General features: G+C 63.1%; 164 protein-coding genes, 3 tRNA genes and 3 pseudogenes (2 of these 170 running past the window's edge). 61 read left to right on the top strand and 109 right to left on the bottom strand.

Annotated features, from left to right (window positions below):
- The 6 genes in view from L21SP4_RS04960 to L21SP4_RS04935 are tightly spaced (at most 28 nt apart) and all read right to left on the bottom strand, a layout consistent with a single transcriptional unit that may run on beyond the window.
- A protein-coding gene (locus L21SP4_RS04960; RefSeq protein ID WP_052881624.1) for a BatD family protein crosses the window boundary here: on the bottom strand, positions 1–1,782 show its 5' portion. 483 nt of this gene lie to the left of the window's left edge; 1,782 of the gene's 2,265 nt are visible here — the first part of the coding sequence; its start codon is at positions 1,780–1,782; its stop codon lies beyond the left edge, outside the window.
- Between the two features lie 28 nt (positions 1,783–1,810).
- Positions 1,811–3,355: a vWA domain-containing protein gene (locus L21SP4_RS04955; protein ID WP_052881623.1), complete on the bottom strand. Its 1,545-nt coding sequence runs from the start codon at positions 3,353–3,355 to the stop codon at positions 1,811–1,813.
- A complete protein-coding gene (locus L21SP4_RS04950) occupies positions 3,352–4,377 on the bottom strand; it encodes a vWA domain-containing protein (RefSeq protein WP_052881622.1) in 1,026 nt (341 codons plus the stop codon). The genes L21SP4_RS04955 and L21SP4_RS04950 overlap by 4 nt, the downstream gene beginning before the upstream one ends.
- Positions 4,374–4,817, bottom strand: a complete 444-nt coding sequence (locus L21SP4_RS04945) for a hypothetical protein (RefSeq protein WP_052881621.1) — start codon at positions 4,815–4,817, stop codon at positions 4,374–4,376. Before L21SP4_RS04945 ends, L21SP4_RS04950 begins: the two co-directional genes overlap by 4 nt.
- Complete coding sequence (locus tag L21SP4_RS04940) at positions 4,801–5,688, bottom strand: DUF58 domain-containing protein (protein WP_052881620.1); 888 nt, start codon at positions 5,686–5,688, stop codon at positions 4,801–4,803. The genes L21SP4_RS04945 and L21SP4_RS04940 overlap by 17 nt, the downstream gene beginning before the upstream one ends.
- Before the next feature lie 4 nt (positions 5,689–5,692).
- Positions 5,693–6,670, bottom strand: coding sequence for an AAA family ATPase (locus tag L21SP4_RS04935; RefSeq protein ID WP_052881619.1), 978 nt, complete (start codon positions 6,668–6,670; stop codon positions 5,693–5,695).
- Positions 6,671–6,915: 245 nt separating this feature from the next.
- On the opposite strand from L21SP4_RS04935, the gene L21SP4_RS04930 reads away from it, so the two are divergent.
- The gene (locus L21SP4_RS04930) at positions 6,916–7,944 is read left to right on the top strand and encodes an IS110 family RNA-guided transposase (protein WP_052881618.1); all 1,029 of its coding nucleotides are present in this window, start codon (positions 6,916–6,918) and stop codon (positions 7,942–7,944) included.
- 802 nt (positions 7,945–8,746) lie between these two features.
- Here the strand turns inward: L21SP4_RS04930 and L21SP4_RS04925 are convergent.
- The 8 genes from L21SP4_RS04925 to L21SP4_RS04890 all read right to left on the bottom strand — a co-directional run bounded on the left by L21SP4_RS04925 (position 8,747) and on the right by L21SP4_RS04890 (position 18,280).
- Complete coding sequence (locus L21SP4_RS04925) at positions 8,747–10,291, bottom strand: Rne/Rng family ribonuclease (RefSeq protein ID WP_201774689.1); 1,545 nt, start codon at positions 10,289–10,291, stop codon at positions 8,747–8,749.
- 71 nt (positions 10,292–10,362) lie between these two features.
- Positions 10,363–11,499, bottom strand: a complete 1,137-nt coding sequence (gene rodA / locus L21SP4_RS04920) for a rod shape-determining protein RodA (RefSeq protein ID WP_052881616.1) — start codon at positions 11,497–11,499, stop codon at positions 10,363–10,365.
- A complete protein-coding gene (mrdA, locus tag L21SP4_RS04915; protein WP_052881615.1) occupies positions 11,492–13,327 on the bottom strand; it encodes a penicillin-binding protein 2 in 1,836 nt (611 codons plus the stop codon). Before mrdA ends, rodA begins: the two co-directional genes overlap by 8 nt.
- On the bottom strand, positions 13,324–13,815 hold the full coding sequence (locus L21SP4_RS04910) for a hypothetical protein (RefSeq protein WP_052881614.1): 492 nt from the start codon (positions 13,813–13,815) through the stop codon (positions 13,324–13,326). The genes mrdA and L21SP4_RS04910 overlap by 4 nt, the downstream gene beginning before the upstream one ends.
- Positions 13,812–14,663 carry a rod shape-determining protein MreC gene (mreC, locus tag L21SP4_RS04905; protein WP_082116541.1) on the bottom strand — a complete coding sequence of 284 codons (852 nt, stop codon included), beginning with the start codon at positions 14,661–14,663 and terminating at the stop codon, positions 13,812–13,814. Before mreC ends, L21SP4_RS04910 begins: the two co-directional genes overlap by 4 nt.
- Positions 14,664–14,724: 61 nt before the next feature.
- Positions 14,725–15,759 carry a rod shape-determining protein gene (locus L21SP4_RS04900; protein WP_052881612.1) on the bottom strand — a complete coding sequence of 345 codons (1,035 nt, stop codon included), beginning with the start codon at positions 15,757–15,759 and terminating at the stop codon, positions 14,725–14,727.
- A 236-nt stretch (positions 15,760–15,995) separates the two neighbouring features.
- Positions 15,996–17,042 (bottom strand): tRNA (adenosine(37)-N6)-threonylcarbamoyltransferase complex transferase subunit TsaD, encoded by a 1,047-nt coding sequence (gene tsaD, locus L21SP4_RS04895; RefSeq protein WP_417999894.1) that lies wholly within the window; start codon positions 17,040–17,042, stop codon positions 15,996–15,998.
- Positions 17,042–18,280: a S41 family peptidase gene (locus tag L21SP4_RS04890; RefSeq protein ID WP_052881610.1), complete on the bottom strand. Its 1,239-nt coding sequence runs from the start codon at positions 18,278–18,280 to the stop codon at positions 17,042–17,044. The genes tsaD and L21SP4_RS04890 overlap by 1 nt, the downstream gene beginning before the upstream one ends.
- Positions 18,281–18,408: 128 nt before the next feature.
- Between L21SP4_RS04890 and L21SP4_RS04885 the strand changes: the two genes are divergently transcribed.
- A complete protein-coding gene (locus L21SP4_RS04885; RefSeq protein WP_052881609.1) occupies positions 18,409–19,512 on the top strand; it encodes a tetratricopeptide repeat protein in 1,104 nt (367 codons plus the stop codon).
- A gap of 11 nt (positions 19,513–19,523) precedes the next feature.
- On the opposite strand, the gene L21SP4_RS04880 is transcribed toward L21SP4_RS04885, so the two are convergent.
- Together L21SP4_RS04880 and L21SP4_RS04875 are read right to left on the bottom strand one after the other, a co-directional pair.
- Positions 19,524–20,831 (bottom strand): ComEC/Rec2 family competence protein, encoded by a 1,308-nt coding sequence (locus tag L21SP4_RS04880; protein WP_052881608.1) that lies wholly within the window; start codon positions 20,829–20,831, stop codon positions 19,524–19,526.
- Positions 20,832–21,064: 233 nt separating this feature from the next.
- Entirely contained in the window at positions 21,065–22,360 is a 1,296-nt protein-coding gene (locus tag L21SP4_RS04875; protein WP_052881607.1) for a tetratricopeptide repeat protein, read from the bottom strand.
- 127 nt (positions 22,361–22,487) lie between these two features.
- On the opposite strand from L21SP4_RS04875, the gene L21SP4_RS04870 reads away from it, so the two are divergent.
- Positions 22,488–25,685 (top strand): DEAD/DEAH box helicase, encoded by a 3,198-nt coding sequence (locus L21SP4_RS04870; protein ID WP_052881606.1) that lies wholly within the window; start codon positions 22,488–22,490, stop codon positions 25,683–25,685.
- A 277-nt stretch (positions 25,686–25,962) separates the two neighbouring features.
- Here the strand turns inward: L21SP4_RS04870 and L21SP4_RS04865 are convergent, their stop codons facing one another.
- Together L21SP4_RS04865 and L21SP4_RS04860 are read right to left on the bottom strand one after the other, a co-directional pair.
- Positions 25,963–27,054, bottom strand: coding sequence for an aldo/keto reductase (locus L21SP4_RS04865; protein WP_052881605.1), 1,092 nt, complete (start codon positions 27,052–27,054; stop codon positions 25,963–25,965).
- Positions 27,044–28,012: a CPBP family intramembrane glutamic endopeptidase gene (locus L21SP4_RS04860; protein ID WP_160300683.1), complete on the bottom strand. Its 969-nt coding sequence runs from the start codon at positions 28,010–28,012 to the stop codon at positions 27,044–27,046. Before L21SP4_RS04860 ends, L21SP4_RS04865 begins: the two co-directional genes overlap by 11 nt.
- Before the next feature lie 341 nt (positions 28,013–28,353).
- Between L21SP4_RS04860 and icd the strand changes: the two genes are divergently transcribed.
- Together icd and L21SP4_RS04850 are read left to right on the top strand one after the other, a co-directional pair.
- Positions 28,354–29,622 (top strand): NADP-dependent isocitrate dehydrogenase, encoded by a 1,269-nt coding sequence (gene icd, locus L21SP4_RS04855; RefSeq protein ID WP_052881603.1) that lies wholly within the window; start codon positions 28,354–28,356, stop codon positions 29,620–29,622.
- Positions 29,619–30,464, top strand: a complete 846-nt coding sequence (locus tag L21SP4_RS04850; RefSeq protein ID WP_052881602.1) for an RluA family pseudouridine synthase — start codon at positions 29,619–29,621, stop codon at positions 30,462–30,464. Before icd ends, L21SP4_RS04850 begins: the two co-directional genes overlap by 4 nt.
- 5 nt (positions 30,465–30,469) lie before the next feature.
- Here the strand turns inward: L21SP4_RS04850 and zwf are convergent, their stop codons facing one another.
- Complete coding sequence (gene zwf, locus L21SP4_RS04845) at positions 30,470–32,098, bottom strand: glucose-6-phosphate dehydrogenase (RefSeq protein WP_052881601.1); 1,629 nt, start codon at positions 32,096–32,098, stop codon at positions 30,470–30,472.
- 30 nt (positions 32,099–32,128) lie between these two features.
- Between zwf and L21SP4_RS04840 the strand changes: the two genes are divergently transcribed.
- Positions 32,129–33,220: an LptF/LptG family permease gene (locus tag L21SP4_RS04840; RefSeq protein ID WP_052881600.1), complete on the top strand. Its 1,092-nt coding sequence runs from the start codon at positions 32,129–32,131 to the stop codon at positions 33,218–33,220.
- Positions 33,221–33,308: 88 nt separating this feature from the next.
- On the opposite strand, the gene amrS is transcribed toward L21SP4_RS04840, so the two are convergent.
- Together amrS and argS are read right to left on the bottom strand one after the other, a co-directional pair.
- On the bottom strand, positions 33,309–34,379 hold the full coding sequence (gene amrS, locus L21SP4_RS04835) for an AmmeMemoRadiSam system radical SAM enzyme (protein WP_052881599.1): 1,071 nt from the start codon (positions 34,377–34,379) through the stop codon (positions 33,309–33,311).
- A gap of 497 nt (positions 34,380–34,876) precedes the next feature.
- On the bottom strand, positions 34,877–36,592 hold the full coding sequence (argS, locus tag L21SP4_RS04830; RefSeq protein ID WP_052881598.1) for an arginine--tRNA ligase: 1,716 nt from the start codon (positions 36,590–36,592) through the stop codon (positions 34,877–34,879).
- Between the two features lie 215 nt (positions 36,593–36,807).
- Between argS and L21SP4_RS04825 the strand changes: the two genes are divergently transcribed.
- On the top strand, positions 36,808–39,390 hold the full coding sequence (locus L21SP4_RS04825; RefSeq protein ID WP_052881597.1) for a hybrid sensor histidine kinase/response regulator: 2,583 nt from the start codon (positions 36,808–36,810) through the stop codon (positions 39,388–39,390).
- Positions 39,391–39,428: 38 nt separating this feature from the next.
- Here L21SP4_RS04825 and L21SP4_RS04820 read toward each other — a convergent pair.
- Positions 39,429–39,502 (bottom strand) — tRNA-Gly (locus L21SP4_RS04820).
- A 236-nt stretch (positions 39,503–39,738) separates the two neighbouring features.
- On the opposite strand from L21SP4_RS04820, the gene L21SP4_RS04815 reads away from it, so the two are divergent.
- The 6 genes from L21SP4_RS04815 to metX all read left to right on the top strand — a co-directional run bounded on the left by L21SP4_RS04815 (position 39,739) and on the right by metX (position 44,179).
- Positions 39,739–40,164, top strand: a complete 426-nt coding sequence (locus L21SP4_RS04815; RefSeq protein ID WP_052881596.1) for a DUF4870 domain-containing protein — start codon at positions 39,739–39,741, stop codon at positions 40,162–40,164.
- Positions 40,161–40,544 carry a DUF2752 domain-containing protein gene (locus L21SP4_RS04810; RefSeq protein ID WP_144413759.1) on the top strand — a complete coding sequence of 128 codons (384 nt, stop codon included), beginning with the start codon at positions 40,161–40,163 and terminating at the stop codon, positions 40,542–40,544. The genes L21SP4_RS04815 and L21SP4_RS04810 overlap by 4 nt, the downstream gene beginning before the upstream one ends.
- Before the next feature lie 45 nt (positions 40,545–40,589).
- Entirely contained in the window at positions 40,590–41,012 is a 423-nt protein-coding gene (locus L21SP4_RS04805; RefSeq protein ID WP_052881594.1) for a nucleoside 2-deoxyribosyltransferase, read from the top strand.
- 3 nt (positions 41,013–41,015) lie between these two features.
- Entirely contained in the window at positions 41,016–41,660 is a 645-nt protein-coding gene (locus L21SP4_RS04800; RefSeq protein ID WP_052881593.1) for an SOS response-associated peptidase, read from the top strand.
- A gap of 81 nt (positions 41,661–41,741) precedes the next feature.
- A complete protein-coding gene (locus L21SP4_RS04795; RefSeq protein WP_052881592.1) occupies positions 41,742–43,034 on the top strand; it encodes an O-acetylhomoserine aminocarboxypropyltransferase/cysteine synthase family protein in 1,293 nt (430 codons plus the stop codon).
- Positions 43,031–44,179: a homoserine O-acetyltransferase MetX gene (gene metX / locus L21SP4_RS04790; protein WP_052881591.1), complete on the top strand. Its 1,149-nt coding sequence runs from the start codon at positions 43,031–43,033 to the stop codon at positions 44,177–44,179. The genes L21SP4_RS04795 and metX overlap by 4 nt, the downstream gene beginning before the upstream one ends.
- A gap of 26 nt (positions 44,180–44,205) precedes the next feature.
- On the opposite strand, the gene L21SP4_RS04785 is transcribed toward metX, so the two are convergent.
- Positions 44,206–45,942: a PAS domain-containing sensor histidine kinase gene (locus L21SP4_RS04785; protein ID WP_052881590.1), complete on the bottom strand. Its 1,737-nt coding sequence runs from the start codon at positions 45,940–45,942 to the stop codon at positions 44,206–44,208.
- A 320-nt stretch (positions 45,943–46,262) separates the two neighbouring features.
- On the opposite strand from L21SP4_RS04785, the gene L21SP4_RS04780 reads away from it, so the two are divergent.
- Both L21SP4_RS04780 and L21SP4_RS04775 read left to right on the top strand, forming a co-directional pair.
- Entirely contained in the window at positions 46,263–48,971 is a 2,709-nt protein-coding gene (locus tag L21SP4_RS04780) for a PAS domain S-box protein (RefSeq protein ID WP_144413758.1), read from the top strand.
- A gap of 11 nt (positions 48,972–48,982) precedes the next feature.
- Positions 48,983–49,798: an HAD-IIB family hydrolase gene (locus L21SP4_RS04775; RefSeq protein WP_052881588.1), complete on the top strand. Its 816-nt coding sequence runs from the start codon at positions 48,983–48,985 to the stop codon at positions 49,796–49,798.
- Between the two features lie 55 nt (positions 49,799–49,853).
- Here the strand turns inward: L21SP4_RS04775 and L21SP4_RS04770 are convergent, their stop codons facing one another.
- From L21SP4_RS04770 to L21SP4_RS04755, 4 genes are all read right to left on the bottom strand, one after another.
- Positions 49,854–50,876, bottom strand: a complete 1,023-nt coding sequence (locus L21SP4_RS04770; RefSeq protein WP_417999893.1) for a hydroxymethylglutaryl-CoA reductase — start codon at positions 50,874–50,876, stop codon at positions 49,854–49,856.
- 20 nt (positions 50,877–50,896) lie between these two features.
- Positions 50,897–51,841: a cysteine synthase A gene (gene cysK / locus L21SP4_RS04765; RefSeq protein WP_052881586.1), complete on the bottom strand. Its 945-nt coding sequence runs from the start codon at positions 51,839–51,841 to the stop codon at positions 50,897–50,899.
- 252 nt (positions 51,842–52,093) lie between these two features.
- Complete coding sequence (locus tag L21SP4_RS04760; RefSeq protein WP_052881585.1) at positions 52,094–52,486, bottom strand: RrF2 family transcriptional regulator; 393 nt, start codon at positions 52,484–52,486, stop codon at positions 52,094–52,096.
- Positions 52,487–52,647: 161 nt separating this feature from the next.
- Positions 52,648–53,706: an IS30 family transposase gene (locus L21SP4_RS04755; protein ID WP_052880849.1), complete on the bottom strand. Its 1,059-nt coding sequence runs from the start codon at positions 53,704–53,706 to the stop codon at positions 52,648–52,650.
- Between the two features lie 222 nt (positions 53,707–53,928).
- Between L21SP4_RS04755 and L21SP4_RS04750 the strand changes: the two genes are divergently transcribed.
- Entirely contained in the window at positions 53,929–55,611 is a 1,683-nt protein-coding gene (locus tag L21SP4_RS04750) for a glutamine--tRNA ligase/YqeY domain fusion protein (protein WP_052882965.1), read from the top strand.
- A 553-nt stretch (positions 55,612–56,164) separates the two neighbouring features.
- On the opposite strand, the gene L21SP4_RS04745 is transcribed toward L21SP4_RS04750, so the two are convergent.
- Positions 56,165–56,416: a hypothetical protein gene (locus L21SP4_RS04745; protein WP_052881584.1), complete on the bottom strand. Its 252-nt coding sequence runs from the start codon at positions 56,414–56,416 to the stop codon at positions 56,165–56,167.
- 304 nt (positions 56,417–56,720) lie between these two features.
- On the opposite strand from L21SP4_RS04745, the gene L21SP4_RS04740 reads away from it, so the two are divergent.
- Positions 56,721–57,257, top strand: coding sequence for a GGDEF domain-containing protein (locus L21SP4_RS04740; RefSeq protein WP_052881583.1), 537 nt, complete (start codon positions 56,721–56,723; stop codon positions 57,255–57,257).
- Positions 57,258–57,279: 22 nt separating this feature from the next.
- Here L21SP4_RS04740 and L21SP4_RS04735 read toward each other — a convergent pair whose 3' ends face one another.
- Positions 57,280–58,857 carry an NAD(P)-dependent oxidoreductase gene (locus tag L21SP4_RS04735; protein ID WP_052881582.1) on the bottom strand — a complete coding sequence of 526 codons (1,578 nt, stop codon included), beginning with the start codon at positions 58,855–58,857 and terminating at the stop codon, positions 57,280–57,282.
- 333 nt (positions 58,858–59,190) lie between these two features.
- Between L21SP4_RS04735 and L21SP4_RS04730 the strand changes: the two genes are divergently transcribed.
- The 4 genes from L21SP4_RS04730 (at position 59,191) to L21SP4_RS04715 (ending at position 64,585) form a co-directional block, all read left to right on the top strand.
- The gene (locus L21SP4_RS04730) at positions 59,191–60,423 is read left to right on the top strand and encodes a hypothetical protein (protein ID WP_144413757.1); all 1,233 of its coding nucleotides are present in this window, start codon (positions 59,191–59,193) and stop codon (positions 60,421–60,423) included.
- Positions 60,420–61,013: a condensin complex protein MksE gene (locus tag L21SP4_RS04725; protein WP_052881580.1), complete on the top strand. Its 594-nt coding sequence runs from the start codon at positions 60,420–60,422 to the stop codon at positions 61,011–61,013. The genes L21SP4_RS04730 and L21SP4_RS04725 overlap by 4 nt, the downstream gene beginning before the upstream one ends.
- A complete protein-coding gene (locus L21SP4_RS04720; RefSeq protein ID WP_052881579.1) occupies positions 61,006–63,732 on the top strand; it encodes a hypothetical protein in 2,727 nt (908 codons plus the stop codon). The genes L21SP4_RS04725 and L21SP4_RS04720 overlap by 8 nt, the downstream gene beginning before the upstream one ends.
- A gap of 136 nt (positions 63,733–63,868) precedes the next feature.
- Complete coding sequence (locus L21SP4_RS04715; RefSeq protein ID WP_052881578.1) at positions 63,869–64,585, top strand: Wadjet anti-phage system protein JetD domain-containing protein; 717 nt, start codon at positions 63,869–63,871, stop codon at positions 64,583–64,585.
- 24 nt (positions 64,586–64,609) lie between these two features.
- Here L21SP4_RS04715 and L21SP4_RS04710 read toward each other — a convergent pair whose 3' ends face one another.
- Both L21SP4_RS04710 and L21SP4_RS04705 read right to left on the bottom strand, forming a co-directional pair.
- Entirely contained in the window at positions 64,610–66,523 is a 1,914-nt protein-coding gene (locus L21SP4_RS04710) for a DUF2075 domain-containing protein (protein ID WP_201774688.1), read from the bottom strand.
- Positions 66,524–66,615: 92 nt separating this feature from the next.
- Positions 66,616–66,795 (bottom strand): NUDIX hydrolase, encoded by a 180-nt coding sequence (locus L21SP4_RS04705; protein ID WP_052881577.1) that lies wholly within the window; start codon positions 66,793–66,795, stop codon positions 66,616–66,618.
- Positions 66,796–67,196: 401 nt separating this feature from the next.
- Between L21SP4_RS04705 and L21SP4_RS04700 the strand changes: the two genes are divergently transcribed.
- From L21SP4_RS04700 to L21SP4_RS04640, 12 genes are all read left to right on the top strand, one after another.
- Positions 67,197–67,273 (top strand) — tRNA-Val (locus L21SP4_RS04700).
- Positions 67,274–67,965: 692 nt separating this feature from the next.
- The gene (locus tag L21SP4_RS13475; RefSeq protein ID WP_201774687.1) at positions 67,966–68,715 is read left to right on the top strand and encodes a DUF488 domain-containing protein; all 750 of its coding nucleotides are present in this window, start codon (positions 67,966–67,968) and stop codon (positions 68,713–68,715) included.
- The gene (locus L21SP4_RS13180; RefSeq protein WP_169747691.1) at positions 68,610–69,131 is read left to right on the top strand and encodes a dual OB domain-containing protein; all 522 of its coding nucleotides are present in this window, start codon (positions 68,610–68,612) and stop codon (positions 69,129–69,131) included. The genes L21SP4_RS13475 and L21SP4_RS13180 overlap by 106 nt, the downstream gene beginning before the upstream one ends.
- A 314-nt stretch (positions 69,132–69,445) precedes the next feature.
- Positions 69,446–70,621: a Fic family protein gene (locus L21SP4_RS04680; protein ID WP_052881573.1), complete on the top strand. Its 1,176-nt coding sequence runs from the start codon at positions 69,446–69,448 to the stop codon at positions 70,619–70,621.
- Between the two features lie 456 nt (positions 70,622–71,077).
- Positions 71,078–71,419 (top strand): heavy-metal-associated domain-containing protein, encoded by a 342-nt coding sequence (locus L21SP4_RS04675; protein WP_052881572.1) that lies wholly within the window; start codon positions 71,078–71,080, stop codon positions 71,417–71,419.
- A complete protein-coding gene (locus L21SP4_RS04670) occupies positions 71,416–72,189 on the top strand; it encodes a hypothetical protein (protein WP_052881571.1) in 774 nt (257 codons plus the stop codon). The genes L21SP4_RS04675 and L21SP4_RS04670 overlap by 4 nt, the downstream gene beginning before the upstream one ends.
- A 399-nt stretch (positions 72,190–72,588) precedes the next feature.
- Positions 72,589–73,557 carry a PhoH family protein gene (locus L21SP4_RS04665; RefSeq protein WP_052881570.1) on the top strand — a complete coding sequence of 323 codons (969 nt, stop codon included), beginning with the start codon at positions 72,589–72,591 and terminating at the stop codon, positions 73,555–73,557.
- The gene (locus tag L21SP4_RS04660) at positions 73,554–75,902 is read left to right on the top strand and encodes an HD family phosphohydrolase (protein ID WP_052881569.1); all 2,349 of its coding nucleotides are present in this window, start codon (positions 73,554–73,556) and stop codon (positions 75,900–75,902) included. The genes L21SP4_RS04665 and L21SP4_RS04660 overlap by 4 nt, the downstream gene beginning before the upstream one ends.
- Positions 75,903–75,906: 4 nt before the next feature.
- Positions 75,907–76,308 carry an rRNA maturation RNase YbeY gene (gene ybeY / locus L21SP4_RS04655; protein ID WP_052881568.1) on the top strand — a complete coding sequence of 134 codons (402 nt, stop codon included), beginning with the start codon at positions 75,907–75,909 and terminating at the stop codon, positions 76,306–76,308.
- Entirely contained in the window at positions 76,298–77,572 is a 1,275-nt protein-coding gene (locus L21SP4_RS04650; protein ID WP_052881567.1) for a hemolysin family protein, read from the top strand. The genes ybeY and L21SP4_RS04650 overlap by 11 nt, the downstream gene beginning before the upstream one ends.
- A gap of 371 nt (positions 77,573–77,943) precedes the next feature.
- Positions 77,944–78,029, top strand: a tRNA-Tyr gene (locus tag L21SP4_RS04645).
- Between the two features lie 79 nt (positions 78,030–78,108).
- The gene (locus L21SP4_RS04640) at positions 78,109–78,801 is read left to right on the top strand and encodes a hypothetical protein (protein ID WP_052881566.1); all 693 of its coding nucleotides are present in this window, start codon (positions 78,109–78,111) and stop codon (positions 78,799–78,801) included.
- Positions 78,802–78,813: 12 nt separating this feature from the next.
- Here L21SP4_RS04640 and L21SP4_RS04635 read toward each other — a convergent pair whose 3' ends face one another.
- The 22 genes from L21SP4_RS04635 to L21SP4_RS04525 all read right to left on the bottom strand — a co-directional run bounded on the left by L21SP4_RS04635 (position 78,814) and on the right by L21SP4_RS04525 (position 116,041).
- Entirely contained in the window at positions 78,814–80,868 is a 2,055-nt protein-coding gene (locus L21SP4_RS04635; RefSeq protein WP_082116533.1) for a beta-L-arabinofuranosidase domain-containing protein, read from the bottom strand.
- Positions 80,869–81,179: 311 nt separating this feature from the next.
- A complete protein-coding gene (locus L21SP4_RS04625; protein WP_052881563.1) occupies positions 81,180–82,913 on the bottom strand; it encodes a hypothetical protein in 1,734 nt (577 codons plus the stop codon).
- An 8-nt stretch (positions 82,914–82,921) separates the two neighbouring features.
- Positions 82,922–84,118, bottom strand: a complete 1,197-nt coding sequence (locus tag L21SP4_RS04620) for a glycosyl hydrolase family 28-related protein (protein ID WP_052881562.1) — start codon at positions 84,116–84,118, stop codon at positions 82,922–82,924.
- Between the two features lie 80 nt (positions 84,119–84,198).
- Positions 84,199–85,629 (bottom strand): MFS transporter, encoded by a 1,431-nt coding sequence (locus L21SP4_RS04615; protein WP_052881561.1) that lies wholly within the window; start codon positions 85,627–85,629, stop codon positions 84,199–84,201.
- 9 nt (positions 85,630–85,638) lie between these two features.
- Positions 85,639–87,171, bottom strand: coding sequence for a sulfatase family protein (locus tag L21SP4_RS04610; protein WP_082116532.1), 1,533 nt, complete (start codon positions 87,169–87,171; stop codon positions 85,639–85,641).
- Positions 87,172–87,546: 375 nt separating this feature from the next.
- Positions 87,547–89,847, bottom strand: coding sequence for a glycosyl hydrolase family 28-related protein (locus L21SP4_RS04605; RefSeq protein WP_160300680.1), 2,301 nt, complete (start codon positions 89,845–89,847; stop codon positions 87,547–87,549).
- Between the two features lie 915 nt (positions 89,848–90,762).
- Positions 90,763–91,740, bottom strand: a complete 978-nt coding sequence (locus L21SP4_RS04600) for a uroporphyrinogen decarboxylase family protein (protein WP_160300678.1) — start codon at positions 91,738–91,740, stop codon at positions 90,763–90,765.
- A 43-nt stretch (positions 91,741–91,783) separates the two neighbouring features.
- Positions 91,784–93,055 (bottom strand): hypothetical protein, encoded by a 1,272-nt coding sequence (locus L21SP4_RS04595; protein ID WP_052881557.1) that lies wholly within the window; start codon positions 93,053–93,055, stop codon positions 91,784–91,786.
- Positions 93,056–94,271: 1,216 nt separating this feature from the next.
- Positions 94,272–96,593: a beta strand repeat-containing protein gene (locus L21SP4_RS04590; RefSeq protein WP_082116529.1), complete on the bottom strand. Its 2,322-nt coding sequence runs from the start codon at positions 96,591–96,593 to the stop codon at positions 94,272–94,274.
- A 234-nt stretch (positions 96,594–96,827) separates the two neighbouring features.
- Positions 96,828–99,038 (bottom strand): glucosidase family protein, encoded by a 2,211-nt coding sequence (locus L21SP4_RS04585; protein ID WP_052881555.1) that lies wholly within the window; start codon positions 99,036–99,038, stop codon positions 96,828–96,830.
- On the bottom strand, positions 99,028–99,681 hold the full coding sequence (locus tag L21SP4_RS04580) for a hypothetical protein (protein WP_052881554.1): 654 nt from the start codon (positions 99,679–99,681) through the stop codon (positions 99,028–99,030). The genes L21SP4_RS04585 and L21SP4_RS04580 overlap by 11 nt, the downstream gene beginning before the upstream one ends.
- Positions 99,682–99,701: 20 nt before the next feature.
- Positions 99,702–100,739: an alcohol dehydrogenase catalytic domain-containing protein gene (locus tag L21SP4_RS04575; protein WP_052881553.1), complete on the bottom strand. Its 1,038-nt coding sequence runs from the start codon at positions 100,737–100,739 to the stop codon at positions 99,702–99,704.
- A 309-nt stretch (positions 100,740–101,048) separates the two neighbouring features.
- The gene (locus tag L21SP4_RS04570) at positions 101,049–102,512 is read right to left on the bottom strand and encodes an FAD-binding oxidoreductase (RefSeq protein WP_052881552.1); all 1,464 of its coding nucleotides are present in this window, start codon (positions 102,510–102,512) and stop codon (positions 101,049–101,051) included.
- Positions 102,509–104,494, bottom strand: coding sequence for a beta-L-arabinofuranosidase domain-containing protein (locus L21SP4_RS04565; RefSeq protein WP_160300676.1), 1,986 nt, complete (start codon positions 104,492–104,494; stop codon positions 102,509–102,511). The genes L21SP4_RS04570 and L21SP4_RS04565 overlap by 4 nt, the downstream gene beginning before the upstream one ends.
- 443 nt (positions 104,495–104,937) lie before the next feature.
- A complete protein-coding gene (locus L21SP4_RS04560) occupies positions 104,938–106,701 on the bottom strand; it encodes a sulfatase-like hydrolase/transferase (RefSeq protein ID WP_052881550.1) in 1,764 nt (587 codons plus the stop codon).
- Positions 106,698–106,886 (bottom strand): alpha-L-rhamnosidase C-terminal domain-containing protein, encoded by a 189-nt coding sequence (locus tag L21SP4_RS13285; RefSeq protein ID WP_052881549.1) that lies wholly within the window; start codon positions 106,884–106,886, stop codon positions 106,698–106,700. The genes L21SP4_RS04560 and L21SP4_RS13285 overlap by 4 nt, the downstream gene beginning before the upstream one ends.
- Before the next feature lie 11 nt (positions 106,887–106,897).
- Positions 106,898–108,598 (bottom strand): hypothetical protein, encoded by a 1,701-nt coding sequence (locus L21SP4_RS13280; protein ID WP_052881548.1) that lies wholly within the window; start codon positions 108,596–108,598, stop codon positions 106,898–106,900.
- The gene (locus L21SP4_RS04545) at positions 108,595–110,508 is read right to left on the bottom strand and encodes a pectate lyase family protein (RefSeq protein ID WP_144413755.1); all 1,914 of its coding nucleotides are present in this window, start codon (positions 110,506–110,508) and stop codon (positions 108,595–108,597) included. The genes L21SP4_RS13280 and L21SP4_RS04545 overlap by 4 nt, the downstream gene beginning before the upstream one ends.
- Positions 110,509–110,526: 18 nt before the next feature.
- Positions 110,527–111,564 carry an L-rhamnose/proton symporter RhaT gene (locus L21SP4_RS04540; protein ID WP_052881546.1) on the bottom strand — a complete coding sequence of 346 codons (1,038 nt, stop codon included), beginning with the start codon at positions 111,562–111,564 and terminating at the stop codon, positions 110,527–110,529.
- Between the two features lie 79 nt (positions 111,565–111,643).
- Positions 111,644–113,218, bottom strand: a complete 1,575-nt coding sequence (locus tag L21SP4_RS04535; RefSeq protein WP_074041388.1) for a sulfatase family protein — start codon at positions 113,216–113,218, stop codon at positions 111,644–111,646.
- 77 nt (positions 113,219–113,295) lie between these two features.
- A complete protein-coding gene (locus L21SP4_RS13340; RefSeq protein WP_052881544.1) occupies positions 113,296–114,501 on the bottom strand; it encodes an alpha-L-rhamnosidase-related protein in 1,206 nt (401 codons plus the stop codon).
- Positions 114,413–116,041 carry a family 78 glycoside hydrolase catalytic domain gene (locus L21SP4_RS04525; protein ID WP_052881543.1) on the bottom strand — a complete coding sequence of 543 codons (1,629 nt, stop codon included), beginning with the start codon at positions 116,039–116,041 and terminating at the stop codon, positions 114,413–114,415. Before L21SP4_RS04525 ends, L21SP4_RS13340 begins: the two co-directional genes overlap by 89 nt.
- Positions 116,042–116,615: 574 nt before the next feature.
- Between L21SP4_RS04525 and L21SP4_RS13470 the strand changes: the two are divergent.
- Positions 116,616–116,813, top strand: a pseudogene (locus L21SP4_RS13470) (DUF4372 domain-containing protein); the annotation flags it as partial.
- Here the strand turns inward: L21SP4_RS13470 and L21SP4_RS13465 are convergent.
- Positions 116,773–117,129: pseudogene (locus tag L21SP4_RS13465) on the bottom strand (hypothetical protein); the annotation flags it as partial. The pseudogenes L21SP4_RS13470 and L21SP4_RS13465 sit on opposite strands and share 41 nt — an antisense overlap.
- Before the next feature lie 772 nt (positions 117,130–117,901).
- Here L21SP4_RS13465 and L21SP4_RS12900 point away from each other — a divergent pair.
- From L21SP4_RS12900 to L21SP4_RS04505, 5 genes are all read left to right on the top strand, one after another.
- Positions 117,902–118,138 carry a hypothetical protein gene (locus L21SP4_RS12900; protein ID WP_144413754.1) on the top strand — a complete coding sequence of 79 codons (237 nt, stop codon included), beginning with the start codon at positions 117,902–117,904 and terminating at the stop codon, positions 118,136–118,138.
- Positions 118,139–118,141: 3 nt separating this feature from the next.
- A complete protein-coding gene (locus L21SP4_RS04520; RefSeq protein WP_052881542.1) occupies positions 118,142–118,576 on the top strand; it encodes a type II toxin-antitoxin system VapC family toxin in 435 nt (144 codons plus the stop codon).
- A complete protein-coding gene (locus L21SP4_RS04515; protein WP_052881541.1) occupies positions 118,573–118,752 on the top strand; it encodes a ribosome-binding factor A in 180 nt (59 codons plus the stop codon). Before L21SP4_RS04520 ends, L21SP4_RS04515 begins: the two co-directional genes overlap by 4 nt.
- Positions 118,753–118,797: 45 nt before the next feature.
- Positions 118,798–120,123 carry a group II intron reverse transcriptase/maturase gene (gene ltrA, locus L21SP4_RS04510; RefSeq protein WP_201774686.1) on the top strand — a complete coding sequence of 442 codons (1,326 nt, stop codon included), beginning with the start codon at positions 118,798–118,800 and terminating at the stop codon, positions 120,121–120,123.
- A 502-nt stretch (positions 120,124–120,625) separates the two neighbouring features.
- Positions 120,626–120,985: a hypothetical protein gene (locus L21SP4_RS04505; RefSeq protein WP_052881540.1), complete on the top strand. Its 360-nt coding sequence runs from the start codon at positions 120,626–120,628 to the stop codon at positions 120,983–120,985.
- A 201-nt stretch (positions 120,986–121,186) separates the two neighbouring features.
- On the opposite strand, the gene L21SP4_RS04500 is transcribed toward L21SP4_RS04505, so the two are convergent.
- Entirely contained in the window at positions 121,187–124,162 is a 2,976-nt protein-coding gene (locus L21SP4_RS04500; protein WP_052881539.1) for a LamG-like jellyroll fold domain-containing protein, read from the bottom strand.
- 296 nt (positions 124,163–124,458) lie between these two features.
- Positions 124,459–125,618, bottom strand: a protein-coding gene (locus tag L21SP4_RS04495; RefSeq protein ID WP_096335053.1) for an IS3 family transposase whose coding sequence is annotated in 2 segments (ribosomal slippage) — positions 124,459–125,334 and positions 125,337–125,618 — 1,158 coding nt in all. Because the reading frame shifts where the segments join, the coding sequence is not laid out codon by codon here.
- 140 nt (positions 125,619–125,758) lie between these two features.
- Between L21SP4_RS04495 and L21SP4_RS04485 the strand changes: the two genes are divergently transcribed.
- Entirely contained in the window at positions 125,759–127,084 is a 1,326-nt protein-coding gene (locus L21SP4_RS04485) for an IS1380 family transposase (protein WP_052881538.1), read from the top strand.
- A 259-nt stretch (positions 127,085–127,343) separates the two neighbouring features.
- Here L21SP4_RS04485 and L21SP4_RS04480 read toward each other — a convergent pair whose 3' ends face one another.
- On the bottom strand, positions 127,344–129,614 hold the full coding sequence (locus L21SP4_RS04480; RefSeq protein WP_160300670.1) for a LamG-like jellyroll fold domain-containing protein: 2,271 nt from the start codon (positions 129,612–129,614) through the stop codon (positions 127,344–127,346).
- A 245-nt stretch (positions 129,615–129,859) separates the two neighbouring features.
- Here L21SP4_RS04480 and L21SP4_RS04470 point away from each other — a divergent pair, with 245 nt between their 5' ends.
- On the top strand, positions 129,860–130,918 hold the full coding sequence (locus tag L21SP4_RS04470; protein ID WP_052880849.1) for an IS30 family transposase: 1,059 nt from the start codon (positions 129,860–129,862) through the stop codon (positions 130,916–130,918).
- Between the two features lie 151 nt (positions 130,919–131,069).
- Here L21SP4_RS04470 and L21SP4_RS04465 read toward each other — a convergent pair whose 3' ends face one another.
- Positions 131,070–131,273, bottom strand: coding sequence for a hypothetical protein (locus L21SP4_RS04465; protein WP_052881535.1), 204 nt, complete (start codon positions 131,271–131,273; stop codon positions 131,070–131,072).
- Positions 131,274–131,395: 122 nt separating this feature from the next.
- Positions 131,396–132,328, bottom strand: a pseudogene (locus tag L21SP4_RS04460) (IS1634 family transposase); the annotation flags it as partial.
- A 93-nt stretch (positions 132,329–132,421) separates the two neighbouring features.
- On the opposite strand from L21SP4_RS04460, the gene L21SP4_RS04455 reads away from it, so the two are divergent.
- On the top strand, positions 132,422–133,654 hold the full coding sequence (locus tag L21SP4_RS04455) for an IS4 family transposase (protein ID WP_052881533.1): 1,233 nt from the start codon (positions 132,422–132,424) through the stop codon (positions 133,652–133,654).
- A 639-nt stretch (positions 133,655–134,293) separates the two neighbouring features.
- On the opposite strand, the gene L21SP4_RS04450 is transcribed toward L21SP4_RS04455, so the two are convergent.
- The 14 genes from L21SP4_RS04450 to L21SP4_RS12895 all read right to left on the bottom strand — a co-directional run bounded on the left by L21SP4_RS04450 (position 134,294) and on the right by L21SP4_RS12895 (position 163,093).
- Positions 134,294–137,287: a glycosyl hydrolase gene (locus L21SP4_RS04450; RefSeq protein ID WP_052881532.1), complete on the bottom strand. Its 2,994-nt coding sequence runs from the start codon at positions 137,285–137,287 to the stop codon at positions 134,294–134,296.
- Positions 137,288–137,300: 13 nt separating this feature from the next.
- The gene (locus L21SP4_RS04445) at positions 137,301–138,446 is read right to left on the bottom strand and encodes a right-handed parallel beta-helix repeat-containing protein (protein WP_052881531.1); all 1,146 of its coding nucleotides are present in this window, start codon (positions 138,444–138,446) and stop codon (positions 137,301–137,303) included.
- A gap of 54 nt (positions 138,447–138,500) precedes the next feature.
- On the bottom strand, positions 138,501–141,824 hold the full coding sequence (locus tag L21SP4_RS04440; RefSeq protein ID WP_144413751.1) for an autotransporter-associated beta strand repeat-containing protein: 3,324 nt from the start codon (positions 141,822–141,824) through the stop codon (positions 138,501–138,503).
- 81 nt (positions 141,825–141,905) lie between these two features.
- Positions 141,906–143,972: an arylsulfatase gene (locus tag L21SP4_RS04435; RefSeq protein ID WP_052881529.1), complete on the bottom strand. Its 2,067-nt coding sequence runs from the start codon at positions 143,970–143,972 to the stop codon at positions 141,906–141,908.
- Between the two features lie 250 nt (positions 143,973–144,222).
- Positions 144,223–146,811, bottom strand: coding sequence for a family 78 glycoside hydrolase catalytic domain (locus tag L21SP4_RS04430; protein ID WP_160300668.1), 2,589 nt, complete (start codon positions 146,809–146,811; stop codon positions 144,223–144,225).
- 89 nt (positions 146,812–146,900) lie between these two features.
- Positions 146,901–150,407: an alpha-L-rhamnosidase gene (locus L21SP4_RS04425; RefSeq protein ID WP_160300666.1), complete on the bottom strand. Its 3,507-nt coding sequence runs from the start codon at positions 150,405–150,407 to the stop codon at positions 146,901–146,903.
- Positions 150,408–150,502: 95 nt separating this feature from the next.
- A complete protein-coding gene (locus tag L21SP4_RS04420; protein WP_082116524.1) occupies positions 150,503–154,024 on the bottom strand; it encodes an alpha-L-rhamnosidase in 3,522 nt (1,173 codons plus the stop codon).
- A 59-nt stretch (positions 154,025–154,083) separates the two neighbouring features.
- Positions 154,084–156,204: a sulfatase-like hydrolase/transferase gene (locus L21SP4_RS04415; protein ID WP_160300663.1), complete on the bottom strand. Its 2,121-nt coding sequence runs from the start codon at positions 156,202–156,204 to the stop codon at positions 154,084–154,086.
- Positions 156,205–156,214: 10 nt separating this feature from the next.
- Positions 156,215–156,466 carry a hypothetical protein gene (locus L21SP4_RS04410; RefSeq protein ID WP_052881524.1) on the bottom strand — a complete coding sequence of 84 codons (252 nt, stop codon included), beginning with the start codon at positions 156,464–156,466 and terminating at the stop codon, positions 156,215–156,217.
- 69 nt (positions 156,467–156,535) lie between these two features.
- The gene (locus L21SP4_RS04405; protein WP_052881523.1) at positions 156,536–157,750 is read right to left on the bottom strand and encodes a uroporphyrinogen decarboxylase/cobalamine-independent methonine synthase family protein; all 1,215 of its coding nucleotides are present in this window, start codon (positions 157,748–157,750) and stop codon (positions 156,536–156,538) included.
- A gap of 128 nt (positions 157,751–157,878) precedes the next feature.
- Positions 157,879–159,408, bottom strand: a complete 1,530-nt coding sequence (locus L21SP4_RS04400) for a cellulase family glycosylhydrolase (RefSeq protein WP_082116522.1) — start codon at positions 159,406–159,408, stop codon at positions 157,879–157,881.
- 14 nt (positions 159,409–159,422) lie between these two features.
- The gene (locus L21SP4_RS04395) at positions 159,423–160,511 is read right to left on the bottom strand and encodes a hypothetical protein (RefSeq protein ID WP_052881521.1); all 1,089 of its coding nucleotides are present in this window, start codon (positions 160,509–160,511) and stop codon (positions 159,423–159,425) included.
- A gap of 1 nt (position 160,512) precedes the next feature.
- Entirely contained in the window at positions 160,513–161,973 is a 1,461-nt protein-coding gene (locus L21SP4_RS04390) for a hypothetical protein (RefSeq protein WP_144413749.1), read from the bottom strand.
- A 13-nt stretch (positions 161,974–161,986) separates the two neighbouring features.
- The gene (locus L21SP4_RS12895; protein WP_052881519.1) at positions 161,987–163,093 is read right to left on the bottom strand and encodes a uroporphyrinogen decarboxylase family protein; all 1,107 of its coding nucleotides are present in this window, start codon (positions 163,091–163,093) and stop codon (positions 161,987–161,989) included.
- 150 nt (positions 163,094–163,243) lie between these two features.
- Here L21SP4_RS12895 and L21SP4_RS04380 point away from each other — a divergent pair, with 150 nt between their 5' ends.
- Positions 163,244–164,080 (top strand): helix-turn-helix domain-containing protein, encoded by an 837-nt coding sequence (locus L21SP4_RS04380; protein WP_052881518.1) that lies wholly within the window; start codon positions 163,244–163,246, stop codon positions 164,078–164,080.
- Here L21SP4_RS04380 and recD2 read toward each other — a convergent pair.
- The 8 genes from recD2 to L21SP4_RS04340 form a co-directional block, all read right to left on the bottom strand.
- On the bottom strand, positions 164,070–166,271 hold the full coding sequence (gene recD2, locus L21SP4_RS04375) for an SF1B family DNA helicase RecD2 (RefSeq protein WP_052881517.1): 2,202 nt from the start codon (positions 166,269–166,271) through the stop codon (positions 164,070–164,072). The two genes, L21SP4_RS04380 and recD2, sit on opposite strands and share 11 nt — an antisense overlap.
- Positions 166,255–166,506, bottom strand: coding sequence for an FmdB family zinc ribbon protein (locus tag L21SP4_RS04370; protein WP_052881516.1), 252 nt, complete (start codon positions 166,504–166,506; stop codon positions 166,255–166,257). The genes recD2 and L21SP4_RS04370 overlap by 17 nt, the downstream gene beginning before the upstream one ends.
- A gap of 215 nt (positions 166,507–166,721) precedes the next feature.
- On the bottom strand, positions 166,722–169,250 hold the full coding sequence (gene topA / locus L21SP4_RS04365) for a type I DNA topoisomerase (protein ID WP_052881515.1): 2,529 nt from the start codon (positions 169,248–169,250) through the stop codon (positions 166,722–166,724).
- Positions 169,247–170,380 carry a DNA-processing protein DprA gene (gene dprA, locus L21SP4_RS04360; protein ID WP_074041384.1) on the bottom strand — a complete coding sequence of 378 codons (1,134 nt, stop codon included), beginning with the start codon at positions 170,378–170,380 and terminating at the stop codon, positions 169,247–169,249. The genes topA and dprA overlap by 4 nt, the downstream gene beginning before the upstream one ends.
- Positions 170,381–170,450: 70 nt before the next feature.
- Complete coding sequence (gene aroB, locus L21SP4_RS04355; RefSeq protein WP_052881513.1) at positions 170,451–171,566, bottom strand: 3-dehydroquinate synthase; 1,116 nt, start codon at positions 171,564–171,566, stop codon at positions 170,451–170,453.
- A complete protein-coding gene (lpxA, locus tag L21SP4_RS04350; RefSeq protein ID WP_052881512.1) occupies positions 171,563–172,351 on the bottom strand; it encodes an acyl-ACP--UDP-N-acetylglucosamine O-acyltransferase in 789 nt (262 codons plus the stop codon). The genes aroB and lpxA (L21SP4_RS04350) overlap by 4 nt, the downstream gene beginning before the upstream one ends.
- 4 nt (positions 172,352–172,355) lie before the next feature.
- The gene (gene fabZ / locus L21SP4_RS04345; RefSeq protein ID WP_052882962.1) at positions 172,356–172,781 is read right to left on the bottom strand and encodes a 3-hydroxyacyl-ACP dehydratase FabZ; all 426 of its coding nucleotides are present in this window, start codon (positions 172,779–172,781) and stop codon (positions 172,356–172,358) included.
- Between the two features lie 1,071 nt (positions 172,782–173,852).
- Positions 173,853–174,182 (bottom strand): YkgJ family cysteine cluster protein, encoded by a 330-nt coding sequence (locus tag L21SP4_RS04340; RefSeq protein WP_052881511.1) that lies wholly within the window; start codon positions 174,180–174,182, stop codon positions 173,853–173,855.
- 153 nt (positions 174,183–174,335) lie between these two features.
- Between L21SP4_RS04340 and L21SP4_RS04335 the strand changes: the two genes are divergently transcribed.
- From L21SP4_RS04335 to carB, 5 genes are all read left to right on the top strand, one after another.
- On the top strand, positions 174,336–175,451 hold the full coding sequence (locus tag L21SP4_RS04335) for a peptidylprolyl isomerase (RefSeq protein ID WP_052881510.1): 1,116 nt from the start codon (positions 174,336–174,338) through the stop codon (positions 175,449–175,451).
- Positions 175,452–175,511: 60 nt separating this feature from the next.
- Positions 175,512–176,690, top strand: a complete 1,179-nt coding sequence (gene carA / locus L21SP4_RS04330) for a glutamine-hydrolyzing carbamoyl-phosphate synthase small subunit (RefSeq protein ID WP_201774685.1) — start codon at positions 175,512–175,514, stop codon at positions 176,688–176,690.
- Positions 176,691–176,717: 27 nt separating this feature from the next.
- Positions 176,718–178,289: a glutamine-hydrolyzing GMP synthase gene (gene guaA / locus L21SP4_RS04325; RefSeq protein ID WP_236682499.1), complete on the top strand. Its 1,572-nt coding sequence runs from the start codon at positions 176,718–176,720 to the stop codon at positions 178,287–178,289.
- A gap of 264 nt (positions 178,290–178,553) precedes the next feature.
- Positions 178,554–178,901, top strand: coding sequence for a four helix bundle protein (locus L21SP4_RS12320; RefSeq protein WP_074041383.1), 348 nt, complete (start codon positions 178,554–178,556; stop codon positions 178,899–178,901).
- Between the two features lie 274 nt (positions 178,902–179,175).
- On the top strand, positions 179,176–182,433 hold the full coding sequence (gene carB, locus L21SP4_RS04320; protein ID WP_052881509.1) for a carbamoyl-phosphate synthase large subunit: 3,258 nt from the start codon (positions 179,176–179,178) through the stop codon (positions 182,431–182,433).
- Here carB and L21SP4_RS04315 read toward each other — a convergent pair.
- On the bottom strand, positions 182,424–187,865 hold the full coding sequence (locus tag L21SP4_RS04315) for a non-ribosomal peptide synthetase (RefSeq protein ID WP_052881508.1): 5,442 nt from the start codon (positions 187,863–187,865) through the stop codon (positions 182,424–182,426). The two genes, carB and L21SP4_RS04315, sit on opposite strands and share 10 nt — an antisense overlap.
- Positions 187,866–188,043: 178 nt before the next feature.
- Between L21SP4_RS04315 and L21SP4_RS04310 the strand changes: the two genes are divergently transcribed.
- Positions 188,044–188,544 (top strand): rubrerythrin family protein, encoded by a 501-nt coding sequence (locus L21SP4_RS04310; RefSeq protein WP_052881507.1) that lies wholly within the window; start codon positions 188,044–188,046, stop codon positions 188,542–188,544.
- 75 nt (positions 188,545–188,619) lie between these two features.
- On the opposite strand, the gene L21SP4_RS04305 is transcribed toward L21SP4_RS04310, so the two are convergent.
- From L21SP4_RS04305 to L21SP4_RS04295, 3 genes are all read right to left on the bottom strand, one after another.
- A complete protein-coding gene (locus L21SP4_RS04305) occupies positions 188,620–188,844 on the bottom strand; it encodes a DUF433 domain-containing protein (protein WP_052881506.1) in 225 nt (74 codons plus the stop codon).
- Between the two features lie 374 nt (positions 188,845–189,218).
- Positions 189,219–189,551 (bottom strand): type II toxin-antitoxin system PemK/MazF family toxin, encoded by a 333-nt coding sequence (locus L21SP4_RS04300; RefSeq protein WP_052881505.1) that lies wholly within the window; start codon positions 189,549–189,551, stop codon positions 189,219–189,221.
- On the bottom strand, positions 189,548–189,733 hold the full coding sequence (locus tag L21SP4_RS04295) for a hypothetical protein (RefSeq protein ID WP_052881504.1): 186 nt from the start codon (positions 189,731–189,733) through the stop codon (positions 189,548–189,550). Before L21SP4_RS04295 ends, L21SP4_RS04300 begins: the two co-directional genes overlap by 4 nt.
- Positions 189,734–190,682: 949 nt before the next feature.
- Between L21SP4_RS04295 and L21SP4_RS04290 the strand changes: the two genes are divergently transcribed.
- Genes L21SP4_RS04290 through L21SP4_RS04280 form a run of 3 tightly spaced genes read left to right on the top strand, consistent with a single transcriptional unit; the run spans position 190,683 to position 193,496 of the window.
- Positions 190,683–191,666, top strand: coding sequence for a TRAP transporter substrate-binding protein (locus tag L21SP4_RS04290; protein ID WP_082116520.1), 984 nt, complete (start codon positions 190,683–190,685; stop codon positions 191,664–191,666).
- On the top strand, positions 191,647–192,189 hold the full coding sequence (locus tag L21SP4_RS04285; protein ID WP_052881503.1) for a TRAP transporter small permease: 543 nt from the start codon (positions 191,647–191,649) through the stop codon (positions 192,187–192,189). Before L21SP4_RS04290 ends, L21SP4_RS04285 begins: the two co-directional genes overlap by 20 nt.
- Entirely contained in the window at positions 192,186–193,496 is a 1,311-nt protein-coding gene (locus tag L21SP4_RS04280; RefSeq protein ID WP_052881502.1) for a TRAP transporter large permease, read from the top strand. Before L21SP4_RS04285 ends, L21SP4_RS04280 begins: the two co-directional genes overlap by 4 nt.
- Before the next feature lie 40 nt (positions 193,497–193,536).
- Here L21SP4_RS04280 and L21SP4_RS04275 read toward each other — a convergent pair whose 3' ends face one another.
- Positions 193,537–194,592 carry a class I fructose-bisphosphate aldolase gene (locus L21SP4_RS04275; RefSeq protein WP_052881501.1) on the bottom strand — a complete coding sequence of 352 codons (1,056 nt, stop codon included), beginning with the start codon at positions 194,590–194,592 and terminating at the stop codon, positions 193,537–193,539.
- A gap of 47 nt (positions 194,593–194,639) precedes the next feature.
- Positions 194,640–196,538: a class II glutamine amidotransferase gene (locus L21SP4_RS04270; RefSeq protein WP_052881500.1), complete on the bottom strand. Its 1,899-nt coding sequence runs from the start codon at positions 196,536–196,538 to the stop codon at positions 194,640–194,642.
- A 157-nt stretch (positions 196,539–196,695) separates the two neighbouring features.
- Between L21SP4_RS04270 and L21SP4_RS04265 the strand changes: the two genes are divergently transcribed.
- On the top strand, positions 196,696–197,580 hold the full coding sequence (locus L21SP4_RS04265) for a diacylglycerol/lipid kinase family protein (protein ID WP_052881499.1): 885 nt from the start codon (positions 196,696–196,698) through the stop codon (positions 197,578–197,580).
- Between the two features lie 31 nt (positions 197,581–197,611).
- Here L21SP4_RS04265 and L21SP4_RS04260 read toward each other — a convergent pair whose 3' ends face one another.
- From L21SP4_RS04260 to L21SP4_RS04200, 13 genes are all read right to left on the bottom strand, one after another.
- On the bottom strand, positions 197,612–198,508 hold the full coding sequence (locus tag L21SP4_RS04260) for a metallophosphoesterase family protein (protein ID WP_074041382.1): 897 nt from the start codon (positions 198,506–198,508) through the stop codon (positions 197,612–197,614).
- Positions 198,509–198,567: 59 nt separating this feature from the next.
- Positions 198,568–199,431, bottom strand: coding sequence for a PHP domain-containing protein (locus L21SP4_RS04255; protein ID WP_052881497.1), 864 nt, complete (start codon positions 199,429–199,431; stop codon positions 198,568–198,570).
- Positions 199,428–200,252, bottom strand: coding sequence for an acyl-ACP--UDP-N-acetylglucosamine O-acyltransferase (lpxA, locus tag L21SP4_RS04250; RefSeq protein ID WP_201774683.1), 825 nt, complete (start codon positions 200,250–200,252; stop codon positions 199,428–199,430). Before lpxA (L21SP4_RS04250) ends, L21SP4_RS04255 begins: the two co-directional genes overlap by 4 nt.
- Complete coding sequence (gene radC, locus L21SP4_RS04245) at positions 200,249–201,046, bottom strand: RadC family protein (protein ID WP_052881496.1); 798 nt, start codon at positions 201,044–201,046, stop codon at positions 200,249–200,251. Before radC ends, lpxA (L21SP4_RS04250) begins: the two co-directional genes overlap by 4 nt.
- Entirely contained in the window at positions 201,033–203,270 is a 2,238-nt protein-coding gene (locus L21SP4_RS04240; protein ID WP_082116517.1) for an ATP-binding protein, read from the bottom strand. Before L21SP4_RS04240 ends, radC begins: the two co-directional genes overlap by 14 nt.
- A 76-nt stretch (positions 203,271–203,346) precedes the next feature.
- Positions 203,347–204,627 (bottom strand): GTPase HflX, encoded by a 1,281-nt coding sequence (hflX, locus tag L21SP4_RS04235; RefSeq protein ID WP_052881494.1) that lies wholly within the window; start codon positions 204,625–204,627, stop codon positions 203,347–203,349.
- Complete coding sequence (miaA, locus tag L21SP4_RS04230; RefSeq protein WP_052881493.1) at positions 204,602–205,600, bottom strand: tRNA (adenosine(37)-N6)-dimethylallyltransferase MiaA; 999 nt, start codon at positions 205,598–205,600, stop codon at positions 204,602–204,604. Before miaA ends, hflX begins: the two co-directional genes overlap by 26 nt.
- Positions 205,569–206,081: a signal peptidase II gene (gene lspA, locus L21SP4_RS04225; protein WP_052881492.1), complete on the bottom strand. Its 513-nt coding sequence runs from the start codon at positions 206,079–206,081 to the stop codon at positions 205,569–205,571. The genes miaA and lspA overlap by 32 nt, the downstream gene beginning before the upstream one ends.
- Positions 206,082–206,099: 18 nt before the next feature.
- The gene (locus L21SP4_RS04220; protein WP_052881491.1) at positions 206,100–206,936 is read right to left on the bottom strand and encodes a TraR/DksA family transcriptional regulator; all 837 of its coding nucleotides are present in this window, start codon (positions 206,934–206,936) and stop codon (positions 206,100–206,102) included.
- Between the two features lie 64 nt (positions 206,937–207,000).
- Positions 207,001–210,153 (bottom strand): isoleucine--tRNA ligase, encoded by a 3,153-nt coding sequence (ileS, locus tag L21SP4_RS04215; protein ID WP_052881490.1) that lies wholly within the window; start codon positions 210,151–210,153, stop codon positions 207,001–207,003.
- Between the two features lie 588 nt (positions 210,154–210,741).
- Positions 210,742–211,269 (bottom strand): host attachment protein, encoded by a 528-nt coding sequence (locus L21SP4_RS04210; protein ID WP_052881489.1) that lies wholly within the window; start codon positions 211,267–211,269, stop codon positions 210,742–210,744.
- 157 nt (positions 211,270–211,426) lie between these two features.
- Positions 211,427–211,789 (bottom strand): dihydroneopterin aldolase, encoded by a 363-nt coding sequence (folB, locus tag L21SP4_RS04205; RefSeq protein WP_052881488.1) that lies wholly within the window; start codon positions 211,787–211,789, stop codon positions 211,427–211,429.
- Positions 211,790–211,791: 2 nt separating this feature from the next.
- Entirely contained in the window at positions 211,792–212,511 is a 720-nt protein-coding gene (locus L21SP4_RS04200) for an SDR family oxidoreductase (protein WP_052881487.1), read from the bottom strand.
- Positions 212,512–212,626: 115 nt separating this feature from the next.
- Here L21SP4_RS04200 and L21SP4_RS04195 point away from each other — a divergent pair, with 115 nt between their 5' ends.
- Genes L21SP4_RS04195 through L21SP4_RS04180 form a run of 4 tightly spaced genes read left to right on the top strand, consistent with a single transcriptional unit; the run spans position 212,627 to position 215,798 of the window.
- A complete protein-coding gene (locus L21SP4_RS04195; protein ID WP_052881486.1) occupies positions 212,627–213,829 on the top strand; it encodes a bactofilin family protein in 1,203 nt (400 codons plus the stop codon).
- 55 nt (positions 213,830–213,884) lie between these two features.
- Positions 213,885–214,304 carry a PIN domain-containing protein gene (locus L21SP4_RS12315; protein ID WP_074041381.1) on the top strand — a complete coding sequence of 140 codons (420 nt, stop codon included), beginning with the start codon at positions 213,885–213,887 and terminating at the stop codon, positions 214,302–214,304.
- 13 nt (positions 214,305–214,317) lie between these two features.
- Positions 214,318–215,145 carry a class I SAM-dependent methyltransferase gene (locus L21SP4_RS04185; protein WP_052881484.1) on the top strand — a complete coding sequence of 276 codons (828 nt, stop codon included), beginning with the start codon at positions 214,318–214,320 and terminating at the stop codon, positions 215,143–215,145.
- A 35-nt stretch (positions 215,146–215,180) separates the two neighbouring features.
- The gene (locus L21SP4_RS04180; RefSeq protein WP_052882957.1) at positions 215,181–215,798 is read left to right on the top strand and encodes an endonuclease III domain-containing protein; all 618 of its coding nucleotides are present in this window, start codon (positions 215,181–215,183) and stop codon (positions 215,796–215,798) included.
- A gap of 37 nt (positions 215,799–215,835) precedes the next feature.
- Here the strand turns inward: L21SP4_RS04180 and L21SP4_RS04175 are convergent, their stop codons facing one another.
- Both L21SP4_RS04175 and pgi read right to left on the bottom strand, forming a co-directional pair.
- Positions 215,836–217,296, bottom strand: a complete 1,461-nt coding sequence (locus tag L21SP4_RS04175) for a sulfatase family protein (protein WP_052882956.1) — start codon at positions 217,294–217,296, stop codon at positions 215,836–215,838.
- Between the two features lie 13 nt (positions 217,297–217,309).
- Complete coding sequence (gene pgi, locus L21SP4_RS04170; protein ID WP_052881483.1) at positions 217,310–218,929, bottom strand: glucose-6-phosphate isomerase; 1,620 nt, start codon at positions 218,927–218,929, stop codon at positions 217,310–217,312.
- A 165-nt stretch (positions 218,930–219,094) separates the two neighbouring features.
- Here pgi and L21SP4_RS04165 point away from each other — a divergent pair, with 165 nt between their 5' ends.
- Positions 219,095–221,224, top strand: coding sequence for a carboxy terminal-processing peptidase (locus L21SP4_RS04165; RefSeq protein ID WP_144413746.1), 2,130 nt, complete (start codon positions 219,095–219,097; stop codon positions 221,222–221,224).
- A 6-nt stretch (positions 221,225–221,230) separates the two neighbouring features.
- Here the strand turns inward: L21SP4_RS04165 and L21SP4_RS04160 are convergent, their stop codons facing one another.
- Positions 221,231–222,334 carry a mechanosensitive ion channel family protein gene (locus L21SP4_RS04160; RefSeq protein ID WP_052881481.1) on the bottom strand — a complete coding sequence of 368 codons (1,104 nt, stop codon included), beginning with the start codon at positions 222,332–222,334 and terminating at the stop codon, positions 221,231–221,233.
- A gap of 94 nt (positions 222,335–222,428) precedes the next feature.
- Here L21SP4_RS04160 and L21SP4_RS04155 point away from each other — a divergent pair, with 94 nt between their 5' ends.
- On the top strand, positions 222,429–223,394 hold the full coding sequence (locus tag L21SP4_RS04155) for an AEC family transporter (protein WP_052881480.1): 966 nt from the start codon (positions 222,429–222,431) through the stop codon (positions 223,392–223,394).
- Here the strand turns inward: L21SP4_RS04155 and L21SP4_RS04150 are convergent.
- Positions 223,391–224,518, bottom strand: coding sequence for a DegT/DnrJ/EryC1/StrS family aminotransferase (locus tag L21SP4_RS04150; protein WP_052881479.1), 1,128 nt, complete (start codon positions 224,516–224,518; stop codon positions 223,391–223,393). The two genes, L21SP4_RS04155 and L21SP4_RS04150, sit on opposite strands and share 4 nt — an antisense overlap.
- 153 nt (positions 224,519–224,671) lie before the next feature.
- Here L21SP4_RS04150 and murJ point away from each other — a divergent pair, with 153 nt between their 5' ends.
- A complete protein-coding gene (gene murJ, locus L21SP4_RS04145) occupies positions 224,672–226,255 on the top strand; it encodes a murein biosynthesis integral membrane protein MurJ (protein WP_160300662.1) in 1,584 nt (527 codons plus the stop codon).
- 3 nt (positions 226,256–226,258) lie between these two features.
- On the opposite strand, the gene serC is transcribed toward murJ, so the two are convergent.
- The gene (gene serC, locus L21SP4_RS04140; RefSeq protein WP_417999892.1) at positions 226,259–227,344 is read right to left on the bottom strand and encodes a 3-phosphoserine/phosphohydroxythreonine transaminase; all 1,086 of its coding nucleotides are present in this window, start codon (positions 227,342–227,344) and stop codon (positions 226,259–226,261) included.
- A gap of 210 nt (positions 227,345–227,554) precedes the next feature.
- On the opposite strand from serC, the gene L21SP4_RS04135 reads away from it, so the two are divergent.
- Entirely contained in the window at positions 227,555–228,433 is an 879-nt protein-coding gene (locus L21SP4_RS04135; protein WP_052881476.1) for a VIT1/CCC1 transporter family protein, read from the top strand.
- Here the strand turns inward: L21SP4_RS04135 and L21SP4_RS04130 are convergent.
- From L21SP4_RS04130 to hemW, 4 genes are all read right to left on the bottom strand, one after another.
- The gene (locus L21SP4_RS04130) at positions 228,430–228,840 is read right to left on the bottom strand and encodes a TPR end-of-group domain-containing protein (protein ID WP_052881475.1); all 411 of its coding nucleotides are present in this window, start codon (positions 228,838–228,840) and stop codon (positions 228,430–228,432) included. The genes L21SP4_RS04135 and L21SP4_RS04130 overlap by 4 nt on opposite strands.
- 87 nt (positions 228,841–228,927) lie before the next feature.
- Positions 228,928–230,226 carry a citrate synthase gene (locus L21SP4_RS04125; RefSeq protein ID WP_052881474.1) on the bottom strand — a complete coding sequence of 433 codons (1,299 nt, stop codon included), beginning with the start codon at positions 230,224–230,226 and terminating at the stop codon, positions 228,928–228,930.
- 42 nt (positions 230,227–230,268) lie between these two features.
- Complete coding sequence (rpmB, locus tag L21SP4_RS04120; protein WP_052881473.1) at positions 230,269–230,496, bottom strand: 50S ribosomal protein L28; 228 nt, start codon at positions 230,494–230,496, stop codon at positions 230,269–230,271.
- A gap of 84 nt (positions 230,497–230,580) precedes the next feature.
- Positions 230,581–230,686, bottom strand: the 3' portion of a protein-coding gene (gene hemW, locus L21SP4_RS04115; RefSeq protein WP_052881472.1) for a radical SAM family heme chaperone HemW. The gene runs 1,016 nt beyond the window's last position; only the last 106 of its 1,122 coding nucleotides appear in the window; the start codon falls outside the window, past its right edge; the stop codon is at positions 230,581–230,583.

Raw genomic sequence — 230,686 nt, 5'->3', positions numbered from 1 at the left:
ACGGGCATCAAAGGGACGCCTCCGTTCGGCGAGACGGTACGCCGCCAGCGCCCGGCCGTCGCGCCCCGCGAAAAACCAGCTGTTTCCCGCGTTCAGATAGTGTCCCCTCGCCTCGAAGACCAGCGCGGCGTGTTCGAAAAGGGGTCTCGCGCGGTCCGGCTCTTCCGTGCGCAGCTCCATCGCGCGGTCGAAGATAAGCTCCGGAGAGGGCGTTGCTCCGGGCGCGGCGCCGGCATGGCAGGCCAGCATAAGGATCAGCAGCAGCGCCGCCCGGGTGGCGCGCTCGATCCGGCCCACCAGTTCCCGGCGCGGCGGCGTCCTGCGAACGTCCATGCGCCGCGGCGCGTAACGCTCGGCGTCCTCCTGTTCGAACCGCGCGCCCACGGCTTCGATGAGGGTTGGATCCACCCCGCGGCGGCGCAGTTCGCGCGATACATTCCCGAACGTCACGGCTTCGGGGGCGAGATTGAGCCGTTCGCCCAGGTAGGTGCGCCAGGCCGCTTTTTCGTCTGACCGCGCCCGGCGGCGGAAACGTCGGGCGGCCCGCAGGGCGCGCGCGTAGGCGGGATCTCTCCTGCAGCGCTCGCGCCGACGGACGGCGGGTCGCAGCACGAGCCACAGGAGCGGAGGGAGGGGAATACACAACCAGCCGTACCGGGCCAGCGCGCCCAGAGCTTCATAGATATCCATGTGCCGTCCGCCTCCGTTCCTGTTTCCGCGTATGCCCTCCGCCGCCCGGACCGTGGCCGCCTCGCCCGAACGATCCGGCTGGTAGATCCGACGCTCGCCGTCCGCGCGCACCGTGACGGTGAGGGGCGCGGTACGCACCATCTTATACTCTTCCGCGACGGGATCGAAAAACTGGAGCGCGAGGGCGGGTACGGTTTCCAGCCCCGCGCGCACCGGACGCATCACGTAGGTGAACGACCTCCGCGATCCGTCGCTCTGTTCGCGTATGGGGCGGGGATTCACGCGGAACCCGGGACCGGTGTCGCCCAGCACGGGTTCCGGGATCCGCGCCAGATCCGGGCCGTAACCGGTCCCCGCGATTTCGACGGTCAGCAGCATCGGTTCACCGACCCTGACGTCCTCCGGATCGACCGTCGCACGCGCCGAGACCGTCTCCGCCACGCCGGTATAGCGCTCCGTTCTGCCGCGTGACGGGAGGGCGGCGACCCGCACCTCCGGCACCGGACTGCTCAGGTAGATGCGTTCGAAGGACTCATCGGATTCGGGACCATTAAAGAAATGGTTATCGAAATAACTCGGATAACGCCCCTCGTGCGCGGGCCCCTCGATCAGCGCACACCGCATCGCGACCGGCTCCGAAGGCAGTCCGCCCGGTTCCCGGGGTATGATGCGGAACGAAAACGCGATGCGCTCTCCCCGTCCCTCGATCGTCTCCCGCCGCGCAATCACGCGGCGTCCGTTCACGGGCAGACCGATGCGCCGGGCTTCGGGCACGCCGGGTTCCATCGCCCGGACCCCGAGCGAGGCTCCCCGCAGCAGCGGGAGGTCGAGCAACAGCCGGCGGCACCGCTTGAAGGGAACCCGGCTGGTCCAGGTCACCGTCACGATGATCGGCTGGTCGACGACCGCTTCCGTCTCGCTGACGTCGACCTGTAGGTCCATCTCCTTTGCCGGACGCGCGGCGGGGGCGGCCTGCGGCGAAGCGTCGCTCCCGTCCTCCGCCCCAACCGCGACGGCGCCTGCGAGCAGCGCGCCACACACCGCGCGAAGCAGGTCTCCGGCCACGGCCCCGTTTTTGTGTATCCCGCACATGATCACGTATCCGTCTCTGTTCCCGGTTCTACCAGTTCTTGTTCACGCCCGAGGCGCGGCGACCCCTTCGCTCTGCGCGTTCCTTCTGATTCTCGGCCTCCTCCGCGAGAATCTCGCTCGCGGAGTAATCCGGTTCGGGCAGCCGGCGGTTTTCGAGCGCCACGCGCAGGCTCTCCGCGCTCATGGGGATCGATCGCTGCGAGGGGGCGACATTCTCCGCGCCGGGGTCTCCTTCTCCGTACTCCTCTTCGAATTCCCCGGGGCCCGGCCGTTGCGCGGCGTCGCGGTCTGGATCTCTTGCGGTCGACTCAGGCTCCCCGGGGGGCAGCGCACGCTTCACCTCGCGTATCTGTGCGCTCACGCCGGCGATCCGCCGGGCGGCGGGCCGGTCTCCCGGGCGGAGCAGGGCCGCGCGCAGGAAGGCCTCGCGGCCGGCCTCCAGCGTCGCGAGCGCCACGGCGGGGTCCTCGCGGATTTCCCTTTGCGCCCGGCGCCACAGCGTATTTCCCCGTTCCATGCGTCGGGCGTACTCTCCCTCCGGCTCCCGGTTTTCCGGCGAGCATCCGGCGATACACAGGAGCAGGAGAAGGAGGCGGACCGTCCGGTACCGGAGCGGGGCTCCGGCCGCCAGCCACCAGCACAGCAGCGCCGCGGCGATCAGCCACGGACGCCCCTCGGTATAGACCACCGCGCCCTCCTCCGCCGCGGGTCCGGGCGGCGCCTCCGCCGTGAAGCGCGTATAGACCGACCGCAGGTCGAAGGGCGACGTCCGCGCGGGGAAATATTCCACGTGCGGGCTGATCCGTGCCAGCCTGTGGAGGGTCTCCTCCTCCAGCCGGGAAACCACGATACGCCCTTCATGGCGCATCCATTCATTCGTGGACGACGGATCCGGCACGCGTGCGCCCAGCTCCGGATCGCCGAGACCGATCATCAGCACGCGCGCTCCGCAGTCCGCGAGCTGCTTCGCGGTCGCATCCAGGTCGCTTCCGTGGTCCTCGCCGTCGGTAAAAAAGACCACATCCGTTCGGTTTTCCTCCCCTTCGGGAATCATCAGGTCGATGCTCTTCTCGATGGCCGCCTGGAGGGTCGTGCCGCCGATCTCCGCGTCCGAGGGCGCGGCGCGTTTAAGCATGTACTGCACGAAATGATGGTCGCGGGTCAGCGGCACCCGCACGGCCGCCGAACCCGCGAAGGTGATCAGGCCGACTCTCCTGCCCTGCAGCGACGGGAGGGCCTCATGAATCGCGATGCGCGCCGATTCGAGCCGTGAGGGAAAGAGATCTTCGGCGAGCATGCTCCGGGAGATATCCAGCGCGAGCACGAGGTGGCGTCCGGTTTCCGCGCCCGGTCCCGGCCTGGGATTCCAGGCCGGCGCGGCGAGCGCCGTGATCAGGGCGGCGAAGGACGCGAGCCGCCAGCGGCGTCGACGCGGGGCGGACGGGCGTTCGTCGTTCGCCCCCCGCAGCTGTTCCGCCGCGAGGCGGTTCCGGTGGGCGGCGCGGCGCATCAGCCACCCGAGAGGCGGCAGGAGGAGCAGAAGCAGCAGCATGCGGGGTTCATGAAAGATCATCCGCGCTCCTCCTCCGCCACGCGCAGCACCGTGGACCGCAGCACGGCCGCGGCCAGGAGGAGCACGAGGGCGGGCAGCAGGAACCGCGCTGAGATCGACGCGTAGTCGACGCGGCGTGGAATCGCCGTGCTTATCGCGCTGGTTTCGAGGCGGTCGATCGTCTCATACGCGCCGGTCAATCCCCCGGCATCGCGGATCTTCCAGAACGCGCCTCCCGATGCCGTGCAGACCGACTTCAGCAGCGCTTCCCCTTCGGTCAATTCCGGATCCCTGCGGCCGGTCTGCGTTTCCGGTTCGAAGGCGTCCCGGCCGAGACTGATGCCGTAGATGCGGATGTCCCACTGCGAAGCCATGCCCGCGGCCTGCCTGGGAAGATGGCGCCCGCAGTTGTTCTCCCCGTCTGTGAGCAGCACGATCACTTTATTCCGGACCTCTGCACCGCTTCCCTCGCCCTGTACGCCCCAGTTCTCCATGCGGTGGAGCTGGGCGGCCGCGAACGCCAGGGCGTCCCCGTACGCCGTACCGTCCTCATGCGGCCGGTCCTGGATCTCGACCCGCCGGACGATATCGATGAGTGCCTCGTGGCCGAAGGTCAGCGGGCTGAGGGTATCGGCGTAGCGCGCGAAGGTGATCAGGCCGATCAGATCGTCCGGCCGCCGGTCGATGAACGCCGCGACCGCCTCTTTGGCCGCCTCCATACGGGTGACGTTCCCGCCCTCCGGCCGGTCGATGCTCTGGTCCATGCTGCTGGAGATATCCAGCAGCATCTCGATGGCGATGCCCTCGCGCGTTTCGCGCCGGACCGGTTTTTCGACACGCGGTCCGGCCATGGCCGTGATGAGCAGCGCGGCGGCGAACGCCGCGAACATACGCGGCACCGCCAGCCATCGCACGCGTCCCGGGGGCGGCGCATCGCGCCAGTCCGCCAGGCTGGAGACCGGAATGCCGCCCCCGCGCCTCCGGCGCAGCAGCGTAAGGGCCGCGGGCAGCAGAAGCAGGATCCAGGGGTGCGCAAAGCTCATTCCTGCGTCTCCGGTTCGGGCGCCTCGGGCGGGTCGGCGGGGTCGACGTCTCCGACGACGATACGCAGCGGCGGAAAGTGCATCCGGCGACCGTCCGCGCGCACGACCAGGTTCGTCAGCACCCGCGTTCCGGGCTCCATGGCCTGCCAGACCAGCCGGCGGGCCCGGCGTATGCGGCCCTCGGGTGAACGGGTCAGCGGGAGGGCCTCATCGGCACGCAGGAGCAGATTCGACACCGCGGGGATCTCGAAGCGCAGCGACGTGTCCCCCTCTGTTTCCGCGCTCAGCACCGCCGTCAGGGGCTCGCCGGGCAGACCGCGCAATGTCGCCGGCTGCCGCCTCAGGTTCAGTTCCTGCGACGCCGCCGGCATCGTGGCGGCCAGCAGCAGGGCGGCGACGGCCGCCCGCAGGCCGGTGCGCCCGTTATCCGCCTGTTTCATTCGCCGCTCTCCTCATGCGCCGCCTGAAGAATCCCGCCAGTTCAGCGGCGCAGTTCGATTCCGTATCGCACTCAATTAGGTCCGCGCCGGCCGCCTCGAGTTCGCGTTTCAGCGCCGCGCGCCTCTGGTCGAACGCCCGTCCGTAAACCTCCCGGTTCGCGTGGTCCAGCACACAGATCATCGAATCGCCCGTCTCCGAATCCTCCACCGACACCAGACCGCAGGCGGGCGGGTTCTTCTCGCGGAGATCGTTCACGGCCACGGCGACGAGGTCCTGCCGGAAACTGACCGGTCCGAGCCGGTCGCGATCGGCGTCGAACAGAAAATCCGAGACCCAGAACACGAGCGAACGGCGCTGTGCGAGGTGGGCTACGGCCTCCAGGGCCGGCTGCGGGTCCGTGCGGCGGCCCCGCGGCTCGGCTCTGAGCAGATCGCTCAGCAGGCGCAGGGCGTGGGGGCGTCCTTTGCGGGGCGGGATGATCGCCTCCACCCGATCCGAAAACAGGATCAGGCCCACGCGGTCCTGGTTACGGGTCGCCGAGAGCGTGAGCAGGGCGACGATTTCATGCATGACCTCCCACTTGGTCCTTTCTCCGCGCTCGCAGCGGCACGAGGCGGAGGTGTCGACCACAAACCAGACCGCGAGTTCGCGTTCTTCGACGTAGCGTTTGAGATGCGGGTGGCCCATGCGCGCGGTCACATTCCAGTCGATCGCGCGCACGTCGTCTCCGGGTTCATACGGCCGGATCTCGTCGAAATCCATACCGCGGCCCTTGAACACGCTGCGGTATTCTCCGGCGAGCAGGTGTTCGACGGGGTAGCGGGTCCGCAGCCTGATCTGCCGCAGACGCTGTTCCATCTCCGCGGGCATGGTCCTAGGTCCCGTTGACGGGCACCTGCTCGACGATACGATCCAGCAGGCGCTCTGAGTTCAGTCCTTCCGCCTCGGCGCGGTAGCTGATGGCGACCCGGTGGCGGGTCACATCATGCAGCACCGCCTTGACGTCGTCCGGCACCACGTAATCCCTCTCGCGGACCAGGGCGTGCGCCCGGGCGAACAGGGCGAGATAGATGGTGGCGCGCGGCGACGCCCCGAACCGGATATAGGGTTGGAGTTCCTCGAGGCCGCAGGAGGCGGGCACGCGCGTGGCGGCGACCAGCCGGAGGATATACTGCTCGATTTCCGGGGCCATGAAGATCTGTTCGAGGGCTGCGCGCATCTGCCTGATCTCCTCCAGCGAGGCCACCGGCTCGACGTGCATGGACGGGGCGGGACGGGCCATGCGGCGCAGGATGGTCTGCTCTTCATCGGGCGCGGGGTAGTCCACCAGCAGCTTGGCCATAAAACGGTCCACCTGGGCCTCGGGCAGGCTGTAGGTGCCTTCCTGTTCGATGGGGTTCTGGGTGGCGAGCACCATGAAAGGATCGGGGAGCCGGTGCGTATCGTGTCCCAGCGTCACCTGTCGTTCCTGCATGGCCTCGAGCAGTGCGCTCTGGACCTTGGCCGGGGCGCGGTTGATCTCGTCCGCCAGCACGAGGTTGGCGAAGACCGGCCCCCGTTCCGTTTCGAACGATCCCGTGCGGTGATGATAGATCCGGGTGCCGATCACGTCGCCCGGCAGCAGGTCCGGTGTGAACTGGATGCGGCTGAAATCCGCACCGAGGGCGGAGGCGAGCGACTTGACGATCAGCGTTTTGGCCACGCCGGGCACGCCCTCGAGCAGGACGTGGCCGTTGCAGAGCAGGGCCATCAGCATCCGTTCGATCAGGGCCTGCTGACCGACCACCACGGACGCCATGGCCTCGCGCACCTCTTTGAGGCGGTTTCCTATTGCGGCGGTATCGCCCTCCATGCGCTCTTCCTTCCTTCGATGCAAAGATACGGATTATAGCTCGCCGGAATCCTTCGGGCCAGCCTATTCGCAGCGGCCGGCCGCCGGGGCACGGTCTTTTCATGTCATGGCGTTCGGGTCAATGTTTTCGGGCCGAACACAAAATGATTTAGGCGGACTGATAACCATATAGAGGTTCTTTGAAATAGACGCTGGTCGAATGCAACGTACTCTTTGTTTAAGCAAAAACGAAAGGAGTACCGGATATGCAAACGACCAGCGCAAAGGAATTGTACGCAGGAGCCGACCTGCATGGAAACAATGTTTTTCTCTCGATTTGCGACCGGGAAGGCACGGAAGTCTTCCGGCGGCGGGTACGAACCACGCTCGATGCAGTCAATGAGGCGATGGATCCCTACTGGCCGCAGGTTCAGGCGATGGGGATTGAGTCCACGTTCAACTGGTACTGGCTGGTGGACGGCTTGCGTGAGCAGAACCGGGACGTGCGATTGGGGAATCCGGCGAAGATGAAACAGTACAAGGGGTTGAAACATGCCGATGACGCATCGGATGCTCGTTGGCTGGCCGAACTGCTCCGATTGGATATTTTCCCGGAGAGCTACATTTATCCGAAGGAGGTTCGTTCGATTCGCGACGCGCTTCGACGCCGACAGCTGTTTGTCAGGCGGCGCACCCAGGTTATGCTCAGCCTGCAAAGCCTGCTGGAGCGTTACGGATTCAAGGCGCCGGGATCGCGTGCTCTTCAGCAGTGGACGCAGGCGGATGTCGAGGCGACGGGCCTTGATCCGTTCGTACAGCTTCAACTCCGCACGTTGCTTGAGGCGGTCCAGTGCAGTGAGCGGCTGGCCGGACAGATCGAATCAGCGGTGCTGGGGTTTATTGAGCCCAACCCATCGTTTGAACAGGTTCAGACCGTGCCGGGCATCGGGAAGGCGCTTGGGATGACCATCGTGCTTGAAAGCGGCAACTTCGCCCGCTTCCCGAACGCGGGATGCTACGCCTCCTACTGCCGCGCCGTCAAAAGTGAGCGAAGTTCCAACAGCAGGAAGAAAGGTGAGAACAATAAGCGCAACGGCAATCCGTTTCTCGCATGGGCTTTCGTTGAAGCCGCGAGCTTCGCTCCGCGCTTTTATCCGGAGATTCAATCCTGGTATGACCGGAAGAAGAAAAAGCGCAACGCGATTGTGGCGAAGAAGGCCTTGGCGGCAAAATTGTCCAAAGCCGTTTGGCATGTCATGAACGGGGAGGAATATGTAATGGGAATGTTGTTTTAAAACCCGATGCTGCCGGGAACCGGCTAGGGGTCTGCTTAAATCAGCGGACTGATTGGAACCGGCGGCATCGCTTCAGCTTTTGCGGTCTGTCCTGTCGTCAGCCTTCAAGGGTCTGGAAGTCTGCGTGCAGATGAACCACGGTGACTGAATAGGCAACGAGCGGGAACAAACGGTTTTCTGGCTCCAATACGAGAACGGGTGGCGGCCATGGATCTGGAAAAGATTCGCCCTCACCTAAAAACCAGATGGGTGACTGAAACAACCGCAAACGAAAACCACGGTACGGAACGCAACGGTTGAGGCGACGGTTGAATCCGATCAAAACAAGGCATGAAGGGAAGCCGCTTGATCAGCGGCACGAAGGGGACTTTTGTGTTTGACCGGAACCTCTAATGGGTGCCCCCAAATTTTGAAAAGACCGTGTCAGAAGTACGACGGATCGATTAAGCGTATCCGAGTAAAGGTGGCGGTTAAGGGGGCGACGAAGGGTCCGCTGAAGTGTGGACTGCGCCCTCCATACACTTCCACGAACCCTTAACCGCTTTCTTCACCGCAACACTTACTCGGATACACGTAATCGAACCGCTTCCTCGAGCCCTTTATCTTGTCAGTCATAGTAGTCCGGCACTCATTCCAGCGCCCCCCGAAGCTCGGAATCGCCGCCCATATGAAAAGACCGTGCCCGCCGGGCCGGCCCCGACACGCTAATTTTCGCGAGTAAGAGTACGAATTATGTTCACCCCCCTCAACCAGCCTTCATGCTCTTCATGGCCTTCATGGTGAATCCCGATATGGTGTTCCCCTACCCTTCGTGCGCCCGGAACAGCACTTCGCCGTCGTCTTCTCTGGTGATCATGAAGTCCTCCATGTGGAGGTGGGGGTCCGAAACGAAGGTCAGGTGTCCGTTAAACCGGTGCTCGAGATCGAGCAGGTCCTCTTCGTCCTCTTTCCGGAAACGGTCGAGGATACTCGGATTGACCTTCACCTTGAGGTTATGGGAGACGCGCTTGTCGCGCAGGATCGCGCTGATCCGGCGCTGGATCTCGACGCTCATGCTCAGCGGCGATTTGACCTTTCCGCGTCCTTCGCAGTAGGCGCAGTCCGTCCGCGTCGTGTCGCGCACGCTCTCCTCAACCCGCTGACGCGTCATCTCGAGCAGTCCGAGCTGTGAAATCGGCAGGACGTTGGTGCGGGCCTTATCCTTTTTCAGGCCCTCCTTCAGCATCCGGTAGACCGCCTGCTGGTCCTTTTTGCTCTTCATGTCGATGAAATCGACCACCAGCAGCCCCCCGATATTGCGCAGCCTCACCTGGCGGCTGACCTCCTGGGCCGCCTCCTTATTGACCTCGAGGATCGATTCGGCCTGTGTCTTTGAACCCTTGTGCCGGCCGGTATTCACATCAATCGCCACCAGCGCCTCGGTTTCGTCGAAGATGAGGTATCCCCCCGACTTCAGCCAGACCCGTTTTTTGAAGACGTTCTCGATCTGCTTTTCGACCTCGAAGTAGTCGAAGACCGGCGCCGATCCCTCGTAGAGTTGCACTTTGCCTTTGGCGCGGCGCGAAAAGCGCGCCACGAGCTGACGCAGCTGTTCGTATTCGTGCCGGTCATCGATATAGATGCGGTCGATGTCCTCCGTAAGCAGGTCGCGCACGGTACGCTCGGCGAGGTTGGGTTCCTGGTAGAGTCGGCAGGGGGCGGGATGCTCCCGGATTCCCTTCTCGATCTCCGTCCATATTTCCAGCAGCGTGCGCACATCGCGCACGAACGAGGTCTTGCGGGTGCCCAGCCCGGCCGTGCGTACGATCACGCCGACGTCCTCGGGGAGCGGCAGCCGGGCGAGGATCTTCTTCAGCCGGGCCCTTTCCTTCGAGTCGTCGATCTTGCGCGAGATGCCTTTCAGGCTGCTGCCGGGCATCATGACGAGGTAGCGGCCGGGGACACTGAGGTTGGCGGTGACGCGCGGCCCCTTGGTGCCGATGGCGTCCTTGGTGACCTGCACCACGATCTCGGACCCTACCGGATGGATTTTCTGCATCTCGCCGGGCTTGTACTTCTTCCGGCGTCCCCCGCCGCGTCCGCGCCCGCCCCCGTCGGCCCGTTCGAGGCGGGCCGCATCTTCGGGGATCATGTCCCAGTAATGGATGAAGGCGTTCTTTTTGAGACCGATATCGACAAACGCCGCCTGCAGCCCGTCCTCAAGGTTCTGGATTTTCCCCTTGAAGATGCTGCCGACCAGTCGCTCGGTCTCCGACCGCTCGATATGAAAATCCTCGAGCTGGCCTTCTTCGAGCACGGCGACGCGTGTCTCCAGTTTCTCCACATTGATGACAACTTCTCTCGGCATTCTACGATCCCCGGCTATTTTTTTGGATATCTTCTTCAGCATGACTCTTCCTTTCCTTGTATCGCTCACATTCACGCCCTGCGCCGGCGTCTCACGTAGACGCTCTGCACCAGCCCGAGGGCCATCATCGTACTCACCATAAAACTTCCTCCGTAACTCAGCAGCGGCAGCGGGAGACCCGTGATCGGCATCAGCCCCACGGTCATCCCGATATTGACGAACACATGGGTGAACAGCAGCACGGTCACCCCCGTCGCGAGATGGCGTCCGAACGCGTCGCGGGCGCGCAGCGCGGCGCGGCCGCAGCGCGCCAGCAGGACGCCGTACAGTCCGATCACGATCAGCGCCCCGGCAAACCCCGACTCCTCGGCCAGCACCGAAAAGATGAAGTCGGTGGGCGCGACGGTTTTCGGCAGAAACCCCAGCACGTTCTGGGTCCCCTGCATATAGCCTTTACCGAACCAGCCGCCGGAGCCGACGGCGATTTCCGACTGCAGCTTGTTCCAGCCCGCGCCCAGGGGGTCGCGGCCGGGGTCGACGAACACGAGAATACGGTTCGTCTGGTACTCCGTGAGAAAGGGGCACTGGTCCGGGAAAAATTTCAGCCAGAGGACCAGTCCCGCCACGGCGGCGAGGCCGAAGAGCACCAGTCCCGTCCAGTCGCGGAGCCGCGCGCCGCCGGCGAAGGCCATGGCCAGGCAGAGCGGGGCGAAGACCATCGCCGTCCCGAGATCGGGTTCCAGCGCGACGAGCAGAAACGGCGGCGCCGTGAGTGCGAGCGCGCCCCAGAGCGTCCACGGGGATTCGGGGTCGCGGCCGGGATCGCTGAGCCACGCGGCGAGGGTCAGCACGAGCGCGAGCTTGGCCGGTTCGGAGGGCTGGATCTGGACTCCGGCGATCGAGATCCAGCGGTTCGCGCCGTAGACGGACTTTCCGACGAAGAGCACCAGCACGAGCGCGGCCAGCGCCGCGAGGTAGACGGGGGCGGCGTACTTGCGCAGCATGCGGTAATCGATCAGGGCCACCCCCGCAAAGCAGACGAGACCGATCACGCACCACATCAGCTGGCGCCGGAACAGCGAAGCGCTGCCCAGCGCGTCGGACGCGCTGTAGATGAACAGGCATCCCGCCGCCATCAGCAGCAGGATCGCGCACGCGCCGATCCAGTCCAGCGCGGCGAGGCGGCCCGGGATGGAGGCTTTACGCATCGTGCGCCTCCCCGCCGGTCTCCGGTCCGTTGAAAAGGTGCTCCATCAGCATCCGCATCTTCGGCCCGACGGTCCGTCCGCCGGAGTCCGCATCGTCGACCACGAACGCGACGGCGTAGCGCGGCTGTTCGTAGGGGGCGAAGGCGATCATCCAGCCCCTCTTTTTTCCTTCCTCCTTACGACCGTATTCCGCCGTGCCCGTCTTGCCGGCATAGACGAGGCCGTCGACGCGCGCGCGCTTCCCGGTGCCGCGCGGCGACATGATGACATCGCGCATGCCCGCGCGTACCAGGTCGAGCGGCAGTTCGAGCCAGTTCATCGTGCCCACCCGGCGGACGGGCTCCGGGTCGAAGTCGCGGGCGTCGGCGGGACGGCGCCCCAGCACCAGGCGCGGCTCGTAGACCGTGCCTCCGTTGGCGAGGGCCGAGGCGACCATCGCCATCTGGAGCGGGGTCGTCAGCAGGAACCCCTGCCCGATGGCGTAGTTGCAGGTGTCGCCCTTCGTCCACGGCGCGCCGTACCGTTCGCGCTTCCATTCCGGATCGGGAACCAGTCCCGGGCTTTCGGCGCGCAGTTCGATCCCCGTTCGCTCGCCGAGTCCGAGGGCCCGTGCATTGGCGGCGATCACCTCCGGCCCGACCTCCATGCCGAGCCGGAAAAAATACACATTGCAGGAATGCTCGATCGCCTGCCGCAGGCTGAGGCGGCCGTGTCCCCCGCGCTTCCAGCAGTGGAACACGGCGCGCCCCAGCTTCAGGTAGCCCGGGCAGTCGTAGATCTCCCGCGCCAGCGACGGCCGGCGCTGCATGGCCGCGAGGGCGACGACGGGTTTGAAGGTGCTGCCGGGCGGATAGGCTCCGGCGACGGCCCGGTTCACCAGCGGCCGGTCGGGATTCTTGCGCAGCGACGCCCACAGGTCCGCGGGAATGGCGGGAATGAAGTCGTTCAGGTCGAATCCCGGCGCACTGGCCATCGCCAGGATGTCGCCGTTGCGCGGATCGGCCACCACGACCGCGCCGGGGATCGCACCGAGGGCCTCGTGCGCGGCCCGCTGAATGTCGATGTCGATCGCCAGGCGCACGTCCCCCCCCCGCAGCGGCGGTCGTTCGGCGACCACTTCGTGGCGGTATCCCGAGACTTCGATGCGCACCAGTTTCCCGCCGGCCGCGCCCTGCAGCAATTCGTCGCAGGTCGCCTCGATGCCCCGCCGCCCCTCCATCTCCGGGAGGTAGTAATCGTAGGGGTTCTCGCCGTCCGCGGGCGGATCGGCCCGTCCCACGTACCCGATCAGGTGCGCGGCCACGTCATGCGCGGGATAGCGGCGCCAGGCGACCGGGTAGAGTCCCATGCCGCGCTTATCGGCGACCTGTTCCGACCAGTGCGCCACGGCCGCCGCGTCGAGATCGCGCCAGACGATCAGCGGGAGCGGGCGGCGTTTGTAGAGGTGGGTGCGCAGATCCTCCTCGTCCACCTGCGCGGGCCGTCCGAGGATGGTTCCGATCCGTGCGATCCGCTCCATGGAGGCCTCGACCACGTCGCGCCGGCCGCTGATCTGGCGGATCTCCTCCGGGTAGAGCGCGAGGTGATAGACCGCGCGGTTGTCGGCCAGGGGTGCGCCGTGGCGGTCGCTGATCCTTCCGCGCAGGCCGGGCATGCGGATGCGCCGCAGGCTCTGACGCTCCATGCGGTCCCGGTAATGCCCGCTGCGGTGCACCTGCAGCCGGAAGAGCTGCACGGCCAGCACGAGCAGTCCGAGGCCCATCGCCGCGCCTACGAGGTATAACCGGAGCGGTCCGGCGGGACCGCCTGTCCGCAGGCGCATTTTCATGACCCCTCTCCCGGAAGTGCACCGCGCGCAGGGCGCATGATACGGAACAGGATGGGGACGACGAGGGCGCCCGCCAGCGCGGCACGGCCCAGCTGCAGCCAGGCGCGCCGCATGAGCACCATGTCGCCTGCGCCGGCCTGCCAGATCACGTAAACCATTCCGGCGAGCACGACCCCCAGGGCGCCGCACACCATCTGGGTGACGAACTGCTCGGTCAGCGTATGACGTCGGATACGCCAGATCAGCAGGGCGGCGATCACGAATCCCGCGACCGAACCTCCGGGCGGACCCAGATCAAGCGTATCGCGAAGCAGCCCCGTCACGGCCGCCAGGGCGAGCAGCGGCTTCAGCGGCCATGTCAGCGCGGCGGCCGCGGTCAACCCCCAGAGCAGCGGCACCCGCCATTCGGGGAACACGCCCATAACGGGAAGGCCGCTCTCCAGCACGGCGGCGAGCCATACGGCGGGGACGAGCCAGATACGTCTCACGGGGCACCTCCCTGCAGCGGTTCCGGAGACGGCGGTTTTTTCGCGCCGAGGACGAAGGCGAAGCGGAGTCTGCCCAGATCCGCTTTAGGTACGACGCCGGCCGACTGGTACAGGCCCGACCGATCGGTGCGGACCTCCTCCACGTAGCCGATCACGAGCCCTTCGGGGTAGATGCCCCCGAGCCCCGAGGTCACCACCGTGTCGCCGCGCCGCACCTCGACGTCCTTGTTGATGAATTCGATCCTGCAGGTGGGCCGCCCCCCTTCCGAGCCGCGTCCTTTCACGACCCCGTACGACCCCGCCCGAACCAGGCGCGCGGAGATCCAGGAGGAGGGATCCGAGAGCAGCCGCACTTCGCAGGACATGGCGTTCACCTCTGCGGTACTGCCCACCAGGCCGTCGGGGGAGACCACGGCGCGTCCCGGCCGGACGCCGTCGCGCGATCCGCGGTTGAGTCGCAGGGTGCGCCACCAGCCGCTGATTCCGCGGCCCACGACTTCGCAGGCGATCATCGGCCGCCCGGTACTCCGGAAGAAGGCGAGCTGTTCGCGAAGTTCCCGGTTCTCGCGCTCCAGGGTCTCCATGGCGCGCAGGTCGGTCTGCAGCTCCACGATCTCTTCCGAGAGCTGCTGATAGCGTTCGACCAGCCCCCCCATGCCGCGCACCGTCCGCCAGCCCTCACGGACCCGGGCGGCGCCGCGGATCAGGACGGACTGGACGGGCGTGACGAGACGGCGGGCGGCGCCCTTGAGCGGCCGTACGGCCGGGGCGGGCAGCAGCCAGAGCCCCGCCGCCAGCGCGGCCGCCAGCAGCGCGATTCCCATTGCTTTCGTTCGCCGTCGCCTCATCCAAACCTGTCCGTTCTGGAGACGGAGGGGCGGACGTACCGGCAGTTCCGAGTGGGCAGACTCAGCGGTGCTGATCCGAACCGGTCATCCTTCGCAGGAAATCCAGTTCGTGCAGCACCACTCCCGTGCCCTCGGCCACGGCGCTCAGGGGATCTTCGGCGATATGGACCGGCAGGCCGGTCTCTTCGGAAATCATCTTGTCCAGTCCGCGCAGCATGGAGCCGCCGCCGGCGAGCACCATCCCGCGGTCGACCAGGTCGGCCGACAGTTCGGGCAGACATCGTTCCAGGGCCACCCGGACCGTATCGACGATCGCCGATACCGGTTCCTGCAGGGCCTGGCGCACTTCTTCCGAATTCAGCGTCAGGGTCTTGGGAAGACCTGCCACCAGGTCGCGACCCTTGACTTCCATCGAACTCTCGTCGCCCGCCGGGATGGCCGAGCCCAGAGTTATTTTAATGTTTTCCGCCGTTCGATCTCCGATGAGCAGGTTATAAGTCCGCTTCAGATACTGCGTGATCGCCTCATCCATCTCATCTCCGCCGACGCGGACACTCCGGCTGAATACGATCCCGGCCAGGGAGATCATGGCCACCTCTGTGGTGCCTCCCCCGATATCCACGACCATATTCCCGGCCGGTTCCTGCACCGGCAGGCCCACGCCTATCGCAGCCGCCATCGTCTCTTCGATCAGGAACACATCGCGCGCTCCGGCGTGGAGCGCGGAGTCCTTGACGGCGCGTTTCTCAACCTCCGTAATACCGCTGGGAACGGCCACAATCACGCGGGGACGTATCCACCGCCTGCGATTGTGGACCTTGCGTATGAAGTACCTGAGCATGGCCTCGGTGATCTCGAAATCCGCGATCACCCCGGCCTTCAGCGGCCGTATCGCCACAATGCTCCCCGGTGTGCGCCCCAGCATGCGCTTGGCTTCGTCGCCGACCGCGAGGACCCTGCTCGTCCCCTCCTGCACGGCCACCACCGAGGGTTCCCGCAATACAATACCCCGGTCCCTTACATAGACCAGGGTGTTCGCGGTTCCCAGATCAATACCGATGTCACTGGAAAAAAGTCCGAATAGACGGCTCAGCATGTTCCATCCTCTTCCCTTGCCGACTGAAATCAATTCCTGACTTTCATCAAATCTTAACCCGCGGTCAAGTCGAAAGACCGCGCGGGGAATGAGCATTCATTCGGGGAGCACCTGAGTTCCACACGGGGACACCCGGAAAAAATCGTACTCGTACTCAGCGAAGCGGTACTCGTACTGAACCCATGCGTGAAGGCAGGAATTCTGTTTTACAGCCGAACTGAATCCCGGATGCGCAATCATTCCACGCCCAGAACGGGATCGATATCCTGCGGATCCCGCACGGCGGCGTCGCGTTCGATTCCGCTGAGCGCGGCGCCGGCGATCATGGCGGCGTTATCCGTGCAGTATTCCGGAGGGGCGTGACAGACGGGCCGTCCTGCTTCGGCGGCGATCTGTTCCAGGCGCGCCCGCAGGCGCCGGTTGCGCGCGACGCCGCCGGAGCAGGCGAGGCTCCGGATCGAGGGCTCGCGGCAGGCGCGCTCGACCCGGAGCGCCAGCGCCTCGCACACCGCATATTCGTAGCTGGCGGCGAGGTCTTTCAATGCGTCTCCGCGGGCCAGTCCGGGATCGTCCCGAAGCCGGTAGAGGAGCGAAGTCTTCAGTCCGCTGAAACTGAAACAGAGGCGCGGGTCCAGCGAACCGGAGGGCTGAGATCGCTCCCCGCCCCGCCCCAGGGGAAACGCCAGTGCGTGGGGGTCCCCGCCCCGGGCCGCCCGCTCGATGGCGGGCCCTCCGGGATACCCGAGCCCCATGAGCGTGGCGCCCTTGTCGAGCGCCTCGCCCGCCGCGTCATCCAGCGTCCGGCCCAGGACGCGATAGGCCCCCGGCCCGTCCACACGGACCAGCGCGGTGTGGCCTCCGGAGACCAGCAGGGTGAGCATCGGGCAGGCCTCTTCCGGATCGGGCGCGTTTTCAGGGAGGAACGTTGACAGCAGGTGGGCCTCGAGATGATTGACGCCGTAGAGCGGAACACCGAGCCGGAGCTTCAGTCCCCAGGCCGCGGACAGCCCCACGAGCAGTGAACTCGCCAGACCCGGCCCGCGCGTTACGGCCAGCGCATCGATATCCCCCCACCCGCAGTCCGCGTCCCGGAGCGCCTGTTCGAGGATCGAGGGCAGTTTCCGGAGATGATCGCGGGAGGCGATCTCGGGCACCACCCCCCCGTACGGGCGGTGGCGGTCGATCTGGGAGTACACGGCCGAGGACAGGATGCGCGGCCCGGTTGCGGCCACGGAGGCCGCGGTTTCGTCGCAGGAGGTCTCGATAGCCAGCATACGCATGATCAGTGCGCCCTCCCGCGGTCGATGAGGATGCCCTTCAGCACGCCCAGCGCGCGTTCCATCTGAAGGTCGGCGGGAGCGTCCGGTTCTCCTCCCTCCGCTTCCTGCAGGTGCGCCATTCTTATCCGCCGCCACGTCCCGGCCTCCATGGGCACCTCGATATCCGGCGTCAACCCGACTTCATGGATGCAGCGGTTGGAGGGCGTATAGTACAGGGCCGTGGTAAGCCGCAGGGCCGAACCGTCATCGAGCGGGAGCAGGGACTGCACGGAACCTTTCCCGAAGCTGGGAGCGCCGATGAGGACGGCGCGGTCGTGATCCTGCAGCGCGCCGGCGACGATTTCCGAAGCGCTCGCCGACCCGCCGTTGATCAATACCGCCATCGGCATGTCCGGATACTCCGGCCGCCGCGTGATCCGGTACGTTTCCTCCTCTTCCTCGCGGCGGCCGCGGACGCGCACCACGTCATCGCCCCGGTCCAGAAAAAGTTCGCTCACCGTGACCGCGGAGCGGAGCAATCCGCCGGGATTGCCGCGCAGATCGAGGACCAGGGCCTTCATGCCCTCGTCGCGAAGCGTACGCAGTTCTTCCCGCAGCCGCTCCGCCGCCGGTTCGTCAAACTGGGTCAGGCGGACGTAGGCGATCCCCTCCTCCGCCATCGCCGCGTCCTTGACGCTGCTCACTTCGATTTCGTCGCGGACGATCTCGATCGAGAGATGGCTTTCGTTCTCCGGACGATACACCTTGAGCTTCACGGGGGTTCCGGGCTCGCCCCGGAGCAGCGAGGACGCCTCATCGAGAGAGACCCCTTCAACCGGGTCCCCGTCGATGGCCACGATCCGGTCGCCGGGCAGAAGACCCGCCTCGAACGCGGGGGTATCCTCGATGGGGGCCACGATCGTCAGCATGCCCTCGCGCGAACTGATCACCACCCCCACCCCGCCGAAACGGCCCTCCATGTCGTCTTTCATGCGGGTGTATTCGTCGTCCTCCATGTAGCGGCTGTAGGGGTCCAGCGCCTGAAGCATCCCGTCCAGGGCGTGCGTCACCAGTTCCTCGTACCGCAATTCGTTGGTGGTTACGTAGTGATGTCTGACCTGCTCGAGCACCGCGGTGAACTTGGCCATGGGGCCGTACGGCCGATCGTCCCCGCTTCGGCCGGGGTCCTCCGCGGCACTCGTGCCCCCCCCGATCAGCAGCAGTCCCGAAAGAATGAATAGTTTACGTCTTTTCTTGTGCATACCCCCCCCTGCTGAGGCATAGTATTTCATCGTGAGTGTGACGCAATACCGATCGAGAACGAATTGAGGCCATGCCGCGCGACCGTTTGCGCGCATGTCCGCTTGTCCAACGGTTGATCTGATTCGATATGCAGAAAAAAGAAGGTGATATCTATTCGGGGGCCAGTTCGGGGCATGAGCCGGGTCCGCCGTCCGCGGGGCGCGACCGGGAACTTCCCCAGCAGTGGCGGAAGGATTACCTCAAGAGCCGGTTCTGGTCGTTCTTTCTCGGTCTGGTCGTCTTTGCGTTCATCGTTGCCGTCGTCTGGCTGCTGATCGACAACTACCTTCAGAACCGGATGCAGAGCGCGGATTACCGGGCCTCGCAGCTCCGCACGCCGCAGAACAAAGTCCCGCGCTACGGGCTGTCGCTGGGCACGGACTGGGTACTCGACTACGAGAGCGATCTCAATCTGTTCGAAGAGATCGGCACGAACTGCCCCTTCGACGTGCACTGGCTCAAGCGCGCCGCCTATCATGTCATCATGGGGGAACAGGCCTTTCAGATGCAGAAGACGGCGGCCGCCGAGGAGCACTTCAGCAAGGCGCAGAAGATCTTTCCCGAACTCCGGGGCCTCAACCAGCCGCTGGGGAACATCTACCTGCAGCAGCGGGATTACGACCGGGCGGTGACGGCCTTTGAGCGCGCGGCCGAATCCGGGCAGCTCACATACCGGCTCGCCAACAATATCGGGGCCGCCTGCATGGGGGCCGGCCAATATGAAAAGGCCGAGTTCTATCTCAAGAAGGCGCTCGATCTCCGCAAGGACTACGCCGAGTCCTATAAGAACCTGGCGCTGCTGTACCGCCGGATGAAGCAGCCGGAGGAGAGCATCACCTATTTTGAACGTTACCTTCAGTTGAATCCCGGCGATCTGGATACCACGCAGGTTTATGCCCTTTACCTGACCTCCGAAGGGCGCTGGAAGAAGGCGGCCGCCATTTTGCGAGGGTTGAACGAGAAGCTTCCCGAAGTGGCCCCTCTGTATTTTCTCCGCGCGCAGGTCGAGATCCAGCTTGGCAATCATAACGTGGCCGTGGACGCGCTCAAGCGCGGCATCCAGCTGGTCGATTCCAGTTACGCCCTCGGCTGGATGTCCAAGGACGACTTCGATGTGATCCGCGACAGTACGGAATTCCAGAAGCTCCTGTCGCAGATGGACATGAACGACCTCTCCATGCAGGAGGATTGAGGTCCGGCTCATCACGCAATCGCCATCCGACCCAGGAGGCCGCGTATCGCGGTTGCAACCACGGCCAGCATGACCAGACCGGCCCCCTGCCTGCGCACGGCGGGCCGGGATGCGAAAAGCGCCATCCCCCAGCCCGAATACCAGAGCAGCGCATCCGTCGCAGACGGCGGAGCCACCGCACAGCAGATCCCGGGCATTTCCGCCGCCCGGGCGAGCAGGTGGTCCACCGCGCCGATCAGCACCCCGGCCGCGTGATTGTACACCTCCGCCCACAGGGGCCAGAACCAGCCCAGCGTCAGCGATAACACCCCCGCGAGTACCACGAGCGTAATCACGGGCAGGATGCAGGTATTGATCAGCGGGGCCGCGGGACAGAGTCGACCGAAAAAGGCTGCGCAGAAGGGAGCCAGCGCGATCCAGGCTCCAAGCGACACGCTCAGGAGCGTGACCGCGCCCGGCACGTACCTGAATGAGTCAGCGATGCCGGATCGTCTGAACGCTTCGTTCAATCTTCCGGTGCACGCGAGTATTCCGGTCACCGCCACAAACGAGAGGATGAACCCCGGCGAACCGAGCTGTCCGGGATCGACCATGAGCACAATCATCGCCGCGAGGGCCACCGCGGACCACGGATCCGGTCTTCTCCGCAGGGCGGGTGCGCCCCAGTACAGAAGGGCCATCAGCGCGGCCCGGGAGGCGCTGGGCCTCACGCCCGTGACGGCGAGAAACCCGGCGAGCAGAGGCGCGAGCAGGAAGATCCAGTGCTTCCGCCCCACCCCCGCGCTGCGCAGCAGCGTGATGAACAGCAGGGAGAGAAGTCCCGTATGCAGCCCCGACAGGGCAAAGATATGCCTCGTGCCCGTCCTCTCATACACCCGCAGCCGATCGCGTCCCAGCCCGTCCCGTTTGCCGAGAAGCAGGGCCTGCAGCAGCACGTGTTCGTCATGATGCGGTTCCAGCCCGAGGCGGAGTATTTCCGCCGCCCCCTCCCGGATTCCGGCCGCAGGCGGACCGGGCTCTGCCCGGCGCCCCCTGCTCCAGTACGCACCGTGAAGCAACTCCGGCCGATTCTCGCGCTCCATTCCGCCTCGCGCCATAGCGACGCAGATCACGGCCAGCGCCAGCGCGGCGTTCGCCGCCGCGGCGGGCAGTCTGAGCGCAGCCAGCAGCAGAAGCGCCCCTGCGACGCAGCATACGCAGATCGGCACGGTCAGGACGGATGCCAGCCAGAGGCCGGAGATGAAACTGATCGTAAGACCCGCCAGCGGTCTTCGCGCGACAGCGTGATGGGTCGGGTTCGAAATCACAATCCTGCTCATAATCCTATCAGGAGTAGAAAAGGCGGGGACCGACTTCGATGAATTCAGGGTTTTGCGCACAGAACGGGTGAGACTTGTGAATAACCGAGAGGTCGGAGTTTCGGGTCTTCCGCGTTTAACTCGCTCGAGAGGAAGACTTTACGGTCTGGATTACAAGCCGTTTACAGGTTATTCACAGGAAGGGGAGAGGCTGATGATAACTTCGGATTACGATAAAAAGCCGTGAAGACTCATCATTCGGTCTCTTCGAACAGCTGATCCTCGAAGGCCTTCATGCCGAATTCCAGTTCTTTCATCGACTTGGGCGTCTCGATGACTTTCTTCTTTTTCTTCTGCGCCTCTTCGGCCGAAGCCATCTCGCCCGCCTTGGAGCCCTGGACCATACGCTGGGCGAAACCCTGGAACAGGTGGCTTTCGCGGATCGGGTTGAACTCGTCCACGCCGAGCCATGCGATGACCCGGGCATCGCCGAAGTTGGAGGAAGCGAGTTCGAGGGCGATGACCGACTGCACCGGTTTCTCCATCTGGGCATTACAGACGGCGGCGCGGTAGTAGTGGCGCCATTCATCCGGCTGCAGTTCCATCAGCCGCGTATAGCGAGGGATCGCCTTTTTGTACTCTTCCTTCTGGTAGTAGATATTGGCCATGCCGTTCAGGGCCTCGATATGGCCTGAATTGACCTTCAGGATGGTTTCGTAGTGCTCCAGCGCCTTGTCCAGGTCTCCGAGTTGAAAGCGGACGCGGGCCGCGATTTCCAGGGCCTCAATGTTGTGCGGTTCATCCGTGGTTATCCACTCGGCGACGTACCGGGCAGCCTCGAATTCATGCGCGTTCTCGAGCGCACTCGCGAGCATGAGCCGCAGTTCCCGCCGATCCGGATCGGTGTTCAGGGCCGGGACCAGCAGGTCCACGGCACGGAGGTGCTCCTCGTTCTGCATGGCCATCCGCGCCATCATGACCCGCGCCTCCTGGTGTCCGGGGTCCGCCTCCAGCGCGTCGCGCAGCCGCTGTTCCGCCTCCTTGCGACCTTCCCACCGGAGCAGGTTCACCGCGGATCGGGTGGCCGCGTCGGCATCCTTCCACTTCTTGATCATGAACGGCATCTGGTCCGTGCGCGAGATATCGAAGACCGGGGCCTCGCCCGCGCTGCGCTTCTTCAGCCGTTCGAGCTGAGCCTGCGTCTCCTGCAGCTCTTCGCTCAGGCGCATGTTCCCGGAGGCGAGGTAGGATTTGAGCGTCCACAGTCCCGCGATGACGATGGCGGCGAGACAGGCCCATTTAAACAGGAACAGCAGCGGGATCACGTTCCGCTCCTGTTCGTCGCGATCCACCTTTTCCTTACTGTGACGGGAATGGGCGCGACGCTCGTACGACGACCTGCGCTTGTGTCCGGTCATCTCCTCCTGAAGGGTGCGGTACTTGGGGCCGCCCCCGTAGAGCCCGTCTTGCGGGTTCTGACCGGCCTCATCCTTTGATCGGGAATCCGGGTCGTCCCCGTCATTCCCGCGCTTTTTGCGGAACCATTTCATAGCCGGCGATCATCGGTTTGAAGACTTGATTTGTCAAGCGCGAGGGGGGCGGGACGCCCCTATTTTAATGAATTAATTCTGGGAGGCCCTCCCGCGATTTCGTAACCTGCCCTGATTGTATAACGCCATGAATCTGCCTTTCACACAGAAAATGCTGCGCGAGTGGGCCGGTCCCCGGACGTTCAGGGACGCCTGGATGCTCTTCGACAACAACCGCGTCGAGCGGGTCCACTACGACCCGCCGTACGTTTACGGCGTGCTGGGCATCGGTTCGCGCGGACTTCGGTGCAAGTTCGAACTGCTGCCCGACGGGCTGATCGAGAATCACTGTCCCTGCCGGGCCAACCAGGAACAGGGGGTCATCTGCACCCATGTCATCGCACTGGGGCTGGCCCTGCTGAGGCGGAACTCGGATCCGGACCGCCGGCGGCGGGCCGAGGAGGAGCAGCGGCGGGCCGAGCGCATGGCGCGCTACAGTGAAGAGGATTACCTTCCCCGCGTCGACCCGGGCACGCCCGGTGCCCGCCGGGCCCGGCTGCACCTCACCCTGTTGCGGAACTGGACCGCACCGGACCGCAACGGCCCCATTCCCCTGCGCTGCGAGGTCTCGATCGAGGACGCCCCACCCCGCGCCCCGGAGGAGATACCCGCTTCCCCTCCCCTCGCCTTCAGCCGGGACGAACAGAACCTGCTCTACGTGATCGAGGACATCTGCGAAGGGCCGGCGCGGCGCGATATCGGGGTCAGCGCCGCGGACCTGATCAATCTGCTCGAACTCGATACCGATCCGCCGCTGAGGCTTGAGGGCGGCAACGGCAGGATCACCAGAGCCTGCGATCCCGTACCGTCTTCGCTCCGCATCGGACTCGATCCGCACAGCGGCGAGCTGGAGGTCTCGATCTACGCCGAACTGCCGGAGGGCGCGGAAAGCGAAATTCCGGTCTACATCATCTCGGGAACGCGCGGCTGGCTCTTTGCCCGCGGCTGTTTCCATCCGCTCTCCCACGTGCTCCCTCCACCGCTGCATTCCATCTATAAAGAACCGATCCGGATCCCGCGCGAGTCGGTGCCCGCCTTTTTCCGGCGTGAACTGCCGATGCTCAGAAACCACATTCCGGTGATCGAGGATATCTCGGAGGATCAGTTCACCTTCGATCCCGAGGCCGCCGCGTTCCATCTCGTGGTCAAAGGAAGCCCCGGAGCGGTCACCGCGAAGCTCTACGCGCTCTACGGCGACCTCCGCCTCGTGGCGGGCCGCGCCGCGCCGGAAGGTCACTTCGCGCATCCGGATCCCGAGGACATGCTTCGCTACACGGTGCGCAACGAACACGGCGAGAGCGATGCGCTCGACCTGCTCGCCGGCTTCGGTTTCGAAGGAGAAGCCGGCGACGGCCTGGGGTCGATCGAAGGGCGCCGGGAAGTGCTCAATTTCTTCGCGCGCGACCTTCCCCACATACGGCGCAAGGGCTGGAGCATCGAACTGGAGGGCCCGGTGTCCGAAACCATGAACACGACCGAACGGGTCACGCCCTCGATCGACATACGCGACGATTCCGGCGGCTGGTTTGAAATCGGGATCGAATTCGCCGGCGACCGCGGGGCGAGCATTTCCTCGTCGGAGGTCCAGGAGGCCCTGCGCAAGGGGGAGGCCTACGTCCAGCGCGGCGACCAGACCATTCTGCTCGACGCCGACGCGATCGAATCGATGTACGGCGTCTTTTCGGAGTGCCGCGCCCGCGACGGCAATCGGCCGGGCACGTTCCGTCTCGACGGGCTTTACACCGGCTATGTGCAGTCCTCGCTCGATTCTCTGGAGGGCGTCGGCGTGCAGTCGACGCCCGACTGGCTGGACCGCGCGCGCCGGCAGAACCGGGATGTGCGCATGGAGCCGGTCGAACTGCCCGGGGAACTCGAAGGGGTGCTGCGCGATTACCAGCGCACCGGAGTGTCGTGGCTGCGCTTCCTCGAACAGACCGGCTGCGCGGGCATCCTCGCCGACGAGATGGGCCTCGGAAAAACGGTCGAGGCCCTCGCCTGGATGCGGCTGGAACGGGACCGTGAGGAGGCCCGCGGCGGGCCGGCGCTGGTGGTCTGCCCTACGAGCCTGGTCGAGAACTGGGAAGAGGAGGCGCAACGGTTCACGCCGGACCTGAAACCGCTCAACCTGACCGGTCCGGAGCGCCACGATCGCTTTCCGTCGTTAACGGATCATGACCTCGTCATTACCTCCTACGCCCTGCTGCGGCGCGATATCGACCGCTATCTCGAGCACGACTTCTCGATTGCGATTCTCGACGAGGCCCAGCACATCAAGAACCGCAACACGCGCAACGCCATCGCCGCCAAAAAGATCCGCGCCCACCACCGCCTGGTGCTCACCGGCACGCCGCTCGAGAACAGCGTCTCCGACCTGTGGTCGATCATGGATTTCCTCATGCCCGGCTACCTCGGCCCGCATAAAATCTTCCGCGAGGACTTCGAAAAACCGATCGCCCGTGGCGGCGCCGAGGCGGACGAGGCGCAGATCAGGCTGCGGCGCAAGATCCACCCGTTCCTGCTGCGCCGGATGAAGCGTGACGTCGCCTCCGATCTGCCCCCCAAGATTCAGAAGGTGGCGCACTGCCACTTCACGCCGGACCAGCAGGTGGTGTACCGACAGCTCCTGGAGCAGTCCAAAAAACGGGCGGAAAAGCTCGTGGCCGACCAGGGGTTCCAGCGGTCCCGGATGCAGATCTTCCAGATGCTGCTGCGCCTCCGGCAGACCTGCTGCCATCTCGATCTGCTCAAGCTCAGCAATCTCGACGCGAAGGCACCCTCCGGGAAAATGGATCTCTTCTTCGAGATGCTCGACGAGGCGCTCGACGGAGAACACCGTGTCCTCGTCTTCAGCCAGTTCACCTCGATGCTCGCGATACTGCGCCGGGAACTGGAGGACCGGAAGCTCGAATACTGTTATCTCGACGGCTCCACGAAGGATCGGATGACGATCGTTCGCCGTTTCAATACCGACCGCTCGATCCCGGTCTTCCTGATCAGCCTCAAGGCCGGAGGGACGGGGCTCAATCTCACCGGAGCCGACACGGTCATTCACTTCGATCCCTGGTGGAACCCCGCCGTCGAAAACCAAGCCACCGATCGCGCCTACCGCATCGGCCAGACCCGCACGGTCTACGACGTCAAACTGATCACGAAAAACAGCGTCGAAGAGAAGGTCCTGGCCATGCAGGAGCGCAAGCAGAAGATTATCGACGCGACCCTCGAACAGCAGGAGGAAAGCGGGGAGACGCTGAACTGGGATGATGTGAAGGAACTGCTGGAAATGTGAGAATAAGGCTGAGCGAGAAACCTGATGCCTGAAACCTGAGCAAGAAATCAGGAACCACCGGGGCCCTGGCGGCTGGACCGGAAATCCGCTCGCGTCATAACGTACCCGTACCCGATTTCCTCGAATCGGGGGCTCGGGATCGCGCCTTCGGCGCTCCGAGTACGCGTACGAGTACGAAAACCAATTAGGTACACCCGCCTCAACCCACCTGCGTGCTCTTCATGTCCTTCATGGTAAATCCCATCCTCTCCCCACGATCGCGATTTTGACGCAAGACTCACTCAGTGCTCTCACTCAAATCCGCCACCTCGTTCAACCGTTCGATGATCGGCAGGTGCTGGGTACAGGCCTGCTCACACTGACCGCACTGTGTGCACTTCCCCGCCTCTTCCGGCGAGAGGCCCCAGTGCATCCTCAGGCGCTGAACCACCTTTCCCGGACGGTTCTCGAGCTGAAGGACGTTGGCGGCGTCCATCAGCTTGGGGATCGGCACCCCGGAGGGGCACGGAAGACAGTAGCCGCATCCCGTGCAGAACCCCTCGAAGCGATCGCGGATGCGCTCCTTCAGCCGGTCCATGTGCTCCTGTGAATATGGACGGAAATCCTCAAGCGCCGCCGCGGCGGTATCCACGTCGTCCGCCCCCCTGAAGCCGACGAGCGCCCCCGTGATCCCGGGCGCGGAACAGACGAACCTCAGCGCCGCTGTCACCACATCGGGGTCCGCTCCATCGCGCAGAAAATCGAACGATTCCGGATGCTCCGGAATCAGTCCGCCCGCCAGCGGATTCATCGCCATCACGCCCATACCGCGCTCCTGCGCTTTGCGGACCGTGGCTTCTCTCAGCGGAAAATTGAGCGCGTTGTAGCCCAGCAGGACCCCGTCGAAGATTCCCTCTTCGATGACCTCGTCCGCTTCGTGATGGCCCATGTGCGTGGAGAAGCACAGGTGCTCGATCAGTCCCTCTTCTCTGGCGCGCAGGGCCGCGTCCACGGCTCTGCCGCGCTTGCGCTCGATCCATTTTTCCCGGTCGAGCAGGCACCAGATATGAAAGAAGTCGATCCGGTCGACACCCAGTCGTTCGAGCGACCGTTCGAGCTGTTCGCGCAGTTCCGAACCGTCGCTTTTCATGCTCTTGGTGGCGACGTGATAAGTGCCGGGCTTCATTTGACGCAATGCGCGTCCGGTGATGGTTTCGCTGCGGTCTTCGCAGTAGCCCGGGGCCGTGTCGAAATAGTTCACGCCGGCTTGATAGGCGCGCAGCAGCGTTTCAGCCGAACGTTCGGTATCTTCCGGTACGGCATGACGCATCCCGCCCGCGGCGAGCACGGAGATCCGCTTCCCGGTGTTTCCATAGGTTTTATAGATCATTTTCGCCCTCCCCTGTTCCCGGATCGCTGAGGTCTTCACTGTAAATTCCGGCGGGCACTCGCGCGCGGACCCGCTGTCGCAGAGGCGCGGCGGCCCACAGGCGGAAGCCCAGCAGGGCGGCGAGAAACAGGGCGGCCGCCGCGACGCCCGCCGCGTCTTTCGACAGCCACTCGCTGGGCCCGAACCAGAATCCTCCGTCCCCGCTCCCGTGGTCGAGCAGGGTCTTTGAAACCCGCATCGCGCAGACCCATCCGGCATGAAGCCCGATACCCGCGTACAAGCTGCCGGTCAGCTCGTACAGGAGGCTCAGCAGGGCCCCCATCAGGAGGAGCGTGGTAAACTCCGCCGCGAACGTGTCTTCGACGCCTCCGAAAAGAGTGGACAGCACACCCCACCCGCCCGACGCATCCTCCCCGGGTCGGATGAAATGCACGGCGGCGAAGATCAGGGCCGCGGAGATGACCGCGGCCCTCATCCCGACCATCGACCGGAGGGCGCCGTACAGGTACCCCCGGAACAGAAACTCTTCCAGTATGCCGACCAGCATCGCCCCGGCCGCGATTTCAGCGGCATGCACGACCCACCCGGCCGGAGAAAGCGCCGACGATGCAATCACGAACGCCCCCGCCGCGAGGCCGAGCCCGTAAAGGGCCATCATGCTCACGGCGCCGGCCGCCGCCCCCGTCGCGACGTTCCTCCGCGCCCGCTCCCGGTTTGCGGCCAGCCCGAAATCCGCCGGTCGTCTGAAGCCGGCCATGCGCGTACAGGGCACCAGCAGCAGAAGGGCGAACCCCATGATGCAGCGGGAGACGACGCGGTCGAAATCCGCATCCCAGACCGTACCCTCCGGGGCCCAGCGCTGCAGAAACGCATAGACATGCGGCGCCGCCCACGCGCCGACCAGCGGCGCGCCGGCGAGCAGCAGTATCAGCGAACCGGCCAGGTTGGTCTTTCGCATTCCCATCACAACGTTGCGGCCAGTGTGTCAGATCATGCCGGCTGAGACAACGCGAAGGCTGCGGAACCCTGTCTGCGGAGGACTCGCGAACGACCAGCGATTCTCATTATGGCTTCACCCTTTTCGGTCGGGGTGGCACCCGACCCTCCCAATGCCCAAAAAGGCGTCGGATATCGAATCGGGAGGGACGGCTGCCACGCCGTCCGCGGTCGGAATGCGGCCATAATGAGAACTGCTGGCGAACGACGGGTCGCGGTTGACATTCCTCTTCCGGACGGAGAATATGATGGGCTTATCGATGACGAATAAAAGTGCCGAACCAAACGTGAGGAGACGTGTTCATGGCGTATCAGCATATCCGGGTTCCTGAGAAGGGCGAGCCCATCAAGGTCCGCGAGGACGGACATCTCGACGTACCGGACGTTCCGGTCATTCCCTTTATCGAGGGCGACGGCATCGGTCCGGACATCACCCGCGCGGCGATGATCATATGGAACGCCGCCGTGAAAGAGGCCTACGGTGAAGACCGCGCCGTGAGCTGGATGGAGATTTACGCCGGGGAAAAGGCCGTCGGGGTCTACGGCGACCAGACCTGGCTTCCGCAGGAGACGATCGAGGCCATCCGCGATTGGCACGTGGCCATCAAAGGGCCGCTCACCACACCGGTCGGCGGCGGCATCCGCAGCCTGAACGTGGCGCTGCGCCAGAAACTGGATCTCTACGTATGCCTGCGCCCGGTCCGCCACTTCCCCGGTGTCCCGAGTCCGGTCAAACGCCCTGAACTGACGGATATGGTCATTTTCCGTGAAAACGCCGAGGACATTTATGCCGGCGTCGAGTGGGAGGCGAAAACGCCGGAGGCGGAGAAGGTGATCCGCTTTCTGCAGGAGGAAATGGGCGTCACCCAGATCCGCTTCCCCGAAAGCTCGGGGATCGGGATCAAGCCCGTGTCTGAAGACGGCACCCGCCGGCTCGTGCGCGCGGCGATCGAGTATGCCATCGAGCGCCACCGCAGCTCCGTCACCCTCGTGCACAAGGGCAACATCATGAAGTTCACCGAAGGCGCCTTCCGCGACTGGGGCTACCGCACCGCCGCGGAGGAGTTCGGGGCGAAGCCGCTGGACGGCGGTCCCTGGCACGTGATGACGCATCCCGAGACGGGCGAAGAGATCGTGATCAAGGACGTCATCGCCGACGCCTTTCTGCAGCAGATCCTCACCCGGCCCGACGCCTACGAGGTCATCGCCACGATGAACCTCAACGGCGACTACATCTCCGACGCGCTGGCCGCCTGTGTCGGCGGCATCGGCATCGCCCCCGGCGCCAACATCAATTACGAGACGGGGCACGCGCTGTTCGAGGCCACGCACGGGACGGCCCCGAAGTACGCCGGCCAGGACAAAGTCAACCCGAGTTCCCTGGTCCTCTCCGGCGAAATGATGTTCCGCCATCTCGGATGGGAAGAGGCGGCCGACGCCATCTCGCGGGGCATGGAGCGGACCTTCGCCAACCGGACGGTCACCTACGATTTCGCCCGGGCGATGGAGGGAGCCACCAAGGTGAAATGCAGCCAGTTCGCTCAGGCCGTCGCGGACCACATGCGGGCTTGAAAACGCGCACCCTCCATGTGAAACCCGGCGAGCGGCGTCTTGCGCTCGTCGACTACCTCGCGCGCCAGCTCGGCCTCTCGAAAAAGAAGGCCAAGGCCCTGCTGGACCGCCGCAACGTGTTCGTGAACCGGCGTCGCACCTGGATGGCGAAACACGAACTCAATCCCGGGGACGTGGTCGACGTCTCGCTCGAAAAACCCGTACACGAACCCGCTCCTTCCGCGGGGGGCGTTCGCGTACTGTTCGAGGATGAGGATTATCTCGTCGCCGACAAATCCGCGGGTCTGTTGACCGAGAGCGATCCCTCATCGCTGGAGGCGCTCCTGCGTCGGCGGTCGGGCGCACAAAGCCTCCGTGCGGTGCACCGGCTCGACCGGGACACTACGGGGTGTGTGCTTTTCGCGAAACATCCGGAAGCGCGGCGCGCGGCGATCGATCTGTTTCGCGACCGGCGCGTGACCAAAATCTACCGGGCGATCGCCGCCGGGCGGTGGCCCCGGAAGGAGGACCGCATCCGGAGTACGGTCGACGGACAGGAGGCCCTGACGGATCTGCGCCGGCTGGACGCGAACCGCAGCGCGAGCTACCTTGAAATCCGGATTCTGACCGGACGCACCCACCAGATCCGGCGGCACCTGAGTCGTGAGGGACATCCCGTCGCCGGGGACAAATCCTGCCCGGCCCATGTGTTCCCGGACGACCGTCTGGCGCTGCTCCCGCGCCAGATGCTGCACGCCTACCGCCTGTCCTTCCCTCACCCCCGCCTCGGAAATGAGGTGCGCACCAGCGCCCCGATCCCGGAAGACTTCGAGGCCGCACTGCGTGAATTCGGCTTGAAGTAGGGGCGCTACTGCGGGTTATGCCATGCCCTCACGAGTCCCGTCTTGCGGCAGAGGCATTCGTCGGGGAGATCGGAACACTGGAAAAGGCGATCCGCTTCGGCCGGCCCCCAGGACCCGGCCGGATAGGAATAGAGCGGCGTCCGGTCCATGGCCTTGAGTACAGGTTCGACTACCGACCAGCCGGCCTCGACTTCATCCGACCGCGTGAAGAGCGTGGTGTCGCCCCGCAAGGCGTCCAGCAGCAGGCGCTCGTAGGCCTCCGGCAGTTCACGCCCCCACTTGCCGGCGTAGGAGAAATCCATATCCGCCTGCTCCACGACAAAGGGCAGCGTCGGGCGTTTGACGGCCATGTTCAGAAAGATGCCCTCCTGCGGCTGGATGCGGAAGATCAGTTTGTTCGGCTGCACCCCCCGCACGTCGCAATGCGCCCCTTCACACTCCACTCCGCGGAAAAGCTTTAAGGGCGGATGACGAAAATGCACCGCCACTTCGGTCAGTTTGCGTTTCATCCTCTTTCCGGTCCGGACGAACACGGGCACGCCGGACCAGCGCCAGTTGTCGATGGACAGCCGCACGGCGGCATACGACTCCGTTTCGGAATCGCGGTCGACCCGATCCTCGTCCCGATACCCGACCGCCCTGGTTCCGTCATCCATCACGCCGGCCGCGTACTGGGCGCGGCAGAAGGCCGGCGAGGCGTCGCCGCGCCAGTCCACGCGCAGGGCCTTCAGCACTTTCGTCTTCTCATTGTGAATGGCATCGGAGTCGAGCCCGGAGGGCGGCTCCATGGTCAGCAGGGCCAGCAGCTGGAGGAGGTGATTGGAGAGCATGTCGCGGATCGCGCCGTAGCGGTCATAATACCCCCCGCGTCCGCCGCCGACCCCGAGCGCCTCCGCCGCGGTGAGCTGAATGTGGTCGACGCACGTCCGGTTCAGCACCGGTTCAAAAAGCGTGTTGGCGAACCGGAAGGCCATGACGTTCTGTACCGCCTCTTTGCCGACATAATGATCGATCCGGAAGATCTGCTTCTCGTCCAGCCCTTCGAGCAGCGCCCGGTTCAGCGCGCGGGCGGATTCCAGGTCGTGTCCGAAAGGCTTTTCGATGACGGCCCTCCGCCAGGCGCCCTCCCCCGCCTGAGCCGCCGAATCGGAATCGATCAGACCGTGCTCCCGGAGGTGGTGCGCCGCTTCGATGAAGAGGTCGGGTTTGAGAGAAAAGTAGAACAGTCGGCCGGACGGATAGCGATCGCCGCCCCGGTCGAGATGATCGCGCAGCGACGCATACGTGTCGGGCGCCTCGAGATCGCCGCGGAAGTATTCCACGTGCTCGAGGAACTCCGAACACCGGTCCTCCTCGTCCTGCGGAGCGCACCGTTCCCTGATCCCCTCGCGCAGGCGTTCCCGGAAACTTGGATCGTCGTAAGGACGACGCGCCACGCCGATAATCGCAAACCGTCCGGGCATAAGGCCGGAGCGGTACAGTTGAAACAGCGCCGGCACCAGTTTTCGCCGGGTCAGGTCGCCGGAGGCGCCGAGGAGGATCATGACGGCATCGTCGGGAGGGGTGACCGAGGGGTCGGGGTGCAGTCCGGTCTCGTAGGTCCGATGCTCCCCGTCGGCTGTGCGCTTGCTCATGCATCCTCCTCCGTCTAAAGTAGAGCGGCCATGAAGCTGATCTATCGCTATCTCCTGGGAAAACTGCTGCTTCCGCTCGGGTGTATCCTTACGGGCTTCACGCTGCTCTATGTCATCTACGACATGGTGGACAAATCGTCGGATTTTATCGAGCACGATTTCCCCGCGGTCGCGGTGTTCCGGTACTACGCCCTGCAGCTTCCCTCGTTTCTCACGCTGATCATCCCCGCCGCCCTTTTGCTGGGGGTGCTCTACAGCCTGGCCCGCCTCAGCCGGCACCACGAGATCACGGCGATGCGGGCGACGGGCATCAGCATCTACCGGCTGGCGGGACCGTACCTGGTGGTGGGTCTGGTCGCCAGTGCCGCCACGTTTTTGATCAACGAGCGCTACGCGCCGGATGCAGCCTGGAGGGCGGAGCAGCTCATGGCCTATCACGAGTCCGATCCCGATGAGCGCAGCGAGGTCTACTTCGCCGCCGCCCTGCCCCTGAAGCTTCCCCGGCGCAACCGCGACTGGTTTGTCGAGCGGTTCGACACGCGCGACTATACGATGCACGGCGTCACCATGACGCAGCAGCATCCGGGGGGCTCCGCCACGGAATACGAGACGCAGCGCGCCCTGTGGATCGACGGCCGCTGGTGGTTCATGGATGTGACCGTGCGCGAGTTCGATGCCGACGGGAACCTGAAAGGCGCGCCGGAATTCGCGCTGCAGAAGGAGATGACCCGCCTCACCGAAAACCCCCGCGATTTTCTCAGCGTGATCAAACCCACCGAGTTCATGTCCGCCGCGGAATTGAGACACTACCTCCGGCGCAATCCTCAGCTCTCCGACGAAGTGCGCGCACGCAAACGGACGGACCTCATGCACCGGCTGGCGACGCCGTGGGTGTGTGTGATCGTCGTTCTGCTGGGCATCCCCGTAGGCGCTCACACCGGCCGCCAAGGGGTGTTCGCCGGCGTGGCGACCACGCTGCTGTTCTTCTTCGGCTACTACCTGTGCCAGCTCACCGGCGAAGCACTGGCTAAAAAGGAACTCCTGGATCCCGTCGCCGGCGCGGGCGCCCCGGTGCTGATCTTTCTCGTGATCGGGGCGGCGCTGGTCTACCGGATGAGATAGCCGCCGGCGTGCGCGGATACCGTCCGCGCTTTCAAAAAGATCCTGCCGTTCAGCAGGATCGCCGCACTTCAGAGGCTTCGCGCCATCCCTATCCCACCTCGACCGGCATGCAGCGGGGACCCCACATGCCGGGTCCGGATTCGAAGACCCCCGGGCAGACCACCCCGCAGGAGGCGCAGCGGCCCTGTTCGTCGAGCCCCCACCCCCGCAGCCGGTAGCCCTGGCGGTCGATGAGCCGCGCACCGCAGCCCGGACAGTAGGTGCGGCCCGCTTCGACCGTGCTGATATTTCCGAGGTAGACAAAGCGGAGGCCGTTGTCTCGAGCGATGCCGCGCGCGCGTTCCAGCGTTTCGAGCGAAGTCGGGGCGACATGATTCATCTCGCCGGCGGGATGAAAGGCCGAGAAGTGCAGCGGAACGTCGGGACCGAGTTCCGAGACCACCCAGCGGGTCATGGCGTCGAGTTCCTCGTCGCGGTCGTTTTCACCGGGAATGAGCAGTGTCGTCAGTTCCAGCCAGACGTCGGTCTCGTGTTTGAGATACACGAGCGTATCGAGCACCGGCTTGAGATGTACGCCGCACAGACGGCGGTAGAAATCCTCGGAAAACGCCTTGAGATCGACGTTCGCGGCGTCCATGTGCGCGAAGAAGGTTCTGCGTGCCCCGGGCGAGATATATCCCGCCGTGACCGCCACGGTACGGATGCCGCGCGCGCGGCAGGCCCGTGCCGCATCGACCGCGTACTCGAGATAGATGACCGGTTCATTGTAGGTGAACGCCACACTGCGGCAGCCGTGGCGCTCCGCCGTTCGCGCGATGGCTTCGGGCGCGGCCTCCTCCGCGGTCGTCGCCACCTGGCGCGAATGGCTCAGGTGCCAGTTCTGACAGAAGGAGCAGGAGAGATTACAGCCCGCCGTGCCCAGGGAGAGCACGGGCGTCCCGGGCAGGAAGTGATAGAGGGGTTTCTTCTCCACCGGATCAATACAGAAGCCGCTCGACTTCCCGTAGGTGGTGCAGACGACATGACCGTCCTCGCGTCGCCGGACGAAGCATTTTCCCCGCTCCCCCTCCCGGAGAGAACAGTGATGCGGGCATACCGTGCACTGGACCCGCCCGTCGCCGAGTTTCCGTTCAAAGGTTCCGGTCCCATCCGACATCATGCCGACACCCTATCAGGATGAGTGAGAAACCTGAAAGCTGAAACCTGAGTAAGACGGTTCATCGTAGATTTTTGGTTATTCGTGGATTTTTATGGTGAGCGGCGGCAAGTCCGCTCGCCACACAACGTACGCGTACTCGTACTCAGCGAAGCGGTACTCGTACTCGAATTCCTTGAATCGGGGGAGTGGGATCGCGCCTTCGGCGCTCCGAGTACGCGTACGAGTACGAATTATGTTCACCCCCCCTCAACCAACCTTCATGTCCTTCATGTGAAGGTAGGGACGGACCTCCGGGCCGTCCGCAAAAGAGCGGCGCGCTCGGAGATCGCGCCCTGCCCAGAAATCGCAAAGACGAATGAGAAGAGCACAGGCAAATAAATCGTGCGTTCTCTCTCACTTTCGTAGTAGGCCCGCAGGTCCGCGGAGCGGCTCCACCGCAAAAATCTGCGAAGAGCCAGATTTTCGCGGAACGGCTGGAATCGTGGCGGCGATCTTTTCTAAATCCGCTCCGGCGCTTCGATCCCCAGCAGATCCAGGCCGGTTTTGAGCACGCGGGCCACGAGGTCGCAGAGACGCACGCGGCTTTCGCGCACGCCCTCCTCCGCTTTGAGGAATGGAACGTTCTGGTAGAAGCTGCTGTAGACCTGTGAGAGGTTATAGAGATAGTCGGCCAGGATATTCGGCCGATACTGTTCCGCCGCGCCCAGGACCGCGGCCGGGAAGCGGGTGAGCAGACCGGCGAGGCGCCGCTCGACCGGCTCCTCAATCCGGATCGGCCAATCGTCGCAGCGACCCTCCGGGAAACGCTCCCGGTAGCGGTCGCGCACGCTGGCGATGCGGGCATGAGCGTACTGCAGGTACGGGGCGGAGTTGCCGTCCATCGCCAGCGCCTTGTCCCAGGTGAACGTGACCAGGCTCTGCGGGTTCTGGCTCAGATCGACGTACTTGACCGCGCCGATGCCCACGGCGCGCGCCACCTCGCGCTGCTGATCGGCCGGCATCTCCGGGCTGCTCGTCTTCACCACCTCCAGCGCGCGCCGCTCGGCCTCGTCGAGCAGGGCCTCCAGCTTAATGACGTTACCCTCGCGCGTGGAGAACGTGGCCTCCGGGAGCCGCATGAGTCCGAACCAGACGTGAACCAGGTCCGGTTTCACGCCCAGCGCGCGGCTCACGTGGAAGACCTGACGGAAGTGGAGCTGCTGACGCTCGTCGGTCACATAGATGATGCGTTCAGGGGCAAACTCCTCTTCCCGCGCGAGAAGGGTGGCGATATCGGTGGTCGCGTAATTGTACGCACCGTCTTTCTTGCGCACGATACAGACCTTGAGATCCTCGTCGCTCAGATCGCAGATGAGCGCGCCCTCACTCTCCTCCGCGAGTCCGGCCGATTCCAGTCTCCCGATCACATCCGGGAGGCGGTCGTGGTACCAGCTCTCGCCGCGGACCAGGTCGAAACGCACGCCGAGGCGGTCGTACACGGCGCCGAATTCCTTCAGGGAGAGTTCCACGAACGTGCGCCAGAGTTCCAGGTTCTCTTCGTCCCCCTGCTGCAGCTTGACCAGCTCTTGCCGCGCCTGATCGCGCCAGGTGTCGTCCTCCTTCGAGCGGTTGTAGCTTTCGACATAGATCCGTTCCAGCTCTTCTGCGGGGTGATCCTCAAGCGCCTGCCCATCGCGGAAATGACGATACCCGAGAATCAGCAGGCCGAACTGCGTACCCCAGTCGCCGAGGTGATTGTCCGAGATCACCTCGTACCCCGCAAACCGGTACAGCCGGTCGAGGGCGTTGCCGATGACCGTCGATCGAATGTGGCCGATATGCATGGGCTTGGCCACGTTCGGACTCGAGTAGTCCATGATCACCGTCCGCCCCTGCCCCGGATCCGGGACGCCGAGCCTCCGGTCGCCTCCCATCTCTTCGAGTGCGCCGGCCAGAGCGGAGTTCTTCAGAAAGAGATTGATGAAACCCGGGCCGGCGACCTCGACGCGGTCGACCTCTTCGGGCGGCGCCTGGGCGTCGACCGCCGCCCGGGCGATGTTGCGCGGGGCGGTCTTGAGGATCCCCGCCAGCTTCATCGCCGCATTGCACTGGTAATCGCCGAACGACTCGTCCTTCGTAGGGTAGACCGCGAACTCCGCACCGCCGAAATCCGTCTCCGGAAACGCCGCCCGGAACGCCTCGCCCACCCATTCGCTCAGTTGCCTCTCCAACATGATCCCCGCCTTGTTTCTGCCTGAAACCGTCGAGCGAGTGAACCTAACAGAGAACCCGGGATTTACCATGAAGAAAAGAAGGGCATAAGGCTCTATACACATAAAGAAGACGCGGGGGCATGGGATATCCCGGATTGCATTGGTCGCGGGGTTGGCCGTACAGTGCCGCCCAAACGGGCGGTGCATGCCGCCCGGAAGCAGAATCCGGAGCCGATATGCCCGTACGCCTCAGATGGTTATGCCTCGCCGTTCTTATGGCCTGCCCGGCCGTTCCCGCCGCGGACACGCCGGTCCGCATCGGCGTGCTCGCGAAGCGCGGACCCGATCGATGCCTGCAGCGATGGTCGCGGACGGCTGAATATCTCAGTGATACGCTCAGCGGCTACACCTTCACGATTGTGCCGCTCGGTTTCGAAGAGACCGCAGAGGTCGTGGCGAACAGGGGGGTCGAATTCATCCTCGCCAACTCCGCCGTGTACGTCGAACTCGCCGCGCGGCACGGCGCGGCACGAATTGCCACGCTGAACAACCTGGGGCCGAACCGCACGTCGCATTCGGTCTTCGGCAGCGCGGCGATTTTCCGGCTCGATCAGAACCGCTTTCCTTCGTGGGAGGATTTAAAGGGAGCCCGGGTAGCGGCCGTGAACGAGCGTTCGTTCGGGGGCTGGCTCGCCGCGCGGCGGGAGATCCGGAAGGCCGGCCTCCGTCCGGAGCGCGATTTCGCTTCGCTGTCTTTCAGGGGGACGCACGATGCGGTGGTCTGTGCCGTGCGCGACGGAGAGGCGGACGCCGGGATCGTGCGCACCGACACGCTGGAGCACATGGCCGCCGAGGGCAGCATCCGGCTGAGAGATTTCGCCGTCGTACCCCCGCCCCGGCCGGACGGCGATGACGAAGCGTTTCCCTTCCTGCACAGCACGCGTCTCTACCCTGAATGGGCCATGGCCAAGGCGGCGCATACCCCCAACGACCTGGGCCAGAAGGTCGCGGTCCGACTCATGGAACTGCACCGGCAGAGTGCGGCGGCGCGCGAGGCGGAGATCGCCGGCTGGCTGGTCCCGCTCGACTACCACCCGGTGGAGGGTTGCCTGCGGGAACTGCGTGTGCGCCCCTTCGAGAACTACGGCCGTGTGACTGTCGGCGAAGCGATCCGACAGCACTGGCCTTTTGTCACAGCCCTCGCCGCGCTGATCCTGGGGCTGATCGTCATCACCAGCCTCACCCTGCACCTCAACCGGCAACTGATCGAAGCCCGGCGCGAGGCGATTCGCGCCGCCGAGGCCAAGAGCCTCTTTCTCGCCAACATGAGTCACGAAATCCGCACGCCGATGAACGCCGTCATCGGCATGACCGACCTCCTGCTCGAATCCAGACTGAGCCCGGAACAGAACGAATTCGCCCACATCATCAAGGTCAGCGGCGAGACGCTGCTTGCCCTGATCAACGACATCCTCGACTTCTCGAAGATCGAGGCGGGCAAGATGGAGCTGGAGCGCAAGGACTTCGATCCCGCGAAGTGCGTGGGAGACACGCTGGATCTCATGGTCTCCAAAGCCGCGGAGAAGGACATCGAACTGGCCTACGAAATCGACAGCAACGTCCCTTCGGTCGTGCGCGGGGACCCCGGACGCGTGCGCCAGGTGCTGCTCAACCTGTTGAGCAATGCCGTCAAATTCACGCCGCAGGGCGAGGTCGTCATCCATGTGAGCGCGGAGACGCGCGGCGGCGCGCCGATGCTCCACTTCGCGGTGCGCGACACCGGCATCGGCATCGAGCACGACAAACTCGACCAGATCTTCCGCGCCTTCAGCCAGGCCGACGCCTCGACGACGCGCCGCTACGGGGGGACCGGCCTCGGCCTCTCGATCAGCCGTCGTCTCGCCGAACTGATGGGCGGCCGCATGTGGGCGGAGAGCCGGTCCGGCGAGGGATCGACTTTTCATTTTACCATCCGCGCCGGCAGCACGCAGGTAAAGCACCGGATCCAGAACGAACGGCACCCGTTCCGGCCCGAGAACTGCGATGTGCTGATCGTGGACGACAACGACACCAATCTGGACATCCTGTCCCGTCAGCTCACGCGCTGGGGTCTGAACCCCGTGGTCTATCCCCTGCCCTCGCAGGCGCTGCGGTCGATCGAATCCGGCCGCTCCTACGCCCTGATGATTTCGGATATGCAGATGCCGGAGATGGACGGCACCGAACTCGTCCGCGCCGTACGGCTGCATCGGAGCGGCGATGAACTGCCGATCATCCTGCTTTCCTCCATGGGACTCGACCGCATGGACGATTCGCTCGAAGTCGCCTGCCGGCTCAGCAAACCCGTCAAACCCGAGCGCCTGTACCGCGTGATCGACTCCATACTGCGCGGGAACGCCCCGCAACAGGGTGAAAAATCGGATCCCGCACCGGCCGCCAGCGGGTCGGGCCTGCGCATCCTCGTGGCCGAGGACAATCAGCTCAACCGCCTGGTCGCCCTGCGCACCCTGGAAAAGCTCGGCTGCCGCCCCGACTTCGCCCATAACGGAGTGGAGGCCCTGGAGCGTCTCGAGGAGAAGGAATACGACGTGGTGCTGATGGACATCCAGATGCCGCGCATGGACGGGCTCGAGGCGACCCGCGAGATCCATCGGCGCTTTTCCGAACGCCGTCCGGCGGTGATCGGCACCACCGCCCACGCCTCCAGCGAAGAGCGCGGGGAGGGCCTCGCCGCCGGCATGGACGAGTACCTCACCAAACCGGTTCAGCTCGCCCGCCTGCGCGAACTGCTGCAGGACCTGAACGAGGCGCGATCGTAATCCGGCCCGCCGGAGTCGCGGCCTGCGCGGAGAAGGACTGGAGCGGGTGACCGGAATCGAACCGGCACAACCAGCTTGGAAGGCTGGGGCTCTACCATTGAGCTACACCCGCTTGGGAAGAGAGGGGAGACGGTAGCTGAATACGGCGCGAAATCAAGTCTTATCCCTCCGATAACGAGCGTTCATACGCTCTCCCCTGATAAATCTTCATCCCCTTCAGGGGCTTCGTGGTCTATCCCCCTCCCGAAAGCGATCCATCGCGCTTCCGTCTATCCGTCGCCTCACGCTCTTTCTTGCCATGCCGCCGGATGAGACCTACAATCCCGTTTCAAAGAAAGGGGGCCGCATATGAATGAAGATCCGCAGGACACCTCCCGCCCTGAAGAGCAACCCGCAACCGAACCTCAGCCGGTGCCGGAGGTCCCGCCGCCGGATGTGAAGGAGGGACAGCCGCTGGCGATTCTGAGCTATGCGCTGAATTTCGTTTCGCTGCCCTTCTTCCTGATCCCGCTGCTGATGCGCAATAATTCCTTTGCGCTCTATCACGCGAAACAGAGCCTGCTGCTGTGGATCGCCGGCGTGGCGATCAGCGTGGCCGGAGTGGCGCTCAGCTTTATATGCGTCGGATTAGCCATCCTGGTGCTCGGCGCGATCTTTCTGCTGGTGGAGAATATCATCGGCCTCGTCTATGCCTGCCAGGGCGAGCGGCGGCCGCTGCCCTGGATCGGCGCCTGGGCTGAGCAGTGGTTCCGGAGCATCGAATTGAAGAAGTGAGTCCGGCCTCCTCCATGGCGGCCCGCGCCGCGGGTGTGATCCTCGGCCTGGCCGCGGCCGGACTCCCTCTCGCGGCCCGGGTATGGCCCGGCGCGCCTGCCTGTCGCTTTCACGCGGCTACGGGACTGCCCTGCCCCGCGTGCGGAACGTGGCGCGCGCTGGCTCATCTCGGGCGCGGACAGTGGGCCGCGGCCTTTGCGCTGCAGCCGCTGGCCTCCGGGTGCGTCCTCGCAGCGTTCGCGGCGGCGTGGGTGCTGCTCGCGAGACCCGCCCGGCCCATACCCGACGGCCTCCGCCGAACGCGCCCGGCCCGGCTGCTGATCCTGCTTTTACTGCTGTGGATCGCCAATTGGGTTTACTTGCTCGCGCACGGCGTTTAGCATGCAGGGTCCACTGACAGTCCGACTCAGACAAGGCGTCTATTCATGATGGAGAAGAAAAAAATTTATCTCTGCGGTCCGATCATGCACGAAGAAGACGGCGTGGCGCGGCGCTGGCGGAAGAAGGCGCACGAGGACCTGGGGCACAATTTCATCATACTGGATCCGATGCGGCGCAATTTTAAAGACCGCGAAGTGGACAGCAGCAACGAGATCGTCGAATTCGATCTGCAGGACGTGCGCGACGCCGACATCCTGCTGGTCAACTACTGTAAAAATTCCGTAGGTACCGCCATGGAGGTTTTCTACGCCTCCCACGACCTCGGGAAGTTCGTGGTGGCCTTTTCTCCCTTCGAGTACAGGGAGTGCAACCCGTGGATGATCCGCTTCTGCACCAAGATTCTTCCCTCGCTCGACGAAGCGACCCGCTACATCAGGGAACATTTCATCATCCAGCAGATCGTCTGACCCATGTGCGGAAGATTCACCAGGACCGCGAAAGCCTCCGCGGTGGAGGAGACCATCGCTCCCGCCGCGCCCGGGACCCCGCTCGAACCGCGCTACAATATCGCGCCGACCCAGTCCGTCGCCATCCTGCTCAACGACGATCCCGGTCAGCTGGTGCGGGCGCGATGGAGTCTGCTTTTCCCCTGGGACGAAACCGGTGACGGGCCGACACCGATCAACCTCCGGCTGGAGAGCGTCGAACAGAAAAAAGGCATCCGGCGTATGTTCCGGGAGCGGCGCTGCCTGGTGCCCGCCGACGGGTTCTACGAATGGCGCCGCGAGGGGGCGGGAGATAAGCAGCCGTTCTATTTTCATCTGCCCGGGCGGCCGCTCTTCTATTTCCCCGGCATCTGGTCGCAACGTCCGGAGAGCGGCCCGACCTTCGCGCTGCTCACCGCCCCGGCGTCCGAGACGGTTCGCCCCGTCCATCCCAGAATGCCGCTGATGCTCGCCCTCGATCACCGCGATCTCTGGCTCGGCTCCACCCTTCCCGACCCCGGAATCCTGAGAGACGTGGCGAACTCATTTGACCTGCACCGCTACCCCGTCTCCCCCGCCGTCAACCGGCCGGATCACGAGGGACCCGAACTGATCGGGCGCCGTCATTAGCCCCGGCCGGCCGTGCCTTCGACACCCGACCGCCATTTGCGCCTTTCATCCTGTGCACGGAATTCGTTACATTACGCGATTATGGACTTCACACACGCAAATCTTGAGACACGCTGCCTGCATGCCGGGTTCGAGGCCGACCCGGCCACGGGGTCGTGTGCCGTGCCCGTGTACCGGACCAGCGCCTATGTGTTCCGGGACACCCGCCACGCCGCCGATCTGTTCGCGCTCGAAGAGCTGGGCAACATCTATTCGCGCCTCACCAATCCCACCGTGGATGTTCTCGAGCGGCGCCTCGCCGCGCTTGAAGGCGGTTCCGCCGCCGTGGCTCTCTCGTCCGGCACGAGCGCGGTGTTCTACAGCATCATCAACCTCGCGCAGGAAGGGGATGAGATCGTCGCTTCGAACCGCCTCTACGGCGGCACGTACACCCAGTTCCACGACATCCTGCCCCGCTTCGGGATCAAGACCCGTTTCGTCGATCCGCGCGACCCCGCCGCATTCGCCGCGGCCGTCACGCCGAAGACCCGCGCGCTGTACACCGAGACCATCGGCAACCCCGGACTCGTAGCCTCGGATCTGCCCGCCCTCGCGGAGGTCGCGCACGAACACGGACTGCCGCTGATCGTCGACAGCACCTTCACCACGCCCTATCTGCTGCGGCCGCTCGAGCACGGCGCCGACATCGTCGTGCACTCCCTCACCAAGTGGCTCGGCGGACACGGCAACGGCATTGGCGGCGTCGTCGTCGATTCCGGCCGGTTCGACTGGACGACGGGCAGGCATCCGCTGCTCTCGGAACCGGATTCGAGCTACCATGACGTGCGTTACGCCACCGATCTCGGCGAGCTGAACCCGGTGGCCTACGCCATCCGGCTGCGGCTCGTCCCGCTTCGTAATCTCGGCTCCTGCCTCTCCCCCGACAACGCGTGGCAGTTTCTGCAGGGGATCGAGACCCTCCCGCTGCGCATGGAGCGTCATTGCGCCAACGCGGACGCGGTGGCCCGCCATCTCGAGACGCATCCGAAGGTGGAGTGGGTCCGTTACCCGGGGCTCGAAGGCGATCCGTCGCACGAAGTCGCGGCCCGTCTTCTGCCGCGCGGCTGCGGAGGGATGGTCGTCTGCGGTCTCCGCGGAGGCGCGGACGCGGGCCGGGCCTTCATCGAACGCCTCGAGCTGTTCAAGCACCTCGCCAACGTGGGCGATGCCCGTAGTCTCGCGATCCATCCGGCCAGCACCACGCACTCGCAGATGACCGCGGAGGAACAGGTCGAGGCGGGGATCGATCCGGGCATGGTCAGACTCTCCGTGGGACTGGAGCACATCGACGACATTCTGGCCGATCTGGATCGCGGACTGGAGGCGGTGGAATGAGTGAGGTGGAAACCCGTTTCTTCACATTCGGCGAAGAGGCCGGGGACCGGCTGGAGCTGCAGCCCGGCGGCCGCTTCGGTCCCGTTACCCTGGCGTACGAGACGTACGGCGAACTCAATGCCGACCGCTCGAACGCCGTGCTGCTCTTTCACGCCCTGACGGGGAGCCAGCATGCCGCCGGATTCAACCCCTCGGTGCCCGGGGTGGAATCGCTCTGGAACCACGAATGCCGACAGGGCTGGTGGGACGATTTCATCGGTCCGGGCAGGGCCCTGGATACGGACCGGTTCTTCGTGATCTGCGCCAATTACTTCGGCGGCTGCTACGGCTCGACCGGCCCCTCTTCGCTGAACCCGGAGACCGGAAAACCCTACGGGTCCGCCTTTCCGAAGTTCGGCGCCAACGACATCGTGAACACCCAGGTGCGGCTGCTGAACCACCTGGGCATCGAGCGTCTGTACGCGGCGGCCGGGGCTTCGCTCGGCGGACTGCTCACCCAGAATCTCGCGGTCCGCTTCCCCGAACTGTGCGAACGGTTCGTCCTGCTCGGGTGTGCCCTCGAGATCAGTACGCTGACGCGGGCGCATAATTTCGAGCAGATCCTGGCGATCGAAAACGACCCGAATTTCAACGAGGGGGATTATTACGGCGGCCCCTCGCCGGAACGCGGCCTCGCCCTTGCCCGGATCATCGGGCACAAGACCTACGTCTCGCTGAGCACGATCGAAGAGCGGGCACGCGACGAATGCATTCAGCGCGACGAGGAATTAAGCTGGTACCAGGTGCGCCGGCCGCTGGAATCCTATCTCCTCCACCAGGGCCGCAAGCTGCTCTCGCGCTTCGACGCCAACACCTACCTGCACCTCATGGCCGCGTGGTCCGACTACGATCTGCTGCGCGACGCGGAGCGGGAGTCCTACGGGGATCTTTTCGCGCCGTGCCGTCATCAGCGCTACATGATCTTCAGCATCGATTCGGACGTCTGCTTCTACCCGGAGGAACAGGAGAAGATGCACCACACGCTGGTGAAGCACCGCGTCGCCTCGGAACATCTCACCGTGCACTCCGACCGCGGCCATGATTCGTTCCTGCTCGAACCGGACCTCTACACGCATCACATCCGGCGGTTCCTGGAGAGCGGATAAACGACCTGAACGGCGCGGCGTCCCGCTCAGCGCGCCGACGCGCCGTTCAGGGGAAGGACGAGGCTGAATTTCGCGCCCCCGCGGTCCATTGCCGCCGCCTCCAGCATCCCGCCATGATCCGCGGCGATCCTGCGGCTGATCGCCAGCCCGAGGCCGGTGCCCTCCTCCGGACCCTTGGTACTGTAGAAGGGCTCGAAAATGCGATCCGCGTCCGCCTCGCTCAACCCCGGCCCGTTATCCTCCACCTCCATCCGCAGCCACCGGGCCGAGTCGTTCTCCGCCACCCCGGCGCGGATGACGATGCGCTTGGCCTTGCCTTCGGGCGGTGAGGAATTGAGGGCATCGCGCGCATTGATCACCAGGTTCATCAGAATCTGCTGCACCTGCTGGCTGTTGCAGATCACTTCGGGCAGATCGCCCGGTATATCGGTATCCAGTTCGATGCGGTCATGCCTGAGGGTGGTTTCAAGCAGGGAACGGGTCGCCTGCACGACGTCCGAGACGCGCACGGCCCCCCGGTCGGGGCGCGACTGGCGTGCGAAGACGAGCAGGTTCCGGACGATCCGCGACAGCCGCCGGGTCTCCCGTTCGATCTCGGCGGCGTACTGCAGGCGCTCCCCGCCGGGCTGGTGGCCCTCTTTCTCACGCAGCAGCGTCGCATAATTGATGATCGCGGTGAGCGGATTGTTGATCTCGTGCGCCACGCCGCTGGCCATGGTGCCGATCGTTTCGAGCTTCTGGGCCTGCACGAGCTGCGTCTCCAGCGTCTTTTCCTCCGTGATGTCGCGCTGAACCGCCACGAAGTTGGAAATGGTTCCGGTCTCGTCGCGCACCGGCGAGATCACGGCCTCCTCTTCGCAGAGCGAACCGTCCTGCCGCCGGTTGCTGAAGCGCCCGCGCCAGACCTCGCCCGCGCGCAGCGTGTCCCACAAGTGCTCGTAAAAAGCATCGTCCTGGCGGCCGCTCCTGAGCATGGCCGGCTTACCCCCAACCGCCTCATCGGGCTTGTACCCCGTGATGTCCTCAAAGGCGGGGTTCACGTACTCGATCACCCCGTCCGCATCCGTGATCATGACCGCCTCGGCCGCCTGTTCGATCGCCGCCTCCAGCAGCCGCCGCCCCGCCTCCGCGCGGCGGCGGGGTGTGATATCCATGTGCGTACCGGTCATCCGGAGGGCCGTGCCGTCCTGCGCTCGTTCGGTCACTCTGCCGCGGTCGAGAATCCAGATCCAGTCCCCGTCCCGCGTGCGCATCCGGTGCTCCGTCTCGTATTGAGCGGTCCGGTTTTCGATGTGGTCGTCGAGCGCCTTCTGCACCCGGCCCAGATCGTCCGGATGCACGCGCGCCCTCCAGGTCTCCACGTTCGGCGCCAGCGAACCCGGTTCGAAGCCGAGCATGCCCTGCCAGCGTTCATCGAAGTAGACCTCTCCGGTGCGCAGGTTCCAGTCCCAGAGTCCGAGATCGGCGCCGCGCAGGGCCAGTTCGAGCCGCTCGGCGCTCTCGCGCCGCAGTTCCTCCAGCCGCCACTGATGCTTCCATTCCCGTCGGGCGAAGCCGAACACGATGGCACCCGAGATCAGCACGAACAGGATGCCCTTGAACGTCTGCAGGGTCGTCAGGGCCTCCGGAGCCGGAAGCGCGAGGAGCGCGGCGCGATCGGAGAGCAGGATCCAGAGGGTGCCGAAGAGCACGTAGACCACGGCAATCCGCAAGCCGAAGCGAAGACCGCTTTTTCCGGAGGAGGTAGCGCGATCGATGGACATAGTTCCCTGCCCCTTTCCCGCCCGTCGGGCTGATTCCAGTCTAGCATGCTTCGAGCCTGCGTCAAGACAGGTGGGGCTGCGGCAGCAGTTCTCATTATGGCCGCATTCCGACCGCGGACGGCGTGGCAGCCGTCCCTCCCGAGTCGATATCCGACGCCTTTTCGGGCATTGGGAGGGTCGGGTGCCACCCCGACCGAAAAGGGTGATGCCATAATGAGAATCGCTGGGCTGCGGACCGATCCGGCCATACGCGCCGCTCCGCTGTCTTGCAATTCGGGCCGACCGCCCTGATAGTATCGGATTTTCTGAGAGGTTACACCGTGAGCTGTGTCCGCATTATATCGGCACCCGCCGCGCCGGGGTTCGAAGCAGTGTCCGGCGTCCTGTCCCGGTTTTTCAGCGGGACGGGATCCGTGGCCGCCATGCCGCAGACGACATCCTACATGGAACATACCTATTTCATTGTGCTGGCGACCCTCGTCCTGCTGTTTCTCGTGCTCTACACCTGGCGCGTCAATCACCGCCTGCGCACCTTTCTCAGGGACCGCGATCTCGAAGTGGAACGCCGCCGCGCCCAGGAGGCGGCGGCACAGGAATCGGAGCGGCGACTGGACACACTGCTCGGAAACCTTCCCGGCATGGCCTATCGCTGCCGCAACGACCGGCAGTGGACGATGGAATACCTGAGCCACGGCTGCCTGGAGTGCACCGGCTACCGTCCCGCGGACCTGATCGGCAACCGGCGCATGTCCTACGGCGACCTCATTCTTCGCGAAGACCGTCCCGCGGTCTGGGAGAGCGTACAGAGGGCGATCTCGAAGAATCTGCCGTTTGAAATGGAGTACCGCATTGTTACGGCCACCGGGCAGACCCGCCGGGTATGGGAGCGAGGACGGCTGGTGCGTGATGAGCACGGCGACCTCGTGGCGCTCGAGGGATTCATCATGGACCAGACGGCCAGAAAGGAAGCGGAAGACGAGCGCCGCCGCCTGCTCGAACTCGAGCGTATGCTCTCGCGCATCTCCTCGAGCTTCGTCTCGCGGGGCAATCTGGACGCCAAGATCCGTGACGCGCTGCGGCGGCTGGGCGAGACGTGCGGCGTCGACCGCACCTACCTGTTCACCATCCATGAGGGCGGCCGGCGTTTGAGCAATACGCACGAGTGGTGCGCCCACGGCATCGAACCTCAGCGGGACCGGCTCCAGAATATCGAGGCCTCCGCGCTGCCCTGGTGGATGTCCAAACTGCGCCGGCGCGAAAACATCTACCTCCCCCGCGTGAAGGATCTGCCCGAAGCCGCCCGGGCGGAGCGCGAACTTCTGGAGTCCCAGCATATCCGTTCGCTGCTGGTCGTACCCATGAGCGCCGAACACCGGCTCACCGGATTCGTGGGCTTTGACGCCGTGCAGCACGAGATCGACTGGTCGGGAGAAACCATCGACCTGCTGCGCATCGTGTCCAATACCTTCGCCCGCGCCCTGGAACGCGATCAAACCGACCTCGAACTGAGGCGTCTTTCGACGGCGATCGAACAGGCGGCCGAGGCGGTCATGATCACCGACCCGGAGGGCGTCATCGAATACGTCAACCCCGCCTTCGAGGCGATCAGCGGATACGCGCGCGAGGAGGCGCTGGGCCGTACACCCGATCTCCTGAAAAGCGGGCACCAGCCGGAATCGCTCTACCGCGATTTGTGGGAAACCATCCGCAGCGGGCGCGTCTGGAGCGGGCGCATCACCAATCGCCGTAAGGACGGAGATTTGTATCACGAGGAGAATACGATCTCTCCGGTACGCGACAGCCGCGGACGCGTGATCTATTACGTAGCGGTCAAGCGGGACATCACCCGCGAAATCGATCTGGAGCGCCAGCTGCAGCAGGCGGAGAAGATGGAGGCCGTCGGCACACTCGCGGCGGGCATCGCGCACGACTTCAACAATATCCTCTGCGCCATCCGGGGATACGCCGAATATGCGCTCGGTGACTCAGGGCTTCCGGAGCGGTTGAAAGAGACGATCCAGTCGCTGATCAAAAGCCAGGAGCGCGCAACCCATGTGGTCGGCGATCTGCTGGCCTTCAGCCGGCGCCAGGACGAGGCGCTTCACCCCCTGCGCCTGTCGCCTCTGATCTCGGAACACATCAAGCTGATGCGCCGGGCGGTACCCTCCACCATCGGGATTACCTGCGACCTGCCGCCCGATCCGGTATGGGTCCGTGCGAATGCCGTGCTGATTCAGCGCATCCTTACCAACCTGGTGACCAACGCCCAGCACGCCATCGAACCGCGCGCCGGATCGATCGCCCTGCGTGTCCGCCGCCTGGACTCCCGCGAAGAGGAATCATTCCTCCCGCCCGATCTGGCGGCCGGGGAGTACGCGGTGCTCACGGTGGAGGATGACGGGCAGGGTATGGATGCGGAGACCATCGAGCGCGTATTCGATCCGTATTTCACAACCAAACCGCCCGGTAAGGGAAACGGACTGGGGCTCTCCTCCGCCCACGGCATCATCCACCGTCTCGGAGGGGCCATCACGGCGGACAGCGAACCGGGCCGCGGCACGACATTTTCCGTCTATATCCCGTTGTGCGGGCCGCCGGAAAACGACGCTGTACAGAACCCCACAACCGATACGACGGCGGATGAAGCCCCGATGCCCGTCTGTCGGCTGCTGCTGGTCGACGACGAGGAGATCGTGCGCGATTCGCTCGGCCGTCTCCTGCAGAGCCGCGGATTCGATGTGGACCTCGCCGCCTCGGGCAGGGAGGCACTGGAGCTTTTTCAACAGGACGGAAACGGCTACCACCTGGTGATTCTGGATCACGCCATGCCGGAAATGACCGGGATCGACCTGGCCGGCCGGCTTCGGGCGCTCCATCCGGACCTGCCGGTTATCCTCTGTTCCGGTTATCTCCATATCGATGAGAAACAGCTGTACGAAGAGCACGGATTCAACCGCTGTCTGCGCAAACCCGTGTCCGTCAACGAGGTGGTCGCGGCGATCGTCGACAGCCTCCGTCCGCGCACTTGAAGGGGGGCCGCATGAGCACCACGCATCTGCTCGCGAGCGACATGGACGGTACCGCCCTTCCCTCCCGCGATGATGCCGCCGGGCACCGCGCCGCGAAAGCACTCGCCCGTGCGCTCCATGCTTCGCCCTCCACGACCTTCGCCTGCGTGACGGGCCGCAGCCTGGCCCTGGCACTCGAGGCCCTCAACCGGTACCCCCTGCCCCGTCCCCGTTATATCGCCGGCGACGTCGGCACCACCGTCCACGAATACCGTGAAGGTGCATGGAGCGAGAACCCCGACTACGCCGGGCAGATGCAGCGCGCCATGGGCGGCGTGCGGGCCGCCGATCTCGCGCATCTCGCGGACGACCTGACCGGACTTTCACTCCAGGAACCGGAAAAACAGGCCCGGTGGAAATGCAGTTTCTACGTCGATGCGCAGTGCAGCCACCAGAAGGTCTGCGATGAGGTTCGCCGCGTGCTTCGCGGGAAAGGTGCGCAGGTGCAACTCGTCTACAGCCGCGACCTCACGGACGGCACGGGACTGATCGATCTGCTGCCCTCCGGCGTGACCAAGGATACCGCGGTGCGATTTCTCCGCCGCCGACTCGGTGTCGCCGATGAAAACCTGGTCTATGCGGGCGATTCGGGCAACGACCTCGCCGCTTTCCTCGGCGGCTGGTGTGCCGTGGTCGTCGCCAACACCCCCGACGACGTCCGGGCCGCCCTCGACACCGCCGTCCGCGAAAACCGCATCCGCCCCGAACGAATCTACTACGCCGCCCGCCCCTGCACCGAAGGCGTCATCGAAGGCGCGCGACACTTCGGGGTGTTGGAAGCGTGCTGAGAAAGTCGCTGCTCAGGTCTCAGGTTTCCCCTGACCCAAAAATCTTACTCAGGTTTCAGGTCTCAGGTTTCCCACGCCCCCTCCTCTCCATCCGCCGGTGCGCGCGCATGAGTTCGCCGGGAACGGTCTGGGCGGCGAGGAGCGAGAGTTCGCCGCACCACACCGCGGCGGCGCAGAACACGGCCAGCCGACGCGCGTTGGCGCCGGGTTCGCGTTCTTCCCGGCAGCCGAGCGTCGCGAGATTATCCTGCGCGTAGGGCTGCGACGGACCCGGACCGACCGTGCCGACGATCAGGCTTGGCAGGGTCACGGAGAAGTAGAGTCCTTCCTCGCGCGCCTCCGCCGTCGTGAAGCCCTGCGAACCCTCGACGACATTCGCCGCGTCCTGGCCGGTGGCGAGGTAGAACGCGAGCAGCATATTGGCGAAGTGCGCGTTGCCGCTGCGCACCCCGCCGGCGAGCGCCGTGCCCAGCAGGTTCTTGCGCTCATTGAGCCGCGCGACGGCTTCGGCTGAGGTCTTCAGCACGCTCTCGCACGCTTCGTGCGGAATGGTCATATCGGCCACCAACGAAATGCCGCGCCCCAGTAATCCGTTGACCGCCGACGGCTTCTTGTCGGTGCAGAGATTGGCGGAGATCGACCCGTAGCACAGGCCGGGGCGACGCTCAAGGATATCGTTCAGCACCGCCTCCGCCGCCTGGGTGCTCATATTGTGTCCCGCGGCATCGCCGGTGAAAAAGGCGAGGCGCAGGTAGAGCAGTCGGCCGACGACCTGAGGGCGTATCTCCAGCAGCCGGCAGTAGCGGCTCGTGCCGCGAACGACGTCCTCGAGCCGATCGAACTCCGCCGCGATCCCGCGCGCGGCCTCCGCCGCCTCGACGGCATCATCGGCCTCGACCAGCACGGAACGGGTCATCCGCGCGTCCAGAACCACCGCCCGCAGGCCGCCGTTTTCGCGGGTCACGCGCGCGCCGCGTTTCACCGAGGAAAACAGCGGAGTCTCCAGCGTGGCGAGCGGAAGTTCGTATTCGCCTTCCACCTCCGGCCCGGCCATGCCTGCCGGCCCCACGCGCCGCATCGGGATGCGTGCCTCGTCGCTCACGCGTCCGCCCCGCCTTCGCCTTCGACCAGCCGCGTCGAGAGATAACGCTCCGCGCTGTCGCAGATGATCGTCACGATATAACGTTCGCGCCCCGTGTCGCGCCGCGCGGTCTCGCAGGCCGCCCATACGTTCGCCCCGGCGGAGATCCCGGCCAGAATGCCCTCCTCGCGTGCGAGACGGCGGGCCATGGCGACGGCGTCGTCCTCCTCCACCGTCACGATATCGTCGATCAGTTCCCGGTCCAGGTTCTCCGGGACGAATCCCGCGCCGATGCCCTGGATTCCGTGCGGACCGGGCTTTCCGCCGGAGATCACCGGCGACGCCGCGGGCTCGACGGCGACCGCCTTCAGGTCCGGCTTCTTTTTCTTCAACGCACCCGCCACGCCGGTGAGCGTACCGCCGGTGCCCACGCCGGCCACGAACACGTCGATCGCGCCTCCCGTCGCCTCCCAGATCTCTTCCGCCGTGGTGCGGCGATGGATCTCCGGATTGGCCGGATTGCGGAACTGCTGCAGCATCACCGCCTCCGTATCTTCCGCGACGCGCCGCTCCGCCTCCTGCACGGCGCCCGACATCCCGCCCGCCGCGGGGGTGAGCACCAGCTCCGCGCCGAGGAACGCCAGCAGTTTGCGCCGCTCCAGGCTCATCGATTCCGGCATCGTCAGGATCAGGCGGTATCCTTTGGCCGCGGCCGCGAACGCCAGCGCGATCCCCGTGTTGCCGCTCGTGGGTTCGATCAGCGTCCCGCCGGGCTTCAGGCGCCCCTCCCGCTCCGCGGCCTCGATCATCGCCGCGCCGATGCGGTCCTTGACGCTTCCCGCCGGATTGCGCGATTCGAGTTTCACGGCGAGCGTCCCCGCCTCCGGAGGCACCACGCGCTGGAGCCGTACCAGCGGCGTGTTTCCCGTCGTCTGCAGTATCGTGTTGTCGGATGGGTTCATACTTTTACTCCCCGTACACATGCTCCCGGACACGACCCTTCATGCCCTTCCCGTCTTCGTAAATCTTACTCAGGCTTCAATTCTCCATCCTTCATGCCCTCCCCCTCTTCGTAAATCTTACTCAGATTTCAAGTCTCCATCCTTCATGCCCTTTCCCTCTTCGTAAATCTTACTCAGGTTTCAAGTCTCAGGTTTCTCACTCACTCACTCCCCCTCTCCCTCCGACGCTGCTCCCGCGCGCTCCCCGCTTTTCTACGCCATCAGCGAATGCAGCGTGACGGAGTCGAGATAGTGATGCAGCCGGCTGGAGGCCTCGCGCCAGACCGGACGGATAACACAGTCGTCTGCGCGCGGACAGTCGTCCATGAGACAGGAGACCAGACACAGATTGCGCTCGGACGCCTTGAGCACATCGGAAACCGTGATTTCATCCGCCGGCCGGGTCAGCAGAAAACCGCCTTTCACGCCGCGCAGTCCTTCGACCAGACCGGCCTTCTTCAGCGGGACGATGATCTGCTCGATATAATCCTTCGAGATGCCTTCGTCCTCGTAGATGATCCGCTTCGTGACCGGACCCCGGTGCTGATGCCGCGCGATGCAGAGCAGGATGCGCACCGCGTAACGTCCTCTCGTCGATAGCCTCATAAGCTCCGCTCCCTCTTCGCAGTCAAAAGCATCCGGCCCAGGCTCGAATGATTATTATTGCGCTAATCATTATAGAAGCGGTTGCTTTGAGGTCAATAGCGCAAACCGGTCCCCACGGTAGGTTGTAAACCCAAATGCCGCATGTAGTGGTCTTGTTTCATTTATGAGATCGTTTTGAGTTCGTTCGTGAAGAGTTCGTGAGGGGTCATGAAGTCGAGGATCCGGCGCGGGTAGTTATTGATCCATAGCTCGATGTCGCGGATTTTCTGCTTGGTAAAGCGCGCGATATCCCGGCCCTTGGCCACGAACCGTCTGATCATCCTGTTGCCGTTCTCGTTCGATCCGCGTTCCCAGGATGAGTATGGGTGGGCGTAGAAGATCTGGGTTCGCTGTTGCTTCGAGAAGGAAGAGGCTTCTAAGGCTTCGAAGTCCAGGAACTCGCTGCCGTTGTCGACCGTGATGGTCTTGAAGATCTGACGGAAGCAGCGGGAGCCATGTTCACGCTCGAGCCCTCTGAGAACTTTGAGCACGCTGGCTTGGCTCTTATCAGGCAGCTTGCGAATGATCGTGATCCGATGTCTGCGTTCCACCAGGGTCAATAGGGCGGCATTGGACCCGCGCGTGGGGCCGGTCACCAGGTCCATCTCCCAGTGTCCGAACTCCTCGCGCGTCTCGGCTCCTTCGGGACGCTGGTCGATGCTTTTGCCTTTGGAAATCCGCTTCGCCAACCGCCGAGCGCCGCGTTTGCGCCGCTTGGCTCGCTTACGCTTCTCCCACAGTGACTCGTTGCTGAGCCCGAAAATGACGCCTTTATCGATGTAGTTATAGATCGTCTTGGTGCACACCACCTCCTCCAGACCGGCCTGACGCATCCGAAAGGCGACTACATCGGGCGATTCCTTATGTTCCACAATGCGGCAACGGATGAATTCGGCCAGCGCATAGTTGCGGCCCAGCCTCAGACCGGGCCCCCTTGCGGTGGCGTGGTAATCATGGAGGTCCTGGCCGCGATCGCTGCTGTAGGTCCGGTATTCCCGCCACTCCGAGTCCCGGTGGGTCACCGTCCCGCGCTTGAGCTCACGCTGGATCGTACGCGGGTGACGCTCCAAGGCGGCCGCGATGTCCCGTGGGGGGATCCCCCCACGGGACATCCGCTCAATCACCATGCGCTCCACCCTCGTCAAGTGCTTGCCCTTCCTGCTATTCTGATTCTGTTCCATGCCGTCTCCTTCCTCTGTTGTCCTGTTGTAAGACCACAAAGGATAGCGAACCACGGCATGGAACGCTCTCTCCTATACCTGCGGCATTTCACATTACACTTCTCACAAACCGGTCCCCACAAAATGGCGCGTTGACTCGCCGCGCCGCGGCTGTTTGACTACGGCGTTTATCCGGCCGTGCAGGATCGCCGCGGCCGCCAGTCACACAGCGGGGACGAACTGATGAGCGAAGCGCACACTCCTTCGGAAGAGACGCCGAACCCTTTTATCTGGGACGAGATCGACGCCGACCGCGCGGCCGGGCGCTACGGCGGCGCGGTGGTGACCCGGTTCCCGCCGGAACCGAACGGCTATCTTCACATCGGCCACGCCAAATCGATCTGCCTCAATTTCGGCACGGCGGAACGCTACGGCGGAAGGTGTCATCTGCGCTTCGACGACACCAACCCTGAAGCCGAGGACCCTGAATACGTCAACTCCATCCGTGAGGACGTCCGCTGGCTCGGATTCGACTGGGGCGAACACCTCTATTTCGCTTCGGACTACTTCGAGCGGATGTACGCATGCGCCTGTCTGCTGATCCGTAAAGGGCTGGCCTACGTCTGCGAACTCAACCCGGAAGAATTCAAGGCCATCCGCGGGACCCCGACCCGTCCCGGCGGCGAATCGCCCGGCCGGGAGCGGAGCCCCGGCGACAATCTCGCGCTGTTTGAAAAGATGCGGGCCGGTGAATTCGAGAACGGCGCCTACGTGCTGCGGGCGCGGATCGACATGAGTTCACCCAACATGCACCTGCGCGACCCCGCTCTGTACCGCATCAGGCATGTGTCTCATCACCGCACCGGCGACGCGTGGTGCGTGTATCCCACCTACGATTTCGCCCACGGGCTGGAGGACGCCTTCGAGGGCGTGACGCACTCGATCTGCACCCAGGAGTTCGAGGTGCACCGTCCGCTCTACGAATGGCTTCTGCAGGCCCTGGAATTCGAGAATCCGCCCCGGCAGATCGAGTTCGCGCGGCTCAACCTGAGCTATACGATTATGAGCAAACGACGGCTGCTCGAACTCGTCCGCGAAGGGCTTGTGGACGGCTGGGACGATCCCCGCCTCCCCACCCTCTGCGGGTTGCGACGACGGGGATTCACCCCCGAGTCCATCCAAACGTTCTGCCGGAAGATCGGCGTGACCAAGTTTGAGGGGGTCTCCGACATCGCCCTTCTCGAACACTGCGTCCGCGATCACCTCAACGCCGTGGCCTCCCGCCGGCTGGCCGTCCTGGACCCGGTCAGACTGGTCATCGAAAACTATCCCGAAGACGCCGAAGAGACCTTCGAGGCCGTCAATAATCCGGAGGATAAGGGCGCGGGCACGCGCCCGATCCCGTTCGCGCGCGAGCTGTGGGTCGAACGCGGCGACTACATGGAGGACCCGCCGCGGAAATTCCGGCGCCTGTCTCCGGGCACGGAGGTGCGCCTGCGTTACGCCTGCCTGTTCACCTGCTCCGGCGCGGTGTACGATGAGGAAGGCCGCCTGAAGGAGATCCGCGGGACCTTCGATCCGGAATCGCGCGGCGGTTCCGCGCCCGACGGGCGCAAGGTGCGCGGCACCATCCACTGGGTGTCCGCGCGCCACGGGGTCGACGCGGAGGTGCGGCTGTACGACCGCCTGTTCAATGTCCCCGATCCGGCTGCGGACGACGACTTCAAGACCCACCTGAATCCCGACTCGCTGCAGACCGTGCGGGCCGTGGTCGAACCCGAAGGCGCCGGGGCGGAGCCCGGAACGCATATCCAGTTCGAGCGCCTCGGGTACTTCTGCGTCGATCGCGATTCCACACCTGAATCTCCCGTCTTCAACCGTACCGTCCCCCTGCGGGATACCTGGGGAAAGAAAGGGAAAGGATAGGTCCCGGGCCTAAAATCGCTACCGGTACGGGATAGACCATGAAGAGCATGAAGGTTTGTGGGGGGGGAGGAAATTCAGAGTAAAAGGAGGCTCTTGCAGAACCCTTAGAGAGAACGCACCATTTCTTTGCCTGTGCTCTTCTCATTCATCTTTGCGATTTCCGGGTAGGGCGCGATCTCTCCGCCTTCGGCCCTTTATGCCTTCGGCGGACAGGCTGAGCGCGCCGCTCGTTTGCGGACGGCCCGGAGGTCCGTCCCTACTCTCACGCACGGGTTCGGCTTGCACCTCTTGGGCAGGGCGTGCTCTCCGAGCGCGCCGCTCGTTTGCGGACGGCCCGGAGGTCCGTCCCTACCTTCACATGAAGGTTGGGTAAGGGGGGGTAAACATAATTCGTACTCGGAGCGCCGAAGGCGCGATCCCCCTCCCCCGGTTCAAGGAACTCGAGTACGAGTCGGGCACTGATGAAGTCAGGAAACATCCGCACCGCGATACAAACAAAACCCCGCCTGAAGGCGGGGTTTTTCTGTGTTCAGCCTGCTCCGCGATAGATGCTTTACTTCTTCAGAGCCTGGATGCGCTTATCGAGATCGTCTTTTTCCTTCTTCAGCGTTTCCAGTTCTTTGGCCTTCTTCCGCTCGATCCACTCATCGCAGATCGACTGGATTTTCTGAAGCTCCTCTACGCTGAAGCTGCGGTAGCGGCGCTTGTCGAACACCTGGCGCCGGAACGCCTCCTTGGATTCCGCCCGGCGCTTTCTCCGGTCGGCTGCCTCGGACTGCTGTACACTGCTTTTCTTCTTAGCCATGATTGGTATCCTCCGTATGACTTTATGGTCCGGATCCGCCTTCCCGGGGTCTTTTTATGAAATACAGAGCCTTAAATACAGGAAAGCGGATTCGGAACTTCACGTGCAGGTTCCGACTCTGTATTCTTTCCATAAATCCCGCCATCACTGGGATTGTTCATAACTCTTTTTTGTTCTTTACGTCAATGATGATTTGCAGAAATATTTAAAAATATATCGTCACCATGTCGCGTATTTTGAATACTTGGGATCCGGGTTCTCTGTGCTCTTTCAGCTGGCAGGCTAAAACATAAAAGAATTACTTATGATTAACTCTGACATGCATGACCGGTACTGCGGTGAGTGGGGGGGGCTCTGCGATTCTTTACGGCGGCAGGGGGTCGATGAAAATACGATTGAGCGGGTAATAGCCCTTATCGCGCGGGATACCCTCACCGGAATCCTCAACCGGCGGGGTATTGAACAGGTTTTTTCGCAGCAGCTTGCGATCGGCCTTCGCTACCGGCGTCCGTTAGCGGTTCTGCTGCTCGATCTGGACGGGTTCAAGGCGGTCAACGACCGGGAGGGGCATCCGGCCGGCGATGAGATGCTGCGTGCGTTCGCCGACTTTCTGCGCAGGGCGGTGCGCGGATCCGACGTGTGCGGGCGATGGGGCGGCGACGAGTTTCTGGTCGTGCTTCCCGAGACCGGTTCCGAGGGGGCCCTGAATCTGCTGGACCGCCTGCGGAAGACGGCCCCCCTGCCCTTCTCCGCCGGCTGTGCATGTTTTCCCGGCGACGGCGAAGACCTCGTCGCCGCCGCCGACGTCCGGCTCAGAGAAGACAAGGCGCGATCTCGCTAACCGATTCCGCTAATCCCGCAGATCAGAACGTGATCCCCACCGCGTACGGCGCGTCGATCTCGCCCGCGATACGGTCGACGATCTCCTGATCGACGGGGCTGCTGGTTTTCATGATTGCCAGCGAGTATTTCCCGCTTTCGTCGTGCGGGTTACGGACATCGTCGATATTGATCCCGTGGTCGGCCAGCGCCACACCGATCTGGCCGAGGACGCCGGGACGGTCCTCATAGCGGAAGAAGACGGCATGGCCTTCCGGTTCAAAGTACAGCTTATCGAAATCGTCGATCCTTGAGATCATCAGGCGCCCTTCGGCGACCGTACCGCGGATACTCACCCGGCGCAGGCTGCCGTGATCGACATTGGCCGCGAGATCGATCGTGATCGTATTACCGTAGTTCTTCGTGTCATCCGTCTCGCGGTCGTTGTAGTCGATACCCATATCTTTCAGGTATTCGCGCGCCGCGGCGGCCTCCATACTGCGGTCGAACTCCTCGCTGACCGCGGCCAGGATCGGGACGATCATCCAGTCCGAGAACGGCTTCAGCGAGCCGTACACGCTGGTTTCGATCATCTTGAGCTTATTGCGTGCGCCGACCCACTGCCGCGCGAGGTGGGCGAGATCATAGGCCAGGTCCGCGTACATTTCGTCCAGTCCTTCGGGGACATCGCGGTTGACGATATAGGTCGACATACCCTTTTCGTCGTATTCCATGAGCTGGTCCGCGGCGCGTTTCGCGGCGTTGTAGTTCGCCTCGACCGTACTCGCGCCGAGGTGCGGCATCATCAGGTCGGCGATATCCGCCACACTCTTTTCGCCGGCGGCGTCTTTCGGATATACATCATTGAGGAAGCGGATGTTCTTTTCGGCTTTCACCGCGCGCAGGTCGTCCTCGTTGATAATTCCCGCCCGGGCGCAATTGACGAGCGTCGCGCCCTCCTTCATACGGCCGGCCAGGTCTTTATTGATCATGCCGCGCGTATCGTCGTTTTCGGGGATGTGAAGCGAGATGTAGTCGCAGCGCTCGAAGAGCGTCGGCAGGTCGACCAGTTCCGCGCCGAATTCCTCCGCCCGATCTTCCGAAAGGACCGGATCATACGTGAGCAGTTTGATATCGAATCCCGCCAGTCGCCGGGCCACGAGGCGTCCGATCGCCCCGAATCCGACGATCCCGACCGTCTTGCCGGTCAGTTCGCGGCCCATGAGCGTTTTTTTCTCCCATTTGCCCTCGCGGGTCGAGACATCCGCCTGGACCACGTGGCGGGCGTCGGCCAGCATGAGGGTGACGACTTCTTCCGCGACTGCGTTCGCGTTGGCGCCGGGGGTATTCATGACATCGACGCCGCGCTGGCGGGCGTAGCGGATATCGATCGTATTGTAGCCTGCGCCTGCGCGTACGATGACCTTCAATTCCGGCAGCGCGTCGATGATCTCCGGCGTGACCTTATCGCTGCGCACGATCAACGCGTACGTATCCGGATGCTGCGCCGCCAGTTCCTTCAGCTCCGTACTGTCGTCGTGAACCACATTATAGCCTCCGCTGTCCTTCAGCAGCTCTCTCGCCACCGCATTCAGCTTCGTCGGAATCAACACCTTTTTCATCCTGTATACCTCTCCGGTTTTCTTTGCGCTCAAAAGCCGTCATTATACTCATCCCGCCGCCGGGCGCAAGATCCCGACCGCGCTGGCTAAGGCCAGCCAAGGTATCCCGTGTAGCCTCTCTGAAAAGCGCCGCACCGCTTCACCCCGGCCCCTGGAGCCATCGAACACTACCGCGAACCCATCTTCTGCCGTTGACCGAAGCCCGGCGATAAGGAAACGGCTCTGCTCTATGCCCCGACAACCACCGACAACCCATCTATCGACTCAAATGGACATGACCGCGCGAGTAGTATAGGATTCGCTTATATAGTCGATCTGTTTTTTGGGGTATAGATGGCATTGACGAATCCACAGACGTTCTTCCGATTTGCGGCAGAGCATTATGCGTTGCTGTGCGAACTGTACTACAAGAAGGACGGGTTGCCTGAGGCGGAGGTCTTCGCGTTGATACGGCGATATGCGGAGCCCCAATCTCCTACGGCACCATATATGCGTGACCGGCTGCTGGACCTCGGCATCCTGGAGCCGTCGCCCCAAGCGACGGCTCAGCTCGAGATGACACGTCCCGTGGCAACGTTGATGGGCTATCTGCTGCGCGAGTACCGACTGACCAGCGTCGAGGTCATTCGCTCCTACTTTAATGCGATCGACAACCTGGCCTCCGAGCTTGGAGATGCCGTCAGTGCGGCCAACAGCGACCTGCTCGTACGGGTCAACGGCGAACTTGAGGAACATGTCGAGCGGATGCGGCACGACTCGCGCAACAACCGTGCGAAGGTTATCGCGGATGTGATCCGGATCAAAACCAACCGGGAACGCCTTGCGCCGCGGCAACGCTACGAGGTGATCAATCGCTTATGGACGCGCTATATCGCTCCCCTGCGCGACATCATTGACACGCAGAAGAGCATGGACGCGGCGCTCGACCGGCTGACGCGCGTATACGGAGACGCGGAGACCCGTTTTGCCGCCGATGGTGTGGTTCAACAAGTTGTCCGTGGCGGCGAGGCCCGCCTACGGCGTCTTCGACGCGACGTGTTGGACGACTTCAACGAAACCGTGCGGGAAGTCACGCCCCTCTATGAGGAGCTCCGCCAGGAAACGGCGATCGCGCGAGGCGCATCGCATGCCCTTGAGCGCATCGTGCACCGGGGGCTCTCCTCGCTGGACTTACCCAACAAGATGGGCATTTGCAACTGGCGGCAACGTGGCATCTTCAGCGATCTGGCCCTGGAAGCTTATCTGTTCGAGCTGAGAGGTTACGAACCGCACGCCCCCGAGCCACTGCCTGCCCCGCTGTCTCCGGGGCAGAAACAGGACTATGATGACCTGGCGCGGTTCCCGGAAGATGCGCGCTCCGCAGTCCCGATCGATGATGCCTTCGCGTGGCTTGCCGAGACCTATCCGCATGCGGCGCCGCTAACTCTGCTCAAGTTGTATGGGCGGTTGCACGGGGGGCGTTACGGACACACGAATTTCGGGTCCCCCAGCCGCAGATATCAGCTCGGGAATCTCTGTCTGTCCGCGCATCCCATGTCGGTGGCAACCGGAGATATTGAGCGATGACTCAGGACGCCGATACACGCTTCGATTTGCCGAACCTTGAAGCCGTTTTCGAGGCACTCCGTCGGGGGCGACACGTCTGCATGACCGACGGTTCCCTCTACACGCCACTTAAGTCTCACACCGAGGACTTCACAGCGCTCTTTGCAAAGCTCGGATTCGAGCTGGTGCACCACCCCCGGGACTTCTTCTATTTCGTCGACCGCAGCAACTTCACGGACCTTTCCGCACGGATGGCTGTGTTCGTGTTCATCCTCATCGAGCATCTCGCCGACCGGGGCGATGCGATAGAGGAAACCGTCATGTCGCGACATTTCCGCCCCGGCGATTTGCCTCACCTGACCGTGGAGCGCTATCGGCGCCTTATGCGTGAAGCAGGCATCACGGAGCCGGGTGAGGTCGAGCAACTTGTGCAGACCATGGAGCGCTTCGGCTTCGTAAACCGCCTTCCAGACGAGAGCTTCACCTTTCGCCCCGCCGCCTATCGCTTTCTCGATCTCGCACTCGAAATGCCGGCAGCGGATCGTACTGCTTCCGAACCCAGCGATGGCGAATCGACCGATCGTGATCAACAAGCGGTGAACAATGACTGACAGCCAACGTAAGGGCCCCTCCAAAGTAGTGCTGTTGAACTGCGGTAAGTTCGATTTTGCGGAGGTCGAACTCGACGCCCCCCTGCACCTTGTGGGGCCCAATAACGTGGGAAAGACTTCCCTCATCGCACTGTTGCAGATGCTGTATATCGACGACCAGCGCCAAATGCACTTCGCACGCGAGATGCCGGAAACCAGACGTTATTACTTTCCGGACGTTCACAGTTTCGCACTTTTTGAATGCCTCACTCCGACAGGATTCCAAGTCGTGGGTGCGCATGGTCTCGGCCCCGTTAGGCAGTACGAGTTCGAGCGATTTTCCTACGCCGGCCGCCTCGATGCGACCGACTACCTGGACACCAACCGTCGCATTCGTCCGCACGAGGAGATCTTCCGGGCGCTCGCCGATCGCGACTTCACGCGCCTCAAGCCCAACCAGCTCCGCGCGGCCTTGACCGGCGTAGGCGACAGCCGGGGAGTCGATCTAGGGCTCGTTCCAGCCCGCCATAGCGGCGCCTATGAACGCTTTCGCAAGGTGTTTAACAACATTCTCCGCCTCTCCCACTTGAAGCAGGACGAGCTTAAGCGGCTTATCCTGGATATCTTCGAAGGAGAGTTTCAACAGCGCAGTATCAACCTGGCTGATACCTATGCTCAGGGCTTCGAAAAGGTTCAACACGACTCCCGGGAAGTTCAGGATTTGAAGCGGCTTCAGGACGACATTGAAGCACTGTTAAAGCATATTGAGCGACGCGACGAATGCCGACGAATGTTGCCGGCGCTATGGCAAGCGATGGGACAGGCCGTGACCGAAGCGCATGCCCGATTGGACCGGTATGAGTCGGCGCTACGCCAGCAACTTCAGAAGTCCGAGGAGCGCAGCAAGACGGTGCAGGATTGCATGGAGCAGATCAGCGGAAAGATCGCCGAACAAGACCATCGGCTTGGTGAGTTGAACGGCAACGTCCAGCGCATTGATGAAGAACGCCGACGTCTTGCCGACTTCCTCCCCGATTGGGCCGAACAGCGGCAGCATGACGTTCGCCGGCAGATCGATCGCCTCGCCTTCCGTCTGGGCCAGTCGGAACAGACGCCAGAGGGTCAGCTTCAAGCGCGTCTCAAGAGGCTGGACGCGGATATTCTGCAGAAGCGCAGGCGCCTGCAGGGACTGGCCGAAGCAGCGATCCACTGGTTGCGCGAGCACTTCGATGACTCCGAATTGGCGGACCTGTTTCGTCTGCTCAGTCCCGAGCTATTGTCCTTGCCTGTCAAGGGCGAAAATGCCCCGGGGGGCATCGAGGACGATGCCCATGCCCGAAAGACCCTGCGGGCGGTGCTTGACATGCGCGACGGTGGAATGTGGCGGGGCGCCGGCGTACGCATCAACCTCGCCGGACTACCCCCACCGGAGATCGATGCGTACCGCAATCCCGCGACGATCGAACGCGAGATTCACGATCTTGAATCCCAACAGTCCCAGTGTCGCCAGGCGCTTGAAGGTGCGCGCGACGCCGCCAAGCTTCGGTCCGAGAAGCAGGCCCTTGAAGACGAACTGACCCGCCTCATTCGAGATCTCAGCGACTACCATCGGCTTCAGGAACAAGCCTCGCACGAGCAGACATGGCGAGCCGACATTGAAACAATCGAAAAAGAGCAGGCGGCACGCAAAGCGGAACGAAGCGAGCTGGAGGAGGAGCGTCTGCGGCTCGGCCGTGCCGCCGATCATAGCCGCAGCGAAATGCAGCGGATCGATCAGCGCCGGGACGAGCTTGACCGAACCGTTCGGGACATCGAGCGACCCGCAAGCGCATGGCCCATGGTGCCCTGTGACGACCTTCCGGACGATCTCGACGAGCTGAAGGCACGGTACCACCGGGCATTTGAAGATCAGCGCATTCAGCAGAACCACGTGGACGAGCTACTGAACCGCATCGAACGACAGACCTACAGCCGCTATGCGCGCGCGGATGAATCGGCCACCGTTGCGGCACTGCGTGAGCAGTTGGAGAGCATCCCGCTACGCGAAAGAGCCGTACAGGAATTGTGGACGGGTATAGCGGTGGGCATCAAAAAAGCGCTCAGCAATATCGGTCACGATCTGGACACGCTCAAGGCCCTGGTTCAGAGGCTGAACCGGCAGATCGGCCGTGTTACGATTTCCAATCTAACCTCACTTCGGGTGCTGGTTCACGAGCGACCCGACTGGGTTCGCCACATACGCGGCGTCAACCTCAACGAGGACATGCCGCTGTTCGCAGACGCGCAAACCGTGCGCCAGTCCTTTGACGACCTGGGAAGGCTTCTTTCCGAGCATCCGCGTGTCGACCTCGAAGACCTCTTTGACCTGCAGTTTGAGGTGGGCACTCCGGACGAACGGGTTCAGCAGCATGCCCATCTGGACGCCATCGAGTCCAACGGCACCACGATCACGATCAAGGTGTTGGTCAACCTTGTTCTGCTTCAGGGCCTTCTTGAAGGCGCCAATGTACGCATCCCGTTTTATCTGGATGAGTGTTCGAGCTTGGATAACGACAACCTGGCCGCTTTGGTGCGAGCTGCGCGTGAAATGGGCTTCGTGGCCGTTCTTGCCAGCCCGGATGCGATGGACGCCGCGGACCGGCTCTACTTTATGACGGAGCAGGAAAACGGCCGGGTTGTGCTCGATCCCGCATCTTCGCTAGTGCGGATTGTCGACAGAGAGGCCTCTGTTGATCACTGATGGCACATACCGTGCATTGAAGGCACTGGCTGAAGCGGGCAGCCTCCCCTATTCGGCACTCAGTGCCCGAACTGAGAGACAACTGCGGCCGCTACTCGAGACCGGCGCGGTGGTGCGCCGCAGACGTGGACGCGGCATGGTTCTCGAGATGACGGATCGTGATGCGTTGGATCAGTTCACGGCGAAGCTGTTTCCTCATGGCGACATTCCTCTCGCTTGCAAAGACGGGGATATCATGCCGCGCGCCAAAGCCGTCGGCACACTCCGAGATGCCAAGCGCGCCCGCACGGCATCGGCGGAGCCCATTCTTCTGCGGGCCCTCGCACCCGCCCAGGCCACGCGCGGTGAGAGCCAGGTCGATCTGCTCGATCTCACGCGTTCCGCCGGAGTCGCCTGTTTGCTGCTTGACGATGAAGAAAACTGGCGGATTGAAACAGGCATCGCCATCGTCGAGAATCTGGAGGTATTTCTCCACTTCGAGAAGCTGGATACCGGCCGAGTTGTCGCGCTCTACGCTGGAGGGCGTCTATCCGGTCGCGTCCAGCGCTGGCTTGCATCCGACGAAATGAATGGCGCTTCGATCCTGCACTGCGGCGACTACGACCCCGTCGGACTCGACGAATTCCTGCGACTATACAACAGGTTCGGTAACCGCGTTGACCTGCATGTGCCTGAGTCCATCGATGAGCTGTTCGCTCGCTACGGTAAACGCGCCCTGCTTCGCGATTCGGAGCCGATACTGGCTCGACTACGCCGCGAAGCACACCCCATCGTCTCTCGCCTTGTTCAGATCATGGACACCACCGGCTACGGCCTCGAACAGGAAGCGCTGCTTCTGGAGAACCAGCGATAGACAGCAGTCAATACGGCATTCCGCTCAAATCACCCTGAACCCAATATCACGCAGATACTCATATGTCGGATCGTAGAATTCCGGACGCCTTGTCGGGTCCTCAGGATCGCCATGCGGGACCACAATCGCCATCCCCTGACGCGCGCGGGTGAGAAGAACACGGTAAGCGTTCTTCTGGTACCTCTTCCGGTCTTCTTTCCGGATTCGCTCCCACCGATTTCCTCGGAATGAGTGGTGCGCCCAGCCATTTTCCGATCGCCTGAAGTCCCCGTCCCACGTGACACACGCCCAGTCGAGCTCTAAACCCTGAATATGGAACTCCGTGGCCACATCTTCCAGGTAGTAGGAGGACCGAACATCATCCTTTCCTGCCAGAAACCAGTGAATCGGGTTCATCGGCGACCGGACATCAATCGCATGTGGTTTCAGGCGTTCCGCGTGAGAGGACACGACCAAGCCATATCGTTCTGATCCACGTGCATGTGAACTTACCCAGCGCTTGGCCTTGTTAAGATCACGCGTAATGACGATGGGATACTTATCGGCGATCGCCGCAAGCGTTTCCCGAGCGCCATCTGCATCGAGGTCAAGAATCTGCTTCACCAGCAGCGAGACGTTTTCCGCACGGAAAGAGCGCATCGAAACACCGAGGTGCAACTCCGGCGTGTGGACGACGTTCGGGCGATCTGCCAGCGTATCGAGTGCGTGGCCTGCTGCGTATTCGCTATCCGTGAGCCGATCCGAGATGTAGATACGCCAATCGGGGTACGACCGCTGCAGAGCGTCAATCCACTCCCCGATGCCGGCTTCTCCCGTGTGAATCTCCTGCCCGCCACCGACAAGGCAGACAATCACGCCCCAGTCCTGGTGCCTATCCATGCACGATATCAGGAACTCAGGCTCCGATCGGTCAAAGTCGGGGATGTTTTTCTTTTGCTTCATGAATTTCGCGGTCTGGCTCAGGTCCCAGGCGCGTTGTGCCTCGTCGAAAAGAGCCACATGATCCACAGGGGCAGCCGGATCCTGAAGGTAGGCATCCCGGTAATGGTGGACGTTCTGAACGAACATCTTCACCTCGCTCAAGGCATTCCCTTTGCGCAACCTTTTGCCCCTGCCTGCAGCACGGGCGATGCGATCACGCGCAAGCGCTTCCTGAAGCACCTTCACGAGTGGACCGTTGCCGGATAGAAATACGCTGTACGTATCCTCTGAACTCTTCAGGTGCTTGGTGGCGATGTTTAGACCGATGAGCGTCTTCCCGGCGCCCGGCACGCCCGTTACAAAGCAGATCGCTTTGAAAGAGCCAGCTTTTGCGGCCGTGATGACACGTGAGATGGCATCTGTGGTCTCGTGCAGGTTCTGTGCGCCAGCATCGCTGCGAGATATCTCGGCAACCGAATGCCCCTTATACAGTGCCAAGGCTGCCTCAACGATCGTGGGAGTGGGACAATACCGCCCCTGTTCCCAATGAGAGGGGGTAATGACGTCCGACTCCAACGAGACCGTAATCGACGCAAGGATGTCCTTGAGCGACGAGGCGTTGCTTTTCACGGGGCGCAGCAATCTATCATCATCAGCTTTGATCGCGGGGCTAGGAGTCGGACCCTTTGCGTCCGTCGCAACCAGAACCGGAACGACATAGCAATCGTGGCTTGTTTCGTGGAAATTCTTCAGATCCAGCGCGTAATCCCAGACCTGGTCGATGTCGGCCGCATGAAATGCCGTCGACCCCACCTTAAACTCTATGACAAAGATCACGCCTCCGATGACTAGCACGGTGTCAATGCGTTTCCCCATTCGGGGTATCGCGTATTCAAAGAAGACGCCGCCCGGTCGCGCAGACAGTGAACTCTTGAGGATGTCGACCTGACCACGCCATGCGTTGATCTGCTCTTGGGTCAAATTCCCGACGGACAACGCGCCGAGAATCGTATCCATACTTTTATCCAGAAACCCGGAAATCGAGTCGGCGTAGAAGGCCCTGTCGATACAGCCAGGGGTGTGTTGCGCCGCATTACCCCCCCTCACGTTCATTCGTCACCGCCAGCGCTTGCATTTTTACCACCTTCTTCGAACTGGAGAACTTTCGCTAATGGGATGTCGGCAGGTACCAAGTTTCGGTCGAGGAGATCGGCAACCTCAACCCAAGCCGCCTGGTCGTGCACAGTCAGCCGCAGTTCGCCTGAGAGAATTTCGACCTCATAGGCCATGATTGTGACGTCTCCAGCATATCTTCGCCGGGCGCTATCAGTGCTCTATCCATCGACCAGTTCTGCTCACGGCTGGACGGATACACCATTAGGCACTCAGTTTCAAGAATTGCACAACTACGACAGCAACACCAGATCAGCGAGCCCCACCTGAACACACGCACGCTCCGCGGAGAGACTGTTCGCGCACCTTCCATGCCTACCTCCGAAAGTACAACACGATATCACCCCCCTGCCCTCTGATATTTGCGTCGATTCGCGTCCATTAGCGGTTCCTCTTTCTGGAAGGCCTTTGTCGCACAGGCTGCGGTGAGATCGTCCGTCCTCAATTCGGCGGGCAGGTGTTGACTTCGCGAACCCGAACCCATATATTGCGCCCCGATCAAGGCTCGTTGATACGGGGGCGATTAGCTCAGCTGGTTAGAGCGCATGCTTGACATGCATGAGGTCACTGGTTCGAGTCCAGTATCGCCCACCAGCCTTCGCTCCTTCGGAGCTTCGGCTGGCACGCCAGGAAAATCCTTCGCTCCTTCGGAGCTGGCCGCCAAGCGGGCGGCCGGCGAGTTGCCGCCTCAGAAAGAACCTGGACAGATCATGGCCGCCCGCATCAAGGAGTTGACGACGTGGTCCAGTTGCTCGGTTCCGCTGGACCTGGTCGTGTGTCGCAGCCCCGAGGACCAGACCTCGGAAGAATGTTGAGGCATTCTGTCCACCGCCGGCGACGAGCAGCATGCGGCCCCGGCTCTCAAGCGCTACCACATCCGCGTGGGAATCGAAGCGCGGCATCGCCATCTGAAATGCTTCTGAGATCTGGCCGACTTCACCTCGCCATGCTTTGAACTCGTCGTCAATCAGATCATCTTCACGGCATTGACCTACTCGCTGCTGCAACAGCAGATCCTGCGTCAGGCACGTAAGGAACTGAACAAGGCCAGCAAGAGCCGCATGCGGGAGGAACTCGTACCCACCTCCGATTACGTCATCGTATATACGGACCGCATCGTAGAGGAGAACAGCGCGCTTGCCGTCGACCTCAAACACAGGGCCCCGGCCGCATGGCCATGCTGAACGCGGCCGAGGGGCCACGAAAACCGACGCACCCTCCCCACTGTCTGAATCGCAGTGTCCGGCAGGCCATGCTTGTCCAATCCAGCCCATTGAGGTAGTCTGATGTTGGTGGTATCGAACCCGAATCTGAGGACAAAGGCTGCCGGACGTGGGGCGATGAACAGGCTGTACACCATAGGGCACTCTGACCATACAACGGAGGACTTCATTGGACTTCTTCACCGGCATGGCGTGTCAGCCGTAGCCGATGTCAGGTCGAGTCCTTACAGTCGATTCGTGCCGCAGTTCAACAAGGAGGCCCTACAGAGGGCGCTCGAAGAGGCCAATATTCAGTACGTGTTCCTTGGCCGCGAGCTGGGAGCGCGCCGCTCTGAGAGCAGCTGCTACGAAGGCGATCAGGCGCGCTACGCAAGAATCAAGGATCTGCCGCTCTTTCGTCAGGGTCTTGACCGGCTGATCCGCGGCTTGGACGAATACGTGATTGCGCTGATGTGTTCCGAAGCCGATCCCGTCACGTGTCACCGCACGATTCTCATCTCCCGAGAATTGAGGCGCACGCGGCCAGACATCGAGATTGTGCATGTTCTGGGTGATGGAAGCACGGAGACCCAGGCTGACGTCGAGGACCGTCTTGTCAAGCAGTTCAAGCTCGAGCCGGAACTTTTCGGAGATTTGAGCAGTGCGACCGGCCTCGTTGAGAAGGCCTACGACAGGCAAGCAGAGAAGATCGCATATCGGAAGGGAACATGCACCTTGGCGGACATTTCCCCGAGATTCTTGATATCATCGAGATTCCGCTCTCAGATACGGGTCCCGACTTTGAATTCGAATCCGAGAATCGCACCATCCTGAAGGGTGAGTGGAATCTCGCGGGGAAGGCTACCCCACAGGACGTCATGAAGTACGCGCAACGGCCACGCGTCATTCTCCACAACCATAAGAAGTTCTGTACGCTGGAGGAGATGCAGGCGAAGCCGTTCCAGGAACGCATCACGCTGCAGCTGATCCACGTGCGCGATTTCCGCGTCCGAGACACGCGGGCGAATGAGACAGACAAGCCGAGTTGGAAGGGACTTCTCCGGTCAGCGGGAAGGGAGATCGAAGTTGGCATCACCGATCCAGTCTTCTTCAACAAGCTGAACGAAGGCCACGAGCCGTCCCGAAACTGCCTCTTGACGATGAGCATGACGCTCCCAAAAGCGTTTGACGGCTGGGAGGGGAGTCCGCCCTGCTGGAAGCTCATTGCCGGGGTCATCGAACTGGATTGACGAGCTGCCTCGCGTACGGCCAGAATGTGGCCAAACAAGTGGCCATATCCGGCCATATCATTTGACCACTCCATTCCTTAAGACACTGCTGTGCAGTGCGTTGCACACTCGATGGCGAAAAAAAACCAGACATGAGTGGTGCCTTGACATCCTGGGGTTCTGAGTGCTTGCATCCGTAGCCACTTCCGCTCAGCATTCCCGCCATTCCTTCTCCAGTCTCCGCATCCCATGAATCTCAAGTTGACATGCCGCACGGAAGAATGTAGCGTTCGCGCCGAAAAGTTACATTGCGTCGTGTGCTATGTAAGGCAACCATGAAACGATCGCTACAAGGGAAATACGAGGCCGTATCCACAGCCGGAGAGAAGGTGCGGGCGTTTGTTCCGGCTCCATTGCCTCCCTCTCCGCCTGTCGACTGGACGGCCGGGCTTCGGGCCCGCTTTGATGAGGCACTTCTTGCCCTGGGCCGCCTGGACAGCGTGACGACGTTTCTGCCCGACGTCTCCTTGTTCCTCTATACCTGCGTACGCAAAGAGGCGGTGCTCTCTTCGATGATCGAAGGCACCCGGTCTTCCCTGTCAGACCTGCTGCTTTTCGAGCTGGAGGAAGAGCCGGGCGTCCCGCTCGACGACGTACAGGAAGTCAGCAACTACGTGTCGGCGATGGGCTATGGTCTCAAGCGTATTCGCGGCGACTTCCCCATGTCGCTGCGATTGCTCCGGGACATTCACAAGCGCCTGCTCGCGCATGGGCGGGGCAGCGGCAAAACCCCCGGCGAGTTCCGGCGGAGCCAGAACTGGATTGGCGGGACGCGCCCCGGTAACGCCGTCTTTGTGCCACCGCCTCCTGAGCGGGTCATGGAGTGCATGGGCGCGCTCGAGTTGTTTCTGCATGATGAACCCGAGCCGACACCACCATTGCTCAAGGCAGCTCTCGCCCATGTTCAGTTCGAGACTATTCACCCGTTCCTTGACGGCAACGGACGCCTGGGCCGGCTTATGGTGGCATTGCTGCTGTGCGAGCGGGGGGTACTTCGTGAACCGATGCTGTACCTCAGTCTCTTTTTCAAGACCCATCGCGGCACCTACTACGACCTGCTGAACCGGGTTCGTAGTGACGGCGACTGGGAGGCATGGCTGGAGTTCTTTGCTGAGGCCGTGACAACCACCGCCGGCCAGGCAGTGGACACCGTGCAGCGCCTGGAAACCATGGCCGGTCGGGATCGCGACCGGATCCAGGCGCTGGGCCGGGCGGCAGGGTCCGCACTGCGGGTACATCACGAGCTACTGCGTCGCCCCCTAACGACCTCGCGGGCCATTGAAGCCGAAACCGGGCTGAGTCACGTCACGGTGAACAAGACACTGGATCGGCTCTGCGAAATGGGTCTGGCGAGCGAGATCACGGGCCGCAAGCGCGATCGGGTCTTCAGTTACGTTGACTACATCACGATTCTCAATGAGGGTACCGAACTGCCGGGGGCTGGATCATGATCATGGCGAGAAACAACGCGTGCGGCGTGTGCGGCCGCAGGGGCAAGCGGGATTGTCCCGCCATTGAGGGCATGATCTGTCCCGCCTGTTTACGAACGATATCACGCGCCTTGGCCCTTCGGGCGCTCGCGGCGCTACTACGAACGATCGACATGACTCTCGCAAAGGCGCCGGGATCGCAAAGAGGAATGAGAAGAGATCGTGCGTTCTCTCTTACGCTCGTAGTAGGCCCGCAGGCCTGCGAAGCAGGGCCAGGGCCGTTATCTTCACGCGCCTTGGCCCTTCGGGCGCTTGCGGCGCTACTACGAACGTTTGTCGTCCTTCTCCCCCCCCGAACCAACCTTCATGCTCTTCATGTCCTTCATGGCGGGTAACGATTTCCCTTTCGATTTCGATCCGGATTTCGACTATAAAGGTGACCAGAGAACGCATAATTAAACGTCGAGGAGGCGTGAGATGAAAATACTGGTATTCCTTCTGGCCGCCGGGATCGGACTGGCGGGATGTGTGACGCCGACGGGAACGGAGACGGGCGCGACCCCGGAAGCGAGCCTGGCGGGGCATCAGACGGTGGTCGTCACGGCGCACGGGCTGAGCTGTCCGCTGTGCGCGCATAACCTGGACGGACGGCTGAAGAAGATCGATGGCGTCGAGGAGGCCTCGGTCGACCTGAAGACCGGCTCGGTTACGGTACAGCTCGCGGAGAATCACTCCGTGACGCGCGACGATCTGAACCGCGCGGTAAAGGACGCAGGCTTCACGCCGAAGGGAATCCGGATCGAAGGAGCGGCCCAATGATCCGCCGGTACGCCATCGCAGCGGCGATGCTTCTCGTGACGGCCGCGGCCGGAACCGCCGGCGCGCAGGAACCCACGTTCATGGAGGCGGCGACGCATCCGGGCGCGGACCAGTTATACGCGCGATCCATCTTCTCCGCCGGTTCGTATGAGCGGGACGGGGAAGAGGTCGACGACCTGGCCGCGCGGCTCAAGCTCGCCTACGGCCTGCGCGGCACCCTCGCCCTGCTCGTCGACGCCGACTGGGCACACGCGGACCGCGAGGGCGAGGACGAGACCGGGCTTCGATTCACGACCCTGCGGCTCAAACAGCGCGTCCTGCAGCGCGACTTCGGCCCGCTGAACACGTGGCGCGCGTCGCTGCTCGGCGGGGCGTCGTTTCCCGGCGATCACGACACCGGTCGCACCGGCGATACCTTTCCGCGATTCGGGGTCGTCTCCACGACCATCCTCGACCGGCACGGATTCAACGCGCACGCCGAGTGGCTGGGATACCGCGACGAACCCGACGCCGTCCTGCTGAACGGGTCCTACCTCTACCGCCTCGTCCCCGCCGAATACTCCGCCGCCACGCGCGGGGCGTGGTACACCATGACCGAATCGCTCAACGCATGGACCGATGGAGGCGACACGCGCTCCGATGCCGCCCTGGGTCTACTTTACGAGGCCACCCGCTGGGCTTGGGAAGTCAGCCTGCGGCTCCCGGTCGAACGCGGCGGATCGTACGAGACGAAGTACCGCCTGGCGACCGGGGTGCGCTGGTTGTTCTGATGGACCGTCTCCCCCAGTTCTTCCAGGTGGATTCTGACCCCGATCCCTATCCTCCCCCGCTGCTCCAGCGATTCTCATTATGGCTTCACCCTTTTCGGTCGGGGTGGCACCCGACCCTCCCAGTGCCCGAAAATGCGTCGGATATCGACTCGGGAGGGACGGCTGCCACGCCGTCCGCGGTCGGAATGCGGCCCTAATGAGAACTGCTGCCGCTGCTCGGCTTGCGCTTGACCGCCGGGAGCGAATCGGGTTTCATTCTTTGATGAAACACCACGTACAGGAGCCACCGCAGCGGACCGGCGACCGCCGGTTTTTTGCGGTCGGGGAGGCCTTCCCGCCCGGGAAGGCCGGGTGCCTCCGGCGCTGAAAAGCCGGACGTGCGCCCTCCCCTGCATTCTTATGAGTACGGAAACCCTTCATTTCGAGAACCCCCGCGAAGTGCGCGATATCTCCGGAGAGCGGCACGGCATGCGCGAACGCATCGGGGAGGCTCTCGAAGTCAAACTTACCGCCCGCGATCTGTGGCTTAAGATCGAGGGGGAGGACGAGGCGGTTCGCCGCGCGATCCGGTTTTTTGACGGCGTCCGCCATGTCCGCGAGGAAGGCGTCAGCATCAGCCGCCAGGGACTGGACTACGCCCTGAGCGCCTTCTGCTCGGGACGCGAGGACGTGTTCGCCCGGCTTTCGAAGATACGGGTGGATGTGAGCCCCCGCATGCCTTCGATCTTCCCGCGCACGCTCGGGCAGCAGGTCTACCTCGAACAGATCTACCGCAGTGCCGTGACATTCAGCATCGGCCCCGCCGGGACCGGGAAAACCTACCTGGCGATGGCCGTCGCCGTCTCCGAACTGCTCCAGGGGAACGTCAACCGGATCATTCTCACCCGCCCGGCGATCGAAGCCGGCGAGACGCTGGGATTCCTGCCCGGCGATCTGCAGGAGAAGGTCGATCCGTACCTGCGTCCGCTCTACGACGCGCTTTACGACATGCTCTCCGCCGATGAAGTCGAACGCTATCGCAGCAAGGGCGTGATCGAGGTCGCCCCGCTCGCGTATATGCGCGGGCGCACGCTCAATCACGCCTTCACGATTCTGGACGAGGCCCAGAACACGACCATGGAACAGATGTTCATGTTCCTGACGCGGCTCGGCTTCGACTCGCGCTGCGTGGTCACGGGCGACGCCACCCAGACCGACCTGCCCCCGAACAAGCCGTCGGGACTGCTCGAAGCGCGGCGTCTGCTCGCCCACCTGGACCGGATCGGCTTCTGCGATCTCACCGAAGAGGACGTGGTCCGGCACCCGATCGTCCAGGAGATCATTCGCGCCTATCGCAAACGGAACGCGGAGCAGGAGACGGAATCATGACCCGAAACCGCCCCCCGCAGAAGAAGAAGCCGCAGGAGCGGATCGCCGCGCGTAAACACGCACCCCGGACCCGTCAGGGGGTCTCGCGCTTCACGGTGCTGAACACGCTCCAGCTCCTGCTGCTGTGGGCCGTCACGATCCTCCTCTTTTTCGTGTTTCATCAGAAGCCGATGAAATACGCCGCGCTCGCCCCCGGCCAGCGAGCCCCGGAAACCGTGGTGGCCACGGTGGACTTCCAGCACAGGGACCTGGCCGAGACCCGGCTGCGGCGTACGCAGGCCGGCGAGGCCGTCCCCCCCGTGTTTCAGATCAGCATGGCGCCGTTTGAGGATGCGAGCCAATCGCTGAAAAAGATATTCAACCGCGTCGAACGACTGCGCGCCGCCCCCGATGAAGAGTCGGATGAACTTCGCCGTTCGCTGACCGACACGCTTGACGTGCTCGGACTGGACCTCCGCGCGGAGGATTTCGCGCCGCTGTTCAAGGAGAACCGGATCGAAGCCACGCATGAAAGGCTGACGGAATCGATGCGCGCGGCCTACGCCTCCGGCCTGATCTCCCCGGAAGACCGCGAGACCCGCTTCCGCGGGCTCGCACCGGAGGCGGTGATCCATCTCTACCGCGAGGACGACCGCGTGCAGGCCTCCGCCGCCATCGATCAGCTCGCCACGCCCGCCGAAGCCGTCCATGAGATCGCCCGCCAACTCAGCCGGCAGCGCGATATCCCGGATCTGGGGGACGCCGTATACCGCCGGCTGCTTGCCAAGTGGCTGGTGCCCAATCTGGAATACAACCAGGCCCGCACCGGCACCCTGCGTGAAGAAGCGCGCCAGCGGGTCAAACCCGTGTCGCGCGAAGTGGTCGCCGGAACGACCCTGGTCAAGTCGGGAAGCCGGCTGAACGAGCAGGACCTGATCAAGCTGCGCGCCTACCAGGAAAGGCTGCGCGAGCTGGAGGACCCGTTTGCGCGCCTGCTGGGCGCGCTCGGACACGGCCTCATCCTGCTGCTCGCGCTCGCCGCGTGCACGGGGCTCTACCGGCTGCTGAAACACCGGCGCCGGTTCGAGTACCGGGAGGTGACCCTGCTCGCGCTGCTCGCGCTCATTTCGCTTCTGCTCTTCAAGCTGCTGCTGTTCGCCGCCTCGACGCCCGGGGTCATACCGCCCGCGCTGCTCGACACCATGCTCCCCTACGGACTCGCCCCGCTGCTGGGTACGATCCTCCTCGGCGGCGGTGCCGGATTCGTGGTCGGATTATGGACCAGTCTGGCCGTGGCCACGCTCTTCGGCGAGCAATACAGCATGTTTCTGCTCGGCCTGTTCGTCGCGGCCGGGGCGTCGTTTGTGGCCCGCGATGTGAAGCGCCGCTCGAGTCTCCTGCGGGCCGGGGTGTTCATCGGATCGATCCACGTGATCTTCGTACTGATCATGGCCGTGCTCAACCGTCCGCCGCCCGAAATCATCGCCCTGCAGGCCGCGGCCGGGTTCGCCAGCGGCCTCTTCTCCGCGGCGGCGGCCGTGATCCTGATCCCGATGTTCGAATCCATGTTCGACATCACCACCGACATCCGGCTGCTGGAGCTCTCGGACATGGGCCATCCCCTGCTCCAGCGGCTCGCGCTCGAAGCGCCGGGAACGTACCACCACTCGCTGATGATGGCGAACCTGGCCTCGGCCGCCGCGGAGAGGATCGGCGCCAACCCGCTGCTCGCGCGGGTCTGCGCCTATTACCACGACATCGGCAAGCTCGTGAAACCGAACTACTTCTCGGAGAACATCCAGCAGGAGGATAACCCGCACGACGAAATCGCGCCGAGCATGAGTACCCTGGTGATCATGTCTCACGTGAAGGAGGGCGTGGACCTCGCGCGCAAGTACCGGCTCCCGCGTCCGATCATCGAGGGCATCCGGGAGCATCACGGCACGGGGCTCATTTCCTACTTCTACCACCAGGCCAAGGAGGAGGAGAAAGGCGGCCATTCGCGCATCGACGACAAGGATTACCGCTACCCCGGCCCCCGGCCCGTCTCCCCCGAAATGGCGATCCTCCATCTCGCCGACTCCGTGGAGGCGGCGTCGAGAAGTCTGGAAAAAGTCACGCCCAGCCGCATCGAAAACATGGTCGACGAGATCGTCAGCTCGAAGATGAAAGACCGTCAGCTCGAAAACTGCGAACTGACGCTCGCCCAGCTCAGCGAGATCAAGTCGTCCTTTACGTTCACGCTCACCAACATGCTCCATGGACGAGTCGCCTACCCCCGCAATGAAAGTGGAAATTCAGAATCAGCAGCGCAGGTACAAGGTCCGAAGCCGCAGGATCAGGGCGCTGACCGCCCGTCTCGCTGAACAGATGGCCCGGCGCTCCGGCGAAACCTGGGGGGAGATCACCCTCCGGCTGGCGGACGATGCGGTCCTGCGCGATCGTAAACGGCGGCATTTCGGGTTGGATGAGACGACGGATGTCATCAGCTTCCGGATCGATCCGGTGCCGGGGGAGACGCCGCGCCCCTGCGGCGATCTGCTGGTCAATGTGGAGTGCGCGGTGCGGGAGGGGGCCCGCCGCCGGGGAGGCGCCGACGAAGAGCTGGCGCTCTATATCGCGCACGGTCTTCATCACCTCTCGGGGGCCGAAGACCGTACGCCGGATCAGCGCCGTGCCATGCGCCGCGTCGAGCGCCGCTGGCTGGGTGAAGTGCGCCGGGCGGGGATGGTGAGGGGACTGGTGGAGGATGATCACGAACATGAATCCTGAATCGCTGATATTCACCTGGGCGGGGACGGGGTGTATCGCGCTGGTGCTGGCCGGTGTGTTCTCCACGCTGTATGCCTGTTTTCACTCCTCCGGCGAGGCGGGCACGGCGCGGCTTATCGAACATTATCCCTCCGCGCGGCGGCGGCTGGAACAATGGGACCACCGCTGGGAACTGCTGCTGATTTCCCTGCGCCTGGCCGTGCTGGTCACGGATGTGCTGGCGGTCGTCTGCGTGGTGAAGCTTTTCGATCTGCTCCTGCTCCCGGGACGGGTCGTGCTCGTGGCGGGGGCGGTCCTGCTCTACGTCGCCCTGGTGCGCATCCTGCCCTACGTGCTGTCGGAGAGTTACGCGGACCGCATATCGATCCGGTTCCTGCCCTTCGCCGGGGGGCTGACGCGCGTCCTCTATCCCCTGGCCCGGATGCTCAACCGTATCGAGCGCAGTATGCTGCACCGCGCGCTGTCCTCCTCGGCCGAGGCCGACCGGCCCTCGGCCGAGGACGAGATTCTGGGCGTGATGGACCAGGCCGGTGCGCGCGATATCGAGGAGGAGGAGCGGGCCATCATCCAGAGCGTCTTCTCGTTCGGGGAGACCGTCGCGCGCGAGATCATGACGCCGCGGGTGGACGTGGAGGGCATCCGCGACGCGCTCACCGTGCAGGAATGCCTCGACGTCGTGCGCGAATCGCGTCATTCGCGTTTCCCGGTCTACCATGAAAAGATCGACGATGTGCGCGGCATGATTCATGTGAAGGACCTGCTGCGCTCGCTGTCCGAGGACGGCGGCAGCCGCTCGATCACCCCTCTGCTCAAACCGCTGCGTTTCGTACCTGAAACCATGCCGATCCGCGAGCTGCTCAAGAGCATGCAGGCTCAGCGCTCGCAGATGGTGCTGGTGGTCGACGAATACGGCGGGACGGCCGGCCTCGTCTGCATGGAGGATATCATCGAAGAACTGATCGGCGAGATTCAGGACGAATACGATCTGGCCGATGCGGGGATCCAGAAGCGAACCGACGGCGGATACCTGGTCGACGCCCGCATCCCGGTCAGCGACGTCAACGAGCGGCTCGGGCTCAATCTGCCGCTCGACGAGGACTACGATTCGATCGGCGGGCTCGTGCTGCAGCGACTGGGCCACATCCCCACCGTCCGGGAACGCGTCGAAACCGACGAGGTCATCATCAGCGTACTCGCCTCCTCCCCGCGCCAGATCAAAACGCTGGGACTGACGGTGAAGGAGTGTTCTGAGGGTGAAACCTGAAACTATCTTGAGTGAGAAACCTGAAACCTGAGACTTGAGTAAGAGGCAAAGATATCGGGGGTCGACGCCAGCAAACTCGCAATTCCGGGCTCTTCGTAGATTTTTGTGGAACTACTGGAAGCGCAAAGATGGATGAGAAGAGCACAGGCAAAAAAATGGTGCGTTCTCTCTTACGCTCGTAGCAGGCCCGCAGGTCCGCGCAGCGGAAAAAGCCGTACTCATCCTTCAGGTTTCAGGTCTCACGGTTTCTCACTCCCTCTCCCTCTGACTCTGATTCTCACTCTGACTCTGATTCTGATTCTGATTCTGATCCTCATCCCCAATTCGCTCTGGACATCCGGGCGATATTCCTTACACTGTCGCCCTTTCGCGGTGGGGTACCGAAGCGGTCAAACGGGGCAGACTGTAAATCTGTTGGCTCATGCCTTCGAAGGTTCGAATCCTTCCCCCACCACCATCGACCTCCTCGCACACACATGCCGCTGCAAGGACCCCGGAAGATCCTACGGCGCCCGCAGGGCGCGGACTCAGCATCTATGGACGATAAAGAAGCATTCGATTTCTGGTACGCGGTGAACAACACCCGCGTGGAAAAGACGCCCGACAACAAGCTCGAAACGTTCGGGACCACCACGGTCAATTATCACCTGATCACGCCGCTGATGGATGCGGTCGACAAAGTGCGGCTTCGTGAAGGCATGCTCAAGGCCGACCGGCCCGGGATCATCACTCCGCAGGCGATCTCCGACATGGCGCTGGAGGGGTTCGGGTCCGACGCGCGTGAATACGCGGAGTGGCTCCGCTCGAATGCGCAGAATCTGATGATCCTCCAGTACGGCTTCCATGTGCACAAGGAGGAGATCACGCAGCAGATCGTGACCGATGCCGAAGAAAACGTGCTCGAGCGGGTGCGTGAGGCGGACGCGGTCCGCAACGATCCGCTCAGCGCGATCGTCGTCGGCGTCGATCACCCCTGGGAGGTCTGCCTGCTCAAGCTGATGGTCGAACTGGTTCAACAGTCGGCCGCGGCCAATGTCGACGCCATCCGCCGGCGGCAGCAGAGCCGTTCGGAGGGCTTGCGCAGGGAGATCGAGGAGGACTTCGCCGCCGCCTCTCGCGATCCGTCCCGGATTTCCGCCCTCGCGGAAAAGCTCGAAAAGCGCGGACTCTTCAAGCAGTACGAGGACCGCTTTTTCGCGCTGGTCCGCGCCTCGGAAGGCAAAGGCTGAACAGGATCGGGATCAGAAATCGCGCATCGGATCCCCTTCGCCGCCGGTGCCCTGGTACGTATCTTCGTCCTCGTCCCGCGCCTCGGCATCCGCCAGTTCAGCGCTGATCGGAAAGGTCGTGCGGCGGAGGATGGTGCTTCCGAGCGGCTTGAGCGTCACCTCCCGCCGTACGCCCTCGGCGTCGAGCAAGGTTCCCTTCAGGCCGATCGGGGGATGCGCCCAGGGCCGCTCGGCGTCGCCGTCCGGAAGCTCAACCCGTTTGAACTCGGCTTCCTTATCGATCCGGTAGCGCCAGCCCTCGTCCGATTCGGGACGGATCGCATATTCGAAATAGCCGGACGGATCGCCGCTGTTCGTCGTAATCTCCTCGAGCACCTCCCGCCGCTCCGGGATCGGGAGCGCGAAAACCAGCGGGCCCCACTCATAGTACGCCTGGGTTTCGTCGTGCTGCAGGCGTCCGGCGACCCGGAAATCCCAGTCGACCTCAACCGTGTCGCCCGCGCTCCAGCGTTTCCTGACGTAGACATCCTGACTGCTGCGCACGACGCGCGCGTCTTCTCCGGCCTCGATACGGATTTCACCGCAGTTCGGGGGGCGGCGCAGCACGAGGGAGAACTCGACCTCGCGTTCCGGCTTCAACACAAACGTAATGCGGTCGCTGAACGGATAGCCGGTGCGCTCCTCGATCCTGACCGCAACGCCGTCGACCTCCGTATCCACCGTGCAGGGTCCGTAGAGGTTCGCGATCAATTCCGGGCGTTTTGTTGAACGCAGCCACATGCCCTCAACGTAATAGGGCAGAATACGCATGGCGTTCAGCGTGCAGCATGCCGCCGCGCTGTGACTTCCGGAAAAGAGTTCTCGCCCGCCGTGTTTTTCGGGGTCATCCGCCCTCAGCCGGTTGTCGCGGGCGAGATAGATGACGGCGCGGTTCGCGGGATGAAAGCGTGCACCCTGCGCCGCATTGAGCGTGCATTTCTCACTCCAGTCCCCGCAGTGCAGATCTCCTTCGTACATGAGGTAACGATTCAGGGTCTGGACGGATTCAGTCATGGCGCAATACTCACCGGCCTCCCCGCCTCCTCCCGGCGTCGCTGCAATATTCTCCAGCTTACCCGCCACAAGGCTGCCGCCGGGATTCGTATGGGTATCCAGCTTCGCGAGCACGTTCGCGGCGGCCCGATCGAGATGGGGGTTTCCCGTAAAGCAATGAACCACAGCGGGCATGTGCAGGCCCTCCGCCACATGGGGGGCGTGATATTCCCATGGCCGGTCCACATCGAGCAGCGCCTCCGGGTTGAGGTCCGAAAACACGTCGGACTGGGCGTAATCGGCGTAAAGCCAGGCCGCCGCTTCGGCATACCAGCTCTCGCCGGTCAGGCGGTAGAGCCACTCGAGCGTGTCCATGTAGCCGACCGCATGTGTGACGCCGCCATCGGGGTCGGGCCGTCCGAAGTACGTCCCGTATTCGCGGTAGTGATCGACCGTCTTGCGTACCGTCGACTCGACCGCCTCAAGCACCCGTTTATCCCCCGTGTACTCGTACCAGGCCAGCAGGGCCTGAAAAACGCGGCTCTGTGTCCACAGCTCGCCGTCATAACCCCGGTCCGGAAACCGCGCTTCCGGTGAATACACACCGATATAGCCGGTCTGTTCCGCGCGGTCGATAATTCGCTCGACCCATGCTTCGACGCGGGGCAGGAAGGTCTCGTCCTGTGTGAGGATCGACATGCGCGTCATCGCGTCCATCCAGTAGCCCTCATGCTCGCCGGCCCACCATGCCTTCTCCATGTGGCCGCGGTTTCCCTTGACCCGCACGCCCGGTTTCCGGTCCTGCTTCGCAAACAAGTTCTGAGTTACGTTCTCGGATATGTTGCTGTAGTCGCCGACCATGCCCTCGTGGAGATCCATGCGCATCTGTTCGGCGATCCATCCCGCAGGCCTGACCTCGCCTGTCTTGAGTAAAGTATACATTGGCAAATCCATAGTCTCCTGATGAACACAGGACACCATCGCCGGAAGCGCCAGCGCCCCCGCGACCCACCCTATAATCCCTCGTACGTTCATTTACCGTTCTCTCCGTCCTCTTTTGCGGTCGGCGTGGAAGCCGACCCTCCATATCGCCATCCGCATTTTCCCTGGAGAGACAGGTTTCACCCCGTCCCTTTTGCGGTCGGCGTGGAAGCCGGCCCTCCATATCGCCATCCGCATTTTCCCTGGAGGGACGGGTTCCACCCCGTCCCTTTTGCGGTCGGCGTGGAAGCCGACCCTCCATATCGCCATCCGCATTTTCCCTGGAGGGACGGGTTTCACCCCGTCCCTTTTGCGGTCGGCGTGGAAGCCGGCCCTGTGATTCGTATCCGTGTATGCATTGCGGCCTATCTCCTCTGGATCCAGACCTGGTCGAGCGCACCTGAAAATCCGCCGCACTCCTCTGTGGCACCCATAATGAGCGGCGCCTGCCGCCTCAAGAGGCGCAGCGTATCGGCAAACCTTCGGTCGCCGCCGAGTCCGCCCGCTTCGAGCACGGCGCGCCCGGTCTCCGGATCGACTTCGGCAAAGACGGGTATCCAGCGCCTCCCCGGGGCCACGTCCCGGACCTGGAGCACCTGCCGGTCCCCCCGGCCGTCTTTAAAGATCAAGCAGAGCCGGTCGAAATGGAGTTCGAGCGCGAACACGCCGGGCACCGTGAGCAGCGCCTGGCGCTCCGCCCTCCGGTCGATCCGCACATGGGCATGAATCCGCACGCCGTTGGCGCCGTCCCAGGCGAGCGTGCTTTTCGCGCGGCTCGTTGAGTCGGGGAAATGCAGCGCCCCTCCCAGTTTCAGCTTCTCGCTTCCGGGCGCGGGAACCGCGCCGGCCAGGTTCAGATCGTTGTCCCGGCCCGGCTGGAGCAGGTCCTTGTCAAGGGCGCGTCCGTTCTCCACGTCCTCCATCTCCCACAAACCGAAGGTGTCATCTTCATCCATCGCATAGACCGTCCCATAGACGCTGCGCGTGACCTCGATGTTCTGTGCCCCCTCCTCGATGACGACCGGCGTCCGTGAACAACCGCGACCGAAATAGGAATCCCGGATGAGGATGTCCCGGCAGTCGTCCTCGATGTAGATCAGCGGACGCTGGCGTACGCCGAACCAGAACGAATTGGCCATAAGCTCCCCGTCGGCGCAGTCGACCAGGCGGATATCCCGGTAGTCGGGTTCGACGTCCCACGCCCCGTAGAGACAGTTCTGCACGAGCCGAAACCTATCGACGTGTTCCATCACGAGTCCGCTGAAGGCGTTGTTCCAGTGGCATCCGACGATGACCACGGGGCTGGAAAGAGGCCGGTCGCCGGTCTTGGTGATGCGGATGCCGTGCGCGTTCTCGACCGAAACCGCGCCGTCGAGTGTCGGCTCCTCGTGCGCATCGGTCAGTTCGATCACGATCCCGTGCGTCGCCGCCCAGAGATTGCAATAACGCACCCGCGGCTTGTAGGACGGCTTGAGCGTCAGAATCGATTCCGCCCGATACTTCTTACGCTTCCCCTCGAAGGTGTTGAACTTCGGCCCGTAAAGCCCCGAGGAATTGATATTGTCGATCAGCGGCTTCCATCCGCCGGCCACGATCACGCGGGTAAAGTAATCCGTCTCGTTGTTGTTCGGCCGGAACTCGATATTCGTCAGCAGCAGGTTATACGGGACCTCGTCCGGTTCGGTAAACGGCTTGGTCAGCTCCAGAGCCGTACCCGCGTCCGCTCGCGTCGGGACGATGTCGAGATCCATGATGCCGATCTCGGCATCGCCGTTCCCGGCCTCGATCTTCAACACGCCTTCGCCGTTACGGCTGTGGAGCCGCGTGATGCTCGCGCCCATGCCCCGGATCGTCAAGCGGGAGAAGGAACCGTGCACGCTCACCCGCGAATCAAAGTCGTACTGCCCGGAGGGGATGTGCAGGACGCCCCCGCCCTCCGCGATCAGGCGTTCGAGCGCCTTCTGCAGCGCCGGCGCATCGTCCTTCCCGTCGTCCGCCACCGCGGAAAACGGGGCGTCCGTGAGAGACACCGTAGTCGCGGCCGACGCGCGGATCGCCGGGCTCCAGACCGCCAGGCCCGACAGCATAAGAATGATCATGCCATGCTTCATTTCTTCCCTCCACCCTGTACGCGGTTGTTGTCGGTGTAGACGGCAAAGATCTCTTCGCCTTCGTACGCCACGGCCTTCTCAGGCGGCAGCACGAACTCGTTGTCATTGATTTGAATATACCGGCTGAACGGCATGATCACGTACCGCTTCGATTCGCCCCGGCCCTCTACCACGACATGGGCCCGGTTTTTCGCCGGACCGATAAACCGGTTGCCGTTGATCTGGATCGCCCAGCAATTGGACATCCGCACATCCGCGTACGGATAGCCGCCGTGCTCGCTCAACGGCTCGAAGGTGTTGCCGACAACGGCCAGCAGCCGCTTGTGATCGATGATCAGTCCGCTGTCACGGGCCCGTATACGCGAATTGTACAGCGCGCCGCCGGGCTCCTGTTCCGGGGTGGAAATAATGGCCCCCACACGGCAGCAGTCGGCGACGGACCCGATGATGACGAACCCCTCTCCGTTCTGTTCGGCCACCCAGCTGTAGGCTGTGTCGGCATGGCTGACGAAACAGTCGACGTAGCGCCCGCCGTAAAACCCGTTCTGCTCGATCCCGGTCTTCATCGCGAACATCGCCGACTCATCGTCCATGGACTCCGTCTGAGCCCCCTTGACCGTCACATTGCGCACGAGCGCACGCCACTGCCCGTCGAGCACAATCCCCTTCGTGAAATAGCTATCGCGGTAGATGCCCTCGATCGTCACCCGCTCAATCAGCGCGCTGCGCTCGACGCGCACGCCGAGCGCGGGATTGACGATGCTCAGCGCCGTCCCTGCATCGGGGTTTCCGGCCATGAGACTGAGATCGCGAACCGTCACGTTCATCCCGTTGCGCGGCGTCTGGATGTGGATCAGACCATCGCCGTCTTTCAACATCAACCGGGACAGGCCCGCGCCGTGCCCCTCCAGCGCCAGGCGAATCTCGGTCGATTTCGTCACGGAGTTCGGCGCCTTGACCTTCAGCGGAGCGGTGATGATGTAATCGCCCTGCGGGAAGAATACGCGCCCGCCGCCGGCGGCCATCACCTCGTCGAGCGCCTTCTGAATGGCGGCCGTATCGTCGCGGTGTTCGTTTCCGCGCGCCCCGTACTGGGCCACGTTCACATCCTTCATCGCCCACGCCGGAAGCGTGGCGGCCAACAGGACCGCCGCGGCGATGTATGGAAGTCTTCTTATTTCGTTTCTCTTCATTCTTCGTCCTCCCGCGGACGGCTCGGAGATCCGTCCCTGCCCTCTCACATTTTCGGACGGCTCGGAGAGCCGTCCCTGCCCTATGCATTTTCCGCGTGGCGTTCCTGCAGTTGGCGCCGGGTCTCCTCGGCGCGTTCGCGACTGATAGGATAAAAGGCGAACACGATCATGGAAAGGATCAATCCCGCGGCCTGGAATCCCAGGACCATGTTCTTCATCCGGAGGGCGACCTCTTCCGGAACCCCGGTGGTGTTCGCAACCTCGGCGTCGAAGCCCGAAAGCGCGAGCAGGCCGCCGCCGATCAGCGTCGTAAAGGCGAGCGCGAATTTCTGTGTAAAACTCATCACCGCCCCGAACATGCCCTCGCGCCGCAGTCCCGTGCGCAACTCGTCTTCGTCGCAGATGTCGGCGACCATGGAATGGATCATCAGAAAACACCCCTGCAATCCGAGGGCAATCACGGGATTGGAGATGAGCTGCCCGTAGGGCCAGCGCGGATTAATGGCGAACCAGGCCCCGATCATGCCGGCCAGCGTGAGGGCGAGCCCGGCAAACATCCCCGACTTCTTACTGAAGCGCACGGAGATAGCGGAAATCAGGTAGACGCCCACAAATGAGACCACGGCACAGAACGAACCGACAATCCCGTTGATCTTGCCCGCGAGCACCTTGTCGCCCTGGGCCACGTAATAGATGTTGATAAACAGCCCGAGGTTCCAGGCGGAAAACAGACCGACCATGACGACCAGGAACGCGAGCAGCAGGATGGCGAACGGCTTGTTGGAGAATGTATAGCGGATGGCGTGGATCAGGTTGATCGTCTCTTTCTTCTCGACGTCCTTGCGCTCCCGCGTGACGAGCACAGGAATCAGTCCGGCGATCAGAATGAGCACACCCACCACGGCGCTCACCCACCGCGCGCCCACGACTTCGTCGGTGAAGATCTCCAGCTTGCAAAGCCGGTAGAGCCACGGCATCAGCATACTGGCGAACAGGTAGGCGTAGAACCGCGACGACAGCACGCGCGTCCGTTCGTCGTAGTCGTTGGTCAGCTCATAGCCCAGCGCGGTGTACGGCACGACGAAGAGCGTGTAGGCGATCGCGTAGAGCGAGCCCATGAAACAGAGCCAGAGAAAGGGGCCGTTCAGATACCACGGATTGCCGGAGGTGCCCACGAACGGCGGCATCCACAGCAGCGGCATGACGATCGCCGAGGTAATCGCGCCCAGCAGGATGTAGGGCCGTCGCCGGCCCCAGCGGGAGCGCGTGTTGTCGGAAAGGTTTCCGACAATCGGATCCGTCAACGCGTCGAACAGGCGCGGGAAGAACATGGCGATACCGGCGAGGACCGGATTGACGCGGAAGAAGTCGACGTACAGCACGAGCCCCAGAATATTGAGGACGTTCATGATGCAGTTGTCGGCGAACCCGCCGACCCCCCACCCCGCGCGGGTCAGAAGCGGAACCCTGTCGCCCGGATCGGGCTTATGGACCGGATGTTTTTTCGTCATGCGGTATCTCTATCCTGAGAGCTTCTTTTTCAAGGCCTTGTAACGGGGGCGCACATAATCGACCTGCAGATACGGCGGACGGCCGCGCTCATCTTTCGGCTCCTCGTGCGTGAGCAGCTCGTCGTGCCAGTCGGTCATCATTTTCAGCTTGGCGGGATCGATCAGCGGATCGTCCGTATTCTTCATCCACTCGCGCAGCACCCGTTCCAGCTCGAGGCGTTTGCCCGCGTATTTCGGATCCTCCGCGACGTTGTAAAGCTCGCCGGGGTCTTCCGCCAGGTCGAACATCTCGAACGCCGGCGGGTTCACGGTGCGCCGGACGGCTTCGGCGAGGTCGGATCCGGGCTGTTTTTCCAGAATAAGGTCCATGATGATTTTCGTCGTCCGGTCGCCCTGCGGATACGGGTTTTCGCGTTCACCGCCGAGCAGGTTCCAGATCAACAGGAAGCGCCCGTCACAGACGGCGCGCCGCGGAAAATACTGATGCGGACAGTGCGCGGTGTGTTCGGTGAAAACGTACTTCCGCCAGCGGGGATTCCCGCCGCGGAAGATCGGTCCGAGCGAACGGCCGGGAAGCGTCCGCGGCGCCCGGAGGCCGGAGACCTCGTACACGGTCGGGGCGATGTCGATGGCGGAGACCAGCTCGTCGCGCTGAACCCCCGGGGAAACCCGGCCGGGCCAGCGAACGATGAAAGGCATTTGCGTCCCGGCGCGATAGTTGTGCGTCTTGGCGCGCGGGAACCCCGGTCCGCCGTCACTGACGAAGATCACGAGCGTATCCTCGTCGTGTCCCGTCGCCTTGAGGGCCTCCATCAGATAGCCTACTCCGCGGTCGGCGCGCTCGACGCAGTTGTAATACGAGGCGACCTGCTGATCCGGTCGTGCACAACCCTCAATCCCGATATACGGCCACGGGGTGAATTCATCCGGCCCGCGCGGCTCGGCGGGCACGCCTTCGATCTGATCCCGGTACGGCGCATGGGGATCGACGAGGTTGTAGTAGAGCAGGAACGGCTGGTCCCCGCATTCGCGCATGAAGCCCTCGGCCCATCCGCCCATTTTCTCGACCTTACTCGTAAACGGCGCACCGAAAGGGTGTACGTCCCACGAGGCGGCCATCTCATCGCCCGGCTCGACATGAACCTTCCCGAACCACCCGGTTCGATAGCCGGCGGCCTTGAGTTCCGTGAAAATCGTCGGGAGACCCGGATCCATCGTGTAGCCGAACTGGCTCAATCCGATCTGTCCGCTCTGGTGCGGGTAGAGTCCGGTGAGGATGGCACTGCGGCACGGGCTGCAGGAGGACTGCGGGGCAAAGGCCTTGCGGAAGAGCATGCCCTCGCGGGCCATGGCGTCGAGGCACGGGGTGCGCGCCTGAGGATCGCCGTAAGCCCCTACGTGCGCCCCCATGTCGTCCGTGGTGATAATCACCACGTTGGGCCGCGAGGCGGTCCGCGCCGCCGCCCCCCGCGTGGCTCCGGCCAGCGCCGTCAATCCCAGCCCCGCGCGCCCCATGAACTCCCGTCGTCCGCAGCCTGTCATGATTTCCCTCCTGTGCCCTGACCGATATTTCAAAAAAACGCGCCAACCCCGCCGAACCGCCCGTGCCTGGAATCGAGCACAATCCGGGAAGCGTAAGACACCTGACCGGTCATGATCCTACATTGGCATGACCAAATCATACATTTTCATGATATATGCGCTCAAGCCGACGAAACGCCCCGTTCGGGTGTGGCGCGATCTCCGGGCACCCCCGCATCCCGCATCAGGCCGGGGCAGAAGTGATTGCAGGTTGACGTGCTTGAAGTTCAACGGCCCCGCGTCCAGAACCCTCCCCGGGCCACCCGGTCCGCGTCATCCGCAAAATCCGTTCTCGGCGTCTCGATTCCGATGTTTTCATGCGGCGTTTTGCGGTCTTTACGGGGTACGTTTAAACAGTACGGGGCGTGCCCCGGGTTCGCTCCAGAATGTCTCGCGGCCCTGTCCGTCATACACCCGCACGATCGGGACCGACTCGCTCCTGCCGTGTGCGCCTTCGGGCCGCGGATCGAAGAACAGGTTGGCCAGGGTGATCGCGCGCGAATTGAAGATACGGTAGTGCCCCCATTCCGGAACCACGGACATCCCGGGACCGCCGTTGCCGGTGTAGAGCACGTTCTCGCAGTCGCGCAGCACGAGGACGGGGGCATCCATCTCCTTCTTGGTCCCGTAGATCGAGACGTTTCGCGCCCCGACCATCTCGATCTCGGCCTCGCCGCGCGAATATTGAAGCTGGGCGTGATAAATCGCGAACGGACCGTCGATACCCTCGACGCGAAGCTGCCGATACCGGGCCCCCTGCCCCCATGTACTGTTCGCCCACATCGCGTACCACGCGCCGCCGCCATGACCGCGCACGAGCTGCATCGGCCAGTTACGCCGGCGATCCCGCGAGGTGTCCGGCGCGAAGCCGGGGATGGAACGATGGCGCACGCCGTCCGGCTCGAGCATCGTCGCCATGGCCCCCATATCCTCCCATGACCAGTTGTCCCAGGGATAAAGGTCCTGCCGCTTGAATTCCCAGTCGAGCTCGGTGTAGCCGAAGAGCGGGTGGGCGCATCTCAGGCGCGACCGCCCGCCACAGCGCCAATCCAGGGCATAGACCGCGTGAACCAGTTCGCGCGGAAGATAGATCCCCACGAATTCCAGAACCGTATCGGCATCCTTACGATCGGCGGTGCGAATCGCGGGACGCGGGTCAGCGGGGTCCATGAAATCGCCGCCGCTGACCTCCATCGGCACGATCAGACTGTACGAGGGACTCACGCCGAAGAGTTTCGTTTCCGGACGCAGTCGCAGCGTACGCGTGATCCGGTATGCCCCCTTGGGAAGAAAGACGACCTCGTGTTCGTCGATCGCGCGCTGCAGGGCCTCGGTGTCGTCCGTCTCCCCATCCCCCCGCGCATGATACGGCGCATCCTTCACGTTTACATACCCCGCCCGGTCAAACGCCGGCGCAGTCGACTCGTCCCAGAAGATGTGACGCCGCACGAACCCGTCCTCCGGCTCCGCACAGGGCTCCATCCGGCAAAAGGCGCCCCGCTCTTCCCCGTCGATATAAATCGGCGTATCGATCGGAATCGGGTAGCTATCATGCCCGACGGCGGCCTCATCGACGCGGACCCATTCGTGCTCAGGGGATCCGAGAACACGCCCGCCTTCGGTCTTCAGGACCGCTGCCGCCTGATGCACATACACATCCCGGAGATAAAACGCCGTCCCGGCATCAAAGGCCACGTTCCCCGGATCGGCCTGCGAGAAGGCGATTCGGGTGTCGACCACACTCAACGCGCCGTGCCGCGTATCGCGCGAGCGGACGGCGGGCACTCCGGGCGCGAGATCAAAGGTGCATCCGACCACGGTGAGTCCTCCGCGCTGATCGTAATGGATGGCCGCTTCGCGCTGTCCGCGGAAGCGCACTCCCGCCAGGGTGGCGGACGGACGCGCCCCGTTCATCACCGCCCCGACCCGGCCTCCGCGCATCTCGACATTAAATACCGCGCCGCCGCTGCCCGGACAGCGCTCGAGACAGGCGTACCCCTCCCCTGCATCCAGCGTGCAGTCCTGGATCGTCGCGCCCTCGGCCGAATCCATAAACAACGCCGTCGCACGCGGATTGCCCGGCTCGATTTCGATGTCCACGCCCTTGAACAACTGATTGAATGCGGGTGATCCGTCGAGGCGCGGAATCTCTTCCGAGGCATCACGCCGCCAGCTCCGCGCAAAGAACTGAACCACGGGCTTCAAGAACGCCGGATTGTTGAAATCAGGGGAATTGGCCGCGAGCACGATCCGGGGACGTCCCGCACCGCGCGTGTCCCCGACCACGACACACGGCCAGAAGTCGACGTGCGGAAGATAGCGGTATTGTTCGTCGCGGTAGTCCCGCCATCCGCCAAAGCAACGAATCGTATCGCTGACCCGATACGTCCCGGCCGGAAGATACGCCGCCATTTTATGATGACGCGCGAAGGTGATCGCCTCCTGGAGCGATACGGTGACGTCCGTTTCGCCCGAGCCGTCCACGTGGAACGGCGCAGCGGTCACATCGACATATCCCAATCGTGCCAGCGGCTGATTGCCGAGTTCATTAAGCGCCGCCACATCCTCCACGTTGATCCCGAGCGGGTCGGCCATCGAGAAGGGTTCGAGTGCTCCCGCGGCAGCATATGCGCTCATCCCAACCCACAAGACCTGAACTCCGAACAACGGGAACACCATCGAACGCAACATCGCCTCAGCCCCTTCTGTCTGAATAAACCCATAATACAACGGATTGGGGGAGTGTAGGGGATCTGGAGATACGCGAACAATCTTTTCGCTCATATTGGAGGGTCGGGTTCCACCCCGACCTGTTCCCTCGCAAGGGTCGGCCCGCGTTTTCGGGTAAGGCGCGATCTCCGAGCGCGCCGCTTTTGCGGACGGCGTGGAAGCCGTCCCTCCAGGGGATCGCTCACAACGGACGGCGTGGAGGGTCGGGTTCCACCCCGACCTGTTCCCTCGCAAGGGTCGGCCCGCGTTTTTCTGGTAGGGCGCGATCTCCGAGCGCGCCGCTTTTGCGGACGGCGTGGAAGCCGTCCCTCCAGGGGATCGCTCACAACGGACGGCGTGGAGGGTCGGGTTCCACCCCGACCGATTCCCTCGCAAGGGTCGGCCCGCGTTTTCAGACAGGGCGCGATCTCCGAGCGCGCCGCTTTTGTGGACGGCGTGGAAGCCGTCCCTCCAGGGGATCGCTCACAACGGACGGCGTGGAGGGTCGGGTTCCACCCCGACCTGTTCCCTCGCAAGGGTCGGCCCGCGTTTTCAGGTAGGGCGCGATCTCCGAGCGCGCCGCTTTTGCGGACGGCGTGGAAGCCGTCCCTCCAGGGGATCGCTCACAACGGACGGCGTGGAGGGTCGGGTTCCACCCCGACCTGTTCCCTCGCAAGGGTCGGCCCGCGTTTTCGGGTAAGGCGCGATCTCCGAGCGCGCCGCTTTTGTGGACGGCGTGGAAGCCGTCCCTCCAGGGGATCGCTCACAACGGACGGCGTGGAAGCCGTCCCTACCCTCTTTCGTTTCCGGACGGTGCTGCTGGACAGCAGCATCCCTCCAGGGCTAGGCGTCGTATCCGGGATCGGCGCGCCAGGTATCGATCATGGCCTGAAAGTTTTCCGCGGGAGCGGAGTACTCGACGGCGTTTGACGCACCGAGCACAAACCGGCCCCCGGGTTTTCCCCGGGCGAGGCACTCGCGGGTCTGTTCCGCCACGTCTCCGGGGGTTCCGGAGATCAGCGTACAGCAGTCGACATTTCCGCACAGGGTAAGGCGGTCGCCTGTCTTCGCCTTCACCTTTTCCAGATCCATACCGGCGATGGGATCCAGTGCCTGGATGGCGTCGATGCCGCATTCCATATAGCCGTCCATCAGCGGCATGACATTGCCGTCGGTGTGCAGGATGGAATGGCCGCCGGCCTGACGGATCGTATCCGCCATCTCCCTCAGATACGGATAGATGAACCGGTCCATCTGTTCGGGATTATAGAACGGTCCGTTGTTCATCGCCTGATCGGCGGGCATCAGAAAACCGTCCGCGCCCAACGGCGCCCAGTGTTCGACCCGGCGTCTGGCCTCATCGCAGTTTTCCCGCGCGCGGCGGTCGATCGATTCCGGATCTTCGAAAAGCTGACAGGAAAACTCCATATACCGGTCGGAGGGCGGCATACCCAGCACGCCGCCGACGTGGACCACGTAGTAGAAACGGTCCCCGGCGATATCGATGATTCTGCGCAGCAGCGTCTCGCGGTCGGGCTCGGGCAGCCAGAAATACGCGGGCTCGCCGGGCGCGGATTCCCAGTACCATGCAGGAAGGGTGATCCCCGCGAAATCGAGTCGCTCGCTCACGTCGCAGATGATCCGCGCATTTCGATCGAGCTGTTCCTGCTGCTCCCGTCCGGTCAGTTTGGTAAACGGCGTTCCGACGATCAGTTTCTCGTCACTGAACTGATTCCACATCTGAAACTCGAGTTCCCACAGCGGAACACGCCCGGGAAGACGTCCGCTCATGGCCGCGATCATGTCGTCTCGTTTACTCATACTTCCGCTTCTCCCTTCTTTTTCAATCCATGCCCACAGCTCTTTATCCCGTCTCCTCACAGACCTCTTTGGCGATACGCACCCATTCGGGAATGCGGCGCGGATCATGGCGGACGGTATGGGTATCCTTCATTATAATCTCCGGAACACAATCCCTCGTTTTTTCGCGAAAGGCCCGGATACTCTCACGCACGGCCTCGGGCTCGAAGCGGTCCCCGGCCAGGATCACGGGGTTCGGTTTCCACGAATAGATGTAGCGGTCCTGAAGCTGCTCGGCGCATTGTTCGACATCGGCCCAGGGGGAAATCGAGAGCCGGCGCAGATTCGGGAGGTGCCGCTCGAGCATTTCGATCTTGTTGTGCAGCGGCTCGCAGCAGCCGTAGGAATTAAGTCCGAACAGTTCCAGAAAACGCTTTTCGTGCTCGATGGCGAACTCCTCGTGCATCGCCGGGGAGACATCGGTAAAGATCTGGTCCGTGGCGAATCCCCATAGATCTTTGAGCCGTACGTGCTCCCCGTCGAAGTCCGGCTGCGGAAGATCGTCGGTATACGACATCCCGCCCGAGGCGCAGAACTGATTCGTATGGGCCAGTGACAGGGCGCCGATCCGTTCGAGTTCCTTCACACAGTCGATCCAACCGTCGACCATGAGCCGGACCGCAGCGTGTATCATCTCCGGCTGGTCGAGCATGTCGTAGAAAAGGTTGTCGAGACCGCAGTACATGGCGAAAACGTCGATCGGGATGCAATTTCCCCGCCACATGCCCTGAAGCTGTACGTCGAGAATATCCCCGAGCGCCTCCTGAACGATCTCCTCGCGCCGCCGGGTCTCGTCCCAATCGATCTCGACCCGCGGCGGCTCCATCTTTTCTACATCCTCCATGGTGCGGATGATCGGATCGAAGTGACGCGAACCGCGCTCGCTGGTGCTCTCCGTGGTCCGCATCTCGAGACCGAAGGTGGTGAATCGGCCGGCGTACGGGACGTAGAGTTCGCGGCGGATCGGCTGATCGTCGCGAATGTGATCGTCGTAGTAGATGCGACGTCGAAGTTCTGTCTCGAAATGGCGCGTGAAGGGGGTCGTGCCCTGCAGCGACGAGAGGGGGATAAGTTCCGTCCACGCCCCCTCGGGAAAGGCGAAGACCACCGGTTGTTTCGTCTTGAGATCGTTGTGCGCCGTACAGAGGATTTCGCGTTCCCGCTGAATCGGAAGGGCGGCGATCTCGGCTACCCGGCGGGCGAGATTGCGAAGCATCGCGCGGTCGGCCGCATTAAACGGCTCCGCCTTGAGATCCATGGTCGCGTGCATCCACATGATTCTTCGTCCGGTTGAATTAAAAGAAGCGAAATAAGAATGACGCGTATCCTTGCGGATACGGGGAGGCGATGTCCTACGCTTCGCTGACGCCTTTTTGTACTATGGTGATGGTCTGCGGAGTTTTTTGCCTTTGGTAGCGCGCGATATCTGCGCGGACGGCAGGGCGGACACGGCCGGGCGGACGGCTGGGACAGCCGTCCCTACCTTTCACCTATGGGTTCAGTCTGCGTTCCTGGGTAGGGCACGATCTCCGAGCGCGCCGCTTTTGCGGACGGCGTGGAAGCCGTCCCTCCAGGGGATCGCTCGCAGCGGACGGCGTGGAGGGTCGGGTTCCACCCCGACCGATTCCATCGCAAGGGTCGGCCCGCGTTTTCAGGTAGGGCACGATCTCCGAGCGCGCCGCTTTTGTGGACGGCGTGGAAGCCGTCCCTCCAGGGGATCGCTCACAACGGACGGCGTGGAGGGTCGGGTTCCACCCCGACCGATTCCATCGCAAGGGTCGGCCCGCGTTTTCCGATAGGGCACGATCTCCGAGCGCGCCGCTTTTGCGGACGGCGTGGAAGCCGTCCCTCCAGGGGATCGCTCACAACGGACGGCGTGGAGGGTCGGGTTCCACCCCGACCGATTCCATCGCAAGGGTCGGCCCGCGTTTTCAGGTAGGGCGCGATCTCCGAGCGCGCCGCTTTTGCGGACGGCGTGGAAGCCGTCCCTCCAGGGGATCGCTCGCAGCGGACGGCGTGGAGGGTCGGGTTCCACCCCGACCGATTCCATCGCAAGGGTCGGCCCGCGTTTTCAGGTAGGGCGCGATCTCCGAGCGCGCCGCTTTTGCGGACGGCGTGGAAGCCGTCCCTCCAGGGGATCGCTCACAACGGACGGCGTGGAGGGTCGGGTTCCACCCCGACCGATTCCATCGCAAGGGTCGGCCCGCGTTTTCAGGTAGGGCACGATCTCCGAGCGCGCCGCTTTTGTGGACGGCGTGGAAGCCGTCCCTCCAGGGGATCGCTCACAACGGACGGCGTGGAGGGTCGGGTTCCACCCCGACCGATTCCATCGCAAGGGTCGGCCCGCGTTTTCAGGTAGGGCGCGATCTCCGAGCGCGCCGCTTTTGTGGACGGCGTGGAAGCCGTCCCTCCAGGGGATCGCTCGCAGCGGATGACCGCATAAAGAAGGCCCGGTCGCTATCGACCGGGCCTTCCAAGGGGCTATGTCAGACTCAGATCACCAGACGGCGCCGGAGCAGGAAGATCGCCCCGCTCGCGAGCATCAGCCCGATCGCGGCCGGTTCCGGGATCACCGTCAGCGTACCGCCCGATTCATCGTACTGGTACACCGTGCCGTTCGCACTGCGATTCCAGAGCCCGTCGTCGTTGACATCGTTGAAATTGACGACACTGAAGCTCCCTTCATGCGTCGTATCACCCAGCAACCCGGCGTCGATGATCTGCCAGACCGTGCCCGAAGTTGTGCTCGCCCCGGTGAGATCAAAGATGAAATCCCCCGCCAGGCTCAATGAACCATCGCCGGAGAGATCGTTGTTCACGCCCGCACCGTCGATGTCGAAGCTCAAGGCGGCGTCGTCCGTGAGCAGCAGCGTCGTATCGGCTCCGATCACCGTGTCGCCGGTGTAGGTGTTGACGCCGCCGAGAGACATGGTGCGCCCGCCGGGTGCGCTGCCATCTTTCGCGAGTGTCAACCCGCCATTGCTGATCACCCCGTTGATCTCTTCCTCACCAGCATTGCTAAACATGCTGATCGTCCGGGTCCCGCCATCGAGATCAACGTCGCCATAGATCTCAACGTCGCCATTGGCAGAAACGATTTTGACATCACCTTGCAGAAGAACGTCGTTGTAGATTTGAGCGGTTTGGTGCCCTTGAGCAGCTAAAGTCCCGCTCTGGACAATGAACGTGCCGCTGCCCAAGGTGGTCTCGTTTTCTGCCATCCCCCCCTCTAGCAACAAAGCGCCATCGACCAAGGTCACTCCGGCCATGGAATTGCCAGTATTGGACAAGTGGACGTAGTCATTTCCGGCGAACGAGTCGAGGATCATCCGTCCGCTTCCCGAAATCTCGCCATTGAAGAACAACGTAAAGTTTCCGTTGCCGCCGGATCGGTAGCTGATCACACGGTCGCTCGACCCCAAGTCCACATCGCCGTCGAGGGTCAACATGCGCGTCACACCGACGCCGAAGTTCACGTCGCCATTGATATCTATGTCGTTGGTGACATCGAACTCTGTGTTGTCCAGTGCATCGAGCGTTGTCCCGTCGGCCATGGTGAGTGTACCGGTGCCGAGTGCGTTGTCAGCCTGCACCTCTATGGTGCCGCCCTGCAGGTCTATATCACCGCTGAAGCTGTCACTCGTCGTCGTCACGCTGACCTGTCCCGCCCCCGACTTGGTAAACGACCCCGATCCGCCGAGCTCGGCGCTGATCGTGGTTGTCCCGCTGCCATTGTTGGCGGTGACTGAATTGGCCGTGAGTGTGCCCGCGCCGGTGATCGATCCGCTGGAGAGCGTCACATCACCCACCGTATCCGACTGGACCACCTCGAGCGTACCGCCGGAAACGGTCACGCTGCCACTGTCCGCCAGGGTACCTCCACTGCGATCGAGCTTCAACGTCCCGGCCTGCACCTCCGTGCCCCCCAAATACGTGTTATTGCCCGAAAGCGTCCAAGTACCGGTTCCCTGTTTCAGGACGCTATTGCTGGTAGTGGTTCCTTGACCGATGACCCCCGAGAATTCGGCCGTGCCCGCCGTCGAACCCGTGAGGAGCATCCTGTACTCCCAATCATTCGCGTTCACGGTGTCGCCAGTAAACTCGAGATGACCGGTGCCGTCCTGTGCGAGCGTCGCACCGCCAAGCCCTGCAAACTTGATACGCCGGTCGGTTGTTTCGCCGGTGCCGGTGTACCGAAGCGCTCCGCCCCGGTAGCCCGTGCCAAACGTAATCGTTCCGTCGGCTTCCGTCGTCGGGGCACCGAGACTGCTGCTCGCGCTTCCCCCGCTCACGCTGTTGATCGAATCGACAAACAAAGCATCTCTCTGAATCCAGACGGGCCCCGTAAAGGTGTTGTCGCCGGTCAGATACAGATCGTTGTCCGTATTGCCCTTGGTCAGTCCGCCGGCTCCGCTGAGTACGCCGCCCAGCGTGATGTTATTCGACCAGGTGTTCACCGTGCGGGTCGCGCCCATCATCACCATATCGAGATTGATGGTCTGCGAACTCGCGCTGTAATTCTCAATATCGCCGCCGAGCGTAATCGCATTGCCCTCGAGCGTGAACGCACCCGCACCCGAGTTGAACGTAATGGAATTCGCCGTACCACCGGTCAGGTCGTTCGTGTTGACCAGTCCCGTCGTACCGTCGAACTGAAAATCGTCGCTGAAACTGGCTGCGGGCGCCGTGCCCGTCCAGTTGTCCGCCGACCAGTTTCCGTCCGGGGCCGCTCCCCCGTCCCATACGAACTGGGCCGAAGCGCTCATCGCCACCAGCCCACACAACACCACTAAACCCATACGCCATGCTCTCATCGCTCATCTCCTCCTTTTTGGCTTAAGGATTCTGACATAGATATTCATCCGGTCTGCACAGAACTTCTTATCCTGAAATGACAATATTATACATTATATTGATGTTTCCAGTTTTCCTCTGCTTGTGCGCCTTCTGACATCAACCCAATGGGTAACTTATACATAAGGGGTGGATAAGCGTTCAATGATAAATTTAAAAAAACATCCATTCCTATTAACCCTGCGTCCAAAGCCTCAGGGTCGTGAGGCGGGATTCGACAGACGGCTTTCGACGCCGGCGGGAACGCGAACACACAGCCCCTGCCCTCCGCAGGGTTCGATCGTTCGTTCAGCGATCTTGTGCGACGCCGTGATATCGAAGGTCCGGCCGGCGAAATGAAAATCCCGAACGGTCACTTCGCCCCACGATTCCGGGAATCTTGGGTGGATGGAGAGACCCTCGGGTATGGGACGAATGCCCATGACACCATCGATAAAGAAGAACGGGACCAGGCCGCTCTCGGGGAATTCGCGCACGGCCCCCACCGGCGTACCCACCCCGAAGGGCGTAATCGGCATCCAGCGCAGCTCCGTGCGGGCGGCCTCGTTCAGGATCGCCCGCATCCGCTCCATCGCGTTATCGAATCCGAGCACGCGCAGACGGGCGTGGAGATCGTAATAGGACGTGAACAGGATCATGCCCCCATTCTGGGCGTTGATTTCCCACGAGGCGTGATTGAAGTCGCCGAGCTCGACGGCCTGGCCATGAAAAAGTTTAAACCGTTTATCGCCGGTAGACTCCGCGGAGAGCGTGGTCGAGCGCGGGGCAATGTTCCAGTGGTAGATATCCCGGCCGATCGACGTATCGTCCGCGATCTCCCGGTCGCCGTTGATCCAGGCCATGATCCGTCCGGCGCGTTCGGGTGGAGCAAGACCGAAGTCGACCGCCTTCAGATTCAGGAAGGTGAACCCGTAATCGATACGCTCGCCACGCGCGTCGATCCATCCAATGTAGCGCCCCTTCGCCTCGTTCCAGAAGGTCTGGTTGAAACGCCGCTTCATGCGGGCCGCCGCCGTCCGCATCATTTTTGCGCGCCGGCCCTCCCCGCCCAGCGCCTCGAGCAGATCGGCGTACCGGATCAGCGCATCGTAGACGTGGGCATTGAGGTAGGCGGACTGATACCCGAACGGCCAGCCGTCCCAGTAGTTGGCGCTACGGCTCTCCGGCAGACCCTGCAGCTCGGGATCGTCGATCGTAACCAGCCCCGAGCGACCGCCCAGCTCGTCCAGAAAGAGGCCCATCCCGCGGTCGGCCTTCTCCAGGATCGACAGGCCGTCGACCCCGCTCTTCTCTTCCAGCGACGCGCGATCGCGAGTCATCAGGTAGTAATGCGAGACGGCGGACACATAGATTGCCGTCCCGGCGTAATGACGGCTGTGACCGAGATGGCGATCCTCCGTGGGCGTCAGGTAGATGTAGCCGCGGTCGGTGATCGGGTACCGGCGGATGGTATCGATCCAGTCCGGCATCCATTTCGAATCGATCCACGCCATCTTCATGGCGTTCCAGAGCGCCCATTCCGATGAAAAGATCGCGAGCATCCCGCCGCTGTAGGGCCGATCGGTCGGCCACACGGGATTGTGATAGTCATGGATCTCGTTCGCCGCCTCGCCAAAGATGAGCCAGAGATTGTTCCAGCACGCCTGTTCGCGCTCGGTCAATCCGTCCGCGGCAAAGCGGAACTCCCGGTCTCCGATCACACGCATCGCGCCCAGCGCGAGCGCGTACGAGCCGTCCGCTTCCGGATCGCGATGAAACGTGACCAGCCGTACACCATCGGCGACCACCCCGTTGAGTCGCACCACCACGGTCGCGTCGCCGGGGTTGGGGAAATGAAGAAACCGCGCCTTCGGCACGACGTTCCAGTGCTCGCCGCCGTCCACGGTAATCTCCAGATCGAAGTCACGCGGAAAGCGCCCCTCGGCGTCGGCGGTCAGTTCGACGCGATCAAGCGCGTAATGACGATCGAGCCCGGCCTCGATCCACGCCTTGTCATAGGCATCGCGCAACGGCAGATAAAAGTCCTCTCCGCTCCCGGCCGGGGTTCCGTCCGGCGAGAGCCGGTAATCGGCCTTGAGCGGATTCCCCGCGCGCGTGACGGTTCCGGTCACCGTGACCGGTGCCTCAATCCATCCAGAATCATGGCCGCTCAGACTCAGGGTACGGTAACGGCGCGCCTTCTCGCCGGGCGTGGTATAGCCGTGTTCGAATCCGAGGGCGAACATGGAGACGCCCTGGGCCGAGGGCAGCCAGCGCCCTTCTCCATCGTCGACGATGTAGTAGGCCATCTCGTTGTCCGGATGGACCCACTGCATGTGAAAGAAGGTTTCGTCCTCCGCACGGCCGAGCCCGGCCAGCACCCCCACCCCCATGAACAGCGCGAGCACTCTGATGTTACGGAGCATAATTCCCTCGCAGGTAGAATTCCAATTGGTCCAGATAGATCGGACCGTGAGCCGTCCTGACGGAACTCGCCGGGGCGATCTGAAAATCCACGGCCAGCAGACGCTGTTTGCGCTTATGCAGCCGCGCGCGGTTCAACTGATCCACCGTACTGAACAGCGGGTCATTGGCGATGCCCGTGACATCCTCCGGCAGACTGAACTCGATCTTTTGCCACCCCGGCCGGGTCTGGACCGTACGGGCGGCGAGGTGATAGATCTGGCGGTCGCCGCCGAGCACATTCGCGGTAATCACCAGTCCGGCCGGCTCCACAGCCCCCGTTTCGAGCCAGAAGGATACCCGGTCGAACCGGAACTGCGGGATCGGATAAATCCAGCGTCCCAGAGCATTCTCCGCATCCAGCCGCAGATCGAGCTGGAGTGAGGCGGTTCCGGTTCTTTTCGGATCGGGGGCCAGCCGCACCTCCGCCATCCCCGTCCCGGCATGACTGGTGATGTGCTCCACGTCTCGATCGAGATCGAAAACCCCGTAATAGATCAGCCGCGGCGTCTCATCGCCCGGATGCCGCGACGCCAGACCGACAACCGGCCCCGCCGCCAGCAACGCCGCCAGCCCCAGCATCATGCCCGTCGCCCGTCTGTTCATCCCGTTCTCCTCCCCTGCCCTCAGAAATGAATCATCGCCTTGACCACCCCGTCGCGGTAGGCCGCCACCAGATCGAAGGCCTCGGCGGTACGCGCGAAGTCGAACCGGTGGGTCGTCATCAGGTTCACATCGAACACGCGCTGTGCGATCAGGTCGATGGCCTTTTGCGCGCACCCATTCTGACGGCGTACGTTCTGAATCGCGATCTCCTTGTGGCGCAATTTGTCGATCTCGAAACTTACCCGCTCCGCGGTCGGCGGAATCCCGATCAGCATCAGTTTGCCCCCCGGCTTCAGCAGATCGATCGCCTGATCGAGGGCGTCCTGTTCTCCGCAGCACTCGAACACGACATCGAGGCCGCCCGGTTCCTGTTCGAGTACGCGCGCCACGATATCTTCGCGATCCGGATGGCCGCCCCACGTCGCCCCGGCCTTCTTTGCGAGGGCGATCCGGGGATCGAGTTTATCCGTCACATAGATCGCCTTCGCCCCCTGCGCCCGCGCGGGAAGCAATACACTGAGCCCGATCGGTCCGGCCCCGAGGATGCCGATCCGGGTGCCCGGCACGGGGACGGAAAGCTCGACGGCGTACATCCCGATCGAGAGCGGTTCGGAGATCGCCGCCTCTTCGTAGCTCACGTCATCGGGCAGCGGGAGACACGAATCTTCGGGCATCACGATCTGTTCGGAGAGACAGCCCTCGGCCTGCTTCGGACATCCGAGATAGGTCAGATGACGACAGGTATGCGGCCGACCGGCCCGGCACTGATCGCAGGTGCCGCAGGGATTCGCCGGGTCGATCGCCACGCGGTCGCCGGGCTTCACCTTCGTCACCGCCGTTCCCACAGCCGCCACCTCCCCCGCGCCCTCATGGCCTACTGCGAAGGGATACGCCACCACCTGAGAACCGATCCGTCCCGTCTCGTAGTAATGGACGTCCGAGCCGCAGACCCCGACGGCCTTCATCGTGATCAGCACGTCGTCGTCGCGGACGAGTTCCGGCGCGGGGCCCTCCATCATCTGCATCTGACGCAAACCGGTCAATTTCATCGATTTCATGTATGCTCTCCCCTCGTCCGTAATTCATGGCCCATTCATGGAGGGTCGGATTCCACGCCCTTTTCAGCGGACGGGGTGGAACCCGTCCCTCCAGGGGATCCCTCACAACGGACGGGGTGGAACCCGTCTCTTCCACGCCGACCCTCCTCAGCGGACGGGGCGGAACCCGTCCCTCCAGAAGAACGAACGAGATGGAACCCGTTTTTTTTCTATGCGGACGGGGTGGAACCCGTCCCTCCAGAAGAACGGACGGGGTGGAACCCGTCCCTCCACACGCAACCATAGTTTCCCGGTTCAGCCGTCCCTCCATTACGCGAACAGATTCCCCCGGTTCAGCCGTTCCTCCGGGTCGAAGATTCGCCGCAGCCGGCGCATGGCATCGATCCCTTCCTGTCCGATCATGATCTCCAGCAGCGGCACCTTGATCTTTCCGATCCCGTGTTCCGCGGAGACGGAACCGCCCATGGCGACGACCTGATCCGCCCACTTGAGGTAGAGTTTCTTCCCCTGCTCCAGCTCGGCGGGATCGCGCGGGAGAATATTGACATGGACGTGGTTGTCGCCGATATGGCCGAAGATTACATATTCGAGGCCGGCTCCGTCGAGGTCGCTGCGGTAGAGGCAAAGTGTTTCCTCCAGGTGCGCGTCCGGCACGGCCATGTCCGTACCGAGCTTGGTGAGGCTCGGATACGCCTTCCTTCGTTCATCGATCAAAAGGTTGACGGCCTCCGGCGTGGCGTGGCGAAAGGCCTTGTGCACGGCGATATCGCGCGGGGTTTCGGCGATCCAGCAGTCGTCCTCCCCCGCCCCGCATTCAACTATGAGTTCCGCCGCCTGCACAACGGAAGCCTCGACCTCATCTTCCTTCCCTCCGTGGAACTCGAAATAGATCGCCGTGTTAAAATGCGGGGCCAATTCCGGCAGATCGGCAAAGGCGGCATGCTCCGTCCGGGCGCGGCGCAAGAGATCGAGCGCATGGTGGCCGAAAAACTCGATCGCCACCGGGTCGAGTTGATCGCGCAGTGCACGGACAAACCGCAGCGCCCCGCTCTCGTCGGGGAAAAATGCGCAGAGGGCCGTCCGCGCGGCGGGCACGGCACGCAGTTCCAGCTCGGCCTCCGTGATGACCCCCAGCGTACCCTCCATGCCGATAAAAAGATCGATCAGGTCCATATCCGGACGGACGTAATAGCCCGCCGCGTTCTTCACCTCGGGCATCGGCAGGCTGGGCAGTTCGCCGTCGATTTCCCTTCCGCTTTCGGTCGTGAGGCGGAATCGCCGTCCCTCGGCCTTCTGTCCGCGTTCGAGCTGCAGGGTATCGCCGCCGGGCAGCACGATTCGCAGCGCTCGGACCCACCGTCGCGTCGGGCCGTAGTGGAAACTCATCGCGCCCGAGGCGTTGCAGGCGAGCATGCCGCCGATCGACGCCGAAGTCTCCGTGGGATCGGGCGGGAAGAAGAGACCTTCGCGCTCAAGATCCTCGTTCAAGTCCGAAAGCAGGACGCCGGGCTGGACCTTAATTCGGCCCTCTTTTATTGCACCGATCCGATTCATGCGGCTCAGATTGAGAATCGTACCCCCCTCCGGGACGGCCCCGGCGGTGATACCGGTCCGCGCGCCCTGCAGGGTGACACGCCCGCTACACACGAGCACCTCACGCACCTCCGCTTCCGTTCCGGCGAAGCAAATCGATTCGGCCGAACCCGCGCGGCGCGACTCGTCGCGCAGATAATCACCAAAATCCGGATTTATCGATTGAACATCAGCATTCATGGCGGAGAGACATCCCGGCGGACGGGAAAGGCGGCCTGGCGGAGAAAGGTCGACCCGAGCGGCTTCAGACGTGAAACCGCGCCCTTACCCCGTCGCAGGTATAGAGGTCCTTCGAGAAACCAGCGCGGATGGGCCCACGGTCTTTCGGGATCGTAGGCGGGATTTTCAACGGCCTTGAATCCCGCATCGGGATTGATGGGCGCGATGCTCCAGGGGGCCGCGGGCTCTCCGCTCTCAGGCAGGAGTTCCCATTCGGTAAATTCGGGGACGCCGCCTCTGGATTTCTTCAGGACCTTCTTTTCGGCCGGGAGGGGCTGCGCATAGAGCAGAGGGCCGCGAGCGATCGCGACCTCGCCGTTCACGCATTCGCGGAGGCGAACCGGATGCCCGAACTTCAGCTCCACGGTATCCCCGGTACGCCACTTCTTGCGGAATATCTTCCGCCCCTTCCCCTCTGTAACCGCGGCCCGCGGGGCGTAGGTCTCCACGGAACCGGCCCAGCCGGGGATTCGTACCTCGAAGGGAAATTCCACCGGCGCGGCCGTCTCAAAATGAAAACGAACCCGATCTTCGAAAGGATAGCCCGTCTCTTCCCGAATCGTGACCAGGACCCCTCCGACACGCGTACGCACCTCGGACGGACCCAGCAAAAGCGCCGCCAGCCCCGCCCCGTCCGCGGATCGCATCCACATCGACCCGACGTAATAAGGCATCAGTTTGACTGCGTTGGCCGTGCAGCAGGAACCGCCGACCTGATGGGCGGGCGAATAGTGCCAGCGTCCGTTGGAGTTATGCGGGTATCCCAGATTCATGCGTTCTTTAGCACGGGTGACGGTCGCGGCGGACAGATAATTGATCATGGTGCCGTCCGGTGTGCGCGCCCCCTGAGCGGCATTGAACACGAGCCACTCGATCCAGTCGCCGACCTCCGGGTTGCCGAATTTCTGGAGCGCGGAGGCAAGACTGGCGGTCATCTCGGTCGTCGCGCAGTACTCGTATCCCTGTTCCGGAAGCGGCATCTGCCCGTGTACACCCTCGTCGCTGACCAGCGCCCCGCTCGGGGTGCGAAACCGGCTGAACTTCTCCAGCGCGGCCTGCGACGCCTTGTAATAAATGTCTTTCCCCGTCGCACAGGCCAGAAAAAAGGGAACGCGGAAGTGTTCGGCGACATGCGCGCCATGTCCCTCCAGCGGAATTTCCGGGTCGAGCAGGACGTCCAGCTTAATATCGTCCGGCCCGATATCGTTCGATTCCGAGTACTGCCGATAGAGGAACTCGGCGTACTCCACGTATTTCTTCTCCCCGGTCAGGCGGTAGAGCCATTCGCACACATCCACGTACATGAGGACGTGGCCGTTGATCTTGCGGGGCTTCGGCTTGGCAGGGTCGCCGTCATCGACGAAATCGTCCGCGCCCTCTTCGCCCTCGACCGGTTCCGCGCGGTAATTCTCATCGCCGGGCTGGTAGATAAACGGCGGATTGTCCTCGTTGTAATTCGCCATGATCACATCCGCCGTGGCGATCACGGCATCCAGCGCCTCCTGCTCGCCGGTCATCTCGTAGTAGGCGAGCAGCGCCACCCCCGTGCGTGACTCATTGAAGAGGTCGCGATTGAGACGCTTCCAGCGCAGATCCGCGGGCATGTTCCCGACGTATCCGCTGGGTTCCTGCGCATCGAGGATCTCGCGGACATAGCGGTTAACCTTGCTTCGTTCGGAGGCGTAGCCTCCGTAGTACGCCATGCGCGTATAGCCGTCCAGCCAGTTGCCGGTCAGTTCCGCCGCTCCCGCACTGCCCGTCTTGTGTACCCAGGTGGCAGGGGTGTACTGGGGACGGACTTTCTGAAGATTTCCGGCCACGCCGCGCAGGGCATCGTTCCGCAGCTGACCTGCCATCCATCCCCGCGGCTGAATCTCACGCAGCAGAAGCGGCTCATAAACGGGACATTCCGGGGCGCCGCAGACCATCGCCGCCGCGCACATAAATAGCCCGCACCCGACCCCAACCCGATGACTGATGCCGATACGCACATCCCTCTCCCGCTGAATCCCGGCCCGCATTTCCGAATAAAGCGGTCACCGTAACGAATATTCGATCATGCGACCAGATTCCTGTGATATCTTTCAGCGATTCTCATTATGGCTTCACCCTTTTCGGTCGGGGTGGCACCCGACCCTCCCAGTGCCCGAAAATGCGTCGGATATCGACTCGGGAGGGACGGCTGCCACGCCGTCCGCGGTCGGAATGCGGCCATAATGAGAACTGCTGGATATCTTTTTGGGTTGGGTGTTCTGGGTAGGGCGCGATCTCTCCGCCTTCGGCTCTTTATGCCTTCGGCGGACAGGCTATGCGCGCCGGTTTTGCGGACGGCCCGGAGGTCCGTCCCTAACTGGGGCCGCTTTTCCGGACGGATGAGACACCGTCCCTACCTTGGCATGAGCGTCAGGGTAATCCGCCGCACGTCCATCACGCTATCGCCCGGCACCTCAAGCGCACGAATACGCAACGCATCCCGCCCCGCAGGCAGATCCATCACCCCGAAATCCCATTCCCTGAACTCCTTGTACCCCGAGATGCGTCGGGACCGCGGCACGGTGTCGTCGTCGATACAGGGCGGGTCGTGCGCAACCGAGAGGCGATTGGTCAGGGCGCACGTCTTGAAGGAGACCTCGATCAGCGAGCCCACGTCTTCTTCCGGACAGGTGTAGTCGATCTGCACGTGGTACCGGCCGGCGGTTTGAACCTCGACCGGCCAGTAGATCTCACGATCCGGATGCTCCCAGTCGAACCAGGAGTTGTTCGGCGCGGCGCCGCTGCGCGGGATCCCGCCCCTTCCGATCCCCTCGCTCGCGTCCAGCCGCGTGATCGGAAATTCGGGATAGCCGACGCCGAACGGCGGCTTTTCGTAGCCCGGCTGAAAAAGCGGCATCTGAGACTTCCACGCCTCCAGGGCGCGTTTCAGACCGGCCGCACGTTCCGGCTCCTGCGCAGCGATGTCCGTGGTCTGCAGGGGATCTCCACGCATATCGTACAGCCCCCCGTCCGATCCCAGTCGATAGTGCTGCGTGCGCACGGAAGCTCCACCATGCCACCAGCAGTAGAGGTTCCGGTCCGGCCATGGGCCCTCCATCTCTCCCGTCAATAACGGCAGGATATTGCGTCCGTCGAGCGGCCTATCGCCCACACGCGGGATCTCCGCCAGCGCGGTAAGCGTCGGAAGCCAGTCCAGGACGCTCGTAATCTCTTCGACCGTCCGGCCGGAAGGAAACGCCGCGGGATAACGCACGTGACAGATCGACCGCACCCCGCCCTCCTCCGCCCATCCCTTGATGCCCTTCATGGCGCCGTTCCAGCGCCACTCGTTCGGACCGTTGTCGGAGAAGTAGATCACCACGGTGTTCTCCTCCAGCCCGAGCGCGTCCAGCGCCTCGAGCACACAGCCCACGTTCGCGTCCTGATTTTCCAGCATGGCCATCGCCGCCCGCGTCGCGTCCTTGTCTTCCTGGTTCGGACGATTTCCGTCCTGCGGTATTTTCCGGTCCTTCCAGCGCGCCCAATCCTTTGGTTTCACGATCCAGGGCTTGTGCGGCAGGGCGAACGGCAAGACACAGAAAAACGGTTCGTCGCGATGACGCCGGATGAACTCGATGGCGTTCTGTGTGGAGACTTCGTCGATATACCCTCGACTTTTCACCTGCGTCCCGCGCTCGTCTTCAAAGACCTCGTCGTAATAGGTCTCGCCCTGTCCGTGCATGAAGCAACGCGACTCCTCAAAGCCGCGCGCGGCCGGCACGTAGGGCCATTGCGCGCCGTTGTGCCATTTGCCGAAGATCCCCGTGGCGTAGCCAGCCGAGCGAAAACAATCGGCGATCGTCTTCTCGGCGGGATCGATGCGTTCGTTCCCGCCCGACACGCCGCCCACTCCGCTGCGAAGCGCGCACCGCCCCGTCAGCAGTTCCGCCCGCGTCGGGGCGCAGGCGGGCTGGACGAAATACCGGTCCAGCCGCACGCCGTCGCGCGCCAGCGAGTCGATATGGGGTGTCCGCACGCTCTCGTTACCGGAACTCGAGTAATCGCCCCACCCGGCATCGTCAGCGATCATGATCACCACGTTCGGCCGTTCCGCCCGGAGCGAAGCGGTGACCCCGAGCCACCCCAACAGAAGGATCGTCCATCTTTTTAGCTTCATGCCTCCTCACTCCCTTCCGGTTCCATCAGCTCGTAATCGCTCGCCTCGAGTTCCTGTTCCGCGCCACCCGGCCAGCACAGGATGGCCCGGCTCTCCGGCGGGACGGTCACCGTGAGATGCAGGCGTCCACCCCGTCGCTCCCAGCGTACCGGAACGACGCCCTTCGGCGAAGGCACGACTTTCACATGAGACCGGTTTACCTCAGGCTTCGGATCCAGAGCTGATCGACGGCGCCGATAAACCCCTGAGGAGACACCCGGAGCGTGAACGACGCGGACGCGAGCTCGAGCGAATCGAATACGCGACGATCCGATCCCACGCCGTCCACTTCGAGACAGGCCATACCGGTCTCCGGGTTTACTTCCGCGCGCACCCTGCGCCATTGAGGTTTACGGACCGCGTCTTCGACCACCAGTTCCGTGACCGTTTCGTCGCACCCTGTGAATTCAAAGACCAGATCGTCGCCGGAAGCTCGAAGCCGATAGACGTCGGGCTGGACGAGAATGAGGGCGCCGGAATCCCGGTAGATATAAGCATCGATCATCACGCCCCGTGATCCCGGCCAGTTCTGCGTGCTGTCGGCCCGGTGATCCTTTTCGTCGAAAAAGAGGGCGGGCCGGATCTCAGGAGACGTAGATCCCTCGAACCGGGATTGGGCACCCCCCGAGAGCACGAGGGGATTGTTCCGGGGCGAACCGAGGGTGACGACATCGGCGATTTGGCCCGCCGCGTTGGTCTCCATGTTCCACAGACCAAACGTATTCGCCTCGTCGTTCGCGTAGACTGATCCGTACACATTGCTCTGAACCAGGATATTCCGGCTGCCCTCCTCGGGCACGACCGGTTGTTTCGACGTCTGATTCCCGAAATGATTATGGCGAACGACGATCGCTTCCGAATCCGCATCGGCGAAGACCAGGGGACGGAGCGCATCCCCGCCGAACCAGAAGACGTTATCCTCGATGACCCCCTGTGAAGAAGCGATCAGGTTCACATCGCGATAATCCCCGGACGTATATTCCGAAGGCTGGTGATAGGGGACGTTTTCAACGACCTGAAAACCGTCCACGTTCTCCAGCGTCAACCCCATGGTGCGCGGGTTCCAGTGATTCTTGACGATTCGAAGCGGATGGGTCAGGGCGCCCCCCGTATTGACGATACGGATGCCGTGTCCGGTTCCCACCGACACCACCCCGTCGAGAACGGGGGCCTCCGGGGTGTCGGTGAACTCAATATCGACGCCCATGCGGGAGGACCAAAAATAACAGTACCGGATACGGGGGCGATAGGCCCTCCGCATCACAATCGACGACTCCGCCCAGGCCTGTTCCACTTCGGTGATATCCGGGCCATACGGTCCGGACGTCGCCACGGTATCGATCAGCGGCATCCATCCGTCGAGCACGATGGAGCGGTCGAAATAATCCGTCATCCGGTCGTCGCAACGCATTTCCACGGCGTTGAGCAGCAGGTTGTACGTCAGGGTCGCCGGTTCGCTGTAGGGTTTGCTCAGGTCCAGTCCGGTACCCGCCGAAGGCACGGAGGGGACCACATCCAGATCGCGGATCTCGACCCGCGACCTCGGGTCCGTCGACACGATCTTCAATACCCCGTCGTGGTTGTTGCCCATCAGACGGCTGATATTATGGCCGCGCCCTTCGATCCGGAGAACCCCGACCGCGCCGGTCACACAAACGCGCGAGTCGATTTCGTACGTGCCCGGAGGAATAATCAGCGTGACGCCCCCCTCCGTCACCGCCTGTTCGAGCGCGGCCCGGAGGGCCGGGGCATCGTCCATCCCATCATCGGGGATCGCGCCGAAATCGTCGGTCAGTCGATACTCCGTCGGCGCCCCTCCCAGCGCGAAGACAAAACCCAGCAGCCAAAGCAGGTTCACGGGGCACCTCCCCCGGTGTTCCCACGCAGATGGACCTCGTAGATCTTCGGTCCGCGGAACAACACGGCGTCCCGGATCGGCAGCGCGAGCACATTATCGTAGAAATCGATCTGCTCGGACCGGATCGCGTTATGGGGAATCGGCGCGCTCCCATGGCCGTCCACGATCAGGTGAACCCGGTTGCTCGTTGAGCCACTGAACGTATTGCCGCCCACCTGCATCGCCTGGCAATTAAACAGCTCAATATCGCGGAAGAACCCCTCGCCCCGCGCCGCGAGCGGTTCGATCCGGTTTCTCATGACCTTCCCCACCCGTTTCCTCAGGATCACGACGCCGGCTTCCTCCGCGCGAAGGACATTGTCACTGACGTGGACGCCCGGCTCCTGACCCGGCGTGGCGATGATCATGCCGACGCGACATCCGTCGGCGAGCGAATCGTGTAACAGCCCCCCCTCCCCGGTGCCGTCGGTCGACCAGTCGTAGGCGGTATCGGCATTGCGCACCGAGCAATAAGCCATGCGGCCGCCGTAAAAACCGTCCTGATCGATCCCCCGGGTCATGCGCCATACGGCCCCGCGCCCGGTGAGCCGGACATGGCCGATGCGCGGGAAATTGCCGTGCCCGCCCTGTTCATCGAGCACTTCGAACTTTACGCGCCGGAAGAGCGGGGTGAACCCGAGCGCGTCGAGTTCATGGAGCTCGAACGAGGCGGGGCCGTTGCTGCCGTCATCCCACGATCCCGTGACGGTATTGTTCGCGCGATCATAGACGAGCGTCACCTCATCGCCGGCCGCATTGGGGGCGTCGCGGGCCGTCAGGGTTTCGAGCACGAGGTTCGTTCCGCCGTGGCGCAGGCAGAGCCGCACATCCACATTGGTCGCGATGGTGTTCGCGCCGGCGGATTCGATCCAGAGCGCACTCTCATCTTCGCCGAAGGCCAGTTCCGGGTCCGCGCCGAAACCGATGCCCATGCCGCCTGTATCATAGGCGCTCAATTCCGCGGACAGCGTGAGCGCGTCATACCCCTCAAACTCGTCGAAATCGACCGACACCAGGGCATCGAGTCCAGGGTGGTTGCCATAATAGAGGACTCCTTCGGCAGGATATCCCCCGCCGGGCCGGGCATACCCCGGGGTAAAAAAGCGCGGTGTCTCCGCATCGGCGGGATCCCGCGCGGCATAGAATCGCCAGGGATCCGCCGTGAGGCCGTTCGTCGAAGACCCGACGCCCGTCTTGTGGACGGACTCGTTCGGCATACGCACCGAATTGTCGATGTAAAAACAGTCATCGAACAGCACGGACTCCTCGTCGTGCCCCTCCGTTCGGCGGTCGGCCCCCACGATCTGGACTTGACGAAAGAGGGCCCTCCACTGCCCGTGCGCGCGCACCCCCTTGCTAAAGCTGTTCATCGGCGCCGTACGCCCGATCGTGATTCGTTCGAGGATGAGGGCCCGTTCCGCACGCACGCCCAGATCGGGATTGATAATCGAAATCGCGGGACCGCGGTCGGGGGCATCGGCCTGCAGGGTAAAATCGCGCAGGGTGAGGTTCATGCCGTTGATGGTCGTCTCGAAGAACAGCAGCCCCGATGTATCGCCGCCGATCAGCCGGGTGGCATGCCGCCCCGCCCCGCGAATATAGAGCCGGATATAGCCCTCGCTCACCTGCGCATTGGGCACCCGCACAAACAAACAGGTGCCCAGGTGGTAGTCACCGGCGGGGATCTCCAGATAGCCGCCGCCATCCGCGATCAGATAATCCAGTGCCTGTTGAAAGGCGGCGGTATCGTCCGCCCCGTCGCCGGGCACGGCGCCGAACGCGGTCACGTCCGCTTCCTGCATCGCCGGGACGGCCCCGACCGTCAACGCCCACACTACAAAGCATCGTCTTATCAGGCCGCCCCCGCGCATGCTCCGTCTCCCGTTTGGCTACGTCTGGGCGGCATACCCGCCCGCCCCGATCAGCACAATCGACAGAAGCACCAACAGAATGCCGGTCACGATCACCCCTATGGTCCGGCGGCTTACGCCCTGCCACTCCTTAAACCAGAGCCCCCAGATATTGCTGACCGCCACCACCACGGCCATCAGCACCGACCAGCTTGCGAACGCGTATTCGCCCAGCCGGGTCGAGCCCATTCCGTAGAGCATGAATTGCACATACCAAAGCCACCCGGCGACCGCGGCCAGCGCGTAGTTTTTCAACAGGGGCGCCCGTGCTCGGAAATAATCTCCGCCGGTCCTGTTTTTCACGTTCAGGAAAAGGCAATAGATCACATTGGTGGTAAATCCTCCCATCAACGCCACCACGAGCACGGGATTATTCTGCCACAGGGGGGCGACCCCTGCGGACAGGGCCTCTTCGGCGATCGGCCGGCCGAACTCGAAACTGAAGGCCAGACAGGCGTTCATGAGCCCGGACACGAGGGCGACGACGATGCCCTTGGGAAAGTTGAACTCGGCGGTCGAGGCCTGTTTCAGGTCGGTGGAAACCTCGCGCTCTTTGCGTACGCCTGCATAGCCGCAAACCGCCACGCCGACCAGACAGACCAATACGCCCGAAAGCGTAAGCTGGCCCGACGTGGTCGAGAGCAACCCCATGAACTGACCTTTGACGATCGGAGGAATCAACGTACCGAACGCGGCACAGGACCCCAGGGCCAGGGCATACCCCAGCGACATGCCGAGGTAGCGCATGGAGAGTCCGAAGGTCACCGCCCCGATCCCCCAGAGGAACCCCATAAACCAGGTCATGAACACGGTGCGGCTGCCCGACGCGGCGATCATCCCGCCGAACTCCGGCGCCGTCAGCGCGGCCACCGCCAGGGGTCCGATAATCCAGGCGAACAGGCCGAACGAAATCCAGCCGGACTCCCACGACCACCCGTTCACTTTTTTGAGCGGTATATAAAAACTGCCGGCAGATATCCCGCCGAGCACCAGCATCACGACGCCTGAGAACAACATGAGCCCCTCCTTTCGTTTATCGCGGCCCCTGCGGCCGTCTATTCCGTTTGAGTTCGACCCCGATCCCGCCCCGGCGAGCCTACGGGAGATCGAGTGAGAGCGCGCGATCGTTCTCCTGTTCCGCCCCCGGCGTACTGCGACCGCGCTCGAGCTGCCGGCGGGCGAAAAGCGTCAGTTCCCGAACTTTTTCGGGATACTGATCATGGACGTTATTGCGTTCCTCGGGATCGGTTGCGACGTTATAGAGCTGAACGGGAGGCAGACCCTGCTTTCTGGCCTCGGACTCAGACGGCGCGACCTTATCCACGCTCTCCTCCCTGACCTTGATGATGGCGGGTGCGCCGCTTCCATACGCAAACGCGAGTTTCCACGGACCGCGCCGGACCACCAGGCAGTCGGCGAGATACGAATGCGTGATGGTCGTTTCGCGCACGGCATCGACGCGCCCGGTCAGCAGCGGCAGGAGGCTCACGCTATCCTCGGCGGCGTCCGGGGGAAGATCGTATCCGGTGATCTCGGCGCAGGTCGCCATCAAATCCACCGTAGTGACCAGCGCGTCGCTGACCATGCCGGGCCGGATCCGGCCCGGCCAGCGGACGATGAACGGCACCCGCATGCCCCCCTCCTGTACGAACCCCTTGTAGCCGCGGTAGGGACCGCCGATGCGATGGCCCGCGTCGATAAACGGCTGGATCGGCGTGTAACTGCAGTGGCCGTTATCGGAGGCGAACACCAGCAGCGTGTCGTCGGCCAGACCGTGCTCGTCCAGCGCGGCCATGACGCGGCCGAGCGCGGCATCGGTCTCCATAATCAGATCGGCCACCCCGCTGATCCCGCTCCTGCCCTTGAACTCCGCCGAAGGGGCGATCGGTTCGTGCGGGGTGGTGAGCGCAAAGTAGAGAAGGAATGGCTGGTCGTCCTTCGCGCGGGCGGCGAGGTACGTCTCTGCCTCGCGCACCAGATTCGGCATGACTTCATCGAATACGTAGTCCGGCTGCATGGGACCGTTACGGCCCCAGCGCTCTGGGGTATGCGGGCCTTTGAGCGCCGTGGGCAGACTCGTCAGCTTGTCGTCACGAAAATAGGCGTAAGGCGGCTGGTTAGGCACGTCGATGCCGAAGTAGGTATCGAACCCATGGTCAAGTGGCCCACCGGGGATGGGCTTCGAGTAATCGACCTTCCCCTCGCGCTGTTGCCGGAATTCGTCGTCCGGCACGTATTCGAGCGTGCCGTCGTCCCGCACCATCGGCCAGTTCCAGCCGAGGTGCCATTTACCGATACAGGCCGTGTGATAACCCTCTTTCTGGAGCATTTCCCCAAGGGTCAGCCGGTCCGGATGGATGAGCGGCGAGCCGTAGACGCGAACGACGTGCAACGGAAGACGTGAACGCCAGGAATAGCGGCCGGTCAGCAGCGAATAGCGCGCGGGCGTACAGAGCGAGGCACTGTTCGAGGCATCGGTAAACCGGATCCCCTGCCCCGCCAGGCGATCGATATGAGGCGTCGGCACCGCGCAATGCTCCGGGTCGTAGCAGTGCACGTCGCCGTACCCGAGGTCATCGGCATAGACGATGACGACATTCGGGCGTTCCCGCGCAGCCCGGGCGGACGTCAGAAACCCCATCAGAATCCAAACCGTCAACCATCGTTTCATGACCCCGTCGCTCCCCTCGTTCTATCGCTCACGCTCCGAAACATGTGGCGGAGTATGCCACGCCTCGGGGGGCGATGTCAGTTCTTTGACACAAACTCATACGTACCGGACTCCACTTCAAAGACGAGGCGATCGTCCTCGACGCGGAGAAAGCGGACGCCCTCCGCATCGCGGGCGGGGCCGCCGCTTTCGGTGACGTTTTCGATGTCGCTTCCGGGCACATAGACGGTCGCGGTGGTATTGGGCGGAATCTCGATATGGAGCTGCGCTTCCCCGTCGCCACACTTCCAGTTACTCACAATGGGACCGTAGGGCGAGGGGATGCTTGTATTCGCATAGGACAGATCCCCGACCAGGTGCGGTTTGATGATGAAGTGCGAATAGCCGTGATGGGTGGGAGCGGTGCGGATGCCGCCGATCCCCTTGATGAACCACGCCGCGATGCCGGTGAAGCAGGTGTGGATTCTGCTGTAGGATGCCGCCCCCCAGCTTTCCGGCCAGGTGGTCTGACCCCGTTCGAGAAAGAACCCGTAGCCCGGGAACGTGGTTTTGTTGATCGCCCCATAGAGGACATCGTTCCACTCCGCGTCCTCGATCAGATACTGCAGGAGAACCGGAAGCCCGGAGCTGCCCACGTCCAGAAAGGGCGCGGGTTGGGTCCATTCCGGGCTGGGGGTCCATTCCAGTTTGGGGTTGGCCCCGCTCCACCCCTCGCTATTGGCCAGCAGCCCGGCGGTGTCCACCGGCTCGGTCATGGCCTCCTTGAGGCTGGCCAGGATGGCGGGCTCCAGTTCCTCGGGCACGACGCCCGTAAGCAGCGGGAATGCAAGGTGAACCTGGCGCCGGGTGTCGAGGTAGATGTTCTTTTCCGCATTGAAGAATTTCGCGTGGATGGCTTCTCTCAGCCGGTCCAGCCGCCCGGAGTAGAGAGTGACGTCGTCGTCGCGACGCAGCGCGGCGGCGATATCGGTCATCATTTTCAGATTCAGCGCATAGGTGCAGTTGTTGAACAGCGCCGCCTCGGGGGAATCGCGCCACTCCCGCCGTTCCCCTGGCGCGCGCCAGTCCCCGATGAAAAACCAGCGGCTGTGATGCGATTTGGATTCGTAGAGATCCTGGGTGATGACGCCGTCCGCCGATCGGGATGCGTTGGCGTGGAGGAGTTCGAGCCATTTTTGGTAATTCGGGTAGGCCTCAGCGACCACCCTGCGGTCCCCGAGGTGGCGGAGCATCTCCCAGCCGAGATGCAGGGGGGCGCCGGCCCAGAGTAGCCCCCCCTCCATGCATCCCGGAGTTGGGCGCAATATGCGGGAAAAGCCCGTCCTCACGCTGCGCGTCGCACCAGTCGCGGACGCGGCGGGCATAGAAGTCGCCCGCGCGATAGTTGGGCAGGCCGATGCCCCGGGCAGTGGACCAGGCGACTTCGCCGTATCCCCGCCGCTCGCGGTGGGGGCAGTCCATCGTCATACCGGCGAGGGTGTTGGCGCGGAACGTCCAAAGATCCTTCTCATACATCCGGTTGAACAGATCGTTGGAACATTCAAACCGGCCGATGCGTTCGAGGTCCGTGCCCACGGCATGCCCCCGGACGTCCCCGGGTTGCGGCTCATAATCGAAGCCGGTGATCTGGACGCTCCTGCCCGCGGTCCAATTGAAACGGTGCCGGAACGTGCCGGGCGATTCGCCGCAGATGTAGCGGCTGGCCTGATTGTGTTTCTCTCCCCTGACCAGATCGTCCGACGACTGGATCAGAATCTCCTGCCCCGGCTCACCCCGCAGGTTTCGCAGCTCGATAAACCCCGTGAAGTTCGTTCCGAAATCGACTTTGTAACTCTTCTCGCCCGCCCCGGTGATGCTGACCGGCGAAAACGCCCTGATGATCCGGTCGGGTTGGGCGTTCTGAGCGGAGACAACGACATCCCGGCTTGTGGGCAGGGCGCTCACCCAGGCCGAGTCGTCGAAGCCGGCGGTGTTCCAGTCCGGGCTCAACTTGCGCGCGTCGATCTCCTCGCCGCCGTATCTGCGCGCCCGCGGTCTCTCGTCTCTGTAATAGATGCGATGGCCGCTTTCCGCGCATTTCCACGACGCGTCGGTCGCCACGGAGACTTTGCTCCCGTCGTCGGCGACGATGTTTGCCTGGACGCGGATCGCCGGGGTGGCCCCGTCGTACGGGGCGAACCCCGGGCCGTGCCAGACCGCGATCACGTTTTCCCCCCGCTGAAGCAGGTCCGCGACATCATAGGCGACATAGAGGACGCGCCTTGCAAGAAAGGAGTGTGCCGGGGCAAGCACCCGGTCATCGGCCTTTTCGCCGTTGATATAGAGTTCGTGGGTGCCCAGCGAGGCGACATAAACGAAGGCCCGGGAGGCGGGGCGGTCGAGGGAAAACGTTTTTCGGTACTGGGGGCAGGATAACTTCGGATCGCCTGCGGGAAATTCGATCCACTCCCCCTGCCAGTCCTCCTCGCCGAGCAAGCCGATCGAAAACCGCGCGGGCTCGCTCCATTCCGAGGGCTCGCCCTTTTTGCCCCACACCTTCACCTTCCAGTGGCAATCCGTATCCGGGCCGAGCGTTTCCCCTGCATAGGGCACCAGGATCGATCGACTGGATTCCACCCGGCCGCTGTCCCACAGATCGGCCTCGTTCGACGCCAGTTTTTCCGGCGACGAGGCCACCAGCACGCGGAAGGCCGTCTGCTTTTGTCCGCGCTGCCGCGATTGGAGTTCCCAAATGAAGCGCGGACGCGTCACATCGATGCCGAGCGGATTTTCGAGGTGTTCGCACCGCAACGCGGCCGGATGGAGGCCAGGCGCCGCGTCCATCGCGTTACCGGCAGCCGCCAGGACCGTACTCGATGCCGCCAAAACACTTGCCGCAAAAATGAATCCGAGCTCTGCAATGGTACAGGCTGTCTTTTTCATGTGTCTTCATTCTCCCATCTCTGATGAGCTTTCCACCCGATAAAATGTTTTGGTCCATGCCGCAAGGTCAGGGTTGGCTTGGTTTTAAAAGAGGTTCACAGCCGTACTCCGAGTCGTGCTCGTGCGCAACGAAGCGATCCTCGAAATACCCCCGTGCCCTCTTCTCCCCGGTAGTGAATTATTGAGCTTCTTGGTGGCTCTCCGCCTCACCTCTTCTGTGTACCTTGTGCCTTTTTGTGGCTTACTTGCCTTTCCCCTCTTCTGTGTTCCCCTTGTGCCTCTTTGTGGCCTCTTCGATGGTTCGGACGGCTGAAACAGCCGTCCCTACCTTGCCTTTTCCCATAAAAATCGACAAATACCCTTAAAAGAAGCTCAAATCCCTCCACTAGCATCCCACTCACGAGGGACGAAAATTGTAATGGCTGACTGACTGGCTACAATCTTCTTCAGAGTCCAAACCAAAGGAGATTGCGTGATGCCAGCCAGTCGAGCCGGGAGTAAGCGTGCCATTTTTCGTCAGGTCTGTGAACTCATTCCGCCGCACCTTGTGCCGAAACTTGCGCGCAAGCATCGGATCAAGTCGAGGGGCATCACGCCCTGGAGCCATCTGGTGAGCATGCTCTATGCGCAGTTCACCCACGCGATCGGTCTGAACGACGTGGTGGACGCGCTGCGCGCCCATCGGGCGCCGATGGCCAGTATCCGTGGCGCAAAGCCGCCGAGCCGCAACGGGCTCTCGCACGCGAACAGGACCCGCGATCCGAAAATGGCCGAGGAGCTTTTCTGGTCGGTGCTCGAGTACTTCGAGAGGTTGCGACCGGGGTTCGGCGGCGTGAAGTTCCGCCGACTTCGCGCGCCTGCGGCAGCGCGTAGATGGCGCCGGTTTCGGGGTCCCACAGCTCGGCGGTCTTACCGGCTACGCGGAAGGTGCAGGTTCGCTCGGCCGCTTCGTGGTCGGGATGGGAGACGAAATAGATGTCGTCGCCGCCGACCCGCCGGCGCGTCCCATTCGAGCCGACCGTCCGCCGACATGCGGTCGGTCAGGTCGATGATTTCCTGTGACGTCAGAGGCTCCACTTTGATAGGAAATCGCTTTTCAGGCGATCGGGGCACTCGCCCCAAGAGGTCGTTCTGGAGAGCGGTTTCATGGCGTTAGATGTAGTGGAAGCCAGGATTTTTGTCAAGGTTGGGCGCCCGCCTCTCCGGGGCATGCCCCGGAGAGGCGGGCGCGCCGTCATCTGCGGCCCGCTCGGCGAGCGAGCCCTACCTTTTAAACAAAGTTCCCCTGTCGCGAAGGCTCATGCATCCGCGCAAAGGTCGTAATCCATCACAGGCTCCCTGCTGTAATCGGGGAAGGGATCGCCGGGGAACAATTCCACCGTCCCCTCTCCGTCCGGCGGGGCGCGGGCGGGATGCAGGCAAACAGGTTCTTCCCACAGTCCGAGATGACGCAGGATGCGCTCAATGACCTCGCGCTCGTCGATAAGTGCGACAATGCCACAGCGGCGAGGCCTTCGGCTTTCGCGAGCGGTATACCGGGGCGGCCATGCCCAATGTCTAGCAGATATTCTTCCTGCGGCCAAACGGGCTCTTGCCCGCCATCCCGGGAAACGGTATGCTCATCATCAGCCTCCAACCCGCCCGATGCTCAGGCTATAACGCCTGCGAAGCCCTGAAAACCGGCACCGCCGGTTCCAATGTTTGGAAAACCACGTTGCATTCAATCATCTTTTATGTATGCTTGCGCATATGGAGTGAAAAATGAGAACGACACTGGTACTCACAGATCCCGTTTTCAAACGGGCAAAATATGCCGCAAAGGAAGACAGCAAGCAGCTGTCTATGCTGGTTAACGAAGCCGTTGAGGCCTATTTGGTTGAACGGGAACAGCGAAAAAAGTCTCCAGCCCCAAAGCTGGATCTTCCCACTTTTGCCATGGGGGAAGCAAAAACAGATATTAACAACCGTGATGCGCTGTACCGCGCAATGGAAGAATAGGCCGTGTTTCTGATTGATACCAACATTCTGCTTCATGCTGTCAACCGCGAATCCGCCGATTCCCAAAAAACGTCGGCGTTTCTCCGTGCATTGCCGAAACAATCCGAATGCTGGGGGCTCAGCTGGAATGTACTTTATGAATTCATGCGGGTTGCCACGCACCCGCGTGTATTTTCCGCGCCACTCACTCAACCGCAGGCCTGGCAGTTTATTTCTGCATTGCTTAACTGCCCCAACTGCATGCTGGTCTCGGAAACCGGCCTGCACGCCGAAACTCTTGCCGAGTGCGCAGAGAAAACCCCGCGCCTCGGCGGAAATATTCTTCACGACTTTCACACCGCCGTATTAATGCGCGAACATGGAATCACTGAAATTGTCACATTCGACCAGGATTTCCGCGCCTTCCCATGGATTACAATCAAGGAGCTGGACACATGAGCAGCGGACGCATCATTCGTGTGAACGAACTGTTGAAGCGGGAAATCGCCGCCGACATCCTGCGCCTGTTTTCCGGCAGCCGCTTCGACACCGGCGCCGTCACGGTCACACGGGTGGAGACTGCGCCCGACCTGCGCGATGCCAATGTGCATGTTTGTAGCAGTGAGGCCGGGTAACTCCGGTGGAGCGAAGGGGGGCAGGAAGATGAATGGAGGTCATCCATGACGAGGGAAAAGACAGCGTCGAAAGTGCCCCCGGGGGCTAACCCCGACGCGGAAAACGCCGAGCTGCGCGAGCGGTTGGGCGCGGACCCCCTGGTCTGGACGGACGCCATGTTGGCAGCCCTCAAATCGGGGGTGAAGGGAGGCAAGTGGTTCAGCCTCAAAGACAAGGTTTACCGCCGCCGGACACTGTTGCGCGCCTGGCACATCGTGAACGGGCGAGGCGGCAGCGGCGGCGTGGACCGACTGAGCCTGAAACAGTACGAGAGCCAGCTCGACCAAAGATTAGCGAGTTTGGAAGGCAAACTGAAAACAGGACGCTACGAACCCAAACCGGTCAAACGGGTGTTCATCCCCAAGCCCGGTGGAAAAGAGAAGCGGCCTCTGGGCATCCCGACCGTGGAAGACCGTATCGTGCAGACGGCACTGCAACTGGTGATCGGTCCGATCTTCGAGATCGGATTCAACGCACACAGCTACGGTTTCCGTCCCAAACGCGGCTGTAAAGACGCGCTTCGGGAGGTGGGCGGACTGCTCCGCAAAGGCCACGAATGGATAGTGGACGCCGATCTGAAGAGCTACTTTGACACGATCGACCACGGCAAACTGATGTCGCTGGTGCGCGCCAAGGTGGCGGACGGGTTGGTGCTGGACCTGCTGGAATCTTACTTGAAGCAGGGCCTGATCAACGAACTGAAAGAATGGGAGCCGACGGAGAAGGGAACGCCCCAGGGGGCGGTCATCTCTCCTCTGTTGGCCAACCTGTATCTGAACGAACTCGACCACCTGCTGCGGGACCGGGGCCACGAAATGATCCGCTATGCGGACGACTTCGTGATCCTCTCCCGCACGAGGGAGGAGGCCGAAGACGCGCTGGAACTGACACGGCAGTGGACCGACGGGCGGGGCCTTGTGCTCCACCCGGAAAAGACCCGGCTGGTCACCCACCGCGAAGGCTTCGAGTTCCTCGGCTACCGGTTCGAAAACGGAAACCGCTACGTGCGTCAGAAAAGCCTGACAAAACTACGCGGGACCCTCCGGCCCAAGACCAAACGTACCAAGGGCAAATCCATGAAGGCGATCATCGAGGACATCAACCCCGTGCTGATCGGTTGGTTCGGGTATTACAAACACGCCCATAAGAACACCTTCGTCTGGATGGACGGATGGGTGCGCATGCGCTTGCGCAGCATCCTCCGCAAACGCCACGGACGCAAAGGCCGGGGTCGGGGTCTCGACCACCACCGTTATCCAAACAAATACTTCGCCGAGATGGGACTGTTCAGCCTTGAGCGGGCCCATCGGGAAGCGTGCCAATCTCGATAAAGAGCAATCATCGACCGGAGAGCCGGATGCGGGAGATCCGCACGTCCGGTTCGGAGGGAGGGGTGAGGTTCAATCCCTCATTCCTACCCCTATCGAGCGTGGGTTTGGAGTAAGAGCTCTTGACGGGGCGTAGCTCCCTGAGCGGAGACCGTTTAGCCCTTTACTTCGGAATGGGCTGGCGTTTCGGAACGGGGGGAACGCCTGCATTCGACAAGCTCATGCCGGGAAAGGCGTTACTCCGAACGATAACGACCAAATAAAAATACCGTGGAAATCAGTCGGATTCTGGATCTTCCTGAATGGGAAGCGGAGAAGCGATGAAAAATGTCAAGAATCAAGACCTGACGTGTTTTAGTCGCCTCCACCGGCTCGGACGGCAGCATAGACGGTTCGGCGACCGAAGACTGGCTTCGGGACTGCTTCGACCGGCTGTGTGCGGGCTGTCTGGATGTGCCTTGGGTTTTGGATATCGATGTCACGGTCAAGCCGCTCTACGGCACACATGGCCCGGTTGATCGCACTGATCTACAACTGGTGGAGCATCCACATCAAGCTGGTCGATCCTCTCGTGGCCCGCGAAGCGATTACCTCCAGGCCGATGTATCTGATGCACACCGCCAAGGCGAGCACCCACCAAAGCGTGCGCACACTCGTGGTCTTCTGTGCCCACAGCCAAGCCAAAGAGATCCAGCGCAAGCTCGAACAGGCTGCCGAAAGGCTCAAAAGCTGGGCTTCGCGAACTTCGGAGCAGTTGAAAAAATCGAGCGTCTGGTCGCAAGTCATCGCTCATATTTTGCTGCATCACCAGACCATAGGTGGCGGGAAAAGCCGGGCACCACCCACTTTGTGCTCTGCTCAGTGATCAAAATCGAGGCCAATCAGCCGAAAAACTAACGCTCAGCCGAGCGTCTGCTGCCACCGCATACACGCTCTACTCATCTTTTTAGGTTGATCCTCCGAGTCGGCGTTGCTCCGAATCATCCATGCACAGCGGGCATAAATAGTCCCGGTAAAGCGTTCCTCTCCGGTTTGAGAAATCCGGGTTATTCTTTCTTCGAGTTACCTACTCAACCAGCGGGCGTACCCTGACGCCTTCAAAACGGACGTCGCCGCCTTCGGCAAACAGGTAGATGCGGTCACTGCCGGGGTTCCAGTAACGCTGGATCAAGGTGCGGCGGCCGCCGATTTCGACGTCGACGATGTCGCGGCGGCAGACGATGTCGATGGTCAGGGCCGCATCAAGCTTGCCGAGGCGGTGACGCTGGTCCTCCGCGGCATTGGCGTTTTCCCGGTTTCCGTCCACGGCAAACAGGCCGACGGTGGCGCGAGCGGGCTCGACGCGCAGTTCCAGACCGCGCGAGTTGTCCGGGCTGGATCGCAGGCCGACGCCGAAACCGGTCGTATTCTCATCGGGCACAGCCTGGAAGGTGATGCGCACGTCCCTCGGAATGCCGGTGAGCGGAATTGCGTGAAACCCGTTCGCGCCGTTTGCGGTGACCGTATCCCCCGCAATCGCACCGGCTGAATCCGAGGCCGTCACCAACGGCAATTCCTCACCGGTGCGGGGAATCATCTCGGGCACGAAACGGGCGCCGAGTGTTCCGTCCTCTTCCTGGAGCAGTTCGCGGAACACGATGTCGCCGCCCCAGCCGCGGTGCGTCATCATCCCGGCGGCGATCATTCTGCCGTCGCGGAATGGGGCCGCTTTTGGAATCTTGAGCGCGTCGAGGATAAAGGTGTCGGCGGGCTGCCATGGCCCGGTGAACTCCCGCGATTGCCAGACGTTGTTCCCGGCGAGCATGTAATGCCAGTCGCCCCAGCGGAAAATCTGCGAACAGGTCAGGCGGAAGCGGCTCGGGATCACCGCCACCGGTTCATCCAGCGGCGTCCAGTTCATGAGGTCGTCGGAAACCAATCCGCGCACCTGGCGGGCATCGCTTGAGGCGAGCAGGAAAGACTCGTCGCCGGAAAGGTGCAGCCGGCCATCCGCCACCCGGGCGTCGCCCGCGAGAAACGAAGATGCAAACGTCCCCACCCGGTCGGTGGGATTTTCTTGTTCGAAATCCCACCAGGCCAGCGGCGTCTCGGCGGAGGGTTCGTTCGGCTTTAACGCCGCAATCTGCTCCCGGGAAAGCGCGCTTGCGTAAACCCTTGCGTCCTCGATCGAGCCGCGGAAATAAGAGTTTGCCGGGCCGTCGGACACGCGCGTGCCGATGCTGATGGCGTAGCGTGAAAAGGCGGCAGGCTCGTTTACCTCGTGTTGCGCGTAGGGCCGGCCGTTTCGATAGAGGACCACCTGGTTGCCGCGATACACGGCGGCCATCTGGACCAACTCGTGAGGGTTCACGGCCTCTTCCGGCCACCCGGCCTGATCGCGGGCGGTCCGCAGGAGCCGATCGCTGCCGGCCATCCAGCGCCGCGATCGCACTTCGCCAAAGACGAGACTGTCAAACTGCCCCTCATGTTCCACGGTGACCAGACCGCCGCCGCGCTGGTCGAGATCAGCCAGGGTGACCCAGGCGACCAGCGTTTTGTCACGGAGCGTCGGCAGGGGCTTCCCTCGGAGCAGGTCGGCATCGTAGGTCATGCAATAGCGTCCGTCCGGGTATTCGTAAATATCGGGAGCCCCGGGCCAACCCGGCACTTCCGGATAAGGACTTTGGTCATGCTTGGTGAAGGTAATGCCGTCGTCGCTCCGGAAACACTGCAATCCGCCGAACTTGCGGTCGGGGTCCCAGCTGGGCAGATGATTGTAAAAGAAGATCTCGCCATCATGGATCGCAGTGTCGCCGGTGCCGACCCACCTCATCCATTGTTCGCTGATGGGAATCATGATGGGGTGATGCTGCCAGTGGACCAGATCGCGGCTGGAGGCATGGTGAAGCTCGAGGCCGCCGTGACCGCTGTCCCACTTGCGCGCCATGTTGCCGCGCAGCACCAGGTAGAGCAGGTGCCATGTGCCATCGTGATAGTAGGGCATGCAATCGCCCGGCTTCAGATTGTGGCCGCGGGGACGGAAATACTGCAGCCGCTCGGTGCGCACCGGGCCGAGCATCTCTTCCGCGCGCTGCACGACGTGTGACTTGCCGCCACACAGCGCCAGGATCTCGTCGTCGCTGAGGGAGCGGTCCCATACCGCCAGGTGCGAAAGCTGCCCGTCGAACCCTTTGACGACTTCCTCTCCGACTGCCGCCGCGCCGATCAGGAACGGAGCCTCGCTCGGCCGCATCTTGCCGATCGGATATTCTACGTCGACGAGCACGCCATCGACAAACAGCTCGAGCTTCGGACCGGTAAAACGCACCACGATGTCATGCCAGTCCTTCGGTCCCATCCAGGCCACGGGAAAGGTCACCCGCATCACGCCGTTTCGGGCATCCTCGAGCAGGTGATCCGTCTCCACGCCCGCCTTCTTCTTGGCGTTCGTCTGACGATTGAGGTAATACTCCGGCGCGCGCGGCAGGCCGATCACGAACTCGATCATCGATTTGTGTCCGTCGATATAATCGACGCCGTCTTCCTCGGAAAACAACATCGCCGCTATCGACGGCAGCCGGGCTCCGCCCGAATTGATGTTCTCCTGTGGCTTCTTCCTGCCATCCACCGCATGCAAAAAGAAACTCACCTTCTCGTCGCTGCCGTAGCTGCCGAGAATCGGATAGTCCCATTTCCCTTCGGGATCGCGCAGGCGAACGTAAAGCGAGAAGGTCTCATGCTCGCGATTGACATCCGCCGATGGCGCCACCCGGATTGAGCCCTCCGCCAGATCCAGTGCCGTCCCCGCACCACCACGAGCGCGCGCCCGAACCGTCGCGTCCTCCGTCAGGCTGACGCCCATCTCCACACCGCTCGCATCCGCGATGGCCGGGGATGTGGCAGCTGCATTCTCCCCGGCACAATTCAAGCGGAAGACCGCGTCTTCGAGAACCACAGCCGGCGCGATTTTCTCCGGCTCCCGATCCATCGAGGGGATCGTGTAGTCCACCACCTCCGCCCAGAGCCCTGAAATGCTAACATTCATCCCCGCCACAATCATCATGGCGGCCAGTCGTCTTGTTGTTTTCATCATTCGTTATTACTCCTTCTTGCTAGGAAATTGCTTTTAATCCTGAATCCGTGAGTTAATTTTTGCAAAAAAATAGTTACCTGTTGAGCGGGAAAGCGGTGGTCCCGATAGCGGAGCCAGTTTTTTCGAACTTTAAGTCAGCATCAGGGCTCCCGCTTCCTGCGAGTGTTCTGCCACAACTCCGGCGAGTTGTCCATAGCCTGCGGCCGTCGAGAATGGGTCATTGAACTCGTCGGAGACGGTCGCATGGCTGTGGGCAACTCGCCTCTTCATGCCGCTCTCCATTTCGACTCCGCCTCGATTCCGAAGTACGCCTCATCGGGCGTTCGATCCCCGATCGATGAATGCGGACGTTCGGTATTGTAGCGCTCCAGCCACGCCCCCACGCCGCGCCCGGTTTCCCGGGGCGTTTCATAGCTTTTCAGATAAACATCCTCATACTTCAGGCTCCACCACAGCCGCTCGATGAACACATTGTCCACCCAGCGGCCCGTCCCATCCATGCTGATTTTTAAGCCCTCGTGCTGTTTCATCTCCCTGATCCAATCCGTCGACGTGAACTGCGAGCCCTGATCGGTATTCATGATCTCCGGCGCCCGTCCGGCCGTGGCCACCGCCGATCGAAAGGCCCGCAGGCAGAACGCGGTATCCATCGTGGTGCTCAGTTCCCACCCGAGCACTTTCCGGCTGTACCAGTCCATGACGGCCACCAGGTAGCAATACCCTCGCGGCATCGGGATATAGGTGATATCGGCGCACCAGACCTGATTCGGCCGCGTAACATCCACTCCACGCAGCAAATACGGATAGATGCGATGCCCCTTGCCCGGTGCGCTGGTCCGCGGCCGCGGGCGGAGAGCCGAGATATGCGCGAGCCTCATCAGCCGGCGAAGCCGCTTTCGCCCCACGTTCAGCCCCTGTTCGCGCTTGAGTAATCGGCGCAGCCCCCGCGTCCCGAACGTCGGGAAACGCAGATGAAGTTCGTCGAGCATCCTCATAATCCGTAAGTCCGTGATCGTCGCCCTGGGCTCCGGCGGCGTCAACCGGTTCCGGTTGACGCCCAGCAGAGCACATTGGCGCCGCAGCGAGAGTTGAGCATCAGAAGGATCCACCAGAGCCTTCCTCACGGATCGATCCCCAACTCGACGCATTTTTTTTCCATCCACTCCTTCTCAATCACCAGCTGACCTACTTTTCGCTCCAGCCGCTCGCAGTTCTTTTCCAGCCCGCGCTTTTCTAGGTCCGGCGCGTTCTTGCGCTCAAAGAGATCGGCTGCGCCCTCTGTGAGCTCCGTCTTCCATCGAGTCACCATGGTCGGATGCACGTTGTTTTCCGCCGCGATCTCCGCCACGGTCTTGATGCCGCGCAACGCTTCCATCGCGATACGCGCCTTGAACTGCGCGCTGTGATTTCGTCTCGGCTTCTTCATCGGTTCTCCTTTCGGTCTCCTTTTTACCGGGAGAACCCGATGCTGTCTATCCGCCCCTCACTGGCTCCGTTTTCCGGGACCACCGCTGAACGACTAACATAGTCGCACTACTTGAAACCCCGTTAACCCAACAGGTGAAAATGATTAAACCGTTCAAACTCCGCAAAAGCAAGGCCGAGCTCAACTCAACTGCCGGAAATCATCTCTGCGGCATGATCCTTGGAAACCTTCCGCAAAGTCACTTGCCCGAGAACTTCCAGCCCCGCCGTTCGAATGCCATCGCCGACCGTGATATCCTTCTGACCCAGATTGGCCTGCACTGCAATGCACGAACGGATTTCAATGATATCGACCTCTATCGCAACGACACGGTGTTCAAAAATGCATTCGGCCTTAAGACCATTGCTTCCGAGCCGGTGTTTCGCACCCGCTTTGACGATCTGCCCGGCGAGCGCACCCATGCCGCCCTGCGCACGCTCAACCTTGGATTGCTGCACAACCGCAGTTTCGGCCGCGTAGATGCAGACGGCCTCGAACTCGTTCCGGTCGATATGGATGTCAGTCCGTTCGATAACTCCGGCTCATCCAAGCAGGGTGTTTCATTCACATACAAAAAGCATGATGGCTTTGCGCCGACGTTCGCCTATATCGGAACCGAAGGATACATGCTCGACTGTGAACTTCGTCCCGGCAAACAGCACTGTCAATCCGGTACGCCCGAAGCGATTAAGCGTGCAGCGCAAATGCTCCGTCATCTTGGTCTGGAAGGGCAATGCCTGTTCCGCCTCGACAGCGGCAACGACGCAGAAGACAACTTCGACCCGTTCGGGAAAAACCAATTCATCGTCAAGCGCAACCTGCGCAAAGAGAGCCTGGAGCAATGGCTCGCACTCGCCCGGCGCGTGGGCGAAAAGCTCGAAACCCGCGAAGGGAAGAACGTTTACACCGGCTTTGTCCACCATCTGCATCCCGGCGGGAATGAAGATCGTCCCTGTGTGCCTGTCGCCTTCAAGGTGACCGAACGGCTTGTCGATCACGACGGATTCGAGCTGCTCATCCCGGAAATCGAAGTCGAAACCTACTGGACGAATCTACCTTGTGCAGCGACAACAGTCATCGACCTCTACCACGACCACGGCACCAGTGAACAGTTCCATTCCGAACTTAAAAGCGACCTCGACGTCGAGCGGCTGCCGTCCGGAAAACTTTGCGCGAACCGCATCATCCTGCTCTGTGCCATGGTTGCGTTCAACCTGTTGCGTACGCTCGGGCAGGAAATGCTTCGTCATAAACACCTCGCGCCGCAAAAGATCAAGGTGCAACGCTGGCGGATGAAAACGATCCTTCAGAATCTGATCTACTGCGCCTGCCGGATCGTCCGGCACGCCGGACAGACCATACTCGACTTCGGGCGACACAGCCCCTGGTTCGATGTGCTCAACGCAGTGGCCGCATCCTTCGCATAAGCGCTGCGCCAAACCACTCCTGCCAACCGCAAACGCGGAGGGGGTCGTGTGCCTCGGTGCCGCAATCTGTGCCCGAAAAGAGGGTGTTTTACGCGATGCTCGAAAAAGATCAGCAAAGAAGCACTGTCCATTCAAGCGAAACCAAGGAGCTGCACCACGCCTCGAAACGTCTCAGCCGCCGAAAAGCCGAATAATCGGCTATCCAACGGATTCAGGGTGTATTTATGGATTTACGGAGTGACCCTATTGAAAGCCTTATTCATTTCACCCAGCAGGAGCCCATCTCCCAGAGGTCGAGGGATTCGAGTTCGGCGGTGCCGCCAATCTTTTCGAAGCGGGCGGTCACTTCGCCGGGTGCCTCGTTGTGCCATTTGAAGCCGAAGAATCGGCCCGCGACATAGACCTCGGTGAAGAGGCCGTCGAGGAAGACGCGGATTTCCTTGTCCGCGTCGTCAAAAGCGACAGGGACGAAATCGCGGTTGCGGATGAAGGCGGGAGATCCCGCCGAAGGGGCGAGCCGCACGCCTTTGCCGTCTTCATAGACAATCCGCACCTCATCCTTGCCGCCCTTGCTGAGCACCAGTGTCACGGACTCGCCCTCGCCGTTCCACTTGGCGACAAGATCGAGCCATGCCGGGCCGGTGAGGGTTTCGGATTTGCCATCGTTAAGTCCGCTCGTAGAGCGGTGCGAATCGGGCTTGCGCAGTTCCGCATATTCCGGAAGCGGGAAGAGGCCGACCGAGCCGTCGGACAGGAGTTTGACCTCCTGCGAAAGCGAATAGCTGCTGCCGTTCCAGCCGCGCCGCATCGACTCGCGCACCCCGTATTTCCGCGAGTAGGCGTTGAACCAAAGCCACTGGTTGGCTACGTGGCGACCCTTCGCGTCAACCACGGTCCAGACTGTGGGGGGGAGGGTTTTTCGTTCTGCCGGACTTTCATAATTGAAGCGAAACAGCCCATTGCGCTCTCCGAGCGGCACATCCGGCACAAACCTGCCGTCCCGCATCGTTCCGATGAGGTAGCCGGCATCGAGATCGATCCGGTGACAGCCGGTCATCACCAGCTTGTCTTCGATCGGGAAGATGTGCAGCGCCTCGGTGCCGTAGCCTTCATTGCTGCCGCTGTAGAAGAGCCCGACGTATTCCCAGTCGAGCAGGTTATCGGAGCGGTAGAGGTGGATGTCCGAGCGTTTCTCGGGGTCTCCATGGAAACTCTTGCAAGCGGCGACCATGTAATAGGCACCGTCTTGCTCGAAGATATCGCAGTCCTGCCCGACCCATCCCTCCGGCTCATAAACGTTCAAAGGCGAGCGCTCGTGCTGGCTCCACTTGAGCAGGTCGTCGTCCTCGGCTCGAATGACGTTCATCTTTCGGTCGAGCGAAAAGCGCTGGAAGTCCGGCCCAGCCCAGCCGAGCAGGCCGAGCACCTCGCCGGTCTTCTTTTCCTCGTAGAGCGTGCCGTTGAGCGAGGGCAGTTTCCAGATCTGTTCCACCGTTTTCCAGCGCACGCCGTCGTCGCTGACCAGATGTCCGAAGGCCCAGTTATCCCAGATCGGGAAGGAGTTCCAGTAACCGAAACCGAAATAAGGCACCAGGTGGGTCTTGCCCTTGGCATGGATCGTCATGTGGTTGTAGGTATCGGTGACAAAGGTCGGATGGAAACGCGGGTAGAACGGCTCGTTTGCAATCAGCTCGCGCTGCATGCGCAGGCACTGTTGGTCGATCCACTCCTTGCGCTTTTCATAGCTCCAGTCGTTGGGGAACAGTCCGAGCTGGTTCCATCCGAACGGGCGGTCGTAGTTGCCCTGAAACACCCCGCCGCTGAGTTCCTTGATCTCGTCGTCGGAGAGCGCGCGATCCCATGCCCTAAAACCGTCAATCTCGCCCGGGAACGGCAGCCGCCCGTCCGCTTCGCCGCCCACCGCTGTCCAGGAGCGGTCCGCGTAAACGGTCCTCGGAAACATGGTGTTCGCCTGGACCCTCGGACTGGCGGCCACGTTTTTCTTCGCCCGCACCACGCCGTCGATGAAGATTTCGATGAAGTTGCCCTGCGTCCGCACGATGATGTCGTGCCAGCCCTTCTCGTTGATCGGCTCGATCTCCGGCCAGAGCGGCACGCCGATGTAGCCGCGCCGCGAGTTCCCCGCAATCTGTCTGCTGGTCATGCCGGTGACATCGCCCTTGGGCATGTCGATGAAGAAATAAAGCATGCGGAAGCTGTCGCGGTTGATCGGCTGGCAGCCCAGCAGCGCGCCCATGTGCAGGCGGTTTTCCAAACTGCGCCAGGAAAACATGATCCCGTCGCCGAAGCGGTCGCCGTCCGGCTTGACCCGCGTGTGCAGCGTGAAATCGGCCCTAAACAGCTCCCGCCAGTCCGGCACGCCATCAGTTAGCTCCAGCACGGCACCCGGCTTCAGGCGCTCTCCGCCAAGCTCCAGCTTTGGAGTGGTCTCAGCGGCATTGACAGTTGTCATCATCCCCGCCGCAACGAGCGCGGCGGCCAGCAGGTTTCTCTTCGTTGTTTTGATCACGTTCTTTTTGTTTGATAGGAAATCGCTTTTCAGGCGATCGGGGCACTCGCCCCAAGAGGTCGTTCTGGAGAGCGGTTTCATGGCGTTAGATGTAGTGGAAGCCAGGATTTTTGTCAAGGTTGGGCGCCCGCCTCTCCGGGTGAGAAGTGTAATGTGAAATGCCGCAGGTATAGGAGAGAGCGTTCCATGCCGTGGTTCGCTATCCTTTGTGGTCTTACAACAGGACAACAGAGGAAGGAGACGGCATGGAACAGAATCAGAATAGCAGGAAGGGCAAGCACTTGACGAGGGTGGAGCGCATGGTGATTGAGCGGATGTCCCGTGGGGGGATCCCCCCACGGGACATCGCGGCCGCCTTGGAGCGTCACCCGCGTACGATCCAGCGTGAGCTCAAGCGCGGGACGGTGACCCACCGGGACTCGGAGTGGCGGGAATACCGGACCTACAGCAGCGATCGCGGCCAGGACCTCCATGATTACCACGCCACCGCAAGGGGGCCCGGTCTGAGGCTGGGCCGCAACTATGCGCTGGCCGAATTCATCCGTTGCCGCATTGTGGAACATAAGGAATCGCCCGATGTAGTCGCCTTTCGGATGCGTCAGGCCGGTCTGGAGGAGGTGGTGTGCACCAAGACGATCTATAACTACATCGATAAAGGCGTCATTTTCGGGCTCAGCAACGAGTCACTGTGGGAGAAGCGTAAGCGAGCCAAGCGGCGCAAACGCGGCGCTCGGCGGTTGGCGAAGCGGATTTCCAAAGGCAAAAGCATCGACCAGCGTCCCGAAGGAGCCGAGACGCGCGAGGAGTTCGGACACTGGGAGATGGACCTGGTGACCGGCCCCACGCGCGGGTCCAATGCCGCCCTATTGACCCTGGTGGAACGCAGACATCGGATCACGATCATTCGCAAGCTGCCTGATAAGAGCCAAGCCAGCGTGCTCAAAGTTCTCAGAGGGCTCGAGCGTGAACACGGCTCCCGCTGCTTCCGTCAGATCTTCAAGACCATCACGGTCGACAACGGCAGCGAGTTCCTGGACTTCGAAGCCTTAGAAGCCTCTTCCTTCTCGAAGCAACAGCGAACCCAGATCTTCTACGCCCACCCATACTCATCCTGGGAACGCGGATCGAACGAGAACGGCAACAGGATGATCAGACGGTTCGTGGCCAAGGGCCGGGATATCGCGCGCTTTACCAAGCAGAAAATCCGCGACATCGAGCTATGGATCAATAACTACCCGCGCCGGATCCTCGACTTCATGACCCCTCACGAACTCTTCACGAACGAACTCAAAACGATCTCATAAATGAAACAAGACCACTACATGCGGCATTTGGGTTTACAACCTACCGCCCGCCTCTCCGGGGCATGCCCCGGAGAGGCGGGCGCGCCGTCATCTGCGGCCCGCTCGGCGAGCGAGCCCTACCTTTTAAACAAAGTTCCCCTGTCGCGAAGGCTCATGCATCCGCGCAAAGGTCGTAATCCATCACAGGCTCCCTGCTGTAATCGGGGAAGGGATCGCCGGGGAACAATTCCACCGTCCCCTCTCCGTCCGGCGGGGCGCGGGCGGGATGGAAAGGCACAGGCTCTTCCCACAGGCCGAGATGCCGCAGAATGCGCTCAATGACCTCACGCTCATCGATAAGAGAAACAATGCGCATCTCGCGCGAGCAGGTCGGACAAATCAGCGGATCGGCCTCCCAGACTTTCTTAACCCATCTTAATCTGTTTTATGGATAAACTGCGGAGTTTGCTCGATTTTGGAGCGAAGGTCGGCCCCACATCAGCTCAGTTGGGACTGCTCGATTTTGGGTGGAGGCTGATCGGGCTGGGTTAAGTTGAGTTGGGTGAGCAGCAGTTGAAGTTCCCGTTCGGGATAGGTGTAGCGCGGCATGATGAGGGTGCGACCGTCTGTGGTCGGGAAGTGGACGTCGATCATTTGCTGGGCTTTGAATTTTTCGAGGATGGCGCGCGGGGTCAGTCCCGGGGCCTTGAGTCGGGCTTTATGTTTGAGGGTGACGTGCAGGCTGTAGGCAATGAAGCTGACGAAGATGTGTGCGTCGATCCGGGTTTCTTTCCGGTGGTAGATGGGGCGAACAGATAGGTCATGCTTGAGTTCTTTGAAGGCCTGTTCGATTTCGGTCAATACGATATAGCGCTTCCAGAGTTCGTCGGCATTTGTATCGGAGAGGTTGGTGCGCAGAAGATAGGTTCCTTCACTTTTGCGGGCGCGTTTGAGTTTCTTGCGGTTTAAGGTGAAGTTAAAGGTTTCTGAGGTGACGGGCTGATGGGGGCCGGGCAGCTGGATGTCGACAAGCCGCCAGGCGTTTCCGGCATCGCGTTTGGCACTGCCGAGTTTGATGAGCAAATCGTCGCGCTTGAGCTTTTCCATCGATCGAATGGTATGCAGGCGTTTCCACAGCCATTTGAGTTTGCGCTGTCGCATGGAGCGTTCTTTTTGCTGGCGGCCTTTGCTGCGGGTGAGAACGTAGAGGTCGCCGTCGTCATGGGCCAGCTTGACTTCGACTTGAGATTGCACGGCTTTCCAGTCGCATTCGAGGAACTGCTTTTCGAGTTTTGTAAGTCGACCGCGCGGTGTTCCAACGAGATATTCTGCATTCTCTTCTCTCATCGTTTTGATAGCATCTTCAGTCGGGATACCTCGATCCATGATCCACAGCCGATTTATTTTTCCATACTGTTTTTCAATTTTCTTTCACTAGCATCCCACTCACGAGGGACGGAAATTGTAATGGCTGACTGACTGGCTACAATCTTCTTCAGTGTCTAACCCAAAGGAGATTGCGTGATGCCAGCCAGTCGAGCCGGGAGTAAGCGTGCCATTTTTCGTCAGGTCTGTGAACTCATTCCGCCGCACCTTGTGCCGAAACTTGCGCGCAAGCATCGGATCAAGTCGAGGGGCATCACGCCCTGGAGCCATCTGGTGAGCATGCTCTATGCGCAGTTCACCCACGCGATCGGTCTGAACGACGTGGTGGACGCGCTGCGCGCCCATCGGGCGCCGATGGCCGGTATCCGTGGCGCCAAGCCGCCGAGCCGCAACGGGCTCTCGCACGCGAACAGGACCCGCGATCCGAAAATGGCCGAGGAGCTTTTCTGGTCGGTGCTCGAGTACTTCGAGAGGTTGCGACCGGGGTTCGGCGGCGTGAAGTTCCGCCGACTGCCGCGCCGCTTTAAACGGACGGTGTATGCCCTGGACTCCACGACGATCAAGCTGTTCGCCAACTGCATGGACTGGGCGAAGCATCGGCGGCGCAAGGCGGCCGCGAAGCTGCACCTGCGGCTGAACCTGGAGAGCTTCCTGCCGGCCTTCGCGATTGTCGACTCGGCCAGGGGGCACGACAGCACCAAGGCGCACGAGTTGTGCGCAGGCCTCAAGGCAGGCGAAATCGCCGTGTTTGACATGGCCTACATCGACTATACGCATCTGTTCAGACTGGCCGAGCGGGGTGTCTTCCGGGTGAGCCGCGTGAGAGAAAGCATGAACTTGCGCTGCATGAAGCGGCTGGTGAAGAAGCCCGCGGGGCGCATCCTGCGTGACGATCTCGTGCTCGTTCAGAATCCCGGTAAGCGAAAGGACTATCCGAAGCGCATGCGCCGGATCGTGGCCCGCATCGAGATCAACGGCGAGGATCGGATAATGACCTTCTTTACGAACAACTTCGAGTGGGCGGCCTCGAGCATCTGTGATCTGTACAAGGCGCGATGGAACATCGAAACCTTCTTCAAACAGATCAAGCAGACGCTGCACCTGAGCGACTTCCTCGGGCATAACCGCAAGGCGATTGAGTGGCCGCTCTGGACGGCGCTGCTGATGTACGTGCTGCTCCGCTTTCTGCATACCTGCAGCGATTGGGCGCACAGCTTTACGCGGTTGTTTACCTGCCTGCGCGCGGTTCTGTGGCAACGGCTTCATCTGCTCGCCTATTTGAAATCCTATGGGACAGCACAGGGCAGCTTCCGGATGCAATGGGCCCCGCAACAAGCCTATTTGCCCGGATTAGGGTTGTCCCCTCTCTGAGATGTGGGACAGCATAGGACGCATTTCAAAACAGGAGAATCCTTGATCGCGAAAAATATCAAATGAAACATAGCTCAGAGAAAAAGTGCGACCCTTGCAGCGCAAGGGGTTACGTAAGCTCTGTGCCCCGATATAGGGTCTTGTGGGATGCTACTGTTTTTGTGTCATCATTTTCATTTTCTCCTGATCGGTTTTCCGGGCCGCAAAACAGCGAGCCTCTCTGCTCCATTTTTTTCGGATCGCGAATCTACGCAAATCGCGCGATTTTTTTTGACCACCGGATCATCTGGATTCTTTTCTCTTAATCGGGTTCATCCTGCTATCCCGTCCAACTGTTTTTCCGAGCCACCTGCCCGCTTACCGCTTCCCTCGCTTCGCTTCCTCCTTCGCCAAGGCTACGGCGGACAAGCCCGGGTAAGCGGTCGCTACACCCTGGGTCTTGTGTAGCGCACGTTTAGCCCGACAGGGCAAACGTGAACCCTGCTCTTCCAAAAATCATTCTGTCGCCAAATGATTCTGTCATGCCCTCCCCCGCCTTTGCTTCGCGTCTTTGCGTGAGACAATCCCCGCTGTGTGATTCGCGATCCAGGCCATACTCTCTTTGTTATTCGCGATCTGCATTCCTCCATTGATTCGTTGCTATTTCCCTGCCACGGGCTTGGTTGTTTCAAGCCGCACCGGCCCCATCAGGCCGGAGGGGAGGCGTACCTTGCTCTGCCTGACGCGTTCGCGCTGAAGACGCGCCCAGCCCCGGTAGTCCAGATTGCGGGTTTGGCCATAGTGCGCGTGCAGGTCTGCCGGAATCGGTTTGGGTTCCTCCAGTCCGATAACATGGTTCCACAGCACATTGGCCACCACGACGGTCAGTTCGTTCACTCCGGGCTTCACCAGCTCCGAAACATCGACGCGATACGGCGGCATCCAGGCCTTCCCGGCCTCTTTTCCGTTGACGATGACGGTGGCGACGTCGCCGACTTCGCCGAGGTCGAGAATGATCGGGAACTTGACCTCGGGAACCCGGAATTCAGTCCGGTAGGTCGCGGTGCCGGAGAAATGTTCGAGCACGGGGAGAGTGGCCAGATCGGTCAATGCGGGCAGTTCCATTTCGGTCTCCAGTCCGCCCTGGCCATCGACTGAAAGCTGCCAGGGACCGCTGATTTCCATCAGGGGCTCGACATCAGGTCGCGGCTCGGCGGGCACCTCTTCGGGAGAACAGAGGATGAACCGGGATTCCCACGGCTCGAGGTCCACGGAGACGACCAGCCGTCCGTCTTCGGCAAAGCGGTAGCCGTCCACACCACCGATTTCCCCGGTCATGGCATCCCAGGTCTGCGGGAATTTGCCCTGGGTCTTCAGCGTGATTTCGGTTTGGCGCGGAGCGGGTTGGAGGTTGACGATGAACCAGCAGTCCACATCGCCGATGACGGTGCGGCGGAAGGTCAGGCCGTCGCTCTGCGCCTTGTCGGCCATTTCGAAATCGGGGGTCAGGCGCGCCTTGAGCGCGGTGATGAACCTTTCGTAGGCCGGGCTGAGCGGCGGGGTCGGGACGGGATCCCAGGCCCCGGCCACGCCCGCCCATTTGGTGAGGTATTCAAATCCGTCGCAGTCAGGCATGAACCAGGTCGTGCCCCGGCCGACGGCTTTCTCACCACCGCCGGTGGCAAAGAGCCGCCCGAGCATCCCGGCCAGCCGGGTGTCACGCGCCTCATGGTCGATCAACCCGCCGGAGGTTTCCGGGAGGGTATCGAGTGCGAAGACAGTTCCGCCCGCCTGCACGAACTGCCCGATCTTTTCGAGCGTCTCGGGCGCGAGACAGAGCACGCGCGGGAGGATGAGCACGGCATAGTCGTAGCCGTTGATGACGATTTTGCCGTCCCGGATTTCGGCGTGGTTGAGCAGCAGGTCGTCGTTGGCGAAATCGAAGTCGTAGCCGTTGGCCACCAGCGTCTTGGGCAGGTGTCCGAAGGGCAGGTCGCGCACCTCCCGGGCGGGATGCTTGAAGCGTTCCGACCACGTGCTCGGATAGGGCGCATAGACCAGCACGTCGGCCTCGGCCCGGCCCTGGCGCGAAAGGAAGCAGGCACGCGCCTGGTAGTCGGCCAGCCCGCGGTACCACGGCCACCAGGGGCTGACGTGGCTGATGCGGTTGCCCCAGAGCAGGTCACGCGACGGGGCGATCTCCTTTTCCGGCGTGTAGAAATAGCCGTGGTTGTAGAACTGGGTGACGCCGTCGCGCAGGAAGAGGTCCGAGCCGCGTTTGATCTGATCCATCGAGGTGCGGTATTGATGGTTGATGAAGGTGAAGGCCTCGCACGAGACCCACTTCTTCCGATCCGACGGATAGAGCCACGCGCCGCTGGTGGTCAGCTTGTGCCAGAAGGTGGGTTCGAAACTGGTCTTGGTATTCTCGGTTTCCGGGCGCTGGAACACGCCGGAGGCCGCGATGATGTCGGTCGTGAAGCGGTAGTGCGGCTGCTGGCGCATGTCGACCCCGGCCTCGGCGCACCAGTCCGCCAGTCCGGCCACAATCCCCTCCATCCCGGCCTCGTGAAGAAATTGCCCGATGTCATGGCGGACATAGGGCGTCTCGGGCGCGCCGTCGTAGAGTGCCAGCGGGAGATAGGGGCGTAGGTCGTAGCCCTTTTCCCGCTCGAAACGGTCGAACAGTCCGTGGGTCCAGAAGGCAATCCCGTGGGCGACCTCGTAGCTGTCGCCAAACATGGAATCCACCGTCTGCCCGAAGTCGGCTCCGAATGCCTGGCGGTATTTCCCGCCCATGTAGCCGGCGTGGTTCTGTGCCGCCTCGTAGCTGAGGTGGTCGATGAGCCATGAGCGCGGCTCGTAATTTTCCCCCGCACACTTCTGGCCGGTCTTGCAGTTCCAGAATGCGAGCAGATGCCATTTTCCGGGCGGCAGTTCCGCCTCGATCGTCATCTGCGGATCGCGCGTCCAGGCCCGGTCGCCCGTTACCTGATCGGTCAAATCGAACCGCCGCGACGGATCGGGCGTGCCGTCGGCTCCGAGCGCCACAGCCACCAGTGCCTCGAACCGCTTGGGCATGATTTTCCCGTAGCCGTCCTTCGGCAGCGGAAGCTCCATGGCCAGCGCACCGCCCTCCACATCCACTTCGGAATAGACCAGCCCCATCGCCTTTTCATCCTCCGGGGTGTTCGAGCTGCCATGCCCCCAGCCCGGGTTCAGCGGCGGGGTGACTTCCATCCCCAGGCGGCGGCATTCATCCACCGTATACTTGACCATCTCGATAAACTCCGGCGAGTCGAACGGGATATTCCCCTCCTGGTAAACATTGCCGTAGGACATGATCTCGACGCCGCCGAGACCCTTCTCCTTCATCTGTTCGAGATGCCAGGTGATGCCTTCCTTCGTCACGGCGTTGCCCGGCCACCACCAGCGGGTATGCGGACGATAAGTCGCCGGCGGGTTGTTCCAGCCCTCTTTAAGCGCGGCCAATGTTTCAGCCACCGACTGTGCGCCGTCAATTTTTGCCATCAACGCCTGGTTGCGCTCATGCTCGGTGTTGATCTCTGCGACCGGTTCCGGCGAAAAAGCGGAACCCGCGACCAGCACCACCGCAACGCTGAAAATTCCCTTTGTCGTTTTTCGTGTCTTCATGGTTCTTCTCCTCCTATTGGCTCAGGATGTTCTGTGCATCGGGATGGATATACAAAGCCGAAGCGAATGGACCCGAGAGCGTATTGTCAATGATGACGACGTACTTGGTGACGTCGTCGAGCACTGACACGTTTTTGCGGCCGGCATCGAGATTGCCTTCGAAGGTGTTATCCGTGACGAAGCCCATGGTGACAATCTCTATGGTGACATCCTTGAGGGGATGGGTTTCGGACAATCGGCGAAAGGTGTTTCCCGATATATGGAGGATGCGCCGCCCCTTGACCTCAACCCCTGCATCGCGCGCCCGGATGTCGGAGTCGTTGATCCACAACGTCTCTTCTTTGCCGCCGCTTCCGTTGTCGTGGAAATATCGTACTCCGACCCGGCAGTAGTCCGCCGTACAGTCGCGCACCGCACCATCCTCCGGGTTTTCTGCCGAGTCGTATAGGTAGGCGACGCGGGCACCGACCACCGAACAGCGCTCGATCACCGGTGCGTAGCAATCGGTCACGTCGATCCCGACCTCGGGCAGGAAATTGGGCGAGCTGTCGCTCATGTCCGCAGCGGTGGAATGGACCACGCTGCAATTCTCGATCAGCGGCCGGTAGAGTCCGCCGATGACGATCCCGCGGTTGAAGTATTCCGCGCCGCCATTTCCCCGGATCTCAAGTTTGCGCAGCGTGACGACCCGTTTTTCCTGCACCCCCCCCTGGGGACAGGTCACCTCAAGCGCGGTGCCCGCCGCTTCGCGGAGGGCGGTGATGGACAGATCGCGGATATTTACCTGCGGGTAGCGGGTGCTGTGAGTCAGTTGAAAGAGGCCGTCCGGGTTGTCCACCTGAAGCTCTGTCTCGCCGAGGGGATCGCCCTGAATGGTCAGCCGCCAATCGCGGGCCTCCACTGAAACACGCTCATTGAACAGAAAACGGCCCGGAGGAACATGGAGTGTACCGCCGCCCGTGCTGTTCAGGTAATCGAGCGCGTCCTGGAAGGCCGGCGCATCGTCGATGCCGTCGTTCGCGACCGCACCGAAATCGGCAACCACATCGACTTCGGTACGCGCATGGGCACTGAGGACGGCCCCAAGCAGCAGGCAGACAACTGCGCGGGTTCGGCGGAGTCCGCGGCTCCGGAAATATTGGCCCGATCTTGTCGTCATGCTTCGATCCTTCTTCTTGTTCTGTCTATGGCTCATATTGCCTGTTTGATCGTTTTACCACTGCGGTTCCGGGGGATAGAGGTTCTGCGTTTCATCCACGTCCGACACGCCGGCATCCATGTCCACGGTGACGGTATTCCCCGTTCCGTTCCAGTAGTGGCCGTTAAAAACGTTGCCCTGAATCAGCACTCCCTGCGTGGAACCGATCAGGTCGATCTGAACGCGATTGAGAGCGAAGGGCTGGTTAAACGCGCAGCTCAGAATCGAGACGTCGGTGCTATCCGTGATCACGATATCCTTGAACGTATCCGGATTGGGGATCTCGTTTTGCACATAGGAGGCCAGTTCCAGCACTGAGAGGCGGTCGGCTCTGATGATCTTCAGGTTTCGTACAAAGGTGTTGATATGGCAGTGGAGCACATCCACCGTGCAGATCGCGTCCGCAGGCGCCGCGACCCGCATGCCCGTGTGGTTCTGGACGGCATTGCTGCGATCGAAAACCACGGCCCCGCGGTATCGGCTCAGCCAGAAGCCGTACTGGTTGTTCTTCGAGTAGCAGTTCACGAAGGCGGCCCCGTCGCCATCCGACAAATCGAATCCGTATTCGGCGAGCTTCCAGTCCCCGTCCCACTCCGAGCCCCGCACCCCGCGGATAAACACATCGTCGAAGCGGGCGTTTTGCAGGAAAGCACCCCGGACATGAACCTGGAAGTAATCGACCAGCGAATCCGTCGGCTGAAAATCGACCGACCGCATCTCGAGGGTGCTCAGGTCCGGATCGGTCGGCAGCGCCGGATTGTCAACCTCCAGAGCCGTGCCCGCATTGCCGCCGTTATTCGGCGCGAAAGTCAGGTCCTGAATGGCCAATGCGCTCGCGGCGTAAGAATTGTTGAACCACCAGACCCCGTCGCTATTGTTGCCGCGCAAAACGGATACGCCCTTGCCATGACCCCGGATCTCGATCGCCGCGCCCCCAAGGTCAATTACCCTCCTCGATGCAAAATCGTAATTGCCCGGCGGGACACGCAGGGTGCCGCCGCCCCGGGAGATGATATCGTTCAGGGACGCTTCAAACGCGGCCGCGTCGTCTTGCCCGTCGTCGGGAACAGCGCCGTAGGCAGTTACGTCGATATCCATCTCGACGTGGTATAGCAGCGCGTCGGGCGCCAGCTCGAACCAGAGCCTGCGGTCGCCGATGCGCACCGAGTTTTCGCGGCCGACGGTCTGGATGTTCTGCGTATCGATATTCCCGGTGATCAACGGATAGGTGCCGGGTGCCGGATCGGGATCGAGGCCGTCGATATCGCGCACCGTAAAGCCGCCGAAACTGAAGGCGTCGGCCGAGAGCGTGGCGTCGGCCCGGAAGCGGGCACCTTCGGCGAGATAAACCGCCCCTCCGAGAGTTCCGCTCCCGCCCAGCACGGCACCCGACGCGACGTGCACGTCACCGGTGGCACCGCTGGAATCTCCATCCACCAGCAGGGTCCCGCCATTGACTGTTGTGCTCCCGGTATGGGTGTTGTCGGCCGAGAGGATGAGGGTTCCGCTGCCGGTGACCGTCAGCGAACCTCCGCTGCTGCTGTAGGGGATCGGGAAATCAACCGTCCAGGTGCCGGTATCGAGCTGAAGATCCTGCCCGGGCGCGGCGAAGTCGGTCAGGTTGTCCACCGCCCGGATGCGGAAGAACCCGGGTTGAGTCACGGGGATGGAAAACCGTCGGCGGACATAGTCGCCGGGACGGAGAACCCCGCTCTGGTCGGGATCGTCCTCGATTGCTGCGGAGAGCTCCGCATCCACTTCCAGCGCGTCCATGACAAGGTTGGTTGAACTCAAAACCTTATACTCGGCAGCGTCGGACCCTGATCGCAATCCCACAAAGCGCACGACCGCCTCATCGCCTTCCACTGCAATCCGGGGAGGCACCGGGAGGCCATCGGCGGAGGGAGCGCCCCCAAAGAAATAGCGGGCCAGATTGCTGTGACCGGTTCCATGGGGGTCGGCGGAAGCCAGCGTGTCCGGGCCGCTGAGCGAAGGATCCTGGCCGAGCCAGAAGGCATAGCGCACGTCCGGTCCCGCATCACGGATGATGGACACTTCGCCATGGGAGGCAAAACGGGAGGTATCCCATGCCAGCCCGGGTTCCGTCAGTGCGGGCAGCTCCAGAACCGGCGTCCCGCTGATCGCGCCGGAAACGAGATCAAACGTGTCGCCGGCGGCGGGACTGTAGCCCGGATCGAGCGATACGGTGACTTGCCCGTTGAGTTCCACTCCGCCCGATGCCGCCAGCCGATCGAAGCAGGTCGGGTCGTCGATGCGGAAGACCACCTCGGAACGGCTATCGCTCGTCAACCCGCCGGAAATGGACAGGGTTCCGGGCAGCGCACCGCCCGGTCGGAGGGTTCCTTCGAGCACCACGTCCCCGCCGATCAGGCCGAGGCCTGCCAGCGTGGCCGCACGGGCCACCGTCACCGTACCCGTGGCGGCACGGTTGTCGCCATCGATCCGCAAGGTCCCGTCATTGACCATGGTGCCGCCGAGATAGCGGTTGGTCCCCATCAGCGTCCAGACGCCGCGGCCGTCCTTGAGCACCGTGATTTGGCCGGCAGGGTCCGTTCCGTCGTCGATGATACCGGAATAGACCCCGCTTCCCGACCCGCCCAGCGCGAAGGTGTAGCCGGCCGAATCCCAAGCCTGGGAAAGAGTGCCGGAAAATTCGAGTGTGCCTGAGCCGTTCTGGTCGATGCGATGGGTCTGGCCTGCGCCGCTCGAAAAACGGATACCACGGGTCGTCCTCTCCCCGCTGCCGGTGTATTGCAGCGTGGCGCTTCGATAGCCCGTCCCCATCCAGATATCATCCGTTCCGTTGCCGTCGAGCTCATGGATCGAAACCACGTCGCGCTGTACCCACAGCCTTCCGGTAAATGAATTGGTGCCGGCAAGGGTCAGCGTGCCGCCTGAATTTCCCTTGCTCAGCCCGCCCTCCCCGCTGAGGTTGCCGCTGATGATGATGTCGCCCGCGGTGGTGGTGACCGTTCGGGTCGCGCCCAGCGCCATATCAAGATCAATGGTCTGTGGGGTCGTGCTGTTGTTCACGATGTTTCCACCCAGCGCAATCGAATTTCCCCTAAGGGTGAAGGCCCCCGCCCCAGCGGCAAAATCGATGCCCGCGAAGGCCGTTCCAGCAACGAAGTCGTTGTGATTGGTAACGTTGGCCCCGGAAAACTGAAGGGAATCGTCGGCCTCCGGCGCGATGCCGCCAACCCAGTTTCCGCCGACGGTCCAGGCTCCGCCGGAGTCGCCGTCCCAGACAACCTGGCCCTGGGCCACGCCCGCCAGCAGGCAGACCCCTGCGCAGACTGCCCTTCGAAAAGTCTTCAACGTCTGCACCCCACAGACGGATTTCGCCCGCTCTATCCCCGATCCATTCTTATCCACAATAATTCCTCATGTTTTGGATTCCTATTCCGATCCCTTCAGCACTACGGCGGGGGTGCCCCCGTTATCGCTGAGCCAGCCTTTCTGAAAACCCCGGGCATCCCAGAGGTACAGGCGCAGCTCGGCGGCCTGCGGGCAGGCGGACAAATCGGCTTCGATCCGGTTGTGCTCGCCGCGCGTCAGATCAAACTCGGCGACGTTGACTGCAAAGCCGTCCGCGTTCGAACGAAGGGCCGCCTTTTGCGGCCCGGCTTTGGAGGAATAGATGTTCACGTCCAGCCCGGAGAGCCTTTTTCCGGACGGCACCATAATCTGGATGTAGCGCTCCGGGTCGAGCCGGCTGCCGTTCATGTGGCTGTAGGCAAACCGGTCGGTCGGGCCGTAGTCGGCACGGAAGCGGGATTCGTCGAGCTGGATGACCGCGCCGTTGGCTTCCCACTGCGGGGTTCCCTTAAACCCTTCGGACACAGCGGTGCTATGCCATTCAGCCAGCACCCCGGAGGCAGGCATGCCCCCGCTCCGCTTCGAGGCACCGAACGGTTCCAGATGCTGCGGCTCGAGCGGAACGCGCTGGTGTTCTTTCCATGCCCGCCGCTCGTTGTTGGGGAATTCGCGGTCGTGGGCCTCCCACATCTCCTGCAACCGTTTCGCAAGCTCGGGATACTGCTTTGAAAGGTCGGTCGTTTCGGTGCCGTCTTTTTCCAGGTCGTAGAGTGCCCAGGGCCGGTTGTAGTCGGAAACCAGCTTCCATTTGCCGTCGATGACCGCCTTGTTGTTGAGCATTTCGAAGTAGAGCGGCGGTCGCTCAAAATCCGAAGCCGTTTTTTTGAACAGCGAAGCAAACGAGACGCCGTCAGGCGGCGGGACGGCCTTGCCGTTGAACGTCGTCGGGTAGTCCGCCCCGGCCAGTTCGGCGAAGGTGGGCATGATGTCGATGATGTGCAGCCGCTGGTCGCGGATGCCGCCGGGATCGGCGATTCCCTTCGGCCAGTGGGCAACCATGGCGGTACGGGTGCCGCCGTGGGACTGCGCGACCTTGTAGTGCTTGAATGGCGTGTTGCAGGTGTTGGCCCAGCCGACACCAATGAACCACAGGCTGCCCGGCTCGCCGCAGACGCCGCGGCGGCGCGTCTCCATCCCGGTGGCACCGTTGTCGCTGAGAATCACAATCAGCGTATTGTCGAGCTCGCCCTGCTGTTTGAGTCGGTCGAGGATGCGCCCGAAGTTTTTATCCGCCTCCTGGATCATGGCGGCATGGATGGCCATGCGGCGCGCCTCGAAGGCCTGCTCTTCAGGCGGCATCGCCTCCCACTCCGGAATGCTCTCCGGGCGCGGCGTCAGCTTCCAATCCCTGGGAATCAGCCCCTGTTCGCGCAGGTGCTCAAACCGGCGACGACGGATTTCGTCCCAACCGGCCTCATAAGTCGGCACGTTTTCCTCGATCGTTTCCTCCGGCGCCATGATCGGCCAGTGCGGCGCGGAGATGGCATAGTACATGAAAAACGGCTGTTCCGGATTCTTTGCCTGATGGTCGTCGAGAAATTCGAGCGCCTGGTCGGCCAGCAGGCGGGTCAGGTAATAATCCTGCGGCACCTTGAACGGCTTGCCGTCCTTGTGGAACCCGGCATTGCCGGTCAGATCGGCACGGAAATAGTCGGGGCAGCCCAGAATCCAGCCGAACGTGCGGTCGAAGCCGCGCTCGTAGGGGTTGCCCGCCACATGCCACTTGCCGAGTGCCATGGTGTGGTAGCCTGCGGTCCGCAGCACCTCGCCGAGCGTGACGCCGGTTTCAATACCTTTTTCGTAGCCGATTCCCGCCTGCTTGTGGAAGAGGCCCGAGAGCAGCGCCGCGCGCGAGGGTTCGCACTTGCTGGCATTGTAGAAGTTGCTGAAACGCAGGCCGCCCTCCGCCAGCCGGTCGATGTTTGGCGTATGCGTATCGCCGCCGAAACAACCGAGATCCGAAAACCCCATGTCGTCGAACAGCATCAGCAGAATGTTGGGCCGCCTTTCCGCCGCCGCTGAACCCCCGCTTAAAATCACCACCGTCGCGAACGCGGCGATCCATTGTTTTGTTTTGTGTAGAATCATCTTAATCTTCTCCTTATCGGTTTTCCGGGCCGCAAATCGGCTTGTTTTCCTGGCAACGTCTATTAACCTCAAAATTCACAAAAGACACAGAATGAATAGATTACAATTCATTATCAGGAGTCGTACATTTTGTGGTTTTTGCGCATTTGTGGTTTCAAATTCGGTTGCGGAGCGTCCGCGCTGTGTGATTCGCGATCCAATCCATTCTCTCTTTCTTATTCGCGATCTGCATTTTTCCGTTCATCAGCAATTACTCTCCCATGTCCATCTTCACGCGATGGATTCCTGCTGGGAGGGATGTCCTTTCACCACTGGGCGCGATGGCGGTGGCCCGGGTGCCGGCCGGGACGGTGATCTCCAGATGCAGTGCGCCGCCCTTCTTTTCCCAGCGGACGGGAATGTCGCCAGCAGGTGACGGCACAACGCCTTCCGCCCATTCGAGGTCGCCGAGCTGCGGGCGAACTTCAAATTCGGCGAAGCCAGGTTTCGTTGGCCGGACGCCGAGGACGTTGGTGAGCATGTGGTAGGCCGGGGATCCGGCTCCGTTCTGGGCAAGGCTGCGGTAGCGCGTTTCCCAGCTATTGGCACCGCAGCTCCAGGTCCAGTTTTCGCAGAAGGTGTCGATCCCCATGCGCAGGAAGCGCGAATAACGATCACGCATCAGCTCGAGCGCGGCCTGGTCCTCGCCGATGGCGAAGAGCGCTTCGGGCGGCCAGAACATGAAGGGCGCGCCGGATTGGCTGATCTCGCCGATGCGTTCGGGATCGCTGAGCGCAGTCAGGATGCGCTCACGACGCCCTTCGCCGCCGAGACCATGCATCAGCGCCAGCAGGTTGGCGTGTTCGGAGTGCGAGGAACAGAGGTAGCCGTTGCGTGCGCCGTCCAGGTAGAGCCCGGCCTCTTCGTCCCAGAAATCCTCGTAGACCGCGCGGCCGACGCGTTCGGCATTGTCGCGCCATTTCCGCGCCTGGTCGGTCTCACCAAAGCCCTCGGCCACATCGGCCGCCTTCTTGAGCAGCGAGCAGTAAAGCAGGTTGACGGGCACCGATAGAAAGTTCTTCTCATCGTAGGGAACCGATCGGCCCGGCATATAGAGCGTGGACCAATCGACCCACACTTGCGCTCCGGTGGCCTGCCGCAGCAGACCGCGCTCGTCCTGCTCTCCCTCATAGTGGTCTAGCAGACGCGTGACGACCGGCCAGAAGGTTTTTCGGTAGAGCTCCGAGTCGTTGCACCAGAAAGCGTATTCAGTCATCCAGTAGCCCGTCCGGTAGGAGTGGGCGGAGAATGCCCCCGGCACGCCGCTGAATGCGCTCATGGGCAGTTGCCCCTGTTCGTCCTGTCTGCGGGCGAAAAGCGTCATGTAATTGCGCAGGATCGGCACGTCACCATACACTGGCAAGCAGGAGCCGACGGATCCCTCGCAGATGTCTCCGCCCCAGATCGTCTTTTCACGGATGGTGTTGTCCATGAAGGCGTCGTAGCTGGCCGCCCGCACGGTATTGCCCGACATCTTGAAGAAGCGCTCGAGCAGCGGATCGGAGGAACGGAATGCGCCGCGCTGTTTCCAGGGCACGCCCGAGGCAACCGCCTCGACGCCGTGCAATTTGAGCGGACCGTCAAGCCGCCGGAAGGTGAGCTGGAGGTAGCGGAAACTCTGGTAGTTGAAGCTCTCCCAGTCCAGCCGCCCGTTGAGGTAGAGCCGATGGGCGTTGAGCTGGTTGGGTTTTCCTTCGCCATCCGCTCCTTTGGTGCGGCAGTAGAGGATGGTGGGCACGCGCCCGTCGATCAGCATCTGGCCCCAGGCAATATCAACCACTGCGCCGGCGGGCGCTTCGACGTCGAGCGAGATAAAGGCGTTCCGGATCGTTCCGAAGTCGAGGATGATCGTGGGATCGCGCAACTCGGGAACGTCGTCATGGTTGTCCCAGTAGGTGTAGAACGAGCGCAGGTCGTTGTAGGGATACTGCGGATACGCCACGGCCGGGCCGCCCGAACCGTCCAGCAGGCTTTCCGCATTTTCGATGCGCGTATGCCTGGAAGGACGCGGAATTTCCGTGGCCATCTGGATGCCCGCCGAAAGCCCGGTCTGGCCGAGAAACTGCGTCACCTCGCCGACGAATTCGATCTTTTCCGGGCGCAGGGTCGCGCGGACATAGTGCGGAATGAGCGACGGCTCGAGCACGACGTTCTTGTCCGGTCCCACCACCGGTTTCTGGATCCCCGCTCCCATCAGGTTGGCCGCCGACCAGCGGCTGTCGTTGAATGGGGTGCTCATCCAGCCCGCCGGTTCGAAACGCGCGTTGAAGACCTCGGTCGGATGATGCCCCGCCGTGTAGGCACCGGAGTCCACCCAGGGCGCGACGGCCAGCTTCCAGCTCTCATCGGTGACGAGCGTCTGGACGATCATTCCGGAGCCGTCCCTCATCTCCAGCTGGGCGATGACGCCTTCATAGCCTCCCGCCGTTTCGTAGGCCACGGCCAGCACGTTGTCGCCCGGCTGAAGGAGCGAAGCCACCTCATAGCTGTCGTAAAAATAGCGCGGGTTGACGTTGCGCGCCGGGCCGTTGCCGACAAAGGAGCCGTTGACATAGAGCTTGTAGGAACGGCTGGCGGAAATGTGAAGGACCGCCGAGGCGGGCGCGGCCTCGAGTTCGAACGCGCGGCGCAGGTAGACGAACGGTTCGTCAAAGCCCTGCTCCGCCGAACGCCCGATCCAGTTCGCACCCCACTCCCCGCAGCGATGCGGGGTTTCATAGCTGTCGGCAAAGCCGACGGAGCTGGCCATTAACACCGCCGCGAAGGCAGCGAGCCATCGTTTTGTTTTTTGTATCTTCATTTTCTCCTGATCGGTTTTCCGGGCCGCAAAGCTGCGGCCCTCTCTGTTCAACTCGCTGCTTTCATTCCATTCGTTGCCATCCCCCTGTATCAGTCCATCACGCTGATGCGGATGTCGTCGATCTGGCCTTTGAAGAAGGCGTTGAGTTTGGAGCCAAGCTGGATGGGCCATTTTTTTGACGCGAGGGTGTCGCCGGGGGCAACGGGCAGCGTGGCGACCTTGCCGTCGCACTCGATGCGGGCGATGCCGTTGGCCGGGTCGAACTCGGCGGTGATCGTGCGCCATTCGCCGGTGTCGAGCACGGGAATTCCCGCGCTGTTTGCATGCACATCGGGCTTCAGGTTGGAACTGAACGCCATCTGGGCGAAGCCGGCCACCTTGAAGACGCGGAAGACGTGGGGAACGGCCAGCAAGACGGACTGGCCGGTCGGCGCTTCGTTGCGTACCGCCATTTCGACGCGGATGCCGCGGTGGCCGTCCCACTTGAAGAGCGATTCAGCGGTTGCGCCTTCGCCGTCGAAAGCGAGCACCTTGCCGCGCTCGGGATCGTCCACAATCCGCGCACCCTTGAGCGTCAGCCCGGCGTCGACATAGGGACCCTCCCCGACCGCATTCGGGACCGTCCCGTGCGGGCTCAGCGCCTCCATGTTCCACTCGATGACCGGAGTGAAGACGCCTGACGGCTCGGCGGCTGCCGCTTCTTTCGCCTTTTTGATCTCGAAGTAGCGGTTGGTGTCCTTGGCGGGGTCGTAGGGGTTTGCTTTGAAGTAGCGCCGGATCTCGTCGAGCCCGCCTTCGACGCCTTCGCCCTGCTTGAGCGGCGCATCGCCGGTGAGCGTGTGCGTGCCGGAACCCAGCGTTTCTTCTTTGCCGCCGGGCCACTGGACGGTGGCCGAGCAGTTCGGCGGCACTTCGGCGTTGAGCGTGACCTGGTCGCCGCTGCGCTCCCAGGCGACGCGGATCGGGCCGCGCGAGGAGTCGAAGCGGAAGTCCATCTGCTTCGGTTCGCTGCCGGTCCAGGGCTTGATGAAGAAATGCTTGAAGCCGGGTTGCGCCGGGTCGGGCCGCAGGCCGACGATGTCCTCGACGATCCATTGGCCGACGGGCAGGTAGCCGACGTGATTCTTACTTACCGTACCGCCGGTGAAGTTGAGCCCCCACTCGGGATGATCGAGGTCGAAGCGCTCCCAGGATGTGGTGGCTCCGGCATCGACCATGTAACCAAATGACGGCATTTCCGGCCGCATCGCCATGAACCAGGCGAGGTCGCCGTAGCCCTGTTCCGAAAGGGTCTGCAGCATCAGGCGAATACTGTCACTGCCGCCGGAACTGTGTCCCCCATAGTTTTCGACAGCGTCTATCAGATTTTTCAGAAAATGCGCTTCGAGATCGCCCGTGGCGGCACCGGAATACAGTCCATAGGTATAGATCGGCTGATCGTTGTAGTCCCAGGTGCCGTCGCCGTTGTCGAACTCGCTGATCAGTGCCTCGTTGCTTCGCTCGGCCATGGCGTCGTATTCCCGGGCTTCGCTTTCCTTGCCGAGGAACCGGGCCATGTCGGCCGTGGCCTGGGCACTGATCGACCACCAGGCGGTTCCGAAGGCCTCCTTCGAAACCGACTTCTTGAGTTGTCCTCGGTTCTTCCAATACCAGTCGCTGGGGTAGTCGGCACTGTTCCACCGGTCCTGCCCCGATCCGGGCGGCAGAAGCATCCCACGGCCCAGCCAAGGGCCCCAAATCTTGCAACCCTTCTGATTAACCGCCGTCCATTTGCCTGAAGGAGCATTCGCCTGGAGATAAAAATCGAGCAGTGCCTTGGCCTGGCCGTCGCCGTCGCCGTACTGGTCCTCCACGATACCGATATCGTCGTACAGGATATGCGCGTTGCGCGGGATCAGAGTGGCCGCGTCGGACCAGAATGGACAGGCGGCCGTTCCGAAGCTCGGCGCCCGGCAGCCGACCTGCCCGGGATGCGTAGTTCCTCCCCGATAGGCAACCTGGTCCCGCACGTCCTGCATCCGCTTCCGGTGGTGGGCTGCGCTGTCGAAAAAATACTCAATTGCTCCGACGTGGCTGGTATAGCCGTCGCCCAGCCAGGCGCAGCGCTCCGAACGTCCGGCGCAGCCCTGCAGAATGCCGGCCCGGAGATTCCCCAGGTAGGTCTGCCGGATCATCGCCCAGAGCTTGTTCAGGCGCTCGCTGGAAGAACGGAACGAGGAGACTTCGCGCATGGTGTCGGACAGGTGGATGACCTCGATTTCCTTGAGCGCGTCACGCGAGGGCAGCCCGCGGACTTCGACGTAGCGGCAGCCGTTGTAGTGGAACGGGATGCCCTCGAAATGCTCGTCGCCCGTTCCCGCCGCGATGTAGGTCGTCTGGTTCTCTGCGTTGTGCCTGAGGTTGCGGGTGTCAATCATCCTGTCTTTGCGCAGCACTTGGGCATGCCGCAGGTGGACCTCATGGCCTTCGGGAAGACTCACGGTAAACCGGCAGACCCCGGCCCACTGCTTGCCGAAGTCGATCACATAGACCCCCGGCTCCGGTTCGTATTCAGTGACCGGCTTGAGCACTTCGGTGATGCGGCAGGGGGCGACCGGGTCCGGGTCGAAGAGCGTGCCCTCCTTCGGGGCGGAGACCACGGCCTGTTTCCAGTCGCTGTCGTCAAAGTCCACCGTGGTCCAGGCGGGATCGAAGAGGCGGGCGTCGTAGGTGCCGCCCAGATTGAAGTCCGCCGAGCGCCAGGGGCTCCGCTCCTGCATGCTGCGCCAGTCGGGGCCGGTGGCGACGGTCTCGCGCGAGCCGTCGGCATATTCGATTTCGAGCTGCGCCCGCAACCGCGTCACAAAATCCTGACCGTAGCTTCCAAATTTACCGTCCGCGAACGAACCCCGGCCGAGGATCGCCGCGATCGCGTTATCGCCCGCTTTGAGCAGGTCGCCCACGTCGTAGGCGCGGTAGAAAATGCGGATGCCATACTGGGCGATCGACGGGGCGAAGCGGTCTTCGCTGACGAGTTGGCCATTGATCCAGCCGCGGTAGCAGCCCAGCGAGGAGAGGTAGAGCGTGGCGGTTTTGACCGGCTTTTCGATCGACCACTCCTGGCGGAACATGCGCACCGGATGGTATTCGAGCAGCTTGTCGCGGTTGCCCGCCAAGGCGGCAATCTCCGGCGAGGTGATCCATTGCGACTTCCAGCTTTTGAGGCCGGTGAAGAAGCGCTGCGGGTCGGTCCAGTCCGAGGCCTTGCCCTTCTCGTCAAAGACGCGCACCTGCCAGTCGAACTGCGAGGCGGGCGCGAGCGCCGGGCCGCCGTAGGGCACATCCAGCGTGTCGTCCGATTCGACTTTGCCGCTGTCCCAGACCGCTTTGCCGTCGGGCGTGGCGACCTTGATCTGATAGGCTGACTGCGCCGCGCCGTCGCGCCCGTCGGCATCGAGTCCCCAGGAAAACTCAGGGGTCTGCCCCGGCTTGAGAATGGCCGTCTCCAGCCGTTCGCACTGCGGCCAGACCGGGCGAAGGGTTTCCGCCTGGACGACGCCACTTATCAATACCGCCGCGAAAGCGGCGATCCATCGTGTTGTTTTTTGTGTCATCATCTTCATTTTCTCCTGATCGGTTTCCCGAGCCGCAAAGCAGCGGCCCTCTCTGTTCAACTCGCTGCTTTCATTCCATTCGTTGCCATCCCCCTGTATCAGTCCATCACGCTGATGCGGATGTCGTCGATCTGGCCTTTGAAGAAGGCGTTGAGTTTGTTGCCGAGGATAATGTCCTGCGTTCTGGGCCTGAGAATATCCTTGCGGTCGATTTCCAGCGTGGCGACCTGACCGTCGCACTCGATGCGGGCGATGCCGTTGGCCGGGTCGAACTCAGCGGTGATCGTGCGCCATTCGCCGGTTTGAAGGACCGGAATCCCGATATCATTGTTCCGCCGATCAGGCCGCTGAACCGAGTTGAACTGAAACTTGGCAAACCCGGCGACCTTGTTCAGTGAAAACACAAAAGGAACACCCAGAAGTACGGACTGCCCGGCCGGGGCTTCGTTCTTCACCATCATCTCGATGCGGACGGCCTTGTTCCCCTGCCAGGCTCCCTCCGCCGTAGCAAGCGCATTTTCACCGTTGAAGGACAAGACCTTGCCACGCTCAGGATCGTCCACGAGTACGACACCTTCCAGCAACAGCTCGGCTCCGGAACCACCGGAGAGGCTGTTGCCGACGTGGCCTTCGGCGGTCACTGTCTCCATATCCCAGAAAATGACCGGGGTGAATTCGGTTGCCGTCACCGCGACGGCTTCAGCCATCTCCTTGGCCCGCTCAGCCTCCTTGATTTCGAAGTAGCGGTTGGTGTCCTTTTCGGGATCGTAAGGATTCTCCTGGAAGTAGCGCCGGATCTCGTCGAGGCCGCCTTCGACGCCTTCGCCCTGCTTGAGCGGCGCATCGCCGGTCAGCGTGTGCGTGCCGGAACCCAGCGTTTCTTCCTTGCCGTTCGGCCACTGGACGGTGGCGGAGCAGTTCGGCGGCACGGTGGCGTTGAGCGTGACCTGGTCGCCGTTGCGCTCCCAGGCGACGCGGATGGGTCCGCGCGGGGAGTCGAACTGGAAGTCGATCTCTTTGGGCTCGCTGCCGGTCCAGGGGCGGATGAAGAAGTGCTTGAAGCCGGGCTGCGCCGGATCGGGCCGCAGGCCGATGACGTCCTCGACGATCCATTTAGCGACGGAGTTCAAGCCGACGTGGTTCATGTCCGCCGTGGTGAAATTGCGAAGCAGTCCCCACTCGGGATGATAGAGGTCGAAGCGTTCCCACATTGCGGTGGCGCCCGATTCGATCATGTAGCCGAAGGAAGGCATCTCTGGACGCATGGCCATGAACCAGGCCAGGTCGGGGTAGCCGTTTCGCGAGAGCGCGATCAGGGTGTTGAAGAACACATCAGTCCCGCCCGAGATGTGGCCGCCGTAGGATTTGACGGTCTGCAGGAGGTTCTTCAGGAAGACGTCCCGCAATTCACCCTGTGCCGCGCCGGTGATCAACCCGTAGGTGTAGATGGGCTGGTCATGGTAGTCCCAGGTGCCGTCGCCGTTGTCGAAGTCTCGGATCAGCGACTGTCGGCTGCGCTCGGCCATGGCTTCATATTCGGCGGCTTCGCTTTCTTTGCCCAGATACCGTGCCATATCGGCGACGGCCTGCGCGCTGACCGACCACCAGAAGGTTCCATAAGCCTCCTGCGATGCAGAGGACGGCATCTTGTCCCTCTGGAACCATCGACTCGGAAAATCGCCGGAGTTCCATCGATCCTGCCCCGATCCGGGCGGCAGTGTCATCTTTCGGTCAAGCCAAGGCGCCCAGAACGCATAGGGTGGTTCGGTCTTTGTAAACTTGCCCGACAGTCCGTTCTGCTCGAGTTGGAAGTCCATCAGCGCACGAACCTGCCCCGGCCCTTCGCCGTAAACGAATTCGAGGATAAACGGATCGTCGTAGAATACCTGCGTGCCCTTCGAGACAATGGACGCCGCATCGCTATAGAACGGAGACGGAGCCCCGCCGAAACTCGGCGCCCGCATCCCAAGTTGCCCCGGATGGGTTTTTCCTGGGCGATAAGCAACCTGATCCTGAATATCCTGCATCCGCTTGCGGTGATGCGCGATACTGTCGAAGAAGTAGTCGATAACACCGATATGGCTGGTGTAACAGTCGCCCAGCCAGGGGGCCCGTTCATTGCGCCCAACGCAATCCATCACGATTCCGCTCTTGAGGTTACCGGAATACGCGCGGCGGATGATCTCCCAGAGCCCGTCGAGAGTGGGAACCGATGTGTCCAGTGTGGAGGCGGCCCGCATGGCATCCGCAAAATGGATCACTTCCAAATCCTCCAGCGCCTCCCGCGATGGCAGACCGCTGATCTCGACATATCGACTGCCGTTGAAGTGAAAGGGTAGCCCCTCGAAACGTTCGCTCTTGCCGCCTGCCGAGACATAGACGGTTTCGTTCTTCGAGTTGCCCCTGTAATTCCAAACGTCGAGCGTCTTGTCTCTGGCGAGCACCTGGGCGTGGCGCAAGCGAATCTCGTGGCCCTCGGGAAGGGTGACGGTGAAACGGGCTACGCCCGTGAACTGTTCGCCGAAGTCGAACACATACACTCCCGGCCTGGGTTCATATTCGGCAACCGGCTTCAACACGTGGTTCGGTCGGCAGGGCTGCACCGTTTCGGGATCGACGCGCGTGCCTTCTACGGGCGGCGACACCACGGCCTGCCTCCAACCGCCGTCCTCGAACCCCGCAGTGGACCAGGCGGGGTCGAATAAGCGGGCGTCGTAGATGCCGCCGAGGTCGAAGTCGGCCGCCTGCCAAGGGCTTTTCTCCATCATGCTGCGCCAGTCGGAACCCGTTCCGACCGAATCGCGTGACCCGTCGGCATATTCGATTTCAATCTGTGCCAGCAGGCGCGTAATAAAGTCCGCACCGAAGGACGTAACTCTGCTACGGGTCAACGAACCGTCTCCGAGCAGCACGGCCAGGGCGTTGGAGCCTTCCTGGAGCAGTTCGGTCACGTCGTAGGCACGGTAGAAGACCCGATACCCATACTGCGTCGCCGATGGCGCGAGCCGGTCTTCGCTGACGAGTTTCCCGTTGATCCACCCCCGGTAGTTGCCCAGCGAGGTGATGTAGAGCGTGGCGGTTTTGACCGGCTTTGAAAGGTCGAACTCGGTGCGCAGCATGCGTGCCGGATGATCCTCCTCGTAGAGGCGCTTCGCGTCCTCTTCCGCGATGGCGACGATCTCCGGCGAGGTGATCCACTGCGCCTTCCAGTCGTCCAGCCCGGTGAAGAAGCGCTGCGGCTCGGTCCAGTCCGAGGGCTTGTCCTTCTCGTCAAAGACGCGCACCTGCCAGTCGAACTGCGAGGCGGGCGCGAGCGCCGGCCCGGAGTAAGGCACGTCGAGCGTATCCGCCGACGACACCTCCCCGCTGTCCCAGACCGTTTCTCCGGCGGGCGTCGTCACCATGATCTGATAGGCCGTCTGCGCCGCGCCGTCGCGCCCGCCCGCATCCAGCCCCCAGGAAAACTGCGGAGCCTGCTGCGGCTTGAGGATCGCCGTCTCCAGCCGCAGGCACTGCGGATAGACCGGCTTGAGCTGGACGGCGGCAGCGGCGGTCGCGCCGCCCAGTGCAATCAATGCCCCGCACAGCAGGGCGATCATTGTGGTCGTTCTCTTTTTCATCGTTGTGGTCCTTTCTCTTTCGGTTTCTACTCGTTTTTTCTTTGTGTAAGGCAATCCGCTCAGTCCATCACCTCGATGACAACGTCGTCGATGCAGCCCTTGAACGGGGTATTGAGCGCCCTGCCGATCAGCAGGGGCTTCCCGCCGCCGGTGAGCACATCGCCGCTGGTGCGCTGCGCGCTACCGCTCTTTTTGCCGCATTGGATGAGGAGCTTACCGCTTTTGGGATTGTATTCGGCGACGATGTTCATCCATGAACCGGGCACAAGGCCGATCGTTCCGGCGTGCCCCTCTTTCATGTTGCGCTGACCGGCCGTCAGCCCGTTGAAGCGCACGGCCTGAGCAACCTTGTTGATCCGGAAGCTATTGGCCGTTCCAAGGATAACGGACTGCCCGGCACCGCTTTCGCTCTTGACCATCATGGAAATGCGAACCCCCTTGTGGCCCTGCCAATTTCCGACCGACTGGGCGACATCGTCGATGCCGTCGAAGCGCAGGACGTGGGCCTGTTCGTCATCCTCGAACATCATCGCCCCGCCGGGGTCGAGGTGGCAGGCGGCGTAGGGGCCGTCGGTCACCCGGTTTTGAATCAGGCCGTCGTCGGTGAGCGTCTCCATGTCCCAGTGGATCACTTTTATCCATGCGGCATCGGAGGAGAGCGTCCCGGCCTGTGCGCGGGCCTCCGCCTCCCGCTTTTTCCGCTCATATTCGCGCAGCTCAATCCCCTGCTCCGCTTCGTGCTTCGGCAGCCATTTGCGATGTTCTTCGAGGACAGGCGCATATTCGAGATCGTCGGCCAGGTTGGTCAGCTCCCACGGGTCGGAGCGCTGGTCGTAGAGTTCCTCAGAGCCGTCGGCATAACGGATGTAGCGGTAGTCCGCCGAGCGGATGGCGTGGTTGCCGGGATAGAGCGTCATCAGCTCCGGCTCGGTAGCCGGGCGCGACGGATCTTTCATGTAGGGCACCAGGCTTTCGCCGTCGAATTCGGCGGACGGCTCCACCGGATAACCGGCCAGCTCAACCAACGTTGGATAGATGTCCACCAGCGACACCGGGGCATCGACGCGGCTGCCGGGAATGGAAACGCCGGGTGCGACGATGAGCAGCGGCGAGCGGTTGGCCTGCTCCCAGAGGGTGTGCTTGGTGACGGTGTTCTTGTCGCCGAGGTGGAAGCCGTGGTCGGACCACAAAACAATAATCGTATTATCCGCCCGACCGCTGGCGTCGAGCGCGTCGATCACGCGGCCGATCATTTCGTCGGCAAAGTCAGCGGATGCCTGGTAGGAGCGGATCATCGCACGGATGCCGCCGGGCGACTCCGGCGGATGGTTGGTGACATAGTCGAACTGGAAGCCAAGGTATTTCTGAAAATCCTTTCCGCCCTGCGGAATGTCGTCGAAATCATCGGCCGGGCGCGGCGGCTCTTCCAGGGTTTGGAAAGGATACTTCGCATAGTTTTCCGGCGGCGACCAGAACGGGATGTGCGGTTTGAAGATGCCGACGGCGGTGAAGCGCGGCGTGGCGTAGGGCTCGGCCATGCGCGTCTCGGCATACTCCACCGTATCTTCGTCGATCATCTTTTCATCGGTCGGGCCCCAGTCATACAGCGGCGAGCGCATACGCGGCGCATTTTCAGCCGTCATGCCATTGATCCGGCGTTCGCCGCCGAAGGGCAGGCGCTGATATTCGCTGACCATCGGCTGAAACTGCTGAAAGAGCGGATAGTGCTTCCGGTCGAAGGCCACGCGCGGATTGTGATGCAGGATCTTTCCGGTGCCGACGGTTTCGTATCCCTGCCGCTCGAAAAACTGCGGCAGCAGCTCGCGCTCGGGAAGGATCTGCGACCACACTTCGTGATTGCCGTAGATGCCGGTGGTGGTGGGCCGCTGCCCGCTCAGCACCGCCATACGCGACGGATTGCAGATCGGCGCTGCACAGTAAGCGCGCGTAAAAAAGGTACCCCGCGCCGCCAGCCGTTCCAGGTTCGGCGTCTTGATCGGGTTGGCCGGATCATACACGGTGAGCATGTCGTTGAGATCGTCCACCGCGATCATGAGCACATCCGGTTTTTCCGCAATAGCGGAAAAACGAATTAAAAACAACACCGCTGCCGTTCCGACTATTTTAGAAATCCGCTTTAACTTCATTGGTTCATTCACTTTCAATTTAATGTTCATCATGCTCCTCCGATCATTCTTCGCTGGTGATCTTGAATAGGACCGCGCGTGTATTGGGACCGGACTGGAAGGTCGTTCCATCGTTCAAAACCGCCCGGATCGCGGGCTGCTTGTTTTCCGGTTTCCCCGGCAGCCAGTCTTCGATCAGGTTGCAGAGGGTGACATCGCGCGAGCGTTCGACCACAAACAGCGATTCATCCTCCAAAAAGCCGGTCCAGGGCGTGGCGCCAAAGCCGCTGAGGAAGACATTGCGGGAATTGTCCACCTTGAGAATCGGCGAACCCCCTTCTTTATGAACATCCCGATGTCGGCAAACTCCTTTGCACGTGATACGTCACATCTTCTCGATGATTGTCCTCGTATAGGCCACCCACTTTCGCACGCGGCCGGGATCCTTCTCGACGGTCTCGACATCCTTGAGGGTGATGTCGAGGTGAAGACCGCGGCAGATCTCGAGATCGCGGGTGATTACTTTGCGGATGCGCTCTTCGTTGTATCCGTAGGCGACCATATCCGCGGGACTGGGGCGGTAACTCATGACGTAGTCGGTACCGATCTGTTCCGCGCAGCGGGCGACGTCGGCGAAGGGCGTGACGGCGATTCGGCGCAGATTCGGAATCCTGCGCAGGATATCGATCTTGCGCGTCAGGTCTTCGCAGCACCCGTAGGCCGTCAGGCCGAACTGCTCCATGATCGGAAGCTGATACTGAATCAGAAACTCGTCCTGCATCTCCGGCGAGACCATGGTGAATTCCTGCGCGGCGACGAACCCGAACAGCTCAGAGCGCTTCATGCCGCGCCGATTCGGCGCGGGATCCACCAGCCCGCGCGCGTACGGGGAGGCCTGGTTGAGCGTGGCCGAGGCCCCCCAGTCGCCGGCGTCCTCCGCCTCCTGCTGCACGCGCAGCACCCCATCGCGCATGAACGCCAGCAGGGCGTGGAGTTCCTCGGGATCCTCCAGCATATCAATCATGAAGTTCTCCATCCCGCGCAACAGCCCCAGGTCGCTCGAGATATCCCCGTGCCAGTGCATGTAGTACGGCGCGCGGTTGAGATCGATCGTCAGGATGTCGCCGATCGCCTCGCCGGCGCGCTCGTAACGCTCCGCCGTCGCCGCCTCGTCGATGCGATGATGCGGCGCGCGCAGTTTCTCGCGCCATTCCTCCAGCTCTCTGAGCACGTAGTCGACCTTGAACGAACCGCCGATATCATCGGTGTGCTGTTTGTCGATCTGGACCCCCCAGTCCATGTCGTCGAACACGGCGCGGACCGACAGGTAGGGCTCGAACACCGTGTCGTCGCCAATCGACGCGGCATAGAGCAGGTCACGCAGCATGAATTCCAGCTCGCGATGGAACGGGTCTTCACCATGACACTCCGACTGAGGCAGCTCGGAGAAGGCGTACTGCCGGACATGGATCGGCGGGCGCGGCGCCTTGAAGTCGTGCAGATCCCGCCACAGCTCGCGCCGTTCATCCATCACCGGATCGGCGGCCACGGCGGCGTATTGTTTCGCGAGATCGCGAAGTATATTCAGATCGTTGTTCATGGGTTAACCCTCGTTTTACATATGCGGCTCACAGAGCCGCCGCTACATCGCGACATTACGAACTCGCGTCTTCCCTGAAGCGACCGTCCTGCGGCTCATAGATCCGCCGCTGCAGCGCCCGCAGGCCCTTAATCCTGAACGCCCGGGAGCACCTTAAGTGAGGTTCGTTCCTTCACGCCGGGCCACGTTTTCACGTAGAGCCGCTGGGTGGCCTTATCCCACGAGAACGCCCGGGTTTTCATTTTCGCGGGATTCTCGAGCACGGAGAGGCCGCCCTTCCCTCCCGGGTCGAGCTTCATGACGAGGTCGTGGTAGAAGATCCGCAGGCCGTCCTCGTAATGGCGATCGAGCGGCAGGTAGATCTCCGACGGCGCGGAGGCCGGGCCCGGCGTGAAGTCCAGGGTGAATTCGCGCGTGGCGAAGTCGTAGTGCCAGGTGTGCGCCACCCCGGCGATATAGATCGGCCGCGGGCGGCACATGACGTCGACCACGTATTTCCGTTCCGGTCCGAGCGCGTGGCTGGGGCCGTGGAACATCGCCCAGGTACGGTTGAAGACCCCGTTTTCGAGATCGCGGCTCCCGCTCCACCACGCCTTGAGCATCCCGATCCCGAAGCGGTCGAAGAGATTGACCGTCCGCATGAAATTCAGTTCGTACACGAGCTGCGTCTCGAGATCCTCGTCCGTGTTTGGGAAGGTCGGCGGCCCGTATTCTCCGATGATGACCGGAAGGCCGAGTTCGCCCGCGTGGTTCAGGTAGGTCTGCAGCGCGTAGTTCGGCTTGGCCCCGTAGTAGTGCGGCGCATAAACGACGCGTTCGCGGTCGAGATTCGTCAGGGGATACCCGGACGGCAGGCCCGTCTTGCGGTGATTGGCCACGGTATAATGCCAGGACTGGACCAGCGCCCACTTCTCCGGACTGATCGAATGAAGGCGATCGATCACGCGTTCGTAGAGCGGCCAGAAGTACTCGGTCTGAAAGTGTTCGTTATCTTTGAAATCCTCATAGACCTCCCAGATGTTCTTCCGCGCCCCCCCGGTGGCCGCGAGCGGCTCGTTGAGCAGGTCATACCCCCACACGGCGGGCTCATCCGCGTAGCGCTCAAACATCATCGCCCATGCGTCGACATATCGGTCCTGCAATCCGTCGCGATTCAAAAAGAGGGCCGCCCAATGATCTTCCGTGAGATCCGTGTAGACCTCGCCGGTCAGGTCGTAGAGCGTGAGCTTGAAGATCGTCTTGAGCCCGTTCTCCTTCCCAAGCCGCACCATGCGGTCGATCTTGTCGAGATAAGATTGTTTCAGCTCGGAACCGGGGAACCCGCCGAGGCGGGTAAGACCGAGGCGGATGACTTGAACATTGAACCCGTACGCACGGGTCCGCGCATACGAGGATTCCGGGTAGGTGTAATCGCCGGTCACATCCTCGGTGTTGACCACGAACCCGTTCGGGATGAAATGACGCCCGTGCTCATCACGAAACCAGGGGCGTGCGGGGAGTCCCTCGGGCGCGACGACCTCGGGCCAGTCCTCGGACGGCTCGGCGGTGAGCTTCATCGTCGGCGGCGGCGGATCGAAATCCGGGACGCGCGTTTCTTCGGCCCGGCCCATATGGATTCCACCGAACAGCACCATCACCATCACCATTCCTGTTCTCATCCTATCCTCTCTCCTTACTCGCTCTTCGCGACACGTGCGTCCTTGCCCACAATTCTCTCTCCGCTCTTGATCTGACGGTACAGCACATCGGCCTGTTCGGCGGACGTACACTGAAAATGGAGATCGAGCCCCTCCGCCGGAAGGGTATCGACGATCCGGTTCATGTCCTCGTCCGGAAGCGGGATCGACCAGCTCCCCAGCATCAGCGGACGCCCGTCGCCCATGATCGCCCGGGCGGTTTCGAGGCGCTGTTCCGTATCCGGCCCGCCGGGATCGTTGCCGAATTCGAACGCAACGCTCTCCGGCAAGGCGAGCATTTCGAGGTTGTTCTTACAGCCCGCGGAGTGCGTGTGGAAGAGCGCGGTATCGAATTCCTCAAGGATGCGGCGGTGCGGCTCGAGCATGAGGTCACGGTAGTGATGCGGACCGACCAGCGCGCTGAAATCCTCGACGAACAACCCCGCCCACCCCGGCTGCCAGGAACCGAAGAGCGTCGGCGACCACTCCCGGAACCCGGCCGAGCGAAACAGCTCTTTTTCGAAACGGATGACGTCGATCGTGAATTGCGCGGCGGCGTCCGCGGCGGCCCGCACGGCGTCCGGCTCGCTCATCATCTCGACCATCAGGTTTTCCGGTCCCATGAAGGCGGAGAGGATATCGAACGGCCCGGCGTAATCGGACGGAACGGGCAGGTAGGTGTCCCAGCTCCACTGCTCGAGGAGCACCTCGAGGCGCATCAGATACGCGCGGTAGATGGAGTGACCGGGATCGAAGGGAAGGATCTTCACCTCATCGATGGAATCCGCGGTATGAACGGCCCAGGACGTATTCGCCTCAAACTTCGCCTCCGCGCCGGCGACGGCGGGATAGAGGACCGTGCCGAAATTCACGCGTGCCGTGATCAGCGAATCCTGAGGGACCGGCGCGTGATGGAGTGCCTCGGCGTTGGCGAGTGCGCGTGCGGCGAGTTCGTCGACCGGCACGTCGACGTCCAATCCGCCGAACGGAAGATCTTTGGGATAATAGCTGTTGACCAGCGGGGACGCGTTCTCCCGGTTCCACCAGGAGACGTACTTCTCGGCCTGCGCGCGAAGGTCTACCATGTCAGCGGGTATCCTCTCCCATAACGAGATCTTTGATCAGCGGCGAGACCGAGGGATCCTCCGTCGTGAGGGCGAACGTGAACCGGCAACGACCCTCGGGCGGCGGATTGAGCCGATAGGCAAGGTCTTTTCCGGGCCAGAGTTCGACCGTCTGCGACGCCTCGGCGCGACCGTCTCCGTCGCGGTCGTATTCGACCGTCATCACGGCCGTGACCGCTTCATCGCGGTAGACCTCCAGTTCCTTCCAGGCGATCCCGATCGGGCGTTCGTAGACCATGTAGAGCGTATCGCCGTCGACCGCCAGATCGCCGTCGCCGGTCCCGAACTTATTTCCGGCCTCCGTGGGCTGTTCCCAGGGATCCTCCGGACCGAAGACCTTGTTTTCCAGGCGCCATCCGCGCGGGAACTCCTCCGGCGTCGTCCAGGCGTAGCCGATCAGGTACCGGCGATGCGGACCGTCGTCGAAGACCATGTGCCAGCGGTTATTGAAGAAAAGCACATCCGCGTCCCCGGTGTGTCCGCCCACATCGAGCACCACCCCCTCGTCCTTCCATGGCCCGGTCGGGTCGTCGGCCGAACAGCAGGCGATTGAATGATCGTCCTCGTTGAACAGATAGAAGCGCGTCCCGTCGGTACAGATGCCCGGATCGTGGCCGTTGGTCTCGATCGCCTCATGTTTGGTCAGCGTCATATCCCCGGTGGCGGTCCAGATCATATTGACGAACTCAAATTCCGCATTACGGCGCAGGCCTTCGACGGGAATGATCCAGCGGCCGTCGACGAACAGCCAGTCATTCGGTGAACAGGCCTTGGCGAAAGGCGTATCCCGGTGTTTCGGATCCACGTACGGATGGGAGCCCTCGACGAGGCGGAACGGATTGACGCCGGCCTTGAGCGGTTCGAGCGAATCGGCCACGGAGAACCCGATCCCGTAGTACGCCCACGGGCCGAGGCAGTAGAAGAGCATCCACTGGTCCCGGTACGGGCCGGTTCCGCGTTCCAGGGCCGGATCGTTCGCCCCGTTATCGACCCCGCCGGGCGGGAGGAGCAGTGAACGGGCCGTCGCGTGAGGGTCGTCGGTGGCGCAGACGAGCGGATTGCCGTCGAACCGCGTCCATCCGGTACGGATGTCCTGCGGGGTTCCGTAAGCCAGCATGGTGAGGGTAACCGACTCCGGCGTCGATTCTCTCCACTCCGACCGCCAGCGGCCGGACGACACGAACGCGGTCGTCTCCCAGAACGGCCGATCCGCCTCGCGTTTCTCGAGCATCAGCGCCCCCGCACCCATGAGGTCCGATCCCTGACTGACCGTTGGCACCGGGACGACCGCCGCACCTTCGCGCTCCGCCGCGGTCAACGGGAACGGCTCATCCGCCGTCGCCACCACCGCCGCAAGCGAAACCACCAGAACCGGAATACCGAAAAACCGCATTACACGCTCTTTTCCATATTTTCCTGCCATGACCCCATGCCCTCTATTCGTATTTCCCGTACGTCTCCGCGACCTCCTGCATGACGCGGATGTTCTCGTCCGGGGCATCGCGCGGGGTCTGATCGCCGGTGGAGAGGATGAATCCGCCGCCTTCCGCGGCATCATCGATCGCCTGTTTACAGGCGTCGGCGACCTGTTCGCGCGTCGCGCGCAGCATGATTTCCGTCGTGTGAAGATTCCCCTTGAGCGCCAGCCGGTCGCCGTACCGTTCCTTGACTTCCTTCAGCACGCAGTCGCCCATCGGCGGAATTTCGAGCGGTTCGATCGAATCCAGATCGGTCTCTTCGGCGCCGATCCGTACGAGATCGAGTTCCTTTCCGCAGCAGTGAATGTGCGTGGGAATGTTCTTCTCCTTCGCCATCGCCGTTACCTTCTTCATCCATTCGAGGACGAGGTCCCGAAAGACGGGTTCCGGGTTGAAGAGCATCATTCCGCTGTTCCCCAGCATCAGCGCATCGGGCTCCCAGGAGAGCAGTTCCCGGGCGCGTTCGAGCATCGCCTCCCCCTCCCGACGCTTCTCCTCGCGCACCGCGGCCGGGTCATCGTAATAGCGATAGATTTCGTCCTGACGCGAGGAGAGACACGGAAGACACACCATTGGCGCGACCAGTCCCGTTTCTCCGACGTACTCGCGCGCGTCTTCGAAATACTCGCGATCGAACTTTTCGTAATTACGGCGCACCTCCGTCCATGACTCCGGTTCCTCCGGAATACCCAGGATCGAGAGTTCGACGAGATGGGCGGAAGGCTCGTTGCGGTGATAGACGGTGGCGGTCGGGCTCCACGCGCGTCCGTCGTCCGTTTCCGTGAGAAATCGGGTGATCATCTTCTGCTCTTCCTGGTGGACGATCACCTCGCGCGTATTCGTCTCAGCGGGGATGTGGAGCCCGAAAAACCCGTCGACGCCAAAGTGGGTCGCCGCATCCGCCCGGCCCTTCCAGACCGGAGGATCGTTGAAGAGCAGCATCTCCCAGGACGGGCGGCCGTTCATCAGGCGCATCGGGATCATCTCCCACATATCCGGCGCCGCCGGCACATGGTCCGGAATTTCATTGCGCAACGCCGCGATCAAACGCTCCCTCGAAGTCATTCCCATCTTCTCCCGTCCATGAGTTTGCCCCCCCCCGTCTGCCCCGAGATCTACAGAACGCAGAGAAGGCCTGAAATATGATCTTTTTTATTAGTACTCATTAACGATTAAGTCCTACACTCGCGTGATATATAAATACGGTGAAGTGATATGGTGAAAAAACTTAAGTTCAAGAATATCGCGCTTCCGGGACACAGCTTCTACCTCGCGCGCATGGAATACTACCCCGGAACGCGGTTTGTGATGCACACCCACGACTTCGCCGAGATCACCTGGGTCGAATCCGGCGAGGGGCAGATGACGGTCAACGGAAAGATGTTGCGGCTGAAGGCGGGGGACATCTTTTTCAGCCGGCCCCACGACGTGCATTCCGTATCGGGCGCGGGCCATTCATCGACCCTGACCAATTTCACCTTCCCGGTCGAGGCGGCGCTGGCGATCGAGGAACGCTATGCACCCGACATGCCGCGTTTTTTCGGGCGGACGGATAAGATGCCCTGGTCGACGAACCTGGACGAGGCGAGTTGTGAACGCGCGGATCAGATTTTCCAGGATCTGGCCGCCGCGCCGCGCGACCGGTTCGAGCTCGATCGCGGACTGATGAATCTCTTCGAACTGGCGCAGCGGCCCACGATGAAACTCCCCCTGGAGGACGCCCCCGACTGGCTGCGTTGCGCGGTCTTCCGCATGGGACGGGCGGAAGTGCTTTCGCGTGGATTGCCCGAGTTCCTGAGCTACACCGGGCGCTCGCCTGAACACACGTCGCGCGAGTTGAAGAAGTATACGGGCAAGACCCCGACCGAATTCATCAACGATCTTCGGATCGAACACGCGGCGCGGCTGCTCTGCATCACGTCCAAAAGCGTACTGGATATCGCGCTGGAATGCGGCTTCGAGAACCAGGGATGGTTCCATCGCTGCTTTCGAAAGCGATTTGAGGTCACGCCCCTGCAATACCGCAAGAAAAACCGGGCGCCTATGGCCTGAGTTCATCCTGCAGCCGTTGCCGGAGCATGGTGATGCGTTCGCGGGCTTCAGCGCGTTTGACCGCGATCCCCAGGGCCTTGCGGGTGCCTACAAAGATCGCCAGCGTTCTGGCGCGCGTGAGGGCCGTATAGATGAGATTGCGCTGCAGCATCACGTAATGCTGCGTGTGGACCGGGATGATCACGCAGGGGTACTCGCTGCCCTGGCTCTTGTGAATGGTTACCGCATAAGAGAGCTGCAGCTCGTCCAGCTCCTGCCATTCGTACTTCACCCGGCGGCCATCAAATTCGACCGTCAGTTCCCGCTCCTCCGCATCGATGCTCCGGATCCAGCCGATATCGCCGTTGAACACGTTTTTATCGTAGTCGTTTTCCGTCTGCATCACCCGATCGCCGACGCGAAAGACCGTGCCGAAGCGTTCCACTTCCTCGCCCTTCGGGTTCAGGGCGGACTGAAGCACGTCGTTGAGATGGCGCACGCCCAGCTCGCCGCGCATCATCGGGGCGAGCACCTGGATATCCCGGACGGGGTCGAGCCGGAAACGGCGCGGGACGGATTCGCGTACCAGCTTCCGGATGAGGTCCGCGCCCTTCTCCGGTTCCTCGGCCTGAATAAAGAAGCAGTCGCCGTCGCCGGAATCCCCGGGGAAGTCGGGCGCCGCGCCTTCGTTGATCCGGTGCGCGTTTGTCACGATCCCGCTCTGCGCGGCCTGGCGGAACACCGTGGTCAGGCCGGCGACCGGGATCACGTTCGAGCGGATCACGTCTCGCAGAAAGCTCCCCGGCCCTACCGAGGGCAGCTGGTCTTTGTCGCCGACCCAGATCACCGCCGCCCGGTCCGGCAGTGCGTCGGTGAACTGCGCGGCGAGTACTGCGTCGAGCATGCTGCTCTCGTCCACAATAAAGACATCGCCCTCCAGCGGCGCATCCCGGCCGTGCCTGAACCGGCCGCTTCCGGGATCGAACTCCATCAGCCGGTGCAGCGTGCGCGCCTCCAGGCCGCCCGACTCCGACAGCCGCTTCGCCGCCCGCCCGGTCGGGGCGCAGAGCACCACCCGCAGGCGTTTGGCCGTGAAAATTCTCACCAGCGCGCGCACGAGGGTCGTCTTCCCCACGCCCGGCCCGCCGGTGAGCACGGAAACGGCCGACGAAGCCGTGATTCCGAGTGCCTCCCGCTGCGAATCCGAGAGCGTCAGCTTGAGTTTCTTCTCGACCCATTCAATCGCCTTTGCCACGTCGATCGGGGGCATGGGATGGCCGGTGGACATCAACGCACGGAACCGGCGCGCGATATGGCGCTCGGCATGGTAGAGCGGCGGCAGAAAGATAAGGTCGGAATCCAGCGGGCCCGGTTCGCGCATCAGGCGCTCGTTCGAGATGCCTTCGTCGATCGCCCGCCGGATGCGGTCGTCGTCGATTTCCAGAATGCGTTCGGCGTCGGCGACGAGCTGCTCGACGGGACAGGCGCAGTGCCCCTGCCCCGTCCATTCGGAGAGCACGTATTCCACACCGGCGCGCGCGCGGAGCATCGAGTCCTTTTTCACGCCCAGCCGCTCGCCGATCAGATCCGCGGTCCGGAACCCGATCCCGCGGATATCGCGCGCGAGGCAGTAGGGATCGCGCTGCAGGGTCTCGATGGCCCGGTCGCCGTAAGTTTTATAGATCCGGTAGGCCCGGCTGGTCCCCACCCCGTGACTGAAGAGGAAGGTCATGATCTCACGCACGACCTTCTGCTCCTCCCAGGCGTCTTTGATCCGTTTGCGCCGGACGGTCCCGATGCCTTCGACCCGTTCGAGGCGCGCCGAGGCGTTTTCGATCACATCGAACACGTCGCGTCCGAAGACCTTCACCAGCCGGCTCGCGTACTCGGGTCCGATCCCCTTGATGAGACCGGAACCGAGGTAGCGTTCGATACCCTCGAGCGTGTCCGGGGCGGCGGTGCGGATCTCCCGGGCCTTGAACTGGCGCCCGAACTTAGGATCGCGCACCCACTCGCCCTCGGCGGAGAGCCATTCGCCCGGATTCACGGCGGAGGCGGTGCCGACGACGGCGACGAGGTCTCTGTGGCCGCGGACTTTGACCTTGAGGACGCTGAACCCGTTGTCCTCGTTACGATAGGTGACGAGTTCCACCTGCCCGCTGATCGCGCCGTCCCCGTCCGATCCGCCGCGCCGCTCAGTATTCTTTTTCATATTCCCCTCTACCGAGGCGGCGGAGCTTGGTGAACCCCTTCTCTTTCGCGCGATCGTCCAGCCCGCTCCGCGAAAGGCCGACCTTCGGCGCCGACCATTCACGGATCACCGGCGCGCCGCAGGCGGGGCACTGCTTCAGCGGTTCGTCCGGGATCGACTCCAGGCGCTCAAACCCCTGCCGACACTGATCGCAGCCCCGCGCGCCGGGCTTCAGTCTGTATTCGCGTATCGGCATGACTAAAAGCTGAACCTCCCGCTGCCGGCTCGAACCTTTTCAGTTCCATCGACGGCGCAGCCGGAACATACCTCAAGCATGGCCGCGTATTCCAGCGCCGATCCGGAGGCGGTGCGCTCCGGACTCGTACTCGTTATTAATCCGATCCAAAACGCCGGATCGCGCCTCCGGCGGTTCGAGTACGCGTACGAGTACGTGTAAGAGTCAGCATTCCCCTACTTCTTTTTCGGGGTGCGGGTCTTGCGCGGGGGCGGAAGATCGAGTTCCTGCTGCTTCTGTTCGTAGTCCGGGATCTGAGCGGCGTAGCGCGCGGCCATTTTCTTCAGGGCCGCGAGCTGACGGTCGCTCAGCGCGCCGCGCGACTTGAGATGGTCGCGCAGTGACCCGTAGAACGATTGGTCGTCGAAGGTGCGCTTGCCGCGTTTCTGCGGCTCGGCCCACTCGGACACGGACTGAAACAGATCGAGAATCCGCTGCGCCGTCTCGCCGTTGGCGCCTTCTTCCTTCTCATCGAGTCCGAGCGCCGTCTTCTCCTTTTCCCAGTCCGGAATTTGGTCGCGGTACTTGCGCAGCATCCGGTCCAGCGCGGCGATCTGGCGGTCGGACAGCCTTTTGCCCTGCTCCACCTGGCTCGCGAGCGAGCGGTGAAATTTTTCGTCGTCGAAGGTCCGCTTTCCAACCTCACGCGGCGCTTCGAACTCGACGCCGGACAGCAGTTCGATCTTCCGGCGCGTCTCATCGCGGGGTTTCTCCGGGGCTTCCAGTCCGAGCTGATCGACGAAGGACTGCGGAATCTGGTCGATATAGCGGCAGGCCATCCGGTGCAGCATCTCGAACTGGCGGTCGGTGAACTCCTCGCCCTGTTCAACGCGTTCCCGCATGTCCTTCACGGTCTGGGCATCGTCGTAGGTGCGGCGCCCGCGTTTCACCGGCGGGTTCCACTGCGACACGTGCTCCAGCGCCTCGAGATAGGGCCGGACGCGTTCGGGTTCGACGCGTCCGCGCGCCTCCGCGATCCACTCGGTAAGCGAGGGATAAAAGCGGTCGAGCATCTCCGTCCATTCGACCTCGCCCTCTTCCACGCGGTCGAGCTTGTCCTCCATATCCGCGGTGAAGTTTACCTCGAACAGATCGATCTGGTTCTGTTTTTCCAGTTTCTCCGCCGTCTGCCGGACGAGATGGATCAGTTTTTCCCCGACCTCAGTGGGGATGAGCGACCTCTTTTCGCGCCCGACGTAATTGCGCTCGTCGAGTTTTTCGATGATCGCGGCGTACGTGCTCGGCCGGCCGACGCCGTTTTCCTCCATGGCGCGGATAAGGCTCGCCTCGGTATATCGCGCGGGCGGCTGGGTCTGTTTTTCTTCGGTGACCCAGTCCAGCCGTTCGAGGCCGTCGCCCTGCGCGAGCGGCGGCAGCGGCTTTTCGGCGTCGCCGTTCTGATCGTCGCTTTTGTTTTTCTCGATGCCGGTCGCCTTCATGTACCCAGGGAAAAGCACGTCCGAGGCGGAGGCGCGGAACAGGTAGTCGTGTTCGCCCGAGACGGCGATATCGACGGTTTTCTGCGCGATGCGCGCGGGAGACATCTGGCTGGCGACGAACCGACGCCAGATCAGGTCATAGAGTTTGCGGTCCTCGGCGCCGGCATCCCCGAGGCTGTCGGCGGTCACGCCGGTCTCCGTCGGGCGGATGGCCTCGTGCGCCTCCTGGGCGCTGCCGCGGCTGCGGTAGGCGTTGGGTTTGTCCGGACGGTATTCCTTCCCCCACGTCTGTTCGATATACGCGCGGCATTCCTCGCGGGCCGACTGGGCGACCGCGACCGAATCGGTTCGCATGTAGGTGATCAGGCCGGCCTCGTAGAGGCGCTGGGCGACGCGCATGGTCCGGCCGGGGTTGAAACTGAGCACGTTGGACGCCGCCTGCTGCAGGGTACTGGTGATGAACGGCGGGCGGGGGCGCTTCCTGACCTCGCGCTCCTTGATCTCCGCCACGCGCCAGTCCGCGCGATCCAGATCGGCGCACACCGCATCGAGCTGCTCCTTCGTCCGGATCGCCCCCTTCTGCAGCATGCGGTCCTTCACGCCCACCGGGTCTTCGTCGATCTTGTGCAGCCGCACGCGAAACGGGTCGAGCGGCTCCTCCACCCGGCGCACCTCGGCCCCGAGCAGCCAGTAGGTTTCAGGAGTGAACGCGCGAATCTGTTCCTCGCGGGAGACGACCAGACGAAGGGCCACGGTCTGGACCCGGCCGACACTGGACGCACCCCGGAGGCTGCGGCTGACGACAGGGCTGCCCTTGAACCCGACGAGGCGGTCGATCACGCGCCGCGCCTGCTGCGAATTCACGCGGTTCATGTCGATGCGCCCCGGATTCCCGAAGGCCTTCCGGATGGCGGCGGGGGTGATCTCGTTATAGGCCACGCGGTAGAAGCGGTCTTCGGGCACCGCGTCCTTCATCTCCTCGTACAGGTGCCAGGCGATCGCCTCCCCCTCCCGGTCCGGGTCGGGGGCCAGATAGACGGCCTCGCTCTGACCGGCCGCCTTTTTCAGATCCGCGAGCACTTTCTTGCCGCGGCCGGTCGACACGTAATCCGGCTGGTAGCGGTCCTGCACCCGCACGCCCAGCCGCTTCTCCGGGAGGTCGCGCACATGGCCCATCGATGCCTTGACCGTGTATTCCGGCCCGAGAATCTGGCCGATCTTTTTGGCCTTGGCCGGCGATTCAACAATTACCAGATACTTGCTCATAGTCCTCCGCCTTCTTCGTTCATGCCCCGCAGCGAGGCGTCCAGTTCGACCCGCCGCCCCGGAAGGAGGCGGATCACGTGCTTCATGACGAGCCCCATGAGCAGGCCGCTGACCCGGTGCGAGGGCATGCCGGCTTTCCGGGCGAGCCGGTCCACGTCCATGCTCTCCTCCCAGAGGGCTTCGACCACGCGCCGTTCCTCCGTTGAAAGCGCGGTGTCCGGACGCGCCGCGGCGGGCTCCGGCGCCGCGCCTTCGGGGAAGAGAAGCTCGAACTCATGGACGATGTCGTCGATGCTGTCAACAAGACAGGCGCCGTTTTTTATCAGCCGGTGGGTGCCGCGCGACGACGCGGAGTCGATCCGGCCGGGCACCGCGAACACGCTCCGCCCCTGTTCCAGCGCGGCGTCGGCGGTGTGCATGGCCCCGCTCCGCTCGTCCGCCTCCACGACCAGCGTGCCCGCCGAAAGCCCGCTGATCACGCGGTTCCGACAGGGGAACGTCCACTTGTCCGCGTCCTGCGTCATCGGAAACTCACTGATCACGGCGCCGGTCTCCGCGATCTCCTCCGCGAGCGAGGCGTTCTCGGCGGGATACAGCCGCTCCAGCCCGGAACCGAGCACGGCGACCGTGCGGCCGCCGGCCTTGAGCGCCGCGCGATGGGCGGCGGTATCGATCCCGCGCGCCAGTCCGCTGACCACACAGCACCCCGCGCGTGACAGGGCGCAGGCCAGCCGGTCCGCGCAGGCGCGTCCGTACGCCGTGCATCGGCGTGAACCGACGACGGCGACAGCGCGGGGATCGCTGCGCGGCAGCGCGCCGCGCACGTACAGCGCGAGGGGCGGATCGTAAATTTCGCGCAGCGCCGCAGGATAGTCGTCGTCCAGCGGGGTGACGATATGCGCGCCGGCCCGCGCCACGCGGCGCAGTTCGCGATCGAGGTCGATCCCGCGGCACTGGCGGGCGATCGTCGCCGCGAGCGAGGGACCGATGCCGGACGCGCGGGCCAGATCCTCCGGCGAAGCGTGTAAAATCGCGTGCGCGTCCCCCAGCGTGTCGATCAGCGCGCGGACCCGCACCGGGCCCAGCCGCTCCACCATGTTCAGGGCGATAAGCGACTCACGTTCGTCCATGAGATCGGAGGGGGATGTGGAGAGCAGATGAACGGGGAGCGTAGTCCGGCTTTGTGAGTGTTTTATTAAGCTAGCGCGCCATTTCCCGCCAGACCGATTCGAGCGTCTCGCCGGGGGCCTCGAAACCGGGTTCGGCGTGCCCGATGCGGTCGGCGAGGACAAACCGCACCCGGCCGTCGCGGACTTTCTTGTCCCGACCCATGATGTCCCGCAACACAGACCAGTCGGCGCCCGGCGTGCGAACCGGGAGGCCGAGCGCCTGCAACAGACCTTCGATCCGCCCCGCCTCCTCGGCGGGCAGGCCGTGCAGCTGCGTCGACAGGCGGGCGGCGTAGACCATGCCGACCGCGACCGCCTCGCCATGGAGCCAGTCCGAGTACCCGCCGGAATTCTCCAGGGCGTGCGCGAGGGTGTGGCCGAAATTGAGGATCGCGCGCAGCCCGCCTTCGCGCTCGTCTTCCGCCACCACGTCCGCCTTGATCCGGCAGCACTGCTCAATGACCTCGCCCAGCCGACTTCCCTCTTCGCCGGAGAGATCCATGTCCGGGCACACGCCCGCCGCGAAATCCTTCGCGCTCCGTTCCAACAGCTCAAACAGGGCCCGATCGCGGATGACGCCGTATTTGACCACTTCGGCCATGCCCGCGCGGAACGGACGGGCGTCGAGCGACTTCAGCGTTTCCGTATCGGCCAGCACGAGCCGCGGCTGGTGAAAAGCGCCGACCAGGTTCTTGCCCTGCGGAAGATTGATGCCGGTTTTCCCGCCGACGGAGCTGTCCACCATCGCGAGCAGGGTCGTCGGAACCTGCACGAACGGTATGCCGCGCAGATACGACGCGGCCGCGTAGCCGCCGAGATCGCCGACGACTCCGCCGCCGAGGGCGACGAGAAAACTCCCGCGGTCCATGCCGTGTTCGAGCATCGCGTCGTAGACCTCGAAGAGCGTGTCACGACATTTGCTCTTTTCGCCCGCCGGCACGCTCAGCACCCGGGGCTCGCAGACCCCGGCCAGCGAGGCGACGCAACGCTCCCCATAGCGGCGGAAAACCGTTTCGTCCGTCAGGACCAGGCCGCGCCCTTTAAGACCGGTGGCGGCGACCTCCGGGCCGAGGTTTTCGAGCAGCCCGGGTCCGATGCGGATGGGGTAGCCGCGTTCGCCGAGTTCGACGCTGAGTTCGCGGGTCATGATCCGGGACCGTTACGGGTAATGCCCTTTTTCGAGGACTCGATGAATGCGAGCAGGTGCCGGATCTCCTCGCCGTCTGACCCTTGTGCACGGATCTCCTCGACCGCCCGGGATACGGAGCGATCGGATCGGTACAGCATCCGGAAGGCCTCCTTGAGTTCGCGGCGCACCGCTTCGCTGACGCCGCGTCGCTCCATACCCACGCGGTTGATCCCGCGCACTTCGAAGGGGTTGCCGGTTCCGAGCATGAACGGCGGCACGTCCTTGGTCACCTTGGACATGCCGCCGACAAACGCCATGCGTCCGATGCGGGTGAACTGGACGATTCCGCACATCCCCTCGACCACCGCGTAGTCCTCGATCTCCACATGCCCCGCGACCTGGCACGCATTGGTCAGGATCACGCCCCGGCCCAGGCGGCAGCAGTGAGCGATGTGATTGTAGGCCATGATCAGACAGTCCTCGCCCACCTCGGTGAACTCGTTGTCGTTGGTCGCGGCGTTGATGGTGACGTATTCGCGGATCGTGGTACGCGCGCCGACCCGCACGCCCGGTTTCCCGCCCTTGAATTTGAGATCCTGCGTCTGCCCGCCGACGCGGGCGAAGGGATGGATCACGCATTGCGGCCCGATTTCCGTCCGTCCGTCGACCACCGCGTGCGCCAGCACGCGGACGCCCTCGTCCAGTGCAGCCTCCGGCCCGATCACGGCACAGGGGCCGATCTCCACACCGCTGCCGATTCGGGCCTCCTCGGCCACGATGGCGCTGGGATGAATACCGCTCATGCCCTTACGCCCCGATCGTGAACATCAGTTCCGCCTCGCACACCCGTTCTCCGTCGACAAGCACGCGGCCCTCCACTTTAGCCATCTTGAGACGATGTTTCAGGAAGGTGACCTCGATGCGCATCTGGTCGCCCGGCACGACCATGCGCCGGAATTTCGCGCGCTCGATCGAGGTAAAGTAGGCGATCTGGCCCGCGCGCGAGCCGAGCTTGTTGAGCAGGATGCCGCCCACCTGGGCCATGGCTTCGAGCTGCAGGACGCCCGGCATCACCGGCTCGCCGGGGAAGTGGCCCTGGAAATAGGGCTCGTTGATCGTCAGATTCTTGATCCCGACGATCCGCTTTTCGTCGTCGCACTCGACCACGCGGTCGACGAGCAGAAAGGGATAGCGGTGCGGGAGCACCTCCATGATCTCCTTCGTCTCCATAATCGCCATATCCGTCTCCATGGTTGGATTTGCATCGGCAGGAGGTACAGCATGCGCGATCCTGCCGTCGGGTTCAATTAGAAACGGCGCTGCGCGCCTCGGGGGGGAACGTGGCAACGGCCTTCGGCCTCGTGGGGAACGTGGAAACGGCGCTACGCGCCTCGTGGAAACGCTGCGCTCGGGGGGGACGTGGAAACGGCGCTGCGCGCCTCGTCAAAACGCTTCGCTCGAGGCAACGGCGCTACGCGCCTCGTCGGAACGGCCTTCGGCCTCGTAGGGAACGTGGAAACGGCGCTACGCGCCTCGGGGGAAACGGCCTTCGGCCTCGTAGGAACGACATTCCCCCGATTGCTACGAGGCCCGTCAGGGCCGTTGACACGACTCTCCCCTGCTCGTGGAAACGGCGCTGCGCGCCTCGTCAAAACGCTTCGCTCGAGGCAACGGCGCTACGCGCCTCGTCGGAACGGCCTTCGGCCTCGCAGGGAACGTGGAAACGGCGCTGCGCGCCTCGTGGGAAACGGCCTTCGGCCTCGTAGGAACGACATTTCCCCCGACTGCCACGATCTCCCCCGATTGCCACGATCTCCCCGATTGCCACGAGGCCCGCAAGGGCCGTTGACACGATCTTCCACGCTGCGCTCGGGGGGGACGTGGAAACGGCCTTCGGCCTCGTAGGGAACGTGGAAACGGCGCTACGCGCCTCGGGGAAACGCTGCGCTCGCAGGAACGGCCTTCGGCCTCGTAGGAACGACATTTCCCCCGATTGCCACGACTCTCCCCCCGACTGCCACGAGGCCCGTCAGGGCCGTTGACACGATCTTCCACGCTTCGCTCGTGGAAACGGCGCTACGCGCCTCGTGGAAACGCTTCGCTCGTAGGAACGACATTTCCCCCGATTGCCACGACTCTCCCCCCGACTGCCACGAGGCCCGCGAGGGCCGTTGACACGATCTTCCACGCTTCGCTCGTGGAAACGGCGCTACGCGCCTCGTGGAAACGCTTCGCTCGTAGGAACGACATTTCCCCCGATTGCCACGACTCCCCCCCGACTGCCACGATCTCCCCCTGATCCCCTCACCTCAACTCCGCCAGTCCGGGGCATTCGGGATCGTCCTGTCCCCAGGCCCAGGGGAACGTGCGGCACTGGAGTGGGCGGGCCTGGTAGACTTCGCAGCGTCCGTTTTTCAGGAACACGCAGCTTCCGTCGTCGTTTTCGATGAGGCTGAGATCGCGTGCCCGGCCGGCGATGCGGGTAAACCGGTCGAGGAACGTGTCGGTGTCGATGCCGAGAAATTCCGCGAGGCGTTCGACATCGTGCGTTTCGAGCCACACGTAGCCGCGGCGTCGGCAGCATTGGCCGCAGCGGCGGCACCGGAAGTGTTCCATGTTATCCATATGATCCATACGCCCTCCAGGGCCTTCGCGGCTGAAAAACCCCGAAAAAAAAGGTGAATTCATTGACAGCCCCCTATCCCTCCCCTGATGATGCCGGTTCGACATTTGAGGGGCGGCGACTTTCCGCTGCCGACGGCCCATCTAACGGAGAGGTAGAAAACCATGCTCAGACAGCGATTCAATGCCAAAACCATCGGAAGCCTTTGCACCATCATGCTGCTCGTCGCGAGCTGCGGCGGACGGGACAACGATCAGGGTGTTCCGGAAGAGGACGCCGACGTCTCCGACATGTCCAACCTGTATCAGCAGCCGATGCAGCCGTCCGCCGCCCAGCTTTCGCCCGACCGGACGGTGATGAAAGTAAACGGCGAAGACGTCGCGTGGGGCGCATTTCAGCAGCAGATCCAGCCTCTCATGAGCCGCCTCCCCCAGCAGATGGGCAAGGAACAGCGCGCGCAGATTCTCCAGCGCGCCTACCAGCGCGCCCGCGAACAGATCGTGGTGCAGACCGCCCTGCGCCAGACTATTGACGAAGAAAACGTCCAGGTGGAAGATCAGGCCGTCGAAGACGCCATCGCGGGCATCCGCGAACGCGTGCCGGAAGGGCAGAGCCTGGAGGATATGATCGGCCAGCGCGGGATGACCATGGACGACCTGCGCTCCGATCTCCGCCGCGACCTCCGCGTCCAGAAGCTGGTGGAAGAAAAGACCGGTGAAGTTGAACCGGTCACCGAAGAAGATCTCAAGGAGTTCTACGAATCCAACCCGCAGTCCTTCGAACAGCCGGCCAAGGTGGAGGCCAGCCATATCCTGATCGGAACCGAAACCAACGCCACCGAAGAAGAACAGGCCACAAAGCGAGCCGAGGCCGAGAAGGTCAAGGCCAAGCTCGACGCCGGCGCGGACTTCGCCGAAATGGCCGAAAAGTACTCGACCTGTCCGAGCGGCAAAGAAGGCGGCAGCCTGGGATCGTTCGCGAAGGAACAGATGGTGCCCGCTTTTTCGGAGGCCGCCTTCTCGCAGGAGATCGGCGAAATCGGCGAGGTCGTGGAAACGAAGTACGGATATCACATCATCAAGGTGACCGGTAAGGAAGAGGCGTCCAAGGCCGGATTCGATGAGGCGAAGGAGGACATCCGCCGCCACCTGGAGGCTCAGCGCAAGCAGGGATCGGTTCAGGAATACCTGCAGAGCCTGCGCGACAAAGCCGAGGTCTCCTTCACCGAAGAGGCCCCGGCGGTCATCAGGCCGCAGACGGCTTCCGGTTCCCAGGGATAAGCCCGCTGAACCGGTACGGATCGAAACCGCCGCCCGCCGTCAGGCCGGGCGGCGGTTTTTATGTGGAAAGTGTTTGCATCCCCCCCGCCGCGTAAAGAACATGCTCCGAATATCATCAACACGATCAACACGCGAGGTACCGCTGTGGACGCACTGATCGCACTCGAAGACGGAACCTTCTTCAGGGGCCGTTCCTTTGCCGGAGAGGGGGAAACCTCGGGCGAACTGGTTTTCAACACCGCCATGAGCGGATACCAGGAGATCCTGACCGATCCCTCTTACTACGGCCAGATCGTCACTATGACCTACCCGCTGATCGGCAATTACGGCGTGAACCCCGAGGACGTCGAATCGCGCCGCATTTTCGCCGCCGGTCTCGTGGTCGGCGAGTGCAGCCGGATCCCCAGCAGCTGGCGGAGCCGGTGGAGTCTTCCGGAATATCTCGAACAGAACGGCGTCATGGGAATTGAGCGCGTGGACACACGGGCCATCACCCTGCATATCCGGGACAAGGGCGCCATGCGCTGTGTCATATCCACCGGCGATCTGAATCCGGAGAGCCTGGTCGAAAAAGCCCGTAACGCCCCTTCCCTCGTGGGGCGCAACCTGATCCGGGAAGTCACCGCCGAAGCGCCGTACACGTGGCCCGAGGGCGGCATGCCCGGCGCGGAGTTCAAGGTCGCGGTCGTCGACTGCGGGATCAAGACCAACCAGCTCCGGCTCATGCAGCAGCTCGGCTGTGAGTGTCGCGTCTTCCCCTGCACCACGCCGGCCGAAGCGATCCTCGCGGAGCATCCGGACGGGATTTTTATCTCCAACGGCCCCGGCGATCCCGAGGGCGCGGAGGATGTGGCCGCGGAAGTGCGCAAGCTGATCGACTCCGGCCGGCCGTTGTTCGGAATCTGCTTCGGACACCAGATGATCGCGCTGGCGCTCGGCGCGGAGACCTACAAGCTCAAGTTCGGCCACCGCGGCGCGAACCAGCCGATCCTCGATCACCGCACGCACAAGGTCGAGATCGCCAGTCACAATCACGGTTTCTGCGTCAGGGGCGAGGGTCTGCCCGAAGAGATCGAGGTCACGCATGTAAACCTGAACGACCGGACCTGCGCAGGCCTGCGGCACCGTGAGAAGCCGCTCTTCAGCGTGCAGTATCACCCGGAGGCCTGCCCCGGGCCGAACGACTCTTTTTACCTGTTCAAAGAATTCACGGAACTGATGCGCAGCCACGACGGTTGAGATCACCTAATTCAAGGAGCCCGCCTCGTGTCATCCAGCGGAGACAAGATAAGCATACGGCCTGACGAGTGGGTTGCCGTGCTCGATTTCGGTTCGCAGCTCACGCAGCTCATCGCCCGCCGCGTGCGCGAGCACAAGGTCTACTGCGAGATCGTGCCTCATGACACGCCCGCGGACGAACTCCGCAGGCGCAACCCCAAGGGCCTCATCCTCTCCGGCGGGCCGGCCAGTGTGCTCGACGAAGGGTCGCCTTCGTGCGACCCCGCCCTGTTCGACCTCGGCATCCCCGTGCTCGGCATCTGTTACGGCATGCAGCTCACCTCCCGACTGCTGGGCGGTACGGTGGAACCGGGGCGCAAGCGGGAGTACGGCAAGGCGATCATGACGATCGACCATCCCGACGCCCTGTTCCAGGGCCTCGCGCCCGATCTGCAGGTGTGGATGAGTCACGGCGACAAAGTGGATACGCCACCCGAGGGCTTCCGCCCGATGGCGCACAGCGACAACTGCTCCGTCGCCGCCATGATGCACCCCGAACGCCGCATCTTCGGCCTGCAGTTCCATCCCGAAGTCGTTCACACCCCGCAGGGCGCGGAGATGCTCTGGAACTTCTGCTTCCGCATCTGCGGATGCCGCGGCGAATGGGAAATGAGCGCCTTTATCGAGGCCGCGACCGAGGCGATCCGTGAACGCGTGGGCGATCATCACGTCATCTGCGGCCTCAGCGGAGGCGTCGATTCCTCCGTCACCGCCACCCTCGTCCACCGCGCCATCGGCGACCGGCTTCACTGCGTATTCGTCGACAACGGTCTGCTGCGCTACCGGGAGGCGGCGGAAGTCGAGGATCTCTTCCGCGACGTGCTGGGCGTCGATCTGCATACCGCCCATACGGCACCGCAGTTTCTCGAGCGGCTCGAAGGCGTGATCGACCCCGAGCAGAAGCGCAAAATCATCGGCCGCACGTTCATCGAGGTCTTCGCCGAGCGCGCCCGCGCGCTCGGCCCGGTCCGCTTTCTGGCCCAGGGTACGCTCTATCCCGACGTCATCGAAAGCGTCTCGCCGGTCGGCGGACCTTCGGCCACCATCAAGAGCCACCACAACGTCGGCGGCCTGCCCGAGGACCTCGAATTCGACCTGGTCGAGCCTCTGCGGGAACTCTTCAAGGACGAGGTCCGGCTGGTCGGGCGCGAACTGGGCCTGCCCAGCTACGTGGTCGACCGCCAGCCCTTCCCCGGCCCCGGCCTGGCCGTGCGCATCCTCGGGGCGGTGGACGAGGAGCGGCTCGACATCCTGCGGGAGGCCGATCTGCGGGTCCGCGAGGAGATCATGAAAATGGAGAACTATCTCGACGTCTGGCAGTATTTCGCCGTGCTGCTTCCCGTCCAGAGCGTGGGCGTCATGGGCGACGACCGCACCTACGAGAACGTGATCGCCGTCCGCGCCGTCCAGAGCCTCGACGGCATGACGGCCGACTGGTACAAGCTGCCGCACGACGTACTGGACCGCATTTCCAACCGGATTATCAACGAGGTCCGCGGCGTCAATCGCGTGGTCTACGATATCAGCTCGAAACCGCCGAGTACGATTGAGTGGGAGTGAGGGGGGGGGGAGGGAGTGGGAAACCTGAGACCTGAAACCTGAGTAAGAGAGCTTGAGTGGGAAACCTGAAACCTGAGACCTGAAACCTGAGTAAGAAAGCTTGAGTGGGAAACCTGAAACCTGAGACCTGAAACCTGAGTAAGAATTATAACGATTGTACACGGAGGTATAAAAAAAACCTAACGCGGGTTCAATGGGAGCCGCGCGGGATGCGGGTCTCCGCCATTCACACTGGAGACGAATGTGGGAGCCGCAAAAAGCACGATGCGCACGCGAACGACGAACCTCGCCGTACATGTTATCAGGCTGTATCTCTCTTTGTCTCGATCTTCAAGATACGATATTCAGGTGGCCGGGAAACAGATTCTTCGTTCCGGAACATCCATAGCGGCGAATTACAGGGAGGCCTCGCGAGCCAGAACCAAAGCTGAATTTATTTCAAAAATTGAGATCTGCACTCAGGAAGCCGACGAGTCACTGCTCTGGATTGAATTGCTCGTGCGCGGGTGCGGAATATCGGAAGACCGCTGCCACCCCATCGAAGAAGAGCTTAACGAATTGATTTCAATATTTGTCACGATGTCAAAAAACGCCAAAGGCGGAAAAACATGACCCCCCAAGTTCAGTCTTCTTTACTCAGTAAGCCCGCACGGGATTCAGGTCTCAGGTTTCCCACTCAATCTCCACTTACTCAGGTCTCAGGTTTCAGGTTTCCCACTCAATCCCTATCCCCACTCTTACTCAGGTCTCAGGTTTCAGGTTTCCCACTCAATCCCTATCCCCCTCTTACTCAGGTCTCAGGTTTCAGGTTTCCCACTCAATCCCTATCCCCCTCTTACTCAGGTCTCAGGTTTCAGGTTTCTAACTCAAACTAATTGGAGTTCCTATGCCCAAACGCACTGACCTTTCCCACATCCTCATCATCGGGTCCGGGCCGATCATCATCGGTCAGGCCTGCGAGTTCGACTATTCCGGCACCCAGGCCTGCAAGGCCCTCAAGGAGGAGGGCTATAAGGTCACGCTGATCAACAGCAATCCGGCGACGATCATGACCGACCCGCAGACGGCGGACCGGACCTATGTCGAGCCGCTCACCCCCGAGGCGGTGGAGAAAATCATCGAACGGGAACGGCCCGATGCGATCCTCCCCACCCTCGGCGGCCAGACGGGACTGAACATCTCCATGACGCTGTTCAAAAGCGGCGTCCTCGATAAATACGGGGTGGAGATGATCGGCGCCAATCCCGACGCCATCGAACGCGGTGAAGAGCGCGAATTGTTCAAGGCCGCCATGGAGGAGGCGGGAATCGAGTGCCTGAAGAGTTTCCACGTCCACTCGCTGGAGGAGGCGCAGCGCCTCGCGGAGCATGAGCTCGGGTTCCCGATCATCGTGCGCCCCAGCTATACGCTCGGCGGCACCGGCGGCGGCATCGCCCACGACTGGGAACAGTTCAACCGGATCGTCGAAAACGGCCTCAAGGCCAGCCTCAGCAGCGAGGTGCTCATCGAGGAGTCGGTCTTCGGCTGGAAAGAATTCGAGATGGAAGTGATGCGCGATCACAAGGACAACTGCGTGATCATCTGCTCGATCGAGAACATGGATCCGATGGGCGTGCATACCGGCGACAGCATCACCGTGGCCCCCGCCCAGACGCTGACCGACCGCGAGTACCAGGTCATGCGCGACGCCTCGCTGCGGATCATGCGCGTGATCGGCGTGGAAACGGGGGGATCCAACGTCCAGTTCTGTATCCACCCTGAAACGGGGCGTCTCGCGGTCATTGAGATGAACCCGCGCGTCTCGCGGTCCTCCGCCCTCGCCTCCAAGGCCACCGGTTTTCCGATCGCCAAGCTGGCGGCCAAACTGGCGGTCGGCTACACACTCGATGAACTGCCTAACGACATCACCCGCGAGACGCCCGCCTGTTTCGAGCCGTCGATCGATTACTGCGTGGTCAAGCTTCCGCGCTTCGCCTTCGAGAAGTTCCCCGGCGCGGAGACGGATCTCGGCGTCAGCATGAAGTCGGTCGGCGAGACCATGGCGATCGGCCGCAACTTCAAGGAATCGCTCCAGAAAGCCTTCCGGTCCCTGGAGATCGGCGTCGACGGACTCGACCTCAAAGCGGAGTCGCGGGTGCCGCGCGAGCGGCTCGACGAGTATCTCCTGAACACCCGCACCGAACGCTGCATCGCGATCAAGTGCGCGCTCAAGGACGGCTATTCAATCGAGAAGATCGCGGAAATGACACACCTCGACCCGTGGTTCATCGATAATATCGCCCAGATCGTAGAGATGGAGCATGCGCTGATCGAGGTCCCGAAAGGCCGCGAACTCGATCCCGCCCTGCTCTCCGAGGCGAAACGGATCGGGTTCTCCGACGACCAGATCGCCGCGCTGCGCGGCGAAGACCGCTGGGCGTTCCGCGAGAAACGCAAGAACGCCGGCCTGAAGCCCGTCTATCATCTCGTCGATACCTGTGCGGGCGAATTCGAGGCCTACACCCCCTACTTTTACTCGACCTGCGACGGCACGCTCGACGAGACCCGCCGAACGGACCGCGAGAGCGTGATCGTGCTCGGCAGCGGCCCGAACCGGATCGGTCAGGGGATCGAATTCGATTACAGCTGCGTGCACACGGTCAACGCACTGCGGGAGATGGGCTACGAGGCCATCATGGTGAACAGCAACCCGGAGACGGTCTCCACCGACTACGACACCTCGGACAAACTCTATTTCGAGCCGCTGACGTTCGAGGACGTGATGAACATCTACGAGAATGAACGCCCGCTCGGGCTGATCATACAGATGGGCGGCCAGACGCCGTTGAATATCGCCCTCGACCTGCTCCGCGCGGGCGTGCCGATCCTCGGCACCTCGCCGGAAAGCATCGCCGCGGCGGAGGACCGCGCCCAGTTCCGCGACCTGCTCAACCGCACCGGGCTCAAACAGCCGGCCAGCGGCACGGCGACCACCATGGACGAGGCCCTGGCCCTCGCCCACGAGATCGGCTTCCCGGTGATGATCCGTCCCTCCTACGTGCTGGGCGGGCGCGCCATGATGATCGCCTACGACGAACAGGACTTCGTCACCTTCACCTACGCCGCGTTCAATGCCAGCGCGGGCCACCCCGTGCTGATCGATCGCTTCCTTGAAAACGCGATCGAAGTGGACGTCGACCTCGTCTGCGACGGGTCGTCGGTCTACATCGGCGGACTGATGGAGCACGTCGAGGAGGCCGGGGTGCATTCGGGCGACAGCGCCTGCACCATCCCTCCCAACACGCTCAAGCCGGAGATGATCGCGAACATCGAGGACGCCTGTGCACGCATGGCGATCGAACTGAATGTCGTAGGCCTGATGAACACCCAGATCGCCGTGAAAGACGACGACTTCTACGTGCTCGAAGTCAATCCGCGCGCGTCGAGGACGGTGCCGTACGTCAGCAAGGCAACCGGCGTCCCGCTGGCCAATATCGCCACCCAGGTCTCGCTGGGCCGCTCGCTCAAGGAACTGGGGCTCGCGAAGCGGGCGCCGGCGCCCAAATGGTATGCCGTCAAGGAAGCGGTCTTCCCCTTCAACCGGTTTGCGGGGGTCGATCCCATCCTCGGACCGGAAATGAAGTCGACCGGCGAGGTCATGGGCATCGACCGCGACTTCGAGACGGCCTACTGGAAGGCGGAGATCGCCGCCGGCCAGCAGCTCCCGACCGGCGGCGCCGTGTTTCTCAGCGCCAAGGACCGGGACAAGGACTGGGTGTGCGAGATCGGTCGCGAGCTGAGCGAACTGGGCTTTTCGATCTTCGCCACGGAAGGGACTGCCTCGGTGCTCCGCGAATACGGGCTCGAAGTGACCGAGACCTATAAACTCGCGAGCGGACGCAAACCGAACATCGCCGACCTGATGCGCGAGGACAAGGTGCACCTGCTGATCAATACGCCCAGCGGCCCGGTCTCGCGCATGGACGAGATCCGCATCCGCTCCGAAGCGGTGCTGCGCAATCTTCCGATCATCACCACCGAATCCGGCGCCCGCGCGACGATCGCCGCGATCCGGACCGTGCGGGAAGGCGACTGGTCCGTCCGCGCGCTGCAGGACTACCATGAAGAGGGAGAAACCGAGGTGCGGGACGCACCTCAGAGGTAGCGGCCGATCGTCTCGGCCATCGCCTCGTGATGGCCTTCATCGAAGATGGTGTAATGATCGCCGGGGACGAAGTGCACGTCCATCCCGCCCCGGACCATGCGTTTCCAACCCGCATCTCTGCGCAGCGGCGCACTGTTCGGCGGCCTCTCGGCACGCAGCAGCACCATCCGCCCATCGTACGGCTCCGGGTCGTAGCACGCGGCGGCCTCCATATGCGCACGCAGGATGCTCGAAAGTTCGTCGGCCTCATCCCGGCTCCGGCGGCTCACGTGCCACCAGTTTCTGATGAGCATCCGGAACCAGCGAATTTTGTCCTTTACGTAACGCACCTTGTCCGCCGGCTTGAGTCGCAGTACATTGCCGGCATACCTCAGGGCGCGCACCGCAGGACCGCAGCGAACATCGGGTCCGTAGGCCTCGATCAGAAACAGCAGGGCGACCTCCTCGCCCTCGCGCCGAAGCCGTTGTGCCATCGTGTAGGCGACATGCCCGCCGTAGGAGAACCCTCCCAGAAAATACGGCCCGTGCGGCTGAACCTCGCGCACGAGGTCCAGAAACGCCTCTGCCACATCCTCAATGGGCCCTTCATTCAACGCGCGCGACAGCCCCAGCGGTTCCAGACCGTAAAACGGCCGCCCCGGCTTCAAGTGCTCGACCATGCCGCGAAACCGGTTCACCCCTCCCCCCGCACCGGGCACGCAGAAGACGGGCTCATCTTTGCCCTCCTCGCGCACGGGAACCCTTGCAGAAGATCCCGGCCCGACGCCGCCCGGGGTATCTTCGAGCGCCTCCGCCATGCGGCGCAGGGTGGGACGCTGCAGCACGGCGGCGACGGAAAGCGGGACCCCCAGCACGTCTTTCACGCGCGAGACGAGATTGAGCACCATCAGCGAATGGCCGCCCAGATCAAAAAAATTGTCGTCGCGTCCGATGCGGCCCACATCGAGTACTTCCTCCCACACCGCGGCCAGCTCGCGTTCCCGCTCTGTCGCCGGAACCTCTCCCGCCCCCGCCGATTCGAACACGTTCGGCGCGGGCAGCGCCTCACGGTCGACTTTACCCGAGGCGTTCCGAGGCAGTTCATCCAGCATCGCCCAGGCCGCGGGAACCATGTAGGCCGGAAGTTCTGCACGAGCCGCCTCACGCGCCGCCGTCAGGGTTTCCGCGGCCCCGGGTCGTTCCGGCACCACCCACGCCGCCAGCGCGGTTACCGCGCCGTCCTCCTCCATCGGGCGCACCGCAGCGTCCCGTACTCCCGAGGTTTCGCGCAGGAGATGCTCGACCTCGCCCGGCTCTACACGATGGCCCCGGATCTGCACCTGATCATCTTTGCGCCCGAGGAAATCGAGTCGCCCGTCGTCCCGGAACCGTACCCGGTCGCCCGTCCGGTACATCCGCGCCCCATCCCCGGAGAACGGATCGACCGGAAAACGTTCACGGGTAAGGTCTCCACGCCCGAGGTAGCCGCGCGCGACGTTCCGCCCCCCCAGCACCAGTTCACCCTCTTCCCCGGGGGCGACTCTCACGCCGTCCGGGTCGAGCACATAGACCCCTACATTGGCTATCGGACGACCGATCGGAGGCGGACCCTCCTCTTCTCCGCCGGGGCGGACGACATCCCACGTGCTGTCGACCGTGTTCTCGGTCGGGCCGTAGGTGTTGATCACCCCGAATGACAACCCCGCCGCGGGCCGGACGCGAAGCCGGTCGCCTCCCGTCAGCAGATACCGCAGCGAGGTCTTCGGTGACAGATCCGATTCGAGAAGCCGTTCCGCGAGCGCCGTCGGCACGAAGGACACCGTGATCCCCTCCTCTCCGATCCACCGGAAGAGCGCGGGAGGATCGAGGAGCTTTTCGTCGGGCGGAATGTACACCGACGCCCCGCAGCACAGGTATGGCCACCCGTCGGCAACCGAGGCATCGAAGGCGATGCTCGCCAGCATGGTGCTCCGGTCCTTTTCCGTGAGTTCAAGCCGCTCCACGTAAAAACGGATGAGGTTGACGAGCGAGCGGTGTTCGATTTCGACTCCCTTGGGACGACCGGTTGACCCGGAGGTGTAGATGATGTACGCGCGGCGACGATCATCCGGCTTCACCTCCGGCGGATGAGAACCTTCCCCGCGGCCCTCGCCTTCCGGATCGTCCAGATCGAGCCACAGCGCGCACGCATCAAAAACATTCCGGATCGCCTCCGGGCAGAACACGGCCCTCGCCCCGCAATCCCCGCACGCCTCGCGCATGCGACGTTCCGGTACTCCGGCATCCACCGGGACATACGTCGCCCCGGCCTTCACGACCGCCAGCATAGCCACGAGCGCTTCGATGGAGCGCCGTCCACAGATCAGTACCGGATCCTCAGCCCCTATTCCCTCCCTGCGCAACCGAAGCGCGATCCGGTTCGCCAGGCGGCCCAGCTCACGATAGCTCAGGGAGCGTCCCTCCTGCCGTAATGCCACACGGTCCGGGTACATCAGGCATGCGATATCAAACAGGCGGTCCGCCGTCTCTCCCTCCACGCGGGGCCGCTGCGCCTCGAGGTTCCACGTATCCAGCCTCTGCAACTCGTCCTCTGTCGCCGCTCGCGCCGGCCCCGCGCGTTCTGCGGCACCGTCCTGCGCAACCGACTCAAACGCCCCGCGCTCCAGGGCCTTACGGTCCACCTTCCCGCTCAGCGTCCGGGGAAAGCCGGACAGCGCCGTAAACGACACGGGGATCAGAACACGCGGAAGATGCTCCACGAGGTAGGCGCGAAGCACAGCATCCTCGGGCGCCGCATCCCCCGCCGCCGTGATGTAGCCATACGGAAGCCCGTCGCACAAAAGAACAACGGCATCATCCACACCCGGATGCCGCCGGATGACACTTTCAATCTCGCCCAGTTCCACGCGCACGCCGCGAATCTTGACCTGACGATCCATGCGCCGGATAAAATCGATGCGACCGTCGGGAAGATACCGAACCTTATCGCCGGTGCGGTACATCCTCGCCCCTTCACGTCCGTCAAAAGGGTCAGGGAGAAAATGCTCCGCCGTGCGCTCGGGGCGGTTGAGGTACCCGCGCCCCACCCCTGCCCCGCCGATATAGAGTTCGCCCGGTGCGCCGGCCGGGACGGGGCGGCGGTGTGCATCGAGCACATAAACGCGCAGATTGGGGATCGGCCGTCCGATCGACGGCCGTTTTTCGCCGGGAACGCACTCGTCGCTCGTCGACCAGATCGTCACCTCCGTGGGGCCGTAGGCATTGAAGAAACGTCGTCCCCCGGCCCAGGCGTCGAGGAGATCCGACGGACATGCTTCGCCGCAGCAGACGAGCACCCGAAGGTCGGGCAGCGGGTCAAAGGGCATGGCCCGCAATACCGTCGGGGTCAGGGTGACCGCACTGATCCGCTGCCGTTTCAGAAACTTCGTCAACGCCGGACCCGGCACGAGATCCGCCGCCGTCCCGGTTCTCAGCGTCGCGCCGACGGTCAGGGCCATCATGACCTCGTAAATTGAGACGTCGAAGCTTGGCGTGGAGAACTGGAGCACGCGGTCCCCCGGCCCGAGCCCGTAGAGCCGGATTTCGGCCTCCGCACAGTTGCACAGCCCGCCGTGCTCGGTGATCACCCCTTTAGGCGTGCCGGTCGAACCCGAGGTGTAGAGTATGTACGCGTCATCGTCGGGACCGGCCGCGACCTCCGGGGGCTCCACCGATTCGTCCTCACCCTCAGGCCCCTCCAGGCCGATCTCCAGGACCGGACACCCGACGTCCGGAACCGTCGCGCGAAGTTCGGCGCAGGTGAGCACCAGCTCCGCGCCGCTGTCCTCCAGATAAAACGTCAGGCGGTCGGCTGGATTCCCCGGATCCAGCGGCACGTACACCGCGCCAGCCTTGAAGATTGCGAGCATCGCCAGATCGAGTTCAGCGCGCGCATCCAGACAGACCCCGACGCGGGCCCCTTTGCGGATGCCGAGCCGCAAAAGCACCCGTGCAAGCCGGTTCGCGCGCGCATCCAGCTCACGGTAGCTGATCTGCTCGTCCGGAGTCTCGACCGCCACCGCGTCCGGGGTCTTTCGCGCCTGCGCCTCGATCAGCCGGTGCACGGCGCAGTCGTCGGGATACGGCGCTTCGATCCCGGACCACTGATCGATCTGCAGGCTTCGCTCATCCGGAGAGACAAACTCAATCTCATCGAGCAGGCGGGACGGGTCGGAACGAGCGAGGCTCCTCAGTCCGGTTTCGATCTGTTCGAGAAAGCGGTCAACCTGAGCCTCGGGGTAGATCTCCGCGGGCGCGTCGAGGCTGAGCCGAATACATGACCCGTCGTAGACCCCGAGCGTGAGCAGGTTCGGTTTCTCGTGCAATTCAACTTCAGCGTTCCACCGCGTTCTGAATCGTTCCGTAAGATCGTATCCCTCGACCACGAGCAGGGCCTTGAAGAGAGGAACGGTGGACGTTCTCCCCGTCCATTCGCGAATACGCGTCAACCCATCGTGTTCACGCGCACGCATTTCGACCTGCTGCGCTCGCAGTGCCGCCAGCCACGGGCCCAGCGGTGCGACGGGGTCTATTCGCACAGGAAACGGCGTGGTGTTCGCAAAAAGCCCGGCGGCGGTATCAGCCTGTTCGCCCCGCCAGTGGCGGCACGCGCGGGTCACTCCGAATACAAGTGCGTCTTCTTCACTGTACCACCGCAGGAGAAGCGCCCAGACCGCCTGAAACAAGGTGTTGGTCGTAACCCCGAACCACGCCGCGGCGCGATGCACTTCCGCGCCGGTCTCCTCGCTGAGCACCCTCTCACGGTGGACATACCATCCCTCGTCACCCGGGGGTTCCGGAAGACCGGGCGGGAGCAGCGATGCGGGCACCACCTCCTCGGGAAGCCGATCGCACCAGAATTCAGCCGCAGCGGCCTCAGGTTCTCCCGCAAGCCACTGCAGGTACGGCCGGAAAGAGGCGGCCGACACAAATTGCGGCGCACGCCCGGCACGGATCGCCGCATAGGCCTCGAGGAGCTCGTCGAGAATGAGGGTGTGCGAGCGTCCGTCGAGGAGCAGATGGTGAAAGGTCCATACCAGGGTTGCGGGGGCGTGCAACGGAAACAGCGTCACGCGCCATAACGGCGCCTTTGAAGGATCGAAGCCGCGCCGCCGGTCCTTTTCCAGAAATGCCGCATCCGGTGCACCGTCCGCGTCTTCCAGGGCCGTCTCAATGCCCTCCTCAAACTGAAGCCTCGGGGCGCACTCCCCCGTCCATCGACACGAGGCTCTCAGGATCTCATGTCGTCCGGCGACCTCATCCCATGCCCGCTTCAGGGCGTCGCGGTCCAGCGGAGCCTCGAAGGTAACCACGAGCTGTTGAAGATAGAAGCCGGAGCCGGGTGCGGAGAGGGAATCGTACAGCATGCCCTGCTGCATCGGTGTCATGGGATCGGCATTCACGGGACGGTCCATAGATTTCCTGATGTTCGTTTCGCGTTTTCCGAGCCTGCGGCGCCTGTCTCCCGGAGAACCATCTTCCCGTTCGCGCCAGCCGGATTATACACACACGGAGCTTTTCTTCACCCGAAGGTTCAACGTAAGATGCCTAATAAGTGCGTTAATGAGTCATCATCATCCAGGGAGGAATATCATGTCGACGATGGACAATCTCAAAGAGGCCTTCGGCGGTGAAAGCCAGGCGAACCGGATGTATCTCGCGTTCGCGAAAAAGGCGGATGCGGAGGGCAAGCCGCAGGTCGCAAAGCTTTTCCGCGCCGCGGCTGCAGCGGAAACCGTACATGCCCACGCGCACTTCCGCGTCATGGGCGGCATCAACTCCACCGCCGATAACCTGCAGTCCGCAATTGAGGGCGAAGGATTTGAATTCCAGGAGATGTATCCGAAATTTCTCCGCGAGGCGCAGGAAGAGGGAAACAAGGCGGCGGAGCGGTCGTTCAACCACGCGCTCAAGGTCGAGGAAATCCATCACGGGCTCTACTCCGAGGCGCTGGAGGCGGTCCGGGACGGCAGCGATCTCGGCGAAGAGAAGATTTTCGTCTGCGAAGTCTGCGGCAATACCGTCAAGGGCCAGCCGCCGGAAAAATGCCCCGTATGCGGCGTTCCGCATGAAAAGTTCTTCGAAGTCGAATAGCTTGCGCCGGGATGCTGAACGTGTCCGTGATCCAGTTCGCCAGGGAAGGCGAAAGCTGGGCATCAATCCAGATGGTCATGCTGCGAGTACCGGGTGGTCAATACGCTTGGACGCGTACTGAAGACAAGCCTTAAGATCCGCATCTTCCAGATGGGGCATCTCTTCGAGAATCTGGTTCGCGTTCAGACCTGCCGAGTAGAGATCGAGCACATCCGTCACGCAGATACGCATGCCGCGAACACAGGGCCGTCCCCCGCATTGCTCGGGATCGATTGTGATTCGGTCACTCAGATACGTCATGATCGACTTCTCCCATTTGCATCGAAAGTACCAGCAACGGGGCGTTTTGTCATTTCGATTTCAGGGCCCACGGCACGCGTGACCGTTGTGTCAGACAGGGACGCGAAGCGGCGCGGTTTGAAACGTACGAGTCGATGGTTGTTCGCCATCTCACAGGTTCTCTCTGTAGAGACATCTGTCGAGTGTTTTGCTCCACCCTCCCGTCCGCCGCAAGATAGTCAAGAGCCATTCTCCCTGCCGTAACTGGATCAATCCATCCGCCCTTCTTTTCAATGGCATGGGAGCAAGATCGCACAGCTTACGCGGTCAGACCCCGTTTCTTTATTTTGACCGTCCGCGGTCAAGTTGAAGGTGAGCAGCGCCTTGTTCGGGCCTCAGTCGTTGTGAAGTTCGAGTGCGGTTCTCAGCGCCTCGTCCAATCGGAGAATTTTCTCCCGAGGAAGCGTGCTGACGAAGTCGGTCAGCATGGCTTTCGGGATGCTCACGAGTTCGTCGCAATGGATGCCGCAGTCGTGCTTCATCCCTTCATCCGTACCGACGGGCACTTGCGTCGTGAGCCCCTCGTACGCTGTGTAGACCGGGGCGCAGATGACCGTTGAGAACCGTGACTCGATCAGCACTTGTCGGCTTACCACGGCAAAGATGCGGAACCTGCGGGGATCGCGGGTGGAGGGGCGCTTGACTCGATAGAGTTCGCCGCGCCTCACAGCGCCACCTGGTAGGCCAGCACGTCCTCCGCCTCCGCGTTCAGCTCGTCGGCATTCCGGTTGATGATCTCCAGATCACGGCGCTCAGCTTCTGTTTTAGCGAGGTGCGCCAGGAAGGCCCTTGCGGCGCGTTCGAGAAACTCCGATCGACTCCGGAATTCCGCGTGGTGCTTGTCAATCATACCAAGCACCTCGCCCGACAGTGTGATGGATGTCTTGACTTTCATACCACCATGCTACTACTCGACCCGCTGACGTCAATCTCATTCTGCTGTCCGAATACAATATTAGCCAGTCTTTCGGTTCTTCGCAGATTTTTGTGGCGGAGCCGTTCGGGGAAGAGACGGGATGGGGATTCACCACAAACGTTCGTAGTAGCGCCGCAAGGCCCGAAGGGCCAAGGCGCGTGATACCGTTCGTAGTAGCGCCGCAAGTCTGCCCCCGGCAGGCCAGGCGCGTGAAAGATAACGGCCCTGGCCCTGCTTCGCAGGCCTGCGGGCCTACTACGAACGTAAGAGAGAACGCACGATCTCTTTGCCTGTGCTCTTCTCATTCATCTTTGCGATTTCCGTGCAGGGCGCGATCTCTCCGCCTTCGGCCCTTTATGCCTTCGGCGGACAGGCTAAGCGCGCCGCTCGTTTGCGGACGGCCTTCTGCTGTCCAGCAGAATCCCTACCCTCACATGAAGAGCATGAAGGTTGGTTGAAGGGGGGAACGGAATCCGTACTCGTACTCGGTACGCGTACCCGGAGCGCCGAAGGCGCGATCCCATCCCCCGATTCAAGGAATTCGAGTACGAGTACCACTTCGCTGAGTACGAGCTTGCGGGGGTTAGACCCCGTTTCCCGTTTCCACTTCCCGATTTCTCCGGTCGCCTGCCGAACGCCCCGCATGAGGCGCGAGATATGGCGCGTCCTCGCGCCATATCCCGTCGCTCTCCAGACAACTGCATTCGTGCCCCCCTCTGTAATCCGTGAGATCCCCTTTCCAAACACGTTCCCGTGCTCGCCGGCAGACGGGATCACCCGTGCCGCTCAGGGTTGCCGATCGACGGAGAATGCGATACGGTCCCTAACGAATCGATTGTCTCAAACCATAAAGATCATGATATTGGCCTCGGGACCCGACGCTATGATGAAACGAAGCTTCGCCGTGCTCGCTTGCGCAGGGATCGCGGGGCTCGTTTTCTGCGGCTGCACACGCGATGCCCCGCGCACGATCACGCTTCGTATGGCGCACCCGCTCGACGTGTCTCATCCGATTCATCAGGCGGCGGAGTTCATGCAGCGGCGGCTCGCGGAAGAAAGCGGCGGCCGGGTCCGGCTGGAGATCCGGCCGAACAGTCAGCTCGGAAGCTCGCGCGAATGCATCGAACAGGTCCAGATGGGGATTCTCGATCTGACGGTCAGTTCGGCGGCGACGCTTGAGGGGTTCATCCCCGAGATGGGGGTGTTCAGCGTGCCCTATCTCTTCAGGAACGAGGAGCATTACTGGCGTGTGCTCGAGGGGGACGTCGGACAACGGATCCTGGAGGCGGGGAAAAGCGTGTATCTCCGGGGCCTGTGTTTTTACGACGCGGGCAGCCGCAGTTTTTATACCCGCGACCGGATCATCCGCACTCCCGCAGATCTCGACGGGATGAAGATCCGCGTCATGCAGAGCCGGGTCTGCATGCAGGGGGTCCGGGCGCTCGGCGCGACGCCGACCCCGATCTCGTGGGGCGAACTTTACACCGCGCTTCAACAGGGGGTGGTCGACGGCGCGGAAAACAATCCCCCCAGTTTCTACACCTCGCGCCATTACGAAGTCTGCCCGTACTACTCGCTAGACCGGCACTTCCGCATCCCCGATCTCCTCCTCATGAGCCCGGCACGCTGGCGTCGGCTCGATGCCGAAGACCGGGACCTGATTGAACGCGTGGCGCAGGAGTCGTCGCGCTTTCAACGGAAACTGTGGGCGGAACACACGAAACAATCGCTGGAGGCCCTGCGCGAGGAGGGCGTGGAGATCGTCCGGCCCGACCGCGGTCCGTTCATGGAACGCGGCCGCGCCGTACAGGAGCAGTACCGCGGCACCAGACTGGGAGCGCTGATCGATGACATCCGAAGCTACTGAGGCGGGGGGCGCTCGGCGCCCCTGGCATCGCAGACTGCGCGACGCGCTGGTCGCAACGCTCGAACGAACCGTGATCGTCCTGATGCTGGTGCTTGTGCTGGACGTACTCTGGCAGGTGCTCTCGCGTTACGTCCTGCGGGCGCCGAGTTCATGGACCGACGAGCTCGCGGTGTTTCTGATGACCTGGACCGCGCTGCTCGGCGCGGCGGTCGCCTACGCCCGCCGCGCGCATCTCGGGCTGGACTACTTCGCCGGGAAGCTTCCGGCCCGGCACCGCCGCCGGGCGGCCCTGTTTACCAGCGCCGTGGTCTTCCTGTTCGCCGTCGGCGCGATGATCGTCGGCGGAATCAGAATCGTGCACCTGAACATCCTGACGGGCCAGCAGTCGGCGGCGCTGGCCATGCCGATGTCGTGGCTCTACCTCGCCCTGCCGGTCAGCGGATGCTTTATCGCGCTCTTCGCGGCGGAGGAGTGGGCGGAGCTGCGCGCCGGCACGGATGAGGATGCGGAGGAGGGATCATGAGCGCGGATGTCTCCATGCTGGTCCTCTCGCTGGTCTTTGTCCTGCTGCTCGTCCTTAACTGCCCGGTGGCGGTGAGCCTGGGGGTGTCGACGTTCGCGGCGATTACGGTCACCGTCGGCTCGCCGTTCGCCGCCGTCCAGATGATCGCGCAGCGCATGGTCTCGGGGATCGGCAGCTTCGCGCTGCTCGCGATCCCGTTCTTTATCCTGTCGGGCCTGTTCATGGGGCGCGGCGGTATTGCGCGCCGGATGATCGATTTTGCGGATCGGCTGGTCGGCCGTCTCCCCGGCGGACTCGGGCACGTGAACATCCTCACCTGCATGCTCTTCGGCTCGGTGTCCGGATCTTCCGCGGCCGCCGTATCGTCGGTGGGCGGGTTCATGATTCCGGAGATGAACCGCAAGGGCTACCGCCCCGAGTACAACGTGGCGGTCACCACCACCGCGGCGATCACCGGACTGCTGATCCCGCCGAGCAATGCGATGATCGTCTTCGCCCTCGCCTCCGGCGGGATCTCGATCGCGGCGATGTTCGTGGCGGGCCTTGTCCCCGGCATCCTGTTCGGCGCGCTGCTGATGGGCGTCAATACCGTGCAGTGCAGGCTGCACGGATACGGGGCGGAGAGGACCGCGCGGGACGACCGGCCGTTGTGGCCGGCGATCCTGCGTGCGCTGCCGAGTCTGCTGCTGGTCGTGATCGTACTGGGCGGCATCCTCGGAGGCATCTTCACGCCGACCGAGGCGGCGGCGGTGGCGGTGTTGTACGCCTTCGTGCTGGCCGTGCTGATCTACCGCGAGGTCAAGTGGAGCGAGATCCCCGGCATGCTGCTGCAGTGCGGCGTCGCGACGTCGGTGGTCATGCTGCTGATCGGGACTTCCTCGGCGATGTCGTGGATCCTGGCGTACGAGGACGTGCCGGGGCGGGTGAGCGCGGCGCTGCTCGGTCTGACGTCGAATCCGCTGATCATCCTGCTGATCATGAACGTGCTCCTGCTGCTGGTGGGCACGTTCATGGACATGACGCCGGCGATTCTGATCTTCACGCCGATCTTCCTCCCGGTAGCCGTGGAGATGGGGATGGACCCGGTGCACTTCGGGGTGATGATGGTCGCCAATCTCTGCATCGGACTCTGCACGCCGCCGGTGGGTACCAGCCTGTTCGTGGGCTGCGGCGTCGGACACACCACGCTGGCCGAGGTCATCCGCCCGCTGCTGCCGTTCTTCGCGGCGATGATCGCCGCCCTGCTGCTGACCGCCTACATCCCGCAGATCTCGCTGTGGCTGCCGACGCTCTTCGGGTTGCGGTAAGGAAGACGGCGGAGCGGAACGGGAATGGGCGCCGCGCCCCTTACGCCAGTCCGATCTCGTCGCAGCGATAGACATCCTGGATGGCGTGGAGCAGCTGGATGCCCTCGCGGCGGGGGCGCTGAAAGGCCTTGCGGCCGCTGATGAGCCCCGTCCCGCCCGCGCGTTTATTGATGACGGCGGTCTTGACGGCCTGCTGCGTATCGTTCTCACCCGAGGGTCCGCCTGAATTGATCAGGCCGATCCGGCCCATGTAGCAGCCGGCCACCTGGTAGCGGGTCATATCGATCGGATGCTCGGAACTCAACGTCTCGTAGACGCGGTCATCCGTCTTTCCGAACTCGAGCGCCTTAAATCCCGGCGCGGAGGTCTTCGGCGCCTTCTGCTTGATCAGGTCCGCTTCGATCGTGACACCGAGATGATTCGCCTGGCTGGTCAGATCCGCGGCGGTATGGTAATCCGTGCCTTCGTGCTTGAAGGCGGAATTGCGGAGGTAGCACCACAATACCGTGAACAGGCCGAGCTCGTGGGCGTGATGAAAGGCCTCGCTGACCTCCTCGATCTGGCGGTTCGACTCTTCCGACCCGAAATAGATCGTCGCCCCCACCCCGACCGCACCCATGTTCCAGGCCTGCTCGACCGACGCGAACATGCGCTGGTCGTAGCGGTTGGGATAACTCAGCAGCTCATTGTGGTTGAGTTTCACGAAAAAGGGAATCCTGTGAGCGTAGCGCCGCGAGACACTGCCCAGCACGCCGAGGGTCGAGGTCACGCCGTTGCATCCGCCCTCGAGGGCCAGCTGCACGATGTTCTCCGGATCGAAGTAATCCGGGTTCGGGGCGAACGACGCCCCGGCCGAGTGCTCGATGCCCTGGTCGACGGGGAGGATGGAGAGATAGCCCGTCCCGCCCAGCCGGCCGTGGTTGTAGAGGCGACTCAGATTCGCCAGGACGCGGTTATTCCGGTCTGAAGGAGCAAACGTCCGATCGATAAAATCCGGACCCGGCGCGTGGATCCGGTCTTTCGCGATCGTCGTGCATTCGTGGGTCAGCAGGTCTTTCGCCTCTTCGCCGAGAATCTTTCTGATGTCGTCGATCATGACCGTCCTCCCGACTGATTCGCGCGGGGGTGTCCCGCGGCATCCACTCAATACGCCCGCTCGTCGCGCTTCTCAACATAATGCATAAACGCGCGGTTGGCCACCCGGTTTCCGCCGGGGGTGGGATAATGACCGGTAAAATACCAGTCGCCGCGGTGCGAGGGGCAGGCCTGGTGGAGATCCTCGATGGTCTGGTAGATGATCTGCAGTTCCGCGTTCATATCTTCCGGTCTCAGCATCTGCGCGATCCGCCCGGAAATATCCTCGGCCGTGAACGGCTCATAGATGCGCTTCACGTGGTTCACCGCCTCGGTCCGCGGGCGCGCTTCGCTCTCGCGGCAGGCGGCGTACACCTCGTCGAGCCGCTCCGCCATCCCCCGTTCATGCAGCAGTGCGACGGCGGCTTCGAAGGCCACGAAGTCGCGCAGTTTCGACATGTCGATCCCGTAGCAGTCGGGGTAGCGGATCTGGGGCGCGGAGGAGACCACGAGGATCTTCTTCGGCCCGATGCGGTCGAGGATGCGCAGGATGCTCTCGCGAAGCGTGGTTCCGCGGACAATCGAGTCGTCGAGCACGACCAGCGTGTCCTCGCCGCGGCGGACCACCCCGTAGGTCGTATCGTAAGCCAGGGCGACCATGCCCTTGCGCTCCTTGCCCGAAGCGATGAACGTCCGCAGCTTGGCGTCCTTGGTCATGATCTTCTCAAACCGCGGCGGCGTGGAGAACACCGCGTCGAGCCGGTCCTCGGTATGGGCCTCGCCGTTGGACAACCGGTCGCGAAGCCGTTGGAGGTAGCGGCGGCGCATTTCGTCCGACAGCCCCAGGAAGGCCGTCTCGGCCGTATTCGGGATGTAGGAAAACACGGTGTGCTCGAAATCGCCTCCGATGGCCCCGAGGATCGGATCGCAGAGCCGCGCGCCCAGTTTCTTCCGTTCGTGGTAGATGTCCGCATCGGTGCCGCGGGAGAAATAGATGCGCTCGAACGAACAGGGAGCGCGTTCCGCGGGTTCGGCGACGCGCTCGATGCGCACAGTCCCCGACCGGTCCACGAGCATCGCGTGGCCGGGCTCGAGTTCGGCCACCTCGTCGAGGCGGGCACTGAACGCGGTCTGGATCGCGGGGCGTTCGGAAGCCACGACAAGCGCTTCCTCATCGCGATAATAAAAGACCGGGCGGATGCCCTGGGGATCGCGGGCGACGAACAGTTCTCCATGACCGACGAGTCCGGTAATGACATACCCGCCGTCGAAATCGCGCAGCGCCGCGCGCAGCACATCGCCCATATCCAGCTCGGCGGCGATGCGCCCGGAAATACGGGGGCCGCTCAGGTTCTGGCGGCGGTAGCGGCGGAAGAGCCTTTCGTTGGCCTCGTCGAGAAAGTGGCCGATCTTCTCGAGCATCATCTCCGTATCCGTATGACTGGGAGGATGCTGCCCGAGGTCGGTGAGCAGCCGGAACAGCTCGTCGTTATTGGTCAGATTGAAGTTTCCCGCCACGGCGAGATTGCGCGTCTGCCAGTTGTTTTCCCTCAGAAACGGATGGCAGTATTCCGGACCGCCCTTCCCGCGCGTCGCGTAGCGGAGATGCCCCATGAGGATCTCGGCGGCGAAGGGAGCGTGCCGCTTCAATTCCTCGACCGTCCGTTCGCCTCCGCTGTCCTCGCGCTCGAACTCGTCGAACGGCGCGCGCATCTGTTCGTAAACCCGGGTCGAGGGGTCGGCCTCAGTCGATCTCACCCGTGCGAAGTAGGCGTCGCCCGGATGCATACCCAGCTTGAGCGCCGCCGCACCCGCTCCGTCCTGCCCGCGGTTCCGCTGCTTCTCCATGAGCAGGTACAGCTTGTTGACCGCGTACAGCGCGGTGCCGTACTTGTGGATGTAGTAGTCGAGAGGCTTCAGCAGCCTGATCGCCGCAATGCCGCACTCGTGGCCGATGTGTTCGCTCATTCCACTCCGCGAGGGTTCGATTTCCGCGTCGGTCGAACGCCCATGCTCTACAAGCCGCGTGCCGCGGTCAAGAAGGATTGAGGTGAGGGAGCGATGCCGTTCGCCTGTTTTCATTTTATCCTCGCCCCGCGCACCGGCTGCGCCTATAGCTTGGTCCATGGAACGCGTAAGGGTATTCGTCAATCCCCGCTCGGGGTTCGGTTTTTCTCCGTCGGCGTTGAAAGCGATCAGCGAGACGTGGGAGGATGAGCAGACGGAACTGACGTTCCAGTACAGCCACAGCGCCGAGGACGGGAGCCGCAAGGCGCGGCGGGCGGTCGAAGAGGGCATCGATACGATCCTCGTGATGGGCGGCGACGGGATGATCAACTCGATCGGGGGCGCGCTGCTCGACACGGAGGCGACGCTCGGGGTCATCCCGGCCGGGAGCGGGAACGGGTTCGCCCGTCATTTCAACATCCCGCTTCCCGCCGAACAGGCCGCCCGCGCCCTGCGCAAAGCGAAACGGCGGCGCATCGACGTGGGTCTCGCGGCGGGGCGGCCGTTTTTCGTCACCTGCAGCATGGCCTGGGACGCCGCCATTGTGCGCACTTTCGAGAAATTCCCATTCCGCGGCCCGCTCCCCTACGTCTTCGCCGGCGTGTACGAACTGTTCGACTACCATCCGCAGCCGCTGGAAGTGGAGCTGGACGGCGACCGCATGCATCTCGACCCGCCGCTGGTGTTCACCGTGGCCAACCTCACACAGTACGGCAACAACGCCTGTATCGCTCCGCATGCGCAGGCCGACGACGGACGGCTGGAGATGGTCTACATGCCCAACCGGGATGCGCCCCGTTTTTTCACCAACCTGCACCGCCTGTTCGACCGCACGCTCGACACGCTGCCCGGCGTGCTCACGCGGAGCTTCCGTCATATGTGCGTCCGGCGCGAAAACGCGGACCCCCTGCAGATGGACGGCGAGCTGGTCGACGCCCCGCGGTCGGTCGAGGTCGAAGTCCGTCCCGGCGCGTTAACGGTCCTCGTGCCCGATGCCGAATGAGAGTGCGCTTCTCTGCGGGTTCCGGTTGGAATCAGGCGGGAGCGGACCCGTCCGGGGCGCGGGCGAACCCCCGCACGCGGCACCGGCCGTCCGCGAAGACCTCGGCCATCGCGAACGCGGTGTCGGTCTCGAGGTCCGGGCCGTCGACCATCGCCGGCAGCGTATAGTAGCCGATGCCGCCCAGCCGCCCGGTCGCGCCCCCGTGATCGTGGCCGTGAAACACGGCGGCGACGCGGCCGTGTTCCTCGAGCACGGACCGGACCTCGGCGGCGTTGTTCACGTGAAAGGGGCCGGTGCCGTCGAGGCGCTGATGGCAGAAGACCACGGCGGGACCGCCTGACCCGGCCAGATCGCGTTGCAGCCAGTCGACCTGCTCACCGGGAATGTGCGTGTCCCGCCAGTCGAAATTGCCTCGATCATACCCCACCCCGTCGGCGCGGTAGTTGGCGTCGAGAACTACGAAGTGCACTCCTCCGCGGTCGAACGAGTAGTGCGGCGCCGGACCGGCGTCCGGCCCGTGCACGGCGGCGATAAATTCCGCCTTACTGAGGCTGTCTACATCGTGATTGCCGAGCACGGCGTGAACGGGGACTCCGGCCCCCTTCAGTAGACCTGCTGCCGTGCGCGCGTAGCGAAGAGAGGCCTCCCTGCGCGGCGGATCGTCCTGGTCTTTCAGATCGCCGATTCCGACCACGAAATCCGGCGCTTCGTCCCGCAGGCGGGCGATCGCGCGACGGAGCTTCACCGCGGCCAGGCGGTAATAGCGGTCGCCGCGCGGGGGACGCGCGGCGTAATGGACGTCCGTGATCAGCCCGAACCGCACGGGCTCAGGCTTTCGTTTTGATGTCATCCCCACAGCACCGCTCCCGGCCGTGATCGCCGCGCCGGCCATGAACGCCCGGCGCCGGATGTGCGCTCTGCGGTTCATGGCCGCATACTAACGTGGAAGGGCAGACCGCAAAAGCGAGGAATTCGGTTCGGTGTCCTTCATCCATCTCGGCCGGGCAACCGGGTCCGGGCCATCCTCGCGCGGAGCTGACGGAGCGCGGAATCGGGGACGTGGAGGTCTCCGAATCCGCGGCCGATTGAAAGCTGGGGGGTAAAGGAACCGTGGTAGTCGCTGCCGCCGGTCATGACCAGCCTGAGTTCGCGGGCCAGCTTGCGGTATACGCGGACCTGGCGTTCGTTATGTTCCGGGTAGAAGACCTCCACCCCGGCGAGCCCGAGGTCTTTGAGGCTGCTCAGCAGATCGCGGAGCTTGCCGCGGGGTAGCCGCAGCGATACCGGGTGCGCCACCACCGGCGCGCCGCCGGCGCGCGTAATCAATTTAATGCACCGGGACGGGGAAAAGCGGAAGCGTTCCGCATAGGCCGGCTGGCCGCGTCCGAGCAGCCGGTCGAATACGGGGCGCTTCTGCTTGAAGTAACCCCGGGTGATGAGCGCCTGCGCGAAATGCGGCCGGCCGACCACCTCGCCGCCCGCCTCGGCGAGCACGTCGTCCCACTCGAGCAGATACCCGAGTTCGCGCAGGCGATCCAGGATGGTCTCGTTCCGCTCCCGCCGCCCTTCGCAGATCCGCCGCACCGCCTCGCGGAGTTCGTCGTTTCCCGAGTCGATTCCGTAACCGAGCATATGCATCGACCCGCCGTCATAGCAGGCGCTCAATTCGATCGCCGGCACGGCCTCCACGCCGGTGCCCTCCGCGGCCTCCGCGAACTCCGGAACTCCGTCTGTCGTATCGTGATCGGTCAGGGCCGCGGCGGTCACTCCGGCCTGGGCTGCTTTCCGCATCAGTTCCGCCGGACGGTCCGATCCGTCCGAATACGTGGAGTGGAGGTGAAGGTCGATCATCGCATTTCCCGTCCGGAGGACTCGCCCGCCCCGCGTTCGGCGCCGCATACCCCGCGGCGCGAGGCGCGGATGAATTCGATCATCTCGGCCGCCTCCGGTGATGCGGGGGGCTCCTCGTCCAGTTCGGCCAGGGCCCGGCTCAGCGGCAGGCCGGACTGGAAGAGGCGGCGGTAGGTGCGTTTGATCTCGCGTCGCGCCGCGGCCTCGAGTCCCGCGCGGCGCAGACCGACCGTGTTCAGGCCGGACAGCCGGTTGCGGCGCAGCGAACTGACCGTGCAGAACGGCGGCACGTCCCTGGAGACCCCGCTGTTGCCGCCCATCATGACCAGGCGACCGATGCGGACAAACTGGTGGACCGAGACGTTGCCGCTGATAAAACTGCCCTCGCCCACTTCGACGTGACCGCCCAGCAGCGCCCCGTTGGCCATAATCACGCGTTCGCCGAGCGTGGAATTGTGGCCCACGTGCGAAAAGGCCATCAGGTAACACCCCGCGCCGAGCTCGGTCACCGAACCCTCCCCGGTGCCGCGATGGACCGTCACGCCCTCGCGCAGCACGCAGTCCGCACCGATGCGCACATAACTGACACAGGGTTCGAACTTGAGATCCTGCGGCAGGTCGCCGAGCACCGCTCCGGCGTGAACGCGGGTTCCGTGGCCCACCGTCGTCCAGGGGTGTACAACCGCGTGCGGTCCGATATCCGCATGATCCCCGATCTTCGTCCCGGGGCCGATCCAGGCGAACGGGCCGACGCTCACCGACGTCCCCAGTTCCGCGCCGTCTTCGACGACGGCGGTCCGGTGTATTCTGCTCTCGCTCACCCGCACCCCTCGCTTCCCTCTTCGAAATTCAGCAGTCCCGCCGCGCGCAGGCTGAGGTATTCCCGGCCTGTTCCCGCGTCGCGGGGCACACATATTACGTGATCGAGCAGCCGGATGTCCATGATGCGGCCCGCCGCGATCAGTTTTCGCGTCACCGCCAGGTCCCCGGCCGAGGGTTCGGGATCGCCCGAGGGGTGGTTGTGCGCCACGATGACCGCCGCCGCGCTCGACCGCACCGCCTCGCGAAAGACCTCGCGCGGATGCACGAGACTCGAATCCAGCAGACCGCGGGTGACGAGGTTCGGCGGTGAGAGCAGCCGGTGCCGGGCATCGAGCAGCAGCACCCAGAACACCTCGTTCTCCAGGCGCAGGACGTCGTCGCGCAGCAGGGCGGCCACGCTGGCGGGCGAGGCCATTCGGGGGCGCTCTTCGCGTTCCTCCTCGGCCATGCGTCGTGAAAGCTCGAGGGCGGCGTGCAGCACCTGGGCCTTGACGCGCCCCACCCCGCGGATGCGGCTGAGTTCCCGGACCGACGCGCGGGCGAGCGCGGAGAGCGAGCCGTAGCGCGCGAGAATCTCCCGCGCGAGTTCAATCACATTGCAGCCGCGCACCCCGCTGCGCATCAGGATCGCGAGGAGGACCGCATCGGGCACGTGGCGGGCGCCCATGCGTTCAAAGGTCTCGCGGGGACGCTCACGCAGAGGCACGCCGCACAGGGGCGCCGGCGAGGACGGCAGGGCGTCCGCGGACGGGCCCTCAGGACCGGCCGGGTGGTCAGGCTCATCGGGCTTCATTCGGTTCTTTCAGCAGGGGTTTAAGGTGACGAGCAAGAATGCGTTTCACGCTCTCTTCGCGGATGGGTTTGGTCAGATGGTCGTTCATGCCCGCATCCAGGCTGCGCTCGCGGTCGCCCTTGAGCGCATGCGCCGTCAGCGCCACGATCGGCATCCGGCCCTTTTCCAGGCGGCGGATGCGGCGCGTAGCCTCGTAGCCGTCGAGCACCGGCATCTGGCAGTCCATGAGCACGAGATCGAATTCCTGCTCCCGGACGGCATCCAGCGCCTCCTGCCCGTTGCGCGTAACCTCCACTTCGCACCCGCACTGTTCGAGCAGGCGGTGCGCCACGATCTGGTTCATGCGGTTGTCCTCGGCCAGCAGCACCCGCGGCACGCGACTCCAGCAGAGGTCCTCGACGTCCGGAATCTCCTCCGTCTCTTCCTCCGCGCCGACGGGGGAGTCGTCCACTGCGAGGGGGATCGTAGCGGTAAAGGAGGACCCCCGCCCCTTCTCACTGACCACCGCCATGCGGCCGTCCATGCTGTCCACGAGTCGCTTGGTAATGGCGAGGCCGAGCCCCGTACCCCCGTAGAGGCGCGTGGTCGAGCTGTCGGCCTGCGTAAAGGGCTCGAACAGCCGCTCCACCCGGTGCTGTTCGATCCCGATTCCGGTGTCGCGGACGGTGATCTGGAATTCGGTACTGTCCTCCGCGGAATCCAGTGCGCGCACATCGACATCGATCCTGCCCTCACGGGTGAACTTGATCGCGTTGCTGAGCAGGTTCATCACGATCTGCCGGATGCGGGCCTGGTCGCCCTTCACGCGGCGGGGCGTATCCTCGGCATAGTGCAGGACCAGTTCGACCCCCTTACCGGCGGTCTGGCCGCGCATCAGGCGGCAGAGCTTGTCGACGGTCGTATAGAGATCCATCGGCGCGATCTCCAGCTCGAGTTTTCCGAGCTCGATTTTCGTCAGGTCCAGAATATCGTTGATGATCGCCATGAGCAGTTCGCTCGACGTCCTGATGTTCTCCACACAGTCGTGCTGCTCCTGGTTCAGCGGGGAGCGGGTCAGAAGATCGGCCATACCGATCATGGCATTCATCGGCGTCCGGATTTCGTGCGACATATTGGCGAGAAATTCGCTCTTGGCCCGGTTGGCGGCCTCGGCCGATTCGCGCGCCTGCTTGAGTTCGGTGATGGTCTGGCTGAGCTGGTCGGTCATCATCCGCAGCGAGTCGTTGAGCACGCCGATTTCATCGCGCCGCTCGGGCAGCCATTCGTCCGCGCCGCGTGAGCGGTTGTCCGCGATATGGCCGGCCGCCTCGACCAGCTGCTGCAGCGGTTTGGTAAGCCGCTTCGTGATCGTCAGCGCGAGCAGTACGAGCAGGAGGACGAGCAGACCCATCACCTGGAGCGAACGTTGAACGAACGCGTGGTTCTTGAGGATCATCGGGCGCAGGTTGAGGCCGGAAACCAGGTAGCCCCGGTCGATCGGAATCCCCGTCAGCGGGACGCGGATGAGGCGCACATCGTGCTCCTTCAGGTGGAAATCGTTCCGGCGCGGCTGGCCTTCCACGATCCGCAGAAAAGGCCGCAGAAAGTACGCGTCCGACGAGGAGGACTGGATGCGCCCGTCGCACACGAGCAGGGTATTGGGGAAGGCCGGTCCGAGTTCGAGTTTCCTGGCGGCGAAGAGCACATAACTGGATTCGTCCCTCTGCTTGAGCGGCGCGTACGCGGCCGTGTAGATGCGGTCGCCGTCGTGAACCAGAAACCCCTGCGTCACCCCCTCCTTATCCGCGGACCCTGGTTCGGGGAGTTCCTCGAAGTTTTCCAGCCCGCCCCCCCCCTCAGCCCATAGTTCCCCCTCCGGCGAAAAGACGAGGATCGAGGCCATCCCGTCGCGCGCACGCAGAAGCTGCAGGCGGGAGCGCAGAAAAACGGGATCGGCCTCCGGCAGCGCTTCGGTGAGAATCGGATCCATGGCCAGGCTCCGCACCTCCTCGCGGAAGGCGTCGACCTGAAATTCCACCAGTCTCGCGCCCGTCCGGCCCATCTGGCGGACCTGGCGTTCGGCGCTCTCGGCGATGCGCTGACGCTCGTGATTGCGGAAAAAGTAGACCGAGAACAGCGCGAGCAGGACGGTCGGAAGCAGCATGCACAACATCAGGCGCACCGTCAGCGACCGATGAAACAGAACCCCTTTATTCCGCTGCTTTCTTCTGCGCCGACGCTTCATGTTACTCCATCGGAATCTTACCTTTGCGACTATCCCCCCAAACGCGAGGCGCTTCAATGCGTTTTGACGGGAAAACTCAGGAAAAGGTCACAAAGCGTGCACAATCGTCGCGCATATCGGGGGGAATCCGGGCCTTAATTCTCGCGGCGTCGTGATCGTAGGCTTCCTCCAGCACCGTTCCGCGGCGGTGCAGTTCGGCGATCAGCCGTCCTTCCCCTATCGGGATGCGCATCTCGACCAGCGTCTTCGAGGAACGCAGCCGGTCGGCGAGTGCCTCTTTGAGCGTCTCGACGCCTTCCCCGCTGCGGGCCGACAGAGCCGCAGCCGGAGCGAGATCGCGGAGCAGCCGGCGGCTGCGGTGCCGGCCCTCCGCGCGGTCGATCTTGTTCAGCGCACAGAAGACGGGCTTGTCCCCTACGCCCAGTTCCTCCAGCACCTCGTTCACCGCACGCGCCTGGTCCGCGGCGCGCGGGTGGGAGGCATCGACGACGTGCAGAAGCAGGTCGGCTTCGACGACTTCCTCGAGCGTCGCCTTGAAGGCCTCGACCAGCGAGTGGGGAAGTTTGCTGATGAACCCCACCGTATCCGAGAGCAGGACGGGCTCGTGTCCGGGAAGTTCGACGCGCCGGATCGTGGGATCGAGCGTGGCGAAGAGCGCGGAATCGGCATGCACGGAGGCGCCGGCGAGCCGGTTGAGCAGTGTGGACTTGCCGGCATTGGTGTAGCCCACGATCGATACGAGCGACCAGCCGCCCCTCTTTCTACCCTTGCGCTGCTCTGCGCGGCGGCGGCGAACCAGCTCCAGATCCCGCTTGAGGCGCTTGATCTGCATCTGGATCCGGCGGCGGTCCATCTCGATCTGGGTCTCGCCGGGGCCCCGCAGGCCGATCCCGCCCTTCTGCCGTTCGAGGTGGGTCCACATGCGCCGCAGCCGCGGAAGCAGGTATTCGAGCTGGGCGAGTTCGACCTGGAGCTGGCCCTCCCGGGTGCGCGCGTGCTGCGCGAAGATGTCCATGATCAGCTGGGTGCGGTCGATGACCCGCAGCCCCGTGGCCTTTTCCAGGTTGCGCCCCTGGACCGGCGAGAGGTTTTCGTCGAACACAAGGGTGTCCGCGGGGTGCTCCTCCGCCCAGGCGCCGATTTCCGCGGCTTTCCCCGTTCCGATGTAGTACCCGGGCCGGACCTTGTTCTGGCGGCAGACGAATCGCCCGGTCTCCTCCGCCCCGGCGCTCCCCGCGAGCCGGCCCAGCTCATCCAGCGATTCGCGCGTCTCGTGTTCGGGCTCGTCTCCGAGCACTACGCCCACCAGCACGGCCCTTTCTTTCCGCCGGTCAGATACGGAGTCTGTTCCGCCCATACTGCTCCCAGATCTTTTGAACGCCCTCTTCCGCCACCCCGGGATCAGGGCCGTCACCCATGTCAACCCATTCCACCCGAAGCTGGTGGCGGAACCACGTCATCTGCCTCCGGGCCAGGCGGCGGGTGCGGATGCGTGTCCGCTCCGCGGCCTCGCGCAGCGAACACGCGCCGTCCAGCACGTCGAAGGCCTCGCGGTAGCCGATGGCCTCCCGCGCCGTGGAGGACAACGGCCCCTGCCTGAGACGCCGCGCCTCCTCCAGCAGGCCCTGAGCGTACATCGTTTCGATCCGCCCCGCGATCCTTTCATGCAGCACCGCGCGATCCATCGTCAGCCCCGCCACGGGCGGACCGGGCGGAAGCCGGGCCCACGTGCGCTTCGTATGCCCGGCGCGGGCGCACTCGATCGCGCGCACCAGCCGCCTCGGATTTTCGGGATCGGCCAGCGCGGCCAGGGCGTCGGGATCGAGGCGCTCCAGTTCCCGCCGCAGCGCGGGCGCGTCCTGCCGGTCGGCCCACCGCCTGAAGGCCTCATCGGCGGCGGGCGCATCGGAGAGGCCTTCAAGCAGACAACGCACATACAGCCCCGTTCCGCCGGCCACAATGATCTCGCGCCCCGCCTCGACCGCTGCGCGAACCCCGGGAGCGACCCGACGCAGGTAATCCCCCACACTGAAGGATTCCGACGGATCGACCAGGTCGACCCCGAGGTACGTGACCTCGCCGCGCTCGCTCTGATCGGGTTTGGCGGTGCCGATATCCATACCGCGGTAGACATTCATGGCATCCGCCGATACGACGACGGCGTTGCGGCGGCAGGCGATCCGGTGGGCGGTCGCCGATTTCCCCGCCGCGGTCGGTCCGACCAGGACGGAGACCGGAGGCCGTTCTTCCTCCGGTGAGGTCCCGGCGTTCCCCTCTGCCCCGCCGGTCCGCTCCCGTTCATCCCTCGGGATCTGACTCCGCCTTCGCATCAGGTTCGCCCCTTCTCGCCTGCAGGATCATCACCAGGGCATACAGGCCCACCGCGGTGCAGATCGAGGCGTCGGCGATATTGAACGAGGGCCAGTGCCCCAGTCCGCCGAGGTGCAGGTCGATGAAATCCGTCACCCAGCCCAGATGCACGCGATCGATCAGGTTTCCGGCCACGCCGCCCAGCAGCAGCCCCAGAATGATCGAGCGCCCCGCGGTGTCCGCGAGCAGCGTATGATGAAAAAACAGCAGGGCCAGGAGGATGAGGATGGCGAAGACGATCAACAGCGCGTTCTGACCGGAGAGCATGCCCCAGGCGGCTCCGGTATTGCGCAGGTGCACCAGGTTGAACAAACCGGGAATGACCACCACGCGGTCGCCGTACTCCAGAGAAAGGCGGACGAGGTGCTTGGTCCACTGATCGAGAGCGGCGATCACGCTCCCCAGGGAGAGCATCACGGTCATCGTTCGGACATTCAGCACAGGGCGGCCCGACCCGGTCTAGTCGTTCATGGGGCGATAATGAATGCGCCCCTTTTCCAGCATTTCCTGAGCCTTGAGGCTGTACCGCGTGTGCGGCAGGGCCTCGAGACGCTCCCGCTCGATAGGTTCGCCGGTGATCTCGCAGACCCCGTAGGTCCCCTCCTCGATGCGGCGCAGGGCCTCCTCGATTTCGAAGAGTGTGTCCTGCTCGCTGGTGACGATGTTCAGCGCGAATTCCTGATCGAAGTTGTCGGTGCCCTGATCCGACAGCGAGGGGTCGCGGTGATTGGTCAGGTTGTCCCCGGAGAGAAAGCTGATTTCCCCGGTAATCCGGTCGCGCAGCTCCAGCAGCCGATCCCGGAACTGGCGGAGTTCCCTCTTTTTGAACGGCGACTTCGCGGTCTTCTTCGCACCGGCGGACGCGCCGGAAGAGGCCGTGGACGCCGTCTTTTTTCCGGTAGCCTTCCGGCCGGACGTCGCGCCCTTGCGAGCCGCCGTGCTCTTCTTCGAAGTCGTTTTCCGGGAAGCGCTTTTCTTCGCCGACGAGGCCTTCTTCTTTGAAGTCGACTTGCGCGGCGACGCTTTTTTCGAGGATTTTGAACCTGAAGTCTTCTTGCGGGCCGCCGATTTCTTAGCGGCGGTTTTCTTCGCCGCCGGCTTTTTGCGCGACGAGGTCTTTCCGGAGCCGGTGGAGGATGTGCGGCGCGAAGACGCGGTTTTCTTCCCGGACGCCGGGGATTTCTTCCCGGATGTCGAGGATTTCTTTTTCGAAGCAGTGGTTTTCCGGGGCTGATTCTTCTTGCCGGTCTTCTTGCGACCGGAGGCGCCGGAACTCTTCTTCTTGCTGGCTGCCATGCTTTTTACCTCACGTGATGTTGCCCTTCACTCGCGTAAAAAGGGGGTCGTTGTAGCACAGGCCCTATGGACTGTCAACGCCGGGAGTGGGGACAACGGTTTTTACCGCGACGGCACATTCGTGACCGTTCAGATCCCAGTCCGTCATGTCGTCCGTCCGGTGTTCGACCGGCTCGCACTCCAGGGCGAGGGTCTCTTCCAGAATGTAATCCAGATGTTCCCGGACGGCGGTTTCGACGTCGTCGTCGGCACGGTAGGCCACGGCAATGCGCTGCACGACGTCGAGATCGAGTTCCTTACGCATGAACTGGATTTTATGGACGAATTCCCGCGCCAGGCCCTCCCGCACCAGCTCGTCATCGAGCGTCGTATCCAGCGCCACGAGCAGCGGACCTTCGGCGCTGACGGCGAGTCCCTCCCTGGGGATCAGTTCGATCTCCACGTCGTCGGCGTCCAGCATGCGCTCCTCGCCGTCGAGCTCGATCCCCACCTCGCCGCCTTCATTCAGCCGCCGGGCATCCTCCGCCGAAAGTTCCCCGATCGCGGCCGCCGCGGCCTTCATCTTCGGTCCCAGTTCCGGGCCGAGCTTTTTGAAATTGGGCTTCACCCGCATCCGGGCCAGCTCGCTCGAGTCGGACGCGAAGCGGACTTCATGAACGTTGAGTTCATCCGCGATAATCGATTCCAGGGCGGCCATCCTCTCCAGCAGTGCCGCATCCTCGCTGACCACATGCAGCCGACGCAGCGGCTGCCGCGTCTTGACCTGATACTCGGACCTCAGCAGCCGCCCCATGCCGACCGCCTTCATGACCGCCTCCATGCGCGCTTCGAGCTGCTCGTCCCTTGCAAGGTGTTCCGCGGTGGGGAAATCGCAGAGATGCACCGATTCGGGCCTATCCTCCGTGCGCAGGTTGCGGTAGATCGCCTCGCTGATGAAGGGCACGAACGGAGCGGCGATCCTGCACAGGTCGAGCAGCACATCGTAGAGCGCCGCGTAGGCCTCCTTCTTGTCCGCGTCGTCGGCCGATTTCCAGAAGCGCCTGCGCGAGCGGCGGATGTACCAGTTGGTGAGGTCCTCGATGAAATGCACAAAGGGGCGCACGGCCCGCTGGAGGTCGTAGTCGTCCATCGCGGCAGTGACGTCCTGCATGAGCCGGGCCTGCGCGCTGCGCACCCAGCGGTCCATCAGGTTGTTTCGCTCCCTCGAAGCCTGCGCCGGCGTCCATCCGTCGATATTGGCGTAGGTGACGAAGAAACTGTAGGCGTTCCACCAGGGTATGAGGAAATGGCGCAGAACGTGTTTCACGCCTTCCTCGGAAAAGCGCAGGGACTCGGCCTTGACCACCGGGGAATGGATCATATAGAGGCGCAGCGCATCGGCCCCGTAGGTGTCGAAAATATGTTTCGGGTCGGGATAGTTCTTGAGCCGCTTGCTCATCTTGCGCCCGTCCTCGGCGAGGACGAGTCCGTTGACGACGACGTTGCGGAAGGCCGGGCGGTCGAAGAGCGCGGTGGAGAGGACGGTCAGCGTGTAGAACCAGCCGCGGGTCTGGTCCAGCCCTTCGGCGATGAAGTCGGCGGGGAAATTGTGCTCGAACCGCTCACGCTCTTCGAAGGGATAGTGGCACTGCGCGTAGGGCATCGATCCGCTCTCGAACCAGCAGTCGAGGACTTCGGGCGTGCGGCGGTAGACTTTGCCGTCGCGTTCAAGGGTGATTTCGTCGAGCACATGTTTGTGGAGGTCTTCGACCTTCTGCCCGGAGAGGGATTCGAGTTCCTCGACCGAGCCCACGCAGATCGTGTCACCGTCTTCGGCGATCCACACGGGAATACAGGACCCCCAGAAGCGGTTGCGGCTGATGTTCCAGTCGCGCGCTTCGGCGAGCCAGTTGGCGAAGCGCTTCCCGCCCACATATCCGGGCATCCAGTGCACCGTTTCGTTGTGCGCGATCATCCGGTCGCGCAGGTCCTCCACGCGCACGTACCAGGCCTCGATCGCGCGGTAGATCAGCGGCGTGTCGGTGCGCTCGCAGAAGGGATAGCTGTGCTGGATGGTGCTGCGGTGGACGAGTTTCCCGGCATGACGCAGCGCGCGGATAATCTCCTTGTCGGCGTCCTTGCAGAACTCGCCCTCGTATTCCGGAACCTCCGCGGTAAAGCGACAGTCGGCGTCCAGCGGATCGACCAGATCGATCCCCGCTTTGCGGCAGATCCGGTAGTCGTCCTCCCCGTAGGCCGGGGCCATATGCACGAGGCCGGTGCCCTCCCCCGTCGTGACGAACTCGTCGGTCAGCACGCGGAACGCACCGGGATGGTCCGCGAAATAGTCGAACAGCGGCTCGTAGGTCAGCCCCTCCAGCTCACGGCCGGACCTCCGCCCCAGGATCTCGTAGCCTTCGCCCTCCGGGTAGTAGGCCTCGATCCGCGAGACGGCCAGAAGATAGCGGTCATGGGTTTCCGCATCACGCACCAGCGCGTATTCGATCTCCGGCCCGGCACACACCGCCAGATTCCCGGGCAGCGTCCACGGGGTCGTCGTCCACAGCAGCGCCCAGGCCCCCTCCAGTTCACCGCCGCCGTGAAGCCGCACGCGGACGGTAATCGCGGGGTCCTGAACGTCCTGGTAGTTGCGGCCGGCCTCGAAATTGGACAGGGGCGTGTTCAGCTTCCAGCTGTAGGGCATGATCCGGTGTGCGCGGTAGATCCGGCCCTGATCCCAGAGCTGCCGGAAGACCCACCAGATCGTCTCCATGAACGAACGGTCCATGGTCTTGTAATCGCGCTCGAAATCGACCCACCGCCCGAGTCGCCTGACGGTCCGCTCCCACTCCCCGACGTAACGCAGCACCATCGAACGGCACTGCTCGTTGAAGACATCGATCCCCTTTTCGCGGATACCCGCCGCACCGGCCAGTTCCAGCGCCTCCTGGGCGAGCGCCTCGATCGGCAGACCGTGACAGTCCCACCCGAAACGCCGCTCGACGTAACGACCGCGCATCGTCTGGTAACGCGGCACGATGTCCTTGATGGTGCCGGCCAGTAAGTGGCCGTAGTGCGGCAGCCCCGTGGCGAACGGCGGTCCGTCATAGAAGACGAACTCCCCGGCACCGCGGCGGTTCTGCAGCGAGCGCCGGAAGATGTCCCGCTCATCCCAATACGCGAGCACCGACTCTTCCAGCGACGGAAAATCGACTTTACTTGAAACGGGTTCGAACACGCGCCCTCCCGCAGGCTTATCGTGAAAAAGGAGGACGTTAGTTAATCCGGCCCGCAAAGACAAGAGAGGATGCCGGGACCGGGCGCGGCCGCACGCGTCAGAACCGCCCCCCATCTGCGCCGCGCGCTACCACCGCCCGGGCGCCTGTGTTCCACATGGGGACACCCGGGGGAATATCGCACTCGGAGCGCCGAACCCGTGCGTGAGGGCAGGGATTCTGCTGGACAGCAGAAGGCTGTCCGCCGTTTTCGTACTCTTACTCGTACTCGTACGCGTACTCGGAGCGCCGAAGGCGCGATCCCACTCCCCCGGTTTAAGAAACTCGAGTACGAGTACCGCTTCGCTGAGTACGAGTACGCGTACGTGGTAACGTAAGCGGATTTCTAATCCAGCCGCTACGATTTCAGTAGCTCCACAAAAATCCACGAAGAACCTTTTTTCCCGCCGGGACACCCTGATTCAAAACTCACTTCAATGTTCACCGGGGGAGGCGATCGCGTTTTCGGGCCATGTTGAAGCCGGGAAGAGAGGATGCCGGGACCGGGCGCGGCCGCACGCGTCAGAACCGCCCCCCATCTGCGCCGCGCGCTACCACCGACCGGGCGGGACATTGGACGGCCCGCCGCGGGGGCGTTTCTTTTCCGGGATCAGCCCATCTTTCGCGAGGTGACGATGAATCTCGTCGGGCGCGAGTTTGGTCAGATCCCGCGCGTATTCGACCAGATCGCGCTTCCCGTTTTTGAAGGATGACACTTCGCCCTGAAGGTAATGCAGCATCCGCGGGTCAGCCACCAGCACGAGGCAGCGGGTGTCCAGCTTCCCGGCCCGGGAGACGGCCTCTTTCCCCACCTCCCGCGCAAAACGGCGCTCGAACTCCTCCATGTGACGCTCCCGGTGGTCGTCGTAAGCATGAGGATTGGCCGCGGAGCTTACGCGGTTGCTTCCGGACCGGGTGTCGGCAAACACCTCGCCCTCGGATTTCCCGGTTTCAGGGTTGGAGATCGAGGTCTGTTCGACGAGCGTAGGTCCGGATTCCAGCTCCGGCATGTCGGTGGACTGCAGTTCAAAAAAACGGGCTCGTGACCCATCCGCGACGACAACAAAATAGTAGCTCATCCGTGCTCCTTGCTGAGATTGGACCTGTTCCGAACTGACGCGCTCATCCTAACCGTCTCCGCCGCCACTCTCAATACCGGGACCCGCCTTACTCAGGTTTCAGGCCCCTCCCTCTTAACTCTTACTCTAACTCTGACTCTAACTCTAACTCTGACTCTTATTCAGCCCCGCCCTGTTCCCGCGTGATCTCGACGGCGACGCTGTCCGCGAAGCGGAGGGCTCCGGGTTTGTCGAGCGATACCGTCACACGCCGGACGCGTTCGTCCTCGAGACAGAGATCGGCCACGTGCCGGGCGAGTCGTTCGATCAGGTTGAAGCTGCTCGCTTCCACTTCCTCGACGATCTTCTTCTTGAGCGTCCGATAATTGACGGTGTCTTCCATGCGGTCGGTCGCCCCCGCCTCGCGGAGATCCGCCTCCAGGCTTATGGTGAAGACCACATCCTGCCTGTGGGTGCGCTCCTCGGGATAGATGCCGATGATGCAGCGCAGCCTCAGATTCCGAATCACGATCCGGTCCATGCTCACACTCCGTTTCCCAGCAGATGCTGACCGCCGTCGACGAAAAGGGTCTGGCCGGTCACGGCCCTCGCCCCGGCCAGATACAACACTGCGTCCGCTATGTCCGCGATCTCAGGACGACGTCTCAGCGGGGTCGCGCCCCCCGGCTCCGCCCCGCCGGACGACGGGGCGAGCACCGGCCCCGGCGCCACGGCATTGACCCTCACGTCCGGCGCGAAGGCCAGCGCCGCGAGCGCCGTGGCCTCCTCCAGCGTCTTTTTCGTCAGGGCATACGCGACGCAGGTCGTGTCGTGGGCGCGGACGCGCCGGTCGAGCAGATTGATGATGCTCCCCGTTCCAAAGCGGGCCGCGTACCCCTGCATCAGTTCCAGAGGAGCATACGCATTGGGGCGGAAGACGCGCTCGAGCTGTTCCGCGCCCAGACCGGGAAACCCTCCGCGCGGAAAGACCGAGGCATTGTTGATCAGCAGATCCAGGCCGCCGAGCTCGCCGGCCGCGCGCTCGAGCAGATCGCCGGCCCGCCCGTCGCTGAAATCCGCCTGCAGCGCGACCGCCTTCACCCCCCGTACGCGCCACGCCTCGCAGAACGCCGCCGCCTCGTCCGCGGAATGCCGGTACTGAACGGCGACCTCCGCCCCGGCCCCGGCCAGAGCCTCCGCGATCCCGCGCCCGATGCGCTTCGCGCCGCCGGTAACCAGCGCCCGCTGTCCCGTTAAATCCACGCTCTCAGTCTAGCCGCAGGGTGGGGAGACGGCCAGATCATTTTTGCTGCGCTCTGAACCCCATAAAATTGTCCTTGCCCCGTTCGGGCATGGCTCGGATTATGGCCGGATGGACATGACACGACCGACAGCGTATGAGAAGCCCTTCTCCCGTTCGTGGTCCCGGTTGACCGCCCTTGTGCTGGCATGGGCATGCACGTCTATCGCGGCGGAAGCGGCGGATTTCCGGGCTGAGGAAGAGTTCCGTCTGGGACCCGGCGACGTACTCCGCGAAGAGACCTGGATGAGCGCGCAGCGCATGGAGCTGCGCGGCACGGCGCAGGAGGATATCTTCCTCGCCGCCGCGGAGGACATCACGCTTCCGGGGTCATTCGATTCCGACGTATGGGCGGCGGCCGTGACGGTGGAGGCGGGCGGCGTGTTCCGGGACGATCTCCGGGCCGCGGCGCGCAATCTCATCTCCGTGCGGGGAACCATCGGCGGCAACGCGCTGTTCACGGGACAGACGATCGCGTTTGAACCGGAGACGGAAATCGGCGGCGATCTCTTCTGCGCAGGTACCCATGTGATCGTCAAGGGCGGCACCTTTGCTTCCGCACGAGTCATGGCCCGTGAGATCACCCTGGACGGCGATTTCGACGGCGACGTGCGGCTGAGCGGCACGGAAATCCGGGTCCGTCCGGGAACGCACATCCGCGGCGATCTCGTATACTCCTCTCCCCGCCGGCTCCGGCTGGACGAACGCGTCCGCATCGACGGCGAACTGCGCCGGGCCGAAATGCGGGCGGCCGCGGACCGCCCCTGGCACGCCACGCTCTTCAACCGCCTCTTCTTCTGCCTCGCCGCCCTGATCGTCGCCTTTCCCTTCATGCGCCTGTTTCCGGGTTATGCCCACACGTCCGCGGCCCTGTTCCGCCAGCATCCCTGGCGATGCGGTCTGACCGGGACCGCCGCCATGCTCCTGCTCCCGGTGGTCATTTTCTTTCTCCTGATCAGCCTGATCGGCACTCCGCTGGGCGTGGTACTGCTGGGCTTCTCCGCAGGGCTGGCCTACCTCGGACGCGTCGTCGTCGCCCTCGTGATCGGCAGCCTGCTGCTGAGAACGAACCGCCGCGCCGGCGGCGGCGACTTCGCCACCGCCGCGCTGGGACTGCTGGCGCTCTACCTGCTCACCGCCCTGCCCGCCTTCGCCGGCCCGCTCTGGATCGCCGTAACCGCGTTCGGCTTCGGCGCCCTGCTGCTCGGTCTCAGCCGCCGCCACCCCCCTCCCCCTCCGCCGGCGCATATGGACGATGAGTCCGGACAAGGATCACGATGAAAGAAATCAATGCCGAAATTCATGCGGCGCGCAGAGAGAGGAGGAAGCGTGCGGAGTGAACGTCGTCCCTGATACCCATGTGCTGGTCTCGGGTCTGCTCTCACCTTGTGGGCCATGCGGCGATATCGTGCGGCTCGTTCTGGACGGAGCATTGGTGCTGTCGGTCGACGCCCGCATCCTGACTGAATATGAGGACGTATTGAAAAGACCGCGATTCAGAATCGACCCGCGACATACGGACGCTCTGTTGCATGACCTCATAGAATCCTCCCTGCCGTACAGTGCTCCCCCGCTGCAGACCACCCTTCCTGACGAGGGCGACCGCCCCTTTCCGGAAGTCGCCGCCTGCTCCGGCTCCCTGCTGATCACCGGGAATCTCAAACACTATCCCCCGGCCCGGCGCTGCGGCGTACACGTGCTGAACCCGAGACAATTTCTCGAACACCATCCATCGCCTGAAGACGAACGAACTTGAATCGGAGTCCCTCATGCGCAAATCCGAACTGAACGAAACGCTGCCCTACCTGTACGAGGCCTCGGTACAGGGGGTCGACAACGACCTGGACTTCGCCGGCCGGATCTACCGTCGGCGTCACGGACGACGGCCCAAACGGATTCGCGAGGACTTCTGCGGGTCGGCGCTGCTGGCGTCGACCTGGGTGCGCCGCCGTCCCGCGAACCGGGCGTGGGGGGTCGACCTTCACCGCCCCACGCTGGACTGGTCGCGGCGCCACCACGTCGAGCGGCTGTCGCGTCCGGAAGCCGATCGGCTGGAGCTGATCGAAGGCGATGTGCGGACGGCGCGGATCCCGCCGGTGCAGGTTACCTTCGCGCTCAATTTCTCGTTCTGCATCTTCTACACGCGTGACGAACTGCGCGAATACTTTGCCGCCGCCCGGGAGGGGCTCGAGGACGGCGGGGTCCTGATTCTGGACCTCTACGGCGGCACGGAGGCCGTTAAAGAGAAGGAGGAACCCCGCGCAGTGGACGGGTTCACCACCCCGGAGGGCGTCCGGGTTCCCCCGTTCACCTACGTCTGGGACCAGGATTTCTACGACGTGATCACGCACCGGTGCCGGAACTACATTCACTTCCGCATCCCCGGCGTGGGTACGATCCGGCGCGCGCACCATTACGACTGGCGCCTCTGGACCATCCCGGAGGTTCGCGAGCTGCTCGCCGAGGCGGGGTTCCGGTCGAGCGAAGCCTACCTGCACGGCTGGACCGACGACGGCGAATCGGACGAGGTGTGGCGCCGGCGCACGAGCTATGAGAACGCGGAGGCCTGGATCGCCTACCTTGCGGGGTGGCGGTGAGCACCCGGCGGGAGCGCGCGATAATCGCGGGCCGGATGCTCGACGAGGCGTTTCCCGAGGTCGGCCTGCCGCTCGATTTCCGCGATCCCTATTCACTGCTGATCGCCACGGTACTCTCCGCGCAATGCACCGACACCCGCGTCAACAAGGTCATGCCCGGCGTGCTCTGCGAGGCCTCGACCCCGGCGCAGATGGTCCGGCTGGGCGAAGACCGCATTCGCGAACTGATCCGCACCTGCGGGCTGGCCAACCGCAAGGCCCGCTCTATCCACCGCCTCTCGCAGACGCTGCTGAAGCGTCACGGGGGAGAGGTCCCGCGCACGTTCGAGGCGCTGGAGGCCCTGCCCGGAATCGGCCACAAAAGCGCCTCAGTCGTCATGGCCATGGCTTTCGGCGAACCGGCGTTCCCGGTGGACACCCACATTCACCGCCTCGCCCAGCGCTGGGGACTGACCGACGGCCGCAGCGTGGAGCAGACGGAAAAGGATCTCAAGAATCTCTTCCCGCGAGAAGAGTGGCTCAGGCGTCACCTGCAGCTCATTTATTACGGCCGGGCGTACTGCAGCGCGCGCGGCTGTGATGGACGTACCTGCCCCATATGCCGCAGCTGTTTCCCGGGGAGAAAGAAGCCGTTCCGGGCGCGCAAAGCCTGACCTGCCGTTCGGCACCTCACGGAGCGCCTCGTCGGATTCATTTGGACACCTCGTAGCGATCCTTAAGTGCACGCAACTCGGTCTTCAATCCGCGTACCACCCCGGCCATCTCCGGGTTGCCGTAGACACTGTTCATCTCCTGCGGATCGTTTTTCAGGTCGTACAGTTCCCACTCTTCGCCGCCCGGCACATCTTTTCCGTAGAAACGGATCAGTTTGTAGCGTTCGGTGGCCACGCCTTCGTGCCGCCGGACGGCATGGACACCGGGATATTCGTAATAGTGGTAGTAGAGCGAATCGCGCCAGTCCGCGGGCGTCCGGCCTTTCAGCAGCGGCACGAGACTGCGGCCCTGCATATCGTCCGGAACCGGCGCGCCGGCGATCTCGAGGAAGGTCTCCGCAAAGTCGATGTTCTGCACGAGATCATCGTTCCTTGATCCGGGGCGGATGACGCCGGGCCATCGCGCGAGCAACGGCGTGCGGAACGATTCCTCGTACATGAACCGCTTGTCGAACCATCCGTGCTCTCCCAGGTAGAAGCCCTGGTCCGACGAGTACATGACGACGGTGTTCTCATCGAGCCCGTGCTCCTCGAGTCCGGCAAGCAGACGCCCGATATTTTCATCGACGCCGGCGATGCAGGCGAGATAATCGCGCATATAGGCTTGGTACTTCCAACGCACGAGGTCGTCTCCCGCCGGTGAAGCCTCCTCGTACCCTTCCGTCCGTTCCGGCCACAAGCCCACCTTCAAATCCTGTTTCAGCCGCATCGTTTCGCGGATGCTCATATCCTGTTCATGGGCGGCGGTGCCGCGGCCGCGGTAGTCGTCGAACAGCGTCGGGGGCTCCGGGAAGGTGCGGCCGCGAAATTGCCGGCGGAAGCGCTCCGCCGGGATCCAGGTCCGGTGCGGCGCCTTGAAATGAACCATCAGCATAAAGGGCTCCTCCGGCTTGCGTGCCTCCTCAAGCCATCGCAGCGCGCGGTCGGTAATGATGTCCGTCGAGTGGCCCTTATACGTGGTCTTGCCGTCTTCCGTAATAAAGACGGGATCGTTGTATCGGCCCTGTCCCGGAAGTACTTCCCAGTAGTCAAAGCCCTGCATGGCGCCCGGGAGGTGGATCTTTCCGACCATCGCGGTCTGGTAGCCCGACCGGCGCAGGATCTTCTGAAACTGCGGCTGATCGTGATCGAACGGGCCCCGATTCGTCCGCTTGCCGTTCAGATGGCTGTGTTTGCCCGTGAGGAGCGTCGCGCGGCTCGGCGCGCAGATCGAATTCGCCACGCAGGCGCGGTCGAAGACCATTCCCTCCCCTGCGATCCGGTCGAGGTTCGGGGTGAGGTGCTCATTTTCAAAGCGCCCGCCGTAGGCGCCGATCGCCTGTACGGCGTGATCGTCCGAAAAGATCCACAGGATGTTCGGCCGCTCCGAGACTTCCGCAGGAATGCGCGGCGCGCCAACCAGCATCAGAAACAGTATCGTCTTCCATAATTTCGTCATCATCGCCTCCCGGTCATCGGCGTCTGTCCAGGTAACGTCGCACGAGTGCGTCGGTCGACCCGTCGTGTCCGCCGGGTTCGCCCTCAAACTCCGCGAGCAGGGTCTTTGCAAGTTTTTTGCCCAGTTCAACCCCCCACTGGTCGAAGGAGTAGATATCCCAGAGGACGCCCTGAGTGAAGATCTTATGCTCGTAGAGGGCGATCAGGCGCCCCAGCGCGGGCGGATCGAGTTCGTCGGCGAGGATGGTATTCGTCGGACGGTTGCCCTCGAATACCCGATACGGCACCTGGTGTTCGGGCACGCCTTCGGCCTCGACCTCTTCCCGGGTCCGTCCGAAGGCGAGCGCCTCGGTCTGGGCAAAACAGTTGGCCATCAGTTTGTCCTGGTGACCGGGATACGTGTCGCGGCTGCGGCAGAAACCGATGAAATCGCCCGGCACGAGCCTGGTGCCCTGGTGGATCGACTGGAAGAAGGCGTGCTGACCGTTGGTGCCCGGCTCGCCCCAGATGACGGGGCCGGTCTCCCACTCCACGGGCCGTCCCTCCCGGTCTACCGATTTGCCGTTGCTCTCCATATCGCCCTGCTGGAAGTAAGCGGCGAACCGGTGCAGCCGCTGGGCGTAGGGAAGGATCGCGTGCGTCTCCGCGCCGAAGAAATTGTTGTACCAGACCCCGAGCAGCGCGAGGATCACCGGCATGTTCGAATCGAGCGGCGCGCCGCGGAAATGCTCGTCCATCTCGCGGAATCCGCCGAGCATCGACCGGAAGGCCTCCGGTCCGATGGCGAGCATCAGCGGCAGGCCGATCGCCGAGCAGAGCGAGTAGCGTCCTCCCACCCAGTCCCAGAACCCGAAGATCTGATCTTCGGGGACTCCGAACTCGATGGCCTTCTCCGGGGCGGCGCTGACGGCGACGAAATGCCCTCCCGCGTCGCCGCCCAGGGCCTCGCGCATCCAGGTGCGGGCAGAGATGGCGTTGCTCATCGTCTCGAGCGTGGTGAAGGTCTTGGACGCCACGACGAACATCGTCTCCGCCGGGTCGAGTCCGCGCAGCGCGTCGAAGAGATGCGCGCCGTCCACGTTCGAGACGTACCGCACGTTCAGGTCCTCGCGCACCCAGGGACGCAGCGCATCGGTGGCCATCGCCGGCCCGAGGTCGGAACCCCCGATCCCGATATTGACGATATTCCGGACGGGTTTTCCCGTCGCCCCGCGCCATTCGCCGCTCCGCACCCGCTCCGCGAACGTGCTCATGCAGTCGAGCACCTCATGCACTTCCGGGATCACATTCCGGCCGTCGACGAAGACTTCGGCGTCCTTCGGCGCGCGCAGGGCGGTATGGAGCACGGCGCGATTTTCCGTGCGATTGATCTTCTCGCCGCGAAACATCGCGTCGGCCTCTTCCGGCACCCCGGCGGCCTCCGCCAGCTTGAGCAGAAGCTCGCGGGTCTCGTCGGTGATGCGGTTCTTGGAGTAGTCGAGCGTGAGGCCGCAGGCTTCGAGCGTGAAACGGGAGGCGCGGCCCCGGTCGTGGCTGAACAGCTCGCGGAGGTGGACGGCCTTCATGGTTTCCGCGTGAGATGCGAGCGCCTTCCACTCCGGCCGCCGGTTCGCTTTTACGGGCGTGTCACTCATAGAAATCGTCGTCCTTTCTTCTGTGGTGCCAACTACGGCTCCATCCGCCGCGGGCGTGGCGCAACCCGGCCATCTTCCCCATGAATCCACGTCTTTCAAACCCAAAACGGTTTCACATCCGGGCCGGTGGATGATACAAGGGGCTTTTCATAATGGGAGGCTTCTTTGATCAAACGTCTATTATTCCTATGCTGGTGCGCGCTGGCCGCATTGACCGCAACCGCGGAGGATCGGTCCGGCGACACGCCGTTCGATTCGCGGCCGATCGCGAAGCAGCTCGCGCGCCGGCTGCCTAAGATGCATCTGCTCGATCAGCCGCTCAACGACGAGATCGCGACCAACGCCCTGACCATCTTCCTCGACTCGCTCGACTATAACCACAGCTATTTCATGCGGAGCGATGTGGAGTCGTTCCGCGCCGAGGCCGACCGGCTCGACGACCGGCTGAAAAAGGGCGACACCTCCTTCGCCCGCGAAGTCTTCTCCGTGTTCATGTCGCGCGTCAGCAACCGCGTCGATCATGTCACTGCACTGCTGAATGAGGGGTTCAGGCTCGATCGCGAGGAGATCTACGACTGGAAACGCGACCGTGCACCCTGGCCCGAAGATCGCGAAGCGTGGGACGAACTCTGGCGCAAACGGGTTAAAAACGAGTACGTGGCGCGCCGCGTCAGCCTGGAACTGGACCGGGAAGCCACGAATCGCACCGATGCGGCCGGTTCCGGGCCGCCCGGAAGCGGTGAAGGCGATACGGGCTCCGCGGACAGGGACCTCGAAGAGCAGCTCGAATCGCCGGAGGCGTTCATTCGCGATTCGTACCAGCAATACCTGACCGTGCTGCGCGATTACGACGAGGAATGGCTCGTGGAGCGTTATCTCAACGCCTTTGCGCGCGCCTACGATCCGCACAGCAATTACATGTCGCCCTCCACCGTGGAGGACTTCAACATCTCCATGCGGCTGTCGCTGGTGGGGATCGGGGCGGTGCTCCGCAGTGAGGACGGGGCGGCAAAGATCGTGCGCATCATCCCGGGCGGCCCGGCGGATCGCGACGGGCGGCTGCAGCCCGGCGACAAGATCATCGCGGTCGGCCAGGGCGACGAACAGCCGCAGAGTGTGCTTCACTGGCCGCTGAACAAAACGGTCCAGCTCATCCGCGGCGAGAAGGACACCACGGTCGTCCTCAGGGTGATCCCCGCGGCCCGCGCCCGCGGGGGACGCACCGAGACGATCGCCCTGGTCCGCGACAAAGTCAAACTCGAGGAGCAGGCCGCCAAAGGCGAGGTCCGGGAGGTTGATCTGCGCGGCGGCACCTACCGGGTCGGGCTGGCCACCCTCCCCGATTTCTATCTCGACATGGAAGCGGCCCGCGAGAACCCGGAGAAGGCGCGCCGGTCTTCCCGCGACATGCGCCGGATCCTGAACGACCTGATCGAAAAAGGGGCCGAAGGACTCGTACTCGATCTGCGCAGCAACGGCGGCGGATCGCTCCAGGAGGCCATCCACATAACCGGGCAGTTCATCAATGCCGGGCCCGTCGTACAGATCCGGGAGCGGCGCTGGGGCGTGCAGGTGCTCAGCGACACCGACACGGGCCGGCTCTACTCCGGCCCGCTGGTCGTGCTCGTAAACCGGCTCAGCGCCTCCGCGTCGGAGATTCTGGCCGGGGCGCTGCAGGATTATGGACGCGCCATTATCGTCGGCGACCGCCGCACCCACGGCAAGGGTACGGTCCAGACCATCGTGCCGCTCGATCAGAACCGCGACGAGCTGGGAAAGATCAAGGTGACCACCGCCAGCTTTTTCCGGATCAACGGAAGTTCGACGCAGGTCCGCGGGGTCGAATCCGACATCGTCCTCCCCTCCGTACTGCAGTACATGGACATCGGCGAGAACGAGCTTCCCCACGCCCTGGGATGGAGCCGCATCGGCCATGCCTTTTACCGTCCCACGCGCTACTGGAGGGACATGCTGCCCGAACTGCTCCGCAACTCCGAGACGCGGCAGGAGGATAATCCGTCGTTCCGCACCTATCTCGACCAACTCGACGAAAGCCGCGCCATGCTCGAGGAAGGGACGGTTTCGCTGAACCTGGAGGCGCGGCTTGAACGCGCCCGGGAGGAGCGGGATATCGACGACCTGCGCGCGGAGGCGGTGCAGTCGCCGCTGGAGGAAGAAGAGGGCGAAGAGAAGGACGACCCGGTCCTCGACGAGACCCTGAACATCATGGCGGACATGATCCGCATGGACCGGGACAACGTCGCGCGGAGCGGAGACCGGGAACCGGGCGCCTGAGCGCCCTCAGCCGCCCGGCCCCGTATCGACTCCCAGCGGGCGGTTTTCATCGCCGGCGAGATACAGGGTCTGAGTCGGAAACGCGAACTCGATACCTTCCTCGTTGAACCGCCGCAGCAGCTCTCGGTTGACCTCACCGCTGAAGGTCTTGTACTTCCAGTAATCGGCGGGGTGATACCAGTAGAAGACGATGATATCCAGCGAGAAGGCGCCGAAGTCGTCGAAATAGATCCGCGGCGGCAGGGAGGGATCCATGCCCTCGTGGCGGTCGAGCACCTCCCCCACGATTTCGAGTGCGCGGTCGACCTTTTCCGGCGGCGTATCGTAGGTAACCCCGATTTTCATCACGCGCCGGATGTGCGGTCGCTTACCGATATTCTCGATCGGGGCGTTGGCGAGCTGGGCGTTGGGAATAGTGACCAGGTGGCCTTCCAGGGTCCGGATACGGGTCGAGCGGAAACCGACCTCCTCGATCGGCCCGTCGTAGCCTGAAAACTTTACGCGATCGCCCATCTCGAACGGCTTGTCGGCGAAGATGAGCAGCGAGCCGAAAAAGTTCTTGAGCGTATCCTGTGCGGCCAGTGCGACGGCGAGACCGCCGACGCCGAGCCCGGCCAGTATGGAGGTGATCGGCTTATCGCTCAGGATCTGGGCGATCTGCACCAGGGCGAGCACGACGACCGTCACCCGCGCGCTCTTGCGCACCATCGGCACCATCATATCGTCGAGCCGCGTCTTCGTGCCGTCGGCGGCGCGTTTGAGAACCTGTTCGAGCACGTCGACCAGCGCGTAGAGGAGGTAGGCAACCGAGATGGTGAAGAGTACGCGGACCGTATCGTTGGCCAGGCCCTGTACCCCCTCGCTCAACCTCAGAAAACGCAGACCAGCCTGCAGTCCCGTTACGAAAAAGAAAAACATGGCCGGCCGGGCCACCGCGAAAACCACCGTCCGCATGATTCGCCGACTCCGGAGACGGGAACCCGAGCTGACACGCTGCAGCCACCAGCGCACCAGCGCACCGATCAGCAATCCGCCCAGCACGCAGCCGAAAAGCGCGGCGATCCGCCACCACTCGTTCCCGGCCACCTGAAACTCCTGCCATGCCTCCATCTCATCCCTTCCTTTCGCTCACGGAGCCCCGCTTGCATTCGCCGCGCTCTTGTCTACACTCAGCCCATCGAAAAAACAAGTCAAGGACCGCCCCATGCCCGACACCTTCATGCTGCTCGTATTCAATGTGCTCTGTATCCTGGCGATGATGCTGCCCGGCGTCATCGCGCGCCGCCGGGGCTGGCTGACGGCCGAAGGCACGCGGCAGCTCGCCAACCTGCTGATCAATGTGGTCTTCCCCTGTCTCATTTTCACCTCGATCTACAGCAAGTACACGCTCCGAACCCTCGCGCGCGACTGGGAGGTGCCCCTGCTGGGCGCGGCGATCATGCTGACCGGGTTCGCCGTCGGCCGCGCCGCCCTGACCGCCTTCCGGAACGAGGAGTCGGGAAGACGCCGCGCCTTTCTTTTTCAGTGCACGGTCAACAACTTCGTCTTTCTGCCGCTGCCGATCGTGCTGTTTCTTTACGGCGACCGCGGCGTGGCGGTGCTCGTGTTTTCTTCGCTGGGCGCGAAATTGGTGCTCTGGACGCTGGGGGCCGGGACCCTGCAGGGACAGACGCTCCGTTCGGCCGACTTCCGCGGGCTGCTGAATCCCGCCCTGATCGCAATTCCCGTCGCGATCGCCGTGCGCGCGCTCACCGACGCCGCAGGCTGGTCCGGGGCGCTGCTCGACCCCGAGGGCCGCAACCTCGGCGCTTTTCTGTTCCGCACAACCCGGACGGTCGGAGAGGCCACGATCCCCCTGGCCATGATCGTGGCGGGCAGCCGGGTCGGGTCACAGCGCATCCGTCAATTCCGGGACCCGATGCTCTGGACGATGAGCGCCGTGCGCCTGGTCGCGGTTCCCGCCCTCGCGCTGGGACTGCTGTACGCGCTTCCGCTGCCGCCGATGGTGGAACGCGTGATGAGCATCGTCGCCGTGATGCCGGTCGCGATCAGCGGAATCGCACTGGCGGAGGTGTACGGCGGTGACCGGGCCTTCATGTCCGCGGGGGTCCTGCTGACCCATGCGCTGGCGCTCGTCATCGTGCCGCTGTGGCTGGCGGCGTTCCTCTAGGCGTCGTCCCGGTAGAACGCCTCGACCGCCTCCACCACGCGGGAGGCCTCGTCGTCGGTGAGTTCCGGAAAGATCGGCAGGGCGAGCACTTCGGCGGCCGCCTTTTCACTCACGGGGAAATCGCCGCGCGCGTATCCCAGCGACCTGAAACAGGGCTGCAGGTGCAGCGGAACGGGATAGTAGACGGCGCAACCCACGTCCGATTCGCGCAGACGGGCCATCAGCGCGTCACGCCGTTCGGCGCGGATCACGTACTGGTTGAAGATATGCCGCCGTTCGGGCGCCGTCTCCGGCAGGCGGACCGCACCCGACCGGAAGCAGGCGGTCCCGGCGAAGAGCCGGGCGTATCGTTCGGCGTTGGCGCGACGCGCCTCGCTCCACGCCTCGAGATAGCGTAGCTTGATCGTCACCACCGCCGCCTGCAGCGCGTCCAGACGGAAGTTTCCGCCTATGGTGTGATGGTGGTAGCGTTCTTCCATGCCGTGATTGCGCAGCGACTTCAGGCGCTTCACTCTGGCCTCGTCGCCGGTGACGATCATTCCGCCGTCCCCCGCCCCGCCGAGATTTTTGGAAGGAAAGAACGAGAAGCAGCCGTAGTCCCCGAACGACCCGGCCCGCCGCCCGCGGTATTCCGCTCCGACCGCCTGGCAGGCGTCTTCGATCATCGCGAGACCGCGCTCCTCCGCCAGCCGGCCGAGCGGATCCATGGCCGCCGGCTGCCCGAATAGATGCACGGGCATCAGCGCCCGGGTCGAGGAGGTCACCGCGGCGGCGGCGGCTTCGGGATCGAGGTTGTAGGTGACGGGATCGATGTCCGCGAATACCGGCCGCGCGCCGGAGCGAATAATCGATCCCGCGGTCGCGAAGAAGGTGAAGGGCGTCGTCAGCACCTCGTCGCCCTCCCCGATGTCCTCCGCCATCAGCGAGACGAGCAGCGCGTCCGTACCCGAGGAGACCCCGCAGCCGAAGGCCGCGCCGCAGTATTCCGCCATGGCGCGCTCGCATGCCTCCACCGCCGGACCGCCGACAAAGCGCTGCGTCTCGAAAATCTCCCGGACGGCGGGTTCGATTTCATCGCGCAGGGTTTCGTACTGACGTCGAAGATCCAGAAGAGGTACGTTCATCGGGGCCTCGCTTTTGCCATTACCGGTATCGGGGCAGTCTATGCTCCTGTTGCGTTCACTCAAGCGTGAATTGAAGAACCGGGGCGTTATGCTTGAAAAACGCGTCCTGAGAACGGACCCTTACGTTTTCTCTGCGTTGAAAGGTTGCGCTGCGTGAGTCGCGATCATCATATGCTGAAATCGGTCACGACGGTGGGGGGATGCACCCTGCTGAGCCGTGTGCTGGGACTGGCGCGCGACGTGCTCATGGCCGGTTTTTTCGGCACCTCGGGGGCGATGTCCTCGTTCGTGCTCGCCTTTACGCTTCCCAATCTGTTCCGGCGGCTGTTCGGCGAAGGCGCTCTTTCCTCGTCGTTCATCCCCGTGTTCACGCACGACCTGGAACACACGGGGCGGGATGCGGCCTGGATCTTCGCGCGGAAGGTGTTCTCGCTGGCTGCCCTCGTCCTGCTCGCCCTCACGGCGGGAGTGGTGCTCTCCGCTCACGGTCTCCTGTCGTTGGCCGCCGTCCCGGACCGTCTGCAGCCGGTGCTCGATCTCACGCGGATCATGTTTCCCTACATGCTGTTCATCTGCCTTGCGGCGCTCTTCCGCGCGGCCCTCAACGCCTGCGGCCATTATGCGGTCCCCGCTGCCGCTCCGTGTCTGCTCAATCTCGTCTGGATCGCGGCGGTCGTGCTGATCTGTCCGCAGGTCGGAGGCGGACCCGCGGGGCAGATCCGGGTCGTCGCCTGGGCGGTCGTACTCGCGGGCATCCTGCAGTGGCTGGTCCAGGTGCCCTCCGCGATCGAACGGGGGTTCCGGCCGGGCTTCGACCCCGACACCCGCGATCCGCGCGTCCGCCGCGTGATCCAGCTGATGGGCCCCGCGGCGCTGGGCATGGCGGTCACGCAGTTCAACGTGGTGATCGACCGCCTTCTCGCCTACGCCGTAGGCCCGCAGGCGCCCGCGGCGCTTTTTTTCAGCGAGCGCCTCATCTACTTTCCCCTCGGCATTTTCGCCACAGCGCTCGGGTCGGTGCTTCTGCCCGTGTTTTCCGGTCATGCCGCGCGGGCCGATCACAGCCGCATTGCGTCGGAGACGGGCGACGGGCTGCGCCGCATGTTTTACCTGATGCTTCCCGCCGCCGCGGGTCTGGGTGTCCTGGCGGTACCGGTGGTGCGGATGCTTTTCGAATGGCGGATTTTCGACGGGCAGTCGACGCAGCTCACGGCGATTGCGCTGCGCTGCTACGCGCCCGGTCTGCTGGTGTTCAGCGCCGCCAAGGTGCTCATTCCCGCTTTTTACGCGCGCCAGGACACCCGGACGCCGGTGCGGGTGGGCGCCGCGGCGATGGTTCTGAATCTCGTGCTGAGCGTGACGCTGATCCTCGCGCTGCCGAGGCCGTACAAGCACGGCGGGATCGCGCTCGCCACGGTGCTGGCCGAGGCCGCGCACGCCGCGGCGCTGATGCGCATTCTGCAGCGGGAGACTGCCCCCCTGAACTGGAAGGTTCTCCGATTCTCGGCGCTGCGCGCCGCGGCGGGCACCGCCGCGCTCGTGCCCGCCGCCCTTCTTCTGCACAGAGTTTTACGGGGCATGGGCGGCGCGCTCCCCGTCAAAGCCGCCCAGATCGGCGCCGTGCTCGGGGCGGTCGCGGGCGGGGCCGTCATCTATTTCGCCCTCACCGCCGCCCTGGGCAGTCCCGAGCCGCGGGAGTTCCGCCGCGCCCTGGGCGGCGGGAAATCGAAGCGGTAACGGTTACCCGTTTTTCTTCTCGAACTCCTTCATGAAGTCGACCAGCGCATCGACGCCTTCGACCGGGAAGGCGTTATAGATCGAGGCGCGGACGCCGCCGACCGAGCGGTGTCCTTTCAGGCCCTTCATGCCCTGCCGGGCGGCCTCTTCGATGAAGGTCTTTTCGAGTTCCTCTTCGGCCAGGCGGAAGGTGACGTTCATATCCGAGCGCGAATCCGCAGCCGCGGTGCCCCGGTAGAAGTCCGAGCCATCGATCGCCGCGTAGAGTTTGGCCGCCTTGTCGCGGTTCTGCTGCTCGATCCCGGCGATCCCGCCCTTATCCAGCAGCCAGCGCGTCACCAGCGACACGATATAGATCGGGAACACCGGCGGCGTGTTCGCCAGCGAGTCCTTTTCGACGAACGTGCGGTACTGGAACAGCGTCGGAAGGTGTCCTGCCGCGCGCTCGGCCAGGTCCCGGCGGATGACGACGATGGTGACCCCCGCGGGGCCCAGGTTTTTCTGTGCGCCGGCGTAGATCAGGCCGAAGGGGTTCACGTCGAACGTGCGCGAACAGATGTCGGAGGACATATCGGCCACGATCGGCACCTCGCCGGTATCCGGGAAGGTCTTCCACTGCGTCCCGGCGATGGTCTCGTTGCTCGTCAGGTGCAGGTAGGCGGCGCCGGGATCCAGGGTCAGTTCCTCCGGCTTCGGCATCCGCGCGGGCGAAGCGTCCTTGACGTCGGCGGCCAGATGGACCTCCCCGATTTTCCGTGCCTCCTTGATCGCCTTGGTCGACCACGATCCGGAGTCGACGTAATCCGCGCGGCCGCCCTCGCCCATCAGGTTCATCGGCGCCAGCGCGAATTGCGTGCTCGCCCCGCCGGACATAAAGAGCACGGCGTAGTCCTCCGTAAGGTTCAGCAGTTCGGCGATATTGCTGCGGGCCTCCTCGTGCACGGCGGAATATTCTTTGCCGCGATGGCTGGATTCGAGGATCGACATCCCGCTGCCCTTGTAATCCGCGAGCTGCGTCTGGGCTTCCTTCAGCACCTCCTCGGGGAGCGTCGCCGGTCCGGGACTGAAATTGTAGACTCTGGCCATGATGGATATCCTTTCGTTGATGGACGCCACTCCCGCCTGCGGAGCGGGGTCGGCATCGGTGATTGCACGTCTCGAAAGGCCCATGATAAGAACGTGCGCAGTACGGGCAAGATAAAAGGCGGTCGGCCGCGTTCCCGATTCCGGTTCCGGGGAAGCTGAAGCGGCGCCGCGCGGGAATGGAGCAGAGCCTGGGGCACGCTAAAGGAGCACGGCATGCAGACGACGACAGACCCCTCGACGCGGGCGCTGCTGCTGAAATTCCAGCGCAACGAAATCACGGAATATCATATCTACCAGTCCCTTGCGGAGCTTCCGTCCGCTTCGGAAAACGCGGAGGTGCTCCGGCGCATCGCCGACGACGAAAAGGAGCATTACGAGCTCTGGAAGAACTATACCGGTGAGGACGTCGAGCCCGACCGGAAGCGGGTGCTGTTCTACACGTGGATCAGCCGCGTGTTCGGGCTGACCTTCGGCATCAAGCTGATGGAGCGCAACGAGGACGACGCCCAGGACCACTACGAGGAACTGGCGGGGAAGATCCGCGACGCCGAGCGCGTCTTTCACGACGAGGAGGGGCACGAGGAAAAGCTGCTCAGGATGATCGACGAGGAGCGGCTGCGCTACATAAGATCGGTGGTGCTCGGGCTCAACGACGCGCTCGTTGAACTGACCGGGGCGCTCGCCGGTCTCTCCTTCGCCCTGCGCAACACCGAACTCATCGCGTTGAGCGGATCGATCACCGGTTTTGCCGCTGCGTTGTCGATGGCGGCCTCCGAGTACCTCTCGGCCAAGGCGGAACGTCAGGATCGCCGGCCGGTCAAGGCCGCGCTGTACACCGGCACCGCCTATTTCATCACCGTGGCGCTGCTGATTCTGCCCTACCTCGTGTTCGGGCACTACGGGGTCTGCCTCGCCTTCGTGCTGGCGGAGGCCCTCGGGATCATCGCCCTGTTCAACTACTACCTATCCGTAGCCAACGACGAACCCTTCCGCGCCCGTTTCACGGAGATGAGTCTGCTCAGCCTCGGCGTGGCCGCCGTGAGTTTCCTGGTCGGAATCGCGATCCGGGCGGGACTCGGGGTGGAGACCTAGAACTCCTCGTACGACTCCTCTTCGTCGTCGCCGTAGGCGTACACCCATTCGAGCAGCGACTGAAAGCGCGGGTCGTCGCGCAGCGGATCGAGGTGCCGGTCCTGTTTCATCCAGTCGTAGTCGTCGTAGCCGATTTCCACCGCCCGTCCGAGTGCGGCCACGGCCTCGTCGACCGCGCCGAGCAGCGCATGGCTGCAGGCCAGGTTATACCAGACGAGCGGATCTTCGGGGCAGAGACGGGCCAGTTGCCGGTCCACGCCGAGCCCGGACCCGTAGTCTCCCAGCCGGGTATAGGCTTCGGCCAGCGGACGGAGCACCTCATCGTCCATGGGAAGCCGCCGGGCGACGGCTTCGAGAAAGGCGCATTCGACCTGATCGTCGTGTCGGGCCTTTTCGTCTTTATTCATGGCATCCGGGCGGAAAAAAATCCGGTCCGCCTTCCGGAGATCGCGGGAGCCGGAGGGATTCCCGGGCTCCGTGTTGCACTCCGGGTCTTACATCTGAATCGGGCTGGTTTCGTCCGATGTGGGACCGATGTAAACCTGCCGCGGCCTTCCGATGCGGCTATGCGGATCTTCGCGCATTTCCTGCCACTGCGCAATCCATCCCGGGATTCTTCCGATCGCGAACATGACCGTAAACATGTTCGTCGGGATGCCGATCGCGCGATAGGTAAGGCCGGTATAAAAATCCACGTTCGGGTAGAGGTTACGTTCCTTGAAATACTCATCCTCCAGCGCCGCCTGTTCGAGTTCCACCGCGATATCAAGCAGCGGGTCTTCATGACCCAGGTGATTCAGGACTTCACGGCAGATGCGTTTCGCCACCCGGGCGCGGGGATCGTACGCCTTGTAGACCCGGTGGCCGAAGCCCATCATCCGGAAGGGATCCGACTTGTCCTTGGCGCGCTCCAGCACCTTGGACACGTCTCCGTTCTCCTCGCTGCGGATGTACTCGAGCATCTCGATCACGTGCTGGTTGGCGCCGCCGTGCAGCGGCCCCCACAGGGCGCAGATGCCGGCCGAGATGGAGGCGTAGAGGTTGGCCTCCGCGCTGCCGACCATCCGCACCACCGACGCCGAGCAGTTCTGCTCGTGATCGGCGTGGAGAATCAGCAGTTTGTTCAGCGCACGGGCGATAATCGGATCGACTTCGAACTCGCTCACCGGCGAGTTGAACATCATGTTCAGAAAATTCTCGGTATACTTGAGGCCCGCCTTAGGCTGCACGATCGGCTCGCCGATGAATTTCTTATAGGAGAAGGCGGCGATGGTGCGGAGCTTGGACAGCAGGCGGCAGACAGTGATGTCGGTTTCCTCGTCCCAGCCCTCCTCAAGCTCGGGATAGAAGGTGGAGAGCGAGACCACCATGGCGGAGAGCACCGCCATCGGGTGCGCCCGCTCCGGGTAGAAACTGAAATGATGGCGCATATCCTCATGGATCATGGAGTGCTCGTTGAGCAGACGGCTGAATTTGCGGTGCTCGTCTTCCGTGGGCAGCGCCCCGTGCACGAGGAGGTAGGCGACATCGATGAATTCGCATTTTTCCGCCAGGTCCTCGATGTCGTATCCGCGGTAGCGGAGGATACCCTCTTCCCCGTTGATGAACGTGACCCGGCTGCAGCAGGACCCCGTGTTGACGAACCCGGGATCGTAGGTAATCAGCCCGGTCTCCTTGCGCAGTTTGCGGATATCGACCGCCCGCTCGCCCTCGGAGCCCTCGATCACCGGAAAACTGATTTGCGTATCATCCAGGCTGAGTCGGGCCTGGCCGAGTTCTCTGGGATTATCCATCTGACACCCCGTACACGTTTGGGTCCTGTATACCTGCTCTATTCACGCCTTTTCGATCCGGCCCGCCCGGATACAGGCGGTGCAGATCCGGCGCGTCACAACCCCGCCGTTCTCGCGGACCCGGATTTTCTGGAGGTTCGGCATGAACCGCCTCCGCGTCACGGCGGTCGTGTGCAGCCCGATGCCGCCCTTCTTTTTAGCTAAACCCTTGCGTATAATGCGGTTGCCCGTAGTCGGACCCTTGCCGCAATGTTCACATACTTTGGCCATAATCAGATCCCTCTGCGTTCTGAACGTCTTCCGTGGAACGGGCATTCATACGGGAACGGGCCGGCATAAACAAGCAAAAAACGCTCAGATGAGCTCTGCGAAAACGGTGTCGCTGATCAGCAGCGCTTCGCCGGTCAGGCGTATCCGTTCGCGGTCGACCTCCAGCAGATTCCGGCGCGCGAGGTCGGTG

The sequence above is a fragment of the Kiritimatiella glycovorans genome, assembly GCF_001017655.1.
GTDB lineage: Bacteria > Verrucomicrobiota > Kiritimatiellia > Kiritimatiellales > Kiritimatiellaceae > Kiritimatiella > Kiritimatiella glycovorans.
The sequence above is the reverse complement of the archived record's forward strand: the minus strand, read 5'-3'. Positions and strand labels throughout refer to the sequence as shown.

What these genes read in the sequence shown, in the direction of transcription:
- zwf (WP_052881601.1), bottom strand. Translation starts at nt 32,098, where the DNA reads ATGAGCAAGCGCACAGCCGACGGGGAGCATCGGACCTACGAGACCGGA.
- L21SP4_RS04815 (WP_052881596.1), top strand. Translation starts at nt 39,739, where the DNA reads ATGAATGAAGATCCGCAGGACACCTCCCGCCCTGAAGAGCAACCCGCA.
- icd (WP_052881603.1), top strand. Translation starts at nt 28,354, where the DNA reads ATGGCGTATCAGCATATCCGGGTTCCTGAGAAGGGCGAGCCCATCAAG.
- L21SP4_RS04310 (WP_052881507.1), top strand. Translation starts at nt 188,044, where the DNA reads ATGTCGACGATGGACAATCTCAAAGAGGCCTTCGGCGGTGAAAGCCAG.
- L21SP4_RS04455 (WP_052881533.1), top strand. Translation starts at nt 132,422, where the DNA reads ATGCCAGCCAGTCGAGCCGGGAGTAAGCGTGCCATTTTTCGTCAGGTC.
- L21SP4_RS04295 (WP_052881504.1), bottom strand. Translation starts at nt 189,733, where the DNA reads ATGATTGACAAGCACCACGCGGAATTCCGGAGTCGATCGGAGTTTCTC.
- L21SP4_RS04565 (WP_160300676.1), bottom strand. Translation starts at nt 104,494, where the DNA reads ATGTGCGCGGCGGCGATGGTCTGCGGCGCCCCGGAATGTCCCGTTTAT.
- dprA (WP_074041384.1), bottom strand. Translation starts at nt 170,380, where the DNA reads ATGGACGAACGTGAGTCGCTTATCGCCCTGAACATGGTGGAGCGGCTG.
- aroB (WP_052881513.1), bottom strand. Translation starts at nt 171,566, where the DNA reads ATGACCCGCGAACTCAGCGTCGAACTCGGCGAACGCGGCTACCCCATC.
- L21SP4_RS04430 (WP_160300668.1), bottom strand. Translation starts at nt 146,811, where the DNA reads ATGAAGATACAAAAAACAAAACGATGGCTCGCTGCCTTCGCGGCGGTG.
- L21SP4_RS04610 (WP_082116532.1), bottom strand. Translation starts at nt 87,171, where the DNA reads ATGACAGGCTGCGGACGACGGGAGTTCATGGGGCGCGCGGGGCTGGGA.
- L21SP4_RS04450 (WP_052881532.1), bottom strand. Translation starts at nt 137,287, where the DNA reads ATGAAGACACGAAAAACGACAAAGGGAATTTTCAGCGTTGCGGTGGTG.
- L21SP4_RS04660 (WP_052881569.1), top strand. Translation starts at nt 73,554, where the DNA reads ATGACCCGAAACCGCCCCCCGCAGAAGAAGAAGCCGCAGGAGCGGATC.
- L21SP4_RS04775 (WP_052881588.1), top strand. Translation starts at nt 48,983, where the DNA reads ATGAGCACCACGCATCTGCTCGCGAGCGACATGGACGGTACCGCCCTT.
- folB (WP_052881488.1), bottom strand. Translation starts at nt 211,789, where the DNA reads ATGGACCGGATCGTGATTCGGAATCTGAGGCTGCGCTGCATCATCGGC.
- L21SP4_RS04940 (WP_052881620.1), bottom strand. Translation starts at nt 5,688, where the DNA reads ATGCCCGCGGAGATGGAACAGCGTCTGCGGCAGATCAGGCTGCGGACC.
- L21SP4_RS04580 (WP_052881554.1), bottom strand. Translation starts at nt 99,681, where the DNA reads ATGAACAGACGGGCGACGGGCATGATGCTGGGGCTGGCGGCGTTGCTG.
- L21SP4_RS04505 (WP_052881540.1), top strand. Translation starts at nt 120,626, where the DNA reads ATGGCCCGGTTGATCGCACTGATCTACAACTGGTGGAGCATCCACATC.
- L21SP4_RS04595 (WP_052881557.1), bottom strand. Translation starts at nt 93,055, where the DNA reads ATGTGGATGCACGCGACCATGGATCTCAAGGCGGAGCCGTTTAATGCG.
- L21SP4_RS04180 (WP_052882957.1), top strand. Translation starts at nt 215,181, where the DNA reads ATGCTCGACGAGGCGTTTCCCGAGGTCGGCCTGCCGCTCGATTTCCGC.
- L21SP4_RS04805 (WP_052881594.1), top strand. Translation starts at nt 40,590, where the DNA reads ATGATGGAGAAGAAAAAAATTTATCTCTGCGGTCCGATCATGCACGAA.
- L21SP4_RS04950 (WP_052881622.1), bottom strand. Translation starts at nt 4,377, where the DNA reads ATGAGCTTTGCGCACCCCTGGATCCTGCTTCTGCTGCCCGCGGCCCTT.
- L21SP4_RS12900 (WP_144413754.1), top strand. Translation starts at nt 117,902, where the DNA reads ATGAGAACGACACTGGTACTCACAGATCCCGTTTTCAAACGGGCAAAA.
- L21SP4_RS04175 (WP_052882956.1), bottom strand. Translation starts at nt 217,296, where the DNA reads ATGACGAAATTATGGAAGACGATACTGTTTCTGATGCTGGTTGGCGCG.
- L21SP4_RS04730 (WP_144413757.1), top strand. Translation starts at nt 59,191, where the DNA reads ATGGCATTGACGAATCCACAGACGTTCTTCCGATTTGCGGCAGAGCAT.
- L21SP4_RS04875 (WP_052881607.1), bottom strand. Translation starts at nt 22,360, where the DNA reads ATGAAATGGTTCCGCAAAAAGCGCGGGAATGACGGGGACGACCCGGAT.
- hflX (WP_052881494.1), bottom strand. Translation starts at nt 204,627, where the DNA reads ATGGGCGGAACAGACTCCGTATCTGACCGGCGGAAAGAAAGGGCCGTG.
- L21SP4_RS04740 (WP_052881583.1), top strand. Translation starts at nt 56,721, where the DNA reads ATGATTAACTCTGACATGCATGACCGGTACTGCGGTGAGTGGGGGGGG.
- L21SP4_RS04150 (WP_052881479.1), bottom strand. Translation starts at nt 224,518, where the DNA reads ATGAACGTACCTCTTCTGGATCTTCGACGTCAGTACGAAACCCTGCGC.
- L21SP4_RS04210 (WP_052881489.1), bottom strand. Translation starts at nt 211,269, where the DNA reads ATGAGCTACTATTTTGTTGTCGTCGCGGATGGGTCACGAGCCCGTTTT.
- L21SP4_RS04435 (WP_052881529.1), bottom strand. Translation starts at nt 143,972, where the DNA reads ATGATTCTACACAAAACAAAACAATGGATCGCCGCGTTCGCGACGGTG.
- L21SP4_RS04155 (WP_052881480.1), top strand. Translation starts at nt 222,429, where the DNA reads ATGCCCGACACCTTCATGCTGCTCGTATTCAATGTGCTCTGTATCCTG.
- L21SP4_RS04335 (WP_052881510.1), top strand. Translation starts at nt 174,336, where the DNA reads ATGCTCAGACAGCGATTCAATGCCAAAACCATCGGAAGCCTTTGCACC.
- topA (WP_052881515.1), bottom strand. Translation starts at nt 169,250, where the DNA reads ATGAGCAAGTATCTGGTAATTGTTGAATCGCCGGCCAAGGCCAAAAAG.
- L21SP4_RS04315 (WP_052881508.1), bottom strand. Translation starts at nt 187,865, where the DNA reads ATGGACCGTCCCGTGAATGCCGATCCCATGACACCGATGCAGCAGGGC.
- L21SP4_RS04220 (WP_052881491.1), bottom strand. Translation starts at nt 206,936, where the DNA reads ATGGCAGCCAGCAAGAAGAAGAGTTCCGGCGCCTCCGGTCGCAAGAAG.
- L21SP4_RS04725 (WP_052881580.1), top strand. Translation starts at nt 60,420, where the DNA reads ATGACTCAGGACGCCGATACACGCTTCGATTTGCCGAACCTTGAAGCC.
- L21SP4_RS04635 (WP_082116533.1), bottom strand. Translation starts at nt 80,868, where the DNA reads ATGAACGTACGAGGGATTATAGGGTGGGTCGCGGGGGCGCTGGCGCTT.
- L21SP4_RS04930 (WP_052881618.1), top strand. Translation starts at nt 6,916, where the DNA reads ATGCAAACGACCAGCGCAAAGGAATTGTACGCAGGAGCCGACCTGCAT.
- rodA (WP_052881616.1), bottom strand. Translation starts at nt 11,499, where the DNA reads ATGCGTAAAGCCTCCATCCCGGGCCGCCTCGCCGCGCTGGACTGGATC.
- L21SP4_RS04405 (WP_052881523.1), bottom strand. Translation starts at nt 157,750, where the DNA reads ATGAACAACGATCTGAATATACTTCGCGATCTCGCGAAACAATACGCC.
- L21SP4_RS04240 (WP_082116517.1), bottom strand. Translation starts at nt 203,270, where the DNA reads ATGAAGCGTCGGCGCAGAAGAAAGCAGCGGAATAAAGGGGTTCTGTTT.
- L21SP4_RS04680 (WP_052881573.1), top strand. Translation starts at nt 69,446, where the DNA reads ATGAAACGATCGCTACAAGGGAAATACGAGGCCGTATCCACAGCCGGA.
- L21SP4_RS04640 (WP_052881566.1), top strand. Translation starts at nt 78,109, where the DNA reads ATGGACGATAAAGAAGCATTCGATTTCTGGTACGCGGTGAACAACACC.
- L21SP4_RS04620 (WP_052881562.1), bottom strand. Translation starts at nt 84,118, where the DNA reads ATGAAGAGAAACGAAATAAGAAGACTTCCATACATCGCCGCGGCGGTC.
- L21SP4_RS04755 (WP_052880849.1), bottom strand. Translation starts at nt 53,706, where the DNA reads ATGGAACAGAATCAGAATAGCAGGAAGGGCAAGCACTTGACGAGGGTG.
- L21SP4_RS04800 (WP_052881593.1), top strand. Translation starts at nt 41,016, where the DNA reads ATGTGCGGAAGATTCACCAGGACCGCGAAAGCCTCCGCGGTGGAGGAG.
- pgi (WP_052881483.1), bottom strand. Translation starts at nt 218,929, where the DNA reads ATGAGTGACACGCCCGTAAAAGCGAACCGGCGGCCGGAGTGGAAGGCG.
- metX (WP_052881591.1), top strand. Translation starts at nt 43,031, where the DNA reads ATGAGTGAGGTGGAAACCCGTTTCTTCACATTCGGCGAAGAGGCCGGG.
- L21SP4_RS04935 (WP_052881619.1), bottom strand. Translation starts at nt 6,670, where the DNA reads ATGGAGGGCGATACCGCCGCAATAGGAAACCGCCTCAAAGAGGTGCGC.
- L21SP4_RS04670 (WP_052881571.1), top strand. Translation starts at nt 71,416, where the DNA reads ATGATCCGCCGGTACGCCATCGCAGCGGCGATGCTTCTCGTGACGGCC.
- L21SP4_RS04870 (WP_052881606.1), top strand. Translation starts at nt 22,488, where the DNA reads ATGAATCTGCCTTTCACACAGAAAATGCTGCGCGAGTGGGCCGGTCCC.
- L21SP4_RS04370 (WP_052881516.1), bottom strand. Translation starts at nt 166,506, where the DNA reads ATGCCGATACGCGAATACAGACTGAAGCCCGGCGCGCGGGGCTGCGAT.
- L21SP4_RS04750 (WP_052882965.1), top strand. Translation starts at nt 53,929, where the DNA reads ATGAGCGAAGCGCACACTCCTTCGGAAGAGACGCCGAACCCTTTTATC.
- L21SP4_RS04305 (WP_052881506.1), bottom strand. Translation starts at nt 188,844, where the DNA reads ATGACGTATCTGAGTGACCGAATCACAATCGATCCCGAGCAATGCGGG.
- argS (WP_052881598.1), bottom strand. Translation starts at nt 36,592, where the DNA reads ATGTTGGAGAGGCAACTGAGCGAATGGGTGGGCGAGGCGTTCCGGGCG.
- carA (WP_201774685.1), top strand. Translation starts at nt 175,512, where the DNA reads ATGTGGAAAGTGTTTGCATCCCCCCCGCCGCGTAAAGAACATGCTCCG.
- L21SP4_RS04890 (WP_052881610.1), bottom strand. Translation starts at nt 18,280, where the DNA reads ATGCACAAGAAAAGACGTAAACTATTCATTCTTTCGGGACTGCTGCTG.
- carB (WP_052881509.1), top strand. Translation starts at nt 179,176, where the DNA reads ATGCCCAAACGCACTGACCTTTCCCACATCCTCATCATCGGGTCCGGG.
- L21SP4_RS04590 (WP_082116529.1), bottom strand. Translation starts at nt 96,593, where the DNA reads ATGAGAGCATGGCGTATGGGTTTAGTGGTGTTGTGTGGGCTGGTGGCG.
- L21SP4_RS04575 (WP_052881553.1), bottom strand. Translation starts at nt 100,739, where the DNA reads ATGAAATCGATGAAATTGACCGGTTTGCGTCAGATGCAGATGATGGAG.
- L21SP4_RS04465 (WP_052881535.1), bottom strand. Translation starts at nt 131,273, where the DNA reads ATGCGCATTGTTTCTCTTATCGATGAGCGTGAGGTCATTGAGCGCATT.
- L21SP4_RS13180 (WP_169747691.1), top strand. Translation starts at nt 68,610, where the DNA reads ATGCACCTTGGCGGACATTTCCCCGAGATTCTTGATATCATCGAGATT.
- L21SP4_RS04795 (WP_052881592.1), top strand. Translation starts at nt 41,742, where the DNA reads ATGGACTTCACACACGCAAATCTTGAGACACGCTGCCTGCATGCCGGG.
- L21SP4_RS04525 (WP_052881543.1), bottom strand. Translation starts at nt 116,041, where the DNA reads ATGGACGCGGCGCCTGGCCTCCATCCGGCCGCGTTGCGGTGCGAACAC.
- L21SP4_RS04130 (WP_052881475.1), bottom strand. Translation starts at nt 228,840, where the DNA reads ATGAATAAAGACGAAAAGGCCCGACACGACGATCAGGTCGAATGCGCC.
- L21SP4_RS12895 (WP_052881519.1), bottom strand. Translation starts at nt 163,093, where the DNA reads ATGACTTCGAGGGAGCGTTTGATCGCGGCGTTGCGCAATGAAATTCCG.
- L21SP4_RS04925 (WP_201774689.1), bottom strand. Translation starts at nt 10,291, where the DNA reads ATGCCGAGAGAAGTTGTCATCAATGTGGAGAAACTGGAGACACGCGTC.
- L21SP4_RS04675 (WP_052881572.1), top strand. Translation starts at nt 71,078, where the DNA reads ATGAAAATACTGGTATTCCTTCTGGCCGCCGGGATCGGACTGGCGGGA.
- L21SP4_RS04195 (WP_052881486.1), top strand. Translation starts at nt 212,627, where the DNA reads ATGACACGACCGACAGCGTATGAGAAGCCCTTCTCCCGTTCGTGGTCC.
- ybeY (WP_052881568.1), top strand. Translation starts at nt 75,907, where the DNA reads ATGGCCCGGCGCTCCGGCGAAACCTGGGGGGAGATCACCCTCCGGCTG.
- L21SP4_RS13340 (WP_052881544.1), bottom strand. Translation starts at nt 114,501, where the DNA reads ATGGAGGGGGGGCTACTCTGGGCCGGCGCCCCCCTGCATCTCGGCTGG.
- L21SP4_RS04135 (WP_052881476.1), top strand. Translation starts at nt 227,555, where the DNA reads ATGCAGACGACGACAGACCCCTCGACGCGGGCGCTGCTGCTGAAATTC.
- L21SP4_RS04185 (WP_052881484.1), top strand. Translation starts at nt 214,318, where the DNA reads ATGCGCAAATCCGAACTGAACGAAACGCTGCCCTACCTGTACGAGGCC.
- L21SP4_RS04885 (WP_052881609.1), top strand. Translation starts at nt 18,409, where the DNA reads ATGCAGAAAAAAGAAGGTGATATCTATTCGGGGGCCAGTTCGGGGCAT.
- L21SP4_RS04285 (WP_052881503.1), top strand. Translation starts at nt 191,647, where the DNA reads ATGACATCCGAAGCTACTGAGGCGGGGGGCGCTCGGCGCCCCTGGCAT.
- L21SP4_RS04650 (WP_052881567.1), top strand. Translation starts at nt 76,298, where the DNA reads ATGAATCCTGAATCGCTGATATTCACCTGGGCGGGGACGGGGTGTATC.
- L21SP4_RS04600 (WP_160300678.1), bottom strand. Translation starts at nt 91,740, where the DNA reads ATGAGTAAACGAGACGACATGATCGCGGCCATGAGCGGACGTCTTCCC.
- L21SP4_RS04485 (WP_052881538.1), top strand. Translation starts at nt 125,759, where the DNA reads ATGATTAAACCGTTCAAACTCCGCAAAAGCAAGGCCGAGCTCAACTCA.
- miaA (WP_052881493.1), bottom strand. Translation starts at nt 205,600, where the DNA reads ATGCGAAGGCGGAGTCAGATCCCGAGGGATGAACGGGAGCGGACCGGC.
- L21SP4_RS04865 (WP_052881605.1), bottom strand. Translation starts at nt 27,054, where the DNA reads ATGATCTATAAAACCTATGGAAACACCGGGAAGCGGATCTCCGTGCTC.
- L21SP4_RS04585 (WP_052881555.1), bottom strand. Translation starts at nt 99,038, where the DNA reads ATGCTCCGTAACATCAGAGTGCTCGCGCTGTTCATGGGGGTGGGGGTG.
- L21SP4_RS04280 (WP_052881502.1), top strand. Translation starts at nt 192,186, where the DNA reads ATGAGCGCGGATGTCTCCATGCTGGTCCTCTCGCTGGTCTTTGTCCTG.
- L21SP4_RS04840 (WP_052881600.1), top strand. Translation starts at nt 32,129, where the DNA reads ATGAAGCTGATCTATCGCTATCTCCTGGGAAAACTGCTGCTTCCGCTC.
- L21SP4_RS04500 (WP_052881539.1), bottom strand. Translation starts at nt 124,162, where the DNA reads ATGATGATTGTGGCGGGGATGAATGTTAGCATTTCAGGGCTCTGGGCG.
- L21SP4_RS04665 (WP_052881570.1), top strand. Translation starts at nt 72,589, where the DNA reads ATGAGTACGGAAACCCTTCATTTCGAGAACCCCCGCGAAGTGCGCGAT.
- L21SP4_RS04390 (WP_144413749.1), bottom strand. Translation starts at nt 161,973, where the DNA reads ATGGCAGGAAAATATGGAAAAGAGCGTGTAATGCGGTTTTTCGGTATT.
- L21SP4_RS04415 (WP_160300663.1), bottom strand. Translation starts at nt 156,204, where the DNA reads ATGATGAACATTAAATTGAAAGTGAATGAACCAATGAAGTTAAAGCGG.
- L21SP4_RS04290 (WP_082116520.1), top strand. Translation starts at nt 190,683, where the DNA reads ATGATGAAACGAAGCTTCGCCGTGCTCGCTTGCGCAGGGATCGCGGGG.
- L21SP4_RS04270 (WP_052881500.1), bottom strand. Translation starts at nt 196,538, where the DNA reads ATGAGCGAACACATCGGCCACGAGTGCGGCATTGCGGCGATCAGGCTG.
- L21SP4_RS04470 (WP_052880849.1), top strand. Translation starts at nt 129,860, where the DNA reads ATGGAACAGAATCAGAATAGCAGGAAGGGCAAGCACTTGACGAGGGTG.
- L21SP4_RS04255 (WP_052881497.1), bottom strand. Translation starts at nt 199,431, where the DNA reads ATGATCGACCTTCACCTCCACTCCACGTATTCGGACGGATCGGACCGT.
- L21SP4_RS04710 (WP_201774688.1), bottom strand. Translation starts at nt 66,523, where the DNA reads ATGGATACGATTCTCGGCGCGTTGTCCGTCGGGAATTTGACCCAAGAG.
- L21SP4_RS04785 (WP_052881590.1), bottom strand. Translation starts at nt 45,942, where the DNA reads ATGTCCATCGATCGCGCTACCTCCTCCGGAAAAAGCGGTCTTCGCTTC.
- recD2 (WP_052881517.1), bottom strand. Translation starts at nt 166,271, where the DNA reads ATGAAAAAGAATACTGAGCGGCGCGGCGGATCGGACGGGGACGGCGCG.
- L21SP4_RS04400 (WP_082116522.1), bottom strand. Translation starts at nt 159,408, where the DNA reads ATGAGAACAGGAATGGTGATGGTGATGGTGCTGTTCGGTGGAATCCAT.
- ltrA (WP_201774686.1), top strand. Translation starts at nt 118,798, where the DNA reads ATGACGAGGGAAAAGACAGCGTCGAAAGTGCCCCCGGGGGCTAACCCC.
- cysK (WP_052881586.1), bottom strand. Translation starts at nt 51,841, where the DNA reads ATGAACCCATCCGACAACACGATACTGCAGACGACGGGAAACACGCCG.
- lpxA (WP_052881512.1), bottom strand. Translation starts at nt 172,351, where the DNA reads ATGAGCGGTATTCATCCCAGCGCCATCGTGGCCGAGGAGGCCCGAATC.
- L21SP4_RS04275 (WP_052881501.1), bottom strand. Translation starts at nt 194,592, where the DNA reads ATGATCGACGACATCAGAAAGATTCTCGGCGAAGAGGCGAAAGACCTG.
- L21SP4_RS13475 (WP_201774687.1), top strand. Translation starts at nt 67,966, where the DNA reads ATGTTGGTGGTATCGAACCCGAATCTGAGGACAAAGGCTGCCGGACGT.
- L21SP4_RS04860 (WP_160300683.1), bottom strand. Translation starts at nt 28,012, where the DNA reads ATGCGAAAGACCAACCTGGCCGGTTCGCTGATACTGCTGCTCGCCGGC.
- L21SP4_RS04945 (WP_052881621.1), bottom strand. Translation starts at nt 4,817, where the DNA reads ATGAAACAGGCGGATAACGGGCGCACCGGCCTGCGGGCGGCCGTCGCC.
- L21SP4_RS04160 (WP_052881481.1), bottom strand. Translation starts at nt 222,334, where the DNA reads ATGGAGGCATGGCAGGAGTTTCAGGTGGCCGGGAACGAGTGGTGGCGG.
- L21SP4_RS04265 (WP_052881499.1), top strand. Translation starts at nt 196,696, where the DNA reads ATGGAACGCGTAAGGGTATTCGTCAATCCCCGCTCGGGGTTCGGTTTT.
- L21SP4_RS04545 (WP_144413755.1), bottom strand. Translation starts at nt 110,508, where the DNA reads ATGCGCGGGGGCGGCCTGATAAGACGATGCTTTGTAGTGTGGGCGTTG.
- L21SP4_RS04515 (WP_052881541.1), top strand. Translation starts at nt 118,573, where the DNA reads ATGAGCAGCGGACGCATCATTCGTGTGAACGAACTGTTGAAGCGGGAA.
- L21SP4_RS04825 (WP_052881597.1), top strand. Translation starts at nt 36,808, where the DNA reads ATGCCCGTACGCCTCAGATGGTTATGCCTCGCCGTTCTTATGGCCTGC.
- amrS (WP_052881599.1), bottom strand. Translation starts at nt 34,379, where the DNA reads ATGATGTCGGATGGGACCGGAACCTTTGAACGGAAACTCGGCGACGGG.
- L21SP4_RS04615 (WP_052881561.1), bottom strand. Translation starts at nt 85,629, where the DNA reads ATGACGAAAAAACATCCGGTCCATAAGCCCGATCCGGGCGACAGGGTT.
- L21SP4_RS04125 (WP_052881474.1), bottom strand. Translation starts at nt 230,226, where the DNA reads ATGGATAATCCCAGAGAACTCGGCCAGGCCCGACTCAGCCTGGATGAT.
- L21SP4_RS04760 (WP_052881585.1), bottom strand. Translation starts at nt 52,486, where the DNA reads ATGAGGCTATCGACGAGAGGACGTTACGCGGTGCGCATCCTGCTCTGC.
- radC (WP_052881496.1), bottom strand. Translation starts at nt 201,046, where the DNA reads ATGAAGCCCGATGAGCCTGACCACCCGGCCGGTCCTGAGGGCCCGTCC.
- L21SP4_RS04425 (WP_160300666.1), bottom strand. Translation starts at nt 150,407, where the DNA reads ATGATGACACAAAAAACAACACGATGGATCGCCGCTTTCGCGGCGGTA.
- L21SP4_RS04380 (WP_052881518.1), top strand. Translation starts at nt 163,244, where the DNA reads ATGGTGAAAAAACTTAAGTTCAAGAATATCGCGCTTCCGGGACACAGC.
- rpmB (WP_052881473.1), bottom strand. Translation starts at nt 230,496, where the DNA reads ATGGCCAAAGTATGTGAACATTGCGGCAAGGGTCCGACTACGGGCAAC.
- L21SP4_RS04340 (WP_052881511.1), bottom strand. Translation starts at nt 174,182, where the DNA reads ATGGATCATATGGATAACATGGAACACTTCCGGTGCCGCCGCTGCGGC.
- L21SP4_RS04420 (WP_082116524.1), bottom strand. Translation starts at nt 154,024, where the DNA reads ATGAAAAAGAGAACGACCACAATGATCGCCCTGCTGTGCGGGGCATTG.
- L21SP4_RS04770 (WP_417999893.1), bottom strand. Translation starts at nt 50,876, where the DNA reads ATGCGGCGCGTGGGGCCGGCAGGCATGGCCGGGCCGGAGGTGGAAGGC.
- L21SP4_RS04570 (WP_052881552.1), bottom strand. Translation starts at nt 102,512, where the DNA reads ATGAATGCTGATGTTCAATCGATAAATCCGGATTTTGGTGATTATCTG.
- L21SP4_RS04745 (WP_052881584.1), bottom strand. Translation starts at nt 56,416, where the DNA reads ATGGCTAAGAAGAAAAGCAGTGTACAGCAGTCCGAGGCAGCCGACCGG.
- L21SP4_RS04735 (WP_052881582.1), bottom strand. Translation starts at nt 58,857, where the DNA reads ATGAAAAAGGTGTTGATTCCGACGAAGCTGAATGCGGTGGCGAGAGAG.
- L21SP4_RS04605 (WP_160300680.1), bottom strand. Translation starts at nt 89,847, where the DNA reads ATGAGCGCATATGCTGCCGCGGGAGCACTCGAACCCTTCTCGATGGCC.
- L21SP4_RS04395 (WP_052881521.1), bottom strand. Translation starts at nt 160,511, where the DNA reads ATGGTAGACCTTCGCGCGCAGGCCGAGAAGTACGTCTCCTGGTGGAAC.
- mrdA (WP_052881615.1), bottom strand. Translation starts at nt 13,327, where the DNA reads ATGAAAATGCGCCTGCGGACAGGCGGTCCCGCCGGACCGCTCCGGTTA.
- L21SP4_RS04625 (WP_052881563.1), bottom strand. Translation starts at nt 82,913, where the DNA reads ATGATCATTCTTATGCTGTCGGGCCTGGCGGTCTGGAGCCCGGCGATC.
- L21SP4_RS04705 (WP_052881577.1), bottom strand. Translation starts at nt 66,795, where the DNA reads ATGGCCTATGAGGTCGAAATTCTCTCAGGCGAACTGCGGCTGACTGTG.
- L21SP4_RS04445 (WP_052881531.1), bottom strand. Translation starts at nt 138,446, where the DNA reads ATGACGACAAGATCGGGCCAATATTTCCGGAGCCGCGGACTCCGCCGA.
- L21SP4_RS04540 (WP_052881546.1), bottom strand. Translation starts at nt 111,564, where the DNA reads ATGTTGTTCTCAGGCGTCGTGATGCTGGTGCTCGGCGGGATATCTGCC.
- L21SP4_RS04955 (WP_052881623.1), bottom strand. Translation starts at nt 3,355, where the DNA reads ATGATCTTTCATGAACCCCGCATGCTGCTGCTTCTGCTCCTCCTGCCG.
- L21SP4_RS04260 (WP_074041382.1), bottom strand. Translation starts at nt 198,508, where the DNA reads ATGAACCGCAGAGCGCACATCCGGCGCCGGGCGTTCATGGCCGGCGCG.
- L21SP4_RS04560 (WP_052881550.1), bottom strand. Translation starts at nt 106,701, where the DNA reads ATGAAGCTAAAAAGATGGACGATCCTTCTGTTGGGGTGGCTCGGGGTC.
- L21SP4_RS12320 (WP_074041383.1), top strand. Translation starts at nt 178,554, where the DNA reads ATGCGCACGCGAACGACGAACCTCGCCGTACATGTTATCAGGCTGTAT.
- L21SP4_RS04720 (WP_052881579.1), top strand. Translation starts at nt 61,006, where the DNA reads ATGACTGACAGCCAACGTAAGGGCCCCTCCAAAGTAGTGCTGTTGAAC.
- L21SP4_RS04880 (WP_052881608.1), bottom strand. Translation starts at nt 20,831, where the DNA reads ATGAGCAGGATTGTGATTTCGAACCCGACCCATCACGCTGTCGCGCGA.
- L21SP4_RS04715 (WP_052881578.1), top strand. Translation starts at nt 63,869, where the DNA reads ATGGTTCTCGAGATGACGGATCGTGATGCGTTGGATCAGTTCACGGCG.
- L21SP4_RS04535 (WP_074041388.1), bottom strand. Translation starts at nt 113,218, where the DNA reads ATGAAACGATGGTTGACGGTTTGGATTCTGATGGGGTTTCTGACGTCC.
- mreC (WP_082116541.1), bottom strand. Translation starts at nt 14,663, where the DNA reads ATGAGGCGACGGCGAACGAAAGCAATGGGAATCGCGCTGCTGGCGGCC.
- L21SP4_RS04900 (WP_052881612.1), bottom strand. Translation starts at nt 15,759, where the DNA reads ATGCTGAGCCGTCTATTCGGACTTTTTTCCAGTGACATCGGTATTGAT.